Source organism: Tenacibaculum sp. 190524A02b (assembly GCF_964036645.1).
GTDB classification, from domain to species: Bacteria; Bacteroidota; Bacteroidia; order Flavobacteriales; family Flavobacteriaceae; genus Polaribacter; species Polaribacter vairaonense.
Genome location: NZ_OZ038525.1, coordinates 2,980,001 through 3,210,686, shown reverse-complemented (window position 1 = coordinate 3,210,686; position 230,686 = coordinate 2,980,001). Strand labels below are relative to the sequence as shown.

The following is a 230,686-nucleotide window of genomic DNA, read 5'->3' as shown; positions in this document are numbered from 1 at the left end:
CAGGGTTATTTAGAATCAACATAGTTACTTCAGGAAAAACCAATGCCATAATATTTAATATTCATCATATAATTGCTGATAGAGTAACCTTAGAAATATTAAAAAAAGAGTTACTAGAACCATTTTCAGAGGTAATAAAAGAAAATAAAATTGATTTTTTAGATTATGTGAGTTGGATGCATAATCAATTAGGTACAGAAAAAGGTAATAAGTTAAAAAATAAGGTAACTAAATTATTTGAGAATGTAGAAAAGGTAGAATTACCCATAGTAAAAAAACAACTAAAAAATACTGAATTTACACCTAGAATAGCAGAGGTAAAAATGTCTTTTTTAGAAAAAGAAAAAATAGTAAACACCTGTAAAGAATTAAATGTAACTCCTTTTTCATTTTGGGTTTTTGTTTGGGGAACAACATTGTCTTTGTTAGCAGAAAAACAAACAGTTATTGTTTCATCACCTGTAAATACTAGATTTCATCAAACACTAAAAAATCAACCAGGTTTATTCTTAAATACCTTACAAATACCTATAGAGATAAGTAAGGATAAGTTAATAAAACAAGCAATACAAGACAATTTTCAAGACATTATTGAGAGTATAGATAATAATTTACCTACTGAGTTTTTCTTGTCTTCAGAAGTAAAAAAAACTTTAGATCAATACTTTATAATCTATAATGAAGTAGAGGAATCATCCTCTGAAAACAAAATTCAAGAAAACGATTTAGGAAAATTTTCTTTAGCCTTAATAGTAACAAAAAAAGCACATAAATATTTAGGGGCAATACAATACGATGCAGCCAAATACCTTAAAACAGATATTGACCTTTTGGCTATTAGATTCACTAATATCTGTAACCAAATAATAACAAAAAAAACTAGTAATGTTCATGAATTAAGTGTGTTACTAGAAACAGAAAAACAATTAACGAATATAAAATCAGAATTTATTTTTTAAAATATGGAAATAGAAGTTTGTAAATCGAAAATTCACAGAGCAAGAGTAACTCAAGCAGATTTGAATTATGTAGGAAGTATTACCATTGATGAAGACTTAATGGATGCTTCAGGACTACATGAGTATGAAAAGGTTCAAATTGTTAATATTAACAATGGAGAACGAATAGAAACCTATGTAATAAAAGGAGAAAGGAAGTCTGGAGTTATATGCCTAAATGGAGCAGCGGCTAGAAGAGTAAGTGTTGGAGACTTGGTAATTATTATTGGATATGCAACCATTGACATTAAAGATGTTAAAACGCATCAACCAAAAGTTGTATTCCCAGATGAGAAAACAAATATGATTATTAGTGTTGATAACAAAATAGAGGCATTTCAAGAGGCTTTATAAATTATGCAAGAGATTAAAGAAATACAAGCAATAAACTTATTAGAAAATAAGATTTCAACGGTAAGTAGTTTACCTCAATTCAATAAAAGAAAACAACCAGTATCAATTGAATATACAATACTGGGCACTAATAATGAATTGGAAAAATTCTATAAGTTCAGCAATGATAGTGAAAAGCTAGAATATTTACTTTTAGTAAGTTTTATTGTCCTTTCATATAAACATATGTTTGGAAGTATTCCTTTTGTCAAAAGCATTCTTAAACAGGTTGATAGCTTAAATGAATTACCAATAGCTCTTACAGAAATAGCTATTGGTAACTCTGTAAAAGAAACAATTAAAACAATTGAAAAGAACTTTCAAGAGGACGCTTTAATTCTCCATGATAATGAATTTTTTAAAAACAAATACTTCAAAGAAACAGTTCAAAAACTTTTACATTCAGAAAAGGGAGTTGTATTTCATTATCACAATTATACCCAAGAAATAGCATCTAATAATGAAGTGTTTTCAATTCTAATAGATAAGCAAGAGAAAGGATTACATTGTAACGTGTCTTCATTTTCAAATCAAGTTGATGAAGCACAGTTATATGGATATGTATACTTACTGGAAGCTTATTTGAAAGATATAGAAAATCAGTTAGGTAAAACTCATGAGAAACCTCCTAAACTATACAAAAAGCATTTTTTAGAAATGCTTCATATTGGAAGAGGAAAGACTATTGAATTACCTTCTAAATCAATTATAGAGCAGTTTATAGATCAAGTTCAAAAAACACCATTAAAAACAGCATTGAATTTTAACGGGAAAAAGTGGTCATATAAAGAGCTTCATGAAAGAAGTAATAAAATAGCTAATGTTTTACATCAAAAATACAATGTCAACTATGGAGATAAGGTTGGGGTATTGTTACAAAGAAATGAATATCTGATACTATCATTATTAGCAATTCATAAGGCAGGAGCATCTTATATTCCATTAGATGTAAATTACCCTGAAGACAGAATTAAGTTCATATATAAAGATAGTGGAGTAGATATCTTATTAGTTAATGTAGGGCAGATTTATCAAGCAATTGAGCCAACTAATTTAATAGCGATAGAAACATTAGAAAGTAATGAGTTAGACAATTCTATTTTATTGAATATAAAAAAACAGTGTGAAGACTTTTATGTAGTTTATACCTCAGGAAGTACCGGATTACCTAAAGGTTGTCAAATTACCCAAAAGAATGTAACTAACCTTTGTGAGTGGGCAAAAGATCAGTACAATACTAATGAATTTTCAAATATATTAGCATCTACTTCCATTTGCTTTGATTTATCAATTTTTGAGATTTTTTTACCTTTAACAATAGGAGGTACGGTAGTGTTAGTGGAAAATATTATGGAATTAATGACCATGGAAAAACTTCCTGAAATATCATTAATTAATAGCATTCCTTCTCTAGTTCAAGAATTAGTTAATAACCATAAACTACCTAAAAATTTAGAGGTAATTAACCTTGCAGGAGAACCCATTCAAGAAAGTTTAATTCATCAACTACATGCTGAACAAAATAATGTAAAAAAGGTTTGGAATTTATACGGTCCGTCTGAAACTACTACGTATTCTACAGGGAAGCAGTTTGCAAAAGATAATTTTGAAGGAAATTGTATAGGTAAACCTATATATAATACTACTACTTTGGTATTAAATGAAGATTTTCAGCCTGTTCCTTATGGTTATCCAGGAGAGTTGTTTATTGGAGGAACAGGAGTTAGTAATGGATATTGGAATAGACCAGAGTTAAACAATGAAAAATTTATTACAATTCCAGAGGCAGAAGAACAAGGGATATTTTATAAAACAGGAGATATAGTTACTTGGAAGCATGACCAAACATTAAAGTTTTTAGGCAGATCAGATACTCAAGTTAAAATTAGAGGGTTTAGAATTGAACTTAATGAAATAGAACAAGCATTAAGCCAACATGATCAAATTCAACAAATAAAAGTTTTTGTACAAGGCGCAAATAATAACGCTAAAATTATAGCCTGTTATCAATCAGAACAAGAAATTTCGCACAAAGCCTTATATACACATTGTTTACAGGTGATTCCTAAATACATGATTCCTCAAGAATTCATTTATTTTAAAGATATTTTTAGAACACCAAATGGAAAAATAGATACTAAGAGATTAAAAGAGTTTTGTGGACGTAAAAATGTTTCAGAATTAAACAATAACTCAAGTAATGAAACATTAAATAAGCTATTAAATATAATTGGTACTATCGCTAATAAAAAAATAGTACCTACTATGAATCTTTACGAAGTAGGTTTCTCAAGTATTGATTTTATAAAGCTTTTAGTAAGGATTGAAAAAGATTTTGGAGTAAGTATAAAAATTAATGAATTATTTGAGGAAGCTACACCTATAGCTATTTCAGAATCAATAAAATTAAATTACGGAAAACAAAAAGAACCTTTACGCCGAGCTAGTAAAAAAGAATTATACCCAGCAACTTTTTCACAAGAACGTTTTTGGCTAAACACTAAGTTTAATAAAGAAAAACCAGAATTGTTTCATATTCCATCTATTATAAAATGGAATAAAGCTTTAGATCTAGTACGTTTAGAACAAGCATGGAATACCTTATTAGAAAAGAATGAGATTTTACGAACCAATTTTATTTATGAAAAAGAACAATTATTTCAAAAAATAAACATTTTTACTCCAGTTACTATTGAGGTAGATTATATAAAAGATGTAAACCTATCAGAAGTTTATAAAACCTCGTTTTTTACTTCTGGAAAAAATTTAGAACAAGATGCATTAGCAAATATTAAAGTAATACAAGAAGCAGAATCACTGTTCTATATTCTATTTAATTTTCACCATAGTATAATTGACGGATGGTCTTTAGAGCTGATATTTAAAAAGCTTTTAAAGTATTATCATGAAAGTGAAGAAAATAAAAGTGGGCAATATCAATTCAAAGACTATAGTGAATATTATCATCAAAAACTTCTCAACAAGTCTAAAGAAAAAGAGTATTGGAAACAAAAATTAAATTTAATAAAAGAACCTCTTCAATTATTTGATAGTAAAAAAGAAAAATCAACTATAGGAGGAACACATATAGCTACTTTAGGAACAATAAAATTTAAAGAGTTAACTAAGGTTTTTAGGGAGCATCATTCAAGTTTATTTCAAGGTATAGCAAGTATATTGGGTGTTTTATTTAGGAGGTATGGGAATGAAAAAAATATAATGGTTGGTATGCCTTCAGCAAACAGACCTTTTGAAGTATTAGAAGACATACCAGGTTTATTTTTAGATGTTTTATTTTTTCATCTATCATTAGATGAAAATATCCCTTTTAGTAATTTATTAAAAAAGACAAAAACAGAAATTACCGAATCAATAGCTAATCAAGAATTTCCTTTAGATGCTCTATTAAAAGAAAACTCACATAAAAATAAAGGAGATTTTGATGTTTTTATAGCCTATCAACAATACGGAAACTTTCAACAAAAAAAATTAGAAAACAATGTAGAGGTAATTTCATGTCCTATTAAATATGCAAAACATCCCTTATCAATATATTTTTATGAAAAAGCAGAAAATTTAGAATTTTTTATAGAATATCAAAAAGATAAAATATCAGACAATGAAGTAGTCAGGTTATGGAAGCATTTTGAAAAAATTATTGATGTAGTAATTAATGATGCTAATATTTTAATAGACAATATTTCAATTCTTGATAAAGAAGAAGAAAAAGATATTCAAAAATTTGAAGTAGGAATAAAAGAAGACATACTTCCGTTTACTTTATTTGAACTTTTTGAAAAGAATATACACAGGAATGTTTTCAAAAATGCAATTCACCATAAGGAAGCAGAATATAGCTATGCTTATTGTAATCAATATGCTAAAATAATTCACGAAGCATTAGTACAAAAGGATATAAGTATTTCTGAAGAAAAGCTAGTGATAGCTATTGATTTACCTAATGGAGTAGGTAGAGTTGCAGCTATTTTAGGAGTTTTAAGACATGGAGGAATAGTACTTCCTATACAACCAGATTTTCCTTTAGAAAGAAAGAAAGTAATTTTAGAAGAAGCTAAGGTTTCTATATGTATAACTGATGCCCTATCTGAAATATATACCGAAGATAAAAGCGTTTTATTACCTAAGTATAGTGATAAAAAAATTAGTATACCAAAAGTTAAAGTACATTCAGAAGAAGGAGCTTGGTTAATTTTTACATCTGGTTCTACAGGAAAACCCAAAGGAGTTTTACTATCTCATGAAAATATAGTAAACATGTTATTTTGGTTTGCCGATTATTTTCAACTGGGAAATAAATCAGTATTCCCTCAAAAGACAAATATTAGTTTTGTTGATAGCATAGCTGAATTTTTAATTCCTTTATGTATAACATCTGGAACAGTATACTTAAGACCGGAAGAAGGAATTGTAAAAAACACTGAAGCATTAAATATTTGGTTGAAAAACATTCAAGTAACACATATTCAGTTTGTCCCTGAAATATTTGATCATTTTTACTCACAAATACAAAGTATTCCTGAGTCGTTAAATCATTTATTATTATCAGGAAATAAAATTACTAGTTATCATGATCTTACATGTAAGTTATATAATGTTTATGGAGCATCAGAAACAACAGCTTACACATTAGTCAAACAAATTCAAGAAAAAGAAGAAATTAAAAGTATTGGAAACCCTGTATGTAATACCACAATTAAAATTATTAATGATTCAGGAAAACGAGTACCAATAGGAATTAAAGGAGAGTTATATATAAAAGGTAAGCTAATTTTTAATGGATATATAAACCAAGAAGAACAACCTTTTGTACTAGATGTTTCACATAAAAAATGGTATAGAACAAATGATGTTGTTTCATGGGACGAAAATGGGAATGTAATTTTTCATGGAAGAAAAGGAAATGTAGTAAAAGTTAAAGGTGTAAGGATAGATTTATCAGAAATTGAAGCTGTGACTTCAGCTATTTTTGGGGTTCAAACGGCAATAGCAAAAGTTTTAGAAGAGGAAGAGAACAATATTTTAGTTGTTTTTTTACATACAAGTCAAAATATTACATTAAAAGAAATTCAAGAAGTAGTAAAAAAAGAAATCCCATCATATGCCCAACCTACTGCGTATAGACTAATAAGAGAAATTCCGTTTAATACCAGTGGAAAAGTAAATAAAAAAGAACTTAACCTTTCTTATGGAGAAGTTCCAAAATCTGGATATGTTTATGTAGCACATCAAACTGAAACGGAGAAAGTTCTTACCAATATGATTAAAGAATTAATCAAATTAGAAGAAGTTTCTGTAGAAGACAACTACTTTGATTTAGGAATTGATTCTATGAACTTAATAAAACTAGAAAAATTAGTAAGTGAAACTTTTTTCAAAGTAGCAATTACAGATTTTTTTACTTACACAAGTATTAGAAGTTTAGCAGAGTTTATAGATAATAAAGGAATTACAAAAAGTATTGATTTTACCTTGTGGGAAAATGAATTTACAGCTGAAACAAAAAGATCATTAACAAATGATGTTTATGATGAATTAACAGTAAATATAAATGAAGAGAATTGTGAAATTTTAGAAAACTTGTGTCAGCAATATCAAGTAAAACAAGCGAAGTTAATTAATGCCTTTGCATGTTATGGACTTGCTAATATACTAGAAAAAGAAGCAATTAATTATGCATTTATAGAAAACGATATTGTTTCAAGTTTACAGTTGAGCTTCACAGAAATTCAAACAAAAGAAGAATTCATTCATACATTTCTTAATAGTTTTAAGGCAGATAATGCTAAGCTACAATATGCTATTGAAAATATTAGAGTAGAAAATTACCAAAGAAGTGATCATGGTCTAATCATGGTAAGTGTTCAAGAAAATGCTGACTCTGAAACAGTTCAAAGTGTCTTTGATATTTTAATAAAAACAAGCAAATCACAAATTAATATTTTATGGAGAGAAGCATATATTCCTGAAGAAATATGCTTAGACCTTGTTGATATGATTATGAGTATTATAGAGTCTTTCGCAGAGGTAGAAAATCCTCAATAAACAATTAAAAAATAAAATTATTCAAGGCATCTTAATTAAAGAAGCAGGGATGCTCATTGGGTAAAAATTTAAAAATGAAATATAAAGAAAAGACACTTTTGTTAGATAATCATGTAGAAATATCTCCAAATAAAATTATAGGGAAAGGACACTCTTTTTGCCATCATGGAGAACTATTACAAGGTGTGTTTTATTGTGAAAACCTCCAAGAATATGTGTACGGATTAACAACATTAAAATGTAATTTATTTTCTTCTAGAGCAATGTTTATTCCTAATAATACGGGGAAAATAAACATAACACCTACTGTAAATAAAAAGTCTAAGAAGGCAGCTGAGTTAATGATTAAGTATCTAAATAAGAATGTAGGAGGAGACATTTTTATACAAAGTAATATAATACCAAAATTAGGTTTTGGGTCTTCAACGGCAGATATTTTAAGTACCATGCTTGCTATAAGTGATTTGTATGAGGTAGAGTTAACCGAAGATGTTTTGGCCAAGCTAGCTGTGAAATCTGAAATAGCAAGTGATAGTATTATGTATCAAAATGATATTCTATTTGCTCAAAAAAAAGGCGTTGTAATTGAGGAGTTTAAAAAGAAATTACCAACAATGATAGTGCTAGGTTTTGACGAAGCCCCAGAAAACAATGGGTTTGATACTGTAAGCATGAAGCCATTACAGTATTCAACACAAGAAAAAGCAGAATTTCAGAAACTCAGATTATTACTTTCAGAGGCAGCAGAAAAGCAGGATGTAAACTTGTTGGGAGAAGTAGCTACCAGATCAGCACTGGTGAACCAAAAATATTACCCTAAAAAAAACCTCGAAAAAATTATACAAATAAAAGATGAAAAGAAAGCTTCGGGAGTACAAATTTCTCACTCAGGAGACTTAGTAGGATTGATATGGGATCCAACTACCCCTTTTTTGCATGAAAGAATTGAAGAAAGTAAACAAAAATTAAAAAATATAAATATTAAATCCTTTTGGATATTTGAAACTTAGATAACTATGATTTATAACCATTCTATTGATTTAACCTTAGTACCAAACATTATCAAGTTAGCATCAAGTTTATATGCAGTCAAATTTAATTTGATGAAATTAATTCCAGCTAAATATATCATTGAGCGAGCACTTGAAACAGGAGAGTTAACTCAAGATATGACAGTAATTGAAACAAGTTCTGGAACCTTTGCACTTGGATTAGCCTTAGTTTGTGCAAAATATAATCTTAACTTAATCATTATAGGAGATCCAGCAATTGATGAAAAATTAAAACGGAAATTAGAATTATTAGGGGCTAAAGTAGAAATAGTACCACCTTCACCAGGTATAGGAATTCAAACCAAAAGATTAGAAAGACTTTATCAAATAAGAAGAGAATTAAAAAATACTTTCTGGACCGAACAATATGATAACCCAGATAATCCAGTGTCGTATAGTATTGTAGGAGAGCAACTAGAAAAATGTTTTGGAACAGTAGATGCTCTTATTGGACCTGTTGGTTCTGGAGGATCAATGTGCGGAATTGGAACTCATTTAAGAAAGAAAAATGAAGATTTGGATATGATTGGAATTGATACACATGGTAGTGTGTTATTTGGACAAGAAGATTTTCCTAGAGCATTAAGAGGATTAGGGAACAGTGGGTTTCCTAAAAACTTAAAACAAGATTTGTTTGATGAAGTGCATTGGCTCAATGCTTCTGATGCTTTTTATTCTAGTAATGAGTTGTTTAAAGAGTCTGGTGTTTTTATGGGAGGTACTAGCGGAGCAACTTATTTAGTAGGTAAATGGTGGGCAGAAAATAATCCTGATAAGATAGGTGTATTACTTTTTCCTGATGAAGGATATCGATATGAAGAAACAATATTTAATGAGCAATGGTTAAAAGAAAATAAATTATATACAGATAAAGTACCACAAGAACCAACGCTGGTAACACACCCTTTAGAATGTAAAAAAGACGATTGGTCATATATGAACTGGAATCAAAGAAAATTAGAATCTGTACAAACAGCAAGTTTGAGTTTAGCAAAATAAATACCTTTATGAGAAAAGCAATCGTTTTCGTAGAAAGTAATACATCAGGTACTGGATACATATTGGCATCTATAGCTTATCAAAAAGGTTATCAACCATTAGTAATAACCAATAATCTTTCTCGATACAATTTTGGAGATTTTATAGAACCTCATATTATTAATACCAATAATTATGAGGAAGTAAAAGATAAGTTAGCATCACTTTTTAATAGTTATGATATAGATGGAATAACATCTACATCCGATTACTATATGGAAATGGTAGCTAAGTTAGCACAAGAATTTAATTATCCATCTCCTTCTTTAACAACTATAAAATTATGTCGTAATAAACATTATTTTAGAGAACATATGAGAAAGAATAACTTATTAACTCCTAGTTTTAAAGTTATTCAAAATGAAAAAGAACTTAATCATTTTTTAAATCAACCAACAATCAATTATCCTTTTGTTGTTAAGCCAGTTCAAGGATCAGGAAGTATTGGTGTGCAGTTGATATCAGAACGAAAAGAGTTAGCATCTCATGGATTAGCACTATTGAGTAAGAAAATAAACGAAAGAGGTCAAAAAATAAATAGTGCAATCCTGATAGAAGAATTTATAGCAGGAGAAGAATTTTCATTAGAACTCTTTAATGGAGAAGTTGTTGGAATTACTAGGAAATATAAAGGTGAATTACCACACTTTGTTGAAGTAGGTCATGATTTTCCGTACGAACCCAATGAAGAGTTTTTGAAAAAAGTAACGGAAACAATCAAAAACCTTAAGAAGAGCTTTGATCTTTCATGGGGAGCTTTTCATATTGAATTTATAAAAACATCAAAAGAACTATTCATTGTAGAAATGAACCCTAGGTTAGCAGGTGGTTGTATTCCAATTTTAATAAAAGAATCATTAGGGGTTGATTTATTAGAATTATCTCTTAAAAATATTACAGGAAGATTAGATGAAGTAAACTTTATACCTAAAAATTATGCAAGTATTCGATTTGTAATTCCTGAGAATTCAGGAGAAATTCAAGAAGACATTGAAAAAGTAACAACTGATAATTATAGCTCTAAAATTCAAATAAAATCGTATGGAAAAAATTTAAGTAACTATAAAAGAAATTTTGATTTTAGGGATCGTATAGGTCATGTCATAGCGTCAAATAATAACAAGCAGCAAGCTATTGATGAAGTAGAACAATTATGTAAAAAAATTCAGGCAAGCTTAACCTATATCGAAGCTAATAATACAGGAAGAATTTCAAAAGGAATACACAAAGGAATACGAAAAGTAATTTTTGGGGAAAAGGTTGAAAATGAAGATGTAGAAGAATTAAAGTATATATCTTTAATAAACAAGGCACATATAATAATGCTTCAAGAAGAAGGAATCTTAAATGAAGCATTTACTGAAAAGTTAATGGTTGAAATCAAAGAACTAGAAAATATTGGGTTTTCACCATTAATGAATAAAAATACACCCCGAGGATTATACATGCTTTATGAGCAATATCTAATAGATAAATTAGGAATGGAAATAGCAGGGAGCATGCATATAGGAAGATCAAGAAATGATATGAATGCTACTTTAGCAAGGATGCAAGTAAAAAACTATGCGATAGAAATTGTAAAAACATTACTTAGTTTTACTAATGACCTTTTAGGTCTATCTAATAAATATAAGAAGACAATTATGTCATCTTATACACATTATCAACCAGCTGTACCTATTACATATGGTTTTTATCTTCAAGGGGTAATAACATCGTTAATTGAGTCAATTCAAGGTTTTTTAACAGTGATAGATACAGTAGATGTATCACCATTAGGAAGTTGTTCAGTAGGAGGAACATCAATACCAATTAATCAAAAAACAACAGCTTCTTATTTAGGGTTTAAATATACAGTAAACAATGCGCTTTATGGAGTAGCGTCTAGAGATTTTATATTGAGTTTGTTGAGCCAAATTTCTATAGCAAATGTATTAATAAGTAGAATAGCCTCAGACTTTATGTTATGGAATACGCAAGAGTTTAATTTCTTTAAGCTTTCAGATACAGTAGTGGGGTCTAGTTCTATAATGCCAAATAAAAGAAATCCATTTGTTTTAGAAAATATACAAGGAAAATCTGGGGTTATCGCAGCGTCTTTCATAGGTGCAGTGACTGCTATGCAAAAAACACCATTTACTAATTCTATTAGTGTAGGTACAGAGTCAAAAATGTTATTGAAAAAAACTAAAAATGAATTTATTGACTCAATTAATCTTCTACAAATATTTATTAATCATGCCATACCTAATGAAGAAGTAATGAAAAGTAAAGCTATAGCTTCACATACCATGGCAACTGAATATGCTAACAAATTAGTATTAGAACACAATATTCCGTTTAGACAAGCACATTTTATTGTAGGGAAAGCTGTAGCGGAAGCTATTGAAAAAAATACAACATTAGAAGCAACAACAACATTAGCTTCATATGAACTAGCTTCTTCAATTCAGGAAGTTGTAGACTCAACAAAATTTGGAGGAGGCGCTTCAGAGATAAAAATACTAGAGAATGGACGTTACTTAACTGGAATATTACAAGACTGTCAATCAAAACTACATACTCATATCTCTCAAATGGAAGGTGCTTTTAAACGTATGGAAGACAAAACCAATAGTATAACAGAAAAAAAATACGTCTAGTGAAAAGGCTTACCTGTTTGTTTCCTGGTCAAGGAACTATAGATAAAGATGTGGTAAATAAAGAGTGGTATTCATCTAAAATATCACAATTAATATTTGAAGAAGCTGAAAAAATCCTTTCTTGGAATATTGATTGTTATTTAAGAGAACTGAGTTATCAAGAACTAGCACAAACAAATATAGCGCAACCATTAATTTACACATTAAATATGGCAATGTATTACACCTTATTTAATAGTAATAAATTAAAGCCTTCAATTTTTTTGGGACATAGTTTAGGAGAGTACTGTGCCTTAGTTGCTTCTGAAGCTATTACTTTTAATCAAGGTTTAGAAATTGTAGCTAAAAGAGGAGAATTAATGGCTGAATATACTTCTATAGAAGAAACAGCTATGGCGAGTATTATTGGTGCAGATATTGATAAAATAACACAGTTGTTAAACCAAAATAATACTACCACTAGCGTTGTAGATATAGCAGCATATAATTCAAAAGAGCAAATAGTACTTAGCGGACATAAAGCACAAATTCTTTCTATAGTTAATCAATTAAAAGATGAAAAAATAAGATTTACATTATTAAATGTAGGCGGTCCTTTTCATTCAAGATTATATAAAGACATTGAAGAAAAGTTTAGGTCTTATATAGAAAAAATAACTTTTTCACCGCCAAAGAACACCGTTGTCTCATCAATAATTGGAGAGGTGATTTTACAACCAGAGCAAATAAAAAAAGCTTTGTCAGAGCAGATTACATCTCCAGTGTTATGGGCAAAAGCAGTTGGTTTTTTAAATGAAAATTATAATTGGTTTGGGATTGAAGTAGGGGGTAAAACTGTTTTAAAAAGATTACTAAGTAATCATACTGTAATAGCTACTTCAGAATACAATGCAACCCATGGTATTTTACAAGAAATAAACAATTCAAAAGAGCAAATATTTGATTTTTCTGCAGCAGCAATTCGAACGGCTGTTACATTTCCTAATAAGTGTCAGAAACAAGTAGATGTTGTGATTTCAACTTTTGAAGAAATACAACAACAAAGAGAATCGTTTTTACAAACCAATGAAATTGATTGGCACAATATAGAAGATCTTTTAAAAAAATTGCTATTGGCTAAAGGCTATGAAAAAGCCGAAGTAGAAAAAGAACTAATGGCTATAAAAAAAGAGACAGGAGTATCATTAAGTTCAAATACATAACCCCAAGCTATTTAATAAACTACGTATGAAAAATAACTTATTTAATATGCCTAATTCGAAAACTAAGGTTGAGAGAAATTGGAATATAACCAAGGGAAACAAGAAAGATGTGGCAATTATTGGTATAGGGTTAAAATTTTCAGGTTGTAATAACCCTATGGAATATTGGGATTTAATTCAAAATGGAAAAGATAAAATCACAAAGTTTCCTGCCGAAAGAAAAGAAGAAATGAATCAATTAATAGCTTTTGGAGATAGTTCTATTTCTAAAGCAAATAAATTCAAAGAGGCATCGTATTTAGACCAAATTAGTTGTTTTGATCACGGGAAATATAAACTCACAAAATCTGAAGCAACGTTAATGAGCCCTAAACAGAGACTATTTCTAGAAGTGGCCCATCAAGCCATTGAAGATGCAGGGATACCAATCTCTCAAATGAAAGAAACAAATACTGGGGTGTATGTAGGGCATTCTTCTTATGGGTATAGATATGCCGATTTTCTTAAAGGATTAAAAAAAGAATATTTCCAAATGTCTGTTCCAGGAAATATTGAAGCAATTATTCCTAGTAGAATCTCTTATTTATTAGATTTAAAAGGACCGTCTTTACTAATTGACACTGCTTGTTCATCTTCTATGGTTGCAATATATAAAGCATATCAATCAATAATTGATGGAACTTGTGATATGGCTTTAGCAGGAGGTGTACGTTTAATGTATTATCCACAAGACGAGTCTGGAGATATGAAAATGGGGATAGAATCTGTAGATGGAAAAACAAGAACTTTTGATGAATCATCTTCAGGAACAGGCATGGGAGAAGGAGTTGCTTGTATTTTAATGAAGCCTTTAGAAAAAGCTATAAAAGATAAAAACCCAATTTATGGTGTTCTAAAAGGAGGAGCCATAAACCAAGATGGAAAATCAATTGGAATAACAGCTCCAAGCGGAAAATCGCAGAAAGAAGTACTAGAAAAAGCATGGAAGAATACAGGAGTATCTCCAGAACAAATAACATATATAGAAGCTCACGGAACAGGAACAAAGATTGGAGACCCTATTGAAATAAATAGTATAAAAGAAGCATTCAAAAAATACACAAGTAAAAAACAATTCTGTGCAATATCAAGTGTCAAAACTAATTTAGGACATTTAGATTCGGTAGCGGGAATTGCAGGATTTATAAAAACATGTTTGGCTCTTAAACATAAAAAAATTCCCAAACAAATTCATTTTACATATCCTAACAAGGAAATCAATTTTGTAGACTCTCCATTGTATGTAAATACAATTGAAAGAGATTGGATTTCAGAAGAAAAAAGATTCTGTGGTGTTAGCTCTTTTGGCATAAGTGGTACAAATTGCCATTTAATATTAGAAGAAGCACCAGCTTTATTATCAAATACTATTGAAGAGAAAGAATACTATATTTTGCCAATATCTTCTTATAACCAAGAAGGATTGAAAAAAGTAGTGAAGCTAGTACAACGAGCATTGTTGAAAAACTCAACTATTGATTTGTATAGTTTAGGGCACAATTTAACAAACAGAATTCATGGCATAGAACGAAGCATATTTGTTATTCAAAACAAAGAAGAACTTTTAAAAGTAACCCAACAATATTTGCTTGTAGATAAAGAAATCACAAAAAAAGAAATCTATTCAAGTAATAAGTTACAAGAAGTTATTGATGAACGAGAAAAAGAAATGATAGCCGATTATTTGGAAGGAAGAGAAAGTAGTTTAAAAGATTATTATAAAAAAGAAAATGCCTCTCCAATACACTTTCCTGTATTTCCTGATAAACCAACCGCTTGTTGGCCTGGAGAAAATGAATTAAATAAAGTTGAAAAACCAAACCAAACTAATACTATTAATTACGAGATGACTGAAAGAAAGGTGCCTAGCAATGATGTAGCAACTAAAAGTTCATCATTTAATATTGATGAACTCTATCAAGATATTTCAAATTACATAAAATCTATATTTGACTCAGAAAAAATCAACTTTCAACAATCCTTTTTTGAGCTTGGATTTGATTCTATATCAATTATTCAACTTCAACAACATATTAAAAATAAATATGATTTAGAGCTAAGTCTTGAACAATTATATCAGGATTTAAACACAGTAGAAACTCTTACTCAATTTGTAGCTCAAAATACTGAAAATGAAAGAACAGTATATCAACAAAATGAAACAGAAAGCTTAGAGTCTAAAAACAAGGCTGTAAAAACAGAAACTAAAGAGTTAACAGTGACTAATAATGTTAATGCTACACATACACACCCGTTTAAAGATATTTTTGATAAACAATTTGAAATTTTAAATAATCAACTTCAAGTAATCAATAATTATTTTAATAATGGTGAGGTATTAGAAAACTCTAAACAAGTAACAAAACCTAAGCAAAAAGAACTTTCTAAGTCAAATCATTTTAAATCATTTAAGAAAATTGTTAAAACCAAAAACACATACCCTCCAAAGCAAGAATCTTACTTAAATACTTTTGTTAAGGCTTATGAAGAAAAAACAATTTCCTCTAAAAAGTTTGCAGCTAAAAATCGTTACAGATGGGCAAATAATAGAAATATATCATTATATAATCATGATTGGAAAGAGTTAACGTATCCTATCATAGCTAAAGAAGCTAAAGGGGCTTATATGTGGGATTTAGATGGTAATAAATATGTAGATTTTTCTATGGGTTTTGGAGTATATCTCTTAGGGTATAATCATTCTTTTGGAAAAGAAGTTCTTTTAGAACAAGGTACAACACACAATTTTCTAGGACCTATTTCAACGGATGCGGAAGATGTAGCAAATTTAATTCATGAAATTACAGGAGTAGATAGAGTTGCTTTTTATAACTCAGGAACTGAAGCTGTAATGGTAGCACTTCGGTTAGCCAGAGGAGCAACTAATAAAAAGAAAGTAGTAGTTTTTGCAGGATCATACCATGGTACGTTTGATGGTGTTAATGTAGATCAAGCCGCTGATTATTCAGCAGTTCCTTTAACAATAGGTACACTTCCAGGCATGGTGGAAGATGTACTGGTGTTAAATTACGGGACAAGGGAAGCAATAGATATTATTAAAGAACAAAAAGATGAAATTGCAGCTGTTTTAGTAGAACCGGTTCAAAGCAGAAGAGTAGATTTTCAACCAAAAGATTATTTACAAGAATTGAGAGAAATTACTAAAGAAGAAAGTATTGCATTGATTTTTGATGAGGTTATAACAGGTTTCAGAATAGCTCCTGGAGGCGCACAAGAACATTTTGAAATAAAAGCAGATATAGTAACCTACGGAAAAATTATAGGAGGAGGAATGCCAATAGGTGTAGTAGCAGGTAAATCCGATTATTTAGATTTAATTGATGGCGGGGCATGGAATTATGGAGATGATTCCTATCCTAGTGTTCAAAGAGTAATTGTTGCAGGAACTTTTTGTCATCATCCATTAACCATGAAGGTAATGGCAAAAATGCTTACTTATCTTAAAGAAAAAGGAAATGTAGTACAGTATACTCTTAATAGAAAAACAAATAAATTAGTCAATGAATTGAATGCCTTTTTTACTACGTATGCATTACCTCTTAAAGCTAATAATTTTGGGTCAATGTTTAATATTAAACCCAAAAGCAATTTAGAAATACTAGCGTTATTAAAGTATCATTTGTTACACAACAATGTATTTGTTTGGGAAGGAGCAACATGTTTTATTTCTGAAGCCCATACGGATGATGATATACAATTCTTTATTAATGCAGTAAAAAAATCAATTTACCAAATAATGGAAGGAGGGTTTCTTAATGAAACCATTACAAATGATCTTAAAAAAGACAAGGATAAAAATTTTGATAAAACTTTTCATCTACCTTTAACAATTGAGCAAAAAAGGATGTATGCTAAGCTTGAAATGAATCCTAGAGAAACCGTTGCTTTTAATGAAACTGTAATTGTTGAAGTACATAAAGAACTAAATGAAAAAATGCTTCAAGAAACATTAGATTTAGTGACTTCAAGACATGAAACATTAAGAATTGTTTCTATAGATGAGCAAAAACAAATTATAAAATCTCGAATAAATTTTTCTGTAAAGTATACAGACAGTTTAAAAGATGAAATGTCAAAAGAAGCTATAGAAAATTGGGTTTCTAAAAATGTAATGCTCCCATTTGATTTAAAAAATGGCCCTTTTTTAAGATGTTATGTCTTAAAAACATCAGCAGAAACATTTATAGTCCAATTAGTAGCACATCACATAGTTGTTGATGGATGGTCATTAAATGTATTATTAAAAGAATTGAATGAAATTTACACTAATTATAGCCATAATATTAATACTTCTTTACCCAAAGCGCCCCAATTCAGTACTTATGTAAACTGGATTCATCAACAGTTAAATGGAAATGTAAAAGAGGAAAACTTGATGTTTTGGAAAAAAGAGTTCTCCATTGAAGTGCCAAGGTTTGAAATACCAATGCTTGGTGTAAAAAAAGCGAGCAATAATTCAGGATTAATTTACTTTAACTTAGAAGGTAATTTAGTAAAAGAGGTTAGAGAATGGAATTCATTACATAAAGTTTCCCTTTTTAGTACATTGTTAAGTGCTTACAAGTTAATGTTGTGTGCTTTGAGTGGAAATGAAGCTTTTAGAGTAGGAATACCTTATGCAGGTCAATTAAATAGTAGATTGTACGATGTTGTAGGGCAGTGTGTTCAAATGATACCGTTTATTAGTTCTTTAGATATAGAGTTAACACCACTTGAATACGTTAATAATATAATGCGTAAAAATTTAAACATTCTTAAATATCCCGTAATTCCTATAAATACACTAATAGAAGATAAAACAACTCGAAAAAATTGCCTATACGAAGAATTGGTTGTTTTTAATTTAGATAAATCTATTTCTACAAACCAAAGCGAAAATAAAGATGGTGACAATACTATGATAATTGAGAATAAAAATAAGTACGATTTATTTTTTGATGCATTAGAAAAGAAAGAAAGTATTGTGTTTAGAGTAGAGTACAACACAAATAAGTATGATGAAGCCAGTATTCAAGAATGGACTTCTTTGTACAAAGATATAGTAAAGAACTTTATTAAGAATGAAACATTGCCTTTAAAAAAGCTGCTGACTGAAAATATAGCCTTATAAATAACACTTCTTACCTAAGAAATCTTACTAAGTAAATTAGTAAACAATAACGTAAAATACTTATAAAATAGCATTGACTCATGATTGAAAAAATGAACTTTTCCAACGTGAAAGAAGAAAAACACATCCTTTCTTTAAATACATTTAGAGAATTTTTAAAGTCTGAAGAACTACCTTCTATTATACACATACAAGATAGTAAAATATTAAGTAATGTGGATGTTAATAGTTGGCAAATAAAAGCGAAGCCAACAGACTTGCTTTATTTCACATTAACTACAAATAATAATGAAGTTATTGGAATTACACGTTTTATTGCTTCTGAAAAGTATGCAGATGATTGGAGAAGTAATCTTAGTGAAGTTTCATCGGATGTAAGTATAAGAACCAAGTTAGGTTTAAAAGCACCTAAAGGGGTTTTAGGAAAAATTTTTATAGGAAAGCAAGCTACAGGTTTACCTTATTTAGGAACAATTATAGAGAAAACATTAGTTCTTCAACTTGAAGAAGATGAGTTAGAAAATTATGAAATAGCGCTATTGTATCTATTTTCTAAAAATCAATTTAAAATAACCCAAAAAGAAAACATAACCACGATTTATGTCCAAGAGGGCACAAATCAATGGGATGAAAAAACACTACGTAATGCTATTAACAATTTAATAGGTAGAGAGGATGAAAATATACGTTATATTATAGGTAATAAAAAGCTTTCAGAATTAGAAAAAGAAAGCTTATTAGTTCATCAAAATAACAATTTTAATGTACCAGTGTCTACTGAAATGACACAAGTAGAAAAACAGTTACTTAACGTATTTAAAGAATTATTGGATGATGATGCTATAAATATACTAGATAACTTTTTTGAAATAGGAGGAAACAGTTTGTTAGCTGTACAGTTAACATCAAGAATACACAAAGAGTTTGGTGTAAAACTAACGCTTAAAGAATTATTTAAAAATTCAGTAATAAAAGAGTTAGCAAAATTAATCTCATTAAAAGAGAGGGTTGATTATTTAAGTATAGACACTTTACAAGAAGAAGAGTATTATGAACTTTCATCAGCACAACTTCGTTTATGGATACTAAGTCAAAATGAAGAAACTTCAGTAGCATATAACGAATTTAATGCAATGAAAATTACTGGAGAAATTGATGTTGAGCTTCTAAATAAAGCGGTAAAAAGGCTAACTAATAGGCATGAAATTCTTAGAACCTCATTTATTACTGTTAAAGGGGATCCTAAGCAATTAATACATCCAATAAATAAGGTACAGGTTCAAGTAAAGCTAGATGATTTCTCTCAAAAAGAAGCAATTGAAATAGAGAAAACATTATTAAAAGAATCTAAATATAGGTTCAATTTAGCAGAAGATGTTCTAATTAGAGTAAATCTGCTAAAAACGGACAACAATGAGTATATTATAATGATTAATATGCATCACATTATTTCAGATGGATGGTCACAAGTAGTATTGTTTAATGAATTAATAATGACCTATTATGAGCTTGCAAATGATTTAGATATAGCCTTTCAAGAGTTACCAATACAATATAAAGATTATGCACATTGGCATAATGATATTTTACTTACTGATAAGGTAAATCAGTTTAAAGATTATTGGAATACAAAGTTTGCAGAACGATCTCCTAAAGTAGATTTAACTGCCTTTCAAAAAAGAAGACCACAGCAAAGTTTTCATGGTAAAGTAAATAGGTATGAGTTAGATAGTAAATACTATTACATATTTAAAGAAATCTCGCAGAGAACACAAACAACAATGTTTTCTGTTGTATTAACTTATTTTAAAACATTACTTTATAAATATTCAGGACAAAAAGATATTACTGTTGGAACATCAGTTGCAGGAAGAAATCATCCAGACTTGGAAGGGCAAATAGGGTTTTATGTAAATACTATACCGATTAAAAATACAATAAACCCTGAATATAACTTTGTACAACAATTACAGGAACTATCTAATAACCTATTAAATGATTTTGATCATGATATTTATCCTTTTGAGCTTTTAGTAGCAGATCTAGGATTAATGAATGAAGAGGTAGGTATGAATCCTCTTTTTGATGTGTTTGTAGAATATTTTAATTACAATGATAGATTTATTTCTGAAGAAAAAATCATTGGAGAGAAAAAATTAAAAATAGCACCTTTAACTCAAGATAATGAGACTACTATTTTCGGGATAAACGTAATGTTTATCGAGAGTAATGAAAAAATATCTATAGAAGTTAGGTATGATACAGAGCAGTTTGAAGACAAAAAAATCAATTCGCTAATAGAGCATTTTACATTGTTAATTGATAAAATAACTGCAACACCAGACGAAAAAATAAAAACATTTGAAATTCTATCTTCCGCAGAAATAGAAAAATTGGAAGAGTTTGCTAAAACAGAAAAACCATTACCTGTAGATGGAACGGTGTTAGAGTTAATAGAGAAACATGTACAACAAACACCTAATGATATTGCTATTACATATGAAAATGTTAAAATGACTTATAAAGAACTATGGACGTTTTCAAACAAAATAGCAAACTTCTTAACACAACATCACCAAGGAGAAAAGCAGTATCGAGTAGGTGTATTTATGGATAGAAGTTGTTATACACTAGCAGCACTATTAGGAGCTTGGAAGGCAGGAGCAGTTTATATACCATTAGACCCAGATTTTCCAACAGAGCGCTTAAAATATATCTTAGATAACAGTGAAGCCAGCTTATTATTTACAGATAAACAAAATATAAAAGTAGCAAATAAACTACAATGGTCATGTAACTCTTTACAAACCATTGCTGTTATGGATAGCTATAACATACATGAGTTGGCCGAGACAGAAAATAAAACCATGGATGTAGAGCTATGGGAATATATTGGAAGTAAAGCTCATGATGATATTACTGGAGGAGGATGGTTTAATAGTTATGATGGAGAAGCGTTTACCAGACAAGAAATGAATGAATATAGAGACAATACTATTCATAAGTTATTGCCCTATGTAGATAAAGATAAAAAAGTTTTAGAAATAGGTTGTGCTTCAGGGTTAACGATGTTCTCTTTAGTGAATAAAGTAGAATCTTATGTAGGTATTGATTTAAGTCAGGTAATTCTTGATAAAAACCAAGCTGTTTGCGAAAAAGAAGGTATAACCAACCTAAAAATGTATAAATTATTTGCGCATGAAATAGACCAGTTAAAAGAAAAAGATTTTGATATAATTATTATAAATAGTGTTATCCAAAATTTTAATGGGCATAATTATTTAAGAGAAGTTTTAGATAAGTCAATAGCAAAACTAAATACTGAAGGTATTCTGTTTTTAGGAGACCTTATTAATCAAGATAAAAAACAAGACTTAATTGAAGATCTTAAGGAGTTTAAAAAAGCCAACCCTAAAGCCAATACTAAACTGGAATGGGATGAAGAGTTGTTTGTTTCAAAATCATTTATAGATAATTATATTGAATCAAAGGATATTAAAACAAAAGTTACTTATTCAGATAAATTGGGGAGGATTCAAAATGAATTAAAAAAATTCAGATTTGATGCAGTACTTGAAATTGATAAAGAAAAACCTAAAACGAAAAAGATAAAAGGAACAATCAAATATCAATTTGATTTGTCTCATATTGAATCTCAACAAGGTAATAACTACCCCAATTTAGCATTACCACAAGATGTTTCGTATATAATTTATACCTCTGGTTCAACAGGTAAACCAAAGGGGGCTATAGTACAACACATAGGAATGTTGAACCATTTAGAAGCTAAGAAAAATGACTTAGAACTTAATAAGCAAAGTAAAATTGTTCAGAATGCCTCACAATGTTTTGATATTTCAATTTGGCAATATGTGAATGCTTTAATGGTAGGAGGGCAAACTTATGTTTATAGTAATGAAGTAGTATTAAACCCCGATTTACTGTTAACAAAACTCAAAGAAGACCAAATAACAATTTTTGAGGTAGTGCCTTCATATATGCAAGTGTTATTAGATTGTGAGGAACGTAGAACAGATAGTCCAATGAGTAGTTTAACTTATTACTTAGTTAATGGGGAAACACTAAAACCAAGACTTGCTAGAAAGTGGTTTGACCATTATACACAAATACCTCTTATAAACTGTTATGGACCCACTGAAGCTTCAGATGATGTAACACATTATTTTCTTTATGAAAAGCCAAGTCCAGATTTAAGGATACCTATTGGAAATAAACCAATACAAAACTTTAGATTTCATTTTCTTGATAATGATTATAATCGTGTGCCAATAGGAGCAAAAGGAGAAATTTGTCTTTCTGGTATAGGAGTTGGACTAGGGTATGTCAACGATGAAGAGAAAACTAAGAAAGCATTTATGCAAGATCCATTTTTCCCTAATAGAAGAATGTATAAAACAGGTGATATTGGTAGAGTACTTGAGGATGGAACTATTGATTTTTTTGGAAGAAAAGATACACAAGTAAAGATTAGAGGATACCGAATTGAATTAGAGGAAATTGAAATAGCAATAACTAAAAGTAAAGGAGTAGTTAACGCTGTAGTGTTGGTAGGAAAAGATAGTAATGAACTGAGTTATCTATGTGCCTTTGTAATGACTTCTGATGATAACTTGAATGGAGATTATATAAAAGAGCAAATTCAGTTAGAATTACCAGAATATATGGTTCCGGGAGTTATTAAGTTTTTAAAAGAATTTCCATTGAATCATAATGGAAAAACTGATAAAAATGTTTTGAAACAAATGATGAACAATCAGGAAAGTCAAAGCGTAGAAAACTTTGTAGCTCCAATAGGAGAATTGGAAAAAGCTATATCAGAAGTATGGGAGAAAGTAATAGGAGTAAAACCTATTGGTAGAAATGATAACTTCTTTACATTAGGAGGACATTCAGTTTCAGCTATCCAAGCAATTAGTAAAATAAAAAACGAGTATGATATTAACCTACCTCTAAAAGAATTATTTGAGCATCCAACAGTAGAAAAATTAGCAGAAGCAATAGAAAAATATAAAAAAGAAGATAATAATTCTTTAATCACATCAATTGTAAAGAAAACAAATAAAGCAAAATACAAAATATCTCCAGTTCAATATGCTGAATGGTATCTTCAAAAGTTAAATGCTAATAGTACTTTTTACAATATTGGATTTATACTTGAACTCACAGGAAACCTAAATCAAGAAGCATTTTTAGAAACTATCAGTCACCTAAGTGATAGGCATGATATATTTAAGTTTACAATTATAGAAGAAGATGGAGTACCATATCAAGTATTAAAAGAAAAGTCTTTTGTTGATATAAATGATATAGTTGTTGATTATTCTCATTTAGGTAAAGATGAAATAAACCTTCAAGAAATAGTACTACCTTATTTCAATACAATTTTTGATTTTACACAAGGAATGGTTAATGTTAAATTAATCAAGATTAATGAGAAAAGACATGTTTTTGTTTTTGAAACACATCATATTGTATGGGATCAAATATCAACGTTTAACTTCTATAGAGAGTTTATTCAAACATATAATACTTTAAATAAAAGGGAAGAAATTTTCTTGCCAGAGTTAAAAGTTAATTATTCTGATTATACAGAGTGGATTAATGAATTAATTGATTCTGGAAAACTAGAAAAACAACGTAAGTACTGGTTAAATAAGTATCAAAAACTACCAGAAACGCTTGAATTACCTACAGATTATCCTAGACCATTAATTCATTCATTCAATGGAAAATTTATTTTTGAAACCTTAGGATTAGAGTTTAAAAATGAAATCTCAGAATTCTGTCATGAAAATGGAGTTACCTATCAAATTTTCTTAATATCTGTATTAAACCTCTTACTTTATAGGTTAACGAACCAAGAAGATTTTGTAGTTGGAACACCAATATGGAATAGAGATCAAGAGCATCTTGATAAAGTATTAGGTTTATTTGCATCAGGAATTCCAATTCGATGCACATTAGGTAAAGATTGGACATTTAATGATTTACTGTCACATACCAAAACCAATTCATTAGAAGCTTATGAAAACCATTTATATCCATTTAATAAAATTATTGAGGAGTTAAATCCAATTACAGATTTTTCGAGACAAAAAGTTATCTCAGTATTTTTTGGTGTTCAAAATGATGAAACAGAATTAAAAGATGTGAATTTAAATGGATTGGATGTTAAAGATGTTAGTAATGAATTAGACACCGCAGTAAAAAATACTTCTGTATTTGACTTTACACTTCAGGTAGATCACAACAAAGATAATATGTGGTTTACTTTACGTTACAATACGGATTTGTTTAAAGAAGAAACAGCCAATAACTTTTTAACTAGATATAAAGAACTTGTTAAGCAAATAATTGAAAATTCATCTAAAAACCTTTTAGATTATAATTTCCTTATAAAGAAAGAAAAAAGTTTAATAGAAGAAGTTTCAGTTAGTCCTACCAAATTTACAATTCCAGATGTTGGTTTGCATACCATCATTAATGAAACAGCTACTAAATATTCTAATAAAGTAGCTGTTAAAGAAGAAGATAAAGAAATTACTTATGGAGAATTAAAAGAGTATTCCTATCAAATAGCAAATTTTTTACTAAAAAACAAAGTTCAAAAACAAGATAGAGTAGGAGTATTATTACCTAGGTCAATTGACTTTATAGCGAGTGTTTTAGGAATACTTAACTCTGGGGCAATATTTGTACCTCTTAGTAAAGATTATCCAGAACAAAGAGTACAAGAAATTATAAATCAAGCTGAAATTCAAAAAATTATAACAGTTAGTGGTTTTTTTAATCAAGAATTTTTAAAAGCCCCATTTGCAGATAGTTTAGTGTTGTTAGATGAAATTGATTTTAGTACAATATCAAAAGAAGAAACCTCTATTTCTGTTAGTAATGAAGATTTGATTTATACCATATTTACTTCTGGATCTACTGGAAAACCCAAAGGAATAGATATCAAACATGTTGGTGCAATAAATATTATCCAATCCACAATTAATGATTTTAATTTTACGCCAGATGAAAAAGTACTTTTCCATACAGCTACAGTTTTTGATGCGTCTATAATGGATTATCTGTGGCCATTGGTAGCAGGAGCAGGTATTGTAGTAATGCCTAATACAATGGAAAAAAGCATACTGAATTATGAAGAACTAATTAATAAAAATAAAATTACTCATATTCAAAGTGTTCCATTACTTCTAGAGTCTTTTGTAAACGCAATTGAGAGGAAGGAAATAAACCAACTACAATCCTTAAAAAGAGTCGTCGTTGGAGGAGCTATTTTAAATACTAAATTAAGTAACAGATTCCTTAATGAGTTTAAAATAGATTTATATAATTGTTATGGACCTACAGAAACAACTGTAGATTCAACAAGGTATAAATGTGAAATAAGTAATATTGAATCACAAATATTTGCGCCAATAGGTATACCAGTAGCTAATACAAAGTTATATGTTTTAGATAAAAACTTACAACAAGTACCGGTTGGTGTACCAGGAGAACTATATATAGCTTCTATTGGATCAGCAAAAGGGTATTTAAACGATGTAGAGAAAACCAATAAGGCATTTATTAAAAACCCATTTAATGACGGTATTAGTCAAGTGCTGTATAAAACAGGAGATAAAGTTGCACTGTTACATAAAGGAAACTATGTAGTATATGGAAGGTTAGATAATCAAATTAAGTTAAATGGAAATAGAATTGAAATAGAGGAAATTGAGTCGCTTTTATTAAACTGTGAAGGGCTATATAATGGAGCCGTAATTCTTGATAAAAAAGGAAGTTATGAGCAACTAATTGCCTTTGTAGAGCCAGAAAAACAAGTAAATCAATTCATAACTAAAAATTCAGAAAAAGTTAGGGTATTATCTTTAAATGATGATATAACAATAAAAGGTGAGTTTGAACAATTTGTAGAGAGATATGCCAAAGCTAATCCAGTAATAAAAAAGTTATATCAAGACCTAATTTATCAATTCCCAGAATATCAGTTATGTTTGTTTGTTAACGGAGAACTTGTTGCTGTAACTCTAGCTTGTCCTATTTCTTTTTTGAAAAAATTAGAAGAAAATCAGCAGGTTATTTTTAAAGAAATCTTAAACAGTGAACAAGATTTGAATGCCACACTCATAGTAGAATGTGTTAAAAAAGATACCATGCTATTAGAGTTATGTAAAGATGAAATAGGTAGTTTATACAAGCAATTAGTAACTACTGAAAATAAAAAGCTTTTTCTTGAAAGTAATACCAAAATATCTGAAATCACAGCAGGTAATACAAACTTCAAAAAAACAATATCAAAAGAAGAAATAAAACAATACTTATCAGAGTATTTACCTCAATATATGATTCCAAATAATATTGTGATAAAAGATAGAATTGCGTTAAATAATAGTGGAAAAGTTGATAAGAATATCTTGAAAAAACTAAATGTTAGTAAGCAATTTAAAAAAGAATTAGAACTAACAGAAACTCAAGAAAAAGTAAATGTAATTTTCCAAGAAATTTTGAAAAAGGATACTATTTCTGCTCATGATAGCTTTTTTGAATTAGGAGGACACTCTATTAACATGATTCAGCTTATAGCAAGAGTAGAAAAAGAATTCAGCATTAAAATGCCCATTCCAGAAGTGTTTAACAATCAAACCCCTTATCATATAGGGAACTACGTTGATGCTCATGAAAATAGAATAGTAAATACCAGTGCTTACTTACAACAACTATCTTCTGGTGGAGAAAAAAATATTTTTTGCTTTCCTTCAATTTCAGCTACAGTGGCAGACTTTATTGAGTTAGCAAAGGAGTTAAAAGGGTACAATTTATATGCATTTGATTTTTCGTTATTAGATGCCTATAGTGATGTATATCAGGATAAAAAGGAAATTATTCAAAAATGTAAGGATATGATTTTTGATGTAAATGCAAATCAAACCTTTGATGTATTAGGGTATTCGGCAGGTAGCCATATAGCATATGAACTTTTAAGCGAATTTAAAGAAGAATTACAAGTAGATAAATTTATCATTTTAGACATGGAAGCACCAAGAAAGGATGAGGTTACCAGTAAGTTGGTTAATTATAAAGATGCTGAAGTAGATGAATTCATGTCATTAAATATACTAGAAGATTTTAGTAATCAAGAAAAAGAGCAAATAAGTAACAGGGTTTGGAAATACGCTGAACTAGCTTCTTACGTAGCTGGTAGAGAAAAAATTAATGTTCCTTTTTATGTTTTTGCAAGTGAAGAAGCAGATAAGAGCAAACAACAGGGATGGGAAAAACTAACACAAAAAAGTATATCTTTTTCTGAGTTTAAAGGAAACCACTATGAGATACTTAAAAACAAATTTGTAAAGAAAAACAGCCAAATATTAAAATTAAAAATAAACAACAAATAAAATGAAAACGACAAAAGCAATACTAGGGATAAATTCTGTTTACCATGAATCATCAGCATGTTTAGTAGTAAACGGTAAATTGGTTGCAGCAATTGAAGAGGAAAGATTATCAAGAATCAAACATGCTAAAGAAGCCAAGATAGATAACCCTAATGAACTTCCAATGCAGGCAATAAATGAATGTCTTAGAATAGGAAACTTAACCCTTTCGGATATAGATGAAATTGGGTTTTCTTTTGAGCCTCAGAGAAGATTAGATGAAAACTTAAAAGTAGACGATTTTTACGAAGCAGAAAACTGGGGAAGTAAGGAAGGAGAAGAATTATTTTATTTAAAATTAAAGGAAGTTCCTTATCAATTAAAAGAGTTAGGATTTAAAGGAGAGTTTGTTTACATAGAACATGCAATAGCTCACGCAGCTTCAACTTTTTATCCTTCTGGTTTTGAAGATGCAGCCATAGTTTCTATAGATGGTATTGGTGAAATTGAGTCATCTACAATAGCACATGGAAAAGGAAGTACAATCACAAAAATTCAACAAGTAGAATACCCAAACTCAATAGGGTTTCTTTGGGAAAAAATGGCAAAATTTTTAGGCTATTCTGAATATGATGCCTGTAAAGTAATGAGTATAGCATCATTTGGAGAGCCAGAGAAGTTCATGAGCGCATATGAAAAATTTATTACGCTGAATAATGATACATTCTTCAAAATTGATAAAGATATAATTAAGTTTAGAATTGAAGACTATACTGATTTAGAAGAAATTTTTGGAATTCCTAAACGATCATTTAATGATCCACTTCTAAAAGTTCATCAAGATATTGCAGCATCATTACAAGAAATTACAACAACTATTGTAATGAATATGGTACAGAAAGCTTATGAAAAAACACAATCAAAAAAACTGTGTTTAGCAGGTGGAGTAGCGCTTAATTGTGTAACTAATAGAATCATTTTTGAAAATAGTAAATTTGAAGATATATATATTCAACCAGCAGCAAACGATGCAGGAACAGCACTAGGTGCAGCACTAAAATTGTATACTGAAGGACTAGAAGGTAATGAAAGAATAACGCTGAATCATACATATTTAGGGCCATCTTTTAATAATAATGATATACAGGCTGCTATAGAAGCTAAAGGGTTAGTATATAGAGAACATGAAAATATTGAAGAAATCGTAGCAGAATTATTAACAGAAGGAAAAGTAATAGGATGGTTTCAAGGGGCTATGGAGTTTGGACCAAGAGCATTAGGAAATAGAAGTTTATTAGCTGATCCTAGAGACCCAGGAATGGTAAAAAAATTAAACTCAGTAGTAAAGCACCGTGAAGACCATAGACCTTTCTGTCCTAGTGTTTTAGCAGAAGATGCAGCTGAATGGTTTAATATAGGAAAGGAAGCAACAGCAGCAGATTATATGTTAATGGCTTATCCAGTAAATAAAAACAAAAAAGAAAATATTCCTGCGGTAGTTCACGTTGATGGAACATCAAGAATTCAAAAAGTACAAAAAAGTACTAATCCTAAATACCATAAGTTAATCACAAAGTTTAAAGAATTAACAGGAGTTCCTTTGTTATTAAATACTTCATTCAATGATAGAGAGCCTATTGTATGTACTCCAGAAAACGCAATTAACACTTTTTTAAAGACAAAAATAGATGTTTTAGTTTTAGGAAATAACCTTATGTTAAAAGAAGAAAATGTACATTTAAAATCAGCTGAACAAAAACTATCTTTACAAGGCTTAGAAGCATAATGCTTTTAATGAATATTAAATTTTTTTTTAATGAATGATATAAATTATATAGAAGCAAATAAAATTGCTTGGTCAGAAGTCAACACCCTTCATCAAGAGTTTAAAGAAAAATACAAAGAAAAATTTATTCAAGATAAAGACTTTGTGGCTATTGATGAAAAGTTACTTCAAACAATGAATCGTTTGAACTTTGCCAATAAAAGTATTTTACACGTTTGTTGTAACGATGGAGAAGAGTTAATATCGTTAAAGAAGAAAGGAGCAGGGAAATGTGTAGGGGTAGACCTTTCTATAGACGCCATTACTTCAGCTATAGAATTAAATGAAAAATTACAATTAGACTGTAAATTTCATACTGAAAATGTTTATAATATTGAAAATCATATTTCTGAAACATTTGATTTTGTATTAATAACAGTTGGCGCTTTGGTATGGTTACCAGATTTAGATAAGCTTTTTAGCACACTGTCTAATTTCATGCATGCTGGATCACAATTAGTTATTCAAGAGCAACACCCTTTTAGCTGGATAATTGATGAAGAAATGAAACTTTCTAAAACAGATTTGTACTTTAAAAAAGGGCCATATAAAGAAAAAGGAGGATTAGATTATTTAGGTAATAAAGAGTATGAGGGTAGTGATAACTATACATTTAATTATACATTAGGAGAGCTGTTTAATTTACAAATTAAACATGGCTTAAATATTCAATCATTTGAAGAATTTCCTTTTGATATATCAAACCTAAAATCTGATATAGAAAAAGAAGATGCAGCCTTTCCATTATCTTACATCTGTATTTCTAAAAAGCAATAGTTTTACATTTAACCTTATTTAATAGATGAAGTTTATAAGCAGGAGTATACTAATTGTATATCTCTTTATCGCGTTGTTTTCCGGATTTTCTGGATTTATGTTTATTACGTTAGTCAATGAAGTAATAAGCACAATTATTAATTCTAAACTGCCCAGTGAACATAATTATTTGTTATTATTTGCAACTGTTATAACGGTGTTTTTTATCTCTAGAAGACTACTTTCAGAAGGAATTATTGAAATTTCTCAAAAAATATTTTGGGACATAAGAGCCTATGTAGTTAAAGCAATTATTAAAGCACCTTATCCTAAAGTGAAACAAACTAAAGATGAATTATATTCAGCATTGACAGTTGATGTTAATAATATTACAAATGCCTCTTTAGTAATTATTAGTTTTACTTCTGCTATAATATTAGTATTAGCCTCATTTATTTATTTAGTGTATTTATCTGTTCCTTTATTTATAGTTAGTTTGCTAATTATTTTAACAGGCACTTTAGCTTATTTATATAGTTCTCGCAAAGGAAATAAAAACTTTATGGAGGTAAGAGCTATTGAACAAAAATTCATGCACTATTTTAATGGAGTATTGAATGGTAATAAAGAAATAAAAGTAAATCAAGAAAAAGGGAAAGAAATATATAATAAGAAAGTTTCTTTGTTATTAATAGAAGGGAAAGAAAAAAACACACTTGCTTATATAGGGTATTTAAATAGTCAATTAATTAGTCAAATGTTATTTTATATTATTATAACATTTATTCTATTATATGCAGGTATGTATTTTAAGGTTTCTATAGAAACCTCAATTAGCTTTGTTTTTGCATTATTATTTTTATTAAACCCAATAGTAACTATAATGCTAGCTATTCCACCTTTAAATCAAGGAATTGTTTCTTATAATAAGTTAAAATATTTAAAAGAAGAATTAGCAGATAATGGAGATGACACCTTTTTTTATCAAGATTCATTACATGATAATTTTGTGAAAAAATTTGAAAAACTAACGTTCAAGGATTATAGTTTTGAATATGAAGAAAACTCGTTTCAAATTGGACCTGTTAACCTATCCGTGCATGCTAATGAAATTATATTTATTCATGGAGGAAATGGAGCAGGAAAAACCACTTTTATTAATTTATTACTAAATATATACGCTCCTAAACAAGGAGAAGTCTATTTTAATGATAAGCTATTTGAAACCCCTGAAAAAATTAACCAATTATTTGCCCCAGTATTTAATGATTTTTACCTCTTTGATGATTTTTATGGAATTAAAAATATAGATAATCAGAAATTGAATTCATTATTATTATTGTTTGAAATAGCGGATAAAGTAAAAATCGAAAACGGATATTTTTCTACTACAGATCTTTCAACAGGACAAAGAAAACGATTAGCATTAATCACAGCTATTCTTGAAGACCGTCCCATTTTAGTTTTAGATGAATGGGCTGCTGATCAAGATCCTTATTTTAGAAAAAAATTCTATTCAGAAATTATACACAAAATAGTAAAAGAAGAAAATAAAACAATAATTGCCATTACTCATGACGATAGCTATTACCATGAAGCTAATAGACTTTTTAAAATGAATTATGGAAAATTGGAAGAAATAAAAAATAATATTACACCAACCAAAGAGACCTTAACTATATAATGAAAATCAGTAAACTTTCAATAGTCTTATTAATATCCTTATTATGGATATTTATTACAAATTATAAATTTTTTCCAATAAATAATATTGGTAGTCTATTAACGTATAAAACAGGTCTTTTAGGAATAAAAAAAACAAATAAAATTTACCCAAAACTTAATAAAGGAAAAGAGTTAGTAATTAAAATAGACACATTAGGAATTCCATATATCTATGCTAGTAAAGATTCTAATTTGGCTTATGGTCTTGGGTATATGCATGCTAAAGACCGCTATTTTCAAATGGAGCTCATGTCTAAAATGGTGAAAGGAGAATTATCATCAATGTTGGGAGGGAGAGTAATTCAGTCAGATAAGTTTTGGAAACCCTATGAGTTTCATAGAAAAGCAAAGGAAATATTAGAAGAATATAAAGCAAATTCTCATGAACTTTACGCTTATTTAGTAAATTATAGTGATGGTATTAACGCATTTTTAGAAGAAAATAAAGTAAACGATCCGTTATACACTATATTTAATTTAAAACCTCAAAATTGGAAACCAGAATATTGCATTTTAACAGCGTGGTATATGAGTTGGAATTTAGCTTATTTTGATTACCATGCAGAGCGTCAGGAATTATTAGATAAACTACCCCAAAAGCTACTGAATAAACTATATCCTCAAAAATTTGAAGCATTAAAAACAATCTTACCTTCAGTAATAACTACTCAAACTCCTATTGATTCATCAGTAATAGAAAATATTACTTTAAATAACAGAAAAGTTATCTTATCTAAATTTAATACAGATATAGGAAGTAACAATTGGGCAATAAATAGTAAAAAAACAAACAAAGCAAGCTCACTAATTGTTAATGATCCACATTTGTTTTTAACCTTACCAGGAGCTTTTTATGAAACAAGTTTAATAGGAAACACCATTAAAGTTTATGGATATAGTATTCCAGGAGTTCCTTTAGTAGTTAGTGGTCATAATACCAACATTTCTTGGGGTATTACTAATGGAGAGTGGGATTTAATGGATAGTTATTTATTAAAAACAAAAAAGGATAGCCTATATTTATTTCAAGGAAATTGGATTCCATTTCAAGAAAAAGAATACAGTATCAATATAAGAGGTAAAGGAGAAAAAAAATTCAAGGTTAAACGTACTGTTCATGGAATAGTTAATAAAGAAGACAGTACTTATTATGCTCAAAAATGGCATCCTTCTGAAAAGAACTATTCTATGAAAGCATTGTTTAATATAATGAAAACAGATTCGTATAATGGGTTTAAAAACGCATTAAAAGAATATGATTACCCACCTCAAAACTTTATTTATGCAGATGTCAATGATACCATAGGAATTGTTTGTGCAGGAAAGCTGCCAAAAAGACCCCAAGGTTTTAATGGAGGACTGCTAGATGGTACAAAAAAGCCTTTGAAAAGTGAGTTTATAGCTACGCAATGGGAAACTAGTAATCCAGAACAGAACTATCTTTTTTCAGCAAATCAATTACCTGCTCAAAACAAGCATTATTTTGGAGCTCATTGGCATAAAGATGATTATAGAGTTAACCGTATTGATAAGTTGTTAAAAGAGAAAGATGATTGGAGTGTTCCAGCAATAAAGTCAATGCAATTAGATGAGGTAGATCTTTCATTTTTTCACTTAAAAAAAGTGTTTAAAAATAATAGTATAACTAAAAAATATAATAATCTCACAGAGTTGTTTTCCAACTGGGATGGAAACATGAAAAATAACTCTGAAAAAGCCTTTATATATGAAACATTAAGAAAAAATGTAGAAGAGGAAGCAAAACGTTTTGCAAATGAAGAGTTAAAAGTACAGCAAGTACCTTCTATGAAATCATTCTTGAATTATTTAAATAGCGAGGTTTCTTCCAGTAAACTATACAGTACAAAAGAAATCATTATTAATAATATTCTAAAAAAAACAGACTCTATTTTAAGTGTTGAAAATCAGTTAGTAAAAAGGGAGTATAGCCAAATTAGCACTATAAATATTTACAACATTTCTTTTTTACCAGGTTTTGGAAATAAAATAGTAAATGCAGGAGGAAATAAAAACACCATTAACTTAAATGCTTCTGTTCACCCAGTTTTTAGATCTATTTATGAAATGGAAAAAGGAAATATTAAAGGTTATACAATCATGGCTGGAGGTCAAAGTGGAAAAATTAACTCAAATAATTATTCAGATCAGATTGACTATTGGAAAAAAGGACGTTATAAGAAAACACAGTTTGCAGAAAATCCAGAAGACTTAAAAAATATTATCAATACTATAAATTTCAAGTAATGAAACGTATTAAAAACACATTACCATTTATACTAGCATTAGTGCCACAACTTCTATTTGAAAAATATATCTATGTATTAATCATTACAATTATAATAGGCTTTATTGGAGCTTGGATTCAAGAAGACAAGAAAATTTTTTCAAAGATGTTAATTATCCAACTTATATTTTTCTCAATAATATTTTATTTTACAAAGGATAATATTTCTTATCTAAATAATGTTGCTGAAAACTTAAAGCTTCCTGCTTTCCTAATAACAATTATATTTATTTTATTCAATACTTTAAATATTTCAATTCTATTTTTATTTGGTTACAGATTTCAAAAATTAGTTTTTAACAACACACCCTCTAAAAGCTACATAAATTAATTTTTAGATACAAATAATAAAATTCTCTAAAAAAGTAATCAAAACAGCCTAATTGAAAGAGATCATATAAGGCGTAAAAATTTAATTTTTTTAAAAGTGAAGAAACTAATAGTAGTATTGTTATTATTATCAATAACAGTTGTAGCGCAAAAAATTGAAGTAAAAGGACAAATAAAAGACCATCAAAACCTAGAAGTGCCTTTTGCCAGTATAGTATTTAAGAGTGTTACAAATAGCTCAAAAATATATGGAACTATAGGAGAAGAAAATGGAAGTTTTACTATTGAAGTACCTAGAGATGCTTATATACTCGAAATTTCCGTTGTTGGCATTGAACCAAAGTTTATCAAAGCAGATTTTACCAATGAAGAATCAGCTTTAGATATGGGAGTGATAAAAGTGATTACAGAAGTGTCTTTAGATGAAGTAGTAATTAAAGGAAACAAAACAGCATATAAAGTTGGTTTAGATAAAAAAACATACAATGTAGCACAAGATATTGTTGCCAAGGGAGGTACATTAACAGATGTAATGCAAAACCTTCCGTCTGTTCAGGTAGAATCTGATGGGAATGTGAGTATAAGAGGAGACCAAAATGTAAGAATCTTAATAGACGGGAAACCCAGTGGACTAGCTAGTTCAGCAGAACTATTTGCAACAATTCCATCTAGTTCAATTGAAAAAGTAGAGGTAATAACCAATCCATCTTCAAAATATGCCGCGCAAGGTACTGCTGGTATTATTAACGTAGTTTTGAAAAAAGGACAAAAAAAGAGACTTAACAGTAGTATAGAAGTGTTTACAGGATATAGACTTACAGCAGGAGTTAACGCTAACATTGCTCAAAGTGGAGAAACTGGTTCATGGTATGCTAATGCAGGAATAGGGTATTCAGAACCCAAAGCAGTTAATGATATATACTTACAAAATTTGAATGCAACTTCAGAGACAAGTAGCCAAAAATCAGACAGAATTAGAAATCAATATTATTATTTAATAAATATAGGAGGAACTAAAGATTTTAATCAAAATAGTTTGTCAGGTAGTCTTACATATAGAGGTGCACAATCAGATAATTTTAATACCATCTTTTATAAAGATTTAGATAAGGGAGTACTTGTAAATAGTTCAAATCGTGATGAAAAAGAAGAAGAAACCAATAACTTTATCAATGGAAATCTATCGTTTGAACATAAATTTAAAAAAGAAGGGCATCGATTAAATATTAATGTGAGTGGAGAATATACCAAGGGTAATGATGCAGCTGTAATAAGTACATTAAAATCATTTCCAGTAGTACAAAATCTAAATAAAGATGTAACAACTAATAAAGAAGAGCTAGATAGGTATGTGTTGTCAGCAGATTATGTACTGCCAATGAAAAATAATTATACACTTGAACTGGGGTATCGAAGTGATTTATCATCTATACAAAATAGTTTTTCTGTAAAGAGACAATTAAATGGAGTGTCTTTTATTATACCAAGATTTACAGACCATACTATTTATAAAGAAAAAGTGCATGCTTTTTATGGGCAACTTTCAAAAGAATTTAAAAAATTATCTGTAAAATTTGGATTAAGGACAGAAGTATCTGCTATTAATATAAGTTCTGAAACTAATAATTTTAATAATAGTAAAAATTATACCAACTGGTTTCCATCAACATTTGTTAATTATACGTTTAATGAAAGAAACAAACTTCAATTTTCAGCATCTAGAAGAATAAATCGCCCAGGAAGTTGGATGATTGTACCTTTCTCTACATTTACTGATGAACGAAATATCTTTGTAGGAAATTCAGATATTAACCCATCTTATATTGTAGCTACAGAATTAAGTTATACAACTAAAGTTTCCAACAAATTAAGTTTTTATCCAACTCTATATTATAGAAAAACAACTGATGAAATGGAGTTTTTTGTAGAAAAACAACAGATAACCATAGGGAATGAAATGAAAGATGTTTTTACCTCTACCATAGCAAATATTGGAAACTATACAGCATATGGTACAGAGTTAGGTGTTTCATACAAACCATTTAATTGGTATACGATGTATGGAGAAATTGTTTTAAATGGTTTTAAACAAAGAGGATCATATAAAGGAGCAAGTTTTAATGGAGATGGTTTAATGATTTCTGGAAGATATAACCTAACCTTTACCTTTTTTAAATCTATGAAATTTCAAATACAAAATTTTTACAGAGGTCCAATAGAAACAGGTCAATACAGACGAAAAGGGTTTTATGGAATGAATATAGGAATTAGCAATAACCTATTTAACGGCAACGGTTCCGTTACATTTAACGTTAGGGATGTTTTTAACTCTAATAAGCGCATAGTAACAACTTTTGGTAAAGATTTTACGCGTGATTTAGAATTGCAATACAGAGTACGCCAAATAAGTTTATCCTTGACATACAGATTTAATCAAAAGAAACATAAAGGGAAACAAGGAAACCAGTACGATGATTTTGATATTGTAAATTAAAGATAGCAATAATCCATTATTAAAACCTTAAATTACTTTGAATACAATATCAAAGCAACACCAATTAAAATACCAATAAGCGGGACTAACTTTTTTCGCTTGTTTTTTTCCTTAAAAATAATACCACCAATAAGAACAGCAATTAATATTTGACTCCTTTTAATGGCAGAAAGTAACATAATTAAAGCTTCAGGATCAGAAAGCGCTTTAAAATAAAAATAATCTGCAGTTTGTAGTAAAATCCCTACCGCAGGAATGCTCCATCGCCATTTAAAAGCAGCTCTTTTTTCAGCATTAGGAAACCAAGTAATCCCTAAAATAATTAAAAGAATAATTACCACATACCAGCAAAACCAAAACTGTAATGTTTGCGGAGCTAAAGCAATATGTTGAATTAAAAATTTATCATATAAACCACTTGAAGCACCTAAAAAAGTAGCTCCTATAATGGCAAAAATCCATTTATTACGTTTAAAGTTAATACCCTCTTTCTTACCAACACGAGAATATAGAAGTACCGAAAAAATGATTAAGAAAAAACCAATCCATTGTAAAAAATTAGGTTGCTCATTATAAATTAAAATAGCCCCTATAAAAGTAAAAAAAGGGCCAGCCGAACGTATAGGCGTAACTATGGTAATGGGTAAATGTTTTAAGGCTTGATAAGCTAATACCCAAGAACCTGCCATAATCATAGACTTAATAGCAATAAAAAAGTGTGTTTTCCAGGGAATAACTGTAATATACAATCCAATACTTTGCACACTTTCTGGATCAAGCCTAGATAATAAATACAAAGGTAAAAGCATAAGTAAACCAGCACTGGTAGTACCCAATAATACAGGAAAAACCTCATTACCTTGCAAAGCATGTTTTTTACATAAATTATGCAATCCTAAAAATAAAGCCGCTAAAAGTCCTAAATACATCCACATGGGCGCAAATATACTTTTATACCATCTTAGTTAATGTAAAAAAATGAAAAAGAAAACAAGAATTTATAGTTGACGTCATAGAGGGTAAGCTCAAGGTGGTTTACTGTTCACTATCAGTATTAGAACTATAATTATGAATAGCCATATGTAATTTACGTTGAATTTGTTTTCTAAGACGTGCTGGTTTTAATATTTCAATAGCATCGCCATACCCTAAAATCAAACGTTCCAGTTCAAAATTCATCTTTACAAAAATGTTAAAAATTACACCGTCATCAGTATGTTTTATCAATCGTTGTGACCTGTGAAAAGGTTTCGTAATTACATACGGAGCATGTTTTTTTTCAATCCAAAACTGAATTCTTTCTGGGCGAGTGTTCGGTACTGTAGCGCCAACTACATCCTTATAAAACACATCTCCATCAATATTATAATCCATGTATACTACATCCTCGGCTATTTCAATATGCAACATTCTATCCAAAGCCAGTGTGATGTCTTTTCCTTTAACAAAAGCCAGTAAAAACCATCGATTGTTGTATTCTTTTATCAACTGCGGATGAATCACCATGTCGGAAGCATTCTTTGCCTTAAACGATTGATAGGTTATTTTTAAAACTTTTTTCTTTTGAATGGCATTGTACAAGGCATCTATATGATGCAAACCTTTTAAGCGCTCATTTTTATCTAAATGAATAATGGCTCTATTGTCTTTTTTAGAAGAGTACACTGAATCTTCTAAACGCTGTAACACACCATCCATTTCTTTAAAAAGTGAAAAATCTTTAAACTGGCGTAATACCTCAATCGCTTCGTTCATAACCTTTACATCGGCATCCGTTACGGGAATGTTTTTAATACTATAATCTTCTTCTGAATATTTATAGTACTTCCTGTTATAAACTTCAATAGGCGCATTGTATCCTAATTTATCGCTACGCATGTGTTGAATGTCTAGCTGAACCGTACGTTTGCTTACATACACATCTTTACCTTCATATTCATACAAAGCATCAGAACAGGCCTCAATTAAATCATCCAAAGTCCATTTGCGCATGGTATTGCGTAAACATTGGTCAATTGTCTTATAACGAATGAGTGCGTTTTTGTTAGAAGCCATTTATAAAGTGTTTAATTCAGTTGTTAAATTTTCCCTAGCCTGTACTTCGTATAAATTTCTAAACCTGTCCGTAGCATAAATAGATGATTTGTTTAAAAAATGGGCAAGCACTTTTTTTCTACCACTTTTATAAAGTAAAGAAGGAACTAGTTTATACTCTTTCCTAATCAATTGTGTGTAGTGTTGATATGTTTTTTCTGATTGACCCAAAATAGCCAAATCAAAATCCACTAAATATTTAGTATCATTATCAGTAGCATGGTGTGTTTTGGTCGCTATAATTTGCTGCGCAACACTATTTACAAAAGGTAGATTTAGCTTGGTCAATTCAGTAGTAGCTAACTCGGCACTCTTTTCCTCATTATCCTTTTTCCAGATGTTATAAATTACATCATGATAAAATATAGAAAAAGCAACTATATCTGGATGTTCTAATGAGTTTTGATGCACATCAAAATATTTAAACAATTCTTCTAAATGCTTAAAATTATGGTAAGCTCTATGAGGTTCCGTATATTTTTTAAGGAGTACATTCCATAACTCTTCCGTTAAGCTTGCTGTATTGGAGTAGCTAGTAATAAGATTTTTAAAACGATTTTCTAAATTCATGCGAAAAATTTTGATAAAAATAGAAAATAAATTCTGCAACGCAAAAAGATTGCGCAGCACCGTGTAATATTTGCAACGTGATTAAGAAAAAAACGTCGTCCAAGTGGGAAAGATGTTATGAAAAAAGTATAATAATTTAAAAAGTAAGAGAAATGAAAATTAACGGAAAAATGCTAATCGAAATGGGGTTTAAATCAGGAAAATGGTTTCCAGAAGCAATGGAGTATATCAATTCTAGAGATTTAACCAAAGAAGAAATAGTGGAATACTTGGCGCAGTATAAACCAGCGCCAGAAGTTTCATTATTAGAAAAACCAGCAGACTTTAAGATTAACATTAAAGCAGAAAACGAATTAGAGAAAGATAATGTAACTAAGGTGGTAACTTCTATGGAAGTGTTAATGAAAACACCAACCTTAGTTAACGGAGCTATTATGCCAGATGCCTGTCCAACTGGACCAGCAGGAACCATTCCTGTAGGAGGTATAGCAGTGGCCAAAAATGCCATTCATCCAGGAATGCATAGTGCGGATATTTGTTGTTCTGTAATGTTAACAGACTTTGGAAAAGCAAATCCAAAGGAAGTATTAGATGCTGCACATAGTATAACCCATTTTGGTCCAGGAGGAAGAGATAGATATACGCAATTTAAATTTCCTATGGATTTGTTAGCAGAAATAGAAGCCAATCCATATTTAAACAATCAAAAAGCCGTTGGAGTAGCACGTTCTCACTTAGGAACACAAGGAGATGGAAATCACTTTTTGTTTGTAGGAACTTCTAAAAAAACAGGAAATACTATGTTAGTTACCCATCATGGAAGTAGAGGATTTGGTGCTAACTTATATGATAAAGGAATGCAAATGGCAGAACGTTTTAGAAAAGAATTATCTCCAGAAACCTTAAAGCAGAATGCTTGGATTCCTTTTGATACGGAAGAAGGACAAAACTATTGGGAAGCTTTACAGATTATAAGAAAGTGGACAAAGAAAAACCATGAGGTTTTACATGATGCTACTTTAGAAAAGTTAGGAATAGAGAAAGAAAATAGATTTTGGAATGAGCATAATTTTGTGTTTAAAGACGGAGATTTGTTTTACCATGCCAAAGGTGCAACACCATTAGATCCTAAGTTTATGCCAGATATTACTGGACCACGTTTAATTCCGTTAAATATGAGTGAACCTGTGTTAATAGTAGAAGGAAAAACAACTGAAAATAATTTAGGGTTTGCCCCACATGGAGCAGGAAGAAATATAAGTAGAACACAACATAGAAAAAGTAAAACAGGGACTTTTGAAGAAATCTTTGCAGCAGAAACGGAAGGATTAGATGTACGTTTCTTCTCTAATGAAATTGATATTACGGAGTTACCATCGGCATATAAAAATGCTGAAACAGTAAGAAGCCAAATGTCTGAATACGGTTTGGGAGAAGTAATTGACGAAGTAATGCCTTATGGTTGTATTATGGCAGGAGACTGGCAAAAGAATGCACCGTGGAGACGTAAGAGAAGACAAAAAAGAAAGAATAAAAATGAATAGACTATGGAATTGTATTGTAAAAAATGTAATGAGTTATTAGTAGAGGGATTAAATGAAGCTAAAAATAGGGAAGTTATTTATGCAGATGAGTGTGATTTAATTCCTGAAGGAAAATATATAGTGAATAAAGATGTCTGGAACTTTGAAGATTTAGAGATAGATTATTTAATAAATAGTAACAGTATGAAATTGAAAGATCATCATAAAAGTGTAAGGCTTCAAGGCTGTTGTGGATCTTCTGGTTTAGATGGTTTAAATCAACTTTGTCCTAAATGTAATTATGAAGTAGGAGTTTTAGTAGCTGATTGCTGGACACCGAGATTTATAGGAATAGATATGAGTAAGGTTTCTTTAAAACCATTATGGTAATTAAGATATGAAAAGGCTAGAACAAGAGTTAAAACAAAAAGCATTTGAGCTTCTAATAGATAAAATTGATGTAGATGCTTTTGAAAAGTACCTATATCAGTTAGTAGAAAAAAATGAGATAAATAGTGAATCGTTGTTGTTTGATTTGGTAGATATTAATTATAAAAAATCAAATTATAAGAAATACTTACTTAACTTAATTAAAGATAAAAGTGGAGAGGATGAACTTTTATGTTACGAAATATATGCTCTGTGTTTAAGTTTATCAACTTCTATTAATGATAAAGAAACTTTAAATTTAATAGATAATTTGTCTAAACTAAATATAAAAACAGATTATGTCTATGATATTTTAATGGAATTTTATATGTTGAATGATCGTATGGAATCAGAATGGTACTATTATAATCATTTAACGGATGAAGAAGCAATAACTAGAGCAAAAGACTTTTCAAAAAAAGTAATATTGAAGTTCAATTTATATAAGAGAACTGAAGATTGGAATGATTTTTTAAATTGTGTAATAAAAAAAGAAAAAAGGGAAATTAAAATTGAAAAACCTATTGTTGTTACAAAAAAACAAGATAAAAGTTTATTAAGTAAGGTATTAGGTTTTTTGAAAGGAATAATAGGAATTAGATAAAATATAAAGTAAATGCAAATCAAAAAAGGAACGCTGTATTAAGTTTTTAATAATAACTTAATACAAAATGAAATCGTACAGTAATAAGAAGTATTACAATTTCAAAAAGTCTCATAAGAGAAAGAAACGTACAAAATCAGCAAAAATTTATTGGAAAAGTAATACTTGGGAGTATAGAAGATTTTTAAGACAACAATACAGAACAAAATGTAAAATAGTTTTAAAAGAACAGCTAAAAGGAAAAGAAATAGAGTTTCCACTATATAGAAAAACATTATGGTGGGAATACTAAATTTAGTTATCATCTCATGGGTAAAGTAAATTTTACCTGTGAGATTTTAAAAATCAACAACATGCCTAAAAACAGAGGAAAAGAAGGAAAAGACGAGAAACTATTCGGACAAGACTTTATGCAGCGAAAAATAAAAGAAGCCGTGTATGATATGTCTTTCCTATTAGAAAGAGGCTACGGAGAATTCTCTTCCTGTGAATTAGTAGGAAACAGGTATAAGCTCAATAAACGCCAACAACAAGCCATTAAAGGGATGGCAGCAGGAGTAACGGCAGTAAAAAATAGAACCGAAAAAAAGTTGACCCAAGAACAATTAGCAAACAAAGAAGTAATCATTGACGGATTCAATCAAATAATTCTTTTAGAAAGCATGTTGTCAGAAGCCTATTTATTCCAAGGAAAAGACGGAGCCTATCGTGATTTATCCTCATTACACGGAACTTATAAAAGCGTCAATCAAACCGAAGAAGCCCTACAAATGATAGGAGCATTTTTGCAAGAACAAAAAGTAAGCAAAGTAACATGGATATTTGACAAGCCTGTTTCTAATAGTGGACGCATGAAAACCAAATTAGGAGCTTATGCCGCAGAACAAGGCTACCATTGGGAAATACAATTAGAAAATAATCCAGATAAAATAATAGCCAAGAGCCAATCAATAGCCATAACATCAGACGCATGGATTCTAGACCGAGTAAACCACTGGTTTAATTTAGTAGAAGCGTTGTTACCTAAAAACTACCCCTGTTTAATTACTAGGTAATGCTAGAGAAACCAAGGGGATTCATCTCCTTGAATTGAGTAACAAAAAATAGAATAAAATGCAAAAAGAAAAAATATACCATCAGTTATTACAAATACAAGAACACTGCCAACAACAAAAAAAGGAACATTTTATTCTAAAATGTACAACAGAACATTTACAAGAATTTGCCAATAACATAGCAACTTATTGGGTAAATCCAGAGTACCTTACTAAGTTCACTCAACCTACATTTGAAGAAGAAGTAATACTAGACAGAAAACAGATTTACGACTCCTATTCCTTTTTTAAAAAAGAGAATCCCTTTGTTGAGGTGGCAAACAATTTTCAAAAAACAAGTATTGAAAACTTTCTTATGGTATTAGGACAACGACTCACTCCAGCTACAATAAGAAACGAAAAAGGACTACCACCAGTAAATGAAACTGTTTGCAAAGCAAGTTTTACAGCCTATAATACGCATGTAACCAAAGCAGTAAGAGCCTTTGAAAAACATGCAGAGCGAAGCACCAATAGCTTTTGGGGACAAGTAAAAGGATCACCCCAACAAAAAGAAAACCATGTAAGGCAGTTAGTAACTCAAATACTAACTCATAAAACATGGTGGAATGTATTTTATCATTACAAGCACGAACTCATTTACGAAGTACGCATTGCTTCAGGACACGGGGCAAGATGGAAAAAGAATAATCTTGAATTTATAGGTTTTGTTGAGCCTTTTGTAGATTATGAAAATAATTCCTAAATATTGTAAGTATGCATATTACTCAAAAGGTTTACCCTAACTTTTCTTCTATTTCCTGTTCAGATCGTAACGGAGGGTACAATGAAGTAGATAAATAATTATTTAATTTTTTATCGTAAAATTTAAAAAGCTTTTTATTCTCAACCTCCGAAGCTAAGAGGTACATATAATTATATAATATGTATATATATGGGTTGTCTTTTTTAAGACTTTTTACTTCATTGTGGTTGCTAATGAGAAAGTTATTAATTTCATAATGGTCTTCATTCTCATGAACTAAAGCACTGTTTAATAAATAGTTCAATAACTTTTCCTTTTTAGAATGCTCTTTAGTAAAATTATGTACCGTTTCATCATCACCATACCATTTTGGTAAAATAACACTCTGATAAGATAGGTGAGGAGCAATATAGGTAGGGTTATTTAAAGTACATTCATTAAAATATTTTAAACAAGTATCTGGATCTCCAATGCCTTTATAGGTTTTAATCAATAAATTTAAAGCTAGAGGTTTCAAATGCCCTTGTACCTGTTGTAACTTACTAGGTATTTTGTTTATAGCCTCTTTAAAAGCAATAAAATTACTTTCATCAGTCTCGTTAGCAAATTTATACCCTCTTTTCTCCCAAGCCTCATGCAATAATCTACTGGCATTTGTAATTTTAAATAAATTAGAGTCTCTACCATTGTTACGCCACTTTTCAAATTTAGAGTCACTTACCATCAAACTTAAAGCTTCAATAGCTTGTGTTTTTTCATCCAAACTCAACGTTTGCAATAGAGTATCCGCTTTTTCATAATTTCCATTTTCTACAGCAGTAAGTACCTTCTTAATTTTCTTAAATCCAAAGGTGTAGTCAATGCCTGTATATCTATCAAATAGTTTGTTAAGAAGACTAAAAGGAATAAAAGACAGTAGAATAAGAATGAATACTATGAAAGATAGTACCACAAATACTATTTGAAAAGCACCAAATTTAGTAGGAGAAGAAGTTTGTATAACAGGAATATTTTTAGAAAGTGCATATCCATTTTGGGTAAAGTGATTTTTCTCAGCTTCAGAAAGGCTACTTTCTAATTTTTCAAACGAGTTTTTACCATTATTTAGTTCATTTCTTATAAGGTCAATACTGTAAGCATCAATCTTTCTTGTTTTATAATCTTTAACAAAAGCTATTACTTGTGTACTATTTTTCTCTTTTACCAATGGAAGGATAAAATGACTATGCTTATTTTTTTTACGAATCTTATGTACAGCCAAAGGAACTTTGGTATCAATATAATAGTTATTAAGTTTAAAATAGTCAGGTAAACTAGTGTCATCTGTAAGAGAGTTTAAAGAAACAGTTTGTATAACTTTATTCTGTTTATTAAACTGATAATCATTGTAAAACTTAACCAATAAGAAAGGAAGAACAACAAAAGCAAGGATTCTTTTAATTAAAGATATTTTCTTGATAAAAGAGATACTGCCGAAAAGAAAAGATTTCAAATTCATTTTAATTATTTTTTAGGCTAAAATAAGTTTAATCTTTGAGTATTCAGTAAAGTATATCCTGTTTTTATAAAAGGCAATAATTTTTTAAACTATTCTTAATAATAAATATTATAAAAATGTATTGATATGTAGGTGCTTATGAGTTTTTTTAATTGCTTCAAAAAACAAAAACAGAAGCTTCCCCGAAGTTCGCTGACACCTCTGTTGAGAGAACAGAACGTTCCCCGAAGTTCGGGGAAGCTTTTTTTACAGCGCAGAACCATCTCCGAAGCTCGGGGAAGCCTCTGCAAAGTTGCAGAACCATTTCCGAAGCTCGCTGACACCTCTGTTATACCAACAAAGGCAGTTCCGAGCGTCGGGGATAAAACTACAAAAAAATCGCCTTCAAAAAAGGATGGTAAACTACCTGGTAGTGAGTTTGTTAGGTGTTTAATAGGATGGTAGGTTTAATTTCGAGGCAAGCCTTCGGAGTATTATACCCTTTGGCGGTGCCAATAAATGTTAAAAATTTAATAAAGAGTAAAATAGGTATTGTTCGGTAGGTTTTAATTGATTACTTTAGAACCGTCTATGAATATATAAGTTGCTATATTCTTCAAAAAAAAAAAAATTAATAAACATTTTTAAAAATCAATGTTATGATAAATCTATATCTAAATCGTTACCGTCATGGTGAGTATATTCAGTACATGAGAGATGTAATAAGCCTGTTAAACAATGAAGACACAGAAGCCTTACAACTCAAAACCTACGTAAACACACTTACAGAAATTACCAACAGTGTTGATGCCGCTTATAAACAATCCAAAGCAAGCGAAATGACGCCAGAAGTAGAAGCGTTAGATACTAAAAGAGACCGTGCCATTGTAGGAATACGGAAGTTAGCCATTACCTACACATACCATTATAATGAAGTGTTAGAAGCAGCAGGTACTGCTATAACCAAAGCCATTGATATATATGGTAAAGATATTACCAAAAAAAGTTACCAAGAAGAAACCGCTATTATTAGTAGTATAGTTAAAGATATTGAAGCAAGTGCAGAACTTACGGCGGCTATAGCCACCTTAGATGCTAGTGATTGGCTGGTGGAGTTAAAGCAAAAAAATAGCGAGTTTGAAAAAAAGTATTTAGAAAGAGTAAAAGAAAGTGCTGCAAACCCATTGCAAAATGTACCCGGTTTAAGAGATGAAGGTAAGGCGACTTATAAAGAATTAATAAAAAGAATTCAAGCACATGCCATCTTATCAGATAATGCTTTATATGCAGAATTTGTAGCACAAATAGATGTATTAACCAGTAAATACAACCAAGTAGTAGACAATAGAAGCAAGAACAATACAGGTGGTGCAGAACCTGATGAAGATCCAACAGATGATGTATAAAATTTAATGATTAATTTCTAATTGAAACTGCACCTTTTTATGACTATTCGTGAATAAACAATATAAAGAAACACTTACTTTTTTTATTTCATAACAATTTTTATTAAAGTGTTTCACCATTTATAAAGTTTAACAGTAGCGAATAGTCATACTTTTTTAATACGAATAGAAATACTACATTTGCCACGGAAAATAAATTGCAACAATCAAAATATCAGTTATGTTAAGTAAGCAAGAAGCACTTATAAATGAAGGAGTATCTTACTTTAAAAGAGGAGACCATTCTTTAGGATATAGAACTTTGTTAGATGCTGCATTAAACACAGATGCCACAGAAGTTTTTAAAGAAACCATACAATTTGTAGAAACTTATGAAAGCACAGAAGAAAAAGCTACTTTACTTTCAAGAATAGAAAAATACGCAGCCTTTTTAAAAACCATACCCGTAGAAACCTCTGCACTTTTAGGAGAAGAAATATTAAACGGACAAAACCTTAGTAAAGCATATAGAAACAGCAAATTTGCATTAGGCCCTATTAATATTCAATTAAAAAAAGGAGGCATTTATGGTTTGGTAGGAGAAAACGGTAACGGAAAAACCACATTACTTACCATATTAGCCTCATTAATAAAAACCACATCAGGAAAATTAACCTATAACTTTTTAACAGAAAGCAAAGATGCATTTGATTTAAAATCAAAGCTAGTTTATATACCACAAAGAACAGACGTTTGGTATGGAAGCGTTATAGACAATTTAAAATTTGCACTGGCACACCATGGTGTAAAAGGAGAAAAAAATGAATTGCTAGTACTAATGATGATTGCTAGATTTGGTTTATGGAAATACAGAAAGTTAAAATGGAAAGAATTATCGTCAGGATATAAAATGCGTTTTGAACTGGCAAGAACCTTATTAAGACGTCCAGAAATTATTTTGTTAGATGAACCCCTAGCAAACCTTGATATTTTAGCACAGCAAGTGATTCTTGAAGACTTAAAAATGTTAGCAAAATCACATGCAAACCCCATAGCCATGGTATTTTCATCACAACAATTGTACGAAGTAGAAAAAATATCTGATGAGGTAATATATTTAAGAGACGGAAAACCATCCGAAGCTCTTGAAAAAGCAGAAGAAGATGGCAGCTTAATAGTGGAGCTAGATACTGAAAATACTAGAGAAAGTATTGAAGAACTATTCAAAGAAATAAACCTGCAAAAAGTGGAATTCAATGGAGGAGTGTACATTTTATACTTTAAGGAACCCACTACTTTTAATGACCTACTTTTAAAAATAGCTAAGGCTAACTTTAGTATAAAGTATATTAGAGACATCTCAGCATCTACCCGTCGTTATTTTGTATATTAAAAACCTATTGCTCATGAACCTTGTAAAAAAAATAAATAAATATTTACTAGAACATTATCCACTCATTTGGAATACCAGACTTCTTTGGATGGTATTGGTAGGCGCTGGCTTACACCTACTGTTTTTTATGGTAGGGTATTTTACCGTAAATACTCAAGAAGATATTTCTCAACATTATAGTTTAGAGTCTTTTTATACAGATACCTCTGTGGTATTTGTAAGCATCTTGTTTTCTATTATAATCCTACTTATTTGGATAGTGTACTACCTAAAAAACAATGCATTTAAAAGCTTTTACCAACTTAAAAAAGGAACATTGTTTATACAGTTTGGTATAATGGTGTTCATCTTTTTTTTAAATATAACTCAGTATTATTCTTTTAGAAAAGGGCTAACAGTAAGAATTAAACAAGATTATGATTGGAAGCTAGTAGATAAAGACATTAAAGCGTTTAATACAACTGCATTGTTTTTAATTCAAAAGAGTAGAAAGTATGCTATAGAAAATAAACAATACCCTAAACCTTTCCCTTTATATACGGTAGATGACTCACGTAGTAACTTAGGGTATGATGTAGATACTACCAAAGCATTCATAAAACATGAGAACAAGTATTATCAATTTTATGAATTGGATAAAAACTTGATCAAAGAAGAAAAACTAGATACAAATCTAAGTTTAGAAGAAGAACTTTTAGAAGAAGAAAATAATTTTAAGTATAGGATTGTTAAAGATGTATCTAAATACAAAAGCCATATAGAACCAACTTTATTTAACTATTCAGGAACATTGTATGGTTATGGTCAAGACTCGTTAGCGTTACAAAAGAGGTTGAAATACTATGAGAAAATATTATATGATAAAGATGAAAAAGCAATCAAAGAAAATTTAAACACGTTTCTTAAACTAGCAGAGAAATATAAAATAAAAAACAATTTAAATGTTGAAGATTGGTATCAGTTATTGGACAATGAAAACTATACCATAAGAGAATTTATTTTTGATTCAAAACCTGATATTGATGAGGTAAATAGATTAGCACCAAGGTATCAGAAAATTTTAAAAACAAGAAAAGGATATACTGAACCATTAGGGGTTACTAGTATCCCTTATTGTGATTTAGGAGAAGTCGATGCTTTGTTTAAAAATATTCATAGTGCCTATTTTAGAAGTACTCCAAAAGAACTTTTTTATGTTCACATTATTTTTGCTTTTATTCTTGGTTTATTACTGTTTCTTTTTAAAGTAACCAATATAAAAACGCTATTACTAAGTTTTGTAGCTGGAAGTATAGTGTTAATCTTTACAATTTTTATAAGTACATACGTTTCTAGATATAGTTTTTCAATGAGCAATTATTCTTCAGAGAGTATAATTTTACTTTCTATATGCATATTAATTGTAATACTATCCTTAATAAGTTTTGCGCTAAAATGGAGGAAACTAATTACGGCAATTTTATTTTCGCTAGCGCTTTTTGTAATTCCAATTATAATAGGTTTAGGAATAAGTTTGTATCGTAAGTACATAAGAGGGTTGGAACTTGAAGTAAAACCCCCATTTATGGAGTGGTTAGATATGTATAGTGGAGAGTTAGTTTTAGTTTTATGGATAATAAGCATTGCTTTTTATTCTGTAAGAATAAGACAATGGAAAGCTGAACCAGAATAGTAAGGTAAAACTTATATATGTTAGTAAAAGTGGTTTTAATAACTACTTTTGCTACTTAAGAATAAGAAAAGAAGTGTAGTATGATATATGAATATATTTTTTTGAACATGTCGGTTCGAGTGTTTTTTATGAGGTGCTAACGGAATAAAAAAATGCACAGAGAACAGTAAAATTTATACGAAAATAATACTCATAATATAACATTAAAAACAAACTAAAGCTTTCCCATTTTGATATACATACTCATTATACTAACAGTAGTAGGTTATATTGTTTATACAAATGATACCTCTAAAAGAAAAGTTGAAGTAGCACATATACCAATACCTAAACATTGGGAAGCTTTATTAGAAGAACACGTACTTTTTTACAAACGATTAAATAAAGAAGACCGCATACACTTTAAAAAAAGAATGCAAGCCTTTTTATCCTATGTAACCATTCATCCAGTTGACTTTGAGCTGGAAGATTTAGATATTTTGTTAGTCGCTTCCAGTGCGGTGATTCCTGTCTTTGGATTTGATAATTGGAACTATCCCAATATTAAAAAAGTGATTATTTATCCTGATTATTTTAATGAAGATTTAGACTATAAGGCCAAAGCAAAAAACAAAAACATAGGCGGTTTGGTAGGAAACGGTGCTTTTGACAATAAAATGATTCTATCAAGAAGGGCTTTACACCATGGATTTGCTAACAAAACCGATAAAGGAAACACAGGTATTCACGAGTTTGTACATTTATTGGATAAGTTAGACGGTAGTATAGATGGTGTACCAGAAGCACTATTACAAAACGAAAATATTTCAGCTTGGTTAGATTTGGTATATGAAAAAATGGAAGCCATTAATAAAGACCGTTCAGATATTAGAAGTTATGGAGGTACTTCTAAAGAAGAGTTCTTTGCCGTAGCAGCCGAATACTTTTTTGAAAGACCAATGCTCTTAAAAAGAAAACACCCCGAATTGTACAAGATGTTAGCACAATGTTTTATAAGAACTTAAACTTTTGTTGTTAAAACACTTTATACGATCGGTTAATTATTTTGCACTCTAAAACTTGATATTTGTGTTAGATGTCAGATTGAGCGGAGTCGAAATCTAATATAGAGAAGTAATTGAATTGTTTTCGATACATTTTTTATTCCGTTAGCACTTCATAAAAAACACTCAAACTGACAATCATAAGTTTGAATGTTCGTTTTCTTTGAGCATGCAAAGAAAATGAACAAGAAATCAATAAAAAGTAATACCCTATGACGTTTAGACTTGCAGTAGAATAAGAAAAATGATAAAGTAACTTAAGTTTAAGTTAGAAATGGTATTGCTGTTCATAATTTAAAATCAATCTAATAGGCAAAACCGAATAAAAGTACCATATTTGCGGTCAATAATTATTAATATAAAAACAAAATATAACCTATGCTAAAGCAATTTATACACATATCGGACGCCCAAAGGCGATTTTTATGCGGTTATAAATAGGTTATTGTAGTATAAAATCACAAAAAGCGTCCAAGTTTCTAAAATTTGGACGCTTTTTTTTATGAAAAAAAGCAAGTCTTTGCAAAATCAGTGGAAAGTACTACATAACTAAACCTCAAAAGGTTACTTCTCTGAAGAAATTCGGACTGGATTTCTATTTCTTGAAAACAAAGCAAAGAACTGATAATCAGTGAAATGAACCCATTTTTTTCTTGCGTAATTAAAAAATACCTTACATCTTTGCATCGCAATAAAGCAACAAAACACACGTATCGTTTTAATTACTTTATTATAATAGCTAGGGGAGTTTAGCTGATATAAAAGAAAAAAAGAAATTAAAACATACCATTAAAAACGAAGTACAATATGTTTGATAAAATAGTAAACATCTACACATCAGGAAAACAAGTAGTTTTTAGATGTCCGCTTCGTGACTTCATTTATAAATAGAACACACTATCTAATTATATGAAAAGTCCGAAGCCTAATTAAAGTTTCGGATTTTTTTATGCTATACATTACCGTTTAGTTTTCAATTTCCGAGACAATTATACAGCAAAGCTGTACGCTTTAAGCATTATGCTTTAGGCTATAAGCCTATAGCTAAAAGCATACAGCCTAAAACTAAAAAAATGGGAAAAAAACTAAAAGGAAAAGACCTAATTAATTTAGGATTTCCAAAAAACAATAGTATAAACATCGCTCTAGGGCAAATTAACCGATATAGAAAAAAAGAAAAGAAAGAACGCATTTTAGAAGAAACCAAAGACGTTTTGCTTCATCCAAAAAAATACGAAGGAAATGCGATATGGGGGAAAGTTGCAGAAGGTTTAATAAAACCAGTAGAAGTTAAAATGCATCAATTAAGAAATACAAGAGCACCGTTTTCAATTTATGGAGAAAATGAAATTGATGACCAAGCTAAGTATCAGCTTTACGACGCCTTAAAGTTACCAATAGCAGTGCAAGGCGCATTAATGCCAGACGCACACTCGGGATACGGTTTGCCCATTGGAGGTGTTTTAGCAACAGAAAATGCAGTAATTCCATACGGAGTTGGGTTAGATATTGGCTGTAGAATGGCACTCAGTATATTTCCAATGAAAGCTTCCTATATAAAAGGAAAGCAACACCAAATGGTAAATATACTTTCAGAACATACCAAGTTTGGAATGTATGAAACACACGCTAAAAAACAAGATCATGAAATATTTGAGCGTGCTGAATTTAAAGAGATTCCTTTGATAAAACGTTTAAAAACCAAAGCATACAATCAATTAGGAAGTTCAGGAGGCGGAAACCATTTTGTAGAATTTGGAATTGTAAACATAACAGATGAGAACAATGAATTTAATGTACCAGTAGGTGAGTATGTAGGCTTGTTATCACATAGTGGAAGTAGAGGTTTAGGCGCAAACATAGCCAAACATTATACTTATTTAGCAAGTAAACAATGTCCGCTACCAAAAAATGTACAACATTTAGCGTGGTTGGATATGAATACGCATGATGGACAAGAATATTGGATGGCTATGAATTTAGCAGGTGATTATGCCAAAGCTTGTCATGATAACATTCACCAACGAATTGCAAAATTGTTAGGCGTAAAACCTTTAACAATGATTGAAAACCATCACAATTTTGCATGGAAAGAGCAAGTAAACGGTGTAGAGCGTATTGTACATAGAAAAGGAGCAACACCAGCTAGTAAAGGCGAATTAGGAATTATTCCGGGATCTATGGTAGCACCAGGTTATATTGTTCGAGGCTTGGGAAATCAAGAAAGCTTACAATCGGCATCACACGGAGCAGGACGAAAACATTCAAGAAGAAAATGCAAAGAGAAGTTTACAAAAAGCGATATCAAGCATCAATTAAATAGGAATGAAGTAACCTTAATTGGAGGTGGTGTTGATGAAGCCCCAATGGCGTATAAAAACATCAAAAAAGTAATGGCAAACCAACAAGAATTAGTAGAGGTAGTTGGCACTTTTACGCCTAAGATTGTGAGAATGGATAGGTAGTTAATGTAACAATTTGAAAGTTGGATAATGTAGCAATGAGTTTAAAACTTAAATCCATTTTCTGTCTGTTCGAGTAATTTTTCGAAGTAAAACGTAGAAAAATTGTATCGAGAACTATATAAAAAGTATAACCGTCATTATGATGAGTGAAACGCAGAGAAGAAGTAATCTGCTAGTTGACTAACTGATTACTTCTTTTACCCATAAAGACAAAAGTAAAACCAAAAACTAAAAGCAAACAGCCAAAGGCTAATTAGCTAAAAACATAAAAAACTATGAGAACAAATCATAATACAAAAAGATACGGAGAATTGTGGCCTGATTACCGAATAGAATTAGGTTTAGAAATATTAAAAAAATTAAAACAATGGATTATCATTTCAGGAGGATGGGCATGGCATTTCATGTCAGAAATGAATCATAAAGAATATAAACACGCACACGATCATAAAGACATAGACATCTTTGTGAATCCTAAAAATGTAGGGATTGTAATGCAAATTCTTTTAGAAGAAGGATTTGAGAAAGTTTGGACACGTTACGACCGTTTGCAAAGTGATGAAAACTTTAGGAGATATGAAAAAATAGCATGGTTACCCACAGGAAAAGAAGTAAGAGTAACTATTGATTTTTTTGAATCTAAAAACCTAAAAAGTGTTCAAGTAAATGGATGGAACGTTGTAGAACCAAAAACATTACTCAGCTTTTATTCAAACATTCATTCTAGTGATAAATGTTGGGCGGTAAAAGGAGCCTTACAACTCTTAGGAAAAGGAGAAAATCCAGTAGGAAATCCATTGTTATCTAAAATGCCCTAGCAGAAATATATTGTCACTTCGAGTGAAATTTTTTAGAATGAAATGGAGAAAAATTTTGTATCGAGAAGATATAGAATTGTTTGATAAAGTTTCATTCTCATTCGATTAAAATCATTTGAATTGATATCTGCTAAACATAAAATGGAAATAAAAATAATACAATTAACCGCAGGCCGTGGTCCTGCGGAATGCACTTGGGTTGTAGCCAAGGTTTTAAAAACGTTCATTGAAAAACTAATAGAAAATAACATTGCCTACACTATTCTTCAAAAAGAAAATGGAGTAGAAAATGGTACGATACAGTCCGTAACATTACAACTAAAAGGAAAAGAATTAACTCCTTTTTTAAAAGAATGGTTAGGTACTATTCAGTGGATTGGTAAATCTGCATTCAGAAAATACCACAAACGTAGTAACTGGTTTATTGGTTGTTTTGAATTGCCACTTATAAAAGAACAAACCATACAAGAAAAAGATATCGAATTTCAAGCAATTAGAAGTTCAGGTTCCGGAGGACAACATGTAAATAAAGTAAGTTCAGCAATAAGAGCAAAACATGTTCCAACAGGGATTCAGGTATTGGTTTCAGAAAGTAGATCGCAGCATCAAAATAAAAAAATAGCGATACAACGATTGAAAGAACAAGTAGCAAATCATAACATAATACAGTTACAAAACAGTGTTAAACAAGAATGGGAAAACCATTTGAACTTACAAAGAGGGAATCCTATAAAAATATTTACAGGAACCGATTTTAAAGTTCAAAAGAAAAAGAAAAACTATAAATCAAAACGAAGTCAATTAAAAAACGACTTGCGAAAACAATTAGAATAAAATGGCAACATTAGTAAACAATTATATATTCAAGGCATTAGATGCATATCCGTATGATTTGGAAGAAGCAGTAGAAGCTTTAAACTATGCATTGTCTTATGATGAAAAAAACACAACAGCACTAACTTTATTAGGAAGAATACATGCTGAGGTATTAAAAGATTTTGAAAAAGCTAAAGGCTATTATGCAGAAGCTTTAGCAGAAAATATGCATGCTTTTGAAGTGTATCCACACTATATCAACGTACTGTTATGGAATGAGGATATAGAAGAAGCTAAAAAACTAATAGCATTTGCATTAACTGTAAAAGGAGTAGATAAAGCAGTTCTTTATGTAGGCAAAGCACATTTATATGAGCAGTTGAAAAAGTATAAAAAAGCCTTGGAAGCATTAAAACAAGCAAAGCTACATACATATAACAATGACTACTTGTATACTATAGATAGTGCAAAAGATCGTATAAAAAGGAAGGTTCCTAAGAAAAAGAAAAACAATTGTAAAAAGAAGAAGAAAAAATAACACGCTTAGAAGTAAAAGAGCTGTGTAATTAAGAAAAGAAACGTCGTAAAAAAGGGGAGAATTGCTAAGAAATAAGTAAGAAAAATATTTTAAAAGAAAAAGAATAAATTATTAAATAAAAATAGAAGAAGATGAGACAAGAAGTATTACAAAGATTTTTACAAGGAACAGACCACACGGGAAGATTTGTAGTAAAATCAAAAGTTACAGGCATAACGTATTATGTAGAACCCATAGATAATGGTAAACCCGATAAGTTATGGGGAGATTTAGACCCTGCTACTAAAAAGCTTACAGGCGATTACGGTAATGTAAGAAGAGGAGCTGTAAAAGAGGTCGATTCTATGATTACCAAAGAAAATGGATTTGTAAATATCGACACTTTTAAAGGAAGTCCTTTGGCTGAAATTGACCGAAGAGATAAAGTTTATGAGAGTAAAAGGTAATTACTTAATGCAGTATCCAAAATTCAAAAGCTCTCTTGATATGTTAAGAGAGCTTTTTCTTTTAATTCAAATAGGGCTTTATTCTATAATAAAACGTTTGGTTGTTTTAGTAAACTCATTTTCTAATTTCAGAATATAAATTCCTGTGTTCAATTTGCTTACATTGATAGCTTTACTGTTGTTTAAAGTACCGTTGTCTAATACTTGACCAAGAATATTAATTACTGAATATTTAGCTCCTGAAATATCCTTACTAGGACCAACTAATTTTAAGTAGTTCCCTTTTTGTATAGGGTTTGGAGCTAACTGAAGTGAAGAGAATAAACCTTCATCTTCATTACCAATTCTGTCAATTCTAGTACCAAAAGAAGCAACCTCGAAAGTAGATTGCGTACAAGAACCTTCGTAAATTTTTACATTAGAGAAGGTAGAATTATTTCCAGAACCAGCATCATTATCATTTATAAATACTAATCTATCCATAGTACCTGTATAAGAATCTCCAACTGGAATTACATATGTTTTGGTACCACCAGCATAATTGTCAAAGTTAGTAACACCATAGTTTTGAGTACCATGTACTTTGAAATATCTAGATGAAGTTAATGAATTATCATTTTCAAAACCTACTCCATGAATTTCTCCCTCTGAAGTACTACTAAACTGGAATTCAATAACAGTATTAGCAGTTACAGTGTAATTGTATGAAATATATTTCCAAGTATTGTTAGTTAAATTTAGAGAGGCACCACCACTACCTACTGAATAATCTCCAGCAGAATCTTGATTAGAGAAAGAAGTAATAGTATAATCATTAAAGTTTAAAGTGCTACACCCTGGATCAGGATCACCACCACCATCAGTACTTAAAGAAATAGCATCAATAGCAATATCACTAGACCAACTTGATCCAGTAGTACCAACAAAACGTAACTTTAATTTAGCTTGTCCTAAATACGAAGCTAAATTTACAGAAACAGCATTCCATTGATTCCCTTGATTTCCAGATAAAGACCATAAAGAAGTCCAAGAAGAACCCTCATTAGTAGAAGCTTCTAATTTTAAGGAACCAACACTTGTTCCATACATATGATTTTGGAACTTAAAAGTAGCTTGAGACTGACCTGATAAGTTGAAACATGGACTCTCTAAAATAGCGGTAGCATTAGCACCAATTTGTCCAGTACTTCCGTTTGTAGAAGCTTCTAAGAACATATAGTAAGAACCATTAGCCCCAGAGCTTGGTCCTGTGTTTGAAGATGGAGTTCCAGAAGCATCTCTAACCCAATTTCCATCATCACCAGTAGCTTGTGTCCAACCATCATTAGACTCAAAACTTTCATTGTAAGGAAAAGAACTTACGGTAGAACTACACCCAGTTGGATCAGGGTCACCACCACCAGTACCATCAACACCATTTGCAGGCATATCAGAGCCAATAGCATTAATTAAATTATCACATCTACCATACGATCCATTAGGGCATCCACCTGTGTTATGAATAGCAATTACCAAATTAGAATTGTAATCTAAAACAGGAGAACCTGAACTTCCTCCTTCAGTATCTGCATAATATCTAACTTGTTGTCCAGAGCCTGATGAACTTTGATATACTCTAGAGAAACCACCAGCAGTAGCATCTGTGTCCGTTTTTACAGAAATCTCTTTTCTTCTTCCTCCTGGATGTTGTGGAATATAAATTCTATCTCCAGCAGCTGGAATAGCAGAACTTAAACTTAAATATCCATAGGTATTTGTTGGGTTTACAGGTAATTTAACCAACGTGTAATCTAAACTTGAGTTAGTTTTAATAAAAGTAGCAGAAGAAGCAACTACGTCTGTAGTAGCATTACTAGTACCTGCACAATTTGAATGTTGATAGTTAAACATGTAATCAGTATTTTGTGCAGCAGAAGCAGAGCCAATGCAATGATTGTTAGTCATTAAGTTACCTTCGCTTCCTAATAACCATCCGGTACATAAAGAGCTACCACCAATTAGTAATCTACATACAGCTTTTGCTTTTTCAAACATCTCAGTTCCATTGTAACAAACAATTGCTTCCTTGTTATCAGCAGAACAAATTGAACGTTGTTGTTGATCAGCCATCAATTGTTTTTGGATTTTTTCTTCACTAAATCCGTAAGCTACTTTTTTAATCTCAAAACCTTTATGAGATCCTATTTTACCAGAAGAGTATAGTTTTACAACTACTTTATCATCTAGCATAACTCTAGACCAGAAATCACTAATCATATTAAGTTCTTGGTCAATAATTTTTCCTTTTCCACCATAAAGAATGGATTCTTTACTTTTAGCGCCTGAAATTTCTACGTAATCTCCTGGAGCAAGATCAAAATTTTCAAAATACAATTTGATGTATGAAGCATTTTTAGAGAAGAATTCTTTTTCATACACTAGAGCTTTTGTTCCATCTTTGGTAGATTTTCCTTGGAGCTTCTGTTGAACTAATGTCTGATACTTTTTTTGAGTTAAGTCAACATTTACGTCAAATTCTTCTCCAACCTTTAAGATAGATTGTGCATTTAAGTGAAATGCACAGGCGAATAGGGTGGCTAAAGCCACCACTTTTTGAAGGGTTTTTTTCATTTTTTGAATGTTTGGTTGTTAATTATTCAGCAACTAAATTAATGAAAAAGAATGTATTGTTGCGAATAATTTAATTAAAATTGTAAAAAATAATATATAATTTAATCTTTGTGTTAATTATTTTATTGCGTTTTAGTAGCGTTTACAAGGGGTGTAAGGAAATGAGTGAATTTAAATTTTTTAAAAGGAATTAAAAAATAGAAATGGTTTAAAACTAGTGTATTGTGTAATAAAAGCTGTATTATTGCAGTATTAATAAACAAATGAGTACACAAAATATACATAGAAGTAAGCAATTAGAACTTTGTTCGTATGATTTTCGACCAACAATTTGGCGAAAAGGAGGCTATGTATATCAATATTTGAATATGATTTAGATAAAAAACATTAAAAACAACTATAAATACAAGCGTCCAATTTTAATTGGACGCTTTTTTTATGAAAAATTTTCATGAAAAATGTTAGACTAAGAAATTAACAAAATAAAAAGATAAAAACAGAAAGCAATTGAGAGACAGACTTTTGTATAAGTGTTTAAAATCCGTTAAATAACGGATAGGGATTCTATTGTCTGTTTTCTATTTAATTAACTGAAAATCAATAAAATAAATTTATTTTTTTCTTGTGAGATTAAAAAATACCTTTCATATTTGCACCGTCAAAACAAATGAAATAAACGACATTAAATAATAAAAGTATTTTAAATAAATAATAAAATGAAACAGTATTTACAACATAATAGAGCACATCATATAGAATTTCGTTCGCCGAAATATGATCTACTGATATGTAGTAAAGATCCAATCATTTTTAAAAGGGAGATAAACTATGAAGCTATAAGTTAATTATTGATTCATAGTAAAAACTAGAAGCATCTCCTCAACAAGGAGATGCTTTTTTTATGTGACAAAGACAAGGTGGCAGAATGGTAAGGCAGCGGACTGCAACTCCGTTTTTTATGAGTTCGATTCTCATTCTTGTCTCTAGTATTAAAATATAACAAAGGAAGTGTTGAGCAAATGGTTGGCTCGGCAGACTGTAACTCTGTTCTCTTCGGAGCTTGTAGGTTCAAGTTCTACCACTTCCACTAAAGTACTGTAGCGTAACGGTTAGCGCGTCCGACTGTCTCTCGGAAAGTTGCGGGTTCGAATCCCGTCAGTACTGCAAAAGTATTGACGTGGAGAGAAGTTTATCCTGAGCGAAGACGAAGGGAATCCCGTCAGTACTGCAAACTGGGAAGATAACGATTGGTTGTTTACCTGCTTTGGATGCAGGAGGTTGTAGGTTCGAGTCCTGCTTCCCAGACAATACCTAGAAAGGAGTGTGTATTAATGGCAAGCAGTTCATCAGTTTTCAGTGAGCAGTACACTACTGTAAGCTGATTACTGGGAAACTGCAAACTTAAAAATACAGGAATGGCGGAACAGGTATACGCATCTGGTTTAGAATCAGAATTTTGAGAGTTCGAATCTCTCTTCCTGTACAAATGAAACCTGTGATGTAATGGTTAGCATATAAGATTTTGATTCTTATTGTATAGGTTCAAATCCTATCAGGTTTACAAATGGTGGCTTTAGTTTATTTGGTAAAACGCCTCACTGTGGATGAGAAGAATAGGGTTCGATTCCCGAAGTCACCCAAAAAGGAAGTTAAATTCCTGTTAGTTATGTGAATAAAAGTGTAATTTGAAAAGAAAAATAATGGAAGTAGTACAACAAAAATGGAGAAATTTTAAAGGGAAGTTATTTGAAAAGCCCATTACAGAAATCGTAGAGAATGCAATTGTAAAAGAGCAAGAAGCAGGATACCGTTTAAAAATTTGTGTAGGTTCAGATTCACAAGGATATAAATCTCATACAGCTTATGCTACAGCGGTTGTAGTATTAAGAGAAGGAAAAGGTGGTTTTATGTTTATAAGAAGTTATAAAGAAGCTAAAAAAATAGGCATAAAAGAAAGAATGCTCAAAGAGGTTGCTATGTCTGTAGAAGTAGCTTATGCAATCTGTGATTTGTTAAATAAATATAATGTTGAATTAGAAGTGCATGCTGATATTAATACAGATGCTAAGTTTCAATCAAATGTAGCTTTAAAAGAGGCAATGGGTTATATTTTAGGTATGGGCTTTGAATTTAAAGCCAAGCCTTTTGCCTTTGCAAGCTCCTCTTGTGCAGATAGAGTGGTGTAAAAAAGAAAAAGGAATATAGTTTAATTGGATAAAACATTGGAGTACGATTCCAAAAATATGAGTTCAAGTCTTATTATTCCTGCAAATTCTAAAAAAAATAAAAATATTTTAAAGTACGCAAAAAGACTGCGTAAAATGAAGTAATATTTGCATTGTAATTGAAAAAGAACGTCGTAAACGTGGGAGAATTGCAAAGAAAAAGATAATTCCTCATCATACTAAAAACTATGATGAGGCAAGTAAAAAATAATAAGTTATAAATAATATCAAGCAAGTCTTGTTGTGTGTTTCTGTATAGCACCATTGTATACATTCATGCAGTTTTGTATTTGATTTGTATGTGCAACTTGACTTGAAGGTTAGGATGTTTTCCAAAAATATCCACATCTATGTACGAAGGTTCGAATCCTTCCATAACGAAAGTTATGTAGCTAAGTCTGGTATAGTAATAGGTTTTTAATTCGTGTAGGTTCGAGTCCTACTGCCTTTTAAGGTATGGCGGAAATGGTAGACGCGCTAGATTTCGGTTCTAGTGAATTCAGGCACTTTAAATGTCTGTTTTTTAGCACAGGTTTGATTCCTGTCAAAGCCACCAAAAATAGGCTTTGTAGCTCAGTTGGTTAGAGCACCATGCGCATAACATGGGATAATCAAAACTTGAAGTATTCAGGTTCTACGTAAGCATCGTAGTTTTTTAAGCACATCATCTTGTAAAACTGATGAGAGAAAAGTATTGGGTGTTTAATGAGTTTTTTAATAAACACTTATAAAAGAGCTTTGAAATGCTAGCTTTTGAATTTGTAGAGGTATTGATGTTGGTTGAATTTGATGTAGTTTACAATTAAATAATCATCCATTTTTCCAATAAAATATCGATTATTTTTAAAACTAGTAGTTCCGTTGTTTTAGAAGCATTAACATGCAATACTTTCTATTAAAAAGAACAAATAATTCCGTAAGGAAAATGTGATAAAAGAAGTTTCATTAAAAACAAAAGAAAAATGAAAAGAGTTAGAATTAACCAAGGAAAAGTTGGATTGGTATTTAAAAATGGAGACTATTTAAAAGCCATAACTAAAGGTGTACACTGGTTAAAATGGAATGAAAGTGTATTACCTTTTGATATAACTAAAGATTTTTACGCACCAGTAGCTTTAGATATTTTACTAACAGATGAGACATTAATAAATATGTTAGATGTGGTTGAGGTAAAGGATAATGAGTTAGTTTTTGTATATGAAAATGATAACTTTAAGCGCGTGCTTGAGGCTGGAAGGTATGTGTTTTGGAAAGGATTAATTAATAGAACGTTTCAAAGAATAGATATTAGTAAAATTTACATAACAGAAACTATTGATAAATCACTATTTAAAAACTATGCTGTAGCCAAATATATTAAAGAGTTTGAAGTAACAGCCTATGAAAAAGCAGTATTATTAGTAGATGATGTACATACTAAAACCTTAACGGGAGGTACGTATAGATTCTGGAGAAATAATACTTCAATTAAAATAGCAAAAGTTGATACTAGACGATTACAATTAGAAATTTCTGGACAAGAGTTATTGACCAAAGACAAAGCAACGATTCGTATTAACTTCTATACACAGTATAAGGTAATTGATGTAGAGAAGGCTTTGTTAGAGAATAAAGAATATGAGAAGCAATTATACATTGCTATGCAGTTAATTTTAAGAGCTTATGTAGGAACCTATTCTTTGGATGAATTACTAGAAAAGAAAGAAGATATTGCAACAGAGGTTTTAAAAGAAATAAAAGATAAAGCAACTGTGTTAGGAGTAAAAGTAATTACTTGTGGAATTAGAGATGTTATTTTAACTGGTGAAATGAAAGAAATTATGAATCAAGTTTTAGTAGCTCAAAAAAGAGCACAGGCCAATATAATTACTAGAAGAGAAGAAACAGCCTCAACTAGAAGTTTATTAAATACTGCTAAGTTGATGGAAAATAATGAAATGTTGTTTAAATTAAAAGAAATGGAATATGTAGAGAAAATTGCCGATAAAATTGGAGAAATTACGGTGTCTGGTAATGGAAATATGGTAAAACAGTTAAAAGAAATTTTTGCTGTAAATAAATAAAAGTCCCCATTTTGGGACTTTTATCTTTAAGGAATCACTATTTTTTTAGTGTAGGTAGAATTTTCTTTAGTAACTACTTTACAAATATATATACCTGACTTTATTTTATGAGAGCTAATTGATAGCGCTATATTTTGTAGATTTTTTGCACTATATTTTTCGGTAAACGTATAACTTGTATTATCTAAAATATTAATAAGCTGGATTTTGGTTATAGCTTGTGATTTTGTTTTGATGTGTACTTCTTTTAGAAGTTTATTGAAATAAACAGTTATCGCTTTTTTATCCTCATATTGTTTAGCGAGAAGTGTTTTAGTTACATTTTTTTTATAAACTATAAGATCGTTTTTATGCCAATCTTCATAAAAATAATCTAGCTGATTTCCTTCGGTATCTTCAATGATAATACCATCTAATTCTTGGCCATTTTTTATAATAAAACTAATGTTTTTATCAGAAGCCAAATTAGCATTTGATATGGTGATATTTGCAATGTTATATTTTATATAGGAGTTAATTTTCACCTGCTCTCTAGCTTTCCAATAGGCTCCAAAATCACCCATTTCTTGAAAATGAATTTCTTTAGGTAAATAGGAGATTAATAATTTTTGAGCGTCAAGTTTGTATTTCCTATTTGGATGGATTAACACAACTGTAGGCGCACCATTGGCATTGGTTTTTTCAATAACTCTAAGCCATGTGTTTACTTTATCAGTATAATTATTTTCGTTTATAGGTACTTCTTTAAAAACATCAGAAACTGTTACAGGAAGCTCATAAACGTTAGAAGTTATTCCACTAAATTTTCTGTCTTTTTTATTTTGATAAGGAAAATGTGTAAGTACATCATTGGCACTGTTACTAGAGTTGTATTCATAATTTAAAGCTTCTAAAACATTGACTAATTTGTCTGGATAGGCTAAATGTCCAGAACGAAAAATATTGATAGATTGTTGAAAATCTGCTTCCAATATATTTTTAGAAATTTCACATTCAGCAAAAACATTTCCACCAGTAGTTTTTGTTCCATCATTATATGGATTGTAACTTTCCTTAGTATTACCAGATTCGCCCATTGGAAAAATAGTAGCATTTGCAAAATCGGGGAAATGTCCAACAGAGTGAGAACCTATCACATGACCTTGGTTTAAAATTCCATTTATTTCGGAATCTCTATCGTTGTAGAAATCGGAATTTAAAGCATCAGAAAAATAACGAACCGTAACATTATATGTAGCTGAGATTTTCATTTTCTTTTCATAATTAGTAAAAAAAGCTAAAGTATCCATAGCAGAAGAGCTATCAAGATCATGAGTAATCATAAGTGTTGAGCTAGAGTTTCCAGAGCTTGTATGTTTCCATAGTAAATTAGGAGTGTGTTGGCATGCAAAACTTCGTATTAAAAGCATAATTACATCTGAGGTAGGTTCAAATCCATTGCCACTAATTCTTTGTGCTTCATAATCTCTATTAAGTTGATTTCTAAGAATAACATCTTTCCAAGAAAAGCCAAAACTATACGTATAACCTTCTTCATAACTGTTTTTGAAAACTGCAACTTTTCCGTTAGAATAATAACCTAAAGGAATAGCTGTATTTAGCTTAAAACTAAGTGTTTTAAAAATAGGAGAGTCTTTTTTTCTAGAGAATGAAATTTGTTTTTCATAATCTTCGTCCAACCAATCATAGCAACTTGAAGAAGGATCTTTTAAAAAACTAATGCAAAAATTAGTTTTTGATTCCTGATAATTTGAAATGCCAAATAAAGAAAAAAGTTCTGGATCCATAATGTATGGTGCTATTAATATTCCGCCTTTAGAAACATAATTGCGAAGTAAATTTTTCTCTTCTGTTGTTAGTGATTTTTTATTTAGGTTACAGGAAAAGAAAATAATAGCGTATTCCATTGCTTTTTGTATGTCATCAGTTATTAAATAATTTACCCCTGTTATTTTGAGTATATGCTCTGCAGAAAAAAGTTTGCCATCATTATACTCATTATTTCTGATGCTTAAATCAAATAAAGCAATACTCCTTTTTTGAGTGGATTGACTTATAATAATCTGTGTTGTAATCAAGGAAAGAATTAGAAATAAAGTTTTCATAAAAAAATAGTTTTTCGATAGCTATGCATTTTAGCTAATGATTAAATTTTTTAGTTGAAAAAGTTATCTAACTAGTAAATAGATTTGAATAGGGTATTATTTTAATTGGTGTTAGTATTTTGTTGTATTAAAGATAGTTAAAATAAAAAGATTGGTAAGTAGTATGATTAGGTTTATTTAGGAAGTGTAAAATAAAAAGTAGTGCCTTTGTTTAATTTAGAGGTTACCCAAACATCACCACCATACATATCAACAATTTTTTTAACAATAGACAATCCAATACCTGTTGAATCTTCATTAGCCTCCAAAGACTGAAATATTTCGAAAATCTTTTTATAATATTTATCAGAAATTCCTATGCCATTATCTTCAATACTAAATTGCCAATGGTCTTTTTTTTCCATACAATCAATAATAATAATACCCTTTTCTTTATCATTATATTTTATAGCATTACTTACCAAGTTTTGAAATAGTTGGTGTATTTTAAATTTGTCTACTTTTAATTTAGGTAGTTTATTTTTAATAGTTAAAGAAATATGTTCTGGTATGTATATAGTTTCAATAAGATCACTTACTAAAAGTTGTATATCAGTTACTTTTTTAGCTTTCCCTACTTGTTCTATACTGGCATATTTTAAAATACCGTTGATCAAGTGATCCATTTTATCAATTTTTTTTAATACTAAATTTAAGTTTTCTTCAATTTCTTGATTAAGGTTTTTATCATTTTCTTCTTTAATCCAATTAATCAAAGCATCCATACTTCGTAAAGGTGATTTTAAATCGTGCGATACTACGTGTGCAAAGTCCTTAAGTTCTTTATTACTTTGAGTTAAATTTTTTAAGAGTTCTTTATTTTTTTTATCCGTTTCAACAAGTAGTTGTAAGTTAAGCGCATTTTTTAATTGTGTTGCTGCTAAATTGGCAATAGTTTCTAATGTTTTTAAATGGTACTCAGTAAAAAAATTCATACTAGAATGCTCAGAATCTAAGACACCAATTACTTCGTTATTTGCAATTATAGGTACAGAAATTTCGGATAATCGTTTACTATCGTCTGTAATATATCTAATATCTTCAGCAGTATTATTTACAATTTCAGAAATTCCAGTATGGGCTACATGTCCCACAATGCCATCACCAATAGAAATTTCCATAGGATTCTTTATAGTTCCATCTGTATTTACTTTATTACCATAAGCAGCAATTTGTTTTAGTCTACCAGTTTTATAATTCAACAAATAAATCACAAAGTCTTCAAAACCTAATAATTTGGTAATGTTAGAGGTAATTTCCCAAGCAATTTCATAGATACCAGTTTTGGTTAGTATAGAAGACATTAAACTGTTTAGTGCTTTTAGTAAAGCTTCATTTTGTAGTTCTTCTGTAATATTTTCAATAATAGTAACTTGATATTTTTTTGTTTTACTATTAGATTTAACGTTGGATACGTTGGTTTTTGCCCAAATGGTTTTTCCGTATTTTGTTTTGTAGCGCTTGTTAGCTGAATAATGGTTAATTTCACCATTATTTAGTTGTTGTTTTAACCTAAAGGTAGTTTCGTTATCCTCTTTTACAGCAAGCTCATTAATGTTTATATTCAATAATTCCTTTTCGGTATAATTTAAAAGGGCTAAAAAGGCTTTGTTGGCTTTTACAATTTTTTCTTTTTCAGATAGTACAATACCTAAAGAAGAGTTTTCAAAAATAGTATTCAGTTGGTTTTTCTGCTCTTCAAAAACTTGTTGATGAAGTTTTTGTTTGGTAATATCCCTTAATATTCCTTGTGCAAGTGTGGGTTCATTATTAGCATCATAGATAACATTACAATTAATATCTACCCATTTTAAATCACCATTTTTATTGTAAACCCTTGCTTGGAAGTTTCTAAAAGTACCATTCTCTAAAAACTCTTGAAAAGAAGTCATAGCATATTCTACATCATCGCTGTATAAAGTATTCATGACATTAAATGGTGCCTCTTCATTATTAAAACCATAAAATTCTACAGCAGCTTTATTCATTTTTAAAACATTACCATATAAATCCATTAATATATACGGATCAATAATTGTTTTAAATAAGTTGTTAAGCTCAATTTCCTTCTCGTTAATAACTTTAGACAGGGTTTTATTGGTTTCTTCAAGTTCAAGATTTTTATTGTAAAGGTCTATAGATTTTTGTCGCATTAATAGTTCAGCTTCTTTACGTGCTGTTCTTTCTTGCGCAAGAGACTCTTCTAAAGATTGTATCTTGTTTTCATTCATTTTAGTGAAAATATTACTCCCCTGTTGTTACTATTTTAAAGCCTTTTATAAGTATAGTTTAGCCTAGAAAATTGGCAGTGTTTAAATTACTAAAAAAAAAGCAAGTTTAATAATATTTTTTTCAGGAAAATAACTGTTAAAAAACCGCGTTATAATCGGGTAAGTACTATTTTTAATTTAATTATAGTATAAAAATCACCCCTTAAATTATTCATAAATGAAAAAAACATTACTTTTTTTAATGCTGCAATTGGCATTTATAACAATTGCAAAAGCACAGACGTACCCAATAGAAATTCATGCAAACAATAGAGTGGCCTCTTTACAAATGCCAGTTTCTGAATATAATAGTTGGAAAGTTGATGACGGTTTTGGTACAAGAGCGGTAAGAGAAGCTTTATTTAAAGATATTTATAGCAAATTTAATGACGATTTTGATTTTATCTTTTTAGTACTGAATGAAGAAAAGAAACCAGACAATCTACCGTTTGGAAGATTGATAAAGGTGTCTAATGATATTGAAGGTCTAGGGATGAATAAGTATAATAACGGAAGTCGTTACGGTTCTTCAGGAAAGTTAAAATCGGTAATGCAATTAACGCAAATCAACTTTTTAAGAAATGGTCCTTCTTTGCATGAGTTAATGCATAATTGGGGTAATTTTGGGATTGAAACACATGCAGTACAATCTGCTGGAACTAACCTTACATCTACTCGTTATATACCACATTGGGGATTTACTGGTGGAAACACAAAAGGACAGTTAGGAGGTTTTAAGCAAAGTACTTTAGTTGATAAAGGAAATGGAGCCTATTCAGTTGAATCATTTGGACAAAATGCTAATGGAGGAAATAGTGTTCCATTTAATGAATTAGAGTTATACTTAATGGGGATGATTCCTGCTTCAGAAGTAACAAATTTTGATGTATTTACTAACATAACTTCCGTTGCGGTAAATAATGGGGTTTTTGATTTTGAAGCGTCTAATAGAACCACTTTTACTCCTGCTTTACTAGAGAGTGAAATGGGTAAAAGGGTTCCTTCATCAACTACTTCACAAAAAGAATTTAAGTTGTTGGTAATAGCATTAACTGATGAGCCATTAACTACAGCACAATGGAATTTATTAGATGATCATGCAGAAAAATTTGGAAGAAAAGGATCAGACGGTACTTCTTCGTATAATTTTTGGGAAGCTACTAATGGAAAAGGGTCTATGGAAATAGCCAATTTACAGAATAGTGTAAAAGTATTAAGTGTAGAAGATACCGTATTAAATAATGCGATTACAATTTACCCAAATCCTGTAAAAGATAAGTTTTTAGTAGACGTTACTGATAAAACTATTGAAGTAGCGCAAATTTCCTTATATGATGCAATTGGTAAAGAAGTAGCAGATTTTAGTATGATGGCAACACAAGAGGCTATAGAAATTAATGTAGCTAAATATAATGCAGGATTATACTTTTTAAAAGTAAAGAGTAAAGAAGGAGGAACGTCAGTTAAAAAGCTATTTATAGAGTAAAATTTTAACCTTGAATTCATACTGCAGAGGTGCAGGGTATATTTATTTTTAGAAAACCGTTTTGTAGTGGTACAAAACGGTTTTTACTTTTTAGTTCTTTACTTACTGCTAGTGTTAGGACGTTCCAAAATTTTAATCAGTTTAAACGATTTTAATAAATGAAATAATCCTGGTAGAATAATAGCACCACCAATGAGTAAGGAAATACCGAGTACATTGATTACAGAACTAGGTGCCATACTTTCAAAAAGATTCAAACTTCCATTTTTAATTAACAAAGAATTTGGAAAATGCGGAATAATGGCCACAGCAATAATTAAAACTACTTGTAAACCAGCAAAAGTTCTGCTTATAATTCTACTTCCTTTTTTTACAAAATACCAAAGTGGAATTAAACAAATAGCCGATAGTATAATTAAACCAATACTTAATTTATCAGTTACAATTCCATTAACAAAGGGTAGTTTGTTTAAATACCCGTAGCTAATAGTTATAAATCCCATAATAACTACAACTATTGTAGCAGTTTTAGCCTTTCTAACATAAACAGGGTATCCTTCATCATTTGCTTCACCAATTAACAATACAGCTGATAAAAAAGCGCATAAACTAGCAAAAAATAAACCCACTAGTATAGAAAAGGTATTCAACCAAGGTGTAATATAAGCCTCAGAAAAACTACGTGTAGTTTCATCTACAATAATAATTTTACTACTTACCATTCCGCCAAAAACCATCCCAAGAAAAATTGGTGTAATTAAGCTTGAAATACGGAAAAGCCAATTGTAAATACGTTGTGATTCATCTACATAAGCATCGTAATGCCTAAATACAAAAGCAACTCCACGTAAGGTAATTCCTAGTAACATTAACGTAATGGGAATGTGTAAAGAAGTAACCATGATTTTATAATATTTAGGAAAGGCAATCCATAGAATTACGATTAAAATAATTACCCAAATATGATTGGCTTCCCAAACAGGTCCCATAACACGATAGACTGTCCTTTTGGTAATATCTTGATTTTTTTTTGACGAAAATAACTCGATAATACCCGCGCCAAAATCGGCACCTCCTAACAATACGTATAATAATAATGAAAAGGCCAAAAAGAAAAGAACTACTACAGTCATACGGTTGCTATTTTATCGTTATTAAAAGCTTTAATTTGTCTGGCCATTAACCAAGTAACAGTTATAGTAAGTATAGTATATAAAACTAAATACATATAAAAGCTATATTCAATACCAGGCATTGGTGTAACAGCATCTTTGGTTTTCATAATTTTATGAATAATCCAAGGCTGTCTTCCTACTTCAGTAACAATCCAACCAGCTTCTAAAGCAATAAAACCTGCGGGTGTTAGGAAAGCAAAAAGTTTCCAAAATAATTTTTTATCCATCCATTTTTTTCTTTTTCTGTTGATAAAAAAGAAAGCAATGCCAGCTAGCATTAAAATACCACCAAGCCCAACCATAATTTGAAAAGCATAGTGTACCATAGCTACATTAGGGATTTCATCTTCTGGGAAATCATTCAGTCCTTTTACTTCTGCATTAAAATCACCAAAGGCTAAAAAAGACAAGGCTTTAGGAATTTCTATTTTATAGTTGACTTCTTTTTTCTCTTGATCTACAATACCACCTATGTATAAAGGAACGCCTTTAGAAGTTTCGTAATGTGCTTCCATAGCGGCTAATTTTACTGGTTGACGTTTTGCAATGTCCTTAGCTGATATATCTCCACTAATAGGTTGTAAAATAGCTGCGATAGCTCCAAAGGTTAGTGCAATTTTAAAGGCTTTTGTATGCAGCTCTTTATTTTTGCCTCTAAGAATTTGAAAGGCATGTATACCAGCCACAGCAAACCCTGTAGCTGTAAAAGCAGCTAATACCATGTGTAAAGCTTGGGTAAACCAAGCAGGGTTTAAAAGTGCCTGAATAGGGTCTATATTTAAAAATTTTCCATCAACATAATCAAATCCAGAAGGAGCATTCATCCAACCATTGGCAGAAACTACTAAAATACCAGAGGCAACACCAGCAATACCTACAATGATTCCCGTAAACCAATGAAATTTTGATGGAAGATTTTTCCATCCGTATAAGTAAAATCCAAGCGCAATAGCTTCAACAAAAAAAGCTGCGCCTTCTAAGGAAAAAGGCATTCCAATAATTGGCCCTGCATGTTCCATGAATTCTGGCCAGAGAAGTCCTAATTCAAATGATAAAGCAGTACCAGAAACGGCTCCAGTAACAAAGAAAATAGCAACACCTTTTTGCCAAGCTTTAGTGAGTTTTAAATATGTAGGATTTCCGGTGTTTAACCATTTTTTATGAGAGACTACCATAAAAAAAGGCATGACCATGCCAATGCAGGCAAATACAATATGAAAAATAAGGGTAAATGCCATTTGGAGTCTAGCTGCATCTAGATTTTCCATAACCAAAAAGTTTTAAGATTGTGTGCTAACAAAGATACGAAATGTATGTCTGAAAGCCTTCTGAAAAGACTTGTTTTAATAGGATGGAAAGTAATTTTAACAATTGGTTTTTATCTGTTTATAATTTTAAATTAGTTGATGTTTGTACAAGTAAAAATTAAACACTGAATTGTTTTTTTGTACACGATTTTTTTCTCAGAAAAAAAAGGTGTACAGTAAGTGTACACGAAAAGTTTTCGCTAAGAAAAACGTGTACAAAATTTATTGATTGTTTGAAAGTGTGTTTTTAAGGCTTCGATTTATTTTAGTTGTATTTACCCAGCATATGTTATAGCTTTGAATTTAATACCAACTATAAAAGCAAAATTGACATTGTTTTGCTTTTGGTGTTCTTGCTAACTTTCCGCATTTAAGACAATTGTTAAGGAATATTTTATCTGAATAGTTGTTTAAAATTACTTTAGCAATTTTTTCTTTCTCTATTTCTAACTCCTGTTCTTGTAGATACGGATACTTTAGTTTACTTTTTATAGCAAGTGGTATCAAATAAAGGTAATGATTAATCAAATAGTTCACCGTTTCTTTTTTCATTATGATTGTTGAGAGTTTTTAATTTTCTTTCAAAAAATAGTTAAAATAATTCTTAAGAAGCTCTAAAAATACTTAATCCATTTAGAAGTACTTTTGCGTTTAAAATTAGAGAATTTTTTGGTTGGAAAATACAATAAAACTGCTAACACTATTGAAAGCAACCAAATTTGATATATACTGTTTAACTGAACAATTTTACCACCATTTACCGTAAACATTAAAATTGCATGGAGAATTAGAATAACGTATAGATGAATAACATAAAAGAATAATGGAGCAGAGCCATAGACTTTTAAAACCTTTGAAAGTAAATTGTTGCCTTTTTCAAAATAAGAAAGTAATAAAAAACCAATTCCTAAGGTTAATAGTAAAAAATGAAGCGAAGGCGGGTATTTAGTATAATTTAAAAATGACATTACCGATTTTAAAACAGAGCCTTGCGCTTCCCAAGGTAACGTTTCACCATAAATATTTAGTCCTCTTAATAGCAAAAGTAAACCAAGCGTAGAACCACCTATAAGTGTTAATGCTTTTTTTCTTTTTGAAGCTGTTATTTGATAATGATATAAAGAGCCTGTAAAGTATCCTAATAAAATAACGCCTATCCATGGTAAAACAGGATAAGAAACTCTGATTTTCATAAAATCGGTATTCAAATAACCTCTGTCATGAAGCATAGCCCAAAAATTATAGCCTAACTCAGTATTGTTAAATGTAATTGGTGTTAAAAAATTATGCCCAAAAACAATAATGAACCCAAGGATACCAATCCAAATTCTTGGTAGTTTACTTAAAAAAGCTAAGCAAATCATACTGATACCTATTGCCCATATAACTTGTAAATACAAAGTATGATAAGAGGCAGACCATGAAAAGTTTATAAGTGTGATTTCTAAAAGAAGTAAAAAAAGCCCTCGTTTGACTAAAAATCCCGTTGCTGATCTAGGTGGTTTGTTTTTTGGGTTGGCGTATAACCAAACAGATAAACCTGTTAGAAAGACAAAAATAGGGGCACATAAATGAGAAACTAACCTAGTAAAAAATAAACTACTATTGGTTTCTTGAATTGACATGGGATCGGAAAGGTAGTGGTTAGAAAAAAAATGCCCTCGTACATGATCAACTAACATTATTAACATGACAAAACCCCTTAATACATCTATAGACGTAATCCTTGTTTTTTTACTTTTCATTTTTAAATTATTTCTAATGTTTTGTCTAGTAGAAGGTTTGGTTTTGGTGGGTTTTATTTGTGATTTTTAAGTAGTAAATATAGTTAAAAATGAAAGCGAAGTTTTCATTTTTTAACGTTTTTAAGAAGTTTTTTAGCTTTTCAGAACTTAATAGGAATAATTATTTAATTCCCAAAACACGATTATAAAAAGCTTTAATATAGTCTTTATTTACAGGTTTTCTATAGCTTATTTGTTCAATGTTAAGGTGCTCTTTGCTTGATGGTTTTATAGAGTACTTAAATACATATTCACCTTTTTCTTTTCCTTGCCAACCGTTAAATTTTCCAAACCTTAAATCGTTCATCAATATACCTCCGTCAATAGGTTCAATTGTGTAAAAACCTTTGGTTACTTTTATTAGTGTTTGTATATCTTGATTTTTTAAAAAAGGTTTCAGTAATGATGTATTCGCAGGTTCAAAATCAAAACTCACATTTTTGTTTTCATCAAAAAAAGAATAAAATCCAGTATAATAACCATCTGTAGTTTTTACGGAACAACTCCAAAGAATAATATTAAAAGGAGTTGGTTTAGTAATCATTTTTTCAATCTTGATTCCTTGTTCAGATAAATTTTTCTTGAATACGTCTGTAGCTTTTTTCTGCAAAAATAATCCAGTAAGTAAATAAGAAGTGCTCAGAATGATTCCAAGCCAATTGAGTCTGTTACGCCAAGGGTTTGTTTTTTTAAAAAATAGTAACGCAATCAATAACAGTAGAAAGGGAACGGTATAAAAAGGATCTACCACAAAAACATTATATAAAGCATAGCCATAGCTAGTGAAAGGCCACAATAATTGAGTTCCCCAAGTTGTACAAAGATCTAAAAGAATATGGGTAAGAAAACACAATGAAAACAGAAGGTATAAATCTTTAAAAACAAGTTTTTTCCACCTAAAAGTTTTCCAAAATAGGTAAGCAAAAAGCCAACTTCCTAATATTACAAATAGCAATGAGTGGCTAAAACTACGGTGAAAAACCAATTCATCTACAGCATTCAAAAAAGGAGAAGCTAACACATCTAAATCAGGAATTGTTCCTGCTATGGCACCCAATAATAAAGCTTTGTTACCAATTTTTTTACCTACCACCGCTTCCGCAGTTGCTGCTCCTAATACAATTTGAGTTAGTGAATCCATAAAGGGTTAGTGTTTGATATATAGATTGGTGTAGGGTTGTATTTAAGTTTTTTTTACTTTGATATGCTAATAAAATTCCGAAATTTATTTTCATTAGTAATGGCTACTTTTTATTTCAATTCAAACTCTGTCTCATTTTTCCATTTAACTTTATATATTCCTGTACCATCATCTATTTTTTGAGCGCTAAACCCAAATGATTTAAGAAACATTGTTAGTCCAGTTATTCCACCATAAGGATAACTAAAAGCATAAAACTCTAGCCTACCTTTTTTTTCTTCAATTTTTTTACAACCTAAGAACTCAATTTCAATATTCTCTAAAAGATGTTCTATCATTGAATAGAAGTGCCAAGTTCCATCATTTGGTTTATGAGTTTTAAATTGGGGCTTTAAATCACGTTCTCCAAAATAATAATGTCTAAGAGCATAATTAGGAAATTTATCTAGCCAATACTTATCTGTTTTAAAATCCTCATTGTTTTTCGATTCAAAAATTAGGTTAAGAAGTTCAATTAAATCATTAAACTTATTTAAATTATTGACTTCAAATTCTATGTATTCGTTTTTTTCCAATCACTTCCCTTAAAAATTCATACTTAACTGAATACGCTTTCTCTGTATATCAATCTCTAACACTTTTACTCTAACCTGTTGTTGTAAGCTAACATGCTCATTAATATCCTTAACAAAACTATTGGAAAGATTAGAAACATGTACCAAACCACTTTCTTTAATACCAATATCAACAAAACAACCAAAATTGGTAATGTTGTTAACAATACCCGGTAATACCATACCTATTTTTAAATCGTTAATAGTTTTAATATTATCATCAAAAGAAAAAGCTTTGGCTTTTTCTCTAGGATCCAATCCCGGTTTTTCTAACTCCTTTACAATATCCTGTAGCGTAGGTAAACCAAAAGAATCTGTAACGTATTGTTGTAGTTTAATTTGTTTAAGAACAACCGTATTACCGATTAAATCCTCCACTTTTTTACCCAAGTCTTTTGCAATTTGTTTTACCAAGGCATAACGCTCAGGATGTACCGCAGAATCATCTAAAGGATTACTCCCTTTTTTAATTCTTAAAAAACCAGCCGATTGCTCAAAAGCTTTTCCGCCCAATCTAGGTACTTTTTTTATAGCTGTTCTGTTGGTAAAAGCACCATGTTCATTTCTATGTTGTACAATATTTTCTGCAAGTTTAGGACCAATACCAGAAACATAACTTAATAATGAAGCACTAGCTGTATTAATATTTACACCTACTTTGTTTACGCAATGTTCTACTACGGTGTGCAATGATTTTTTAAGATTATTTTGATCAACATCATGTTGGTATTGTCCTACACCAATAGATTTAGCTTCTATTTTTACCAATTCAGCCAAAGGATCCGCCAATCTTCTTCCAATAGAAACAGCACCACGTACTGTTACATCGTGGTTAGGAAATTCATCTCTGGCTATTTTAGAGGCAGAATAGATAGAAGCACCAGCCTCATTCACCACAAAAATTTCGATAGTATTTTTAAAAGAAATACTTTTTACTAATTGTTCCGTTTCTCTAGAAGCTGTTCCGTTACCAATAGAAATGGCTTCTATATTATATTTGTTTACCAAATGCTCTAAAGTATATGTAGCTTCCATGGCTTTGTTTTGAGGTGCATGCGGAAAAATAGTTTCATATTTAAGAATGTCACCTTGTTCATTTAAGCAAACCACTTTACAACCTGTTCTAAACCCTGGGTCAATAGCTAAAATTCTTTTTTCACCCAAAGGAGCACCCAACAGCAATTGTTGCAAGTTTTTAGCAAAAACATTGATAGCTGCTTCGTCAGCTTTTTCTTTAGCAACATTTAAAGCTTCGGTAGTTAAAGAAGGAAGTAATAAACGTTTGTAAGCATCGTCAATAGCAAGTTGAATCTCTGCACCAGATTCGTTATTTGCTTTGATAATTTTTCGGTCTACTTTCTCTAAAACACGATCGTCATCAATCGTTATTTTTACACGGATAAACCCTTCCTTTTCGGCGCGTAAAATAGCAAGCATTCTATGCGAAGGAATACGCTTTAAACTTTCCGACCAGTCAAAGTAATCTTTAAATTTTTGAGCTTCTTGCTCGTTCTGTTTAGTTTTTACCACTTTAGTATTTATGGTAGCAAACAAAGCCAATTCACGTCTAATTAAATTTCGAACATCCGTATGCTCATTAATCCATTCGGAAATAATATGACGAGCACCTTCTAAGGCAGCGTCAATAGAAGTAATGTTTTGATTTAGATATTTGTTAGCAACAAATTCAATATCGTTATTACCTTGGCTCATAATAATTTTAGCCAAAGGCTCTAAACCGTTATTACGAGCCGTTTCTGCTTTAGTTTTTCGTTTCTTTTTATAAGGTAAGTATAAATCTTCTAATACAGTGATGTCATCAACATGTTCAATCTTCGTTTTTAAAGCTTCGGTTAAACTACCTTGTTCATCAATGGCTTTTAAAATGGTTGTTTTTCTTTTTTCAAGTGCTTCAAAAGTTTCTTTTAAATTAACTATTTGCCCAATAGCAACTTCATCGAGATTACCAGTTTTTTCTTTTCGATATCTTGCTATAAAAGGAAGTGTACAATCTTCATTTAAAAGTTCAACAGTATTTTTAATAGCTGTAGTTGAAAACGAAGCTCTAGAAGCTATATAGTTTATTAATTGCATAGAATTTAAGTGAAATGTAAGGCAAAAATACGGAGTTTATGTCAAAGTAATTGTTGATGTAAATGGGTTGTTTCGGAAGAAAAATAATAACATTCGGCAGTTTTTTTAATGGTTTGTTGTTGTAGGTCAGTACTTTTAATCGGAGAAACAAGGGTTTTATACAGATATGTATTATCTTATAGGTAATTTATTCCTTGGTAATTTGTAAATAATATTGAGGTAAAGTTTAAAAGTAGCACAATCATGAAAAAAATAAGTAAAAATATAGCAATAGGATTCTTTTTTCTGACTTTGTTTAAAGTACATGCGCAAGAAGTTTATCATTTACTAGTACCTTCTAGAGATGGTAAAAAAGAAAACATTATACAAATAGGAAATAATAATGGAACAGAATTATTTGTCATGGCATCTTGTAAAAAATGTATGCCAGCCGTATACCAGCATAACAAAGAGGCAAGTGATATTTTAGGTAAAAAAGTGTATGGGACTTCTGGGATTTACGTGCTTCCGTATGATGAGAATAGTTATGTAGCAGTAGCACCCAAAGCACCACTAGTAGCTTTAGGGCAAGGAATATGGAAAACATTTTACTATACCAACTTTTTTAGTACTGATAAAAATAAGGTAAGTACCATGACTACTGAAAAAGTAACTGAATGGGCAATTGCTTTGTCTACTAAAATAATGACAGGAGATAAAGCAAAAGTAGATGCGAATAGTTCGGTTTACTTTCCAGCAGTACGTATAGCTTTTGCAGGAGGTAAAAAGCAACGAAAAGTATTGATATTAAAAGACGAAAAGGAATTAGCAATAGGAACAATTACCAAAGAAGCAAGTAATGGGTATAAGTTTTTACCTGAATACAGTAAAGTTTTAGGGATGAAAGTTTATGGAGATAGTGGTAATTTAAGAGAATATGTATTTGTAGAAAGCGAGGATGCTATTATTTGGGCAAAATTTAGTCATGGTAATGACTTAGGAAGATCAGCATGGGGAAAACACGAAGTGTATAATTATTTTCATAGAGATGAAACAGTGATACGTAAGTTATTGGTAGATAAAAGGCAACAAGATGCATTAGATGCTAAATTGAGTGATTGGAGTTTGAAGATAAAAAAACATGTTGAAGAAGCTCATGCTATTGAAGAAGCTGCCAATATTAAAAATAGGAGATTGCCTAAAAGAGGAATGCAAAACACAGCGTTAGAAGCACAAGCTCTAGTATCTGCAAAAAACTGGGCAAAACAATACCAATGGAAAGAAACAGTTACTAAGACTTATTTTACAGGAAATGATTGGGGAATTTATAGAAATAAGTTAACAGGTATTCAATTAGGAAGAAGAATTAGCGGAGTTGTTGTAATGAAACGACCAGATGGCAGGTGTAGTTTTCATTATGCTACGTTTACACAGCAGTATAATGGAAAGAGTTATCAAAAAGTTTTTCTAGAAGGAATTACTCCTGGGCAACAAATTTTGGAGTGTATACACGTTAATAAATAACATTTTTGTTTTCTTATAAAAAGTAGGTAAGCAAATATAATGTTTGACCTATGATAAAAAGTTTGAAAATCAAGATAGCAGTGTTGGCTATGAGATAAAAAGCTGTTTGAGCGTAAGCGAGTTCTTTTTATCTGTGGCTGGAGGTATCATCCGTAGTATTTTCTCAAGTTTTTATCATAAGTCTTGATTTTTGCTTCTTTTCATCAAGGAAAAGAAAGAGGTAATAAACTAAAAAAATCAGTGTTTTTGTTAGTTGTATAATCAAAAAAGTTACTGGTTGTATTAATTTAGAAAAAAATATCCTGTGCTAAACGAAATGTATTGGCATGCGCTTCTACAATAATTTTAATGTCTTCAGAATACCCACCACCCATACTACACATTACAGGTATTTTGTGGTCGTAACAAGTTTGTAGCACGTATCTATCACGTTCTTTACAACCCTCAATAGAAACATTGAGTTTTCCTAGTTTATCGCTTTCTAAAATATCAACACCAGATAAGTAGTAAATAAAATCGGGCTGTTGTTCTTGAATAATTTTAGGTAATGTCTCTTTTAAAATATTTAGATATGTATCATCAGTTATTCCATTTTCAAGAGGAATATCTAAATCCGATTGTTCTTTATGAAACGGATAATTACTTTTACCATGCATTGAAAAGGTAAATACAGAAGCATCGTTTTGAAAGATTTCAGCTGTTCCGTTACCTTGATGAACATCTAAATCAATAATGACTATTTTTTGAGCCAGTTTTTGTTCCTGTAAATAACGCGCGCCAATAGCTTGGTCATTTAATAAACAAAAACCCTCTCCGCTATTAGAAAAAGCATGATGCGTACCGCCTGCTATATTCATAGCAATTCCATTTTCTAGGGCAAATTTAGAGGCTTTCATAGTGCCATCAGCAATAACCATTTCTCTAGCTACTAATTGTTCGGTTAAAGGAAAACCTAATTTACGTTCGTCTTTTTTGGAAAGTGTAATGTTGAGTAAATCAAAAAAATACTCAGGATCATGTACTGCAAAAAAATGTTTGTTATTCGGGATTTCAGGCATGAAAAAATTAGTTTCATTGCAAGTTCCTTCAAATAATAACTGTTGTGGAAGTAAATCATACTTAATCATCGGAAATCGATGCTTAGGGGGCAACGGATGATTGTAAATTTCATGGTAGGCTATTTTTAGCATGTAACTTTGATCTTGAAATTATGGCTAAAGTATTGAATAAGCTATAAAATAAAAAGGTAGAGTTATAACTAAGCTTATATATATTTATCTGTGTTATGTATGTGTTTGAAAAATAAATATTTGGGTGTAAGTGAAACGAAAATAACTAACTGTTGTAATTCTATAGGATGCTTGTAAAATATTAAAGTGTTTTTTTAGTTATAAGAAACATTATAAACCTTTTACCCCTTCAAATATGAAAGTAATATTTTTACCCTTATTTTTTTATTGTTTCACCTTAATGTCCTTTGCTCAAGAAATACCTAAAGTATGGTGTAGTACGGAGTTGAATTCAAATGTGAAAAACAATAGAGTATCTTTAAATGACCAACTTACTTGGAATGATTTAAAAGCTTATCAAAAAAGAACCAATTATCATATTGCCGTAATTCCAATTACGTATGCAGATGTTCCTCTGAATTTCAAGGAGCAGTTTCCTACTAAAAATGATTGGGAGCGCATTATTTTTCACAGTAAAATACAAGATACCTTTAGAAGATTATCAAATGATAATTTTACACTTACAGGAGATGTTTTTGATTATATAACTAGTAATTCTGTATATTGGAATAGTGCTACTAATACTACTATTCCTTTTCAAGAAGTGTTGGACAACATGTCTTTTACCCTTCCTAATTTTGATGTTGAAAAATATGATGAGATTGTTTTTCTCAGTTGTCATGATGCTGCGCTCTCAGCATCTAATGTAGGTAGTTATTCTTACACTATTAATGGAAAAACATATTCGCAAGGAGCCATGATTATGTATTATGAGAACGGAAGAAGTAGAAGAAATACTAGTGGAAATTTAGTGAATACACTTAAGTCTAAGAAAAATTATTTAATACCTACTACTGGAGGAGGATCAGAAGAAGGTAAAGTATTTTATGATTTAAGTCAAACGGAAGCTACTTTTTGCCATGAACTTGGACATTCTATGGGAATAGGAGCGCATGCTAATTCCAGAACCAATGGTAATAAATATGATTATGAGCCAGAAGTTTCAAACAATAGGAACTTTTATGATAGAGAGTATGGAAATGCTTATGATATAATGGGAACACATGCGTTTTCTAGCTCTATGAATGGCTACTTTAGAGAAGTAATTGGGTTGTTACCTTATGAAAATATTGAAACAGTAAATGAAATTGGAACAAAAACGGTGACAATTTATCCTATTAATAGTAAGGCTTCTAAGCGATATGTGGAAGTTTTATTACCATTTCAGCGTACATTTTCACAATACAAAGAAGCTGGTTATGGAATTGAGGTACGAAAGGTAGATGCGTTTGATGAGATGTTAAAACACCCAGAATTAAAAGATAATGTAGAAGGAGTTTTTGTACATAAAATAAACGGGTTAGCCAATCATTTGTTAGATATGAGCCCTTCGGCTAATATTAATTTTAGTTGGGGGACATATTATGATATAAGAGATGTGGTTTTGAAACCAGGAGAAATATATGAGAATAATGATGTGAAGTTGAGTAATGTTAAAAAAAATAACGACGGTTCTTTTACTTTAGATATTGAAATTAAAAACAGTAAAAATAAAACCCCAGCTCCAACTGCATTAAATGTAACTCGTTTAGCAACTTCTCAACTAAAGGTAACTTGGGAGAACAATCATTTAAGTTCAGGGAATAATGGTAACGTGTTGGTACAATATAGAACTTTAGGGAGTAATTCCTGGAGAGCAGTAGGAAGTGTAGCAAACAATGCAACTAGTTATACAACTGGTTTTGGTACAAATGTAAATCAGGTTTATGAATTTAGAATTCGAGTTGAAGGTACTACTACAAACTTGCCTTCAAGAGCCTCTAATATTGTTGCAACAGGCTGTAATTTAAAAGTTACCAATATGTATGTGAGAGATGTAAAATGTACTAATGATAGCTCAGGTGAAGTAGAAGTTGATGCAGAAGGAGGTGTGCCTCCTTATCAGTATAAAGTAGAAGGAGGTACGTATACTAGCTCTGATATTATTAAAGGATTGTCTGTAGGTACCTATACAATCTATGTTAAAGATGCTAATGGATGTGAAGTTTCAAAAGAAATGACAAAGCCTATTAAAAGCCCAAAACCTATAGTGATATCTTATGATTTGGATGGAACTGACCTGACTATAAAACCAAATTTTGGAACGGGAATATACCAGTATAAATTAAATGCTGGTAGTTGGACTAATAATCCTGTTTTTGAAAATGTATCGGGAGATTTTACAATAAGCGTTAAAGATCAAAATGGTTGTGAAGTAGATAATAAAACACTTAACGTTGCTGTTTTTGATGAGGTTGGTTTTAAAATGTATCCCAATCCAGTATCAGATAATTTATATATTTCAGCTAATAATATTATTAAGAAAATTAAGATATTTAATTTATTAGGTGAAAAGGTTGCTGTTTATAAAATGAATAAAAAAGCAGTAAAAATTAATACTTCTGATTTAGGTATTGGGATGTATATTGTAAAAATAAAAACAGAAAACAATAGAAGTTTAACAAGAAAGGTAATAGTAGAGTAACCTATCTATTTGTGACGTCCTGAATACTCGTTACAATAATTAATATATTAAAGGTAGTAATTTTTAAATTGCTACCTTTAGTTTTTTGTAGCTTTTTCTTTTGACTTTTTTTTGTTGGTGCATTTGATTAGGAGTTAACATTGAATTTGATAAATGAGGTCTTATTTGATTGTAAATATTGATTGCATTTTTAATTAACTTCTTTTTAATTTGTATAGAAACGTCGTATTTATCAATTGCAAATTCTTGTTTAAGAATCCCATTGATTCTTTCAGCTATAGCATTTTCATAAGGATCATATTTTTCAGTCATGCTAGGTTTGATATTATTGATACTTAACATTTTTTGATATTCATTAGAGCAATATTGTAACCCTCTATCTGAATGATGAATAATAGGTTCTTTATTATAATTTCTATTAGAGATTGCCATATCTAGGGCTCTTAAAGAACCTGCTACATTTAAACTATTAGAGACATCATACCCCATTATTTTTTTAGAGTAAGCATCAGTAATTAGCGCTAAATAACATGGGTTTTCTCTCTTTCCAATGTAAGTAATATCACTCACCCATACTTGTTCAGGTCTTACAAATTCTATATTTTTAAGTTGATTTACATGTTTTCTAAATCTATGATGAGAATTTGTAGTTATATGATATTTTTTTCTTGGTAGAATTAATAAATTATTAGCTTTTAATATTTTAAACAACTTATCACGACCAACACCAATTGCTTTTAATTCAGATTTTAAAAGATAAAATAATTTCCTTGTACCTATTCTCGGCATTGATATACGGATAGTATTTACTAAATCAATAACCTTTTTACTAAGCTTTTGTTTCTCTTTATATGAATGAATAGCTCTATAATATACCTGCCTATTCACCCCGAGTAAATCACAGGTAGCTGTTATGCTTTCTTTGGCTTCTTGACTATATTTTTTGATAACTCGGGTACGTGCTTTTTTCTGATTGGAATATTAAATTCTTCTTCAGCAATATCAATCATCATATCAAAAATGATGACTTTTTTATCAGCAAGCTCTGCTAAATATTCAGCACGTGCTTTTTGCTTTTCTAAAAGCTTGACTTGTTGCTCTAATTCTAAAATACGCTGTTCAGGTGTTTTTGACATGGTTTGATTTATACTAAAATCGTAATCAAATTTACCATATTTTTTTAACCAAGTACGAATCGTAGATCTTGCTTGAATACCATATTTATCAATCGCTTGAGTTCTGGTTAATAATCCTTGCTCAATCTCTTGAACAACTTGTAGTTTAAAGGACAAACTATAATCCTTTTGGGTTCGCTTTACATAATCTGATTTCCTAGAATCCATAAAATAACTTTTAGTTGTAACGCTATTTTAGGACGGGACAATTAATAAAAATAAAAGCCCAATTTGTTAAAAAATTGGGCTTTTATTTTTAGTTTATTTTATTGATAAAATAATTTATATAAAACTGTTGTACAGCATTCCAGCCATGAACCCAATCATTTGGGGTATTGATAAACATGTAAAATCGCATAATACTATTGTCAGAAGCTCTATAACCACCGTAGCCACCAGGACCACCCTTTACCAATTGCCCGTTATAATTAGGAATAGGGCCAGAGGTAAATTCATAAACACCTTGTCCATTATTTTCTCTAATTAAAACAGGAACTTTTGATGCTATCCAAGGGTTACTAGTAGTGTTATTGGCGTCAAATTGTTTATTGTTGAAATCAAACCCTTGGTTAACAACATTATTTTGGAACTTAAGACTTACAAAAGAAAAATTAGGTTCGTAGTCGTAATATTCATCACCAAATAAAGCAAAAGCATGTCCAAACTCATGAGTAAAAGTAATGGCAAGCATATTTTGGTGTATTAAATCAGAAGAAACTAATTTAGCTAAAGAATAGTCCTCGTAACTCATGTATACCTTTTTAATTTTATCAGAAGTATTTGCATAAGCTTGCCCTACACCTGGAGAAATATAAACTTGGGTATTGAATTGTTTTTGATTAAATAAATTGTCAAAACGATTTAAGTTCCTTTGAATAATATTTTTTTGATTAGGGGTTGTGCTTGTATTGTCTAATGAAAACCCATCAGCATATGAGAATATTTGATCTGTTTTACTAAAATCAAAACCTACCGTACTAGCCATGTTTTGCATAAAATTATTGGCGTCTTTAGGTTCTTTTGCTCCAAAGAAAAGCTGTTTGTTTTTTGAGAAGTATTTACCAGCTTTGTCTCTCATATTAGTAAGTTCTTCTTTAGAAAAAGGGTAGGAGTTTTGGTCTCTACTTTTTGAAAGTATTGCGTAGTATACATTAAATTTCTCTTTATTTTTATCAAAAGGTTGGGTTTTAAATAAAGAGAAGTCACCATTACCAACCATTTCGTCTATTAGTTTTTCAAAAGAGGCATCTGTTTGGTTTTTATCTTTAACTTCAAAAATAATACCTATAGAATACGCGTTACTATTGCCACTTCCATGTGCAAGTTTCCACGTATTTAGAGTTACTAGTTCACTAGTTTCATTATCAGTATCAATGTTGTTGTTTGTGTCTAAGTCCTCAATAGTATCATCATTACAGCTTAGAAAGAGTAAAATAGTAAGTACACTTATAATTCTTAGAAAACTAAATTTATTCATCATTTTGTTAATTGTTTAATATAACTACAAAACGAAGTAGGTGAAAAATACCCTATTTAAAAATTGAGGTTTTAACATTCTTTAAGATTTATATTTAGGTTAAAATTCTATAACTAAAAATAACTTTAAAGTCCTTTAAACTCTCGTTTTAGAAGGTTTGTTTATTTTTTAAAAAAGTTGAATTCTTATTTTTTTTGGTTTTTGATTGTGAAATTTTTGTTTAAAGTGTTTTTTCTTTGAATATTTTCCTTTTTTTTAACTTTGCTACTGGTAGGTACTGTACTTGTTTACCGTTTGCTGGTATTATATTATCGTAATGTTAATAAAATGCTAATTTACATTGTATAATTTACTTTTTTTGGAGCTCTTTGTTTTGGTTGAGATACTTTAAACTGATTTTTATTGTGATTTAAGTAAAGTTAAAAGTAAGTGAGATCAATACAAATATTAAAAAACTAAACCTAAACAACACCAAGAAGTATTATGATAAAAAAAATAAGAATTTTAATAGCCTTATTGGCTATGAGTATGAGCATTACCTACGCTCAGGAAAAAAATGGCTGTGGGGTAAGCCTAACTCTAGAGGAAATTGAAGCTCACAAAAAACAAGTGGGTAAAATTATGCAAAAAATAAAAAACAGAAAGTTAACCAAGAAAAAAAGCAATGGCACTTACAAAATACCTGTTATTTTTCACATTTTGCATAATGGAGAGGGAGATGGACCTAATAATAAAAATGAAATCAGTAAGGAAACCATGGCTTGTAAAATAGCCAATGCTATTGAGGTGGCTAATAAAGATTTTCGAGGAGAGTATCCAGAATTTAACACAACAGATCCTAGGTTTGATGCAGTTAAAGATAAAATGGATAATATAGAATTTATTTTAGCTACTGAAGATCCTGATGGAAATTTGTTAGATACTCCAGGAATGAATTGGAAAGCAGATGGAGAATTAATTAGTTGGGGTTATGATAAAAGAATAACAGATGATCCTTGGTGGTGGGGTAAAAATGGGAAATATTATTTGCAGGTTTTTATTGTTCATTACCCAAATGAAAATGGTAAATGGAACCAATCTGGGCACGCTTTTTTACCAAATGGAGGTAATGAAAAAGCATTCCCTAGAATAGTATACAACTGGCGATATATAGGAGCTTATGACTCTTGTGGAGGGGGAAGTGGAGTTAATGGAGCTGGTATCTATGCTGGTCCAAATTTTGAAAAAGTTTTTACACATGAAATCGGACACTTTTTTGGATTGAGTCATGTTTTTCCTCGTATTGAAAATGGAAATAGAACTTGTGGAGATGGAGATGGTTTAGCAGATACCCCCAATACACCAGGTCAAGAAGGTTGTACTAGGGATAAGCTAAATGATTGTGGGGTATACGCGAATCTTGAAAATCACATGGATTATAACACTGCTTGTCAAAATATGTTTACCAAGGATCAAGTAGCATTAATGAATTATTGGTTGGAAGATACTAGTGAAGTAATGCACCCAAGAGGATTGCTTTGGCAAGAAAGTAATTTAATGGCAACAGGAATAATACCTGCTACACCTGTAGCAAAAATTAAAAGTAATGTTGATGCAATTTGTAGTGGACAAAGTATTCAATTTGAAGACGTGTCAACAGGTATACCTACTACTAGAGAATGGACTTTTGAAGGAGGAAGCCCAGCAACGTCTTCTTCGTTAACACCGGTTGTAGCTTATAATACATCAGGTAAATATAAAGTAACATTAAAAGTAACAAATAGTTTAGGACAAGATATAAAGGAGTATGTTGATTATGTGTATGTAGATCAATCAAAAACAACTGATTTTTCTGAGAGTTTTGCAGGAGTATTTCCTCCTAAAGGTTGGAGTATCTCTAATCCAGATAATGAATTAGCTTGGGAAAAAAGAGCAGATATTGGAAATGGAGATAATTCATGTATGATTATGAATAATGCAGAGAATGATAAGGTTGGAGCAGAAGACTTTATTCGTATGCCATATTTTGATTTCACTAGTGCGGCTAAAGCTGAGTTGTATTTTGATGTTGCGTATACAAAGTTTGATAATAATAGTCCAGACGTACTTAAAGTTGAAGTTTCTACGGATTGTGGAGCAACCTGGGTAGAAGCTTATAGTAAAACACATACTGAGTTAGAAACGTTAGAAGTACCAACTAGTGCATCAAATGATTGGGTTCCTTCTAAAGAGGAGCACTGGAGAAAAGAAATTGTAGATTTAAGTGCCTATGATAGTGAATCAAAAATCACTATAAGATTTAAAAATGTATCAGGTTTTGGAACCCGTATATGGATAGATAATATAAAATTATCAATGAAAAATAATGTAGCACCAGTTGTAGATTTTTATGCAAATAAAAGAAGTACAATATGTGATGCATTAACAACTACATTTCAAGATGTTTCTTCTGGGCAACCTACTTCATGGCAATGGGAATTTCCTGGAGGAACACCAGCTACTTCAACTGCAGAAAAGCCAGAAGTTACCTATGCTGGAGCAGGAGAGTATGATGTGAAGTTAACTGTTACAAATGTGTTTGGTACCTCTACAATTACTAAAGCTGGTTTTGTTGTACTGGAGACTCCAAACAATGGTTCGTTTGATCAAGATTTTTCGGGAAGTTTCCCACCAGAAGGATGGCAAATAATTAATTCAGATAATGGGTTACAATTTGAAAAACGTAATGATGTAGGTAATGGAGATAACTCTTGTATGATAATGAATAATGCAGATAACGAAACAGTAGGTGAGGTGGATGAGATTATTATGTATCCTATAGATTTAACAAAAGGAAATACAATGTTTGCATTTGACGTAGCATATACTAAATACAATCATTTTAAGCCGGAGTTTAATGTAGATAGTCCAGATAAACTAAAAGTTATGATGTCTAAAGATTGTGGTGTAACTTGGTTAACAGTGTATGACAAAACACATCATGACCTGCAAACTGTTGAGGTATTAGATAACCCGGATACTTCTAGCAACGAGCCAAATGATTGGATTCCTACAAATGCTTCAGATTGGAGAAAGGAGTACGTATTATTGGATGAGTATAAAGGAGAGAAAAACGTATTAGTTAAATTTGTTAATGAATCAGGATATGGAACCCGTATTTGGATTGACAATGTAAAAGTGGAATTTGATAGTAAGCAAGTACCAAATTCAGATTTTAAATTAGAGAAGGAGAACATTTGTTTAGATATACCTGTTAGTTTTAAAGATATATCAACAGGTTCACCAACTACTTGGGCTTGGATATTTGAAGGAGGGTCTCCAGCTACATCAAATGAAAAGAATCCTCAAGTAATTTATAGTACTCCTGGTAAGTATCGTGTACAGTTAATTGCGACTAATCAATATGGAGAAGGTTCAACGCAAATAAAGGAAGAATTTGTAACAATTAACGAAAAAACAGAATTGCCATATAGTGAGAATTTTGAAGGAGACTTTCCTATTGAAGGATGGCATATTATTAATACTGATAATGATGATATTCTATGGGAAAAAAGAACAGATGTAGGTAATGGAGATACTTCTTGTTTAGTAATTAATAATGCAGATAATGAAAAAGACAAAGTTGATGAATTGATATTGAAACCTTTTGACTTTTCTGGAGGCGAGAATCAGACTTTAGCTTTTGATTTGGCATATACAAAGTATAATAGTTCAATCCCAGCTAATAATGTAGATAGCCCTGATAATTTAATTATTCTAGTCTCAAAAGATTGTGGAGAGAATTGGACAGAGGTATACAATAAAACACATCATGATTTACAAACAATAGAAGTACTTGATGATCCAGATACAGATAGTAACGAACCAAATGATTGGATTCCTACAGAAGCAAATCATTGGAGAAGAGAGGTAGTGGATTTAAAAAGCTATACAGGGAATCCTAGTGTTTTAGTAAAATTTAAAAATATATCAGGATTTGGAACGCGTATATGGATTGATAATTTAGAGATAAATGAAGATAGTACTTTAGGAATAGAAGAAGAAAGCACTAAGAATAACTTAGCTTATGTATATCCTAATCCAGTAAGTAAAGATTTAATTATACATTTAATTAAGGAGCAAAATAAATCAACAAGCTTAACTGTAAAGGTTTATGATGTAACAGGAAAGTTGATAAAGAATATTAAAGATGCTAATATTAATACGGTAATGAAGTTGAATGTAGAAAACTTTAAAAACGGAGTTTATATTTTACAAATCAACAACGGTAGTGAAATAAGTAAAAGTATGTTTATAAAAGAATAAATTCATTGTTAATTTATGACCTATTAAAAAAATGAAAAACCTTTTAAAATAAAAAGTAGAATAGGTCTTTTAATAGTTTTAAAAATAAGTGGTTATTGAATAGTATTTGCTCTATTCAATAACCACTTATTTATTTCTAGTATTCCTTTTTAATGGTGTTAATTAGTTGAGGGAGAATAATTGATAAAGTATTGCATTGTTTTTTGAAGAATGGTATGAAATGATTTCTAATCGTTTTAACCCATACATGGATTTAGAGTTCTTTTTAAGTATTTAAAATAGAGGAGTGTTTATGATAACCCTTTCTGCTTAAATAAATACCTAAAACTATTGAAAGATATTTTTTTCAAATGAAGATGCATTAATGTAAAAATAACAAGCATATTACTATGAATATTCTATTTTTATATACAAACGTCAAATTGTTTATAGTTGATAATATCTATATCGTTATTAATTAAATAGCTGGGGTTAATTTTAATAATACCATCATATGATTATAGTTTCTAAATATAAAACTATAGATACACTTAAAGATTTTAAGAGATTAAATTAAGATCTCGTTTGTCAATCATTTAATTCGAGAACCAAACAAAATGATAGAAATTTTCTACATGGAAAAAGAAACTTTTCTGTTTTTCAGATTTATGTATATGTTAATATTCTACAATTAAAAATAACTTTAAAGCTCCTTTTAATACTAAGTTTGGTAGTTTTTGTTGTTTTTGTTAAGGGTGAATTCTTATTTTTTTTAATTTTAATTGTGGATATTTTTATAAAAATGCTGTTTTGTTAAGAATAGTTCTTTTTTTGTGCTTTTTAACTGGTAGGTACTGTATTGGTTTACCGGTTAATGATACTATATTACCTTAATGTTAAAAAAATATCAGTTTGTGTTGTATAATTTGTTTCTTTTGACGTGAATTATTTTGATAAAAATATTTAAAACTTGTTTTTATTGAGATTTTTGTAAAATGAGCGCTCGTTAAAATTAAACATATATATGTAGAAGTTAATATATAATAAATCCGAAAATTACACTAACAAACAAACATCATGACAAACAAACTAAAGTTATTTGTAGCTATATTGGTTACATTTATTGGAGGATCCTACGCTCAAAAAGTAGATAGATGCGGGGCGCATTTAACTCCAAAAGAATTGCTGATTTATAAAAAGAGTATTGAGAATTTTAAACAAAAAAGAAAAGAAGGAATATTTAGAAAAAGAAATACTACTTACAAAATACCAGTTGTTTTTCACATTTTACATAATGGAGAAGGAGATGGACCTAATAATAAAAATGAAATCAGTAAGGAAACTATGGCTTGTAAAATAGCCAATGCTATTGAGGTGGCTAATAAAGATTTTCGAGGAGAGTATCCAGAATTTAACACAACAGATCCTAGGTTTGATGCAGTTAAAGATAAAATGGATAATATAGAATTTATTTTAGCTACTGAAGATCCTGATGGAAATTTGTTAGATACTCCAGGAATGAATTGGAAAGCAGATGGAGAATTAATTAGTTGGGGTTATGATAAAAGAATAACAGATGACCCTTGGTGGTGGGGTAAAAATGGAAAATATTATTTACAGGTTTTTATTGTTCATTATCCAAATGAAAATGGTAAATGGAATCAATCCGGACATGCTTTTTTACCAAATGGGCCACATGAAAAAACTTACCCTAGAATAGTATTCAACTGGCGTTACATAGGTGCTTATGACTCTTGTGGAGGAGGAAGTGGAGTTAATGGAGCTGGTATCTATGCCGGGCCAAATTTTGAAAAGGTTTTTACACATGAAATCGGACACTTTTTTGGGTTAAATCATGTTTTTCCAGCTAGAGATGCAGATGGAAATGCAGTTTGTGGAGATGGAGATGGTTTAGCAGATACCCCCAATACACCAGGTCAAGAAGGTTGTACTAGGGATAAACTAAATGATTGTGGGGTATACGCGAATCTTGAAAATCACATGGATTATAATACCTCTTGTCAAAATATGTTTACCAAGGATCAAGTAGCATTAATGAATTATTGGTTGGAAGATACTAGTGAAGTAATGCATCCAAGAGGATTGCTTTGGCAAGAAAGTAATTTAATGGCAACAGGAATAATACCTGCTACACCTGTAGCAAAAATTAAAAGTAATGTTGATGCAATTTGTAGTGGACAAAGTATTCAATTTGAAGACGTGTCAACAGGTATACCTACTACTAGAGAATGGACTTTTGAAGGAGGAAGCCCAGCTACGTCTTCTTCGTTAGCACCGGTTGTAGCTTATAATACATCAGGTAAATATAAAGTAACATTAAAAGTAACAAATAGTTTAGGAAAAGATATAAAGGAGTATGTTGATTATGTGTATGTAGATCAATCAAAAACAACTGATTTTTCTGAGAGTTTTGCAGGAGTATTTCCTCCTAAAGGTTGGAGTATTTCTAATCCAGATAATGAATTGGCTTGGGAAAAAAGAGCAGATATTGGAAATGGAGATAATTCATGTATGATTATGAACAATGCAGAGAATGATAAAGTTGGAGCAGAAGACTTTATTCGTATGCCATATTTTGATTTCACTAGTGCGGCTAAAGCTGAGTTGTATTTTGATGTTGCGTATACAAAATTTGATAATGATAGTCCAGATGCACTAAAAGTTGAAGTTTCTACGGATTGTGGAGCGACCTGGGTAGAGGTTTATAGTAAAACACATACTGAGTTAGAAACGTTAGAAGTACCAACTAGTGCATCAAATGATTGGGTTCCCTCTAAAGAGGAGCATTGGAGAAAAGAAATTGTAGATTTAAGTGCCTATGATGGTGAATCAAAAATCACTATAAGATTTAAAAATGTATCAGGTTTTGGAACCCGTATATGGATAGATAATGTAAAATTATCAATGAAAAATAATGTAGCACCAGTTGTAGATTTTTATGCAAATAAAAGAAGTACAATATGTGATGCATTAACAACTACATTTCAAGATGTTTCTTCTGGGCAACCTACTTCATGGCAATGGGAATTTCCTGGAGGAACACCAGCTACTTCAACTGCAGAAAAGCCAGAAGTTACCTATAGTCAGCAAGGAGCTTATAATGTGAAGTTAACGGTAACAAACGCCTATGGAACAAGTACAGCTACTAAGTCTAACTTTATAGTAATTCAGATTCCTGAGAAGAATTCATTTAATCAAGGTTTTTCGGGAAGTTTCCCGCCAGAAGGATGGCAGATAATTAATCCTGATAGTGGATTACAATTTGAAAAACGTAATGATGTAGGTAACGGAGATAATTCTTGTATGATAATGAATAATGCAGATAACGAAACAGTAGGTGAGTTGGATGAAATTATTATGTATCCTATAGATTTAACAAAAGGAAATACAATGTTTACATTTGACGTAGCATATACTAAATACAATCATTTTAAGCCGGAGTTTAATGTAGATAGTCCAGATAAACTAAAAGTTATGATGTCTAAAGATTGTGGTGTAACTTGGTTAACAGTGTATGACAAAACACATCATGACCTGCAAACTGTTGAGGTATTAGATAACCCGGATACTTCTAGCAACGAGCCAAACGACTGGGTTCCTACAAATGCTTCAGATTGGAGAAAAGAACACGTACTATTAGATGAATATAAAGGAGAGAAAAACGTATTAATTAAATTTGTTAATGAATCAGGATATGGAACCCGTATTTGGATTGACAATGTAAAAGTAGAATTTGATAGTAAGCAAGTACCAAATTCAGATTTTAAATTAGAGAAGGAGAACATTTGTTTAGATATACCTGTTAGTTTTAAAGATATATCAACAGGCTCACCAACTACTTGGGCTTGGATATTTGAAGGAGGGTCTCCAGCTACATCAAATGAAAAGAACCCTAAAGTAACTTATAGTACTACTGGTAAGTACCGTGTACAGTTAATTGCAACTAATCAATATGGAGAAGGTTCAACGCAAATAAAGGAAGAATTTGTAACAATTAACGAAAAAACAGAATTGCCATATAGTGAGAATTTTGAAGGAGACTTTCCTATTGAAGGATGGCATATTATTAATACTGATAATGATGATATTCTATGGGAAAAAAGAACAGATGTAGGTAATGGAGATACTTCTTGTTTAGTAATTAATAATGCAGATAATGAAAAAGACAAAGTTGATGAATTGATATTGAAACCTTTTGACTTTTCTGGAGGCGAGAATCAGGCTTTAGCTTTTGATTTGGCGTATACAAAATATAACAGTTCAATTCCAGATAATAATGTAGATAGTCCTGATAATTTAATTATTCTAGTCTCAAAAGACTGTGGAGAGAATTGGACAGAGGTATACAATAAAACACATCATGATTTACAAACAATAGAAGTACTTGATAATCCAGATACAGATAGTAACGAACCAAATGATTGGGTTCCTACAAAAGCAAATCATTGGAGAAGAGAGGTAGTGGATTTAAAAAGCTATACAGGGAATCCTAGTGTTTTAGTAAAATTTAAAAATATATCAGGATTTGGAACGCGTATATGGATTGATAATCTAGCAATAAATGAGGACAAAATTAATGATGTAGAGTATTGTGAGTCTGCAGGAAATAGAATTAAATATGAATGGATAGCAGGTGTTACCGTAGGGAATTTTACGCATACAACAGATGCGGCAAAATATTTAGATTTGACAAAGACAGTAGCGGCTATTCCATTGGTAGCGGGAGAAAGTACATCAATGACGTTGACACCGGGTTATTTGAATTCAAAATATAAAGAATTTTTTAAGGTTTGGGTAGATTATAATAAAAATGGAACTTTTGAGAATTCTGAAGTATTATTTGATTCAGGAAGTGCTATACCTAATGCGCAAACAAAAACAGTAACAGTGCCAGCTAATATTCAAAATGGAAAGACTAGAATGCGTGTGTCTATGGCGTATAATAGAGCTCCAAAGCCATGTGGTAGTGTAGGAGATGGTGCTGTTCAGGATTATACTGTAAGTATATCAACTAATGCATCAAGACTAAGAGAATTAAAAGAAGGAAGTAGCTTAGGTACATCATTTAAAATGTATCCAAATCCAGTAAGTAATGAGTTGACACTTGATTTAGGTGAAAAAACTGATGGTTTAAGTATTAAAGTTTTTGATGTGACAGGGAAGTTGATAAAAACTTCAAAATCTAGTAGTTTAAATGGAGTAATGAAGTTGAATGTTGGGGGTTTTAAAAACGGAGTTTATATTTTGCAAATTAACAACGGAAAAAAAATAGATAAAAAAGTATTTATCAAAGAATAAAGCCATTGTTAATTGTTTTTTTTTGAGGGAGCCTAAAAAGGCTCCCTTTTTATGTTTAGGCAATAAATTCACCATTTTTAACTTTTTCAGAAGGTTGAACAAATGCCAATTTACCATCAGGAGTATCAGTCATTAAAATCATTCCTTGGCTTTCGACACCTCTTAGTTTTCTTGGAGCTAAATTACAAAGTACACTTACTTGTTGTCCAATAATATCTTCAGGCTTAAAGCTTTCAGCAATACCAGATACAATAGTGCGTTTGTCAATGCCTACATCAACAGTAAGTTTTAATAACTTTTTAGTTTTAGCTACTTTTTCAGCTTCTAAAATAGTTCCAACCCTAATATCTAATTTGGTGAAATCATCAAATTGAATAGTGTCTTTTTGAGGCTCTACAACTTTGTTTGCTGCTTCGTTGGCTTTTTTGGTAGCTTCTAATTTTTCCAATTGAGCAACAATAGTTTTATCTTCGATTTTTGAGAATAACAATTCTCCTTTATTTATTTGATGATTAGCTGAAAGTAATACTTTTTGTTTAGATATGTAATCCCAGTTTAATGCATCATTAATTACTAAAATTGATTTTAATTTAGATGAAGTAAACGGTAAGAACGGTTCAGATAAAACCGCTAAACCAGCTGCTATTTGTAGTGCTACATACATAATGGTTTTTACACGTTCTTCATCTTCTTTAATAACCTTCCAAGGCTCTTCATCTGCTAAGTATTTGTTCCCTAATCTGGCTAAATTCATCATTTCTTGTGACGCTTCTCTAAAACGATAACGTTCTATAGATTTAGCTATAATGTTTGGGAATTCTTTTAGTTGTGCCAAAGTATCTTCATCTACTTCAGAAAACTCTCCTGGTTCAGGAATTATTCCATTATAGTATTTGTTAGTTAAAACAACTACTCTATTGATGAAGTTTCCAAAAACAGCAACTAATTCATTATTGTTTTTAGCTTGGAAATCTTTCCATGTAAAATCATTGTCTTTACTTTCTGGTGCATTTGCAGTTAAAGTATAGCGTAATACGTCTTGTTGGTTAGGAAACTCTTCTAAATATTCATGTAACCATACCGCCCAGTTTTTAGAAGTAGATAATTTATTACCTTCTAAATTTAAAAACTCGTTTGCAGGAACATTTTCAGGTAAAATATAATCGCCATGTGCCTTTAGCATAGCGGGGAAAATAATACAATGGAATACAATATTATCTTTACCAATAAAATGTACCAGTTTTGTATCATCTTTTTTCCAGTAATCTTCCCAGTTTTTCCCAGCTTGTTCTGCCCATTCTTTAGTAGATGAAATATATCCAATAGGCGCATCAAACCAAACATATAATACTTTTCCATCAGCACCTTCAACTGGCACAGGAATTCCCCAGTCCAGGTCACGAGTAACGGCTCTTGGGCGCAGACCATCATCGATCCAAGATTTTACTTGACCAAGAACATTTGGCTTCCAATCATTTTTATGACCGTCTAAAATCCATTCTTTTAAAAATTCTTCGTGTTTATCTAAAGGTAAAAACCAATGTTTTGTTTCTTTTAAAGTCGGAACATTTCCAGTAATTGCTGATTTAGGATTGATTAAATCCGTTGCATTATGGCTAGTTCCACATTTTTCACATTGATCTCCATAACTTTCTTCGTTACCACATTTAGGACAAGTTCCTATAACAAAACGATCTGCTAAATATTGGTTAGCTTCTTCGTCATATAACTGTTCGGTAACTTCTTCAATAAAATCACCATTTTTATATAGTTTTTGAAAGAACTCAGAAGCAGTTTCATGATGAATAGGAGCGGAAGTTCTTGAGTAATTGTCAAAAGAAATACCAAAATCTTTAAAAGATTTTTTGATAATTCCATGATACTTGTCAATAATATCTTGAGGAGTGACACCTTCTTTTTTAGCACGCATTGGAATAGCAACGCCATGTTCATCAGAACCACAAATGTAGGCTACATCTTTACCTGTAGCACGTAAGAATCGAGCATAAATATCAGCTGGAACATAAACTCCTGCTAAATGACCTATATGAATAGGGCCGTTGGTATAAGGTAATGCTGCTGTAATGGTATATCTTTTAGGTGTACTCATTGTTTTATACTAAAATTAAAGCGCAAAAGTACGAAAAAGCTATTTTTTAAACTGTTATAAAATGGGTACATTTACTTTTTACAGTTTTTACCAATTTTAACATTAAAAACAGAAATCTATGATGAAAAAAAGAAACATACTTTTGGTTTTTATAATGATGATTTCATCAATGTTTTCAAAAGCTCAAACTATGAAGTTAGTAACGCCGCCTTATTTACAAAAAGGAGATACCGTAGCATTAGTGGCTCCGGCTGGAATTTTAAAGAATAGGAAAAATGTAATAGATAAGGCTAAACAATTATTAGAAGATTGGGGATTAAAGGTTGTGTATGGAAAACATATGTTTAATCAAGGAAATCATTTTGCAGGAACAGATGATGAGCGTTGTCAAGATTTTCAGGAGGCAATGGATAATCCAAATGTTAAAGCTATTTGGTGCGCACGGGGAGGTTATGGTTCTGTAAGAATATTAGATAAATTAGATTTTTCAAAGTTTAAAGATAGTCCTAAATGGGTAATAGGGTATTCTGATATAACGGCATTTCATAACCATATTCATAACTTAGGAATAGAAACTTTACATGCTATGATGGGAACAAGTATGCAGGATAAAAAGGAGGATATTCCTCATACAATCTCAACGTTTAAAAAAGCATTATTTGGAGAGAGGTTAAGTTATGAGATTACTCCGTCTAAATACAATAGAAAAGGAAATGTTTCTGGTGAGCTAATAGGAGGAAATATAGCAATATTGACATCTATGTTAGGCTCAGAGAGTCAAATGTCAACAGAAGGTAAGATTTTATTTATTGAAGAAATAGGTGAGTATAAGTATAGCATAGATAGAATGTTGCAAAGTTTGAAAAGAGCAGGGTATTTTACAAAAATTAAGGCGGTAGTTGTTGGTGATATGACAAAAATTAAAAAAAATACGACCCCTTGGGGAAGCTCTATAAAACAGTTAATACTAGAAGTATTGCCTAAGAATATACCAGTACTATTTGATTTCCCTGCAGGACATGAACCAGATAATAGAGCGTTGATTATGGGAAGAAATGTTGAGTTAGAAATAAAAGATCAAGAGTCAAAATTGATTTTTAAATAATCATCTATGGCTGAGCACAATGAATTAGGAAAGAAAGGAGAAGAGTTGGCAGAGGAGTTTTTAAAGAAAAACGGATTTAAAATTCTTGAAAAAAATTACCGTTTTCAAAAAGCTGAAATTGATATAATTGCTTTGAAAAATGATATACTTTCAGTGGTAGAGGTAAAAACACGTTCTTCTAGTTACTTTGGAAATCCTCAGGATTTTATTAGCACTAAAAAAATAAAACTATTAGTCAGTGCAATTAATGAATATATAGAAAGTAAAGATATAGATGTAGAGGTACAATTTGACATTATAGCTATTGTGTGTATGAATAAAAAACATACAATAGAGTATATTGAAGACGCTTTCTTGTATTTCTAAAGCGGTTTTAATACAAAATAGCTCAATTAAACTGACTCTTTTTAATTAATATAAAATAAAACAGAAACTGTAGTTCGGTTATACTTTAGTTTCTTGCTTCATCTAATCCTCAATTAAACTACTTTTATTTTGAGTGTGATTTATATCAGAAATGGTGTTAAAAGCAAAAAGAGCTAAGCTAAGCTTAACTCTTTTTTGTAAAATGGTGATTATTTTTTATTTTAAGTTCTTGAAAAATTGTTGAACATCCTTAACAGTATTAGGTACTGCAATTATTTTTTTATTGGCATCTAATACAAAATAAGTAGGTGTTGCATCAATCTTGTACTTTTTTACTATTTCGTTATCAAACTTATAGGTAGGATGCGTACCAATTACATTGTGCCATCCTGGAAGTTTTTGTTTAAATTTATTAAACTCAACATCATTATCTTCAATTGCAAATGAAATTACAGAAGTATTTGAGAAACTTTGCATGAAGCTATGAACTTCAGGAATCTCTTTTACACAGTGAGGACAAGCAGTACTCCAGAAAATCATCAAATAATATTGCTTCTCATTTAAGGTAGATAATCTATAATCTTTACCATTTTCTTTCCATGAAAAGTCAGGAGCAGGTCTACCAACAGATACACTTAATTGATCTAATTTTTTAGCTTTAAAAGAGCTATCCTTATTTGATAGTTTGTCATAATATTCACTAAACAACCAGTCTACAATTTCAGAATTTCTTCTTTCAGCATAGGTATTTACTAAAAACTCAAGAATTTCTTTTTTTACTCTTTTGTTACCAATAATGTCCATTACTCTGTTAATAGATTTCTTGTACAACTCTTGCTGAGTTATTTGATCTTCAGAAGAGTTTAAGTAGAAAACATAGTCATTAACACGGTCAACTAAAAAAGATGATTGGTATAAAGTTTTATTGTCAAAATTTACAAACTTAAAGAAGTTATCCATGGTTGAAGACATGTAGTCTGGCATATTATCAATAATACTACTTGGATTGTAACGCTGCGAAGCCTTAATGAATTCATGAGTTAACATTCCTTCGGACTTGTTTTCGTATAACTCTTGTAAATCCTCTAAGTTATTAAGTTCTTTTTTATAAGCTCTTTTAGTGTCTTTTGCCAAAGTTTTTAAATACTCCATTTGAAGAGAGTCTATCTTTTTTTGGATAAGAGCATAAGCTTCAAGATACTCATTGTATAACTTATTTTCTCTAGAACTTGTAAAAACTACAGATTGATCTGGGAATTTAGGGTTGAAGATAAATTCAACATTTTCTTTGTTAAAAAGGAAGTCAACAAATCCAGCACCTTTATTTCTGTAAGTTGCGCGATAAACACCAGATTCTGCATTTTTAGGGAGTTCTAAAGAGAATTTACCTAAAACTTGTTTATCTCCGCCAACATTAACAGTATCAAATTTAATAGTAGTGTTGGCAATGTATTTTGGGGTAACACCTTGAAGTTTATGAAGCATAACCCAATCTCCTTTATCAGGAGGAGTCATGGTACCTCTAACAGAGTATTGAGCATTTGCTATTGAGGTTACTAAAACTATCAGGCTCATTAATTTTTTCATCATAATGTTTTGATAAAGTTATTATTAAGGGTTAAAACGTTTTGTTTGTTGTTTCTATTTCAAGAAGTGTACCAAAAATGTAAATTCTTTTAGAACTAAACAAAAAAGAACGTTATTTGCCAGTAAATATATAACAGTTTATTAAAATAACAAGACGTTTTATAGTTACTTATAAAGGAAGGTACAAAAAAGGCTTTATAAAAAGTCTAAAGACTCAAAATAATTGATAATAGCTTCTTTTATTAAAACAGATTGTTCTCCAGGTTTTAAACTAGGTAATTCATTAACTGTTTTATAATGTGGCCAGCCGTCATCATCAAAATAGTCAAATTCATAATAACCATATGGTTCTAAAAGCTTACATATTGCTATATGCATTAAATTGATTTTCTCATCTTTCTTAAAGCTCTGATGTCCTTTGCCTAATTCTTGTACACCTATTAAATATAGTATACCATCCACATCTATAGTGTCACCATCAGCAAACTGAGAAGAAAGTTTTTCTAAAATAAGTTCCCACTTTTCTTTTAACTCCATCTTTTTATCCGTTATTTTATAAAAGCAACAAAGATACAAACGAGTTAGTTATATTTGTGTAAGAATAAAAATTCTGCTACTGCTTTATAACTTAATAATTAAAGAAAATTAAAAAAAATGGGGACATTTGATATCATTATTGCAGCTTTATTGCTGTTTGGTTTTGTACGAGGGTTGATGAAAGGGTTGTTTGTTGAAGTTGCTTCTTTAGTAGCATTAGTAGCGGGTGTTTACGGAGCTATACATTTTTCGTATTTTATAGGTGACTGGCTTAAAAATAGTGTAAGCTGGGATGAAAAATATATTTCTTTAGCTGCCTTTGCAGGTACATTTGTGGTAATAATAATTGTAATTGCCTTATTAGGAAAAGTGTTGACTAAAATTGCTGATTTTGCTTCTTTAGGAATTTTAAATAAAATACTTGGAGGTGTATTTGGGGCTTTGAAAATAGGCTTGATATTAAGTGTGTTGTTTATATTCTTTGGAAAAATGAATAATACAATCCCTTTTGTAAGTCAGGAAAGTTTAGATGAATCTATTTTGTATAAGCCCGTAAAAAAAATTGCTCCCACTATATTTCCATCTATAATTAAAGATGAAGAAAAGAAGAAGCAAAATTCTGATATGGATAACCAATCAGTATAGTTTTGTTGTTAATTACATAGGTATCACGATGGCACCAGAAAATTTTTCACGTATCTTATTTAAAGCTCTATCAGCATCTAAACGTGTTTTAAAATAACCAACTTGAATTTTCCATTCAGGACTCTTGTAAGCTAGGTGTGTGCTGATATCAGGAAACTCTAATTGGAATCGGTGTTTAATGCTTTTGGCTCTTTTTTCTAAACCATTGTACAACTGAATTCTAAATCCAGTTTTATTAGTTTTATTATATTCTCTCTTTTTCTCTATCAATTTATGAATAGCTTTTGTATCTTTATAATTAGATTGAGCTATACTATTAATAGTGAAGCTTATAAAAATGAATAAGAAAAAGAATATTTGATGTTTACTTTTCATAAGTGACTTTGCTTTTTACAAAAGTAACGACTTGTTAAATAATACATTGTTCACAAGTGTTATTTAGAATAGATATAAATTACAAATTAGGAAACTCTTAACATTTCACAATTTAGACAGAAGTAGTACTTTTGTGCAACTTTCTGTAACCTGTTTTTAAAGTAAAGTTACAGAAAAAATTGTACCAAAATAGATACAAAATTTATATTTTATAGTATGAAAAGTGTGAAACATCACAGTAAATCAACTCAAACACTCTTACAGAGTTTAGCTTTCTTTTTAATCTTTTTACTAAGTTTTTCTGCCTATTCACAAGATGTAGATGAGGCACGTCAAAAAGAAGGGAAAAAATTATTTAAGTCTCTTTGTGCTTCATGTCATAAGTTAGATAAGAAGCTAGTTGGGCCTGCTTTAGGTAAGGTTGAAGATAGAAGAGGAAATGATTGGTTAAAAGCATGGATTAAAGATAATGCTGCTTTGAGAGCATCTGGAGATAAGGATGCAATCGCTATTTATGATGAGTACAAAGGGTCAAACATGACTGCTTTTCCTCAGTTAACTGATAAGAATATTGATGATATTCTATATTATACGACTGTTGGGGAAATTGTAAAGACTCCTCCTCCTGGTTCAGGTTCAGATGGTAGTAATGGAGGTGGTAATGGCGGTCCAAAATGGTTAATTTACATTTTAGCAGCAGCTATAATTGTAGCGTTTTTAATTATTGCTAGTTTATTAAAAACAATTAGTGAGTTAAAAGGAGCGCCAAAAACCCCAGGTTTATTAGGGCAGTCTGCTGAGTTGTGGCAAGGAATTAAAAAGAATACATTTTTACATGTGTTGTTTGTGATTTTTGGAGCATTAATGACGGCGTATGTATTGTTCGGTACGTTATTTAAAGTTGGTGTTGATGAAGGGTATCAGCCAGTACAGCCAATTGCGTTTTCACATAAAGTACATGCTGGAGACAATAAGATTGAGTGTCAATACTGTCACTCAGCGGCTAAACATAGTAAGCACTCAGGAATTCCTTCTGTAAATGTTTGTATGAACTGTCATAAGAATATTTCTGAAGTAGCCGATGGTTTACAGGTAGAGCACGATGGAGTGAAGTTAGGTAAAAAGCAATTAGATAAAGAGATTGCTAAAATATATGAAGCTGCTGGTTGGGATGCTGAAAAATTAGAATATACAGGGAAAACTAAACCAGTAAAATGGATTAGAGTACATAATTTACCAGATTTTGCGTATTTCAATCACTCACAACACGTAACAGTAGCTGGAGTGAAGTGTCAAAAGTGTCATGGTCCTGTAGAGGAGATGGATGAAGTATACCAACATTCACCATTAACAATGGGTTGGTGTATTGATTGTCACAAGGAAACTAAGGTTGACTTGAAGGGGAATGAGTACTACGCTAAGATTCATAAAGAATTAGCGAAGAAGTACGGTGTAGAGCAAGTGACAATTGCGCAGTTAGGAGGAAAAGAGTGTGGTAAGTGCCACTATTAATCAATTAGAAAGTAGAAAAACACGTATATAAATGGCTTCAAACAAAAAATACTGGCAAAGTGTTGAAGAACTTAAAGAAAGTTCCGTTGTTGAAACGCTACGTAGTCAAGAGTTTGTACAAGAAATTCCTACTGGTGAGTTTTTAGGAGATAAAGAAACTTTAGAAAACACATCAACTTCACGTAGAGATTTTTTAAAGTATGTTGGATTTACCACAGCAGCCGCTTCGTTAGCAGCATGTGAAGGTCCAGTAAGAAAATCAATTCCTTATGTAGTACAACCTAATGATATTGTTGTAGGTGTTGCGGATTGGTATGCAACTACTATTGCTGATGGTTTTGATTTTGCAAATGTGTTAGTTAAAACACGTGAGGGGCGTCCAATTCAAATTATGCCAAACAAAGAGGCAGGAGGAGAGACCAATGCACGTACACAAGCATCTGTTTTATCATTATATGATGAAAGGTTGCGTTTAAAAGAACCAAGAAAAGGAGAAACTCAAATAACTTGGGCGAATGCTGATAAAGAAATTATCGCAAAACTAAATCAGCTAAAAACTGCAAATGCTCCTGTAGTGTTATTAACAGGTACATTGGCAAGTCCATCTACTGAAAAGGTAATTGCTGATTTTGTAGCAGCATACCCTAATATTAAGCATGTTGTTTATGATGCAATTTCTGAAAGTGCTTCTTTAGATGCTTTTGAAACAATGTATGGAAAACGTGCTTTACCAAATTATGACTTTAGTAAGGCAGAAGTTATAGCTTCAATTGGTGCTGATTTTATTGGAGATTGGCAAGGAGGTTATGAAAAGTCTTATACAGATGGACGTAGAGTTGAGACAGGTAAAATGTCTTATCATGTTCAAATAGAAGGTAACATGTCCTTGACAGGGTCTAATGCAGATAAGAGAATTGTTGCGAAGCCATCTGATCAAGTATATGCACTTTTAAATTTATATAATGCCATTGTTGGAGGTAATTTACCTTCTAAAGCTACAGCATTTGATGCTGAGATTAAAAAGTTAGCTATTGATCTTAAAAAAGCAGGTTCAAAAGCAGTAGTAGTAACTGGAATTAATGATAAAAATGCACAGTTATTAGCTTTAGCAATCAACAAAGCATTAAATAGTGAAATTTTAGATACTAAAGCAGTTAACTTAACACGCCAAGGTAACGATGCAGAAGTAGCTAAGTTAGTAGCTGATATGAAATCAGGAAACGTTAAAGGTTTAATTACTTATAATGTAAACCCTGTTTATACATTAGCAAATGCCGCTGATTTTAAAGCTGGTTTAGCTAAATTGTCACTTTCTGTAGCAATTGGAACTCAAAACGATGCTACAGCAAATGCATCACAATATACATTACCAGCTCCTCATAACTTAGAAAGCTGGGGAGATGTAATGACTACTAATGGTGTATATAGTTTAATGCAGCCTACTATTCAACCTTTATTTAATACACGTCAATTACAAGATACGTTATTAAAATGGTCTGGAGGAGCAAAGAACTATTACGATACGTTAAAGGAGTTTTGGGCAACCAATGTTTTAGGCGGAAAGTCTTGGAATCAAGCTTTACATGATGGATTCTTTAAGCCTGAAGTAGTTGTTGAGGAAGTAGAAGTGCCTAAACAAGAAGAAACTGAAGAAACAGTATTTGATATTGTAGCAGTAGCAAACGGATTAGTAGCTTCTGTTAAGTCTTCTGGATTTGAATTAAAATTATATTCATCAACAGCATTAGGAGACGGTAAGCAAGCCAATAACCCTTGGTTACAAGAGTTGCCAGATCCTTTAACCAGAGCTTCTTGGGATAATTACTTAACTATGTCTATGGCAGATGCTAAGAAGTTAGGTTTTGCAAATCCAGTAAAAGATAACGGAGCTATTGATGGTAATTATGCTAAGGTAACTGTAAACGGAGTAGCTTTAGAGAATGTACCAGTAATGATTCAACCAGGTCAAGCACCAGGGTCGTTAGGATTAGCTTTAGGGTATGGTAGAAAGCAAGGATTAAAAGAAGAAATGCAAGTAGGTGTAAACGCCTATTCATTATATAAAAACGGAAACAATGTTCAATACAATGTTTCTATAGAAAAAACTTCAGGATGGCACAAGTTTGCTTGTATGCAAGTACAAAGTACACTTGCTGGGCGTCATGATATTTTAAGAGAAGCTTCTTTAAAAGAAGTAAATAATAAATCATTAGATCCTAAACATACTTGGAATAAGCCTTTCATGGTTTCATATGATCACCAAGAAACAGAAGGAAGTAAAATTGATTTATGGGATGATCATGATAGAAGTATTGGACACCATTTTAATTTATCTATTGATTTAACATCTTGTACAGGTTGTGGGGCGTGTGTAGTAGCATGTCATGCAGAAAACAATGTTCCAGTTGTTGGTAAAGATGAAGTAAGAGTTGGTAGAGATATGGCTTGGTTACGTATTGATCGTTACTATTCTTCAACTGTTGAAGACAGACAACACGATAAGAAGCAAGCTAAAATAACATTAGAAGAGTTTAAGAAGCAAAACCCTAATGTACCAAATCAAGAAGTTGAGAGACTTTATACTGAGAAGGTATTAGGTTTAAGTAGAGGTGATTTATTTGATGCGTTAGAAAACCCAGCAGAGAACCCTCAAGTTGCTTTTCAACCAATGATGTGTCAGCACTGTAACCATGCACCATGTGAAACAGTATGTCCTGTAGCGGCAACATCTCACGGTCGTCAAGGTCAAAACCACATGGCATATAACCGTTGTGTAGGTACACGTTATTGTGCAAACAACTGTCCATATAGAGTACGTCGTTTCAACTGGTTTAACTATGCAGAAAACGAAGAATTTGACTTCAATATGAATAATGAGTACGGAAAAATGGTGTTAAACCCAGACGTAGTTGTTCGTTCAAGAGGAGTTATGGAAAAATGTTCTATGTGTATTCAAATGACACAAGCTACTATCTTAAAGGCTAAGAAAGAAGGTAGAGCAGTTAAGAAAGATGAATTCCAAACGGCTTGTTCTCAAGCTTGTTCTACAGGAGCAATGGTGTTTGGTGATGTGAACAATTCAGAAGATGCAGTAGCGCATTTAAAAGAAGATAGAAGAGCTTTCCACGTGTTAGATTACATCGGTACAAAACCAAACGTAGTGTATCAAGTGAAAGTAAGAAATACAAACGAAGCTTAATTAAAATTATAAGAAAATAGATTATGTCGTCTCATTACGAATCATCTTATAGAGAACCTTTAATACTTGGTGAGAAATCTTATCATGATATTACTGAGGATATAGCTAGACCTATTGAAGGAAAAGCAAACAAAAATTGGTATATAGCATTCTATATCGCTTTAGCAGCAATGTTATGGGGATTTGGATGTATCTTCTACACCGTAGGAACTGGTATTGGTGTATGGGGATTAAGTAAAAACATTGGTTGGGCATGGGATATTACCAACTTCGTATGGTGGGTAGGTATCGGTCACGCTGGTACATTAATTTCTGCAGTACTTTTATTATTCCGTCAAAAATGGAGAATGGCAATTAACCGTTCTGCGGAAGCGATGACTATTTTTGCGGTATTCCAAGCAGGTTTATTCCCAATTATTCACATGGGACGTCCTTGGAATGGATACTGGGTATTACCAATTCCAAACCAATTCGGATCATTATGGGTTAACTTTAACTCGCCATTACTATGGGATGTATTCGCAATTTCTACGTATTTATCGGTATCATTAGTGTTCTGGTGGACTGGTTTATTACCTGACTTTGCAACGATACGTGATAGGGCAGTAAAGCCTTTCCAAAAGAAAATTTACGCTTTATTATCTTTTGGATGGTCTGGTAGAGCTAAAGATTGGCAACGTTTTGAAGAAGTATCTTTAGTATTAGCAGGTTTAGCTACACCGTTAGTACTTTCTGTACATACTATTGTATCGTTTGACTTTGCTACTTCTGTAAACCCAGGATGGCACTCAACAATTTTCCCTCCATACTTCGTTGCAGGGGCAATTTTCTCAGGATTTGCAATGGTACAAACGCTTTTAGGGGTGATGCGTAAGGTAACAAACTTAGAAGCATATATTACACGTTTACACGTAGAGTATATGAATATTGTAATCATCTTAACAGGTGGTATTGTAGCCGTAGCTTATGCAACAGAATTCTTTATAGCATGGTACACCGGTTCTCCTTATGAGAATTATACATATTTATCATTTGGAGCAGAAGCAGGAGCATATGGATGGGCATTCTGGTCGTTAATGATATTCAATATCATCATTCCACAAATCTTATGGGTTAAGAAATTAAGAAGAAGCTTTATTGTATCTTTCTTAGTATCTATTGCAATTAACATTGGTATGTGGTTTGAGCGTTTTGATATTATTGCAATTGTATTAAGTAAAGGACAATTACCTTCTACATGGTGGCGTTTTGAGCCTACATTTGTAGATGTAGGTATATTCATTGGAACTATTGGATTCTTCTTTGTATTATTCTTATTATATGCAAGAACTTTCCCAGTAATTCCTACTGCAGAGGTAAAAACAATCTTGAAATCATCAGGAGAGAACTTTAAAAAATTAAGAGACGAGAACAATGAGCACTAATAAAGTAATTCACGCATTATATAATGATGATGATATCTTAATGGATGCCGTTAAGAAGGTTAAAGCCGAGCATCATCATATTGAAGAGGTTTTTACTCCTTTTCCAGTTCACGGATTAGATAAAGCAATGGGGTTAGCACCAACCCGTTTAGCTATTACAGCATTCTTATACGGAATTACAGGTACAGCGGTAGCTACTTGGTTAACTTGGTATACTATGATTGCTGATTGGCCGCAAGATATTGGTGGAAAACCAAGTTTTTCTTGGGCTACTAATATGCCAGCATTTGTGCCAATTTTATTTGAATTAACAGTATTCTTTGCAGCACACTTAATGGTAATTACATTTTACATGCGTAGTAAAATTTGGCCATTTAAAAAAGCTGAAAATCCAGATCCAAGAACAACAGATGATCATTTCTTGATGGAAATAGCTGTTCATGGAAATGAAGATGAATTAAAGTCTTTATTAGAAACAACAGGAGCTGTAGAAATTAACGTAGTAGAAAAGCATTAATTAAGGATAGTATGAAAAGTTTAAAAATAGTTTTAACTTTAGTAGTAATTGCAAGTATAATTTCTTGTAATAACAAAAGAACTCCACAAGTTCAATACATGCCAGATATGTACGTATCTGTTCCTTATGATGCAAATGGAGTAAAATCTGCTGGTGGTGTTGTAGTAAACAGAGAACCAGTTGCTGGTACAGTTAGTAGAAATGGTATAGTTGCTTATGATATTCCTGATACAAATGAGGGATATGAAAAAGCAAAATTAGAATTAAAAAATCCTATAGACTCTACAGAAGCGAACTTAGCAAAAGGAAAAGAGTTATACGGAATTTACTGTGCTGCATGTCATGGAAAGAAAGGGGATGGTAATGGAATTTTATCTCAAAGAGATAAATTTAATGGAATCCCTAATTATAAGGACAGAGATTTAACACCAGGTAGTATTTATCATGTGATTATGTATGGTAAAAACTTAATGGGATCTCACGCATCACAACTTAGATATAACGAGCGTTGGCAAGTTGTACAATACGTTGAAAAATTAAGAAGCGAATTAAAATAAATCTATATAGATATTTAAGATATGTATCAGTTTACAGGAAAATTAAAAATATTTGCGCTGGCTTTAATGGTAATAGGTTTGTTAGGTACTGTATATAATTTTGTAACTGCACCTAGTACTTTAGAGGAAGCAAAAGAGATTTTAGCAAAACAACATGATGCACATGGTTCACATGGTGATTCTCATGGTACATCACATGATAAAGCTTCTGATCACGGAAAATCTCATGATACAGCTCATGCCAATGACAATCATGACGCACATGCAGAGCATGCATTTCATCAAATGCAAAACAGACCTTGGTCTGCTTTTTACGTAGCAATGCTTTTCTTCTTAGGAATTAGTTTGTTAGTAATGGCTTTTTATGCAGCACAAAGAGTAGCACAGGCTGGTTGGTCTGTAGTACTATTTAGAGTAATGGAAGCAATTTCAAGTAATATACACTATGTAAGTGTTTTTATGTTACTATTTATTGTATTAACCGTAATGCATAAAAACCACTTATTCCCATGGATGGCTGAAGGCGTATTTGACCCTCAAAGTCCAAATTACGATGCAATTGTTGATCGTAAGAGCTGGTGGATGAATGTACCAGGATGGGCAATGAGAGGTGTATTCTATTTATTAGGATGGAATGTTTTTAGATTTATTATAAGAAAGAAATCATTACAACAAGATAACGGAGATTTAAAATTACACAAAAACCTTTATAATATTAGTGTTGGTTTTGTAGTATTCTTCATGATTACTGAATCTATGATGTCTTGGGACTGGATTATGGGGATTGACCCTCACTGGTTCTCTACATTATTTGGATGGTATGTATTAGCTACTTTATTAGTATCTGCATTAACAGTAATAGCTATTGTTACTATTTACTTAAGGGCTAAAGGAGCTTTACCATTTGTAAATGACAGTCATATTCACGATTTAGCAAAGTTTATGTTTGGTTTTTCTGTATTCTGGACTTACTTATGGTTTGCTCAGTTTATGTTAATATGGTATGCAGATATGCCAGAAGAAACCACTTATTTTGTTCAACGTTTTCACGAGTATAAAGTACCATTTTTAGGAATGGTTGTATTAAACTTCATTTTCCCTGTATTGTTATTAATTAACAGTGACTTTAAGAGTATTCCTTGGTTAGTAGTATTAGGAGGTGTAGTTATATTAGTAGGTCATTATGTAGATTTATTTGTAATGATTATGCCAGGAACAGTTGGAGGTCAATGGGGATTCGGAATTGGTGAAATAAGCGGAATATTATTCTTTATAGGATTGTTTATCTTCGCAACTTTTAATGCATTTGCAAAAGCAAGTCCATTAGCAAAAGGAAATCCATTCCTTCATGAGAGTGAAACACACCATTACTATATCATCGAACATAGAGGAGAAGATAGTAATCATCATTAATAAATAAAATAATAATAAATAATAGTTTAGATATTATGCTCGCTTTATTTTACATTTTTATAGCAGTTGCAATAGGAGTTAGCTTTTGGCAAATAACTCGTATAATGAATTTTCGTTCTGTAATTGCTACAGATAAAGACAATGATATACAAGGTAAAATATCATTAGGTTTCCTTGCATTTTTATATGCAATGATGATTTACTGCTTAATAGCAATGAATGTTATAATGTTACCTGAGTCTGCCTCTATAGAAGGAGAACATGACGATAATTTATTCGATATAACGTTTTGGCTAATTGGAATTGTTCAATTCGCTATGCAGTTTTTAATCTTTTACTTCTCTTACAAGTATAGAGGTAATAAGAATAACAAAGCGTTGTTTTATGCAGATAGTCATAAATTAGAATTGTTATGGACTACTATTCCTGCAGTAACAATTGTTTTGTTAATTGGATATGGGTTATGGCAATGGAATAACGTAATGTATGTTGGAGATGATGAAAATCCTATTGTAATTGAGGTATATTCTCAACAGTTTAGATGGGATGCTAGATATGCAGGTGCAGATAATGAATTAGGTTTAGGAAATGTTAATTTTATTAAAGGAATTAACACTATGGGGGTTGATATGTCAGACCCAAATGCTAAAGATGATAAGCAGGTAACTGAATTATATTTACCAAAAGGTAAAAAAGTATTATTTAAGTTCCGTTCGCAAGATGTATTGCACTCAGCTTATATGCCTCACTTTAGAGCGCAAATGAACTGTGTGCCTGGTATGGTAACCCAGTTTGCATTTACACCTAAATTTACTACTGAAGAAATGCGTAAAAACCCTGAGGTAATTGCAAAAACTAAAGGGATAAACAAAATCAGAGCTGCTAAAGGTGAAGAGGAACCATATGAATTTAATTACTTATTATTATGTAATAAAATTTGTGGAGCTTCTCACTATAATATGCAAATGAAAATTACTGTTGTAGAAGAGGCTGAATACAAAAAGTGGTTATCAGAACAAAAAACATTAGCTCAAGTTATTAAATAAGATATTTATAAATTAGATATAAAGTATAGATTATGTCAGATCATCATCACCACAAAGAAACATTTGTAACGAAATACATTTTCAGTACAGACCATAAAATGATTTCAAAGCAATTCTTGATAACAGGAATGTTTATGGGAATTATTGGAGTGTTTATGTCAATGTTATTCCGTTTACAAATAGCATGGCCAGAAAAATCATTTTCTATTATAGAAGCATTTTTAGGACATCATCAAACAGATGGAGTAATGAATCCAGATATGTACTTAGCATTGGTAACAATACATGGTACAATTATGGTATTCTTTGTATTAACAGCTGGTTTAAGTGGTACATTCTCAAACTTATTAATTCCGTTACAAATTGGAGCACGTGATATGGCTTCAGGATTTTTGAACATGGTATCTTACTGGTTGTTCTTCTTATCTTCAGTAGTAATGGTTATTTCATTATTTGTTGAAGCAGGGCCAGCATCTGCAGGGTGGACAATTTATCCTCCTTTATCTGCTTTACCGCAGGCTATTCCAGGTTCAGGTACAGGTATGACGTTATGGTTAGTTTCTATGGCAATCTTTATTGCATCGTCATTAATAGGTTCATTAAACTACATCGTTACAGTTTTAAACTTACGTACAAAAGGAATGAAAATGACAAGATTGCCTTTAACAATGTGGGCTTTCTTTATTACAGCAATTATTGGTGTGATTTCGTTCCCTGTATTATTATCAGCAGCATTATTATTAATATTTGATAGAAGTTTTGGTACTTCTTTCTACTTATCTGATATATTCATTTCAGGAGAAGTATTACATTATCAAGGTGGTTCACCAGTATTATTTGAACACTTATTCTGGTTCTTAGGTCACCCAGAGGTATATATCATTTTATTACCAGCATTAGGTTTAACATCGGAAATTATATCAACAAATGCACGTAAGCCAATTTTTGGATACCGTGCGATGATTGGATCTATAATGGCAATCGCATTCCTTTCTACAATTGTATGGGGACACCATATGTTCATCTCTGGAATGAATCCATTTTTAGGTTCTGTATTTACATTTACTACGGTATTAATTGCAATTCCTTCGGCTGTAAAAGCATTTAACTATGTAACTACACTATGGAAAGGAAACCTGCAAATGAATCCAGCTATGTTATTCTCTATCGGATTAGTATCTACATTCGTAACTGGAGGTTTAACAGGATTAGTTTTAGGAGATTCAGCATTAGATATTAACGTTCATGATACTTATTTCGTAGTGGCGCACTTCCACTTAGTAATGGGAGTGTCTGCATTATTTGGAATGTTTGCAGGAATCTACCATTGGTTCCCAAAAATGTACGGTAGGATGATGAACAAAACATTAGGATATTGGCATTTCTGGATTACTATAATTTCTGCGTATGGAGTATTCTTCCCAATGCACTTTATTGGATTAGCAGGTTTACCACGTCGTTATTATACAAACTCAAACTTTCCAATGTTTGATGATTTAGCAGACATTAATGTGTTTATGACTGTTATGGCTATTATTGGTGGATTAGCGCAGTTAATATTCTTAGCAAACTATTTCATCTCAATCTATAGAGGCCAAAAAGCCACTCAAAACCCATGGAATGCTAACACATTAGAATGGACAACACCAGTAGAACATATTCACGGAAACTGGCCAGGAGCTATTCCAGAAGTTCACAGATGGGCTTATGATTACAGTAAGACTGATGAGAACGGTGAATATTTACACGGTAAAGATTTTGTTTTACAGACAACACCATTATTAGAAGGCGAAGAGCCATCATAATAATTAGAACATAAAATAACTACTAAGAGTCTTCCAAATATTGGAAGACTTTTTTTATGGAATTATTTCCCAATAGGATTGATTATCTTAGCCTAACAAAAAATCAAAATCAATGTCATTTTCAGAAAAACTGAAAGGGATAAAGAATGTAGTTTATAAAGTACTCGATATAAAACTTCAATCAGAAGCAGCTATTATAGAGGAAGCTGAAGAAAGAAATGAACTTCCAGAAGAGTATTTAGAAAGATTTACATTATATCCATTACAAAATAAAGATACCTTAAAAGGGAGAGAAAGTGGTTTGTTAAGTTTAGAAAGAGCTTATGAAAACTGGAAAATAATAAAAGCGCCCGTATTGGTAGTTACACATCCAGGGGAAGGGGCAACTTCTTTATTGCACGCAAGTACTTATATTTATCCATCGGCTAAAATTTTGGAGACTTATGAACCTATTGATAGTTACCAAAGCTTAGTTACTATACTCCAAAAATATTTACAACTTGAAGGTGATTATAAAACCTTAAATGATTTGAGAGAATATATTATTAATAATGTTGAAGAAGAAGTAATCATTGTTGAAAATATAGAACGGCTTTTTATGAGAAAAATTAATGGATTTAATCTATTAGAGGACTTTCTATTATTCTTACACGCTACCAAAAAAAATATTTTTTGGATAATTTCAGCTAATAAATATTCTTTTTATTACTTAAATAGAGTTAAATTTTTTGCCTCTAATTTTCCATATATCATTAGACTTAATCCAATAGAAGATGAGTTGTTAAAAGAAGAAATAATGTCTAGAAATGCAGGTTATGATATTATTTATCTAAAACCTAATGACATGACTAGAAAAGTTGAAAATCAATTAAAGAAAGTCACTAAAGAAGAAAGGCAACAATTATTAGAGGAACTATTCTTAAAAAAATTATACAGCTTTTCTAAAGGAAATATATCTAAAGCAATATTATATGCAAGAGATTCTGCCTATAAAGTCAAAGATAAAACAGTATATATAAAACCATATGTCTCAAAGGAAATTGAAGATTTAAATTTGAGTGATTTATTTACGTTAGAAGCTATCTTTCAGCATAGGGCTTTAACAATTCAGGAGTTAAATGTGGTTTTAAGAAATACCAATAGAACAAGTAGATTAACAATAGAAAAATTATTAGAAAAAAACCTAATTAGACCCGTACAAAATAGCAAAAAACAAACAATACAATATCGAATTAATTTAATGTATTTAGATGCATTAAAAGATAGATTAAGAGAACGTTTAAATAGAAATATTAAATAAAATGAAGAAATTAATAAATTACTTAGTTCTATTTATAACTAGTATTGGATATGCACAGCAAGAAACAGTAGAAGACGTACAAAAAAATGTAGGTGAAACTATCAATAATGCTAAAGACATTATATCATTTACTAAAATACTTACCATTTTAGTAGTATTATTATTAACATGGGGATTAATAAAATTACTAAACTGGTTCTTCAAGAATATGGTGAAGAATTTTAATCGTCATAGATTAAAGATTTTAAGAATACAACCAGTAGTAAATATTTTGGTATGGACATTAGCAATTTATACCTTAATCATGACCCTTTTTAATCCGTCAGCAGAAGCAATATATGCATTAATGGGGTCATCTGCATTAGCATTAGGGTTCGCAATGCAGGATATTTTAAAAAATGTATTTGGAGGCTTGTTAATTATACTGGATAGACCTTTTCAGATAGGAGATAGAATCAATATAAAAGGGAATTACGGAGAAGTGGTAAATATTGGTCTACGTAATACACAAATTAATACGTTAGATGATAATTTAGTGACTATACCAAATTCAGCTATTATTTCAGATAATATCTCCAATGCTAATTCTGGGGCTTTAGATTGTATGGTAGTGGTTAATTTATGGTTGCCTTTAAATGTAAACGTAAGTAAAGTAAGGAAAATAGCGAATGAAGCAGCTATTACATCTAGATACCTAAATATAGACAAACCTGTAACCATTCTATTTTTTGACCATTTCAGCAATCATCCAGCAACAAAAGTAGTAGTAAAGGCTTATGTTTTAGATGCGCGTTATGAAAAGTTATTTGAAGCAGATGTAACAGAAGCTGCTAAAAAAGCATTTATGGAAGCAGGGATTTATCAGAAATAGACAACTTTAAAACGAAGTAAATTGTTGGATAACTCTTTGTACTTCGTAACTTTTATCACAAACTAAACGTTTTATTTGAAGTATATTTGTAAACGTATGAATGAGCATTTAAATCCAGAAAATACAAATTATTCAAACGAAGAAATGGATGTAGAAAAAAAACTACGTCCGCTTAGTTTTGATGATTTTACCGGTCAAGAACAAGCTATTGAAAATCTTAAAATATTTGTTGAAGCTGCAAATCAAAGAGATGAAGCTTTAGATCATACATTATTCCATGGACCTCCAGGGTTAGGAAAAACCACATTAGCACATATATTAGCTAATGAATTAAATGCAGGTATTAAAGTAACTTCTGGGCCAGTGTTAGATAAGCCGGGAGATTTAGCAGGTTTATTGACTAATCTTGATGAAAGAGATGTACTATTTATAGATGAAATTCATCGATTAAGTCCTATTGTAGAGGAATATTTATATTCTGCAATGGAAGACTTTAAAATTGATATAATGATTGAGTCTGGACCTAATGCACGTACTGTACAAATTAACTTAGAGCCATTTACTTTAGTTGGAGCAACCACCCGTTCGGGATTATTAACGGCTCCAATGAGAGCCAGATTTGGAATTAGTAGCAGACTACATTATTACTCAACAGAATTACTTAGTACTATTTTACAACGTAGTGCTTATATATTAAAAGTTCCAATATCAATGGAAGCAGCCATTGAAATAGCTGGAAGAAGTAGAGGTACACCACGTATAGCAAATGCTTTATTAAGAAGAGTAAGAGATTTTGCACAAATAAAAGGAGATGGTAAAATTACCATTGAGATAGCAAAATACGCTTTAAAAGCATTGAATGTTGATGCTCATGGTTTGGATGAAATGGATAATAAAATTCTAACGACTATTATAGATAAATTTAAAGGAGGACCAGTAGGAATTACAACGCTAGCTACAGCCGTAGCTGAAAACGCTGAAACTATTGAAGAAGTATATGAGCCTTTTTTAATTCAACAAGGTTTTATTATGCGAACCCCAAGAGGAAGAGAAGTGACTGATTTAGCCTATAAACATTTAGGAAGAATAAAAGGAACAAGGCAAGGTGAGTTATTTTAAGAGTAGAAGATAATAATGAGAAAATTTTCTAAGTTTTACCCCAGAACTTAAAAAAGAAACGTGAAGCTAGTTAAAAAGTTAATACCAATTTTAGAGTGGCTACCAAGCTATCAAAAATCACAATTACAAGGTGATGTTATAGCAGGGATAACTGTAGCTATTGTTTTAATACCTCAAGGTATAGCTTACGCTTTAATTGCAGGGTTGCCACCTATTTACGGATTGTATGCTGCATTAATGCCACAGTTGATGTATGCAATTTTCGGATCCTCACGCCAAGTAGCTATTGGACCAGTAGCGATGGATTCGTTAATAGTAGCTACTGGAGTATCAACATTGGCTTTAACAGGTTCTGAAAGTTATATTGCCATAGCTATTTTATTAGCTTTGATAGTAGGAATTATTCAATTATTGATGGGAGTTTTTCAGTTAGGTTTTGTAGTAAATTTTTTATCTAGACCTGTAATATCTGGGTTTACTTCAGCTGTAGCTTTAATTATTGGATTAAATCAGTTTAAAAATTTATTAGGAGTTGATTTTTTACAAAGCGATCAAATTCATATTCTCTTAGAAGATATTTTTGGCAGAATACAATTTTACCATAAAAAAACAACCATTATAGGTCTAATAGCTTGCGCTATAATAATAGTACTTAGAAAAATAAATAGAAAAATTCCAAACGCATTAGTTGTAGTTGTTTTTGGAATTACCGTAGTTAAATATTTTGGAGACTTTTGGTCAGGAGTAGCTATAGTTAAAGATATTCCTTCAGGTTTACCTGGATTTTCAGTCCCAACTATTGATATAGCTTTGGTAAAAGAATTAATGCCAATAGCCTTAACTTTAGTAATGGTTGGGTATTTAGAAACAATTTCTATAGGAAAAACACTAGAATCACAACAAGATGAATATAGAATTAGGCCTAACCAAGAATTAATAGCTCTTGGGTTAAGTAATATGGTTGGAGCATTATTTAAATCGTATCCTTCAACATCAAGCTTTTCAAGATCTGCAATAAATGCTGAAGCAGGAGCAAAAACAGGAATGTCAGCGCTTATATCAGTGGTGTTAGTAATACTTACGTTGTTGTTTTTAACACCAGTATTTTATCATTTACCTAAAACTATATTAGCGGCTATTATTGTAGTTGCAGTATTTAATTTAGTAAATATAAAAGAGGCCAAAAGGTTATGGAAAGCAAATAACTTAGATTTTTGGCTACTGATAGTTACCTTTTTAGCAACCTTGTTTTTAGGTATTGAATATGGAATTATAACAGGAGTAGGATTGTCTTTAGTATTATTAATATTTAGAACATCAAGGCCGTATGTAATAGAATTAGGAAAGGTACCTGATTCTGATTTTTATAGAAACAAGAACAGGTTTAAAGAAGTTATTATAGACAAAGAAGTATTGGTGTTTAGATTTGATGCACAGCTTTTTTATGCTAATGCTAGTTATTTTAGAGATAAACTAGAAGAAATGGCAGAAGAAAAAGGAGAAGATTTAAAACTTATTGTATTAGATGCAGAGAGTATAAATAGAGTGGATAGTACTGGGGTAGAAATGTTGAAAGAAAGAATAAAGTATTTTAAAAAGAAAGGAGTCACATTTTTCTTCGCAGGAGTAAAAGGGCCAGTAAGAGATGCGCTTTTTAGAGGAGGAATGTTAGAAGTGGTAGGGTTAGATCAGTTTTTTATGAGAGCTAATGGCGCCGTTCACTTTTTTAAAACAGGGGATAATTTAAATCAAAAAAAATACGCACAATACATACATCAGGCGTACCAATAAAACAATAATAACATTATGAAGATAGAGCAAATTTATACAGGGTGCTTAGCGCAAGGAGCTTATTATGTTGAAAGTAAAGGAGAAGTAGCAATTATAGATCCACTTAGGGAAGTAAAGTCGTATATAAATACAGCAAAAGAAAATAATGCTACTATTAAATATATTTTTGAAACACATTTTCATGCTGATTTTGTAAGTGGACATGTAACACTAGCAGAAAAAACAGGAGCTACTATTGTATATGGACCAACAGCCACAACAAAGTACAAAGCACATATAGCAAAAGATAAAGAAGTATTTAAAATAGGGGATATAACGATAACAGCATTGCACACTCCTGGGCATACAATGGAAAGTACAACCTATTTACTAAAAGATAAAAATGGAAATAACCATGCTATTTTTAGTGGAGATACTTTGTTTTTGGGAGATGTGGGAAGACCAGATTTAGCCCAAAAAGCAGCCGATTTAACTCAGGAAGAACTTGCAGGTTTACTATTTGATAGTTTACGTACTAAAATTATGACTTTAGAAGATCATGTAATCGTATATCCAGCGCATGGAGCTGGATCAGCTTGCGGTAAAAACTTGAGTAAAGAAACGGTAGGAACTATAGGTGAGCAAAAGAAAACTAATTATGCGTTAAGAGAAAATATGTCAAAAGAGGAGTTTGTAAAAGAGGTAACGGATGGCTTATTACCTCCACCAGAATATTTTCCACTCAATGTAAAAATGAATAAAGAAGGGTATCAATCTATAGATGATGTATTAAAAAATGGAGCACAAGCATTATCAGTTGCAGAATTTGAGAAAAAAGCAAATGAACATGAGGTTGTTATTCTAGATGTAAGACATCAATCTGAATTTATTAAAGGATTCATTCCTCAGTCAATTTTTATAGGCCTAGGAGGTACATTTGCGCCTTGGGTTGGTGCTTTAATAAAAAATGTAGAACAACCTATTTTATTAATCACGCCTAAAGGAGAAGAAGAAACAACCATTACAAGATTATCTAGAGTAGGTTTTGATAATGTTCTAGGATATTTAGAAGGTAGTTTTGAGGCTTGGAGAGAAACAGATAAAGAAGTAGATACCTTAGTCTCTGTACAAGCTAATCAATTACAAGAAGCGATTAAAAATAACGCGATTGTTTTTGATGTACGTAAGCCTGGAGAATATGAAAATGAACATATTGTAGATGTACCAAATACACCTCTAGATTTTATTAACAAACACATTAATGAGTTTCCTTTAGATAAAGATTTTTATTTGCATTGTGCTGGAGGTTATAGGTCTGTTATTGCAGCTTCAATATTAAAAGCAAGAGGATATCACCATGTTATAGATGTAGCAGGAGGCTATAAGGCAATTAAAGAAACTACAATTGAAAGAACAACAACAGTTTGTCCATCAACATTAAAATAAGTAGATTATGAAGTATTTAAAAATAATAGCAGCAGTTTTTTTTACGGTGTTTTCAATAGCATGTCAAACCCAATCTAAAGAAATAGAAAATATTACGGTTACTGATTTAAAAACCTTATTAAGTAATGGAGATAACATTCAATTAGTAGATGTAAGAACACCTAAGGAATGGGAAGGAGGAATTATACAAAATGCAGAAAAAATAGATGTTACTGCTACTGATTTTGAAGCAAGAGTATTACATACTTTAAATAAAGAAAAACCAGTATATTTATACTGTAGATCAGGAGGAAGGAGTTTAATAGCGGCTGAAACTTTAGTTAAAAACGGGTTTAAGGTATATAATGTAGAAGGAGGCTATACAGAATGGAAACAAAAGAAATAGAGATGATACAAGAAATATATATAGAAAATTTAAAATGTGGAGGATGTGCTACAACCATAAAAAAAGGGTTAGATAGTATTGAAGGAATTAATGAAGTGGTAATAAATGTAGAACAATCATTAGTAACCTTTGTGTCAGAAGCGAATCACTTAATATTAGCTAAAGAAAAATTATCAAAATTAGGCTATCCTGAAGCTGGTGATAAAAATACAATACTTCATAAAGCTAAATCTTTTGTTAGCTGTGCCACAGGTAAAATGAATAGTTAACTTATAATCTTTATTACCTGTGCTTTTTTTGTTTATACTGTTTAAAAAGAGTATATTATAACTATAAAAAAGGCTTGTGTTTTTAATATAGTATTTAATTTTACCCTAAAGTTTCTTGTAATATGCAGGAAGGTTTCGGGTATTACCAAATTTGTAGTTGCAATATGCAGAAAGACTTTAAGTATTTTAACTTATAGAGTTAGTAAGAAGAGCCTTTTGAGAAAAATTAGGATAGTTTTAGTAAATAAAACAGTATAAAAATAACCATTTTAGTAATGACCAATGTAAGTATCCAAGGAATTCCATTTGATGAGAATTCATCCTATCAAAAAGGACATAAGTTAGCCCCAAAACTAATAAGAGAAGCGTTAAATAGTGGCTCAATGAATTTATATGCTGAAAATGGAAGTTCTATTGAAGGTTATTTAAATGGAGATAAAGGTGATTTTGATATTGAATCATATTTTGATATTGAAAAAATAACTGAACAGAATTTGAAGCAAGGAGATAAGCTTTTTACATTAGGAGGAGATCATTCTATAACGTATCCTATTTTAAAAGCATTGCATAAAAAATACCCAAAGTTAGATATTCTTCATATTGATGCCCATGCTGATTTATACGATAATTTTGAAGGAAATTTATATTCACACGCTTGTCCTTTTGCTAGAATTATGGAAGACAAACTAGCAGAAAGATTAGTGCAAGTAGGAATAAGAACATTAAATCCACATCAAGCAGACCAAGCTGCTTTGTTTAATGTTGAAATTCATACTATGAAAGATTGGGATATTAGTAAGTTGCCTAAGTTTGAAAACCCTTTATATATATCTTTAGATATGGATGGATTTGATCCTGCTTTTGCACCAGGTGTTTCCCATCATGAACCAGGAGGTTTTACTTCAAGGCAAGTCATTGAAATTATACAAAGTATAGACGCTGAAATAGTAGGAGCAGATATTGTAGAGTATAACCCTACTAAAGACTTTCAAAACATGACGGCTTTTTTAGCTGCAAAAATGATGAAAGAGATTTTGGTGAAGATGTAAAAAATATTTTATTAAAGTTCCGTATAACATGAAAAACAAAAAACTGCCTAATACATAGATTAAACAGTTTTTCAATATTTTTTATAAGTTAATTTCTAACTTAAAACTTCTTTAATTCTTTTTACAGCCTCACGTAATTGTAATTCAGAAGCTGCATATGATAAACGGATACAATTTGGAGCTCCAAAAGCTTCACCAGTAACAGATGCTACGTTAGCTTCCTCTAATAATAACATAGAAAAATCGTTAGCATTGTTAATAGCTTTTCCTCTAATTGTTCTTCCAAAGAAAGCAGAAATATCAGGGAAAATATAAAAAGCACCTTCAGGTACATTTAATTTAAAACCTTCAATTTGACCTAATAAGTCCAAAACAATATCTCTACGTTTTTTAAACTCATCTACCATGTATTGTACTTTATCTGGACTTGCAGATACCGCAGTAATAGCTGCACGTTGTGCAATACAATTGGTTCCAGAAGTAATTTGCCCTTGCATTTTAGTACAAGCTTTAGCAATCCATTCAGGAGCACCAATAAAACCAATTCTCCAACCTGTCATAGCAAAAGCTTTGGCTAGTCCATTAACAGTAATAGTTCTATCATACATATTTTCAATAGCAGCAAAACTAAATAGTTTACTTCCATAATTAATATGCTCATAAATCTCATCAGATAAAATATAAATCTGAGGATGTTTTTCTAAAACCTTGGCTAAAGCTCTGTATTCTTCTTCACTATAAATAGATCCGCTAGGATTGTTAGGCGAATTAAAGAAAATCATTTTAGTCTTAGGAGTAATTGCAGCTTCTAATTGTTCAGGAGTAATTTTAAAATCCGTATCAATAGAAGAAGGAATTTCTACAAATTTAGCCTCACATAAAGTTGCAATTGCAGAGTAGCTTACCCAGTAAGGAGCAGGTAATAAAACTTCATCACCAGGATTTAATAATACCTGAGCTACATTAGCAATAGATTGTTTTGCTCCAGTAGAAACCACAATTTGACTAGGTTTATAATCTAAATTGTTATCTCTTTTGAATTTAGAACAAATAGCTTCTTTTAATTCAGCATACCCATCTACAGGTGTGTATGAATTATAATCTTGATTAATGGCTTCAACTGCTGCTTCTTTAATAAAATCAGGTGTGTTAAAGTCAGGTTCTCCTAAACTTAAACTAATGATGTCCTTCCCTTCAGCTTTCAATTCTCTGGCTTTAGCGGCCATTGCTAAGGTTTGAGAAACAGGTAAACTGTTAATTCTGTTTGATAATGCGTTTGACATTGTTATATATTGCGTTGTTGTTCTTTTACTATGCTAGTTGTGGTTTCTTTCCTAATTCTGCTAAATGTTTAAAATGTTCTACAATAGCTTTTCTTGTAGTGTTATATTCATTATAAGGTAGATTAAACTCCAAAGCAGTTTCTTTAACTATTTTAGCTAGTTTTTTATAATGAATATGAGAAATATTTGGAAAAATATGATGTTCTACTTGATGATTTAGCCCACCAGTATAAAAATTAACAATCCAATTTTTAGGTGCAAAATTAGCCGTTGTATATAATTGATGAATAGCCCATGTATTTTTAATATTTCCATTTTCATCTGGTAAAGGCATTTCAGTTTTAGGTACAATATGTGCTAACTGAAATACAACACTCAAAATAATACCAGCGGTGTAGTGCATGGCAAAAAAACCAATTAAAACTTTCCACCAAGCAATATTTAAAACAGCAATAGGTAAAACAACCCACAAAGAATAATAAGCAAGTTTTGAAACCACAAGCTTCGTCCATTCTGTAGCTGGATTAGGAAATTTACCGTAAGAAAGTTTTCTTTTTAAATAACTACGCATTTGCTTAAAATCAGTAGTAATAGCCCAGTTAATAGTTAATAGTCCATACAAGAAGATAGAATAGTATTTTTGGAACTTGTGAATCCATAACCATTTTGCATGCTTAGAAAAACGAATAACTCTTCCTGCATCAATATCTTCATCATGATCTTTTATATTCGTATAAGTGTGGTGTAAAACATTATGTTGCACTTTCCAGTTATAAACATTTCCTGCTAAAATATAAATACTACTACCCATTAATTTGTTAACCCATTTGTTACTAGAAAATGACTCATGATTGGCATCGTGCATAACATTCATACCCACACCAGCCATTCCAATTCCCATAACTATAGATAAAGCTAGTTTTACCCATTGTGACATGTCAATGGTTAAAATTAGTACAAAAGGAACAATAAAAATGGCAAACATAATAGCAGCTTTAGTATATAACTTCCAGTTACCAGTACGTTTTATATTATTTTCTTTAAAGTAAGTGTTTACTCGTTTGTTTAAAGTCCTGAAGAACTTTTTATTGTCAATTCTTGAGAAGTTTACTGTCTTCATTTAACGCTTATTAAGAAAGACAAAAATAACGGTTTTTATGTGACAATAATGAGTTTGAATAACTTTTTAACGATAAGAATATCTTTTATTTAAAAATCAACATACCAAATTTGTTTTTTACTTTTGCAGCGAAAATAGTATCAATGGAAATAATTAATAAATACTTTGGTGAGCTTACTGAGCAACAATTAGAACAGTTTTCTAAATTACAAGAACTGTATAAAGATTGGAATTTGAAAATAAACGTAGTATCTCGTAAAGATATTGATGAGTTATATTTACGTCATGTATTGCACTCTTTAGGAATAGCGAAAGTTATGGAGTTTAAAGCTGGTGCTCAAGTTATGGATGTAGGTACCGGAGGAGGGTTTCCTGGGATTCCGTTAGCTATTTTATTTCCAGAAACCAATTTTCATTTGGTAGATTCTATAGGAAAGAAAATAAAAGTGGTAAATGAAGTAGTTGCAGGCTTAGGCATAGAAAATGTTAAAACCACGCATGGTAGAGTAGAAGAAGTAAAAGAAACTTATGATTTTATTGTAAGTAGAGCAGTAGCTCAGATGGAAACATTTCATAGATGGGTGAAAAACAAAGTTCATAAAAAACAAAATCACGAATTAAAAAATGGAATTTTGTATTTAAAAGGAGGTGATTTAACTGAAGAGTTGGCTAGCTTTCCTAAGGCAACTATATATGATTTACCAAATTATTTTGAAGAAGATTTTTTTGAAACTAAAAAAGTAGTGCACTTGCCTATGAAGTACAAAGGTTAATAGCGTTAACCTAATTGTACTTTGGATACTTTTAAAGTATTAATCAAATATTGTCTGTAAAATAGTATTAAAGCCTAAAAACTTTATGAATTTCAGCTTTCTCGCTACTAATAACTTTTAAGAAATAAATACCTGAAGCTAAAGAAGGAACATTGATTTTAAAAGTATTATTATAGGGTTGTTTACTTCCTTGCATAATTACTTGTCCACGATTATCATATAGTTGGTAATTAATTTTTGAATGTTCGTCTAATGAATTTAAATACAAAATATCAGTAAAAGGATTTGGGTAAACAAACCATTTATTAGGATCATTGGTATTTAAGTTCTCACTTGTAGATAAAGTGTCAAGTAAACAATTTTCAGCAACGGAATATGAACCTTTCAATAACTCAGTAATTTTAGAGTCAGTAAAACTTTGACTATTTGAATTATTGAAAAAAGTTCCGTCAATAACCAAATTACTAGCGCCTAAGAAATCTTGAAGTAACGTACCTAAGGTTTGCCTATAGTCATATTGTACAGTTTTTATTTGGTAATTATTATCACTTGTAGCTTCAGTTAAGTCTACATTTATACCAGAAACTCCACCATTAACAGGATTTCCAAAAACAAACATAGGTGCTATTTCACCATGATCCGTTCCTAGATTTCCATTTTCTTTAGCCTTTCTACCAAATTCTGAAAAAGTTAATCCAACTACATCATTGGCTAATGTTTGCGAAGTTAAATCATTCATAAAAGCAGAAACCGCTTCTGAAACAGTCTGCAATAAGGTATAATGCTCACCTGTAATATCACTATCATTTTGATTTTGATTATCATGTGTATCAAAACCACCAATACGAACCATGTATACTTTAGATTTTAATCCGCCACTAATAAGCCTAGCCACAGTTTTTAGCTGATTAGATAAATCAGTATCAGGATAGGTAGACGAATTTTGCCCGTTATTAAAAGCGTTAGAAATAGCTTGAGAATATTTGTTTGATAAAGTATTTACATTAATAATGTATTGTAATTCTGTACCAAAATCAGATGAAGGAATTGTAGTAGGAGGTAAACCACCTAAACCATTTAATTCTGTATAAAAACCAGAAGGGTCTTGCCCAGAAATATTAATAGCTAAACCATGTTCTTCCTCTCCGTGAAAACCAAGTTCGGTTTTATTAGAACCTATTTGCACTCCTAAAGGATAGCTTTCTTCAAGTTCACCACTATAATATTTTTCAAGGAAACGACCAATCCATCCAGAATCACTTCCATTGTCCCAACTATTCCCATCATTTCCTGTTGAATATAAATCTCTAGAAGCAAAATGACTTTTATTTTGTGAAGGATAACCAACCGATTGAATTATACGTAATTGATCATTATCATACAAAGATTTGAATCCACTTAAAGCAGGATGTAATCCTAATTGTTGATTCTCGGGTAAAGTACTGTCTAAATTTAGAAATTTGTTAGTTCCAGAATTAGGAATTTTTAGAGTAGGACGAAGATTAGCGTACATATCGTACCCATTGATAGGAATTAAGGTGTTCAATCCATCATTTCCTCCAGCTAAATTGATGAGAACTAATTTTCTATTAGATAAATCTCCACAATCTGCAATAGCTGCTGTTTTAAGCATAGCTTTTAATTCAAAAGGCATTAAACCTATAGCAGAAGCTGTAGAGGCTAGTTTTATAAATTGTCTTCTTTTCATTTGATAATATTTAAGGGGATTATTTTTTTATTACATTAACTGAAATTCAGGAGCATTAATCATATTTCCTATCAGTGCATTCAATCGAGATCTTACAATGGTATCGTCTCCAGTATTAAGGTATTCAACCCAAGCAGTTGTCCAGTAATAATCAGGGAAACCTTCTAAAAGATTTTCAGCAAAGTAATTTTTTCTCTCATCATTAATACTTTCAGGGTATAAATGATTGGCGAGTTCAGTGATTAATTCAATAGCATTGGAAGCATTGGTAATATTGTTTTTTATAAACTTAGGGATCTCTAAAATAGCTCTAATACGGCCATTATTACCAAGTTTATTACGTCCAGATAGCAAACTTTCTATCATTTTATACCGAGCTAATACTGTATTAGAAGAAAACCAATGTCTATCAAAATCAGGTTCTTGATAATGAGCAGGGTATCCCGCTACAGAATCAGGAGACCATAAAATCATACCAGCAGAAGCTAAATAAGTATTATGAATAAAGTTGAAAAAGATAAAAAAGTCTTCAGCATCAGCAATTGGATCTGGAATTAGTAAATTAAAATAAGTAATAGTTTCACTAATTAATTGTAGTGGACTTTTTATAATACTACCTACAATTTCATCAGTATTATTTCCATCACTTGCATCGAAAAAATGCTGAGAAGTGAGCAAGGTTTTTACAGTAGGTAAAATTTCATAATTATTATTTTTTAGCTCAGTAGCTAACGGAATAATAATAGTTTGCTCAATTTCATCATTCCATTCACTTTTTACAAAAAAGCGATATAGCTTTCTACAAAATGAAATAGCTGTAGCATCTTTAGCAAACACCATTTCAACAAAATCACTCAACTCTTCTACTATTCCTTCTTCTGTGTTTTTACCAGTAATGGTTTGTTGATTAAAAGCATCACTAAAAGTTTTGTTTTCTGTATCGTGTTTAGCAACGTAGGCCTTTCCTTTAGGAAGGTTTGTGTCTGAATCTATTTCACTTCTGTCTACCTGTATTTTAATACCAGAAAAAACTTTAGCAGTTTGTTGTACATCAAATTCTGTGTAATTAGTATAATCCCCATTACCTATCTGTGGCCCTTTTAATATGGTAAATAACTCTAAAAATTCCCTAGCATAATTTTCATTAGGGTTATTAGCATTATTTTGAGTATTGTCCAGATAGTTCAGCATGGAATTATCAAAGGTTATTTTTTTTGCTAAAGTTTTAATATTGCCATACGCGTAATGTTCTAGTAAACGTAAATGATCAAAAAAATGAGTGGAAGTTCCTGTACCTCCATCCTTAGATGTTGTAAATGATGTATGTAAAAAGAAGGTAAGCTTTTGTTTTAAAGAATTTTGTTTGATAGCATTATACCACCACCAAGCAGTAACAATTCTTCTTTTTCTTGTTTGGCCATCAAAAGAAGTTGGATTTTCAGTAGATGAAGTCCAATAACCATGAGGAGCATCTGTAGGTCTAGGATCATAAGGCTCGTTCCAAGTATTATTTTGGTTAGTAATAAGTTGATTAAAAGCTTCTTCAGGTGTTAGTAAAGCAAATGCTTTAATTTTTTCAGAAGAATAGTTAAAAGATGTTCTACGTAAAAAATGTTTGGCATAGCGTAAGCCAAGTACTTGGTTGAATTTCTGTAAACTTTCCATTTATAAGGGGATAATGAAGATATCCCCAAATATAATGAAAATTATTGTAAGTATTTGTATTGTTGTGTTTTAGGTTAGTACCACCTTTTTTTGTTTTTTTTGGAATTGGTAGATTTTCTCCCTTTTTTATGTTTGCTAATAGTGTTAGGTTGTTTTTTAGGTTTGGGTTTATGTAAAGGAAATGGATGGTCTTCAATAATAGTTATTTGCTTTTGTAATAACTCTTGGATGTTTTTTATATAAGAAGTTTCATCTGCACTACAAAATGATAAGGCAATTCCTGATTTTCCAGCTCTACCTGTTCTGCCTATTCTATGCACATATGTTTCGGGGATATTAGGTAAGTCAAAGTTAATAACCGCATCAATTTTACTAATATCTATGCCTCTAGCAGCAACATCTGTAGCAATTAAAATAGTAGCTTTTTTCTCTTTAAAATCTTCAATAGCTTTATTACGGAGTGCTTGTGTTTTGTCTCCATGCAAGCTAGTTACTTTATAACCGTTTTTTATAAGTGTTTGTTCTAATTTGTCAACACCAAATTTGGTACGTCTAAAAATAATTATTTTACCTTGTATCGTATTCCGAAGTAGATGTAGGCATAAGTCAGTTTTATTTTTCTTAGGTACATAGTATAATAACTGGCCTATGTTTTTAGCAGTAGTACCTGAAGGAGCAATAGTTATCTTTTCAGGTTTATATAGCATATTTTTAGCTAATTCTGCAATCTTTTTGGGCATAGTTGCAGAGAAAAGTAATGTTTGTTTTTTACGAGGACATAATTTTTCAATTCGTTTCACATCTTCAACAAACCCCATATCTAACATTAAATCAGCTTCATCTAATACAAGAGTTTTTAATGAATTTAAGTCAATTGAATTTTGTTTGTGTAAATCAATTAACCTACCAGGCGTAGCAATTAAAACATCAATTCCTTTTTTTAGTACATCTTTTTGTGGAGCCGTAGACATGCCGCCAAATACAGCAGTACTTCTTAAATTGGTGTATTTTCCATATTTGGTAAAACTTTCGTGAATTTGAATAGCCAACTCACGAGTAGGGCTAACAATTAAAGCTTTAATCTTTTTACCACCTTGTACAGTATCTTGTTCTTTTAATAAACCTTGAATAATAGGTAGCGCAAAAGCAGCCGTTTTTCCAGTACCAGTTTGAGCAGTTACCACTACATCTTTTTGTTCTAAAATAAGAGGAATTGCTTTTTGTTGAACAGGAGTAGCGGTATGATGCTTGTTTTCAGCTAACGCTTTTAAAATTGTTTTATGAATAGGTAAGTCAGAAAAATACATCAAATTGTTTTTTGCAAAGGTAAGTGAAAAGAAGGTACTTGTCTTAAAAACAGAAAAGCAATCTCAAATAAGAGATTGCTTTTACAGTATTTATATTAATAAAATGATTCTTAACCTAAGAATGGGTAACGATAATCTGTTGGAGAAACAAAAGTTTCTTTGATTAATCTTGGAGATACCCAACGTAATAAGTTTTGAGCTGACCCAGCTTTATCGTTAGTTCCAGAAGCTCTGGCACCACCAAAAGGTTGTTGTCCTACAACAGCACCAGTTGGTTTGTCATTAATATAGAAGTTTCCAGCACAGTTTTCTAATGCTTTAGTAGCCTCAGCAACAGCATATCTGTCAGTAGAGAATACAGCACCAGTTAAAGCGTACTCAGAAGTACCATCAATTAATTGTAATGTTTCAGCCCAATCCGCATCTTCATATACATATATAGTAACAACAGGACCAAATAATTCAGTTTCCATAGTTGTATACTTAGGGTTGGTAGTTAAAATAACAGTAGGTTCTATAAAATAACCTTTAGATTTATCGTAAGTACCTCCAGCAATAATTTCAGCATCAGAATCTGCTTTAGCTTGGTCAATATACTTAGCTAACTTATCAAAAGAACCTTCATGAATAACCGCAGTAATAAAGTTACTCATATCTTCAGGAGAACCCATTTTGAAAGAAGCGATATCTTCTTTTACAAAATTTAAAGTTTCTTCAGCTAGAGATTTTGGCAAATAAACTCTTGAAGCTGCAGAACATTTTTGCCCTTGGAATTCAAAAGCACCACGTGAAATACCCGTAGCTACTTGCTTAGGATTTGCAGATGGATGTGCTATGATAAAATCTTTACCACCAGTTTCACCTACAATTCTAGGGTATGTTTTATAAGTGTGAATATTCTCACCTATTTTTTTCCATAATTCTTTAAATACAAAAGTAGAACCTGTAAAGTGTAAACCAGAAAAATCCGGAGAAGATAATACTACGTTTGTAATTTCAACAGGATCACCATAAATTACATTAATAACACCGTTAGGTACACCAGCTTCTTTAAAGATATCTACAATAACTTTAGCTGAGAAAATTTGACTGTCAGATGGTTTCCAAACTACTACATTCCCCATCATTGCAGCTGATGCTGGTAAGTTTGCAGCAATTGCAGTAAAGTTAAAAGGAGTAATAGCATATACAAAACCTTCTAACGGTCTGTATTCAACTCTATTCCAAATTCCATCATCAGAATTTGGTTGCTCATTGTAAATTTCAGACATATACTCTACGTTAAAACGTAAAAAGTCAATTAATTCACAAGCAGCATCAATCTCTGCTTGGTGCACAGTTTTTGATTGTGCTATCATTGTAGCAGCATTAATCTTAGCGCGGTATGGACCTGCAATTAATTCAGCAGCACGTAAAAATATAGCAGCTCTTTGTTCCCAAGGCATTTGTGCCCATTCTGTACGAGCTTCTAAAGCATTAGCAATAGCTTTTTCTGCGTGACTTTTATCACCATAATGATAAGTTCCAACAACATGTTGATGGTCATGTGGAGGAGTCATATTACGTGTGTTTCCTGTTCTTACTTCTTCTCCGCCAATGTACATTGGTACATCTACAGATCCGTTAAAGTATGCTTTGTATTGTGCAGCTACCGCTTCTCTTTCAGGAGAACCAGGAGCATATCCTTTTACTGGCTCATTAATGGCTGTTGGCACATGAAAAAATCCTTTTCCCATTATTATATGTTGTTTGTTAAGATTAAATTTATTTTTTGTTTCTTAAAAACTAAAGCACTATGTTTAGGTTTTAAGAGGTACAAATTTACATTTATTTTTAGTAATAATTAAATAGCTTTTGCGTCTTAAATAATAACAATTTAAAATAACATGTGTACAGTTACTTATTTACCATTAGGAGAGAATGATTTTATATTAACATCTAATAGAGATGAAGATCCAAAACGTAAAACAATTTCTCCAGAAACGTATAGTGAGTATGGTGTAAATTTAACGTATCCAAAAGATGCATTAGCAGGTGGTACTTGGATTGGTTTAAGTGAAAAGAATAGATTGATTTGTTTATTAAACGGAGGTTTTGTAAAGCATGAAAGGGAAGATGTGTATAAAATGAGTAGAGGGGTTATTGTAAAGAAATTACTAATAGTAGATGATGTGGTAAAAGAAATTGAAAGATTTAATTTTAAAGGAGTAGAGCCTTTTACAATTGTGTTAGTAGACTGGAATGAGGCATTAGTAGCTTATGAATTGGTGTGGGATGGTCAGGAAAAATATTTTACAAAGTTATCTCAAGAGCCTAAAATATGGTCATCATCAACATTATATACTCAAGAGGTAAAAGAGTTGCGTAAAACATGGTTTGCTAATTGGTTAAAGAAAAATCAAAAGTTCACGCAGCCTAATATTATTCACTTTCATAAAGATGAAAGTAAGGGGACTAAAGAAACTTCACTGAAAATGAAAAGAGCCAAAGTACAAACAGTAAGTATAACTTCTGTTCAGAAAATAGCAACTAAGGTTACTATGAATTATCTAGATTTGCAGGCTAAGGAAGCACTAACTGAAAGCAAAAGCTACTAAAGCTACACATATAGCTCCAATGGAAGCTAAAAATATAAATACGTGATTAATAATGGTGAATTTAATAAATGTTTTAAAAAAACCTTGTTGATAAAACTTTTTCATGGCCATAAATAGATATAAGACAAATAAACAGGCAAATATCCAAATGTGAGAGTTTTCTGAGAAAAAATCAAGTATAGTATATCCAGACAGTAATAAGAAAAATACCGTTTGTGTGTGAAATACAAAAATTAAATGCTCAACATACGTGTAGTTTCTTCGTAAGTACAGTATTTTTAAAAAGAAAGTAAATATGGGAAGAAAAATAAATAAAGCTACAGATCCATAAGATAGAAGTTGATCTAAGAACTTTGTTAAAGTGTTTTCATCTTTAACTATTTTACGAGCAAAAACAGCTCGGTTGTAAATAAAACGATTGAAAAACGTTTTTTTCATTTGCAAGCTGTCTAACGCTTGATCTATATCTAAGTCTGGATTATCCCTATTAAACCGTATAAACCTATCTAACTTAAACGTACTTTTTTCTCCAAAAAAAGAAATTTCATTAGGTCTCTCCTTTTTTTGAATACCATTAATAACATTAGAAATTTCTTTTTGTGTGGTTGAGTCAATTGGGATGTTTTGGTTTTTAATTTCTTTATTAACAATGTTTTTTATAGAGTCTATGGCTATTCCTGGAGAGTTTTTATTGGAAGCAATAGTTTCAGTATCTTCCTTTTTACCATGGGTTAGTTCTTGAAATCTATCATACGTTTTAGAAGCTCCTAATAGTAAAAAGAAAATAATAGAGGTTGTTAAGTAAAAACGAAATGGATTAGAGTATCTGCTTCTCCTTCCTTCAATATAATTTCTTGAAACTTTACCTGGGTTAATTAAAAGAGGAATTAAAGTACGCCAAAATTTAGCATCCCAAGAAAAGAAACCAGCAAACATTTCACGAATAAAACTTAGTAAAGTAATTCTTTTTCCTTTGTTTTTTTGCCCACATTCAGGACAAAATTTTTCACCTTTTGTGAAAGGATAGTTGCAGTTTAAGCAATTAGGATCTTTAATAATTGCTACCTTATTATTTTTAGCCATTAATTTTTAGTAGATATAGTAGTTAGTTGAAAAGTAGGTATAGTTGCAAAGAATTTTTTTGATGAAGTTAAGTTTATCATTTTATATTTACCACCCATTGCACCAATAGGGGACAATAGTAAGCAGTTTGACTGGTAATTATAAATATCATTAGGTTTTATGATGGGGGTTTGGCCAACTACACCTTCACCCGAAACACGTTCTATATTGTTTAAAGCATCAAAAATTTCCCAATATCGCTCCAACAATTGTACTGTATTTTCAGATTTGTTTTCTATTGTAATAAAATAACTAAATGCATAATACCTAACATAACCACGGTGAGTAATGCCATTATACCTTGTTCTTACCGAAACTTTAATGCCTTTTGTTATCTGTTGGAACATACATTAAATTTAATATAATTTACCAATTTTTACAAATGTATAGTTTTGTTACCTATTTTGGTTAAAAAAACCATTGCCAATCCCTATAACTCTGTCATAAAATCCACCAAAAGGGCGATAGTATATGATAGCTGTATATTCATTTTCTGTCTCAAAAAAGGAGCCATCTATGGTGTTCAGGTTAATAGTGTTCTTGTTAACTACAGCATAACTATAATTATAAAAACCTTGCTTGAGAATAATTGAGGTTTCATAAATGTTGTTAGTTTTGTTGTAGGTCATTTTGTTCTCTTCTTCTAATTTAAAACCATTAAAAGCACCATAAACGTATATTTCTTTGTTATTTATAGGTTCTTCTAAAAATAAAGAAAAATGAACCTTAGTATAGTCTGCTTCTGTAATTGGGTCTTGAGCATCTAAAGTATTAATAATAAATTGACCATTAATGTCTGGATTATAAGTGTAAGGTCTATTGGCTCTAGATTCGTCAGTAAATAAATAAGAATTGTATAAGTCGTCACGTTCAACTTTTGCAATATTTAAACTAGTATTTCTAGCGTATTTTGTGTCAAAGTTTAAAAACTCATTATTTCCAAGGAAGTTTGTTTTTTGAGTATGATTATATATTAATTGTTGAGGCTTAATGAATATTGGTTGGATATTGTTAATTGAAGTTTGCCAGTTATTATTCTGTATAAGAACAGCTTTTACTTCTTGATTAGGATTATTGATAACTAAACCAGGATGGTTAACAGAAAATTGAACCGTTTGTTCACTATTACTTTGTAAAGTATTTCTACTTCTGTAAACAGCAACACCAACAATAGAAATATCTTCATAAAAAATACATCGCCTAGTGAAAACTACCTCATAATTTTCATCTAAGATTGAAATTAAATAATTACCGCTTTTTGTAATAATTGTATTAGCATTTGGTATTTTAATAGAATAATGTGTGTAAGGTTGTAGGGTATTAAATGAATTGGTGAAGTTGATAATTTCATTTTGATCAAAGCCATCAATGTATTGGTTGCTACTCAGGTTGCTAGGTTTCCAGTCATGTGTCATATGTTCAACTTTATACATGTATTCTTTATTGTCAGCATCTAAGTCGTCAAATGATAATTCTAAAACCTCACCTAACCTCACAATTGGGCTAAATAGTTTAGGGTTATGCGCAGGTCTTAATTGTATCGATTTAATAGTTTGAGAATATATACAGTTCAAGTAAAAACTCAGTAGAATAAAAAAGAATATGTTTCTAGCCATAGAAAACAAAAATATCAAAATATACGCCAAAAAGTAATTAAATTATTTAGAATAGATATAAATAAAGCGGTTTTATAAAGATAAAAAAGTTTTTGGTCTTATGTGGATTTCAAAATTTTTAAATTTGCGTGTTTTTTAAGAAAATCAAATTAATCAGTTACTATGTCAAAAGACATCCGTATTAAAAAGGGCTTGGATATCAAGCTCGTTGGCGAGGCAGAACAGGTAACTACCGAACTTTCCTTAGGTAGTGTTTTTGCGATTAAGCCAGATGATTTTCACGGCGTTATTCCTAAAATTTTAGCAAAAGAGGGTACAGAAGTAAAAGCAGGAGAAGCACTTTTTTATGATAAAAGTGACGAACGTATTTTATTTCCTAGTCCTGTAAGCGGAAAAGTTTCAGAGATCGTTCGTGGAGCGAGAAGAAAAGTTTTAGCAATTAAAATCACTGCTGATGGAAAGCAGGAATACAAAGATTTTGGTAAAAAAGATGTAGGATCTATGTCTGGCGAAGAGGTAAAGCAACATTTGTTTGCTTCTGGATGCTGGCCATTTGTAAAACAACGTCCGTATGATGTGGTTGCAAACCCTAATCAAGAACCAAAGGCAATTTTTGTTTCAGCCTACGCAAGTGCTCCTTTAGCAGCAGATTATGATTACACGCTAAAAGGAAAAGAGGCAGAATTACAAGCCGCTTTAACAGCATTAACAAAATTAACTTCAGGTAAAGTACATGTGTCTGTGGCTAAAGATGCTTCAGCATCTCCGCTTAGAAACATTAATGGAGTAGAATTACATAATGTTTCTGGACCACACCCAGTAGGTAACGTAAGTACACAAATAGCACAAATTGATCCAATTAATAAAGGAGAAGTTGTTTGGGTAGTTACCCCACAAGATTTGGTGGTTATTGGAGAGTTATTGTTAACTGGTAAATTCAATGCAACTAGAACTGTAGCTTTAGCAGGATCAAGATTTAATAAACCACAATACGTTACTGCATTAGCAGGAGCTCAAATAGCGGATGTTGTAAAAGGAAATTTAAACGCAGAAAATACGCGTGTGGTAAGTGGTAATATTCTTAGTGGATTACAGGTTGATGAAAATGGGTTCTTAGGATATTATGATAACGAAGTTACAGCAATACCTGAAGGAGACGATTATGAGTTTTTCGGATGGAACAAACCAGTTTTTAATAAAATATCTACTTCTAGAGCGTTAACTTTTTCATGGTTAAACCCAAAGAAAAAATACGATTTAAATACGAACACTAACGGTGAGCATAGAGCATTTGTGGTTACTGGTTCATATGAAGAAGTATTTCCATTAGATATTTATCCAATGCAATTATTAAAAGCATGTATGTATAAAGACCTAGATGAAATGGAAGGCTTAGGTGCATATGAAATAGCGCCGGAAGATTTTGCATTAACAGAATTTATTTGTGTATCAAAACAACCTCACCAAAAGATAGTTCGTGAAGGATTAGATTTAATGAGAGCTGAATTAGGATAGAGTTATGGGCTTAAAACAAAACTTACATAATTTAAAAAAGAAGTATGAAGGAACTAAAATGGCACCGCTATTTAACGGTTTTCATACCTTCTTATACTTGCCAAATGAAACTACCCATGGAGGTACGCACATAAAGGCAGCAGATGATCTTAAACGTACAATGAATACAGTAATCATGGCATTAGTACCATGTTTAATATTCGGTATGTTTAACGCAGGATATCAACACCATGCAGCAACAAATGGTTTTACTGAAGGAATGTCTTTCTTTAGTACTAACTTTTGGAATTTAGACAACCTACTAGTCGGAGCTTTTAAGATTTTACCATTAGTAATTGTATCGTATGTAGTTGGTTTAGCTATAGAATTTATATTTTGTATTATTAAAGGGCACGAGATTGAAGAAGGTTACTTAGTAACTGGAATGTTAGTACCGTTAATTGTACCAGTAGATTTACCACTTTGGATGTTAGCCGTAGCGGTAGCGTTTGGAGTAGTTATAGGTAAAGAAGTATTCGGAGGTACTGGAATGAATATCTTAAATCCAGCTTTAACTATTCGTGCATTTTTATTCTTTGCATATCCAACTTGGATGTCAGGAGACAAAGTATGGGTTCATCAAGCTAGAGAATTAGCAGGAACTGCAGATGCTATTTCTGGAGAAACGATGTTAGGAAGTTTAGCACAAAATGCAACACCTAGCTTTTCAGTTTCTGATATGTTCTTTGGATTTATTCCAGGTTCAGTAGGAGAAACATCTACGCTGTTAATTTTATTAGGAGGTTTATTCTTAATCTTTACAAAAATTGGTAGCTGGAGAATTATGTTATCATCAGTATTAGGAGCTTTAGCAATGGGCTTCATTTTCAATGTAATTGCAGATAATGGAATTATTGCTGAAACTAGCAAGTTTTACGGATTAATGAGTTTAGATTTTTGGAAGCACTTATTAATTGGTGGATTTGCATTTGGAGCAGTTTATATGGCTACTGACCCAGTAACAGCATCTCAAACTAATAAAGGAAAGTGGATTTACGGATTCTTAATCGGATTTATTTCTATTATGATTCGTGTATTCAACCCAGCATATCCAGAGGGAGTAATGTTAGCTATTTTGTTAATGAATGTATTTGCTCCAACGATTGACCATTACGTGGTACAAGGAAATGTAAAAAAGAGATTAAAACGTTTAAAAGCTAAAACTGCTTAATTATGAGTAAGAAGACAGATACTAATATGTATACAGTACTTTTCGCAATAGGAATGGTACTAGTAGTAGGTGCGTTGTTAGCTTTTACAGCATCATCTTTAAGACCTACAATTGATGCTAACAAACGTATAGAAAAACAGCAAAACATTTTATACGCAATGGGCGTAAATGAAAATGACGAAACAAGTGCTGTTTTTGTATCTAAAAATAAAGTAGCAGACGAATTTTCAAAATACATCAAAAAACAATTAGTAATTGAAGGAGCTAATGTTAAAGAAGATAACAAAGCATACTTGATTGATGTTAAAAAACAACAAACTTTAGCAAAAGAAGGAAAAACACGTAAGTTACCTTTATTTGTAGGAGAGAAAGAAGGAAAAACATTTTACATAGCACCAATTAGAGGAAAAGGATTATGGGATGCGATTTGGGGATATGTAGCAATGGATAAAAACATGGTTGTGCAAGGTGTTTATTTTGATCATGCAGGAGAAACTGCTGGTTTAGGATCAAACATTAAGCAACGTTATTTTATGGATGATTTTGAAGGAGAGGATTTAATGAAGAATGGAGTTTTTGCTGGAATAAAAGTAGCAAAAGGGAACAATGATCCAAAAAATGAAGATAAAAAAGATAACGAGGTAGATGCAATTGCTGGAGCAACTATTACAGGTGATGGGGTTTCTGCAATGATTAGAACTGAGTTAAAACAGTACGTACCTTACTTTAAAACATTAAAATAATTATGGGACTTTTATCAAAGAAAGACGCAGGATTAATTAAAGATCCGTTAGCAGATAATAACCCAATTACCATTCAGGTATTAGGTATCTGTTCAGCATTAGCAATTACAGCAGAGCTTAAAGCTGCAGTTGTAATGGCAATATCTGTACTATTTGTTTTAGGAGCAGGTAACGTGGTAATTTCTTTAATGAGAAATATTATTCCATCAAAAATTAGAATTATTGTACAGTTAATTGTAGTTGCTACCTTAGTAATTATTGTAGATCAAGTACTAAAAGCATTTGCTTATGAATTAAGTAAAACATTAGGAGCTTTTATTGGGCTTATCATTACAAACTGTATTATTATGGGACGTTTTGAAGCATTTGCTTTAGGTAACGGACCATGGAAATCATTTTTAGATGGTGTAGGAAATGCTTTAGGTTATGGAGTAATCTTAATCATTGTGGCATTTTTTAGAGAATTATTAGGATCAGGGTCATTATTTGGATTTCCAGTATTAGGAGATGCTGTTGAAAAAACAGGATTATACGCTATTGGATATGAGAATAACGGATTCATGATTATGCCTCCAATGGCTTTAATAGTGGTAGGTATTATCATTTGGGTACAACGTAGTAGAAATAAAGCATTAATTGAAGATTAAAATAGTAATGAGATGTTAGATATATGAGTTGAAAATTAACTCAATACTAACTACTCAATACTCAATACTATAAGAAATATGGAATTATTAGAATTATTTTTCAAATCGATATTTATTGATAACATGGTATTTGCTACCTTCTTAGGAATGTGTTCATACCTAGCTATCTCTAAAAAAGTATCTACTTCAGTAGGTATGGGAGCTGCGGTAATTTTTGTATTAGCTGTTACTGTACCTGTAAACTGGTTATTAGATCAATATATATTACAACCAGGAGCTTTATCTTGGTTAGGAGCTGAGTATGCAGATTATGATTTAAGTTTCTTATCATTTATCATGTTTATTGCAACCATTGCAACAATGGTACAATTAGTAGAAATTATTGTAGAGAAGTTTGCACCAGCATTATATAACTCTTTAGGTATATTCTTACCGCTTATTGCAGTTAACTGTGCTATTTTAGGAGGTTCATTATTTATGCAATCTCGTGAAATTCCAACATTAAGTCAATCATTTGTTTACGGAATTGGTTCAGGAATTGGATGGTTCTTAGCTATATTGTCAATTGCTGCTATTCGTGAAAAAATCCGTTACTCAGCGGTACCACCAGCATTAAGAGGGTTAGGAATAACATTCATCATTACTGGTTTAATGGCTATTGGTTTTATGAGTTTTGGAGGAATGTTAACAGGTGGTGATGATGCAGGTGAGAAAAAAGAAGCTCCAAAAGCTGAAATCAAAGTAGAAGAGCAAAAAGAAGAAGCTAAGAAAGAAACTAAAGAATTAGCTGATAACACTAAAGAAATTACAGAATAATGATAGTATTACAAGCAAGTACAGGAGGAACAGTCCTAATTACAGTTTTAGCGTTCTTAGCAGTAATTTTATTATTGGTAGCTTTATTATTATTTGTAAAGCAAAAATTAGCGCCATCTGGACCTGTGAAAATTACCATTAATGGTGATAAAACAATAGAGGTAGCATCTGGTGGAACGTTATTATCTACTTTAGGAAACGAAAAAATATTTTTACCATCTGCATGTGGAGGTGGTGGATCTTGTGTGCAGTGTGAGTGTCATGTAAATTCTGGAGGAGGAGAAGCGTTACCAACGGAAACGCCTCACTTTACTCGTAAAGAGTTACAACATGGTATTCGTTTAGCATGTCAAGTAAAAGTAAAGCAAGATATGGATATTTCAATTCCAGAAGAAATTTTTGGAATTAAGAAATGGGAAGCAGTAGTAGTAAGAAATTACAATGTAGCGTCTTTTATTAAAGAATTTGTAGTTGAGATTCCAGAAGACATGGATTACAAAGCAGGAGGGTATATTCAAATTGAAATACCTAAATGTGAAGTAAAGTTTTCTGATATGGATATTACAGCACATCCTGAAGAGCATGAAACACCTAATAAATTTCAAATAGAATGGGATAAGTTTGGTTTATGGCCTTTAGTAATGAAGAATGATGAGGTAGTAGAAAGAGCATATTCTATGGCTTCTTACCCTGCAGAAGGACGTGAAATTATGTTAAACGTTCGTATCGCTACTCCACCATGGGATAGAGCTAAGAACGGATGGATGGATGTAAACCCAGGTATTGCATCATCTTATGTGTTTTCTAGAAAAGTTGGAGATAAAGTAACTATATCAGGGCCTTATGGAGAATTCTTTATTAATGAGTCTGAAGCAGAAATGTTATATGTAGGTGGTGGAGCAGGTATGGCACCAATGCGTTCGCACTTATATCACCTATTCAAAACTTTAAAAACTGGACGTAAAGTATCATATTGGTATGGAGGACGTTCTAAGCGAGAGTTGTTCTATTTAGAACATTTTTGGGCTTTAGAAAAAGAGTTCCCTAATTTTAAATTCCACATTGCTTTATCTGAACCGTTAGAAGAAGATAACTGGAAAGTTAAAACTGATATTGATGCTGAAGGAGATGGATTTGTAGGTTTTGTGCATAACTGTGTAATTGATAATTACCTAAGTAAACATGATGCACCGGAAGATATAGAATTATATTTCTGTGGACCACCATTAATGAACAAAGCGGTACAAAAAATGGGAGAAGATTTTGGAATCCCAGATGAGAACATCCGTTTTGATGACTTTGGAGGATAAGATTTATTTAAATACCATAAAAAAACCGATGCAATTTTGCATCGGTTTTTTACTAGAAAAAATGCATGGAAAAGAAGAAGTATAAACGATATATAGAAAAAATAGTATTTTTATAACAAAGCAGTTTATACATGGGGGCTTTATTTTTTGGATTTGCATTAAGTGTTTTTAGTTTGTTTTTATTACTTATTAATTCACTATTATTTTTAAGTAAGGTTAAAAAGTTTAATAATATTACCTACAAATACGTTGCTATATACTTAGCGGTATTATTTGTAATTGAATTATTCTGTAATACAATAGGTTTTTTATATCCAAATCAAAACTTTTACCTCTCACATTTTTATTTTAATGGCCAATTTATTCTATTAAGCATTGTCTTCTATCGCTTATTTACCAGCCAAAAGCTAAAAAAACTAGTCGTTATTAATTATATAATTGTAATGCTTATAATTATAGGTATGTATGTGTATAATACTGACTTGTTTTGGCAGTTTAACTTGTTTGAAATAGCAGTTACTTCTGCATTATTAATTATCTATGCATTAATTCATTTAAACAATACTTTAGGAACCAATAAAAAATATTTTTACCTCTGTATTGGTATGATTTTATACCTTCTTTGCAGTTCATTAATATTTTTATTTGGAAATTATGAGTTGGTTTTTATAGAAGATCCATATATTGATATTTGGATTTTTAACACGCTATTTTATATTGTGTACCAAGTATTGATATTTGTTGAGTGGAGCTATATAAATAAACATGGTTTAGATGATTAATAATCAACGAGATTTATTTTTTGTAGTAGCATACGCAATTATATTTCTATTTGTATTTCTAATAGCTATTGTTATTTTCATTCTAAAATCTAGAAAAGACCGAATTAAAATTGAGGAAAAAAAGAAAGAAATAGAAATAATAGCGAAGCAGAAAACCATTTTATTAAAAGAAATACATCATAGAGTAAAAAATAATTTACAGTTAATTTCTGGACTTTTATACTTGCAGTCTGTAAAGCATAAAAATGAAAAAGTAACAGCAATGATAGATGAATCACAAAGGCATATAAATTCTATAGCTTTGGTTCATGAAATGTTGTATAAAGATGATACCTTGTCTTTAGTTTCAATGGAAAAATACCTACATGAACTTGGTACTAGATTATTACAGGTTTCTTCACACGAAAAAATAATTTATGAACTTAAAACAGCAAATGTTTCTTTGCCTGTAAATTATGCTACTACCTTAGGTTTAATTGTAAATGAATTGATAACAAATACTTTAAAATATGCTTTTGACAAACAAAAAGGAAAGGTATGTATTACTTTAAAAGAAACAACTAAAGACGAGTTTCAGTTTTCGTATGCAGATAACGGAAAAGGGTACAATGCAGATGAAGGAGAAAATATAAAAACATTAGGGAGGAGATTAATAAAAATGTTAGCGGAAGAAATAGAAGCTGACCTAACAATAAAAAATGAACAAGGGCTAGTTTATATTTTTAATTTTAAAGTAAAATAAAAGGATAGAATGATAAAGGTTTATGTAGTTGAAGATATTGCCATATCAAGAATGTCATTAGAAACCATGTTGTTAGAAAATAACTATGAAGTTTCTGGATCATCAGCAAAAGCAGAAATAGCTTGGGAGGAAATACTAAAATCACCACCAAACTTAATTCTATTAGACATTAATTTAGCAGGAGACAAAAACGGTGTCTGGTTGGCACAACAAATACGAAAGCATTTAAAAATAGCTATAGTATATTTAACTGCTTACGGAGACCAACAAACATTAAAAGAAGTGTTGGAAACCAAACCCAATGGTTTTTTAATGAAACCCTATCAAGAACCTATATTATTAACTACTATTAACATTGCATTAGATAATTTTTTTGAAAGTCAGAAAATAAATATAAAAATTAACGAATTTGTTTTTATAAAAGACGGACATGCTAAAATAAAAATTGCTACTAAGGAAATTTACTATGTGAAATCTGATGGTAATTATCTAGAAGTAAAACTAAAGGAAAAAATATATGTTATTAGAAGAAAGCTATTGGAGTTTAAAGAAGAATTGCCTCAAAACTTATTTTATCAAAGTCATCAACGTTATGTAGTAAACATCAATAAAATTGATATGATAAAGAAAGGCTTTATTACTATTTTAGATAAAGAGATACCGGTTTCGTTAAAATATAAAAAGAGCATAGAAGAAGCAATTACATTGTTGTAGTTTTATTTTTTTACCACTTCAAGGCATATATTAAGCACAGTTTAGAATCTTTGAACCAAAAACTATATATTAAGGTTTAGATTATGTTTGTTTTCTAAAAAAACTACATCTTTAGCTAGAGAATAAAGTTAGCAAATTTTATTGTATATAACTTCCCAAAAAAACAGTGATTCTTCACAAATAATTTTTTAAAGTATCTAACATAGAGATATTTGCCCATATAAACCAAAATATATGAGGCTTAAAAACAAATTAAAAATAAGTATCGTATTTCTACTATTATCAATAGGAGCATTACAAGCACAGGAGGTCGTAACATCTTCAGGAGGTAATGCAACTGGAGAAGGAAGTTCAAGTTATAGTATTGGAGGCGTTGTATATAGTACACATTCAAGTGCAGAAGGTTCAGTAACTGAAGGTGTACAGCAACCTTATGAAATTTCTACAACACTAGGTGTAGAAATTGAGGACATCCAGCTAAACTTAAAAGCATATCCTAATCCAACCATTAATAACCTCACATTAAGTATAGGAAACTATACAGAAAAAAATGTTAGTTATAAATTATATACGATACAAGGACGTTTATTGGAGGCTGAAAAATTAAAAGATGTTAAGACTACAATTAACATGGAAAGTCTACCAGAAAGTGCATACATGCTAAGTGTATATAGCAACCAAAACTTAATAAAAACATTCAAAATAATTAAAAATTAATTACATGAAGAAATTCTACCCCTTGTTAATAGCAGCAATGATTTCAAGTAACTTATTGGCACAAACACCAGAAAAAATAAGTTACCAAGCAGTTGTAAGAGATGCAACTAATAAATTAATAACTCAAAAGTCAGTAGGTGTACAAATAAGTATTTTAAAAGGCGCTGTAAACGGAACAGTTGTTTATGCAGAAACACATACACCATTAACAAACACGAATGGTTTAATTAGTTTAAAAATAGGAGAAGGAACTAATGTTTCTGGAGCATTTAATACAATAGATTGGTCTAATGATACGTATTTTATAAAAACAGAAACAGATCCAAAAGGTGGAACAAATTATACAATTACTGGTACCAGTCAATTAATGAGTGTACCTTATGCCTTACATGCTAAAACAGCTAAAAACTTTACAGGAACTATTACACAAAGTCAAATTTCAGATTTTACACAAACAGTTGATACCAAATTAACAGAATCTGAAGTTGATGCTTATGCAAACAATAATGGTTATTTAACTACCGAAGTTGATGGAAGTGTAAGCAATGAGATTCAAGATTTATCATTAACAGCTAATAAGTTAAAGATAACGAATAATGAATCTGCAACAGAAATTGATTTAAGTGGATATTTAGATAATACAGATACACAGTTAACCGAAGCACAGGTAGATGCTTATGCAAACAATAATGGCTATTTAACTACAGAAGTTGATGGAAGTGTAAGCAATGAGATTCAAGATTTATCATTAACAGCTAATAAGTTAAAGATAACGAATAATGAATCTGCAACAGAAATTGATTTAAGTGGATATTTAGATAATACAGATACACAGTTAACCGAAGCACAGGTAGATGCTTATGCAAACAATAATGGCTATTTAACTACAGAAGTTGATGGAAGTGTAAGCAATGAGATTCAAGATTTATCATTAACAGCTAATAAGTTAAGGATAACGAATAATGAATCTGCAACAGAAATTGATTTAAGTGGATATTTAGATAATACAGATACACAGTTGACTGAAGCACAGGTAGATGATTATGCAAACAATAATGGTTATTTAACTACAGAGGTTGATGGAAGTGTAAGCAATGAGATTCAAGATTTATCATTAACAGCTAATAAGTTAAAGATAACCAACAATGAATCTGCAACAGAAATTGATTTAAGTGGATATTTAGATAATACAGATACACAGTTAACCGAAGCACAGGTTGATACTTATGTAAACAATAATGGGTATTTAACCACGGAAGTTGATGGAAGTGTAAGTAATGAGATTCAAGATTTATCATTAGATGGTAATAATTTAAAAATAACGAACAATGAATCTGCAACCACAGTAGATTTAAGTAAGTATGCTGAGTTACCAGACCAAACAGGAAACACAGGAAAAGTATTAAGTACAAATGGAACTGCAACTTCATGGACAACTCCAACTACACCTTCATTAAGTACTGTATTAACAGAAAGTAATGACGCAGGAGGAAAGTCAATAACAAATGTAAATAAGCTAGGAGTAGGAACACCAACGGTAAACTCAGGAGCAGCAGTAGAAATAAACTCAACAACAGGAGGATTACTTTTACCTCGTTTAAGTACAGCACAAAGAGATGCATTACCAAAAACACCAGGTATGGTTATTTTTAATTCAGAAACAGGTAAATTTCAAGGATACCAAGGATTTCCAGAATCGGAATTATTAATAAGTCATAACACTTTTAAAGGGAATTTAACAAACGCAGGACAATCATTTACCGTTACAGAAACTGCTTCTTGGACAAAAGTGGCTCTAAACTTTCAAGCGGCAGTAACAGGAGGTACCTTACAAATATTTAGTGGAAATACAACTACCGGAACTCCAATTCATACACAGTCATTCACTGTAGGAGCAGGAGAGCAAGAAATTACACTATCAACATCAATAAATGTGGTGTCAGGCCAACAATATACTGTTTTTGTAGATCAATCCTGTGCTTATTATCCATTTGCTGATTATGGAGGAGGAAGTGCATTTACAGTGAGTCTTGCATTCCCAGGAGATTTATGGATGAAAGTTAAATTCGGAAAATCATCATGGGTAGATTTACATTAAAAGATAATTTACGTTAAGTTAAGAATAGAAAAATAAGAACCGATGGAGTTTTACATCGGTTTTTTACTTTTTAAATGTTGTTTGTAAGGAATAATTAACCATTCGGAAACTTTTCTTTAATAAATAAACATTTCTTTTAAACTTCGTAACAGAATGAAATATTATGAGCTGTCCAAACTGCGAATCAACTACAGTTAAGAGAAAAAAACGGAATTTTTTAGAAAAACTTTTTTTAGGTAAAAAGTATAAATGCTATAACTGTAAAACAGTTTTTTACTCAAGAAAAAAATTGAAAAGTTAGGTGAAAATCACCCGAAAAGGGTGAGGTGTTGGATAGTTGTTTTAAATAGTTTTGCAAAGGGGTTAAAAAACAAAATAAAATGAATTGTCCGTGTTGTCAGTCTGTATTAATCAGACGAAAGAAAAGATCAGTATTTCAAAAACTTTTTTTTATCAGTAGTAAAAAATATAGTTGTTATGAATGTAAAACTACATTTTTACATGTATCATTGATAGATAGAAATTTCAAACTGACTTGATTACATTTATTGAGAAGTTCTAAGAATAGAAACCGTACCTTTGTGAAAATTTTCTAAAGATGGTTTCTTTTCTAGAGCTGGATTTATCAAATCCATTACGAAATTCAATTGAAGATTTGGGTTTTCAAAACCCAACACCAATACAAGAACAGGCTTTTCCTATAATTAGATCAGGAAAGGATGTGGTAGGTATTGCACAAACGGGTACTGGTAAAACTTTTGCCTATGTCTTACCAATATTAAGAGATTTAAAATTCTCAAAACAATTACACCCAAGAGTGTTGATATTGGTACCAACAAGAGAGTTAGTGGTTCAGGTAGTTGAAGAGATTGAAAAATTAGCAAAATACATCACGCTAAGAGTTATTGGTGTATATGGAGGTGTAAATTTAAATAGGCATAAAGAAGCAGTAGCACTAGGTTCAGATATTATTGTAGCAACACCAGGACGTTTATACGATTTAGCGATTAGTAATGTTTTAAAGCTAAGGTCTATTCAAAAGTTGGTGATTGATGAAGTAGATGTAATGTTAGATTTAGGTTTTAGGTTTCAATTATTAAACATTTTTGATTTATTACCGCAAAGACGTCAAAATGTAATGTTTTCAGCAACGATGACTGAAGATGTGGAGGCCTTGATTGATGATTATTTTATTGGGCCTCAAAAAATAGCCATAGCGGTAAGTGGTACACCTTTAGATAATATAGATCAAACTGCATACAATGTTCCTAATTTTTACACCAAAATAAACTTACTGAATGAATTGTTGTTTGATAAACAGGAGTTTAAAAAAGTGTTAGTTTTTGCACCTAATAAAAGGAATGCAGACAGGATTTTTAATTTATTAGAAGAAGAATTTCCAGGGCAATTATGTGTAATACACTCTAATAAAACGCAAAACTACCGTTTACGTTCTATAGAGGAGTTTAATAAAGGAAATCATAGAATTTTAATAGCTACAGACGTTATTGCACGTGGTTTGGATTTAGAAGAAATATCACATGTTATTAACTTCAACCCAACTCAGTACCCTGAAAACTATATGCATAGAATAGGAAGAACAGGTAGGGCAGAGAATAAAGGAAAATCAATACTTTTTGCTACTGAAAAAGAACAGGAAGCAAAATTGCAGATAGAAGAGTTAATGAATTATACCATTCCTTTAGTAGAAATTCCTGAACATGTAGAAATATCAAAGCAGTTAACAGAAGAAGAAAGGCCTAGGGAAGATAAACAACAATCTAAAAATAGAACTTCTCAAGAGTATGTACCAGGAGAAGCTTTTCATGAAAAGAAAGAAAAAAATAAAAAAGTAAACCTTGGAGGCTCTTATAGAAGAGAAATTGCTAAAAAATATAAAAAGCCTAAAACAAGAGGTGATAAAAACTATAATAAGCGTAATAAGAAAAGAAAATAAAATGCACATACTTACAGAACAGGAACTACACAATTTAGGAATGAACATTGTGGGTAAAAAGTTGCAAGAAATGGGGTATGAGTTTGTTGCCGTTAATAGTACCTTAAAAAAGCACCCACAATTTGTATTGTTTAAAAAAGGAGAACCTACCATTTTTGTATTGGTAAAGGTTACTAATAATATTCAGTCTCCGCAGGAATATGATGTACTTTGGATGGAAACATTTAAAGAACATGCTAAAAAACAGAATGCTAAGGTTTGGTATGCAGGAATTGGTATAGCAAATGCAGAAAGTATTGAGCTTCCAGTTGTGAAAGATAAGCCGTATTATGTTGCTTTTGAGGACTTTGTAAAGGTTTTGTGAAAAACCTGAGTGCAGTTTGTGAATGATTTTTGTTAAATTATCATGAATTTCTTACCATTTATACAATATTTATGCATGATTAACGTTTGGGAGTCTGATTTTGTTGTAAATCAACAAGTTAAGTTGTATCTTTGTAATAAGGGAAATTAATAAAAAACTTATCATGAGAACAAAATTACTTAAGGGGATTCAAAACTTTTTTAAAAACATGCAATTAATTTTAAAAGAATTCGGAAAAGGGGCCGGATATGCATTAAATCACTAGAAAATAAAAATTTTTTGAATAAAATTAAAACTCGTTTCGGGAGGAAACGAGTTTTTTTATGTCTTTTTGTTAGTTTTATAGAATGGAAGATTTACTAGTAAAAATTAGAACTTGTGATTTGTGCAAACATGCTATTGAGCCAAGACCAGTGGTTTTTGCCAGCGATACTTCTAAGATTTTGATAATAGGGCAGGCTCCAGGTACTAAAGTACACGCTTCTGGTATTCCTTGGGATGATGCCAGTGGAAAACAACTTAGGAAATGGTTAAATGTAACCTCAGAGCAGTTTTACAATACTACTAATTTTGGTATTGTGCCTATGGGATTTTGTTATCCTGGAAAAGGAAAATCTGGAGATTTACCACCTAGAAAAGAATGTGCTCCACAATGGCATGAGTTATTGTTAAACAAAATGCCTGACATTAAATTAGTACTTTTAATAGGTATGTACGCACAAAACTATTATTTGAAAAATAAAGCAAAGCGAACACTTACAGAAACGGTAAACAATTATGAAGAGTACTTACCGCAGTATTTTGTATTACCGCATCCATCACCTAGAAATCGTTTTTGGCTCACTAAGAACCCTTGGTTTGAAAAATTTGTAATACCAGAATTACAAACTAGAGTGCATAAACTTATTTAACAATAACATTTTCTAGTTCTAAAAAGTGCTACTTACAGTTATAAGCATTTATAATTCAAAATTAATAGATAAATCCTGAGTGAAGTTTGTGGAATGCAGGAATCTTAAGCTACTTTATAGTATTACTTGGTGAATAGTCTTTAAGATTAATAATGTTTTTACAGCTTACTTATTAAATGCTACAAATAAATGTTAGTATACACTTCAATATCTCGCTCTAAAATAGCGTTACAACCAAAAGTTATTTTAACTCTTCTTTCTTTTTCGATTCCTTGTTTTATTTGAAAAGTTTCTTCAGTTGGTGATTATATTTCTTCTTTTAAAAATTTAGCTAATAGAAGCTCACTTTCATAAGCTAAATTTTCCCTATTATTTGTGAATTCTTCAAAAATAATTTTATCTAATTTCCCTGCATTGGTTGCTCCTTTTATTCCTCTTTTAGTTAAGGAAGGGTCAAGGCTAGCAAAATTTACTAGTTTCCAAGCAACAGCAGAAGGAGTTCTTTCAATAGCTCCAGCTAATTTGATTATTAAATGGTTTCGATAGTTTATCTTACCAAAAGGTATTTTACAATAAAGATTAAAAGCTAAAATTCATTCATTTCTTGTCCAATTTCTTCTCATTATTAAGCTGTGTTAAGAATTGAAGTAAGTACAGAGTTTTTGTGATTTAATGCGCTTCTAACCAATTTTGCCCAATACCCATTTCAACATCTAACGGAACACTAAGTTTAAAAGCATTTTCCATTTCCTCTTTAATAATAGGTTTAATAGTTTCTAGTTCGTCTTTGTGTGCGTCAAAAACCAATTCATCATGTACCTGTAAAAGCATTTTAGATTTAAAGTTTTCTTTAGCAAAACGTTCATGAATATTAATCATGGCCAATTTAATAATATCTGCAGCGCTACCTTGTATTGGGGCATTTACAGCGTTTCGTTCCGCTGCGCCTCTAACAATAGCATTACGAGAGTTGATATCCTTTAAATAACGTCTTCTATGTAATACAGTTTCTACATAACCATGTTCACGAGCAAAATCTACTTGTTTGGCTATATAACCGCGTAATTTAGGATAGGTTTCATAGTAAGCATCAATCAATGCTTTGGCTTCTTTTCTATCTAAAGAAGTCTGATTACTTAATCCAAAGGCAGAAACACCATAGATGATTCCAAAATTCACCGTTTTGGCATTGCTACGTTGCTCACGCGTTACCTCTTCAATAGGTACTTTAAAAACTTTAGAGGCTGTTGAAGCATGAATGTCTTCTCCTTTAGTAAACGCATCAATCATGGTTTCTTCTTCACTCAAAGCTGCAATAATTCGTAGTTCTATTTGGCTGTAATCTGCCGCTAACAATACATAATTTTCATCTTTAGGAATAAAAGCTTTGCGTACTTCTTGTCCGCGTTTAGTTCTAATAGGAATGTTTTGCAAGTTTGGATTGTTAGAACTTAAACGTCCTGTAGCTGCAACAGCTTGCGCATATACCGTATGTACTCTTCCTGTTTTAGGGTTTATTTCATTAGGTAGCGCATCTACATACGTACTTTGAAGCTTTTTATATTGACGGTACAATAAAATATCGGCTACTATTTGATGCTCTTTTAAAGAAGAAAGTACATCTTCAGCGGTAGAATATTGTCCTGTTTTTGTTTTCTTAGGTTTGTCAACCAATTTTAGTTTTTCAAATAAAATAGGCCCCAATTGTTTTGGAGAAGCAATGTTAAACTCTTCTCCAGCTTGCTCATAAATACGTTTTTCAAGTTCTTGAATATCTGTAGATAAATCATTAGATAACGATTTTAAAAAATCGGTATTTAAGTTAACACCTTCAATTTCCATAGCGGTTAGTACAGAAACTAACGGAGTTTCTACTTCATTAAACAATTTAGTAACATTACCGCTATCTAGTTCCTTAGTAAAATGCTCTTTTAATTGTAAAGTAACATCAGCGTCTTCAACAGCATATTCTGTTTGTTTAGGAAGTTCAACTTGCCTCATGGAAAGTTGATTTTTCCCTTTTTTACCAATTAATTCAGTAATAGAAACGGGTTGGTAGTTTAAGTAAGTTTCTGAAAGGACATCCATGTTATGGCGCATGTCTGGATTTATCAAGTAATGCGCAATCATGGTGTCAAATAACTTTCCTTTTACAACAATGTTGTAGTTAGAAAGTACTTTAATATCATACTTTAAATTATGACCAATCTTTTCAATAGTTTCATTTTCAAAAAACGGAATGAACTCATTGATAATCTGCTGTGTTTCTTCTTGATCTTCAGGAAAAGCTACATAATAGCCTTTACCAGTTTCCCAAGAAAAAGCAATACCAATTAATTCAACCTCTAAGGCTTTTAAACCAGTAGTTTCTGTGTCAAAACAAACACTGTTTTGTTGCTGTAACTTTTCTAGTAATAATTTTCTACTTAAGGCAGTATTTACTAGTTGATATACATGGTTGGTATTGTTGATGGTTCTATATCCATTTACCGTTTCTGTTTGGCTTGTAGTACCACTACCTGGGGTAGCAAATAAATCAAACTGCTGTGTGTTTGATGGTTGGGTTGTATTTGTTGCTGGCGTTTCACTATTGGTGGCAATCGCAAAGGTTTTTTTCAAGTTTTCTGCAAGTCTTCTAAACTCAAGCTCATTAAAAAGTCCAATAGTTTCCTCCATGTTTGGTTGCTCAAAAACAAGTTTGTCTTCTTCCAGCTCAACAGGAACGTCTAGCATAATGGTAGCTAGTTTTTTAGAAAGCAGTCCTAGCTCTTGGTTGGCTTCTACTTTCTCTTTCATTTTTCCTTTTAACTCATGAATGTTTTCAAAAAGACCTTCCATACTACCATAAGCAGCTAAGAATTTTTTAGCTGTTTTTTCTCCTACACCAGGTAACCCAGGGATGTTATCAACAGAATCTCCCATCATTCCTAAAAAGTCAATCACTTGCTCAGGTCGTTCTACATCAAACTTAGCCTTTACTTCTTCAATGCCCCATTTTTCATAACCATTACCCATTCTTGGAGGTTTGTACATAAAAATATGTTCGGAAACCAATTGTGCATAATCTTTATCAGGTGTAACCATATAGGTTTCCAGTCCTGCTTTTTCTGCTTTTTTTGCCAAGGTTCCAATAATGTCATCTGCTTCATAACCTTCTTTTACAATAGCGGGAATATTCATAGCTGCTAATATTTTTTCAATATAGGGTACGGCTATTTTAATGGCTTCAGGAGTTTCTTGCCTATTGGCTTTATATTCAGGAAAAACTTCCACTCGGTCTACACTTCCACCTTTATCAAAGCAAACGGCTAAATAATCAGGTTTTTCACGCTTAATAACATCTAGTAAAGAATTGGTAAACCCTAAAATTGCCGAGGTATCTAAACCTTTGGAGTTAATTCTTGGGTTTTTTATAAAAGCGTAATATCCTCTAAATATTAAAGCGTAGGCATCAAGTAAAAAAAGTCGTTTCCTGTTTTCCATATCGTTGTATAAAGCTAAATGAGCTAATTTTATGTGATTAGATAAGGTGAAAATCACCTAAAAATGTATCTGCGGATTCTGCATGTAAAGCTACAAAACTTTAACAAGATGTTAAAGATTGATTTTTAGATTAACCAGTATCTTTACAAGATTCTAAAAAATACACTTATGCCACGTTGGGTACTATCGTTACTAATTATATCAACCGCAATTATTTTATTTGAAACCTATGCTTTTCAAGCTGTAAGAGTAGTCACTAAAAGTAAATTGTTACGTTACCTATGGTTAGGAGTAGGATGTATTGCATATATTAATTTTTTCTACGTTATTTTTTCGTCAGATAGGAGTTCTGGACAAACAAGACAGTTTCAATGGGCATTTGGACTGCTTTTATTGGTTTTATTACCAAAGTTGTTAATGGTTTTGGTGATGTTAGGAGAAGATGTGTATCGATTTATTAAAAAAGGAATCACGTATTTTTCTCAAGAAGAAACAAAAAGTTTAGCAGGAAGAAGAAAGTTTATTTCCCAAATAGCATTAGGGTTAGCGGCTTTGCCTTTTGCAAGCTTACTGTACGGGATTTTTAAAGGGAAATTCAATTATAAGGTTTTAAAATACCAATTAAGTTTTAAGGATTTACCTGAGGCTTTTGACGGTTTTACCATTACACAAATTACCGATATTCATTCTGGAAGTTTTGATAATAAAGAAAAAATAGGCTATGGTGTTGATTTAATTAACGAACAACAATCTGATGTAATTTTATTTACAGGGGATATTGTAAATAATTTTGCACATGAAATGGATGATTGGATTTCTGTTTTTTCGCAATTAAAAGCGCCTATGGGAAAGTATTCTATTTTAGGGAATCATGACTATGGCGATTATTCTAAATGGAAAACAAAAGAGGATAAAGAAGCGAATTTTGAAGCAATTAAAAATATTCATCCTAAAATAGGTTTTGATTTATTGTTAAACGAGCACAGATATATTGAAAAAAATGGGCAAAAAATAGCCTTAGTAGGAGTAGAGAACTGGGGAAAAGGGTTTAATCAAGCAGGAGATTTAGAGAAAGCTTCATCTGGAATCAATCAGGAAGATTTTAAGGTTTTAATGAGTCATGATCCGAGTCATTGGGAATACAAAGTAAAAAAAGATGATTTTAATTACCAATTAACTTTAAGTGGTCATACGCACGGATTGCAATTTGGTATAGAAATACCCGGTTTTTTTAAATGGAGTCCATCACAGTATGTATACAAACAATGGGCAGGATTGTATGAAGAGTTTGGAAGGTATATTAATGTAAATAGAGGCTTTGGTTATCATGCTTTTCCTGGAAGAGTAGGAATATGGCCAGAAATAACTGTGATTGAATTAAAAAAGGGCTAAATACCTTTGATTTTAAAGTTAATATAATATATAATATATAAAAATTTAGTATTTTTAGGCGATTTACAGATAAAATTAATGTTAAATGACAAAGTTTGGTGAAATCATAAGTATTGATAAACCGGTTTTAATTGATTTTTACGCCGATTGGAGCGAGCTTGAACCTAGTTTAGATACCTTAAGAGATGTAGCTGCCGCTTTAGGTGATAAAGCTAAAGTGATTAAAATTGATATTAGAAAAAATGAGATTTTAGCAGAGGCGTTACGTGTTAAAGGAAATCCTACGTTTATGATTTATAAAAATGGTGAAATGAAATGGCGTCAAACTGGTGATCAAGATGCGAATACGCTTATAGGTTTAGTACAGCAATACGTTTAAGTTATTGCTTTAAAAGCATATCCTTGCTTTGTAAATTCTTCCAATACTTTTGGTAATACAAAACGTAATTTTTCATGTGCCTTTATGCTATCATGAAATACAACAATACTTCCGTTTTTAGTGTTTTTCAATACATTTTCTAAACAAGTTTCTTTCGTGATTTTTGAATCAAAATCACCAGAAAGTACACTCCATACTATTATTTTATAACCTTTGCTAATAAGAAACTTGGCTTGTTTTCTTTTTATTTTACTATAAGGAGGTCTAAAAAGCTTGAGTGAAGCTGTGTGTTTTAAAATAAACTCTTCTGCTTTTTGGGTGTTTATATAGTAATCATTTACAGATGTTTTCCAGCCGTTTAAATGGTTAAAGGTGTGATTGCCGATACTATGACCCTCATTGTGTATTTGATGAAATACTTTTGGGTGTTTTCTTATATTGTCACCAATACAAAAAAAAGTAGCCTTTGCATTGTATTTATTTAATTCTTTAAGTACAAATTCAGTAACCTCAGGTATGGGGCCATCGTCAAAAGTTAAGTAGATCTCTTTTTTATCTAAAGGAAAACTCCACGTATAATAAGGAAATAATAGTCTTACTATACGTGGAGCTTTTATAGGGTATAACCTCATTTAATTAAGGTTTTATAGTATCCATTTGTATTTGCTCTACAGCAGGCTCTTCTTCATCAGGCATTAAATGTCTAAAAAGCTTAGCATGCTTTATGTAGTCATTTACAACTTTATCAGTGTAATCTTTATCCTTATCGTATTGTGTTATCTGTTGTACTAAGCTTTGATACATATAAAGATTAGTTTCTAGGTTATCAAGAATAAGATCTAAATCATGATCACTAAACGTACTATAGTGAAGTAAGTTTTGTTGGAAAATGGTAGTTAAAGAAGCAGCCGTTTCTCTTGCTTTATCAATGTCACCAATTCTATAATATAGCTCAGGATAGCCTAAAGAAATACTAAAATGGCCAAAGTCTTTAATTGGCATTTTGTATAAAGATAAATCTAAAACATCTTTAGCTTTAACAGAGTCGTTTAAGTTTAAGTATTCTTCAGATAAACGCATTAAGTTGTTACGTAAAGAAATAGCATTACGCTTGCTTTGTTCGTCTAAATAAACTTTTCCATTATTAATAGTTTTCCAATCCCATTTTTTAACATTTTCATACATTTTATCAGGATCAATACGTCCCATTTCAAACATAGACTTCCCTCTGTTAGGTGTTTTAATAGGGACTAATTTATACGCCATACCATCAAGCTGTAGATAATCTTTCAGCCAAATATACTCCTCATCAGCGCTTGCACCTCCAGTAAAATAAATAGGTCGTTTCCAATCAAAATTATTAAGTATATCTAACATTAAAATACGATTCTTAGCAATACCTTGTCTGTCAATAGTAATGTCAATATAATCTACTATTTTATCCGCATCTTTAGCAGAAACTAAGCCCGTTTTTAAAACATTTGCTTTGTTAACTGGAATTCTGATTTTATTACTAGGATAAAACTTTTCTTTTGCACCATCACCAGCATCTAAATAGGTAGCATCATTATCACTGGCAATCCATCGCATAAAATCACCTATTGATAAAATAGAATCTTTTAATTGAGGAATAGGGTAGTGGTAGGCTAAATCTAAGGTGCCATATTTATATTGTGAATGTTTTAAAGTTGAAGGAATAGGATCTGCTTCATAGGTTTTCTTTTTCATTTGGTCAATGTACCAATCTGTTTGAAAAAGACTGGTGTTTACAATTTTAATATCTCTACGAACACCTTCTACTTGTTGCATATACCAAAGTGGAAAGGTATCATTATCTCCAATAGTAAATATAATAGCATTCGGATCACAACTTTCTAAATAGGTTTGTGCATTTAGTTGCGCAATGTATCTGTCTCCTCTATCATGATCGTCCCAATTTTGGAATCCCATTAAAACAGGTACAGCAATAAGTGAAATTGCAGAAACACCTATAGCCACGGCTCTTTTACTAGCATATTGTTTAAAATAATCATACAAAGCCAGTACGCCAAATCCTATCCAAATAGCAAAAACATAAAAAGAACCTACAACAGCATAGTCACGCTCACGAGGTTCAAAAGGTTTTGGATTGGTGTAAAATATGATTGCAAAGCCTGTAAACGCAAAAAATAAAGCTAAGGTGTATAGGTTTTTTTTATCTCTATTGGTTTGATAAAACAATCCAATAATTCCTAAAATTAAAGGAAGAAAGTAGTATTTATTACGCCCTTTATTATTTTTAACATGATCTGGTAAATTCTGTTGAGAGCCTAAGCGCATTTCATCTATAAAGTCTATACCACTTAACCAGTTTCCATTTTCAAAGTCTAAATGCCCTTGCGTATCATTTTGACGTCCTACAAAATTCCACATAAAATAACGACCGTACATGTATCCAAATTGATAATCAATCATAAACCTCATGTTTTCAATAAATGTAGGGCGTCTTTTACTACGAGCAGGAATTCCAGCTATTCTTTTGTAATGTTCCTGAGCACCTGGGTCAACCATTCTAGGGATAAAACCTTTATGCTTATCAGAGTAATTGGGAAGTACATTTTTGTATCTGTTTACAATTTCGTACTTACCATTTATTTTTTCATATTTAGGTTTATCATCTTTGTAAGGTTGGGCAGCGTCTTGCTCTCTGTTATAAGCAAATGAATAATATTTATCATAAAATACGTTAGCGTCACCATATTGCTCACGGTTGTAGTAAGCTAAAAGTTCACGAGCACTTGAAGGGTTGTTTTCATTAATAACTGTATCCGCATTGGCTCTAATAGGTAGCATTAACCATGAAGAAAACCCAATCATGATAAATAATACGGATAATACTAAAGTATTTACAGTAACCAATCCTTTTTTACGAGTATAGTTAAGTCCAAAATAGAATAAAGCAATTAAAACAATTCCGGCTATAATAGTTCCAGAGTTATAAGGTAATCCTATTTGGTTGATAAAAAACAATTCAGCAACACTAAAGAACTTTAAAGTAAAAGGGAATAGGAATTTAAAAACAAAAGCTAGAACAAAAATTGAAACCAACGTAGCAATGGCAGTAGTTTTCACAGTAATGCTCTTATAGGTTTTAAAGAAGTACAACATTACAATAGAAGGAATCACTAAAAGTGATAAGATATGAACACCAAATGATAATCCAACTACAAAACTGATAATAACCAACCATTTATTTCCTCTAGGCATATTAAGTTCAGCCTCCCATTTTAAGCCTAACCAAAAAAGTAAAGCCATTAAAAAAGAAGACATAGCATATACTTCACCTTCTACAGCACTAAACCAAAAACTATCTGAAAAAGTATAAGCCAAGGCACCAACAAGTCCGCTACCTAAAACGGCAATAGCTTCATTTTTACTAAATGTTCCATTTTTGATAGCCATTTTTTTAGCTAAATTGGTAATGGTCCAAAACATAAAAAGAATGGTAAAAGCACTAGCCAATCCAGACATAAAGTTAACCATTAAAGCTAAATTACTAGGGTCACTACTAAACATAGCAAAGAAAGCACCAAGCATTTGAAATAATGGAGCACCAGGCGGATGTCCTACTTCTAAGTTTACGGCTGTAGATATGTATTCTCCACAATCCCAAGAACTAACAGTTGGTTCTAACGTTAGTGTATATGTTACCAAAGCCACTGCAAATGAAACCCATCCTAAAATAGTATTCCATTTATTGTAGTTAAAATCGTTCATATAGTGTTTAATAAGTTGTTGCGAATGTACTAATAACTAGTACGTTTTAAGTAAAGCAAAAGTATAATTTTTGAATTGTTTTATTTAGATAAAGTTCTGTTAAATCAAAAAAATAAAAAAAAGTTTGCTAAAATAAAAAAGACTTGTATATTTGCACCCGCAATAAGCAATTGGCCTATGGTGTAATGGTAACACACCGGTTTTTGGTACCGATATTCAAGGTTCGAGTCCTTGTAGGCCAACAAAAGCTCTTACGTAATCGTAAGAGCTTTTTTGCTTTTTCAATCTAACTAATCATACATTTATTTTATCTGTCGTTAAATACCAGTAATCGAAAAAAGGGTAGTAAGGAGTCTTCATAATGGTAGATTTGGAGTATTAAATGTAAACCTTATGAAAAAAATACTACTCCTTATCGTACTATACAGCCAAATGCTTTTGGCTCAAAATTATAATTATTTAGGAACCTTTTCATCTAATGGAAAACCAGATTACTTAGAAGTTCCAGGTGATAATGTTTCTTATGAGACATTAGAAATGATTAGTAACTCTTTACCTGAGTCCTATCCTGTTCCAGATTACAATCCGCAATATATTACTGCTGGTTATGATACAAATATTGAACTAATAAATGCAGCTGAGGTTTATGTAACTTTTGTGTCAGAGGGAGCGGGGTATAGAAATGTTTTAGGTTTTTACACGTATGATTTAGATAACCCACCAACGTCAGCACCAAGTGAGGAAGATATTACTATTATATTTCCTAATGCATCTGCTTTAGGTAGTGGTGGAGGTTTACTAACTGGTGATAAAGTGAAAATTGGAAGTTTTCCCGCCAATACTGGTATCGGTTGGGTGTTGTTAGCAAATGCTTGGAGTTCTACGTATCAAACTGTAGGGTTTGGACTTTGGACTTTATTTTCAGACCCTGATTTTAATCCTGAAAGTGATGCTAGTTTACAACATCACAATGTGCTACTTTCTGATCCAGATAATGAGCGAGTAATAATGGGTTTTGAAGATATAAGAAGAGATTATGGTAGTTGTGACAATGATTTTAACGATGCTGTTTTTTACATAACTGCTTCTCCTTATTCAGCATTAAGAATAAATAATGTTGCAGATATAAGTACTTCTAATGATGTGACTTCTTCATATGATGGAGGCTTGGAAAGTAATGGAAAGCTTTCTCAATTAATAGCGAAAAGGAACTTAGAAAGAAGTAAACAAAGAACACACAAAAATCTAAAAACACATCAAGAGAAATTTAATAAATCTAAGTTACTAAATAAAGGAGAGACTACTATTATAAATTACTTACCTACAACAGGAATGTATGGCACAGAAACTTCCAAAGTTTCAAGTCCAGAAGATTTAGTTGGGATTACCAATGCAAAAGAAGTTTTTGCAGTAGATTATTACAGTGGTGAAAAAAGAGTTTCAGCTGTTTTAGCAACGAAAACTGAAGGTAATGTCTATGACCATTCAAAAGCAATATGTGATCGTTTAAATAATTCTAGTATTGAAGATGTAAGAACTGTAATTACTAGAGGTCATAAAATTGTGAGTTCAAAAATCAAAAGAGCAAATGGTTTAATAGAGTATACGTTAGGTTTTTCTGTAAAAGAAGCTCAAGAGGCTAATGAGTTACATAGTTATTGGAATATAGAACAATATCCGACGGGTGATTATTATAATTTTCAAGTATGGGGTAGTACGTATTCACAAGTTTTCTCTGTAGCTAACCATATTTTAGATACGTTTATTTCTGAAAAAGATTTAATAAGTGATCCCGAAAATACAATTGTTCCATCAGTGTTTGTGAGTACAGGAAAGTATTTAAATGGAAAGTTATATTTAGATTTAATCAATAAAAGTGAAGCATCTGAAGTTGTTTTTGATGGTAATATACAATCAACCGAAACTTCTGAAATATCTAATATGAATACAGTGCTAGATTTGACAGGTAATTGGAATGAATCTTTAGTAGTTGAAACAGGTGTGTTGTTTGATATTGGTTTTTCTATTAGTGTTTCTGGTTCGAATGGTATAGATGCTTTATATCTTGCTGATGGACCATGGGGACTGGACTATTTAGATGCCTATGCTTCTGTATCAAATTTTAATGTAACAAATGAAGAGGTAAATGAAGAAGATATGGTATATGAAGTAAATAGAAATATTTCAGTAGAAGGAGAGGTTTTAGGAAACATGAATATCTTTAGGCACCTACTCGCAGGAGATCAAACTTTAGATATAACGTCTTATAATTATCTATCGTTTACAATTACAAATAGTAATGCTGTTGAAATTGTACTAATGCAAGAAGGTTTGGAAGATTGGAATTCAAGATATAGATATACAATCCCAGCTAACACTGAAGAAACTGTATATGAAATCTCATTAAATGAATTTACCAACCATAATGGTATTACAGCGAATTTGACAGACGTAAAAACAATTGTATTTTCAGTATTAGGCGATGGTGTAAATAGTGTACCATACTCAATAGCTATTAACGAGGTAGCTTTCAGTGGAGCAGGAACTTTAAATATAAAAGAAGTAGCAGAAATAAATGAAGACTTAAGGATTGTAAATTATCCAAATCCATTTAAAAATATAACTACTATAAGACTACCAAAGGAAACCGATAAAGGAAGTATTATAGTATACGATGTATTGGGAAGGGTTGTTTTTACAAAAGTTTTTGAGACAAATCAACAGAATAGAAAAGAGTTTATTTGTGATTTAAGAAATGTTAATTCTGGGGTGTACAAGTACTTAGTTAAAGATGATAAAAAAAATAATTTTAAGGGGACTTTTATAATTGCTAGATAAAAGAAATAGGATTTATTACAAAAATAAAGTTTGTGTTTTTTAATACAAACTTTATTTGTATATTTGCAATCACAAATTATTGGCCTATGGTGTAATGGTAACACACCGGTTTTTGGTACCGATATTCAAGGTTCGAGTCCTTGTAGGCCAACAAAAAAAGTCTTAGTATTTATTGCTAAGACTTTTTTGTTGTAACAATTTTTTCAATAGTTCGTCTTCAGTACATAACCAATAAAACAACTATTATGAGGTCGATACTATTTATTTTATGCAGTTTTTTTTTCTTTCAAGTAAATGCCCAAGAGCAAAATTTTAAAAACTTTTATAAATCAAATAAGGATAGGGCTGCTATATCTTTAAATCTACCAGGGTTTACTTCAAATTTTTTTGCCTCTAATGATGAATTGGAAGAATTAGAAGTATTTTTAAAAAAGGCTAAAAACTATAAAGTAATGATATTTGATAGTGAAGCACAATCTACTGCAAAAGACTTTAATAAGTTTATAAGAAAAAATGACTATAAAACTTTGGTTAGAATCAAAGATAGAGGAGATAGAGTTAGGGTATATTTTAGGGAAACTGCTGATTTAATTAGAGAAATTGTAATAAGTACCAGTACTGATAATGATGGTTTAGTTCTTCTAGGCGTAAAAACTAAATTAACTAAAGATGAGTTAGCTGCTTTAGTTAAATCTGCTCAAACAAGCATAGCTTCAAATTAATGAAGCTTAGCTTTTAAACTTTCAATTACCTTTTTACTGTTTCCTATAAAAATTTCATTATCAACAATAAAAACAGGACGCTTTAAAAAGGTATATTCATCTAAAATATATTGCTTGTAATCTGTTTCAGTAAGGTTTTGATTTTTCAAATCCATTTCTCTATACAATTTTGCTCTTTTGTTAAACAAAGCTTCGTAACTTTTGGATAAGTTATACATTTCTTCAAGCTGATTAACTGTAATAGCATTTGTTTTGATTTCTTGTTTGTCAAAACCCTCTATGTTTACTTCTTTTAAAATTCTTCGGCATGTATCGCAAGTTTGCAAAAAATAAACTTTTTTCATTTTGTATAAATGTTTAATAATATATTTGAGCTAAAATAAACAGAAAAATGAATCCACAATTTGAAATTTTAAAAACATCAAGAAAACTAGTAACAAAACTTATTGATGGTTTAACTATAGAGCAACTACATATTGTCCCTGAAGGATATAATAATAGTATTGCCTGGAATGTTGCTCATTTAGTGGTAACACAACAATTACTACATTATAAATTATCTGGATTATCATGCTTAGTTCCTGATGAGTTAATTGAAAACTATAGAAAAGGAACCATACCTACTGGGGTTTTTACAGAGGATGAATTTGAAGAGGTTAAAGAACTATTATTAGGTTTACCAGAAACTTTAGAAGAAGATTTTAAAGCAGGGATTTTTAAGGAGTATACTGAATATGAAACAAGTACAGGATTCGTTTTAGATTCTTTTGAAACTGCTGTAGCTTTTAATAATTTACACGAAGGGATTCATTTAGGAGCTATTATGGCGCTTAGAAAATTAGTGTAAATAATTTATTGAGATGAAGTTCAATACAAAAGCAATTCATGGAGGACAGAAACATGAAGAAGCAACTGGTGCTGTAATGACACCAATATTTCAAACATCAACTTATGCACAAGCTAGTCCGGGAGTTAATAAAGGATATGAATATTCACGTGCAGCAAACCCTACTAGAACTGCTTTAGAAAATGCGTTTGCTTCTATAGAAAACGGAACACATGGTTTTGCTTTTTCATCTGGACTTGCTGCAATTGATTGTATTTTACGTATACTAAACCCAGGTGATGAGGTTATTGCTGGGGATGATTTGTATGGAGGTACTTATAGAATGTTTACCAAATTATTCCAAAAATATGGATTAACATTCAAGTATGTAAACATGGATACTAGCAGAAATGTAGCAAGTGCTATTTCCAAGGCAACAAAATTAATATGGATTGAAACACCAACAAATCCATTAATGAAAATTGCAGATATTGAAGCGATAACCAAAGAGGTAAAAGAGGTTAATTCAAACATTTTAATAGCCGTTGATAATACATTTGCCACGCCCTATTTACAAAGACCACTAGACTTGGGTGTTGATATTGTAATGCATTCAGCAACTAAATATTTAGGAGGGCACTCTGATTTGGTTATGGGCGCTTTAATGGTAAATAGTGAAGTGTTAGCTAAAGAATTGAATTTTATTCAGTTTGCTGCGGGTGCAATAGCTGGACCAATGGATTCTTTTTTGGCATTACGAGGAATGAAAACATTACATTTACGCATGCAACGCCATTGTGAAAATGGAAAAGCGGTAGCTGAATACTTGATGAATCATCCTAAAGTAGGTGAGGTGTATTATCCAGGTTTGAAAAGTCATCCGAGTTATGAAGTAGCCAAAAAACAAATGGATGCTTTTGGAGGTATGGTTTCGTTCAAATTAAAAGATGAAACAAAAAAAGCAGCTTTTACCTTTTTAGAGAATACAAGAATATTTGCATTAGCAGAATCTCTTGGTGGCGTGGAAAGTTTGGTGAATCATCCAAGTACTATGACGCATGCTTCTATTCCAGAAGAAGAACGATTAAAGATTGGAATTACCGATGCTTTAATTCGTTTAAGTGTTGGAGTAGAAGATATAGAAGATTTATTAGTTGATCTAGAGCAAGCGTTGAATATATAAAAATTTAAAAGTATGTTTTGGAAGACATACTTTTTTATAAAATAAAAATATACCGTTTGGTATATTTTATTATCTTTGCAATGATAAAATCCAATTAATTTGTCAAAGTCAGAAAAAACGAAAGCTTATATTATTGAAACCGTTGCACCTATTTTTAATAAAAATGGATTTTCAGCAATGAGTTTATCCAAGATAACGGAAGCTACAGGTTTGACGAAAGGAGCAATTTATGGACATTTTACGAATAAAGAAGAACTGGCAGTGGAAGCGTATAAGTTTTCTGTAAGAAGGGTGCTGAAGGATATGAATAAAAAAGTGAATGAAGGAAAAACTCCTTTGGAAATGCTTTTAAAATTAGCTGCTTTTTATGAAACTTATTATGAGTATAATATACAATATGGAGGATGTCCTATTTTAAACATAGGCGTAGATTCTGGTCATCAGAATACCATTATAGCTGAGGTGGTACGATCTTATAATACTAGAATTTTAGATAAGTTTTCACAATTAGTAGAGAAAGGAAAAGAATCTGGAGAACTTAGAGAAGAAGTGAATAGTATGCAATATGCCAAACGTTTTTTTTATATGGTGGAAGGCGCTGTATATATGGCATTTATTATGCAAGATAAAAGTTATTTATTAGATTTATCAGCTACGATGGAGCAAATGATACTTAATGAAATGAAACAATAATATTTTTTTAACCTAAAATATACCGATTGGTATATTTTAAAAATTTATAACTATGGAACTACCAAAAATTTTAGAAAGCAAAACCAAAGTAAGGTTTCAAGATTGTGATCCTTTTAACCATTTAAATAATGGAGCTTATTTTAATTATTTGATTAATGCAAGAGAAGATCAAATATTAGAACATTATAATTTAGATATTTACAAACATGGAAGAGAAAAAGGAAGAAATTGGGTAGTAGGTTCTAACCAAATAGCGTATTTGAAGCCTGCTAATTTAATGGAAACAGTAACTATAGAATCACAATTAATACGTTACAGTACTAAAAATTTAGTAGTTGAAATTAGAATGTTAAATGAGGATAAAACAGAGCTAAAAGCAGTTCTATGGAGTTCTTTTGTATATTTTAATTTAAGGAATTTAACTTCAGATAAGCACCCAGAACATTTGTTAGAGCTATTTGAAAATGTTGTTTTACCTATTGAGCAAAATAGCTTTGAAGAAAGAGTTCAAAGTTTTAGATTACAAAAGGTTTAATAGCATTGGAGATTTTCGGAATGTTTATGCTGAAGGTGTAGAAAATACATACCTTATGCTTGCATTAATCAAAATAAAAAAGGAAGGCGGTTAGCCTTCCTTTATGTTAGATTATTTTTTTTCTAATGCTATTAATCGTTTTTCTTGTTCTTTGATCTTTTTCTCTTGCTCTAATGTGTATAAAGTTAATTCTTCTATTTTTTCAAGTAATTTTAAGGTCATTATTTTAAGATTTACACCTTCTTTTTCCATTTCTTTAGCAGAAGGAACATTAGGTAAATGTCCTTTTTGTTTGATATGTTCAGAAACTTCATCTAACGTTTTTAAATTATAATCTTTTAAGAATACATAATCAGGAGCTAAAACACCATTTAAATCTACTTTTACTTCCTTGGTATGTATTTTTCCTTTTACAGTTAATTCAGCATCAGGATTATTAGTTCCTATTCCAACAAAACCATTGCTTTTCTTTATACGAAACCTTTCAGTACCTGAGGTCTTTAGTATCAAATCATTGTTGTAAGAAGAAAATGCATTAGTTGTTGTATAAACATCTTTATTAAAGATGATTTTAGGTCTGTCTGTATAAATATGTGCCCAAGAAGTGTTTTGTGCTCCAATGTCTAAGTAACCTGCACCAGATTTAACTCGTAAGGCTCCAGGTCCAATGTTTCCTCTAATGCTACCATTAATATGAAGAGCATCTAAAGGTTTGTCAACACCAATACCAACTCTACCATTGTCAAAAATACTTAGGGTTTTTTGATTAACAGCATCTCCAAAAACAAATGAATTGGTTCCATTATTAGCACTACTGTTTAAAGAAAAAATAACTCTATCTGTAGTGTGTTTTCTTAAAATGACATTTCCTTTTTTCGCACTAGGGAAAAAAGCACCGTCTGATCCAGCTGTTGATAGACTAAATTTTCCAAACTGATTTCCTACTCGTAAAGATACATTAGAGCTAGGTTTATACAGTTCCAGTAATCTACCAGCAGCTCCACGCCAAGGGTCATTAATGTCATTGTATAAAGTTCCCAAGGTTAAGCTACCAATATGAGAAATATCCTTTGACTTATTAATATTACTGGTTGTTAAATTTATGTATTCTTGTGAGAATAAGCTTTTAGAAAATAAGCATACAGCGAAAGTAAAAAGGCAATACTTTTTCATAATTTTTGTTTCTTTTCAATTAATGGCACAAATTTATAAAAAAAATATAACTATGCAAGGGGATTACAAATACATAGATTCTTCTTTTTAATAAGTAATTTATATAATAAGGGAAATACTTGTATTTTAAGAAAAAGTATACTGTTTAGAAAGACGAAAACGACTGTGTTTCCGTCTTTAATAAATTAATTATTTTCCAAACAAACGTTGGAAAAAGCTTTTTGTTTTCTTAGTTACTTCTTTGATTTCCTCTTCGGCATCTTCTGCAAAATCAGCTAAGTGTTCACTAGCTTCACTGGCTATTTCAGAAGCTTTCTCGCTAACGTCATCAAAAGTTTCTTTAGCATCTTCTGCAAATTCGTTGGCTTTAGCTTTGATATTTTGAACATCTTCGCTTTCTAGAAATTCCGAAACTTTTTCTTTGGCATCTTCTGCAAAATCAGCAATATGTTCGCTTGCTTCACTGGCTATTTCCGAGGCCTTTCCAGATACATTGCCTAAAGTCTCTTTTGCGTCTTCAGCAAATTCGTTGGCTTTAGCTTTGATATTTTGAACATCTTCACTTTCTAAAAATTCATTTACTTTTTCTCCCGCTTTTTTTGCTGCGTCATTTATGGAGTTTTTTGCTTTGTCAATGTTTTCGTTTACATTGTCTTCTAAGTTGTTGTTTTCTTCTGCCATTTGTTTTTGATTTATTTGTTAGATACTAGTTTAAAACCAAGGTTTTTTATTGATTTGATATATATTAATAAACTCTTCGTCAGTTTTAGTAAGATAAATGATTCCTTCAACAAAAGTGATTAGCCACATGATTCCAGAAAGAATCCCACAACTTAAAATACTTAAAACAACGGTTAAAGCCAAAGTTGTTATTCCTTCTTTAGTATAGTTAAGTACAAATTTATGGACTCCAAACCCACCAAGAATTATAGCTAAAACCCCAGCTAATATTCGTTTACTTTCTTGTGAATGATGCGGAATTGGTTTTCCGTTTTCGTCAACAATATGCATTTCTTTACTTATTTATTGGTATCATCAAAGAGAATGATGCCTGAGCTTTGCCTTAATATTATAGCTTTCTTTAGATATTTTTGAACTTACTTTTGGTAGTTCACTTTTTATAAAAAAGCCTCATCTTTAGGTTCCCACAATTCAATTTTATTTCCGTCTAAATCAATAATCCAACCAAATTTCCCATATTCATATTCTTCAATTTTATCTATAACTGTAATTCCTTTCTGTTTTAGTTCTTCTAATAGTTCAACCAAGTTTTCAACTCGGTAGTTAACCATAAAATCTTTTTTAGAAGGAGAAAAGTATTTTGTATCCTTATCAAAAGGACTCCATTGTGTTGAAGCCTTATTTCCGTCGTTATCTTTCCACCAAAAGGTACAGCCCCAATCATCTGTATTAAACCCTAAATGTTGTTTGTACCAATCTTTAGTTTTTTGCGTGTCTTCCGTCTTAAAAAATACACCTCCTATACCAGTTACTTTTCCTTTTTTCATTTTTTTCTGTTTTTTACATTTTTTTCATAAATAGCGATCCATTGCTCAACTGAAACTTTACCACATAATTCAGCGATTAGTGCATAAGGAATTTCTTCTATTTTTTTAAAACGAATACAGCTTTTACCCATGTCTAGTTTTCGTTTACAGTATTTAGGATATTCACTAACAAACCATTGATGAAGTTCTGGAATAGCATATATACCGCTATGATATAAATTGATAGAATTTTTTTGTGAGGCAAAACTCATAAAAGGTAATGGTTCATTAGGCGTACAATGATAACCTTCAGGGTAAATAGATAAGGGTACAAAGTAGCCAATCATACCATATTGGATTCCTTCTTGAAATCCTTTTGGAAGATGGTTTTTAATAGTAGCTTGTAACTTCTTTAAAGCTTCTTGTCTATCCTCAGGTACTTTAGTAATATAATCCTCTGGAGATGCAGCCTCGTACTTCATTATTAATGATGAATTTAGAAGCTACAAGTTACTAAAAAATTTCTTTGATTTTATTAACAATAGTTTGGGCTAGTTTTTCTTTACTTTCTATAGTCCAGCCAGCCACATGTGGAGATAAAATTACATTGTTTACTGTTATTAAGTATTGAAATGCACTAGGAAGGTTATCACTATTAAATAAGTTCTCAAATGATTTTTTTTCATATTCTAATACATCTAATCCAGCTCCTAATATTTTTCCAGACTTTAAAGCGTCAACTAAATCCTTGGTAACAACAGATTTTCCTCTAGCAGTATTTAGTAACCAAAATGGTTTTTTAAAACTATTTATAAATTCATCATTAACCATATCTATCGTTAATGGAGTTTGTGGAGTATGCAAACTTAATACATCAGCTTTTTCCTGTAGTTCTGCTAAACTAACTTGTGTGCAATTTTCATCTTCTACAGCTTCTTTAATATCATAACATAATACGTCTACATCAAATCCTTTTAATTTTTTGGCAAAAGCTTTTCCCATGTTACCATAACCAATAATACCAACAGTTTTTCCATCTAATTCAATACCTCTATTCTCTTCTCTAAGCCATTTACCACTTCTTACTTCTTCATCTGCTTTGTTTAGCTTATTGAATAAAGATAAAAGCATTCCTAATGTATGCTCTCCTACAGCGTTTCTATTTCCTTCAGGGGCAGAAATTAAATGAATGCCTTTAGAAGTGGCATAGTCACAATCAATATTCTCTAATCCAGCACCAACACGACCAATAAACTTTAAATGAATAGCTTTGTCCAAGAAGTTTTTATCAATGGTAAATCGACTTCGAATAATAATACCATCGTAATTTTGTATTTTATTTTCTATCTCTTCTTTGGTAGATACATAATCTTCGTCGTTTTGAAAACCTAAAGCTTTTAATTGAGTAATTAGTAACGAATGGTTACTGTCTATATGAAGAACTTTCATGATATTGTAATTATGTAGACTTAATACTGCTCTTTTTCATTAGGGAAATCCTGAGATTTTACATCAGAGATATAGCTTTGAAAAGCTTTAGTCATTTCTGAATATAAATCTAAGTATCTTCTTAAAAAGCGAGGGCTAAATTCATGCGTCATACCAATCATATCATGAGTCACTAAAACTTGTCCGTCAACACCACTACCAGCACCAATACCTATAACAGGAATGCTCAATTCTTCAGCAACTTCTTGTGCCAATTTAGCAGGAACTTTTTCTAAGACTAGTGCAAAACAACCTAATTGCTCTAAGAGTTTAGCATCTTCTTTTAATTTTTTAGCTTCTTCTTCTTCTTTGGCTCTAACAGTATAGGTTCCAAATTTATAAATTGACTGAGGTGTTAATCCTAGATGTCCCATAACAGGAATTCCAGCGGTTAAAATTCTAGAAATAGATTCGGCTATTTCACTTCCTCCCTCAAGCTTTACCGCATGACCTCCTGATTCTTTCATAATTCTAATCGCAGACTCTAAAGCATTTTTTGAGTTTCCTTGATAAGTTCCAAAAGGTAAATCAACAACAACTAAACATCTATCAATAGCACGTATAACTGAGCTAGCATGATAAATCATCTGATCTAAAGTAATAGGTAAGGTAGTTTCATGTCCAGCCATAACATTTGAAGCAGAATCACCAACCAAAATAACATCTATTCCCGCACCATCAACAATTTTTGCCATAGTATAATCATAGGCAGTTAACATAGAGATTTTTTCACCATTGGCTTTCATTTCTACTAGTGATTTAACGGTAACTCTTTTGTATTGTTTTTTTGCTGTTGACATTGTGTAGTTTTTAATTGTGGTAAAAATAGGAATTTTCAAAAGATATTTATCGAGTTAATCTTATGTTAATTATATTTTATTGCCATTATTTTTTAATAGTTTTAGACCTTCAAAGATAATTTAGTATGCAAAAAGTAATTACCACTTTGTTAGTTTTTATAATTTCTTTAGTGATGCACGCTCAATCATCTTCAGAAGAAAAGGCTATTAAAAATACGATTTCAACTTTTTTTGAAGGGTTGCATAAAGGAGATAGTACATTAGTAAGTAGTACCTTACATAATACTATTAAAATACAAACTACTTTTACTAATAAAAAAGGGAAGAAGATTCTTAAAACTGAAACGAGGAGTAAGTTGTTAAATACTATTGCTAGTAAAAAAGTAACTGATACTTACTTTGAAAAACTACTGTCATATACAATAAAAATTGATGGGAATTTAGCTTCTGTTTGGACACCATATGAGTTTTATTATAATGGTAATTTTAGTCACTGTGGAGCAAACTCATTTCAACTATATAATAATAATGGACAATGGGAAATTATATATTTAGTTGATATGAGAAGACGCAATAATTGTCAAGTATCTAAAAGAGGAAAAATAGAATAACTAAAAGCTATGATTTATAGAGAAATAATATTTGAAAAGCTTACAGGTTGCATTCCTTTAATTAAAAATTAATGTATATTTGGCGTGATGAACCCGAATACGAACACAAATACTTTATCCCCCGATAAATGGGTTGATGATTATGCTGATTATTTGTATAACTATGCAGTAGCTCGTGTAAATAATGAAGCTATAGCTAAAGATTTAGTACAAGAAACTTTCTTTGCTGGATTGAAATCTGCCAAAAATTTTGAAGGGAAATCTACTGAAAGAACTTGGCTTGTTTCAATTTTAAAAAGAAAAGTAATTGATTATTATAGAAAAATCAATTCAAAAAAAGGTCAAGCTGAGGTTAGAATGAGCTTTTATGATAGTGGAGATAATGAAGGGAATTGGATTGAAGAAAGAGTTCCGCAATCATGGAAAAATGAAGCGGAGCACTCTATAGAAAATAATGAGTTAAAGAGCCAAATAGATCAGTGTATTGATAAACTACCTGAAAAATATGCCATGGTTTTTAGAATGAAAACGATTCAGGAGTTTGAAACAGAGGAAATTTGTAAGGAGTTAGATATTACACCGTCAAACTTATGGGTAATTATTCATAGAGCGAGAACTCAATTGAGAAACTGTATGGAAAAGAACTGGTTTAATAAGTAAATTATGTTTAAAAAGTTTAAAATAACTTGTGATGAGGCAACAACCATTTGTGATAAAGCACAGTATGGAGAAGCTTCTTTATTAGAAAAAATAAAACTGAATTTACATATTTTAACATGTAAAATATGTAGACTTTATTCTAAGCAAAATAACCTTTTAACTAATGTTTATAAAGGGAAAGCTAATGAATGTAGAGCTAAAAAATTTACTTTATCTGATGCTGATAAAATAGCATTAAAACAAAAGATAAAGGAAATAAGTTAATTTTTTTAGGTTTTTTTTATAAAAAACCGATTTTTGATTTTTTGTTAGATTGAAACGGGGTTTATCGTAAAGATAGATTCCGTTTTTTTATTTTTGTATAAAACATTTAAAAATGAACTTTTTACCAGAATTAATAGATAAATATGCAATTGATCATTCTGAAGATGAACCAAAATTATTACAAGAGTTAAGTAAAGAAACTTGGCAAAAAGTACTGAATCCAAGAATGTTAAGTGGAGGGTATCAAGGGAGAGTTTTAGCAATGATTTCTACTTTGATTAGACCCTTTAAAATTCTTGAAATAGGTACTTATACAGGGTATTCTGCTTTATGCTTAGCTGAAGGAATGAAAGAAGATGGAGTGCTTTATACTATTGATAAAAATGAAGAGCTAGAAGAGCTACAACATAAGTACTTTCAAAAGTCTCCATATAAAAATCAAATAAAGCAGTTTGTAGGAAATGCTTTAGATATTATACCCACAATTGATGAAAAGTTTGATTTAGTTTTTATTGATGCTGATAAGTCTAATTATATTAATTATTTTGAATTGATTATTAATAAAATGAATTCAGGCGGGGTTATTTTGTCTGATAATGTCTTGTGGAGCGGTAAAGTTACTGAGGTTCTAAATCATAAAGATATAGATACAAAAACATTATTAGCTTATAATAAATTATTAAAAGAAGATAAGCGTTTAGAAACTGTATTGTTGCCTATTAGAGATGGATTAACTATAAGTAGGGTTAAATAAAATAAGTGTTTAATAGTTCTTTAATTTACATATTACGCTTAATAGGGCCTGTTAAATCATCTATATTATCTTTAACTTGATTCACTTCATTGTTTATATCTTTAACAATATCTGTGTCTATACCATGATTTTGGGCGCTATCATTTATTTCTTTTTTAATATCATTGGTTGCGTCCTTTATTTGTCGCATACCTTTTCCTAAACCTCTTGCTATTTCAGGTAGTTTATCTGCACCAAAAAACATAACAACAATTAATAGTATAACTATAATTTCAGGACCTCCAATAAATAAAAAAAATAAAGTACTCATATAATACAAAGGTAATTAATTTGAATAGTATTTATATATAAAAAAAGCCAAACTGTGTTAAGGTTTGGCTTTTTATTTATTTGAAAGTGATTAATCAGCTAGAATAATAACTTTATTGTCTTTCATTTCTATAGTACCTGATTTGATATCTAAGGTAATTACCTTGTCATCTGTAGGTAGCTTAACCAAGTTAGCATGTAAGTCATCAAAAGCTAAGTTTTCTTGACTATGAACATGAATTTTAACACTTCCTTTGTTTAAAATAGATACAATAGGAGCGTGATTATTTAACATTTGAAACTCACCGTCAATACCTGGTACAGTTACTGAATCTACTTCTGATGAAAATAAAATAGCTTCAGGTGTTACAATTTCTAAAAACATAATTTTAATAGTTTTTAGTTTTTAGTTTTAGTTTTTGAAACTTAAAACTTAAAAACAGTTTTACGCTTCAGCTAACATTTTTTCACCAGCATCTATAGCTTCTTGAATAGATCCTTTTAAGTTAAATGCAGCTTCAGGGTATTTATCTAATTCACCATCCATAATCATATTAAATCCTTTGATAGTGTCTTTAATATCAACTAATACTCCTGGAATACCAGTAAATTGTTCAGCTACGTGGAATGGTTGAGATAAGAAACGTTGAACACGACGAGCTCTATGTACAACCAACTTATCTTCTTCAGATAATTCCTCCATACCTAAGATGGCAATAATATCTTGTAATTCTTTATATCGTTGTAATAACTCTTTAACTTTTTGTGCACAACCATAGTGTTCATCTCCTAAGATTTCAGGAGTTAAAATTCTTGATGTAGAATCTAAAGGATCAACTGCAGGATAAATACCTAATTCAGCAATTTTACGAGATAATACTGTTGTTGCATCTAAGTGAGCAAATGTAGTTGCTGGAGCAGGGTCAGTTAAATCATCAGCAGGTACATAAACGGCTTGTACAGAAGTAATAGATCCTTTTTTAGTTGATGTAATACGCTCTTGCATAGCTCCCATTTCAGTAGCTAATGTAGGTTGGTAACCTACTGCCGATGGCATACGACCTAATAAAGCAGATACCTCAGAACCAGCTTGAGTAAAACGGAAAATATTATCAACGAAAAATAATACATCTTTACCTTGAGCTTCACCAGCACCATCACGGAAGTACTCAGCTATTGTTAATCCAGATAAAGCAACACGAGCACGTGCTCCAGGTGGCTCATTCATCTGTCCGAATACGAAGGTAGCTTTAGAACCTCTCATGTCAGCTTTATCAACCTTAGATAAATCCCATCCACCTTCTTCCATAGAGTGCATGAAGTCATCACCATATTTAATAATGCCAGATTCTAACATCTCTCTTAATAAATCATTTCCTTCACGAGTTCTTTCACCTACACCTGCAAATACAGATAAACCACCGTGACCTTTAGCGATATTGTTAATTAATTCTTGAATTAATACGGTTTTACCAACACCAGCACCACCAAATAACCCAATTTTACCACCTTTTGCATAAGGCTCAATTAAGTCGATTACTTTAATTCCAGTAAATAATACCTCGGTAGAGGTAGATAATTCTTCAAATTTTGGAGCTTTACGGTGAATAGGTAAACCATCTTTACCTGTTTTAGGTAAATCACCTAAACCATCAATAGCCTCACCAGTTACATTAAATAGACGTCCATAAATATCATTACCAATTGGCATTTGAATAGGATTACCAGTAGCAAGTACTTCTTGCCCTCTTTGTAAACCATCAGTTGCATCCATAGAAATAGTACGAACTGTATCTTCTCCAATGTGTTGTTGAACTTCTAAAACTAAAGTAGAGCCATCAGTTTTTTTAATTTCTAATGAATCGTAAATCTTTGGTAATTCAGTATTTTCTGTATTAAACTCAACATCGATAACTGGACCAATAATTTGAGAAACTTTACCTGTTATTGTAGACATTACTATATGTAATTAAAGTTATTTATTTTGTTAAGTGAGTATTAACTCAATTTTTCAAGGTGCAAAGGTAAATTTTTAATAGCAAACTTGAAAGTCTTTGAGGATGTTTTTTATATATAAAAAAAGCCTCACTTTAAGTGAGGCTTTAATGTTATTTATGTTGATTTAATTATTTTACTAATTTGATCTCAACACGTCTGTTTTGAGCTCTACCAGCTCTAGTTTTGTTATCAGCAATTGGGTAATCTTCACCGAATCCAGCAGAAGTTAATCTACTTCCTGGAACTCCAGCTTTACCTACTAAGTAATCTAAAACAGCTTTCGCTCTTCTTTCAGATAATCTTAAGTTAGAAGAAGCTTTACCTTGACTATCAGTGTGACCTTGAATACTAAAGTTAGCTTTAGGGTATTCCTTCATGATCGCAGCGATTAAGTCTAATTTACCAGTTACACCAGGTCTGAAAGAAGTTCTACCAGAGTTAAAGTAGATAGCTCTAGCGAAATCGTTTAATTTCTTTTCAGCTTCCTTAGTGATAACTTCAACTTTTGGACATCCATTGTTAGAAGCTAAACCTTTTACTTTAGGACACTTGTCATCTTTGTCTAATACACCGTCACCGTCAGTATCAGGCCAAGGGCATCCGTTGTTTGCAGCAGGACCTGCTTTTTGTGGACAGTTATCCTTGTTGTCAGCAACACCGTCACCATCAGCATCAGGACATCCGTTCATTGCTTTAGTTCCAGCTTTATTTGGACAAGCATCATCTTTATCAGCGATACCGTCACCATCAGCATCAGGACAACCGTTTAATGCGGCTAAACCAGCAACTTCTGGACAAGCGTCATCAGAATCTTTAATACCGTCACCATCAGCATCAGGACATCCGTTGAATTCCTTTAAACCAGGAACTTCTGGACAAGCATCATCTTTGTCATAAACACCATCTCCGTCAGTATCTTTTCCTCCGAATTTAAATACTAAACCAATAGAGTGTTGGAAGTGATCTTGAACTTTATCAGCAAATTCTTTCTTTCCACCAGTTTGGAAGTTTAAACCTAAGTTATCGTTGAACCAAGTGTTGAAACCTACACCTGCGTTTAAAGTTCCTTCTCCATTTTCACCTAAGTTAGCGTAACCACCCCCTAAGTATACATAAGGATCGAACCAACCAGTGTTACCGAATAAACTGTTTAGGTCATACTTTACGTTTGCATCGATAGCCCAGTAAAGCTCATCCATATCGTCTTCAGTTCTGAATGTCTCGATTTTGTTTAAAGAACCTGCTAATTGTAAAGAAAATCCATCGTTTAAGTATCTGTCAACAGTAATTCTAGATACTGAAGGTAGGATGTTCCAGTCACTAGTACCGATGTAATCCTTAGCGTAGTCTCCAAATTTTTCTGGTATTCTAAAGTCAACCGCGTTAACTCCGAATCCAACTACCCATGGATTGTCTGAATCCTGTGCGCTTACCGTTGCTACTGAAGCGAACGTAAATAAAGCCATCACAGCTAATTTTAATTGTTTCATTATTAAAAATTTAAATTAAAAGTTCGTTTATATATAACGCAAATGTAAGTTGTTAAAACTTATTTACAAAAACAAATCTACAAAAACTTACAAGAAAAGCAAGTTTTTGAATGAATATCTTTAGATTACGTTTAGTTCTTTTCCAACCTTTTTAAATGCGTTTATAGCCTTGTCTAAGTGCTCTTTTTCATGTGCTGCTGAAAGCTGTACTCTTATCCTAGCTTGTTCTTTTGGAACTACCGGATAAAAGAAGCCAATAACATAAATACCTTCATCTAACAGTTTTTCTGCCATTAGCTGAGATAGTTTTGCATCATACAGCATAACTGGTACAATAGCAGCATCGGCGCCAACCAAATCAAAACCTGCTTTCTCCATTTCGGTTCTAAAGTATAAAGTGTTTTGTTCTAGTTTGTCACGCAAACTGGTATCATTTGAAAGGATGTCAAATACTTTTAATGAGGCGCCAACTATTGCTGGTGCAAGTGAGTTTGAAAATAAATATGGACGTGAACGTTGGCGTAAAATTTCAATAATTTCTTTTTTACCAGTTGTATAGCCTCCCATAGCACCTCCTAAAGCTTTTCCTAAAGTACCAGTAACTATGTCTACTCTGTTTAATACATTTTTCAATTCTAAAGTTCCTCTACCAGTGGTTCCAATAAAGCCAGCGGCATGACATTCATCTACCATTACTAATGCATCATATTTATCGGCTAAATCGCAAATTTCATCAAGTTTAGCCACAATACCATCCATAGAGAAAACTCCATCAGTAACAATTATTTTAAATCTATGGTTTTGTTTACTAGCTTCTATAAGTTGCTCTTCAAGAGAAACCATATCATTATTGTTGTATCTATATCTAGCAGCTTTACATAAACGTACTCCGTCTATAATTGAAGCATGATTTAAGCTGTCTGAAATAATAGCATCTTCTTTAGTTAGTAAAGGTTCAAAAACTCCACCATTAGCATCAAATGCTGCTGCGTATAATATGGTGTCTTCTGATTGGTAAAATTCAGCAATTTTTTGTTCTAATTGCTTATGTATATCTTGTGTTCCACAGATAAAACGTACAGAAGACATACCAAAACCATGGGTATCCATTACGTCTTTTGCTGCTTGAATAACTTCAGGATTGTTTGATAAACCTAAGTAGTTATTTGCGCAAAAATTAATAACTTCTTCTCCTGTAGATATTTTAATTACTGCATCTTGAGAGGAAGTAATAATACGTTCGGATTTGTATAAACCAGCATCCTTAATATTTTGGATTTCTTTTTGTAAGTGTTCTTTGATATTTCCGTACATCTGAAAATTGTTTAAAAAATCGTAAAGTTACAATTTTAGCCCTAGTACGTTATACTTCTTCTATTAAAATTTCTGAGTCTATATAAACTAATAGCTTTTTGTGTACAGATAATTGCATACTTTCTAAAACAAGTGCGTATTTTAATAATTGTTGTTGATGTTTTTTTTGCGGAGTACCTGTTTTATAGTCAATAATAGTAAGTGTATCATTTATAAAGATAAGTCTGTCTGGTATAATAATCTGGTTATCTTTTGTAACAATTTCTCTTTCATTATATATAATGGCTTTTTCAGAAAATAATTTAGATAATTGAGAATGTGTAACAATATTAGTGATGTTTTTTTGTATTTCATTAGCCATTTCTTTAGGAATAACTCCTTGATTGATGTATTCGTTAATAATAGGAGTGATATCTTTTTTTGTGTAAATTTTAGAAAGCATTTCATGGATTAAATTACCATAATTAATAGCTTCTTTTTGTTTAGTGTCCCAAAGTTTTGATGCGCTAGCCAACATATGGATATTATGATCTTTCCATGGAGAAGAAATGAATTTGTTTTGAGTAGTAGTGTTGTTTTCTTTTATTTCACGTTTGCTAATTCTAATTGGACTACCAAAATCATATGTTAACTTTTCGTTTTCCCAAAGACTTATTTTCTTAAGGTAATTGATGAAAATTCCAGAGTAATAATTTGTGTTTTCACCTGATTTAGTGATTTTGTTTTCAGTAATTATATATAGCTGCTCTACTGGTCTTGTTAAAGCTACATATAAAAGGTTAAAGTTGTCAAGTTCTAACTCTTCTCTTTGGGTCTCATAAATTTTTCGTCCTTCATCACTTATGTAGCTTAAGTCTTTATTAAAAGGTATAAGAAGATGGTTGAACCTTTGAAAATCTGAGGGTAAATTGTCTATCCATATTTTAGGGTTTATTTGTTGGTATATGTCTAATTCACAAGGAAAGATAACAACGGGAAATTCCAAACCTTTAGATTTGTGAATAGTCATTATTTGGACAGCATTATTGCTTTCGGGAGCTATAATACTTAAATTCTCTTTTTTACGTTCCCAAAAATCTAAAAATGAAGGAATGTCAATACCTTTTCTTTGTTGTTCTAAAATAGTATCTAAGAAAAATTGTATATAAGCATTAGATGTATTTGTAATGTGAAAACTACGAATAATTTCTTCTGTTTTTTCATAAAAAGGAAGTTGCTGAAAATTTGAAAAATCAAAGTTTATGTTGTAGCTAGATAATAATTCAAATAACCTATCATTAGGTTCTTTAATATGTTTTTCTATGAATGAATGTAAATCTTCTTTAATGTTTAAATGGTCATGTAAGAAGTATAAAATATTCAATAATGTTTCTTTATCTGAAGGATTTTGTATGATTTGAAGAATGTTAACAATTAAATTGACCTTACTGTTGTTTTTTAAAAGTAAAGTTTCAGAAGAAACAATTGGGATTTCATGTTTAGAAAGGTAATCAGCAATTGCAATACCATCTGCTTTTTTACGAACTAAAACACATATTTCATCTAAGGAGTAATCAGATTGTAATTTTTGAATTGTTTCAAAAACTTTTTTAGGGTATTTAATTTGATTTTCTTCTTTCTCTTGAAGTTTGTCTAAAAAGGAAATTGAAACATAGCCTCCAGTTTTAGAGTTTGTAAGTTGTTTATTACCTTCAATAAATAATTGTTGATATTTTGAGTTTTGTAGAAAGTTGGCGGTGTGTTGGAAAAAAGAATTATTAAAATTAATAATTTCACTGTAACTTCTGTAATTAGTTTCTAGTGTATTGGTTTCTTTAACAATTTGAAATGGATTTTCTGAACTTTCATCAGAGGCTCCTAATTTGATAAATTGTTCGGCTTTTCCTCCTCGCCATCTATAAATAGCTTGCTTTCCATCGCCTACTAAAAGTAAATTACTATTTTCTTGTGCTAAAGCATTGTCGATTAAGGGAATTAGATTTTTCCATTGTAATACAGAGGTGTCTTGCATTTCATCAATGAAATAATGCATAAAACGCTGGCCAATTCGTTCATAAATAAATGGTGTAGGTTGGTCTTTAATATTGTTGGCAATTAATTGATTGAATTCGGCATTTAACCTAATGTTATTTTCCTCTTTAATAGTGTTTAGTTCGGTGTTAACATTATTTAATACGGCTAAAGGAATAATATTTTTTAATGTTAAGTTAAAAAGTATGAGCTTACCATAAACTATTTTACATTCATTGAATAGCTCAATTAATAATGGAAGTATGCTTTCTATTGAATTTACAATTTCTGGTTTAGCAGATTTTGTGTAGAAATTATTGTTTTCAATTGCTTTTTCAATGGTTTCACTTCGTTTTTTAAAATCAAATTTTTGAGAAAATTCACTAAGGTCTTTCCAGAAATTAGGAAAGGTTGACCTGGTGAAATTTTTATGCTCTAAGCCTTCATTATTAATTATTTCTAATGCTTTGTTTCCGATACTTTTGATTTTTTCAAGGGAATTATTCTTGTGCTCAGTTAATTTGTTTTTTAAGGAATTGAAATCTTGTATGGATTTATCAGATAATTGATTGAAGTATTTAGTGTCTTCTTCATTTAATAAAATTCTTGAGATTTCATTTAATTCCCTTGAGATATCCCAGGATTTATCTTCATCAGTTTTATCTAAAGAAAATTGAATAAGTAGTTTAGTGATGTCTTTATCAGTACCAATTTTTGAAATTAATATATCTACAGCTTCATTTAATAAGGAAATAGCATCCATTTCTACTTCAAAATTTAATGATAACCCTAAGTCAAAAGCAAAGTTTTTAATAATTTTATGGGTAAAACTATCAATAGTTGTAATAGAAAAGGCAGCATAATTCTGAAGGATGGCGTCTAATATTTTTTTACTTCGCTCTTGAAATGTGTTAGTGTCTATAGAGGTTTCAGAAGTAATAATTTTAAATAAATCATTTTTTTTGTTTTCAGAAAAATCTTGAAGATTTTCTATAACACGCTCTTTCATTTCTCCAGCAGCTTTATTGGTGAATGTTATAGCTAGTATTTTTTGAAAACGAAAAGCATTCCAATTGCCAAGTGTATCATTAATTAATAATGTTTTTATGTATTCTTTAACAAGAGTAAATGTTTTTCCGCTTCCTGCAGAAGCATTGTATACCTTGAAGCTTGAAGGAGTGTGCACGAGTTGTAGGTTATTTTAATGCAAGGTAATACAACTATTATTAATAGGCAAAGGGTTACAGTATGCTATAAACTGAAATTATCCTCTAAATAAAAAGAAGTCATTCTTCATTGACTCTATTTCGCTGTCGTCATTTGTAATAATGTAATCAATTGCTTTTTCAGTAAATAACTTGCCTTTTTGAGTGAGAGAAATTATTTGATTTTCTACTAAAATCATATTGTTTTTCAAGGCGAGTTCTACAATAGATTTTGATTTGACTTTATGCCAGTTAATATGTTCATTTAAATGATTAATGTGTCGTTCACGTTTTTCTGAATGGTTATTTAGATGTAATAAAAAGGTGAGTAGTTGTACTTCTTTTTGCTGTTGTCTGTTTTTATATATGTTAGAGAGTAAGCCTTTTTTGGGAGCAAATAAATAGATTAACAAAAATAGTAATCCTAGCATTGTAGTCATTGAGCCAGAAATAGAGGCGTCTAAAATATGCGCTAGCCAATAGCCAGAAATAGCAGCGAATACCCCAAAAAGACAAGCTAAAAGCAGCATTTTTTTTAAGTTATCTGTTAAAAGATATGCAGTAGCGGCAGGAGCTATCATTAATGCAACGACAAGTACGGCACCAACAGCGTCAAAAGCACCAACAGTAGTTATAGAGGCAACACTCATTAATCCGTAATGAATAACTATAGGAGAGAACCCTAAAGCGGTAGCTAATCCGGTGTCAAAAGTACTTATTTTTAATTCTTTAAAAAAAGTAAACAATAAGCCTAAAGTAATTAATAATATGGTGCCTATAATCCAAATAGATTTAGGTCCGAAATCTATATCGTTAATTATAAATCTATCAAATGGAGCAAAAGCTAATTCTCCTAATAATACAGCATCTACATCTAAGTGAACATCATTTGCGTTTTGGGCAATTAAAATAACGCCAATACTAAATAAAGCAGGGAAAACAAGTCCTATTGCGGTATCTTCTTTTACTAGTTTGGTTTTTTGAATGTACTCAACAAGAACTACTGTTATAATCCCGGATAAAGCTCCTAAAAAAATAAGTAAAGGTGAATTAAGGTCATGGGTGATAAAGAAACCAATAACTAAACCTGGTAAAATAGAATGACTGATAGCATCACTAATCAAAGCCATTTTTCGTAAGACTAAAAATGTGCCTGGTATAGCACAAGCAATGGCAACAAGGCAAGCTATTAATTGTATTTCTATTTGTGCACTACTCATTGTTTAAGTTTTGGTTGTATAAATTACCTGCAAAATCATATCCTTCTTCAGTCATAGACCACATTTTTCCATTGATTTTAATGTAATTGCGTTCTTCTAATTTTTTTAAGGTATTTCTAGTATACCCTTGAAAATTGTTTAATATTTTAATAGTGTGCGGATGCGATTTGTCTTTGTGATCCTTAGCTATATCAAACATAAAAGCTAGAGTTTTATGGAGTTTTAAATCACGTCTGTTTTTTAAAAATCGTATTTGCCTAAATAGTAAACCTCTTGAAGGTGAAAATATAAAAGAAACGACTACTATAAGAGCAGCAATTAATACAATAATAGGACCTGTAGAAAGGTTGGTTTGACTAGCGCTAATCCCAGTACCAATAACGCCAGCAAAAGCACCAAAAATACCTGCTAAAATTACCATGATACTTAGTTTATTAGTCCATTGTCGAGCAGCAGCAGCAGGAGCAAGTAGCATAGCGCTCATTAAAACTACACCTACGGTTTGTAAACCTAATACAATGGCTAATACAATAAAACTAGTGATTAGAGCTTCTAAAAATTGTGTATTTATACCAAGAGTTTTTGCGTAGTCAGCGTCAAAAAGTAATAGTTTGAGTTCTTTCCAGAAAAGAAATAAAATTAATAAAGCTATACCGGTAGCGATAGCCATTAGCCAAATGTCACTTATTAATAAAGTTGCTGCTTGACCAAATAAGAATTTATCTAATCCAGATTGATTAGCATTGGGCATTTTTTGTATAAAAGTTAGTAGTAGCATTCCAAACCCAAAAAAAACTGAAAGAATAAGTCCAAGAGCTGTATCGGTTTTTAAATGCGTATTTTTAATAATACCTCGAATCCAAAAAGCGCCAATCAATCCACTAATTAATGCACCTAATAAAAGGATGTTTGTGTTTTTGGTACCAGTAATTAAAAAAGCAATAGCAATACCTGGGAGAGAAGCATGAGAAATAGCATCTCCAAGCAAACTTTGTTTTCTTAGTACAGCGAAGCTGCCTAGCATACCGCAAATAGCACCTAAAATGGCTGTGCCTATGGTTATGGTACGAAGCGTGTAATCTGAAAAAACAAGCGAAAAATATTCTTGAAAGCTCATTACTGTTGGATACTTACTTTATAGTTTATTCCGTAGGTTTTTGTTAAATTATCATCATTAAAGATTTCTTTTACAGGACCAGTAGCTATCTTTTTTACATTTAAAAAGGTAACCCAGTCAAAATATTCAGGTACTGTTTGTAGGTCGTGATGAACTACAATAACTGTTTTTCCAGCTTTTCTTAATTCTTTTAAAATATTAATAATGGCAATTTCAGTAGTGGCATCAACTCCTTGAAAAGGTTCGTCCATAAAATAAATGGATGCATTTTGCACCAAGGCTCTAGCTAAAAAAACACGTTGCTGTTGCCCACCTGATAATTGTGATATTTGTCTGCTTTTGAAAGGAAGCATACCTACTTTTTCCAAAGCTTCTAAAGCTGCTTTTTTTTGAAGTTTTCCAGGTCGTTTAATCCACCCTAAGGTACCATAAGTTCCCATCATTACCACGTCTAAAGCTGTGGTTGGGAAATCCCAATCTACACTTCCTTTTTGTGGAACATACGCTACTAACTTTCGTTGTTTATCATAGGGCTTTCCGTATATAGAAACACTTCCAGCTATTGGGTTTATAATGCCTAAAATAGACTTGATTAGTGTTGATTTTCCTGCGCCGTTAGGGCCTACAATTGCCATTAGGATACCTTCAGGAATAGCAAGGTCAATATCCCATAGTACAGGTTTATAGTTATAAGCTACAGTTAAGTCGTCAACTGTTATAGCGTATTTAGTATCCATAATTATTTTAAAGCTTCAACTATTGTGTTTACATTGTGTTTGTACATGCCTATGTAAGTGCCTTCAATAGTATTTTTATCTCCTAATGCATCTGAATATAACGTACCACCAATAGTAACTATTTTATCTTTTGCTTTTACGGCTGCTTGCAAAGCTTCAATTGTACGTTTAGGTACGGAACTTTCTATAAAAATAGCTTTAACATCATTAGTAATTATAAAATCTGCTAATTTTTGGACGTCTTTAACACCAGCTTCTGTGGCAGTAGAAAGACCTTGTAATCCAACAACATTAAATTGGTGTTGTTTACCAAAGTAATTAAAAGCATCATGAGCAGTTACTAAAATTCTTTTTTCTTCAGGAAGTATAGCTACTTTAGAAGTTATAGTAGTATTTAGTTGTTTTAATTCAGATAAATATTTTTCTGTATTACTTTTATAGGTTTCTTTATTTTTAGGGTCAATACTGATTAACTTGTCTGAAACGTATTGCGTGATTTGTATCCAGTTTTTAATGTCAAACCATATATGAGGGTCGTAATTCGATGCGAAATTTTCTGAAGAAATTAAAGTGTTTTTATCTATAATATCTGAAACAACAATTGTTTGTTTGTTCAGATGTTTCATTTTTTCAAAAACTTCTTCTAATTTGCCTTCCAGATGTAGCCCATTATAGATAACAACATCTGCATTAAAAAGTTTAGAAACATCGCCTTCACTTGCTTTGTATAAATGAGGGTCAACGCCAGCTCCCATTAATCCCTGAATGTTAATTTTATCACCACCAATATTTTTAACTAGATCGGTAATCATTGTAGTGGTAGTTACTACATTTAATTTAGTGTTCTCTTTCTTGGTGTTGTTTTTACAGCTAATAATACTGATAGTAATAAGTAGTACGATTATTTTTTTCATAAATTTTTATTATTGAGGTAATCTAAAGCTTAGCCCAGCGCTAAGGTATAAGTCTTGAGTGTTGTTGGTTATGCCTGTTCCGCCAGAAATATCAAATTGAAGATTGTCTGAAAATAAATAAAGAAACCCAGTGTCCCATTTATGGCTAGCCATACTGCTTTCAGGGAGGTCTCCATATACTTCTAAAAACCATCCAATTTTACTTGAAATACTATGACCGTATGAAAGTGTGTAGATGTAAGAAGGTTCTGGGGTATTACCATTCCATGCCATTCCTAAATTATAGGATAAAGATGATTTTTCGTTTAATGTATGTGAAAAAGCAAACCTAAAATTAATAGCGCTATTTATAGTTTTGTAATCTTTGGAAGCTAAAAAGGGTAAATTCAAATGTCCTACCAAAGTGATTTCAGGTAAAGATTTATTTTCTTTAGCTATGTTTACTTTACCTCCAATAGTCAGTGGAGAAAACCCTTTAGATAAAGTTTGGTTTTGATAAAAAGATTCAGTGTTGCTAAAAGCAACTCTTAGTTCAAAATTATCTAATAACCCGTATCTAAGAAGTGTGGTATTGTAGGTGTAATTATTAACATCGTTTACAGATTCGTAAAAACCACCAGTTTCTACTTGAAAAAACTTTTTAGGAAGCATTGATGTGGATTCTGATTGATCAGGCCTATCGGTAGCTATGCTTCCAATCTTTTTTTTATCCTCTTGCCCTAATGTATTTAGAGAAAGAAGTAATAGTGTGATTATAAAATTAAGTGTTTTCAATTTAATTAGTTTTAGTTGCTTATTAATAAGTTACTAGCTACTTCATCTATTAAAGTGATTTCTTTACCGTTAATGTCAATTATAACAGTTTTGTCAAAAGGTTCTTTGGTGATCACTTTTATGTTTTGACCTATGGCTATGTTTTTTTTATTAAGATACCTCAAAAAGTTATCAGAAGAGTTTCTTACGGAAAGTATTTTACCTTCATAACCAATATCTAGTAAGTTTAATGGTGTTTTTTGTTGGATTATAATATTGCCGTCTTTATCAGGAATAGGAGTTCCGTGAGGATCACTTTTAGGGAAGCCTAAAAATTTGTCTAGTTCATCAATTAATTTAGGAGATTTAATATGTTCTAACTGTTCGGCAACTTCATGAACTTCATCCCAAGAAAAGTTTAATTTCTCTACTAGGAAAACTTCCCAAAGTCGATGTTTTCTAATAATGTTAATAGCCGTTTTTTTTCCAAATTCTGTAAGATTAACACCTTGGTATTTTTTATAGACAACAACTTTCTTTTCAGAAAGTTTTTTAATCATATCTGTAACTGAGGAAGCTTTTGTGTTTAGCTTCTTAGCAATAGCATTAGTGCTTATTCCTTTATTGGAAGTAGTACTAATATGATAAATTGTTTTAATGTAATTTTCTTCAGATTGACTAAACATAGATGGTAACCCCTTAAATTCTTTGGCAAACATACAAATTTTTACTTTATTAAATATATTTTTAGGTTTGTCTAAAAAATATTTTACATTTGCCCGGGATTTAAAAAATAACTTAAAATGAAAAAATACATACTATTGGTGATAGTATTTTATTGTGAAGTCTCATCTTTTTCACAATCAACAATTAAAGGAAGAGTTACTTTTAAGGGCGAGCCAATGGAGATGATTAACATTTTTATTAAAGGAGCTAATCAAGGTAGTGTTACGAATAAAAATGGATATTACGCTATCAAAGACGTGAAGGCTGGTAAACAAAAGTTAATGGTGTCTTCTATTGGTTTTGAAAATCAAATAAAGAAGATTCAGGTGTCTAAAGGTGGAGAGTTAGAAATAAACTTCCAGTTAAAAGAAGACACTTCAGAGTTAGATGAAATAGTAGTTTCAGGAACACTAAAACCAGTTAAGAAGTTAGATAGTCCAGTTCCAGTAGAAGTGTATTCACCAACTTTTTTTAAAAAGAATCCAGCACCATCAGTATTTGAATCAATGCAAAATGTAAATGGAGTAAGACCGCAAGTTAATTGTAGTGTTTGTAATACTGGAGATATCCATATTAATGGGTTAGAAGGCCCTTATACTTTTGTTTTAATAGATGGTATGCCAATTGTAAGTGGTTTGTCAACAGTATATGGACTAACAGGTATTCCTCAAGCTTTAATTGAAAGAATAGAAATAGTTAAAGGACCAGCCTCTACTTTATATGGGTCAGAAGCAGTTGGAGGTATTATAAATATTATTACAAAAACGCCAAAATCGGCTCCTTTATTAACAGCAGAATCTTTCGCAAGTTCTTGGGGAGAAGTAAATACAGATGTAGGTTTTAAATATAGTTTAGGAAAAACAAAAGGTTTATTAGGAGTAAATTATTTTAATTATTCGAATCCTATAGATAATAATAAGGATGGTTTTACAGATTTAACATTGCAAGACAGGATTTCTATTTTTAATAAGCTTACTTTTAATAGAAAGAATAATAGGGTATTTACCGTTGCAGGACGTTATGTGTATGAAGATAGATGGGGAGGTCAAATGAATTGGGAACCAAAATATAGAGGAGGAAGAGATGTTTATGGGGAAAGTATATATACCAGTAGATGGGAAACATTTGGAACTTATCAATTACCAACAGATGAAAAATTGAGTATTCAGTTTAGTGCTAATGGTCATAATCAAGATTCTTTTTATGGAGACACTTCTTATAAAGCAGATCAATACATAGGTTTTGGTCAATTAATTTGGGATACTAACTTTGGAGAAGCTCATGACGTGCTAATGGGATTAGCCTACAGGTATACTTATTATGACGATAATACATTTGCTACACTTGATGCGCAAGGAATAAATAATAATCCATCTATAACACATTTACCAGGTGTATTTGTACAGGACGAAATACGATTGTCTCCAAATAATAAGCTCCTTATAGGGGCAAGGTATGATTATAATAGTTTGCATGGAGGGATTTTTTCACCTCGTTTAAATTATAAATGGAATTCAGAAAATAATGAAGATGTTTTCAGAGTAAGTATAGGAAATGGATTTAGAGTAGCGAATGTATTTACAGAAGATCATGCAGCACTTACAGGAAACAGAGAAGTGTTTTTTGAAAATCAGTTAAAGCCAGAAACCTCTTGGAATACAAATATTAATTATGTAAAAAAGTTAGTAACCAATAATAATACTATTATAAATATAGATGCTAGTGCTTTTTATACCTATTTTGATAATAAGATAATACCAGATTATGAATCGGATACAAGTAAAATTATTTACGGAAATTTAGAAGGGAATGCAGTTTCAAAAGGAATTTCTTTAAATACAGATATTACTTGGCAAAATGGCCTGTCAATTATTGCTGGAGCAACTTTAATGGATGTGTCAACAACAGAGAATGGAGTAACGCAAAGACAATTGTTAACAGAAAGTTTTAGTGGAACATGGAGTGTTTCATATAAAATACCTTCTTGGGGTATGAAAATTGATTATACAGGAAATGTATATGCGCCTATGGATTTACCTTTATTGGGAGATAATGATCCAAGAGCGCCAAAATCTCCATGGTATAGTATTCAAAACATACAATTAACAAAAAGCTTCAGTTCTGGGTTAGAAATTTTTGGAGGTGTAAAAAACTTATTAAATTTTACACCAGCTGCTAATAGTATTTTAAGAACATTTGATCCTTTTGATAAAAACTTAGATCCTAATAACCCTAACCTTACATTTGACCCTGCCTATGTGTATGCTTCAAATCAAGGAGTAAGATTGTTTTTAGGATTACGATATAAACTTTTCTAATGATAAAGTTATTAAGAATATGGTTAATTTTTGGAACGCTGTCAATGTTTTCACAAACAGAGGCAGTGTTCCCTGTTACCTATTCTTTTGAACAAGCATATAATTTACAACAAAAAAATGACAAACCAATATTCGTATTTGTATATACAGATTGGTGTAAGTTTTGTCATGCTATGAAAAAAAAGGTGTTTACTTCTAAAAGAATTGCGAAAATATTAAATGAATCCTTCTATTTTGTACTGTTAAATGCAGAAGATAAAAAAGAGGTTGTAATACAGGGTAAAGCCTTTAAGTACAGGACTAACGGATACAAAACGGGTGTTCATGAATTAGCAGAAGCTTTAGCTACTAAAAATGGGAAATTAACCTATCCGACAACGGTTTTTCTAAGTAAAACTAATGTTATAGATGAGCAGATAGTGGGTTTTATACCTGTTGAAGAGTTAAATATCTTGTTGGAGAGTTACTTAAAGAGATTTTAAAAGTATTACTTAACACTTACATAACATTTGAAAACTTTCTTAACAATAGATAAACATTCTAATAATACAACAATAATTTTTAGCTAACATTAGCTTTACGAGTTAATTTGAATTTTGCCGGATACAAAAACAGAATTCAAAGTTAGAATGAAAAAATTATTAATTGTAGCTTTTTTAAGCTTATGCAATTTGGCTTTCGGTCAGAGCAAAGGTACTGTATCAGGTACGGTTACCGATAAAGAAATGAACGGAGAACCATTACCTTTTGCAAATGTGTTTATAAAAGGTACGTCTATTGGGGGGACAACAGATATTGATGGTAAGTATACGATCAATGTACCAGAAGGTAATCAAACTATTGTTTTTAGTTTTGTTGGGTATCAAACGAAAGAGAAAGTAGTAGTTGTAAAAGCAGGAGAAACAGTTATTGTAAATCAACTTTTAGGGGCTAATCAAGGAGTAGCATTAGAAGAAGTAAAGATTAATGCTACTGTAAATAAAGAGAAAGAAAGTGCTTTACTATTAGAACAGAAAAAAGCAGTTTCAATTGAGACAAAAATAGGTAAACAAGAATTATCTAGAAAAGGGGTAAGTGATGTAGCTACAGCTGTAACTAAAACTACTGGAGTTTCTAAAGAAGAAGGTTCAGGGAGTGTTTTTGTTAGAGGTTTAGGTGATAGGTATAATGTTACTACTTTAAATGGGTTGCCTTTACCTTCTGATGATCCATCAAAGAAAAATATAGATTTAAGTATTTTCTCTACTGATATTGTTGAATATATTGGAATAGATAAAACGTATGCAGCTGGTAATTATGGAGATTTTGGAGGGGCTAATATTAATATTTCTTCTAAAGTTTATAAAGGAAAAGGTTTTGCTAATTTTAATGTTGGGGTAGGATTAAATTCTGAAGCTAACAAGAAAAGTAAGTTTTATGGTGCAGATGGACCTGGAGAATTTGGTTTCTATAAAACAAATTATCCAGCATTTCCGTTAAACAATTATAACTTTACTACAAGTATGGATAGACAGGTAGGTGGAACTCCTGTTAATTCTTCGTTAGCTGTAAAAGGAGGAGATTCTTTTAGTTTAACTGACAATACAAGGTTAAGTTTCTTTGCAGTAGGTTCTTTTGATAATGATTATACATACAAAGAAGGGGTTGCGAGAGGTAATGTTGATGTTGCAGGTATTGCTAGGAAAGATTTAAGGAGAGAATCTTATTCATACAATACGAATACAACTTTAATGGGGAACTTAAGATTAAAATACAAAGCCCATGAGTTTAAGTATAACGGTTTAATGGTAAATAGTTCTAGTAATTCTCATGATGATTATCAAGGTATTTATGATGCTTTTGATAATGCTCAAGAAGGTGGAGCTGTAATCCAAAGACAAACTTTTATTAGAAATACATTATTTGTACACCAATTATTAGGTACTCATAAATTAGGAGATGCTTTTAAAGTAGAATGGGGAGGAGCTTATAACTTTAATAAAAACAGAGTTCCAGATCGTAGACAAAGTACAGTATTACCTCATGAGAATGATAAACCTAATGGTCCTAAATCAATGTTCTTGATCAGTAATGATTCAGATAACCACAGATTTTATTCAGACCTTCAAGAAGAAGAAATAGCAGCTAATGCTAGTGTTACATATAAGTTTGCCAAGGATGCAGAAGATTTACCTAAAGCAAAATTGAAATTAGGATATAGCGGAAGGTTTAAAAATATAGATTTTGATGCAACTCAGTTTAATTTTGCTATCACTCAAGGAATACCGCAACCGTTTATCAATGATGTATATAATTTAGATAGCTATTTCAATCAAACTAATTTAAATGCAGGGCTATATACTATAAAAACATTTAGAGGAGGTTTAGGTTTACCAGGGGTAAATGTATTATTTCCTCAAGTGTATGGAGGGGATCAAACAATCAATTCAGGGTATTTAACTTTCGAATATAAATTTTCAGATGCATTTACTGCAGTAGTAGGTGTAAGAGGTGAGCAAATAAAACAATCTATTCAATATAATACGTCAATATTAGTAGGTAATAGTGAATTAGATAAGTTTGCAGTACTTCCTTCATTATCGTTAAAATATGCTCTTAACGATAAGCATAATTTAAAGTTCGCAGCTAGTAAGACCTATACATTACCACAGTTTAAAGAGAGAGCACCATTTTTATTTGAAGATGTAGTTAATACTTCATTAGGTAATAAAGATTTGTACTCATCAGATAATTACAACGCTGATATAAAATGGGAGTTTTTCCCTAAAAACGATGAGTTAATATCTTTAGGAGTATTTGGAAAATATATTCAAAATCCAATTAATGAAGTTGGTATAAACTCTGCATCAAATGATATTAGTTTTGTAAACTCAGGTGATTGGGGGTATGCAGTAGGTGCTGAAGCTGAAATAAAAAAGACACTTTTTAATTTAGAGGAAGAAACCGAAGATAAAACATTAAATAATAAATTATCAGCTGGTTTGAATGTTGCTTATATGCATCATAAACAGGAATTAGATAGTGAAAAGGTATCTATGGAGAATGATTTTGGGGTAAACTTTAGCAAGAAAGAAGATGGTTTTGCTGGAGCATCTGATTTATTAATCAATACGGATTTAACGTATTTAAGAGATTTTAAAAATGGGATGAATATTCAATCAACAGTAGTATTTAATTATTTTTCTGATAGAATATTTGCTCTAGGTACTGTTGGAGCTGTAGGACCTGAGGTAAAAGGTAATATGGTAGATAAAGGATTTGGAACATTAGATCTAATTTTAAAATCTCAAATCAACAAAAATATCAGTTTAGGATTTTCTGCTAAAAACTTACTAAACCCAACTATTGAAAGATTTCAGGATATTCAAAACATAACTGTATTATCATATAAAAGAGGGGTAGATGTAAAACTATCTGTATCGTATAACTTTTAATTAACAATCCTTTAAAGCAAGGTTAAACTTAAACCAATGGTAAATTAACATTCATGTATTTGTTTTGCCGTAACTTAAAAGATTAACATTATATACTAAGATGAGAAAACAAATTATTACAATGGTTATGATGGCTATGACAATGGCTTTCGTAGTATCGTGTGGGGACGATAATCCTATTCCAACAGGTTCTTGTTCGGATGGTATCCAAAACGGAGATGAAACAGGGGTTGACTGTGGAGGGTCATGTAAACCTTGTTCTAATGCTGATTTATCAGGAGAAATTTCTTCTGAAGTAACATTAGATGCTAGTGTAACATACAAGCTTAATGGAAAATATGAAGTAAAAAGTGGAGGTGTTTTAAATATCCCTGCTGGTACTAGAATAGAAGCTGTAGGAGGAACTTCTGCATACATAGCAGTAGCGCAAGGAGGTAAAATTTTTGTAAATGGTACTAAAAGTAATCCAGTAATAATGACCTCTGGAGCTACTAACCCAGATAAAAAAGATTGGGGAGGATTAGTTGTTTGTGGTAAGGCACCAACTAATAAGGGAGATAACTCTATATCTGAAGTAGCAGGTTTAACTTATGGTGGAACTGTTTCAAATGACGATTCTGGTTCAATTCGTTACTTAAGACTTGAATATACAGGAGCGGCTTTTAGTAATACTAAAGAGTTTAACGGTCTTTCTTTATTTGGAGTTGGTTCAGGAACTACAATAGAGTATGTTCAATCTTATGAAGGAGGAGATGATGGTATTGAGTTTTTTGGAGGTACAGTTAATGGTAAGTACTTAGTTTCTACTAATTCAGGTGATGATTCAATTGATTTTGCAGATGGATGGGCTGGAACAGGAGAATACTGGTATATTTCAGGAAGTGCTAAAGCTGGTATAGAAGGGTCTAATAACGGAAGTAATGGTAATGCTACTCCTGTAACAAATGCTACATTAAAAAACATATCTGTCGTTGGTCCAGTAACAGAAGGAGCTTTGTTTTATAAAGAAGGTGGAGGAAACTTTACAATTGATAACTTTTATATTTCTGGTGTTAACTTAGGTGTAAAGGTAAAATCTACTGATGCTCCAGCTAATACAAGAATCCAAAATGGAGACTTAAAAATGACAAATGTTCAGTTTGCAGAAAATGCAGATGGATTTAAATTAACAGATTATACAGGTGCTAATGATGATTTTATTAAGCAAGGTGTAACAACTGGAGCTGGTAATGGAGCTGCTGCACCTGATTGGGCTGCAGGATGGACTAGAGGTTTAAGTAATAGTGGAGTAAGTAAAGAAAACTTAGCTGGTGAAGTTACTGGTGATGTTACATTAAAATCAGATGTTGAATATCAATTAACAAGTTCATTTGTTGTTAAAGATGGAGGTAAGTTAACTATTCCTGCAGGAACAACTATTAAGGCTGTTGGAGGTACTTCTGCTTATATCGCAGTAGCGCAAGGAGGACAAATTTTTGTTAATGGAGAAGCTAACAATCCTGTTATTATGACTTCTGGAGCAGTTTCACCTAAAGCTGATGATTGGGGTGGATTAGTTATTTGTGGTAAAGCTCCAACAAACAAAGGAACTGATGCAGTTTCAGAAGTTGCAGGTTTAACTTATGGCGGTTCGAATGTTAATGATAACTCAGGGTCAATTAAGTATTTAAGAGTTGAATATACGGGAGCTTCATTTAGTAATTCAAAAGAGTTTAATGGAGTATCATTATTCGGTGTAGGAGCAGGAACTACCTTAGAGTATGTTCAGTCTTTTGAAGGCGGAGATGATGGTATTGAATTTTTTGGAGGTACAGTTAATGGTAAGTATTTAGTATCTACAAATTCAGGAGATGATTCAATTGATTTTGCTGATGGATGGGCTGGTACAGGTGAGTACTGGTATATTTCAGGAAGTGCAAGAGCAGGTATTGAGGGGTCAAATAATGGAAGTAATGGTAATGCAACACCTGTAACTACGGCAACATTAAAGAATATTACTGTAGTTGGTCCTGTAGCAGAAGGAGCTTTATACTATAAAGAAGGTGGTGGAAATTTCACAATTGATAATTTCTATATTTCTGGAGTTAATTTAGGTGTAAAGGTGAAGTCTACAGATGCTCCTGCAGGTACTAGAATTGAGAATGGAGATTTGAAAATGACTAACATTGAGTTTGCTAATAAAGCAACTGGTTTTGAAATAACTGATTATACTGGAGCTGCTGGTTCTAGCTTTGTAAATGAAGCTACAGCTACAGGAGCTGGTAAAGGTGCTGATGTACCAGATTGGACTAATGGATGGACAAGATGGTAGAAAGAAGTCTTTCTTACTGAAAACATAAAAAAACCGAGCATTTGCTCGGTTTTTTTATGTTTTATGATTACCTAAAACTCCAATTCTTATAATCCGTAGAAGCTTCAAGTTTATTTTCAAGTTTATCAGGCAACTCTGGAAAAAAATCAATACCAGTAAGTTTTTCCAAATAATCTATCGAAACAACAAAGCTATACAAAGGCTTATTACTTTCTTGGTGAGGTAATAAAAAAGCGATAGCTTTAATTTCAGGTTTTGTATAATCAAGTAATATTTTATAAAACTGATTAGGGACACTAACTCTATCTTTACCAATCGTTTTTAAATTGGGTTTTAAAACTCCGCCAGTAACTACATACAAATGATTGTATTTCTTAGCCCAATAACGCGTTTTCTGTTCTAGTTTGTTCCAAATACCAGCATTAAAATCATGCTTTTGAGGAGAAATGTTAGAAGTATAAAAAGTCTCGTCATGCGCCTTTTTTGAGTAACGCTTATCACCAGCAGGACAAAGATGTCCTTTGTCATATCCAGATCTTTTATAATTTTTCCAACTAGCAGATTTTGTTCGTACTTTAGGGTCACTTATAAAAAAAGGTCGCTTATGCTTTGTGTAAATAATATCTTTTTTACTTAAAGAATAAGCAACCCATTCCGCTTGTTCATGTGCTTCACTATAAGAAAGCTGATAGCCATTATGTTTAACAATAGCTCCAGTAGTTGAGGTAGGTAGAAAATTAAAAGTCGATTTTTTTTCAGAACGTACTTCTGAGTTTGAGGGAGAATTTGTTTCTTTTTTATCCGATTGCTTTAACCAATAGCTAATCCCAATAGACAGAAGCACTAGTATAACTTTTATTTTCCTTGATGTACTCATGATTGTTTTAATAAAATTTCTTGAAAATCTTCCGTTTTTTCTACTTCATTAAAAATTTCTTGAAATTTTATAGGAGGAACAGACAGTTTGCGTTTTACCAAATCTAACCAAGCACCATACACAGTAATAATAGCAGCACGTTTTCCTTTGCTATTAAAAACCTCATGTTGAATTTTCCATCGTTCACCCTTACTTGAAAGTCCAACTACTTTTAAATTTACAGAAATGTCTTCACCCATATGAATTTCTTTTAAAAACTTGGTGTTTTCCTCAAATAAAATAGGACCAATTTGTTCTTTGGTAAAGTCTTGAATAGTAATGTTGTGTTTATTAAAAAAACGAAGTCTAACTTCAGCAGCATAATCGTTATATGCAGTATGACGCATATGAATATTTGCATCAAAGTCAGCCCATCTAGTGGTAAAATTTACAGAAAAACTCATGTTGTATTTTTTAAAGAGCGAAAATAATTAAATTATATAAGTCTAAGAATCGTTAAAGTTTAATTAGCAATTTCTATTTTAATAGGGAGCTTATAAGTTGTGTTCACAGGAATCCCTCTTTTAGTAGCAGGAGTAATAGTAGGAAGCTTTTGTATAGATGCTTTTAATAAACTGTCTAAAGCAGGAATTTGTTCTAAAGTGTAAGAGGAAGCTTCAATCTCTTTTAGAAGAATAACGCCTTTATTGCTAATTTGTAAGTGTAAAAAAATAGTTTCATCTATAGTTTCTTCAACAGTGAAATTAACGCTGGTCAAGTAATTGGCAATTTTTCTATGCAGCTCTTTTCTAAAACAATTCGTTTTTTCTGTGTCTATTAAGTTTCTACAAGCTATAAAAGCAGGAGAGTTATCCACTTTTGTAAAGTCAACGATAGTATCTATAAGTATTGGTTGGGGTTTGGATGAAAAAGAGAAATAATCACAAGATGAAAAAGTAAGTGTACAAAAAAAGAAGGTCCAATAAAAGAATCTCATCATCTAATTGATTTTGAGATTAAAATACAAAAAATATGATATAGATAATTATTAGATATAAATTATCAGGTATCTAAATATTAGGTTGACTTTTGAAAAATAAAAGCCGAAAAATAATTTCCTCGGCTTTTAAATATGAATCTATTTTGATTGTAACCAATGCATAATATTGAGTAACAATTTATAATTATCAACCGCTTCTTTGGCATTCATTCCTACTTTTATTCTATTAGGGCCAGCTAATTGAGCGGTAAACATAGCAGCTTCACCAAAAAAAGCAATCTTTCCTTTTTTGTAATTCATAATGGCACCTTGTGATAAGTCTTTGGCAGAAAAACGTTTAGTCTTTTCTGAAAAACGCCACATAGTATCAGGTAAATGAACAATTAGATCTTCATTGGCTTTCAAAATTGAGGTAGCTTTACTAGGAGCCTTAAAAGCTTGACCAGTAAACGTCCGTACTAGATTTATATGCTTATGTGGAGCATTATCAGATGCTAATTTAGCGGTAGATAACATTTTATTTTCTTTAGAAAAATCGATAATACCTCTTCTGTCTTTGGTGAATAAAAAACTATCATAAAACTTAAACCCAAAAGTAGCTGCCAATTGCTCACTTGCACCAGCAAAAGGCATATGATCAGCAATTAAAAATAAAGAACCTCCGTTGGCTACCCAATTGTGTATGCTTTCAATTTCTTTTTTAGTAAAAGCACTTTGAGTAGGCGCAACAAATGGTGGTCTACTAGTTTGAGGCAAAGCATTTGAGATAACTAAAACCTTCAATTCTTTTAAAGAACTTTCAGAAAATGTATTTTGAAATCTTTTCACAGTATACCCCGCTTTTCTTAAAATTGTAGCAAAAGGTAAAAAACGATTGTTAATGGTATGAAAGTTTCCATGAGCCTCGTCTACATATATTTTAGTAGCGTAGCTTCTTTTTTCAATTGTGGGTATAAATGTTGTGTCTGGAATCTGTTGTGAATAAGCTAAAGTCTGTGTTAAAAGCCAATAACTTAAAAAGAATAACCTTTTCATACTTATTCAACAACAAAAGTAATAGGCAGTGTATAATGAACATTTACCCTTTTACCGTTTTTTTCACCAGCTTTCATTCTGGGTAGTTTACTAATAATTGATTCTGCATGTTCTTTTAAGGTAGCATGTGGAGCCCTAGCCTTAATGTCTTTTACTTCTCCAGTATTAGAAATTATAAATGAAGCATAAATTCGTTTTTTACCTACAGGTAAATTCAAAGTATTAGCATGTTTTACATCAAAATGTTTTTGAACAAAAGAAATCATTGTTTTGTTAAAACAACCTTTATCCCCATCAGGACAATCTGGAAAAGTAGGAATTTTCTCTAATGAAGCAAAAGAAACTTTTTCGTTACTCAAAATTGGTAAATTTTCCTTTGGTTCTACCATTTTCTCTGAGGAGCTAGGAGATGATACTTTTGTGTCGGTGTTATTACAAGAAACATAAAATAGCATGCCTAATACAGCTGGGACTAATACTAAATACTTTAGTTGTTTACGGTTTTCGGATTGTTTTTTTGTCATCATAATAATTCGTTTTTTGATTAATGAATGTTTATAAAATTGATTAATGAATGAAATAGAAGCTACCTGAAAAATATCAGATAGTAAATTGTTGATATATGCCTTTTTAGAGCTGAGTTTACTTACTTCAGCATCGGATATATATTCATGAACTAAAGAAATTCTATGTTGTAGTATGTAAATCATTGGATTAAACCACATGAAAATTTTAAGAAACTCAAAAAATAATAAGTCTAAAGAATGCTTTTGTTTACTATGAATTAATTCGTGATGTATAATTTGTTGTTGTTGATCTTTTGCGATACCAGTACCAATAAAAATATAATTGAAAAAAGAAAAAGCCTTAGTTTTACCATTAATTAAAACTAAAGTATACGAGTCTTTTTTAATTTTTTTGTTGTTGGTAATCAATCGAAAGATGGTAGATAGTTTATGTATAAATAGACCTAGAAAAAGAATAGAAACCATCCAGAATATAAGACTTACGTAATTGATTTCTTGATACCAAGTAGAGGCCTCAATAACCTTTTGTGGTGATATAATTACTTCAGGTACTAATACTAAATACTCATTTGAAGTTTTCTTAAATAAAGAAACGTTTATAAAAGGTAAACAAAAGGAAAATATCGTTGCTCCTAATAAATACCATCTATTGCTAGAGAAAAAAGTTTCTTTACTTAAAAATAAATCGTAACAAAGGGTAAACAATATTTGAAATAGTAATACCTGAATAATGTAATCAATCATAGCTAGTCGTTTTTATTTACTTCTTTTAAAATACTTTCTAACTCATTTATATCTACTTGATTTTCTTTCATAAAAAAAGAAACCATACTTTTAAAAGAACCTCCAAAATAACCGTTCATAAGTTTATGAATACTTTGATTACTATACATGCTTTTTTCAATTAAAGGAAAGTAAACATAGCCTCTACCTTTTTGTTTGTGGCTCACAAATTCTTTTGTTTCTAAAATTCGAATAATAGTAGAAACCGTATTATAAGCAGGTTTTGGTGCTGGTATTTCATGAATAATATCTTTTACAGAAGCCTCTTTTAACTCCCATAAAACTTGCATAATTTGCTCTTCTGCTTTTGTTAATTGTTTACTCATTTATTTCAATTGTTTGATATTCAATGAAACAAATATAACTAAAAAATTAGTTTAAACTAATTTTTTAGTTGAAATGTAACAAAAAAGAGTTGATAACGTCTTAATTATAGTAATACGAATAAAAAATACTATGGATACATTTTTATTGATATTAGGGTTTTTACTTACAGGATTAGGAATATTGGGTTCTTTCCTTCCTGTATTACCAGGCCCTATAACAGGTTGGGCAGGGTTATTAGTACTACATTTTACAGATGCAGTACCAATGAATACCACTTTCTTAACAATCACAGGCGTTATTGCACTTTTAATATTTATTCTAGATTATTTTATACCAGCAATGGGAACTAAAAAGTTTGGAGGCACTAAATATGGAGCTTATGGAACAACCATAGGTTTAATAGTTGGTTTATTATCACCCATACCATTTGGAATTATTATAGGAGCTTTTGTAGGAGCATTGGTTGGTGAATTGTTGTATGATGGATCAGATGTAAACAGAGCATTAAAAGCTTCTTTTGGAGCTTTCTTAGGTTTTTTAGCTTCAGTAACTATAAAATTTTCAGTAGCGGTATTATACTTCGTTCTTTTTGTAATAAAGTTTTGGGAGTATAAAGGAGGCTTTTGGGCGTAATTTGATAGTAGTATTTCAAAAGCAAAAAAAAAGCAACCCATCTCAGGGAAGCTTTCCATTGGTAACAAAACCATAGTGCTTTTCAGCACTTTAACAACACAACTAAACGCTGCTTTTAAAAAAGAGCAGCCTGCAAATATACATATAATTTTGTGTCTGCCAAATAAAAAAGTAATTTTTCACGGAAAAAGTCTTAATAGCTATTTCGGTTTTAAATTTATAGATAAGCTTAAAACACCCAATTTTATTGAACATATTTAGGTTAGAAATGGTATTACATACGTTGGTTTATGTTGTAATTGATTGTATCTTTGCGCTTTTAATTTAAGAAATCTTATAAAGTTTAAACAATGCAATTATCAGAACAAGAAGTTGTACGTAGAGAAAAACTTACCAAGTTACGTGAGTTAGGAATCAATCCATATCCAGCAGATTTATATCCATTAGATACCAATTCCAAACAGATTAAACAGGATTTCACTGAAGGGAAAAAGGTGATAATTGCTGGAAGATTAATGTCTCGTCGTATTCAAGGAAAAGCTTCTTTTGCTGAATTGCAGGATAGTGAAGGAAGAGTACAAGTTTATTTTAATAGAGATGAAATTTGTACAGGAGAAGACAAGACTTTATACAATGAAGTATACAAGAAATTACTTGATATAGGTGATTTTATTGGTGTAGAAGGAGAGTTGTTTACTACACAAGTGGGCGAAAAAACAGTATTGGTAAAGAACTTTACACTATTAAGTAAAGCATTAAAACCATTACCATTACCTAAAGTAGATGCAGAAGGAAATACTTTTGATGGATTTACAGATCCTGAAATGCGTTATCGTCAGCGTTATGCAGATTTAGCTGTAAACCCACATGTAAAAGATGTATTTGTTAAACGTACCAAGTTATTCAATGCCATGCGTCAGTTTTTTAATGATGCTGGTTATTTTGAAGTAGAAACACCAATATTACAACCAATTCCAGGTGGAGCAGCTGCAAGACCTTTCGTTACGCATCACAATGCATTAGATATTCCATTATACATGCGTATTGCCAATGAGTTATACTTAAAACGTTTAATTGTTGGTGGGTTTGATGGAGTGTATGAGTTTTCTAAAAACTTCCGTAATGAGGGAATGGATAGAACACACAATCCAGAGTTTACAGCTATGGAGATTTATGTAGCTTATAAAGACTATAATTGGATGATGGACTTTACTGAAAAGCTATTAGAACATTGTGCCTTAGCAGTAAATGGAACAACCCAAGCTACTTTTGGAGAGTATGAGGTAGATTTCAAAGCACCGTATGCACGTGTTACCATGGCAGATTCTATTAAGCATTTTACTGGTTTTGATATTACTGGAAAGTCAGAAGATGAAATTAGAGAAGCAGCTAAAGGAATGGGTATTGAAGTGGATGATACCATGGGGAAAGGAAAATTAATTGATGAGATTTTTGGTGAAAAATGTGAAGGAAACTACATTCAACCAACATTCATTACAGACTATCCAAAAGAAATGTCGCCTTTATGTAAAGAACATAGAGACAACCCTGAGTTAACTGAACGTTTTGAATTAATGGTGTGTGGTAAAGAAATAGCCAATGCGTATTCTGAGTTAAATGACCCAATAGATCAACGTGAGCGTTTTGAAGCACAATTAAAATTAGCAGCAAGAGGAGATGATGAAGCAGGTGAATTTATAGATCAAGACTTTTTACGTGCACTTGAGTACGGAATGCCACCAACTTCTGGGTTAGGAATTGGTATGGATCGTTTAATTATGTTCTTAACCAACAATCAATCTATCCAAGAAGTACTGTTCTTCCCACAGATGAAACCGGAAAGAAAAGCGCCAACTGTGGAATTAAATGAGGATGAAAAATCGGTGTTAGCTTTATTAGAAAAGACCGAGAAGATAGATTTAAACGAGCTAAAAGTACAAAGTGGGTTAAGTAATAAAAAATGGGATAAAACCATTAAAGGGTTAACCAAAAATAAACTAGCTAAAGTAGAAAAAACAGAAGAAGGTTTGTTTGTAGAAATAGTGTAAGTAATTATAAACGAATAAAATAAAGAAGGAGTTTACGAAAGTAAGCTCCTTTTTTTGTGAGAGTTATTTGTGTTTGAATAAGAAAGTTCTCAAAACAAATTGATACATTTGACAATAACCGAACTTTAAAAACTATTAATGAAAAATATTGTCTTCGTAATAGCTTGCCTATTAATAGCCTCTTGTTCTAATAAGTATCAAGAAATATCAAATTCAGAAAGTGATTATCAAATCATACCCAGACCTCAAAAACTAACCATAGCCAAAGGTCGTTTCCTGTTAACCCCAAAAACAAAAATAATTTGTGAGCCTAGTTTAGCACAAGAAGCAACTTATTTATCAGAATTATTAAAAGTCTCATTAGGAAACAATTTAGCTATAGAATCAACAACTAATAGTCAAGGAAATATTACACTACAACTAGATAATAGTATAGAAAACTCAGAAGGATATACGTTATCAGTAAATTATAATGCTATTATCATTTCAGGAAAAACAGCAAAAGGTGTTTTTTACGGGATACAATCTTTGCGACAACTGTTGCCCATAGAAATTGAGAATGCTGAGGGTATAACTAAAGAATTGACTGTTCCTGCGGTTGAGATTGTAGACAATCCGCGTTATACCTATAGAGGCATGCATTTAGATGTTGGACGTCATTTTTTTTCAGTGCCATATATAAAAAAGTATATCGATTTAATAGCAATGCACAAAATGAATACCTTTCATTGGCATTTAACCGAAGATCAAGGTTGGCGAATAGAAATTAAAAAGTATCCTAAACTAACCAAAATAGGAGGTTTTAGAAAAGGAACAGCTATTGGATTAGCGGGGACAAGAAATGCACCGTATACCTATGATACCATTAGATATGGGGGCTTTTACACGCAGAAAGAAATTAAAGAAGTAGTAAAATATGCTAAGACCAAACATATTACTATAATTCCAGAAATAGAATTACCAGGGCATTCATTAGCAGCATTGGCGGCGTATCCTGAGTTTGGAAACACCAAAGGCCCTTTTGAAGTAGCTAAAAGATGGGGAATCTTCCCACAAGTGTATGCGCCAACCGAAGAAACATTTCAGTTTCTAGAAGATGTGTTAACAGAAGTAATGGCACTTTTCCCCAGTAAATATATCCATATTGGAGGAGATGAGGTCTTGAAAAAAGAATGGAAAGAAAGTGCCTATGCACAAGAATTAATGAAAAAAGAAAAACTTAAAAATGAAGAAGAATTACAAAGCTATTTTATACAACGAATAGAAAAGTTTTTGAATTCAAAAGGACGAAATATTATTGGATGGGATGAAATTTTGGAAGGTGGTTTAGCACCCAATGCAGCCGTAATGTCTTGGCGTGGAGTTGAAGGCGGTATTGCAGCAGCCAAACAACACCATGAAGTAATCATGACTCCAGGTACACATTGTTATTTTGATTATTACCAAGTACCTGAAGAAGCACAAGAGAAAGAACCCATAACAGGAAGTAAAAGGCATACAAGTGTAGCAAAAGTATATGCTTATGAACCAACTCCAGCTGAATTAAATGCTGAGGAAAAAAAATATATCCTTGGAGCGCAAGGAAATGTTTGGACAGAATACATGCCTACTTGGGATTTGGTAGAATATAGAGTATTGCCTAGAATGACAGCTTTATCTGAAGTAGTATGGTCAACAAAAGAAAATAAAAATTGGAAGGATTTTCATAAACGTTTGCAACACATTGTAAAACGATATGACCTATTAGGATATAATTACGCAAAACATAGCATTACAAAAAAATAAAAACATATATCATTTACGCCTCTTTTAAGTTGGGGGATAAAAACCATTCTTTCGGATGGTTTTTTTATTTGAAAAAAGTTTAACTTTATGAACATCAGTTTGATGTGAGGTGATTATGACAGTTGCAATAACATCAATACTACTTTATACTAACCATAAAACAACTTAACCATGGCTACAATTTATTATTTAAATGATGTTCCTGTATTTGAGGACGAGGCAAAAGAAAAATTATATTCAGGAGAACTTTCTTCGCTAGATAAAGCGGTAAGATCTGGAGGTGAAATGAGTTTGCAATTTGAAAACGGTTCTATAAATGCAAATGAATTATCTCCCATTGATTTTACACCTATTGGAATTGGAAAACCCTTAAGCATTGAAATTTTAACGGTGTACTCAGGAGATGCACCCGGTAGATTTTTAGGTAAGAAAGATATGTTAGTAACTACAGGAGTTAAATCAGTAGGGACATACGAGTCTGCTCCCAAAGCCATTAATCAAATTGTAAAAAAAGTAGAAGATAATAACTATTATGAACCATCAGCTTTTAATGAAGGATCACCAATAGTATATTATACACCAGCTTTAGATATGAATACAATTTTATGCTCTTTTCATCTGGTAGCAGATACTTTTAATGAAAGTATCTTTGAAAGTGTATCTAATTTATTAGCCAAAGCAGGAGGTATTCCTGTATTTGCACCAGCAGCAAGTATTTTGCTAGCAGGAAGTACGCTAACATCGATCGTGTCTAAACTAGGAAAAGCAATATTTGAAACCAAACCTTTCTTTAGAGGAGATTTTACAATTAGATTAGATACACCTGGGCAGTTGCCTACTAAAGCAAGATATGTTTTGATAACAGATAAAAAGTTTGAAAAAGAATTTATCAATTACAGACCTAAAAGCGTACAGGTAGGTGATAGTACTCAAGTAAGAGTAGTGCATAAAACAACACAAAAAGCTTATGAAGGAGACGCACCATATGTATTAATATCCTTAGATGGAAGAGAACGAGAAGATTTAAAAAACTTCAAACCAACGCATGCATCAGCAGCTATAATAGAACAATTTTACGGAACGGATGCTAATTCGCAATCAGTAGAAGTAGTACAAGACGCATTAATGTTGTATAACGATTATCATTATTTTGAGAAAGCGCAAAAACAAAAAGAAAAATTGGAAAACTTAGAAGAAGGTAGTGATGCTTATAAAAGTGTAAAACTATTATATGATGCTTATGTAAAAAATATAAATTCGGATATTTTTACAGAGAACGTATAACAAAATATTATAAATAATATAAAGAGTGTAGAAAAATGTTTGCACTCTTTTTTATTACCATAAAAGTTGTTGATACAATTTCTATTCAATAGTTTTGGGTTTAGTTAAGTTCACTTTTTTTATTGACTATGGGTAAGTTTTTTGCATATTTCGGTACTTTTTACGAAGTGATAAAGCAATAAAAATTATCGAGAACGATTCATTTGTACAAAATGGATATTCATAAAAGATATTGCAATTAAAGTTTTTGGAAAAGTTTTAAAGAATAGTGATAAGCGATTAAAAGCAGTGCTTTTCAAATCTTTTTCGCAGTATAGAATTTAATACCGTTAAAAAATCTTGAAGCCTTGGAAAGATTTTAGGGATTAAATTCGGTTTTTAGCTAAAGCTAAAAAATACATTGAAAAAGTGCCTTTTCTTTTGGTTCGTTTTCTTTGGGCATGCAAAGAAAATGAACAAAGAGTTGATAAAAAAATACTAGCCATTGAGGTTTAGTTGTATAATGTATAAAAAGAAATGAGTTTTATTGGTAGCTCTCAATGCAGTTTTGTAGTGCCTTTTGAGTAAGTAATGAACAATAAAAAAGTATAATTTATGATAGAGTCCAATTCGCTTTGGCAAGTAGCATTACGTAAATTCAAACGTAATAAAACAGGTGTTGCAAGCTTTTTATATAGTATACTCTGTGGTTTTGTAGCAATATTTTGTTACTGGCTAGCACCAGACAATAGCAATTCGGCAAACCAAATGCATTTAGAAATCCATTCAAAATCACCAGGTTTTACTGTTACTATGCTGCTAATTCCGAATGTTAAAAAAGAAACTACCTCATGGTGGACTACCTTTATAAGCGGAAAACAACATGTGACTACTGAATTACCCATACAATCCTATAAGGTTTTAGATAAAGAATTAGAAGTAATTAAGTATGCAGATGGCTTACCTAAAAAATATGCCTTATCATTATTTAAAAACGCGCCAGAAAAATACATTCAAGAAAAAACATTTGTATTAGGTACGGATAAATACGGACGTGATTTATTAAGTAGATTATTAATAGGAACAAGAATTTCTTTCTTTATAGGTTTTATTGCAGTATTTATTTCTCTTATAGTAGGAATTCCCATAGGAGCTATAGCAGGATATTTTGGAGGAAAAGTAGATGATTTTATTATGTGGATTATAAATATCACATGGTCAATTCCTACATTATTATTGGTAATTGCTATTACACTAGCATTGGGAAAAGGATTTTGGCAAGTTTTTATAGCGGTAGGTTTAACCATGTGGGTTGAGGTAGCGCGTGTAGTAAGAGGACAAGTAATTACAGCTAAACAACAACAATACATTGAGGCAGCTAAAGCACTTGGATTTTCAGATTTGAGAATTATTTTTAAACATATCTTACCAAATATTTTAGCACCTATCATTGTAATATCAGCTGCTAATTTTGCCGCAGCTATTTTAATAGAAAGCGGATTGAGTTTTTTAGGTATCGGAGCACAACCACCAACACCATCTTGGGGAGCTATGATAAAGAATCACTATAACTATATTATTTTAGGAAAACCGTATTTAGCTATTATCCCAGGAATGGCAATTATGAGTTTAGTAATGGCATTTATGTTGTTAGGAAATACCTTAAGAGACGTGTTGGATGTGAAATCATAGACATTTATGTGTGCAGTTTTAATTTTTTAAAGGGATACTTATTTTTCCAGGAATTTCAATGGTAATAGAGTCTAAAGAAAATAAAGTTTCAATTTCAAATGAATTGTCGGATTTACTTTCGGGGATAAAACTATATTCAAATTGAGCATCTGTATAGTTTTCATAAATTAAAGTTCGTATTTTTTTATCACCTTTTTTCGTTATTGCATAGATATTATATTCTGGTAACTTTTGAATTGATGAAAAAACAAATTTAAACTTATTAGGTTTATTTGTTATTAGCTCATTGTTTTCTGATATTCCCCATAGATTAGAATTAATAAGTCTTTCATATGTTTTTTTGTTCAAGGAATCTAATAATTTTTTATTCAATTTTTCTAATTTAGATATTTTAATATTTAATTCCTCTAATTTTTTATTCTCACAAGAGATTGTCAGAACTAAAGCTAATAAAAGTATAATGTTTTTTTTCATTTTTCCAAAATTGAGTATGCTAAGAAAGGTAAGAATATTAAATTTCATGTTTCAAATTATCAGCTCAAACCAGAGACTCAATATCAAACTTACAACTAGTGACCAATTGCTAAAAAGTTTTTACACCTCAACCCCAAACCCTCAGACATCTGCCCAAGAACTAATAGCTAAAAGCTTTTACACTTCCACCTCATACCTTAAACCTTCCGCCAGCCTATAGCCAAAAGCCAACGGCTAAAAGCTAAAAGAAGCCAATACTATGCTTTCACTGTAATCTGAACTACCAACCCTTCATTAGCACGAATATTAAATACCGTTTGATCTTCAAAAATTAAATACTGACCTTTAATACCTACTAACTTGCCTTCGTAAGCCTCTTGCTTCACTATGTTTAAGCTTTTAGGTTTTTCAGGATACTGTTCCACAGGAAAATTAATAGCAGTCTCTTTGTTGTTTTCAATAAAGTAAGATTGTACTTCTTCAGGAATAAAAGGACGTAATTTTTCTTGCCAATCGTTTAAACTTTCATCTTCAATATCATTTTTTAGCATCTTACGCCAGTTGGTTTTGTCGGCAACGTGTTCCTTTAAAGCAACTTCCGTAATTCCTGCTAAATACCTATTAGGCACTTCTACAATTTCAATAGCCTCATGTGCACCTTGGTCTATCCATCGGGTAGGAACCTGACTCTTTCTAGTAACACCAACTTTAACATTACTTGAGTTGGCTAAATACACAATATGTGGTTGTAATTGTGCCTTTTTTTCATACTCTAAATCTCTGTCTTCAATCCCCAAATGTGCCTTACTTAACTCAGGACGCATAATCCAATCACCAGCATGAGCGGTTTCAAAAAAACACTTTTTACAAAAACCTTGACGATAAATAGGTTTTTCCAACGTACAACTTAAACATTCATAAGTAACAAAACGCAATTCAAGAGTTTTATGAAGTAGCTGATTCATGTTTAAAAAATCAGATTTCATATCTAAATAATACTGTACGGTATCTAAATGCTCCGTAGCCATTTTTTTTAATACTCCTTGATATTGCATTTCTTAAATTTTATTACTTTTAGCTAAATTTTTTGCGGTTATCGGTATAATTACATAATAACAACTACAAAACACAAACTTAAAAAATATATGGCGTTTACGTTTATAAATTCAATCATTTCTTGGTTTTTAAAAAAACGAAAACATCAAGTAGAACTTTTTTTAAAATACCCTATTGATGTACAAAATGAAGTTCTACATAAGTTATTAAATACTGCTAGAAGTACGGAAGTAGGTAAACAATATGGATTTCCGTCTATTGGTTCGTATGAGGAATTTGCTACAAAAGTACCTATTCAAAAGTACGAAAGTATTGAACCTTTGATAGAGCGCTGTAGAAAAGGAGAGCAAAATATATTTTGGCCTTCACAAATTCGTTGGTTTGCTAAATCAAGCGGAACTACCAATGCAAAAAGTAAATTTATACCTGTAAGTGATGAAGCAATAGAAGGTTGCCATATGAAAGCAGGAAAAGATATGTTGTGTTTGTATATTAATAACAATGAAAACGCACAGCTATTTACAGGAAAAAGCTTGCGTTTAGGAGGAAGTTCAGCTGTTTATGAAGATAATAATTCCTATTTCGGAGATTTATCAGCCATTATCATAGAAAATATGCCTTTTTGGGCAGATTTTAGTTCGGCGCCCAAACAAGAAGTGGCTTTAATGAGTGAATGGGAAACAAAGATGGAAGCCATTATTGATGAAACGATTCATGAAAATATTACAAGTTTAGTAGGAGTGCCGTCTTGGATGTTGGTTTTACTAAACAGAGTATTAGAGAAAACAGGAAAAGACAATATTTTAGAAGTATGGCCTAATCTAGAAGTGTATTTTCATGGAGGTGTAAATTTCAACCCATACCGAGAGCAATATAAAAAACTAATTCCTAAAAAAGATTTTAAATATTACGAAACCTATAATGCTTCTGAAGGTTTTTTTGCAATTCAAGATAAAAACAATTCCGAAGAACTTTTGCTAATGTTAGATTATGGTATTTTCTATGAGTTTATTCCTATGAGTGAATATTGTGGAGAAAGTTCAAAAGCCATTCCGCTTTCTGAGGTAAAATTAGGAGTCAATTATGCAGTAGTTATTACTACCAATGGAGGGTTATGGAGGTATTTAATAGGAGATACGGTAAAATTTACATCAATAAGACCGTATAGGCTGAAAATAACTGGAAGAACTAAGCATCATATCAATGTATTTGGAGAAGAGCTGATTATTGAAAATACAGAGGAAGCGTTAAAAGCTGCCTGTGAAAAAACACAAGCTACGGTTAAAGACTATACGGTAGGACCAGTTTTTATGAATGGAAATAAACAAGGAGCGCATGAGTGGGTTATTGAGTTTGAAAAAGCACCAGAAAGCATTTCGTTTTTTACGGAATTACTAGATAATTCGCTAAAAAGTTGCAATTCAGATTATGAAGCGAAACGCTACAATAACATGACGCTTACTATGCCCAAAGTACACCAAGCTCGTGAAGGACTATTTTATGATTGGTTAAAAGAAAAAGGAAAACTAGGAGGACAGCATAAAGTGCCTAGGTTATCTAATAAAAGAGAATTTGTGGAAGAATTGTTAAAATTATAGTTTTTGTTTTATTGTTATGAATTCAAAATACAGCTTGTTGCGTGTTGAGGTGTCATGTCGAGTGATTTTTATGATGACAAGGAAGAAAAATTGTGCTTCGGTTGTACTCAGTAGAACTATCGAGACATTATTGTGTAATTTTATTAATTGAAATCAAATTATATATGCTTTCAGAAAATCCCTCTTTAATACTTGAAAACCCAGAATTTGCGGAAGCCTTGCAAGAGGTAATGGTGTTTAAAAAATTTCCTAAGCATCATATAATTCATGAAGCTGGACAAATATGCAATCACTTTTACATTATTACTTCTGGAATTGGACGTGTTTTTTATTATAAAGAAGACAAAGATATAACGGTTCATTTTGCAGCCGAACAGGAAAGTATTACTGCTATTGATAGTTTAATTCAACGAAAAAAAAGCAAATACCATATTGAGGCTTTGGAAGATATGGAGGCTTTTGCAGTTCATATTGATGAATTAGAAAATATATTTGAAAAACACCCAAAATATGAACGTTTTGGACGTTTGTTTTTACAGCAAATTTATATTGAATTAGTAGAGCGTATAGATGATTTACAATTGCATACAGCTCAAGAACGTTATACTATTTTGCTTCAAAAAAAGCCTTATTTATTTCAAAGAGTTTCGTCTAAACACATCGCTTCTTTTTTAGGAATGACCGCAGAAACACTAAGTAGAATACGAGCAAAGTAGTTTCTTGATAATTGTCAAGTATTTTAGAATTCTAAGGGAATACCTTTGTAGTAATAACAAAGTTTACAAGCATTAACAAGTTAGTGGTTTGTAAAATAATAATTTATTTACTACATGACTATAGCACAAAAACTTCAAGACTTTTACACAAAAAATAATTTATCTACTAATGGAGGAGGAGAAGATGATTGGTTTTACTTGCACTTTAAACTTTTTAGTCTCAAATTACCCAATCCTTCTTTTAGAAAAAAGATTATTCATATTCATGATGTACAACATGTATTGTATGATTGTGATGTAACTTGGAAAGGAGAAGCTTTTATCGCAGGATGGGAAATTGCTACAGGAATGTGGAAACAGTTTCCAATAGGTATTATGAGTTTATGGGCAATGGGCTTTTCATTGTTTGTTTATCCTAAAGAAGTTTTTAAAGGCTATGTTGAGGGCTCCAAAGTAAATGGACTTATTGATTTGAATATTTCAAAAGAAGCGTTGTTGCAATTAACACCTCCAGAATTAAAGGAAAAGTTAACAAAAACAAGACCTCAAAGGTTTGTATATATAAAGTATACTTTTTGGGTACTGGTTAGCTCTCTTATTTTGTTAGCACCAGTTTTGTTGTTGGCTACTGTAGGTTGGTTATTGGTATTCTAACGGTTTAACTTTTATATTTATGTTTTATAATTGTACTGAAAATTAATAAGTGTAATGACAGCTCAAATATCTGATAGTTTTGTTTTTAAAGAAGAATCTTATTCATTAACAGGTTTTACAGAGGAAATAGATTTTCATCCTGAGAACTATAATATTTCAATTAAATCTGTTAGTTCTGCGTGTTGGAGAGGTTTTGTTAGAGAATTTAGTATTGAGAATGATGAACTGCTTATTAAGAATTTTAATGTAAATAATGCTGAGGTGGCTGTTAATTTTTTTCAGCCAATTATCAATGGTATAGTACCTAAGCGTAACAAAGGAAAGTTTAACTTTTTTAATAAGAGTTATGAAAATATTGACTTGAAAATCAATTATACTGGAGCTATTTTAATTGGAAAAGGATTTATTAGTGAGTTGTATGTCCATATGGGATTTCATCCTGCTTGGAAATATGAAACGGTTTATGAATTGACTTTTGAAAAAGGAAACCTGATAGCGTATATAGATTTATCAGAAAAGCTAAAAGAGGTTAGAAAGGAATACAAAACTCAAAAAAAGAAAACAGAGGAGAGTGATATTTCTGAATGGATTAAAGAAACATTTAATCAAAAATATACAAAGGGATGATGTTGTTTTATTGGTTTAAAAACAACAGAACATGGTAAGCCTAAAAACTAAAATAGCACCCGATAGAGGTGCTATTTTTAATATATGATGTATGTTGTTTAAGAATTAAGACAATCCAGAAATTACGCCTTCATTATCAATAGACATTCCTTCAGAAGCAGGAATAGCAGGTAAACCAGGCATACGCATCATTTTTCCTAAAATAGGAATGATGAATTGTGCTCCTGCTGCAATTTCTATTTCTCTTACAGTTACTGTAAATCCTTCTGGACGACCGATTAACTTGTCGTTGTCTGAAAAAGATTTTTGAGTCTTCGCCATACAAACTGCAAAATCATTAAAACCTAAACGATCAATTCTTCGTAAGTTTAATTGCGCTTTTTTACTATACTCTACTTTATCAGCGCCATAAATTTCTTTAGCTATGGTTTCTATCTTTTCGGTTACAGGACTTTTCCAGTCATATAAAGGTTTGTATTGTGTTGCTTTATTTTCAACAACATCGACTACCGCATTCGCAAGGTTTTTAGTTCCTTCACCGCCTTTAGCCCAACCTTCAGAAACAACAGCTTGAACACCTAAAGCAGCACAAGCCTCAATAACAAAGTTTACCTCTTCTTTAGAGTCAGAAATAAATGAGTTGATAGCCACTACTGGTTCAATATTATATTTACGAATATTTTCAATATGCTTCTCTAAGTTTTTAAAGCCTTCTTGAACACGTGCTAAACTAGGAGTGTTGTACTCTTCTTTTGGTGAACCTCCATGGTGACGTAAAGCACGAACGGTAGCAACTAAAACCACACATTTAGGATTTAAACCAGCATATGCCGATTTAATATTTAAAAACTTTTCAGCACCTAAGTCAGCTCCAAAACCAGCTTCGGTAACTACATAGTCAGATAAAGATAATCCCATTTTAGTAGCAATAATCGTGTTGGTACCTTGTGCAATATTAGCAAAAGGTCCACCGTGAATAATTGCAGGATTTTCTTCTAAGGTCTGTACTAAATTAGGTTTAATAGCATCTTTTAGTAAGATAGCCATCGCATCCTCAGCTTTTAAATCTCTAGCAAAAACAGGTTTTTTATCAAAAGTAAAACCAATAAAAATATTTCCTAAACGCTCTTTTAAATCGTCAAAACTAGTCGCCATACATAAAATAGCCATTACTTCAGAGGCTGGCGTAATATTAAAACCATCTTCTCTAGGTATTCCATTAGCAGTACCTCCTAAACCAATGGTGATTTGACGCAAAGCACGATCGTTCATGTCAATCACACGCTTCCATAAAATGGTTCTAGGGTCAATATTTAAATTGTTAGTTTTACTTTGTAAGTTGTTGTCTATTAAAGCAGATAATAAGTTGTTAGCTTTTTCAACTGCGTTAAAATCACCTGTAAAGTGTAAGTTAATATCCTCCATAGGTACTACCTGAGAGTAACCACCACCAGCAGCACCACCTTTAATTCCAAAAACAGGGCCTAAAGAAGGTTCACGTAAAACTACGGTAGCTTGTTTTCCTACTTTGTTTAACCCTTCAGTTAACCCAATAGATACGGTAGTTTTTCCTTCTCCAGCAGGAGTAGGTGTTAAAGCAGTAACCAAAACTAAATTATTTTGAGCTACTTTACTATCATCAATCAAATTTAAAGGAAGTTTAGCTTTGTACTTTCCGTACATTTCTAAATCATCTTCTTCAACGTTAAGCTTATTAGCAATGTGTTTAATATGCTTTAGTTCTTTAGCTTGCGCTATTTCAATATCAGTTAAATGCTTTGCAGCAACATCTGAAGTATTTGCCATTATTATATGTATAAGTTGTTAGAGTTGTTTGCTGTGCTTAAAAAAGCATGTAAATATACATAATATAAAAAGTTTGGCTGTGTAAAAATGCTGTCAAATCTTCGTTAAATCCCTGCTAATGGTATAAATATACCAAAAGAATTGCCAAATCTTTTTTGAAATACTATATTTGCGCGTTTAAAAATAAAGTCGATTTTAAATTATTAAAAAATGCAAAACAAAGGTCTTATTAAATTATTTGCGGTCCTTTTTGGATTGGTGAGTATTTACCAGCTGTCGTTTACATTTTTTGCAAACAAAGTAGAAAGTAATGCTGAAAAGTTTGCCAAAGAAAATGTATCAGACAATAACGGTAGAGCGTTAGCTACATTCGAAAGAAGGTACTTAGATAGTGTCGCAAATAAAGAAGTAGTAAATTTAGGAGTTGCCAAATACACCTATAATGATATCCGAGACAAGGAAATGAACCTTGGATTAGATTTAAAAGGTGGTATTAATGCAATTTTACAAGTATCTGTAAAAGATATCTTGATTGGATTATCTAACGATTCTAAAAATACAGTTTTTACTAAAGCGTTAGCAAAAGCTGATGAGGATCAGAAAGATAGTCAAGACAATTATTTAGATTTATTTTATAGCAATTTCGTTGAATTATCGGAAGGTAAAGTTAAGTTGAGTGATCCAAGTATATTTGGAACTAAATCGTTACGTGATAAAATCGACTTTAACAAAACTAACGAGCAAGTAAAATCGACTTTACAAGAAGAAATCAACACCTCTATAAACACTGCATTTGAAGTATTACGTAGCCGTATTGATAAATTCGGTGTGGTACAACCAAGTATCCAACGTATTGGAACCTCAGGAAGAATTCAAGTTGAATTACCAGGAGCTAGAGACATTGAACGTGTTCAAAAATTATTACAAAGTACAGCAGAATTACAGTTTTGGGAAGTATTTACTAATGCTGATGTAATTCCTTTCTTAGCACAAGCTAATGGAAAGTCTATTGAGTTATTGAAAGACAAAACTGCTGAGAGCACTGAAAAAGCTGTAGATTCAACTAAAAAAGGAGATAGCATTGATGATTTATTAGGAGAGTCTAAAGATTCAACTAAAGTACAAGATCAAAAAATGTTATTTAGCTATTTAAGTCCTAACCAACAACAAGTAAGTTCTGTAGTAGGATTTGCTAAGGTTCAGGATACGGCAAAAGTAAATAGCTTATTAAGAAATAAAGAAGTAAGAGCATTATTACCTAACAATTTACGTTATGTAAAATTCTTATGGGATTACAAGCCATTCACTCCAGAAAAAGCAGAAGGTGCTGAAGCTGATGATGACAATGCAGCTATTATTAGTTTATACGCAATCAAATCTAACAGAAAAGGTGAAGCACCTATTGAAGGAGATGTAATAGCAGATGCTAAACAAGATTATGATCAATTAAGCAAGCCTGTAGTATCTATGATGATGAATGGAAATGGTACTAAAAAATGGGCTAAAATGACTAGCGAAAACGTAGGTAAGTTTGTTGCAGTTGTTTTAGATGATTATGTATATACTGCACCTGTTGTTAATGGAGCGATTACTGGAGGAAGTACACAGATTTCTGGTGGACAAATGACCGTAAATGAAGCACAAGATATTGCAACAGTATTAAAAGCAGGGAAGTTACCAGCGCCAGCTCGTATTATTCAATCAGAAATAGTTGGTCCATCTTTAGGTAAAGAATCTATTAATGCAAGTATGTGGTCATTTGCTTTAGCAATTATCTTGGTATTAGCATGGATGGTATTATATTATGGTAAAGCAGGTTTATATGCAAACGTAGCTTTATTAGTAAACATCTTATTTATTTTTGGAGTATTAGCATCGTTTAATTCGGTATTAACTTTACCAGGTATTGCAGGTATTATCTTAACCATTGGTATGTCCGTGGATGCGAACGTAATTATCTTCGAAAGAATTAAAGAAGGATTATTTGGAGGAAAGAGTTTAGATGAATCAGTAGATGAAGGATTTAGTATTAAAGGAGCTTTATCTGCCATTATTGATGCAAATATTACTACCTTATTAACAGGGGTTATTTTATACTCTTTTGGAACTGGACCTATAAAAGGTTTCGCTTTAACATTAATGATTGGTATTATAACATCATTGTTTACAGCAGTATTCATTACTCGTTTATTTATTGATGGAGCGGTAACTAAGGGAACTGATTTAACATTCAATACAAATATTTCTAAAAACTGGTTTAAGAATATTAGCTTCGATTTCTTAAAGAAGCGTAAGTTAGCATACATTGTTTCAGGATTCTTTATTGCTGTTGGTTTAGTATCTATGTTAACCTTAGGTTTAAAGCAAGGAGTAGATTTTAAAGGAGGTCGTTCGTATGTAGTACGTTTTGACAAGGCAATGAAAGCTAATGAAGTGGCTGCTACTTTAAAAGATGCTTTTGGAACTGCACCAGAAGTAAAAACATATGGAGCAGATAACCAATTAAAGATTACTACCGTTTATAAAATAGACGAAGAAGGTAGGCAAGTAGACGAAGAAGTACAAAGTGCTTTATACAAAGGTTTAAAAACGTATTTAGGAGATACTTCTTATGAGAATTTCAAACCAGGATTTGAAAAAGCTGGAAATGGGATTATGAGTTATATGAAAGTAGAGCCTACCATTGCAGATGATATTAAAAATGCGGCATTATTAGCGGTAATCGGATCGTTAATCGTTGTATTCTTATACATCTTATTACGTTTTAGAAAAGTAGCGTTCTCTATTGGAGCCGTAGCTGCGGTATTCCATGATGTATTAGTAGTATTAGGAGTATTCTCTTTATTATACAAATTCATGCCATTTGATATGGAAATTGGGCAGTCATTTATAGCAGCAATTCTAACGGTAGTTGGATACTCGTTGAATGATACCGTGGTAATTTTTGATAGAATTAGAGAGTATGCTAATAATAGTAATTCATTTACAGCTAATTTAGTAGATAAAGCATTAAGTAGTACCTTAGGAAGAACGATAAATACATCGTTAACTACGTTATTAGTAATGTTAGCTATTTTCTTCTTTGGAGGAGATAGTATTAAAGGATTCATGTTTGCCTTAATTGTTGGGGTAGTCGTGGGAACATATTCTTCTTTATTCGTAGCAACACCAATTATGTTTGATGTAGCTAAAAAGAAAAAAGAAATTAAAGAATAGATTATAACAAGAGAAAATAAGAACCGTTTTGAATAAGTTCAAAACGGTTTTTTCATTTAATACCAAGCACCTATCTTTGCAGTCTTATGAACACAATTAAACTTCACGATTTATATTTTAAAGAATTCGTTTCAAAAAACGAAATAGCAACTATTGTTAAAGAATTAGTAAAAGAAGTAAAAAATGATTTACCTGAAGGAGAAGTACCTTTATTTGTAGGTATTCTTAATGGTTGTTTTGTTTTTGCTGCTGATTTTTTAAGAGAATTTGAAGGAGATTGTGAAATTTCATTTGTAAAATTGGCTTCATATGAAGGAACCAATTCTTCTGAGTCTGTAAAAAAGCTAATAGGAATTAATGAAGATTTAACTGGGCGTACTGTAATTATTTTAGAAGATGTAATTGATACAGGTACTACGTTACAAGAAATCTACGAAATATTTCAAAATAAAAATTTAAAAGAATTAAAAATAGCAACACTTTTCTTTAAGCCAGATGTTTATAAGAAAGAACTACCCATTGATTATGTTGGTAAAAATATTACTGACGCTTTTATCGTTGGCTATGGTTTAGATTATAATGGTTATGGAAGAAATTTGCCTGCTGTTTATCAATTAACAACACAACCCAAAATGAAAAACATTGTATTATTTGGCCCTCCAGGTGCCGGAAAAGGAACACAAGCTACTATTTTAAAAGATAAATATGATTTAGTACATATTTCTACAGGAGATGTATTCCGTTACAATATTAAAAATGAAACAGATTTAGGAGTATTAGCTAAAAAGTATATCGATGCTGGAGATTTAGTGCCAGATGAGGTAACTATTAATATGCTAAAAGCTGAGGTAGAGAAAAACCAAGAAGCAAAAGGATTTATTTTTGATGGTTTCCCACGTACAGAATCTCAGGCGGAAGCTTTAGAGGTTTTCTTAGAAGAAAAAGGAGCACAAATTAATGGAATGGTTGCTTTAGAAGTGCCAGAAGATTTATTAGTGCAACGTATTTTAAAGAGAGGAGAAACTAGTGGAAGAACAGATGATACGGACGAAGAAAAAATTAGAAATCGTTTTAATGAGTACAATACTAAAACGGCTATCCTTAGACATTTCTACGAAGAAAAAGGACATTATTATGGGGTAGATGGTGTAGGAACTATTGAAGAAATTACAGAGCGTTTATCAAACGTATTTGATACATTATAAATAAGAATTCAACTCTCTGCTATTGTCAGGTTGAGTGGAGTCGAAACCTAACTAAATACGGAAATTAAGTCCGTGTTAGTTGAAAAAACGAAAAAATGACTGAAGGAAATTTTGTCGATTACATAAAAATATACGCTTCTTCTGGAAAAGGAGGAAGAGGTTCTGCGCACTTACACAGAGAAAAGTTTGTGGCTAAAGGAGGACCAGATGGCGGTGATGGAGGAAGAGGTGGACACGTAATTGTGCGTGGAGATAAGACTATGTGGACACTTTTTCATTTAAAGTTTAAACGTCATTTTAAAGCAGAACATGGTGGAGATGGTGGAAGTAGTAGAAGTACAGGAAGTGATGGAAGTGATGTTGTAATCCCTGTGCCTTTAGGAACTATTTTTAGAGATGCTGATACTGATGAGGTATTGTTTGAGGTTACAGAAGATGGGGAGGATGTTGTTTTATTAGAAGGAGGAAAAGGAGGAAGAGGTAATTGGCACTTTAAGTCTTCTACCAATCAAACACCTAGATACGCCCAACAAGGAATAGAAGGACAAGAAGGTTGGTACAGAATTGAGCTTAAGATTCTTGCAGATGTAGGTTTAGTAGGTTTTCCAAATGCTGGAAAGTCAACTTTATTATCTGTTATTACGGCGGCAAAACCCAAAATAGCAGACTATGCTTTTACAACTTTAAAACCTAACTTAGGAATTGTAGAATATAGAAATCACCAAAGTTTTGTGATGGCAGATATTCCTGGGATTATTGAAGGCGCTTCAGAAGGAAAAGGTTTAGGGCATTATTTTTTACGGCATATAGAGCGTAATTCAGTGTTGCTGTTTTTAGTAGCAGCAGATAGTGATGACATAAAAAAGGAATATGAAATCTTGTTAAATGAACTTCGTAAGCATAACCCAGAGCTGCTAGATAAACAGCGCTTGTTAGCGGTTTCTAAATCTGATATGTTAGATGAGGAGTTGCAAGAAGAAATAATGCAGGAACTACCAGAAGATGTCGATTCGGTTTTTATCTCTTCAGTTGCTCAAACAGGACTTATGAAATTAAAAGATAAAATTTGGCAAATGCTAAATTAGAAAGTAAAAAGCTCGTTGTCTTATGATAACGAGCTTTTATTTTTATTCTAGAATTTTGTGTTTTTATTATTGGTTAAATCCATAGGTGTTTAAAGCGCTACTAATTTGTTCTTCTTCTGTGGTATCAGGATATAAAATGTATTTCGGAGCAATAATGGGTTTTACTTTTTCTATAGTAATATGTGTAATACTTTTAAAAGGAAATTTACCTTCCGTTATTTTAAGTAATACTTTTTCCATAACTTCAAAATCTGAATTAGAGCTGTCAACAAGAGTTGCTTTTCCCTTAATTTGAAATCCTTTTTGAACTAAAATATCGATAAAGCTAATACAAATAGAAGTATTGTACTTAATGTTTTTAATTGTTTGTGGAGAAGCTATATTAGCTACAATAATACTATTATTTTCAAAGTAGTTAAAAACTTCTTTTGGTGAAACATTAGGGATTCCTTCTTTTGAAACAGTAGCCAACCAACACAAAACGCTTTGGTCTATAGCTTTTTTAATCTCAGTAGTTAATTGCATCGGAGCTTGTATTTAAAATATTAGGTATTGAAGTGGTTTAAACTTTTTTGCTGCAATTGAAAAAAGTTTAAACCACTTCATTAAGTCAAATATAATTATACTAAGGTTTTTAGCTTTTTAAAAAACGTTAAATCTCTAGTACTATTTTAATAAGTTAATCTTGAATTCTAGATAAAAAAAAGAGCTACTATTTAAGTAACTCTTTCATGTTTTTTACATTTTAATAACTTTTTGCGAAGAAAAACTAGTCTTTGTTCGCAGAACTAAGGTATAAACCCCTTTTGATAAAACTGAAGTATCAATAGTGTTCGTGTTGTTTTTTGACATGACTACTTTTCCTGAAGTATCTATTAAAGATAACTTTTGAAGTTGGTCTTTGTTAATGTCAATTTTTAATTCATTTTTAAATGGAATTGGATATGTTTTTATACGTGATAAGTTATATTCATTAATGTTAGCAGTACAACTTTCACTAAAGTTTGAAACACTGTCAAATTTAAATAAGGCTCCAGTCCAATTACTAGTACTGTATGATGAGTTATCAACATTAATACAGCTTAACGAGTTATTAGCATTGGCTTCAATTTCTTGAAAGTTAGTGTTATTCCCATTAGCAATGTTTAGTGATGTAAGATTATTAACAGCGCAATAAAGTTTTGTTAATTTAGGACAATTACTCAAATCTAAGCTAGTAAGTTTATTACCACCACAACCAAAATTAGTCAATTCAGGATTTTGACTAACGTCCAATGAAGAAATTTGAAAGTTATTGTAACAGAAAAACAAGCTAAGTTTACTGTTGTTGGTAACATCAATTTCTGATAATTTATTAGTATGACAATATATTTTAGATAAACTAGTGTTCTTGCTTACGTCTAACGTAGTAATATTATTAGAGCTACAATCAAAATATTTTAATGATAGGTTGTTACTAATATCTATTGAAGTTAAATCATTGTTGTAACAATAGAAAGTAACTAGTCCTGTATTCTTAGTAACATCTATTGAGGTGAGTTGGTTACTATAACAATAGAGATATTGAAGTTTAGTGTTTTTGCTTAAGTCAAGACTGGTAAGTTGATTGCTGTAACAAGCTAAACTAATAGCGTTAGTGAAAAATTCAATTCCAGTTAAATCAGAAATGTTTTTGTTTGAAACATCAATACTTCCACTAAAAGCATTTGCTTCTGATACTTGTATTTCACTATCATTATTAGTGTTAATTTGAGAGTTAGCTACTAGTGACGATTTAAAGTTTGAATCGTTAAAAGTAACAGTTTGAGAACTTAAAGTTAAAGGAATAGCGCAAAGGAAGAAAAGTAAAAGTTTTCTCATAATTTGGGGAATTAATTATTAATTAGACAGGGTAAAAGGTAAGTATTATTTTAAAACTCTCCGAGCTTTTACAAAGGCTTTTTTCCAATAATTGTCATCCAAAGAATTAGTGATTACACCTTTTGAAGTAGTAGAGTGAATAAAGATGATAGAATTGTTTTTTACTGAAGTAACCAAGCCAACATGGTTAATTTTTCCTTTTAATCTATTAATATTAAAAAAGAGTAAATCACCCTTTTTAATATTTTCTAATAGTACATTTTGACCTTCATTACTCATTGATTGAGAGGAACGAGGTAGGGGTACATCAATTTTTTTAAAAGAAGTTTGAACCAAACCAGAACAATCCATTCCTTGAGAGGTTGTGCCTCCAGCACGATAAGGAACTCCTTGATAACTTTTAGCTATTGATATTACTTTGGTGACCAAGGAATTTTGTGGTACGGGTTTTATAATCCTTTCCTGTCCTGTATTAAGAAAACGATTGATAATAAATATAATAATACACAATAAAAGAAGTAATTGTCGTTTCACAATTCTAAATGTAAAACAAAAAAAAGACTTTTAAAAATGGTGTAAACGGTATGGTTTTATAAAACTCGTTTAGCTTTAATAAAAGCACGTTTCCAGTATTTTTCATGCAAAGAACTTACTAAAACGCCTTTAGAGCTAGTAGCGTGTATAAAACGTACATCACCTTTTTTTACTGAAGTAACTAATCCTACATGATTTACACTTCCGCTTTTTCTTGAAGTTTTAAAAAAAAGTAAGTCCCCTCTTTTTACCTGTCTTAAAGAAATAGGGTAGCCTTTTGTGTACATTAATCGTGAAGACCTTGGTAAGTCAATATTACGTTGTTTAAAAGAAGTGTAAATTAACCCAGAGCAATCCATGCCTTTCCTAGTCAACCCTCCATATTTATAAGGAGTGTCTTTATAAGTTACGGCAGTCCAAACAATTTTATCAGCAATAGTTACCTCTTGGTTTTGAGAAGAAGAGTGTGAACGTGTTTTTTTAGTTTTAGTGGAAGCCACTTTCGTAGAAGACCCACATGATATAATAAAGAGGCAAAGTGTAGTTAGTAAAAGTAGTTTTTTTATCATTGGTTAGTTTTTTAATCCATTCACAATCAATTTTGCTGTTTTTTCAGAAGCACCTTTGCCGCCTAGCTTTTGTTCTAAATCAAAGTAATCAAGGAATAATTGTTCTCTAGATGTAGGTTCTAAAATATGACTTAATTCCTGTTTTAGTTGTTCTTTATTAAAATCCTTTTGAATTAGCTCCGTGACCACTTTTTTATCCATGATTAAATTTACTAAAGAAATATATTCTAAAGTGATAATTCGTTTAGCAATTTGATAGGAAATACTACTTCCTTTATAACAAACCACTTGAGGTACTTTAAAAAGAGCGGTTTCTAAAGTAGCAGTACCAGAAGCAACTATTGCTGCATGAGAAATACTCAATAAATCATATGTTTTATTAGTGATAAGTGGAATGTTTTTATTCTTAAAAAATTGCTTGTAAAAAGCATTGGTCTGGCTTGGAGCACCAGCAATTACAAATTGATAGTCAGTAAAATCATTAGTTAAAGAAAGCATTGTAGGAAGCATTTTAGAAATTTCCTGTTTTCTACTTCCTGGTAATAAAGCAATAATTTTTTTAGTACCTAATTTATAAGTGTTTCTAAAATCACGATCATCAACCTGTGTTCTTCCATCAATACCATCAATTAAAGGGTGTCCAACAAAATGAACATCATAATTATATTTTTTGTAAAAGTCTTTTTCAAAAGGAAGAATTACAAACATGGCATCAATATCACGTTTAATACTCTCTACTCTTCCAGCTCTACTAGCCCAAACTTGAGGTGAAATATAATAATTGGTGGTAAAGTTTTGCTGTTTAGCCCATTTAGCAATTCGTAAATTGAATCCCGAGTTATCAATAAATATAATAACGTCAGGATTAAATTTTGCAATGTCTTTTTTACAGAAAGAAATAAAGCCTAGAATTTTTCTAAGATTTATAATCACCTCCAGAAATCCCATAAAAGCTCTTTCTTTATAATGAGTAACCAAAGTTCCTCCAATAGCCTGCATTAAATCTCCTCCCCAAAAACGGATATCAGCTTTAGGATCTTCTTCTAAAAGAGCCTTCATTAAATTGGCTCCGTGTAAATCTCCAGAAGCCTCACCAGCTAGTATATAGTATTTCATTTAACTGTGAGTAATTATAAAAACTTTAAAATAAAAGTAAACAAAGCTGTAAAAATAGTAGCAACTAAAACCCCTCTAGCTCTATAGTCTTGTCTCTTTTTTAAGAAAACAAAAAACACAAATAAATTAGGGATTGCAGAAAGTGCAATAACAGTTCCTAAAACACCACCTTGTTTAACTTGATTAAGCGTTGTTGAAAAATCTGACTGAGATATATATTGTATATAAATGAAAAATCCGCAAGCAGTAGCAAATAGTGAAACTAGAAAACCAATCAGTATTTCTTTTTTTATATGTCCCATGAGTTTAATTTTTGAATAGCATGATGAGCGGTCATATCAAACTGAACAGGTACCACAGAGATGTATCCATTTTCTAAAGCCCAAATATCGGTGTCTTGTCCTTTGTCTTTGTTAATAAATTCACCAGAAAGCCAATAGTATTCTTTACCATATGGACTTTTTCTTTTGTCAAAAGTCTCTTTCCAATATCCATTTGCTTGACGACAAACTCTGATTCCTTTTAAATCTTGTTCTTTTAATTTTGGGATGTTAACATTTAAAACAACACCTTCAGGTAACCCATTTAAAATAACATTTAACGTGATTTTTTCAATGAATTTTTTAGCAGCTCTAAAGTCAGCATGCCAATCAAAATCTAATAAAGAAAAACCTATTGCAGGAATACCTTCAATGCCGGCTTCTACAGCAGCACTCATAGTACCTGAATAAATTACATTTATAGAGGAGTTAGAACCATGGTTAATACCTGAAACGCATAAATCTGGAGTTCTGTTCAATATTTCATTTTTTGCCATTTTAACACAGTCGGCTGGGGTACCAGAGCAACTATATTCTATTTGTGGTCCATCATCAATAGTAATAGGGTTACAATGGAGTACATTGTTAACAGTGATGGCATGTCCCATTCCACTTTGAGGGCTATCTGGGGCAACTACCACAACGTCACCTATTTTATTCATGATTTCAATTAACATTCTAATACCAGGAGCGGTGATTCCATCGTCATTGGTAACTAAAATTAAGGGTCTTTCTTGCATGTAAACTGAGTTTTACAACAAATGTAAGATAAAAATCGAACATTATTTTTAACATTTTGTAAAGATAGAAACCATTATATAATCCGTAAAATTGTAACAATCAAATGAAAAGGTATGGTAAGGGTTATAGTTTATGTTACGGTTTTTATAATCGCAACTTTTTTTTCGAAAATAAAAGCGCAAAATCAATCTCAAATTCCATGCTCTTCTATAGAGTATTCTCAATTTAACTTTTGGATTGGTAAATGGAATGTGTACAATACAAAAGGTGAACTTATAGGAATTAACAATATTGTTAAAACGCCTAATGCCTGTGCAATTCAAGAAAACTGGGAATCTAAGTCATCAAAAAGTAAAGGAACAAGTTATAATTACTATAATAAAAAAGATAATTCTTGGAACCAAGTATGGATAGATAATTCAGGATTTTCATTAGTTTTAAAAGGAAATTTTGAAAATGAGAAGATGATTTTAAAAAGCGATTTAATTACTGGAGAAAAAGGAACATATAAGAATGTGATAGAGTGGAAAAAGAATGAAGATAACTCTGTAACTCAAACTTGGAATTATACTGATGAACAAGGAAAAATAATAAAAGAAGTTTTTAAAGGAATATACAAAAAACAGTAAAACTAGTAAAACTGGCATTATTTTAGTAGCTTAGCAACTATTGTAAACTATAGCGGGTTAAAACGACAGAAGATTTATGAAGACGAAATTCATTACACACTTTTTATTAGTAGCCATTATTTTATTTACCAATTCATATAACGCATTTGCCGTTAAAAAGGAAAGTGATCCTGAAAAAGATAGGGTTATTATTTATGTGTTAAAAAATATTTTGAGTAGGTATCATTACGTGCAAAAAAAATTAGACGACAACTTTTCTGAACACGTTTATGATTCTTTTATAGATGGTTTAGATCCAAGTAAAAGATATTTTACACAAGAAGATTTAAAGGAGTTTTCTCAATATAAGTACTTAATTGATGATCAATTAAGAAATACAAACATTGATTTCTATAAATTAGTTTATGGTAGGTTTTTAGAAAAAATTAAAGCCGCAAAAGTAAATTATAGAGCTTTATTAAAACAATCTTTTAACTACAATAAAAAAGAAGAAATTAATGTTGATTATGAAAAGATTCCGTTTGCAAAAAATGAAACTGAGCTATTGGATTATTGGAGGAAACAATTGAAATTATCCGTTATTAGTAGAGTAGAGGATAAAGAATCTGCTCAAGCTGAGAAAATAGAAAAAGGAGAAAAGGTTGATGTTAAGAGTTTTGAAGAGATTGAGGAAAAAGCTAGAGAAGAGGTGTTAAAGAATATGGATGATCTATATATAAGGATAGATGAACTAGAGAACTCTGATTGGTATTCAACTTTTTTAAATAGCATTGTAAGTGGATTTGACCCTCATACAACATACATGTCTCCAAGAATTAAATCTAGATTTGACCAAGATATGTCTGGGAAACTAGAAGGAATTGGTGCTCGTTTACAGAAAAAAGGAATGTATACGCATGTGATAGAACTTATTTCCGGTGGTCCAGCATGGAAGCAAGGAGAATTAGAAGCGGAAGACATTATTTTAAAAGTAGCACAAGGAGATGCTGAACCTATTGATATAGTTGGAATGCGTTTAGATGATGCTATTAAATTTATAAAAGGTAAAAAAGGGACTGAAGTTAAGCTTACCGTTAAGAAAAAAATTGACGGATCTACTAAGATAATATCTATTGTAAGAGATGTAGTAGAGTTAGAAGAGACATTTGTTAAGTCAAGTGTAGTAGAAAAGGATGGGAAAAAATATGGAATTATAAATCTTCCAAAGTTTTATATTGATTTTAGTGATTTAAATAGAAGAGATGCAGCTAAGGATATGGAGAAGGAAATTGAAAGATTAAAAGCTGAAAATGTAGAAGGTTTAATTGTTGACTTAAGAGATAACGGAGGAGGTTCTTTAAAAACAGCTATTGAGATAGGTGGTTTATTTATAGATAAAGGACCTATTGTACAGGTTAAATATAGAGGTGAAGATCCTTTGGTGAAAAAAGATACTGATGAAAAAATACAATGGGATGGGCCTTTAGTAGTTATGGTGAATGAATTTTCTGCATCTGCATCTGAGATTTTTGCAGCGGCTATGCAAGATTATAAGCGTGGTGTCATTATAGGAGGAAAACAAACTTATGGTAAAGGAACGGTGCAAAACATTTTACCTATCAACAAGTTTTATCAACAATACCCTAAAGATTTAGGTGCATTAAAAATGACTATTCAAAAATTTTACAGAATAAATGGAGGTTCTACTCAAATAGAAGGAGTGTATTCAGACGTATCATTACCTAGTAGGTATAGTTACATGGAGTTTGGAGAAAGAGATTTAGATGGAGCCTTGCCTTGGGATAAAGTAAAGCAGGCAAATTATAAATTAAGAGATTCTTATAGTAACTTCACTGATGTTGTTTATAATAGTAAGCAAAGAGTTAACAGTAATAAAAAATTTCAAAAAATTAATGAATATGCTAAGTGGTTAAAGAAAAACCAAGACGAAACCACTTATACTTTAAATTATAATCAATACAAAAAAGCAAGTAAGGAGAAGTCTGAACAAGGTAAAGAGTTTAAAGAAGTGTTTAAGTTTAAATCAGATTTAACTTTTAATTCGCCTAAATATGAGTTTAAACTTTTTAAGCAAGATACAGTGTTGAAAGAAAAGCGTTTAACATGGCATAAAAACTTAAAGAAGGACATTTATATGGATGAAGCCTTAAATGTATTGAGCGAATTAAAAATGAATAAAAATTACATAGCAGTTAAGCACTAATGTTAATAGTCTTGCAGAAATTAAAAATGCCTTTTGATTATTTTCAAAAGGCATTTTTAATATCATAATAAAATTATTATTGATTTAAATTTGAAATATCTTTACTTGATGGATTTTCGAAGGTTTCTAAGTTAAAGTAAGTTACACTAGCTAAAATGTGATCAAAAATATCAGCCATAATACGTTCGTAATTAGCCCAGACTTTATCTTCACTAAAAGCATAAATTTCTAAAGGAATGCCGTTAGGAGTCGGTTCTAATTGGCGAGACATAAAAAGTAAATTTTGATTGATATCTGGATGAAACTTTAGGTATTCATCCAAGTACTTTCTAAATAGACCAAAGTTTGTCAAGTTTCTACCATTTATAAGTAAAGACTTATCAATATTATTTTTTTGGTTGTAGATATCAATTTCAGTAGTTATTTCTTTTATATACTCAGTAAGTAAATCTATTTTCTTGTAAGTCTCTAATTCATGTTCTTCTAAAAATCTAACAGAATTTACTTTTATCAGAATAGACCTTTTTATTCTTCTACCACCAGAATTACGCATAGAACGCCAGTTTTTAAACGAATCTGAAATTAAAGAGTATGTTGGGATACTAGTAGTGGTATTATCAAAGTTTTTAACAATAACTGAAGCTAGATTTATTTCTATTACATAACCATCGGCAGAATATTTTTCCATGGTTATCCAATCGTTTAATCTCACGGTATCATTAATAGAAATTTGAATACTAGCAACAAAACCTAAAATAGTGTCTTTAAAAATAAGTAAGAGAACAGCGGAAAAAGCACCTAGTGCAGTTAAAAACTTTAAAAGAGATTGTCCAGTAAGTAAAGAGAATGAAGCTATACCTCCAACTGTCCAAACTGTAACCATGAAAATTTGGATGTAACTCTCAAGAGGTTTGTCTTTAAAAGAAGGGAATTCTCTCAGGAAATCTTTGAGGGTTAATAAAATGCTACGGACAAACCAAATAATAAAAAATATAATTATTATTAAAGTTACTCGTTCTATATATAATAAGAGAACAGGGAAACCATTTAAAATAGTCTTTAGAGAAGTGTAAAATATACCAAGAATTACAACCCGAGTAATATTTAAAAAAACACGGTTCTTAATTAGCAGGTCATCAAAAGAAGTTTTTGTTTTATGGGCAATATTTTTTAAAAATCGTCTACCTAAAAAACGTAAAGTTTTAAAAAAAACAAAGCCAAACAAAAGAATAATAAGTAAATTAATTATTAGATTTAAGTATATAGATGTTTGATGAGAAAATGAAAAATAGTTCTTAAATAGCTTGTAAAAATAATTACTAATCATATACTTTTTTAATTCTCAAAGTTAGATATTTCCTCTCCAACTTCTAAATTAAATTTTTTTCTAAAAAAATAAACCGCAGCGTATAACAAAGGAGTGTCTATGGCGGCTATAAGAACTTTAAATAGAACACCGCTAATTAAAAGTCCCCAGAATTTATCCCAATCAATAATTTCAAAAGAGCAAAGTAAAACAAGTACAGTCAAGGTGTCAATAAACTGAGAAGTAAAAGTGGAAAAGTTGTTTCGCAACCAAAGATGTTTTCCTTTAGTAAAGTTTTTCCAAAAATGGTATACTCTAATGTCTATAAATTGAGCAAATAAATAGGCAAGCATTGAGGCTAGAACAGCTAATGGTGCAGCTCCAAAAACATGGGTAAATGTTTTGTTGTCAACTTTTGACCATGTGGTAGCTGGTGCTATTTGAGAAACATATATAATAATTAAAGAGAAAAAAGAAGCGAATATACCAGCAACTACTACCTGATTGGCTTTCTTTCGTCCATAAACCTCAGATAAAATATCAGTAATTAAAAAGGTTATAGGGTAAGGTAGAAGCCCCACTGAAATTTCAAATAATTTTACATCAAATATAGAAACATCTACAGGGTACCAATAAAAGAATTTTTGAAAAATCAAATTAGAAGTAACTAGTGATGCTATAAATAACGAAGCTAAAATTAGATAAATTAATAAAGCTTGTGATTTTTGGTTTGATGTCATCCAGCGAATATAGTAATTTTAAAAATTGTATGTTTGTAGCCATTAAAATAGTTAGAAAACTAATTTTAGATTCTGTCTTAATAAAAAAGAATCTAAAATTTAAAAAAAATATAAAATAGATGAAGGCATATATTTTCCCAGGTCAAGGAGCACAGTTTACAGGAATGGGGTTGGATTTATATGAAAAATCACCACTAGCACAAGAATTATTTGAAAAAGCTAATGATATATTAGGGTTCAGTATAACTGATGTAATGTTTGAAGGAACAAAAGAAGAACTTAAACAGACTAAGGTTACCCAACCAGCTATATTTTTACATTCAGTAATTTTAGCAAAAGTTTTAGGTGATGATTTTAAGCCAGAAATGGTAGCAGGGCATTCTTTAGGTGAACTATCCGCGTTAGTAGCAAATGGAGTATTATCTTTTGAAGATGGATTACAATTAGTTTCAAAAAGAGCATTAGCCATGCAGGAAGCATGTGAAATAAAACCATCAACTATGGCTGCCGTATTGGGGTTAGAAAACGAAGTAGTTGAAGATGTATGTAAAGAAGTAGAAGGAGTAGTTGTGGCAGCTAATTACAATTGTCCAGGACAATTGGTAATATCTGGAGAGATAGAAGCTGTTGAAAAAGCTTGTGAAGTTTTAAAAGAGAAGGGAGCAAGAAAAGCTGTTTTGCTTCCAGTTGGAGGGGCTTTCCATTCACCAATGATGGAGCCTGCAAGAGAAAAGTTAGCAAAAGCAATTGAGGAAACTGAGTTTAAAGAGCCTATTTGTCCTGTGTATCAGAATGTAGTAGCTAAAGCAGTTACAGATCCACAAGAAATTAAAAAGAATTTAATATCTCAATTAACGGCTCCAGTTAAATGGACACAATGTGTTCAAGCAATGATTACAGATGGGGGGAATGAATTTATAGAAGTAGGGCCAGGAAAAGTATTACAAGGTTTAATGAGAAAAATAGATAGAAGTGTAGCGGCTAGCGGTGTTACATTTGAATAAAACTTCAGATAGTATATAATGATATTGTAAAGCAAGCTCTTTTGGGCTTGTTTTTTTATTTAGTTTACATTATAAAATAATTTCCTAGAAAAAAATAGTGTTTAACCTATTGTTAAATAGGTTTTTGAGTTTTGGTGTTTGGGTTTTAAATAAAAAAGATTGATAAAAGGCTTGTGGGGATTAAAAAGGGTTGTATATTTGCAGCCGCTAACGGAGAAACGTAGTTTGCAAAGTTAGTAAGTTCATTGAGGATTAGGAGTAGTAAAGAGTTAAGAAAAGATTAAAAAATAGTTTAAATTTTATTTGTTTAATTGAAGTTAATCTCAGTATCTTTGCAGTCCGAATTTAAAGGAAGGTTCATTAAATATTGTGTTTTATAGCGAATAAAAAAAACTTCAAAAAAGTTTTGTTGGAGTTAAAAAAAGTTATTAGTTTTGCATCCGCTTTTGGAGGCAACACGATCTAAGAAATTTTGGAAAGATTTTGAAGAAAAATCAACTAGTTCGATTCTAGTGTTTCTACAAGAAGTTAATTGAGATTTTGATTGAGATATGTCAAATATTAAGATTAACAAAGTTCATTGAAAATATTGAAATTGACAGCGTAATTTAAGAGTAGAATTACCACAGATTATTTAAGTGATTAAATAATTTTAAAAAATTCTTTTGAAACTTTTACATTGGATAATATTAAAGATTATACAATGAAGAGTTTGATCCTGGCTCAGGATGAACGCTAGCGGCAGGCTTAACACATGCAAGTCGAGGGGTAACAGAGGTAGCTTGCTACTTGCTGACGACCGGCGAACGGGTGCGTAACGCGTATAGAATCTGCCTTGTACAGGAGGATAGCCTTTAGAAATGAAGATTAATACTCCATAATGTTGATTAGTTGCATGATTGATTAATTAAAGATTTATCGGTACAAGATGACTATGCGTCCTATTAGCTAGATGGTAAGGTAACGGCTTACCATGGCAACGATAGGTAGGGGGTCTGAGAGGATTATCCCCCACACTGGTACTGAGACACGGACCAGACTCCTACGGGAGGCAGCAGTGAGGAATATTGGTCAATGGAGGCAACTCTGAACCAGCCATGCCGCGTGCAGGAAGACTGCCCTATGGGTTGTAAACTGCTTTTATATGGGAAGAAACCGTTCTACGTGTAGAACCTTGACGGTACCATAAGAATAAGCACCGGCTAACTCCGTGCCAGCAGCCGCGGTAATACGGAGGGTGCAAGCGTTATCCGGAATCATTGGGTTTAAAGGGTCCGCAGGCGGTCAATTAAGTCAGAGGTGAAATCCTACAGCTTAACTGTAGAACTGCCTTTGATACTGGTTGACTTGAGTTATACGGAAGTAGATAGAATGTGTAGTG

At 31.2% G+C, this 230,686-nt stretch carries 175 protein-coding genes, 10 tRNA genes and 1 rRNA gene (2 of these 186 cut by a window edge); 115 read left to right on the top strand and 71 right to left on the bottom strand.

What is annotated here, in order from left to right; all coding sequences use genetic code 11:
• From ABNT65_RS13115 to ABNT65_RS13045, 15 genes are all read left to right on the top strand, one after another.
• On the top strand, positions 1-959 hold the 3' portion of the coding sequence (locus tag ABNT65_RS13115) for an amino acid adenylation domain-containing protein (RefSeq protein WP_348746033.1). Its footprint begins 3,622 nt before the window's first position; 959 of the gene's 4,581 nt are visible here — the last part of the coding sequence; the start codon falls outside the window, past its left edge; its stop codon occupies positions 957-959.
• 3 nt (positions 960-962) lie between these two features.
• Positions 963-1,352 carry an aspartate 1-decarboxylase gene (gene panD / locus ABNT65_RS13110; protein WP_348703538.1) on the top strand — a complete coding sequence of 130 codons (390 nt, stop codon included), beginning with the start codon at positions 963-965 and terminating at the stop codon, positions 1,350-1,352.
• A gap of 3 nt (positions 1,353-1,355) precedes the next feature.
• Entirely contained in the window at positions 1,356-7,454 is a 6,099-nt protein-coding gene (locus ABNT65_RS13105) for an amino acid adenylation domain-containing protein (protein ID WP_348746032.1), read from the top strand.
• A gap of 74 nt (positions 7,455-7,528) precedes the next feature.
• Positions 7,529-8,464 carry a hypothetical protein gene (locus ABNT65_RS13100; protein ID WP_348739632.1) on the top strand — a complete coding sequence of 312 codons (936 nt, stop codon included), beginning with the start codon at positions 7,529-7,531 and terminating at the stop codon, positions 8,462-8,464.
• Positions 8,465-8,470: 6 nt separating this feature from the next.
• Complete coding sequence (locus ABNT65_RS13095; protein ID WP_348703541.1) at positions 8,471-9,505, top strand: cysteine synthase family protein; 1,035 nt, start codon at positions 8,471-8,473, stop codon at positions 9,503-9,505.
• An 8-nt stretch (positions 9,506-9,513) separates the two neighbouring features.
• Complete coding sequence (gene argH / locus ABNT65_RS13090; RefSeq protein ID WP_348703542.1) at positions 9,514-12,186, top strand: argininosuccinate lyase; 2,673 nt, start codon at positions 9,514-9,516, stop codon at positions 12,184-12,186.
• Entirely contained in the window at positions 12,186-13,388 is a 1,203-nt protein-coding gene (locus ABNT65_RS13085; RefSeq protein WP_348703543.1) for an ACP S-malonyltransferase, read from the top strand. The genes argH and ABNT65_RS13085 overlap by 1 nt, the downstream gene beginning before the upstream one ends.
• A 25-nt stretch (positions 13,389-13,413) precedes the next feature.
• The gene (locus ABNT65_RS13080; RefSeq protein ID WP_348746031.1) at positions 13,414-18,558 is read left to right on the top strand and encodes an aminotransferase class III-fold pyridoxal phosphate-dependent enzyme; all 5,145 of its coding nucleotides are present in this window, start codon (positions 13,414-13,416) and stop codon (positions 18,556-18,558) included.
• Between the two features lie 92 nt (positions 18,559-18,650).
• Complete coding sequence (locus tag ABNT65_RS13075) at positions 18,651-27,983, top strand: amino acid adenylation domain-containing protein (protein ID WP_348746030.1); 9,333 nt, start codon at positions 18,651-18,653, stop codon at positions 27,981-27,983.
• A 1-nt stretch (position 27,984) separates the two neighbouring features.
• Positions 27,985-29,748, top strand: a complete 1,764-nt coding sequence (locus ABNT65_RS13070) for a carbamoyltransferase (protein ID WP_348746029.1) — start codon at positions 27,985-27,987, stop codon at positions 29,746-29,748.
• Positions 29,749-29,778: 30 nt separating this feature from the next.
• Positions 29,779-30,564, top strand: a complete 786-nt coding sequence (locus ABNT65_RS13065; RefSeq protein WP_348703549.1) for a class I SAM-dependent methyltransferase — start codon at positions 29,779-29,781, stop codon at positions 30,562-30,564.
• Between the two features lie 25 nt (positions 30,565-30,589).
• Positions 30,590-32,227, top strand: a complete 1,638-nt coding sequence (locus ABNT65_RS13060) for a cyclic peptide export ABC transporter (protein WP_348703551.1) — start codon at positions 30,590-30,592, stop codon at positions 32,225-32,227.
• Positions 32,227-34,533, top strand: a complete 2,307-nt coding sequence (locus tag ABNT65_RS13055; protein WP_348746028.1) for a penicillin acylase family protein — start codon at positions 32,227-32,229, stop codon at positions 34,531-34,533. Before ABNT65_RS13060 ends, ABNT65_RS13055 begins: the two co-directional genes overlap by 1 nt.
• Positions 34,533-34,904 carry a hypothetical protein gene (locus ABNT65_RS13050; RefSeq protein ID WP_348703553.1) on the top strand — a complete coding sequence of 124 codons (372 nt, stop codon included), beginning with the start codon at positions 34,533-34,535 and terminating at the stop codon, positions 34,902-34,904. Before ABNT65_RS13055 ends, ABNT65_RS13050 begins: the two co-directional genes overlap by 1 nt.
• A 96-nt stretch (positions 34,905-35,000) precedes the next feature.
• The gene (locus ABNT65_RS13045) at positions 35,001-37,397 is read left to right on the top strand and encodes an outer membrane beta-barrel protein (protein WP_348746027.1); all 2,397 of its coding nucleotides are present in this window, start codon (positions 35,001-35,003) and stop codon (positions 37,395-37,397) included.
• A 32-nt stretch (positions 37,398-37,429) separates the two neighbouring features.
• Here the strand turns inward: ABNT65_RS13045 and ABNT65_RS13040 are convergent, their stop codons facing one another.
• From ABNT65_RS13040 to ABNT65_RS13030, 3 genes are all read right to left on the bottom strand, one after another.
• Positions 37,430-38,332, bottom strand: coding sequence for an EamA family transporter (locus ABNT65_RS13040; protein ID WP_348746026.1), 903 nt, complete (start codon positions 38,330-38,332; stop codon positions 37,430-37,432).
• 100 nt (positions 38,333-38,432) lie between these two features.
• Positions 38,433-39,452 (bottom strand): WYL domain-containing protein, encoded by a 1,020-nt coding sequence (locus ABNT65_RS13035; RefSeq protein WP_348746025.1) that lies wholly within the window; start codon positions 39,450-39,452, stop codon positions 38,433-38,435.
• A complete protein-coding gene (locus ABNT65_RS13030) occupies positions 39,453-40,061 on the bottom strand; it encodes a hypothetical protein (protein ID WP_348746024.1) in 609 nt (202 codons plus the stop codon).
• A gap of 152 nt (positions 40,062-40,213) precedes the next feature.
• On the opposite strand from ABNT65_RS13030, the gene ABNT65_RS13025 reads away from it, so the two are divergent.
• From ABNT65_RS13025 to ABNT65_RS13000, 6 genes are all read left to right on the top strand, one after another.
• Complete coding sequence (locus ABNT65_RS13025; protein WP_348746023.1) at positions 40,214-41,605, top strand: RtcB family protein; 1,392 nt, start codon at positions 40,214-40,216, stop codon at positions 41,603-41,605.
• A 3-nt stretch (positions 41,606-41,608) separates the two neighbouring features.
• A complete protein-coding gene (locus ABNT65_RS13020; RefSeq protein WP_348746022.1) occupies positions 41,609-41,974 on the top strand; it encodes a hypothetical protein in 366 nt (121 codons plus the stop codon).
• A gap of 7 nt (positions 41,975-41,981) precedes the next feature.
• The gene (locus tag ABNT65_RS13015; RefSeq protein WP_348746021.1) at positions 41,982-42,617 is read left to right on the top strand and encodes a hypothetical protein; all 636 of its coding nucleotides are present in this window, start codon (positions 41,982-41,984) and stop codon (positions 42,615-42,617) included.
• A gap of 67 nt (positions 42,618-42,684) precedes the next feature.
• On the top strand, positions 42,685-42,909 hold the full coding sequence (locus ABNT65_RS13010) for a hypothetical protein (RefSeq protein ID WP_348703567.1): 225 nt from the start codon (positions 42,685-42,687) through the stop codon (positions 42,907-42,909).
• A gap of 61 nt (positions 42,910-42,970) precedes the next feature.
• A complete protein-coding gene (locus ABNT65_RS13005) occupies positions 42,971-43,672 on the top strand; it encodes a DUF434 domain-containing protein (protein ID WP_348746020.1) in 702 nt (233 codons plus the stop codon).
• A 58-nt stretch (positions 43,673-43,730) separates the two neighbouring features.
• On the top strand, positions 43,731-44,417 hold the full coding sequence (locus tag ABNT65_RS13000) for a hypothetical protein (RefSeq protein WP_348746019.1): 687 nt from the start codon (positions 43,731-43,733) through the stop codon (positions 44,415-44,417).
• Between the two features lie 31 nt (positions 44,418-44,448).
• Here the strand turns inward: ABNT65_RS13000 and ABNT65_RS12995 are convergent, their stop codons facing one another.
• Positions 44,449-45,915: a hypothetical protein gene (locus ABNT65_RS12995; RefSeq protein WP_348746018.1), complete on the bottom strand. Its 1,467-nt coding sequence runs from the start codon at positions 45,913-45,915 to the stop codon at positions 44,449-44,451.
• A gap of 638 nt (positions 45,916-46,553) precedes the next feature.
• On the opposite strand from ABNT65_RS12995, the gene ABNT65_RS12990 reads away from it, so the two are divergent.
• The 9 genes from ABNT65_RS12990 (at position 46,554) to ABNT65_RS12950 (ending at position 56,470) form a co-directional block, all read left to right on the top strand.
• On the top strand, positions 46,554-47,300 hold the full coding sequence (locus tag ABNT65_RS12990; protein WP_348746017.1) for a DUF6261 family protein: 747 nt from the start codon (positions 46,554-46,556) through the stop codon (positions 47,298-47,300).
• A 220-nt stretch (positions 47,301-47,520) separates the two neighbouring features.
• A complete protein-coding gene (locus tag ABNT65_RS12985; RefSeq protein ID WP_348746016.1) occupies positions 47,521-48,672 on the top strand; it encodes an ABC transporter ATP-binding protein in 1,152 nt (383 codons plus the stop codon).
• A 13-nt stretch (positions 48,673-48,685) separates the two neighbouring features.
• Complete coding sequence (locus ABNT65_RS12980) at positions 48,686-50,344, top strand: hypothetical protein (RefSeq protein ID WP_348746015.1); 1,659 nt, start codon at positions 48,686-48,688, stop codon at positions 50,342-50,344.
• A gap of 230 nt (positions 50,345-50,574) precedes the next feature.
• Positions 50,575-51,348: a M90 family metallopeptidase gene (locus ABNT65_RS12975; protein WP_348746014.1), complete on the top strand. Its 774-nt coding sequence runs from the start codon at positions 50,575-50,577 to the stop codon at positions 51,346-51,348.
• A 1,112-nt stretch (positions 51,349-52,460) separates the two neighbouring features.
• Positions 52,461-53,852 (top strand): RtcB family protein, encoded by a 1,392-nt coding sequence (locus tag ABNT65_RS12970; protein WP_348746013.1) that lies wholly within the window; start codon positions 52,461-52,463, stop codon positions 53,850-53,852.
• Between the two features lie 275 nt (positions 53,853-54,127).
• A complete protein-coding gene (locus tag ABNT65_RS12965; RefSeq protein WP_348746012.1) occupies positions 54,128-54,670 on the top strand; it encodes a hypothetical protein in 543 nt (180 codons plus the stop codon).
• Positions 54,671-54,811: 141 nt separating this feature from the next.
• On the top strand, positions 54,812-55,504 hold the full coding sequence (prfH, locus tag ABNT65_RS12960) for a peptide chain release factor H (RefSeq protein WP_348746011.1): 693 nt from the start codon (positions 54,812-54,814) through the stop codon (positions 55,502-55,504).
• Position 55,505: 1 nt separating this feature from the next.
• Positions 55,506-56,024, top strand: a complete 519-nt coding sequence (locus tag ABNT65_RS12955; protein WP_348739606.1) for a hypothetical protein — start codon at positions 55,506-55,508, stop codon at positions 56,022-56,024.
• Positions 56,025-56,155: 131 nt separating this feature from the next.
• A complete protein-coding gene (locus ABNT65_RS12950) occupies positions 56,156-56,470 on the top strand; it encodes a hypothetical protein (RefSeq protein WP_348739605.1) in 315 nt (104 codons plus the stop codon).
• Between the two features lie 78 nt (positions 56,471-56,548).
• Here the strand turns inward: ABNT65_RS12950 and ABNT65_RS12945 are convergent, their stop codons facing one another.
• Positions 56,549-59,080, bottom strand: coding sequence for a trypsin-like peptidase domain-containing protein (locus ABNT65_RS12945; RefSeq protein WP_348746010.1), 2,532 nt, complete (start codon positions 59,078-59,080; stop codon positions 56,549-56,551).
• Positions 59,081-59,991: 911 nt separating this feature from the next.
• Between ABNT65_RS12945 and ABNT65_RS12940 the strand changes: the two genes are divergently transcribed.
• The 10 genes from ABNT65_RS12940 (at position 59,992) to ABNT65_RS12895 (ending at position 63,368) form a co-directional block, all read left to right on the top strand.
• Positions 59,992-60,063, top strand: a tRNA-Cys gene (locus ABNT65_RS12940).
• Positions 60,064-60,084: 21 nt separating this feature from the next.
• Positions 60,085-60,167, top strand: a tRNA-Tyr gene (locus ABNT65_RS12935).
• Between the two features lie 4 nt (positions 60,168-60,171).
• Positions 60,172-60,244 (top strand) — tRNA-Asp (locus tag ABNT65_RS12930).
• A gap of 68 nt (positions 60,245-60,312) precedes the next feature.
• Positions 60,313-60,385 (top strand) — tRNA-Pro (locus ABNT65_RS12925).
• Positions 60,386-60,489: 104 nt separating this feature from the next.
• Positions 60,490-60,563, top strand: a tRNA-Leu gene (locus ABNT65_RS12920).
• A 6-nt stretch (positions 60,564-60,569) separates the two neighbouring features.
• Positions 60,570-60,641, top strand: a tRNA-Gln gene (locus ABNT65_RS12915).
• 5 nt (positions 60,642-60,646) lie between these two features.
• A tRNA-His gene (locus ABNT65_RS12910) sits at positions 60,647-60,719 on the top strand.
• A gap of 61 nt (positions 60,720-60,780) precedes the next feature.
• On the top strand, positions 60,781-61,266 hold the full coding sequence (locus ABNT65_RS12905; RefSeq protein ID WP_348703590.1) for a ribonuclease H-like YkuK family protein: 486 nt from the start codon (positions 60,781-60,783) through the stop codon (positions 61,264-61,266).
• Positions 61,267-61,275: 9 nt separating this feature from the next.
• Positions 61,276-61,348, top strand: a tRNA-Arg gene (locus tag ABNT65_RS12900).
• A 919-nt stretch (positions 61,349-62,267) separates the two neighbouring features.
• Complete coding sequence (locus ABNT65_RS12895; protein WP_348739601.1) at positions 62,268-63,368, top strand: slipin family protein; 1,101 nt, start codon at positions 62,268-62,270, stop codon at positions 63,366-63,368.
• 26 nt (positions 63,369-63,394) lie between these two features.
• Here ABNT65_RS12895 and ABNT65_RS12890 read toward each other — a convergent pair whose 3' ends face one another.
• Both ABNT65_RS12890 and ABNT65_RS12885 read right to left on the bottom strand, forming a co-directional pair.
• Positions 63,395-65,473, bottom strand: coding sequence for a hypothetical protein (locus ABNT65_RS12890; RefSeq protein WP_348746009.1), 2,079 nt, complete (start codon positions 65,471-65,473; stop codon positions 63,395-63,397).
• A 173-nt stretch (positions 65,474-65,646) separates the two neighbouring features.
• Positions 65,647-67,743 (bottom strand): PAS domain S-box protein, encoded by a 2,097-nt coding sequence (locus ABNT65_RS12885; RefSeq protein WP_348746008.1) that lies wholly within the window; start codon positions 67,741-67,743, stop codon positions 65,647-65,649.
• Between the two features lie 217 nt (positions 67,744-67,960).
• Here ABNT65_RS12885 and ABNT65_RS12880 point away from each other — a divergent pair, with 217 nt between their 5' ends.
• A complete protein-coding gene (locus ABNT65_RS12880) occupies positions 67,961-69,268 on the top strand; it encodes a T9SS type A sorting domain-containing protein (RefSeq protein ID WP_348739597.1) in 1,308 nt (435 codons plus the stop codon).
• Positions 69,269-69,366: 98 nt separating this feature from the next.
• Here the strand turns inward: ABNT65_RS12880 and ABNT65_RS12875 are convergent, their stop codons facing one another.
• The 6 genes from ABNT65_RS12875 to ABNT65_RS12850 form a co-directional block, all read right to left on the bottom strand.
• The gene (locus ABNT65_RS12875) at positions 69,367-70,401 is read right to left on the bottom strand and encodes a cytochrome d ubiquinol oxidase subunit II (protein WP_348739596.1); all 1,035 of its coding nucleotides are present in this window, start codon (positions 70,399-70,401) and stop codon (positions 69,367-69,369) included.
• Positions 70,398-71,711 (bottom strand): cytochrome ubiquinol oxidase subunit I, encoded by a 1,314-nt coding sequence (locus ABNT65_RS12870; RefSeq protein WP_348746007.1) that lies wholly within the window; start codon positions 71,709-71,711, stop codon positions 70,398-70,400. The genes ABNT65_RS12875 and ABNT65_RS12870 overlap by 4 nt, the downstream gene beginning before the upstream one ends.
• A 653-nt stretch (positions 71,712-72,364) precedes the next feature.
• Complete coding sequence (locus ABNT65_RS12865) at positions 72,365-73,495, bottom strand: DUF1624 domain-containing protein (protein WP_348746006.1); 1,131 nt, start codon at positions 73,493-73,495, stop codon at positions 72,365-72,367.
• A gap of 160 nt (positions 73,496-73,655) precedes the next feature.
• Positions 73,656-74,675 (bottom strand): metal-dependent hydrolase, encoded by a 1,020-nt coding sequence (locus tag ABNT65_RS12860; RefSeq protein ID WP_348746005.1) that lies wholly within the window; start codon positions 74,673-74,675, stop codon positions 73,656-73,658.
• A 110-nt stretch (positions 74,676-74,785) separates the two neighbouring features.
• On the bottom strand, positions 74,786-75,250 hold the full coding sequence (locus ABNT65_RS12855) for a hypothetical protein (protein ID WP_348746004.1): 465 nt from the start codon (positions 75,248-75,250) through the stop codon (positions 74,786-74,788).
• A 9-nt stretch (positions 75,251-75,259) separates the two neighbouring features.
• Positions 75,260-77,383 (bottom strand): Tex family protein, encoded by a 2,124-nt coding sequence (locus ABNT65_RS12850; protein WP_348746003.1) that lies wholly within the window; start codon positions 77,381-77,383, stop codon positions 75,260-75,262.
• 243 nt (positions 77,384-77,626) lie between these two features.
• On the opposite strand from ABNT65_RS12850, the gene ABNT65_RS12845 reads away from it, so the two are divergent.
• Positions 77,627-78,886, top strand: a complete 1,260-nt coding sequence (locus tag ABNT65_RS12845; protein WP_348746002.1) for a hypothetical protein — start codon at positions 77,627-77,629, stop codon at positions 78,884-78,886.
• A gap of 287 nt (positions 78,887-79,173) precedes the next feature.
• Here the strand turns inward: ABNT65_RS12845 and ABNT65_RS12840 are convergent, their stop codons facing one another.
• Positions 79,174-80,076: a histone deacetylase gene (locus ABNT65_RS12840; protein WP_348746001.1), complete on the bottom strand. Its 903-nt coding sequence runs from the start codon at positions 80,074-80,076 to the stop codon at positions 79,174-79,176.
• 235 nt (positions 80,077-80,311) lie between these two features.
• Between ABNT65_RS12840 and ABNT65_RS12835 the strand changes: the two genes are divergently transcribed.
• The gene (locus tag ABNT65_RS12835) at positions 80,312-82,639 is read left to right on the top strand and encodes a T9SS type A sorting domain-containing protein (RefSeq protein WP_348746000.1); all 2,328 of its coding nucleotides are present in this window, start codon (positions 80,312-80,314) and stop codon (positions 82,637-82,639) included.
• Between the two features lie 63 nt (positions 82,640-82,702).
• Here ABNT65_RS12835 and ABNT65_RS12830 read toward each other — a convergent pair whose 3' ends face one another.
• The 3 genes from ABNT65_RS12830 to ABNT65_RS12820 form a co-directional block, all read right to left on the bottom strand.
• Positions 82,703-83,554 carry an IS3 family transposase gene (locus tag ABNT65_RS12830; protein ID WP_348747831.1) on the bottom strand — a complete coding sequence of 284 codons (852 nt, stop codon included), beginning with the start codon at positions 83,552-83,554 and terminating at the stop codon, positions 82,703-82,705.
• On the bottom strand, positions 83,551-83,982 hold the full coding sequence (locus tag ABNT65_RS12825; RefSeq protein WP_348745999.1) for a helix-turn-helix domain-containing protein: 432 nt from the start codon (positions 83,980-83,982) through the stop codon (positions 83,551-83,553). The genes ABNT65_RS12830 and ABNT65_RS12825 overlap by 4 nt, the downstream gene beginning before the upstream one ends.
• An 88-nt stretch (positions 83,983-84,070) precedes the next feature.
• Positions 84,071-85,294 (bottom strand): hypothetical protein, encoded by a 1,224-nt coding sequence (locus ABNT65_RS12820; RefSeq protein WP_348745998.1) that lies wholly within the window; start codon positions 85,292-85,294, stop codon positions 84,071-84,073.
• Positions 85,295-85,774: 480 nt separating this feature from the next.
• On the opposite strand from ABNT65_RS12820, the gene ABNT65_RS12815 reads away from it, so the two are divergent.
• Positions 85,775-89,575, top strand: a complete 3,801-nt coding sequence (locus ABNT65_RS12815) for a PKD domain-containing protein (RefSeq protein ID WP_348745997.1) — start codon at positions 85,775-85,777, stop codon at positions 89,573-89,575.
• Positions 89,576-90,631: 1,056 nt separating this feature from the next.
• On the top strand, positions 90,632-94,873 hold the full coding sequence (locus tag ABNT65_RS12810) for a PKD domain-containing protein (protein ID WP_348745996.1): 4,242 nt from the start codon (positions 90,632-90,634) through the stop codon (positions 94,871-94,873).
• A gap of 55 nt (positions 94,874-94,928) precedes the next feature.
• On the opposite strand, the gene metG is transcribed toward ABNT65_RS12810, so the two are convergent.
• Positions 94,929-96,983 (bottom strand): methionine--tRNA ligase, encoded by a 2,055-nt coding sequence (gene metG / locus ABNT65_RS12805; RefSeq protein WP_348745995.1) that lies wholly within the window; start codon positions 96,981-96,983, stop codon positions 94,929-94,931.
• A 121-nt stretch (positions 96,984-97,104) separates the two neighbouring features.
• Between metG and ABNT65_RS12800 the strand changes: the two genes are divergently transcribed.
• A complete protein-coding gene (locus tag ABNT65_RS12800) occupies positions 97,105-98,088 on the top strand; it encodes a S66 peptidase family protein (protein ID WP_412766869.1) in 984 nt (327 codons plus the stop codon).
• Positions 98,089-98,094: 6 nt separating this feature from the next.
• Positions 98,095-98,454, top strand: a complete 360-nt coding sequence (locus ABNT65_RS12795) for a YraN family protein (protein WP_348738317.1) — start codon at positions 98,095-98,097, stop codon at positions 98,452-98,454.
• Positions 98,455-98,670: 216 nt separating this feature from the next.
• Here the strand turns inward: ABNT65_RS12795 and ABNT65_RS12790 are convergent, their stop codons facing one another.
• Together ABNT65_RS12790 and ABNT65_RS12785 are read right to left on the bottom strand one after the other, a co-directional pair.
• Positions 98,671-100,044, bottom strand: coding sequence for a TlpA disulfide reductase family protein (locus ABNT65_RS12790; RefSeq protein ID WP_348745993.1), 1,374 nt, complete (start codon positions 100,042-100,044; stop codon positions 98,671-98,673).
• A gap of 192 nt (positions 100,045-100,236) precedes the next feature.
• On the bottom strand, positions 100,237-100,578 hold the full coding sequence (locus tag ABNT65_RS12785) for a hypothetical protein (RefSeq protein WP_348703636.1): 342 nt from the start codon (positions 100,576-100,578) through the stop codon (positions 100,237-100,239).
• A 117-nt stretch (positions 100,579-100,695) separates the two neighbouring features.
• On the opposite strand from ABNT65_RS12785, the gene ABNT65_RS12780 reads away from it, so the two are divergent.
• The gene (locus ABNT65_RS12780) at positions 100,696-101,223 is read left to right on the top strand and encodes a CvpA family protein (protein WP_348745992.1); all 528 of its coding nucleotides are present in this window, start codon (positions 100,696-100,698) and stop codon (positions 101,221-101,223) included.
• Positions 101,224-101,235: 12 nt separating this feature from the next.
• On the opposite strand, the gene ABNT65_RS12775 is transcribed toward ABNT65_RS12780, so the two are convergent.
• A complete protein-coding gene (locus ABNT65_RS12775) occupies positions 101,236-101,598 on the bottom strand; it encodes an SPOR domain-containing protein (RefSeq protein WP_348703639.1) in 363 nt (120 codons plus the stop codon).
• A 216-nt stretch (positions 101,599-101,814) separates the two neighbouring features.
• Here ABNT65_RS12775 and ABNT65_RS12770 point away from each other — a divergent pair, with 216 nt between their 5' ends.
• From ABNT65_RS12770 to speB, 16 genes are all read left to right on the top strand, one after another.
• Positions 101,815-103,110: a c-type cytochrome gene (locus ABNT65_RS12770; protein WP_348745991.1), complete on the top strand. Its 1,296-nt coding sequence runs from the start codon at positions 101,815-101,817 to the stop codon at positions 103,108-103,110.
• Between the two features lie 31 nt (positions 103,111-103,141).
• Positions 103,142-106,309 carry a TAT-variant-translocated molybdopterin oxidoreductase gene (locus ABNT65_RS12765; protein WP_348745990.1) on the top strand — a complete coding sequence of 1,056 codons (3,168 nt, stop codon included), beginning with the start codon at positions 103,142-103,144 and terminating at the stop codon, positions 106,307-106,309.
• 23 nt (positions 106,310-106,332) lie between these two features.
• Positions 106,333-107,733 (top strand): NrfD/PsrC family molybdoenzyme membrane anchor subunit, encoded by a 1,401-nt coding sequence (nrfD, locus tag ABNT65_RS12760; protein WP_348703646.1) that lies wholly within the window; start codon positions 106,333-106,335, stop codon positions 107,731-107,733.
• Positions 107,723-108,250 (top strand): DUF3341 domain-containing protein, encoded by a 528-nt coding sequence (locus ABNT65_RS12755; RefSeq protein ID WP_348703648.1) that lies wholly within the window; start codon positions 107,723-107,725, stop codon positions 108,248-108,250. Before nrfD ends, ABNT65_RS12755 begins: the two co-directional genes overlap by 11 nt.
• 11 nt (positions 108,251-108,261) lie before the next feature.
• Positions 108,262-108,807, top strand: a complete 546-nt coding sequence (locus tag ABNT65_RS12750) for a cytochrome c (protein WP_348745989.1) — start codon at positions 108,262-108,264, stop codon at positions 108,805-108,807.
• 21 nt (positions 108,808-108,828) lie between these two features.
• Complete coding sequence (locus ABNT65_RS12745) at positions 108,829-110,220, top strand: quinol:cytochrome C oxidoreductase (protein WP_348745988.1); 1,392 nt, start codon at positions 108,829-108,831, stop codon at positions 110,218-110,220.
• A 35-nt stretch (positions 110,221-110,255) separates the two neighbouring features.
• Positions 110,256-111,266 (top strand): cytochrome c oxidase subunit II, encoded by a 1,011-nt coding sequence (locus ABNT65_RS12740; RefSeq protein ID WP_348703652.1) that lies wholly within the window; start codon positions 110,256-110,258, stop codon positions 111,264-111,266.
• 32 nt (positions 111,267-111,298) lie between these two features.
• Positions 111,299-113,071 (top strand): cbb3-type cytochrome c oxidase subunit I, encoded by a 1,773-nt coding sequence (locus ABNT65_RS12735; RefSeq protein ID WP_348738303.1) that lies wholly within the window; start codon positions 111,299-111,301, stop codon positions 113,069-113,071.
• Positions 113,072-113,183: 112 nt separating this feature from the next.
• Positions 113,184-114,371: a hypothetical protein gene (locus ABNT65_RS12730; RefSeq protein WP_348745987.1), complete on the top strand. Its 1,188-nt coding sequence runs from the start codon at positions 113,184-113,186 to the stop codon at positions 114,369-114,371.
• Position 114,372: 1 nt separating this feature from the next.
• Positions 114,373-115,242 (top strand): mechanosensitive ion channel family protein, encoded by an 870-nt coding sequence (locus ABNT65_RS12725; protein ID WP_348703655.1) that lies wholly within the window; start codon positions 114,373-114,375, stop codon positions 115,240-115,242.
• 96 nt (positions 115,243-115,338) lie between these two features.
• The gene (gene ruvB / locus ABNT65_RS12720) at positions 115,339-116,361 is read left to right on the top strand and encodes a Holliday junction branch migration DNA helicase RuvB (protein WP_348703657.1); all 1,023 of its coding nucleotides are present in this window, start codon (positions 115,339-115,341) and stop codon (positions 116,359-116,361) included.
• Positions 116,362-116,421: 60 nt separating this feature from the next.
• Positions 116,422-118,152, top strand: a complete 1,731-nt coding sequence (locus tag ABNT65_RS12715; RefSeq protein ID WP_348738301.1) for a solute carrier family 26 protein — start codon at positions 116,422-116,424, stop codon at positions 118,150-118,152.
• A 15-nt stretch (positions 118,153-118,167) separates the two neighbouring features.
• Positions 118,168-119,577, top strand: coding sequence for an MBL fold metallo-hydrolase (locus ABNT65_RS12710; RefSeq protein WP_348745986.1), 1,410 nt, complete (start codon positions 118,168-118,170; stop codon positions 119,575-119,577).
• A gap of 7 nt (positions 119,578-119,584) precedes the next feature.
• Positions 119,585-119,962, top strand: a complete 378-nt coding sequence (locus ABNT65_RS12705) for a rhodanese-like domain-containing protein (protein WP_348703664.1) — start codon at positions 119,585-119,587, stop codon at positions 119,960-119,962.
• Positions 119,963-119,964: 2 nt separating this feature from the next.
• Positions 119,965-120,231 (top strand): heavy-metal-associated domain-containing protein, encoded by a 267-nt coding sequence (locus ABNT65_RS12700; protein ID WP_348745985.1) that lies wholly within the window; start codon positions 119,965-119,967, stop codon positions 120,229-120,231.
• Positions 120,232-120,506: 275 nt separating this feature from the next.
• On the top strand, positions 120,507-121,280 hold the full coding sequence (speB, locus tag ABNT65_RS12695; protein WP_348745984.1) for an agmatinase: 774 nt from the start codon (positions 120,507-120,509) through the stop codon (positions 121,278-121,280).
• A 95-nt stretch (positions 121,281-121,375) separates the two neighbouring features.
• Here speB and ABNT65_RS12690 read toward each other — a convergent pair whose 3' ends face one another.
• Both ABNT65_RS12690 and ABNT65_RS12685 read right to left on the bottom strand, forming a co-directional pair.
• Complete coding sequence (locus ABNT65_RS12690) at positions 121,376-122,563, bottom strand: pyridoxal phosphate-dependent aminotransferase (protein WP_348703669.1); 1,188 nt, start codon at positions 122,561-122,563, stop codon at positions 121,376-121,378.
• A 28-nt stretch (positions 122,564-122,591) separates the two neighbouring features.
• Positions 122,592-123,683: an acyl-CoA desaturase gene (locus ABNT65_RS12685; protein ID WP_348745983.1), complete on the bottom strand. Its 1,092-nt coding sequence runs from the start codon at positions 123,681-123,683 to the stop codon at positions 122,592-122,594.
• A 143-nt stretch (positions 123,684-123,826) separates the two neighbouring features.
• On the opposite strand from ABNT65_RS12685, the gene rsmG reads away from it, so the two are divergent.
• The gene (gene rsmG, locus ABNT65_RS12680) at positions 123,827-124,456 is read left to right on the top strand and encodes a 16S rRNA (guanine(527)-N(7))-methyltransferase RsmG (RefSeq protein WP_348738293.1); all 630 of its coding nucleotides are present in this window, start codon (positions 123,827-123,829) and stop codon (positions 124,454-124,456) included.
• A 67-nt stretch (positions 124,457-124,523) separates the two neighbouring features.
• Here the strand turns inward: rsmG and ABNT65_RS12675 are convergent, their stop codons facing one another.
• The 4 genes from ABNT65_RS12675 to pruA form a co-directional block, all read right to left on the bottom strand.
• Positions 124,524-126,164 (bottom strand): DUF1501 domain-containing protein, encoded by a 1,641-nt coding sequence (locus tag ABNT65_RS12675; protein WP_348738291.1) that lies wholly within the window; start codon positions 126,162-126,164, stop codon positions 124,524-124,526.
• Positions 126,165-126,194: 30 nt separating this feature from the next.
• Positions 126,195-127,829: a DUF1800 family protein gene (locus ABNT65_RS12670; RefSeq protein WP_348745982.1), complete on the bottom strand. Its 1,635-nt coding sequence runs from the start codon at positions 127,827-127,829 to the stop codon at positions 126,195-126,197.
• Between the two features lie 74 nt (positions 127,830-127,903).
• On the bottom strand, positions 127,904-129,136 hold the full coding sequence (locus ABNT65_RS12665) for a DEAD/DEAH box helicase (protein ID WP_348703677.1): 1,233 nt from the start codon (positions 129,134-129,136) through the stop codon (positions 127,904-127,906).
• A 110-nt stretch (positions 129,137-129,246) separates the two neighbouring features.
• Positions 129,247-130,872, bottom strand: coding sequence for an L-glutamate gamma-semialdehyde dehydrogenase (gene pruA, locus ABNT65_RS12660; RefSeq protein ID WP_348745981.1), 1,626 nt, complete (start codon positions 130,870-130,872; stop codon positions 129,247-129,249).
• 150 nt (positions 130,873-131,022) lie between these two features.
• Here pruA and ABNT65_RS12655 point away from each other — a divergent pair, with 150 nt between their 5' ends.
• On the top strand, positions 131,023-131,733 hold the full coding sequence (locus ABNT65_RS12655) for an NRDE family protein (RefSeq protein WP_348703679.1): 711 nt from the start codon (positions 131,023-131,025) through the stop codon (positions 131,731-131,733).
• Here ABNT65_RS12655 and ABNT65_RS12650 read toward each other — a convergent pair.
• From ABNT65_RS12650 to ABNT65_RS12640, 3 genes are read right to left on the bottom strand one after another with little or no spacing between them, the layout of a single operon-like run.
• Positions 131,710-132,816, bottom strand: a complete 1,107-nt coding sequence (locus tag ABNT65_RS12650) for a DUF3667 domain-containing protein (protein WP_348703680.1) — start codon at positions 132,814-132,816, stop codon at positions 131,710-131,712. The genes ABNT65_RS12655 and ABNT65_RS12650 overlap by 24 nt on opposite strands.
• On the bottom strand, positions 132,816-133,202 hold the full coding sequence (gene apaG / locus ABNT65_RS12645; RefSeq protein WP_348703682.1) for a Co2+/Mg2+ efflux protein ApaG: 387 nt from the start codon (positions 133,200-133,202) through the stop codon (positions 132,816-132,818). The genes ABNT65_RS12650 and apaG overlap by 1 nt, the downstream gene beginning before the upstream one ends.
• Positions 133,203-133,250: 48 nt before the next feature.
• A complete protein-coding gene (locus tag ABNT65_RS12640) occupies positions 133,251-134,429 on the bottom strand; it encodes a type IX secretion system plug protein domain-containing protein (protein WP_348745980.1) in 1,179 nt (392 codons plus the stop codon).
• 204 nt (positions 134,430-134,633) lie between these two features.
• On the opposite strand from ABNT65_RS12640, the gene ABNT65_RS12635 reads away from it, so the two are divergent.
• The 15 genes from ABNT65_RS12635 (at position 134,634) to ABNT65_RS12565 (ending at position 149,543) form a co-directional block, all read left to right on the top strand.
• Positions 134,634-135,986 (top strand): Na(+)-translocating NADH-quinone reductase subunit A, encoded by a 1,353-nt coding sequence (locus ABNT65_RS12635; RefSeq protein WP_348703685.1) that lies wholly within the window; start codon positions 134,634-134,636, stop codon positions 135,984-135,986.
• 4 nt (positions 135,987-135,990) lie between these two features.
• Positions 135,991-137,196 carry an NADH:ubiquinone reductase (Na(+)-transporting) subunit B gene (locus ABNT65_RS12630; protein WP_348703687.1) on the top strand — a complete coding sequence of 402 codons (1,206 nt, stop codon included), beginning with the start codon at positions 135,991-135,993 and terminating at the stop codon, positions 137,194-137,196.
• 2 nt (positions 137,197-137,198) lie between these two features.
• Positions 137,199-137,939, top strand: coding sequence for a Na(+)-translocating NADH-quinone reductase subunit C (locus tag ABNT65_RS12625; protein ID WP_348745979.1), 741 nt, complete (start codon positions 137,199-137,201; stop codon positions 137,937-137,939).
• Between the two features lie 2 nt (positions 137,940-137,941).
• On the top strand, positions 137,942-138,586 hold the full coding sequence (locus ABNT65_RS12620; RefSeq protein WP_348703690.1) for an NADH:ubiquinone reductase (Na(+)-transporting) subunit D: 645 nt from the start codon (positions 137,942-137,944) through the stop codon (positions 138,584-138,586).
• A gap of 78 nt (positions 138,587-138,664) precedes the next feature.
• Positions 138,665-139,402: an NADH:ubiquinone reductase (Na(+)-transporting) subunit E gene (gene nqrE / locus ABNT65_RS12615; RefSeq protein WP_348703691.1), complete on the top strand. Its 738-nt coding sequence runs from the start codon at positions 138,665-138,667 to the stop codon at positions 139,400-139,402.
• A gap of 2 nt (positions 139,403-139,404) precedes the next feature.
• Positions 139,405-140,712: an NADH:ubiquinone reductase (Na(+)-transporting) subunit F gene (gene nqrF / locus ABNT65_RS12610; RefSeq protein WP_348703828.1), complete on the top strand. Its 1,308-nt coding sequence runs from the start codon at positions 139,405-139,407 to the stop codon at positions 140,710-140,712.
• Between the two features lie 443 nt (positions 140,713-141,155).
• Complete coding sequence (locus ABNT65_RS12605; RefSeq protein ID WP_348745978.1) at positions 141,156-141,494, top strand: hypothetical protein; 339 nt, start codon at positions 141,156-141,158, stop codon at positions 141,492-141,494.
• Positions 141,487-142,236: a sensor histidine kinase gene (locus tag ABNT65_RS12600; RefSeq protein WP_348703693.1), complete on the top strand. Its 750-nt coding sequence runs from the start codon at positions 141,487-141,489 to the stop codon at positions 142,234-142,236. The genes ABNT65_RS12605 and ABNT65_RS12600 overlap by 8 nt, the downstream gene beginning before the upstream one ends.
• Before the next feature lie 9 nt (positions 142,237-142,245).
• Positions 142,246-142,950 carry a response regulator transcription factor gene (locus ABNT65_RS12595; protein WP_348745977.1) on the top strand — a complete coding sequence of 235 codons (705 nt, stop codon included), beginning with the start codon at positions 142,246-142,248 and terminating at the stop codon, positions 142,948-142,950.
• A 234-nt stretch (positions 142,951-143,184) separates the two neighbouring features.
• Complete coding sequence (locus tag ABNT65_RS12590) at positions 143,185-143,667, top strand: T9SS type A sorting domain-containing protein (RefSeq protein ID WP_348703696.1); 483 nt, start codon at positions 143,185-143,187, stop codon at positions 143,665-143,667.
• 4 nt (positions 143,668-143,671) lie between these two features.
• Entirely contained in the window at positions 143,672-145,765 is a 2,094-nt protein-coding gene (locus ABNT65_RS12585; protein ID WP_348745976.1) for a hypothetical protein, read from the top strand.
• Positions 145,766-146,363: 598 nt separating this feature from the next.
• The gene (locus tag ABNT65_RS12580) at positions 146,364-147,722 is read left to right on the top strand and encodes a DEAD/DEAH box helicase (protein ID WP_348745975.1); all 1,359 of its coding nucleotides are present in this window, start codon (positions 146,364-146,366) and stop codon (positions 147,720-147,722) included.
• 1 nt (position 147,723) lies between these two features.
• On the top strand, positions 147,724-148,086 hold the full coding sequence (locus tag ABNT65_RS12575; protein WP_348703701.1) for a Na(+)-translocating NADH-quinone reductase subunit F: 363 nt from the start codon (positions 147,724-147,726) through the stop codon (positions 148,084-148,086).
• A 347-nt stretch (positions 148,087-148,433) separates the two neighbouring features.
• Positions 148,434-148,997 carry a uracil-DNA glycosylase family protein gene (locus ABNT65_RS12570; protein WP_348737578.1) on the top strand — a complete coding sequence of 188 codons (564 nt, stop codon included), beginning with the start codon at positions 148,434-148,436 and terminating at the stop codon, positions 148,995-148,997.
• A 375-nt stretch (positions 148,998-149,372) separates the two neighbouring features.
• On the top strand, positions 149,373-149,543 hold the full coding sequence (locus tag ABNT65_RS12565; protein WP_348745974.1) for a hypothetical protein: 171 nt from the start codon (positions 149,373-149,375) through the stop codon (positions 149,541-149,543).
• Between the two features lie 123 nt (positions 149,544-149,666).
• On the opposite strand, the gene polA is transcribed toward ABNT65_RS12565, so the two are convergent.
• Positions 149,667-152,480, bottom strand: a complete 2,814-nt coding sequence (gene polA / locus ABNT65_RS12560; RefSeq protein ID WP_348745973.1) for a DNA polymerase I — start codon at positions 152,478-152,480, stop codon at positions 149,667-149,669.
• A gap of 168 nt (positions 152,481-152,648) precedes the next feature.
• Between polA and ABNT65_RS12555 the strand changes: the two genes are divergently transcribed.
• Positions 152,649-153,872 carry a metallophosphoesterase gene (locus tag ABNT65_RS12555; protein WP_348745972.1) on the top strand — a complete coding sequence of 408 codons (1,224 nt, stop codon included), beginning with the start codon at positions 152,649-152,651 and terminating at the stop codon, positions 153,870-153,872.
• A gap of 85 nt (positions 153,873-153,957) precedes the next feature.
• The gene (locus ABNT65_RS12550; protein ID WP_348703709.1) at positions 153,958-154,251 is read left to right on the top strand and encodes a thioredoxin family protein; all 294 of its coding nucleotides are present in this window, start codon (positions 153,958-153,960) and stop codon (positions 154,249-154,251) included.
• Here the strand turns inward: ABNT65_RS12550 and ABNT65_RS12545 are convergent.
• Both ABNT65_RS12545 and ABNT65_RS12540 read right to left on the bottom strand, forming a co-directional pair.
• Positions 154,248-154,883: a polysaccharide deacetylase family protein gene (locus ABNT65_RS12545; RefSeq protein WP_348703711.1), complete on the bottom strand. Its 636-nt coding sequence runs from the start codon at positions 154,881-154,883 to the stop codon at positions 154,248-154,250. The genes ABNT65_RS12550 and ABNT65_RS12545 overlap by 4 nt on opposite strands.
• 4 nt (positions 154,884-154,887) lie before the next feature.
• On the bottom strand, positions 154,888-158,007 hold the full coding sequence (locus tag ABNT65_RS12540; protein WP_348703713.1) for a DUF2723 domain-containing protein: 3,120 nt from the start codon (positions 158,005-158,007) through the stop codon (positions 154,888-154,890).
• Between the two features lie 171 nt (positions 158,008-158,178).
• Between ABNT65_RS12540 and ABNT65_RS12535 the strand changes: the two genes are divergently transcribed.
• The 4 genes from ABNT65_RS12535 to ABNT65_RS12520 all read left to right on the top strand — a co-directional run bounded on the left by ABNT65_RS12535 (position 158,179) and on the right by ABNT65_RS12520 (position 161,567).
• Positions 158,179-158,249: transfer RNA gene (locus tag ABNT65_RS12535), tRNA-Gln, on the top strand.
• Positions 158,250-158,400: 151 nt separating this feature from the next.
• Positions 158,401-160,845 carry a DUF4114 domain-containing protein gene (locus tag ABNT65_RS12530; protein WP_348745971.1) on the top strand — a complete coding sequence of 815 codons (2,445 nt, stop codon included), beginning with the start codon at positions 158,401-158,403 and terminating at the stop codon, positions 160,843-160,845.
• 80 nt (positions 160,846-160,925) lie between these two features.
• A tRNA-Gln gene (locus ABNT65_RS12525) sits at positions 160,926-160,996 on the top strand.
• A 94-nt stretch (positions 160,997-161,090) separates the two neighbouring features.
• Positions 161,091-161,567 (top strand): DUF4252 domain-containing protein, encoded by a 477-nt coding sequence (locus ABNT65_RS12520; protein WP_348745970.1) that lies wholly within the window; start codon positions 161,091-161,093, stop codon positions 161,565-161,567.
• Here the strand turns inward: ABNT65_RS12520 and ABNT65_RS12515 are convergent.
• Positions 161,564-161,911 carry an arsenate reductase family protein gene (locus ABNT65_RS12515; protein ID WP_348737604.1) on the bottom strand — a complete coding sequence of 116 codons (348 nt, stop codon included), beginning with the start codon at positions 161,909-161,911 and terminating at the stop codon, positions 161,564-161,566. The two genes, ABNT65_RS12520 and ABNT65_RS12515, sit on opposite strands and share 4 nt — an antisense overlap.
• 47 nt (positions 161,912-161,958) lie before the next feature.
• Between ABNT65_RS12515 and ABNT65_RS12510 the strand changes: the two genes are divergently transcribed.
• The 4 genes from ABNT65_RS12510 to ABNT65_RS12495 all read left to right on the top strand — a co-directional run bounded on the left by ABNT65_RS12510 (position 161,959) and on the right by ABNT65_RS12495 (position 164,804).
• Positions 161,959-162,414, top strand: a complete 456-nt coding sequence (locus ABNT65_RS12510; protein ID WP_348703718.1) for a DinB family protein — start codon at positions 161,959-161,961, stop codon at positions 162,412-162,414.
• Between the two features lie 13 nt (positions 162,415-162,427).
• The gene (locus tag ABNT65_RS12505; protein ID WP_348745969.1) at positions 162,428-163,576 is read left to right on the top strand and encodes a cystathionine gamma-synthase; all 1,149 of its coding nucleotides are present in this window, start codon (positions 162,428-162,430) and stop codon (positions 163,574-163,576) included.
• A gap of 99 nt (positions 163,577-163,675) precedes the next feature.
• Positions 163,676-164,269, top strand: coding sequence for a TetR/AcrR family transcriptional regulator (locus ABNT65_RS12500; protein ID WP_348703723.1), 594 nt, complete (start codon positions 163,676-163,678; stop codon positions 164,267-164,269).
• A gap of 52 nt (positions 164,270-164,321) precedes the next feature.
• Positions 164,322-164,804 (top strand): acyl-CoA thioesterase, encoded by a 483-nt coding sequence (locus tag ABNT65_RS12495; protein WP_348745968.1) that lies wholly within the window; start codon positions 164,322-164,324, stop codon positions 164,802-164,804.
• A gap of 111 nt (positions 164,805-164,915) precedes the next feature.
• Here ABNT65_RS12495 and ABNT65_RS12490 read toward each other — a convergent pair whose 3' ends face one another.
• From ABNT65_RS12490 to panB, 7 genes are all read right to left on the bottom strand, one after another.
• On the bottom strand, positions 164,916-165,977 hold the full coding sequence (locus tag ABNT65_RS12490) for a hypothetical protein (RefSeq protein ID WP_348745967.1): 1,062 nt from the start codon (positions 165,975-165,977) through the stop codon (positions 164,916-164,918).
• A gap of 189 nt (positions 165,978-166,166) precedes the next feature.
• Positions 166,167-166,658, bottom strand: coding sequence for a hypothetical protein (locus tag ABNT65_RS12485; RefSeq protein ID WP_348703731.1), 492 nt, complete (start codon positions 166,656-166,658; stop codon positions 166,167-166,169).
• Positions 166,659-166,688: 30 nt separating this feature from the next.
• Entirely contained in the window at positions 166,689-166,988 is a 300-nt protein-coding gene (locus ABNT65_RS12480; RefSeq protein WP_348737612.1) for a TM2 domain-containing protein, read from the bottom strand.
• A gap of 107 nt (positions 166,989-167,095) precedes the next feature.
• On the bottom strand, positions 167,096-167,485 hold the full coding sequence (locus ABNT65_RS12475) for a VOC family protein (RefSeq protein WP_348745966.1): 390 nt from the start codon (positions 167,483-167,485) through the stop codon (positions 167,096-167,098).
• Positions 167,482-167,946 (bottom strand): DUF1801 domain-containing protein, encoded by a 465-nt coding sequence (locus tag ABNT65_RS12470; RefSeq protein ID WP_348745965.1) that lies wholly within the window; start codon positions 167,944-167,946, stop codon positions 167,482-167,484. Before ABNT65_RS12470 ends, ABNT65_RS12475 begins: the two co-directional genes overlap by 4 nt.
• Positions 167,947-167,977: 31 nt before the next feature.
• Positions 167,978-168,913, bottom strand: coding sequence for a 2-hydroxyacid dehydrogenase (locus tag ABNT65_RS12465; protein WP_348703738.1), 936 nt, complete (start codon positions 168,911-168,913; stop codon positions 167,978-167,980).
• Positions 168,914-168,933: 20 nt separating this feature from the next.
• Positions 168,934-169,752, bottom strand: a complete 819-nt coding sequence (panB, locus tag ABNT65_RS12460; protein ID WP_348737615.1) for a 3-methyl-2-oxobutanoate hydroxymethyltransferase — start codon at positions 169,750-169,752, stop codon at positions 168,934-168,936.
• Positions 169,753-169,877: 125 nt separating this feature from the next.
• Between panB and ABNT65_RS12455 the strand changes: the two genes are divergently transcribed.
• The 4 genes from ABNT65_RS12455 (at position 169,878) to ABNT65_RS12440 (ending at position 172,041) form a co-directional block, all read left to right on the top strand.
• On the top strand, positions 169,878-170,363 hold the full coding sequence (locus ABNT65_RS12455; protein ID WP_348737617.1) for a nuclear transport factor 2 family protein: 486 nt from the start codon (positions 169,878-169,880) through the stop codon (positions 170,361-170,363).
• An 87-nt stretch (positions 170,364-170,450) separates the two neighbouring features.
• Positions 170,451-171,023, top strand: a complete 573-nt coding sequence (locus ABNT65_RS12450; RefSeq protein WP_348703744.1) for a sigma-70 family RNA polymerase sigma factor — start codon at positions 170,451-170,453, stop codon at positions 171,021-171,023.
• Between the two features lie 3 nt (positions 171,024-171,026).
• Positions 171,027-171,287 carry a hypothetical protein gene (locus tag ABNT65_RS12445; RefSeq protein WP_348703746.1) on the top strand — a complete coding sequence of 87 codons (261 nt, stop codon included), beginning with the start codon at positions 171,027-171,029 and terminating at the stop codon, positions 171,285-171,287.
• Positions 171,288-171,399: 112 nt separating this feature from the next.
• Complete coding sequence (locus tag ABNT65_RS12440) at positions 171,400-172,041, top strand: O-methyltransferase (RefSeq protein ID WP_348703748.1); 642 nt, start codon at positions 171,400-171,402, stop codon at positions 172,039-172,041.
• Between the two features lie 25 nt (positions 172,042-172,066).
• Here ABNT65_RS12440 and ABNT65_RS12435 read toward each other — a convergent pair whose 3' ends face one another.
• The 12 genes from ABNT65_RS12435 to ABNT65_RS12380 all read right to left on the bottom strand — a co-directional run bounded on the left by ABNT65_RS12435 (position 172,067) and on the right by ABNT65_RS12380 (position 185,794).
• Complete coding sequence (locus ABNT65_RS12435; RefSeq protein ID WP_348703749.1) at positions 172,067-172,351, bottom strand: twin-arginine translocase TatA/TatE family subunit; 285 nt, start codon at positions 172,349-172,351, stop codon at positions 172,067-172,069.
• A 90-nt stretch (positions 172,352-172,441) separates the two neighbouring features.
• Entirely contained in the window at positions 172,442-172,735 is a 294-nt protein-coding gene (locus tag ABNT65_RS12430) for a F0F1 ATP synthase subunit epsilon (RefSeq protein WP_348737621.1), read from the bottom strand.
• 60 nt (positions 172,736-172,795) lie between these two features.
• Complete coding sequence (gene atpD, locus ABNT65_RS12425; protein WP_348703754.1) at positions 172,796-174,307, bottom strand: F0F1 ATP synthase subunit beta; 1,512 nt, start codon at positions 174,305-174,307, stop codon at positions 172,796-172,798.
• Between the two features lie 169 nt (positions 174,308-174,476).
• Positions 174,477-175,838 carry an OmpA family protein gene (locus ABNT65_RS12420; protein ID WP_348703756.1) on the bottom strand — a complete coding sequence of 454 codons (1,362 nt, stop codon included), beginning with the start codon at positions 175,836-175,838 and terminating at the stop codon, positions 174,477-174,479.
• Between the two features lie 120 nt (positions 175,839-175,958).
• Positions 175,959-177,152: a glycine C-acetyltransferase gene (gene kbl, locus ABNT65_RS12415; RefSeq protein ID WP_348745964.1), complete on the bottom strand. Its 1,194-nt coding sequence runs from the start codon at positions 177,150-177,152 to the stop codon at positions 175,959-175,961.
• Positions 177,153-177,201: 49 nt separating this feature from the next.
• Complete coding sequence (locus tag ABNT65_RS12410) at positions 177,202-180,348, bottom strand: UvrD-helicase domain-containing protein (RefSeq protein WP_348745963.1); 3,147 nt, start codon at positions 180,346-180,348, stop codon at positions 177,202-177,204.
• A gap of 78 nt (positions 180,349-180,426) precedes the next feature.
• A complete protein-coding gene (locus tag ABNT65_RS12405) occupies positions 180,427-181,587 on the bottom strand; it encodes a metal ABC transporter permease (protein WP_348703760.1) in 1,161 nt (386 codons plus the stop codon).
• On the bottom strand, positions 181,580-182,704 hold the full coding sequence (locus ABNT65_RS12400; RefSeq protein WP_348703762.1) for a metal ABC transporter permease: 1,125 nt from the start codon (positions 182,702-182,704) through the stop codon (positions 181,580-181,582). Before ABNT65_RS12400 ends, ABNT65_RS12405 begins: the two co-directional genes overlap by 8 nt.
• A complete protein-coding gene (locus tag ABNT65_RS12395; protein WP_348703764.1) occupies positions 182,704-183,441 on the bottom strand; it encodes a metal ABC transporter ATP-binding protein in 738 nt (245 codons plus the stop codon). Before ABNT65_RS12395 ends, ABNT65_RS12400 begins: the two co-directional genes overlap by 1 nt.
• A gap of 2 nt (positions 183,442-183,443) precedes the next feature.
• On the bottom strand, positions 183,444-184,355 hold the full coding sequence (locus tag ABNT65_RS12390; RefSeq protein ID WP_348703766.1) for a metal ABC transporter solute-binding protein, Zn/Mn family: 912 nt from the start codon (positions 184,353-184,355) through the stop codon (positions 183,444-183,446).
• 9 nt (positions 184,356-184,364) lie between these two features.
• Positions 184,365-185,129, bottom strand: a complete 765-nt coding sequence (locus ABNT65_RS12385; RefSeq protein ID WP_348737625.1) for a transporter — start codon at positions 185,127-185,129, stop codon at positions 184,365-184,367.
• Positions 185,130-185,140: 11 nt separating this feature from the next.
• The gene (locus tag ABNT65_RS12380; protein ID WP_348703829.1) at positions 185,141-185,794 is read right to left on the bottom strand and encodes a metal-dependent transcriptional regulator; all 654 of its coding nucleotides are present in this window, start codon (positions 185,792-185,794) and stop codon (positions 185,141-185,143) included.
• A gap of 117 nt (positions 185,795-185,911) precedes the next feature.
• Here ABNT65_RS12380 and ABNT65_RS12375 point away from each other — a divergent pair, with 117 nt between their 5' ends.
• From ABNT65_RS12375 to ABNT65_RS12360, 4 genes are all read left to right on the top strand, one after another.
• Positions 185,912-188,152 (top strand): TonB-dependent receptor, encoded by a 2,241-nt coding sequence (locus ABNT65_RS12375; RefSeq protein ID WP_348745962.1) that lies wholly within the window; start codon positions 185,912-185,914, stop codon positions 188,150-188,152.
• Entirely contained in the window at positions 188,152-188,634 is a 483-nt protein-coding gene (locus ABNT65_RS12370) for a thioredoxin family protein (RefSeq protein ID WP_348745961.1), read from the top strand. Before ABNT65_RS12375 ends, ABNT65_RS12370 begins: the two co-directional genes overlap by 1 nt.
• Positions 188,635-188,781: 147 nt before the next feature.
• A complete protein-coding gene (locus ABNT65_RS12365; RefSeq protein ID WP_348745960.1) occupies positions 188,782-191,586 on the top strand; it encodes a TonB-dependent receptor in 2,805 nt (934 codons plus the stop codon).
• Between the two features lie 100 nt (positions 191,587-191,686).
• Entirely contained in the window at positions 191,687-193,897 is a 2,211-nt protein-coding gene (locus ABNT65_RS12360) for a hypothetical protein (RefSeq protein ID WP_348745959.1), read from the top strand.
• 67 nt (positions 193,898-193,964) lie between these two features.
• On the opposite strand, the gene ABNT65_RS12355 is transcribed toward ABNT65_RS12360, so the two are convergent.
• The 6 genes from ABNT65_RS12355 to ABNT65_RS12330 all read right to left on the bottom strand — a co-directional run bounded on the left by ABNT65_RS12355 (position 193,965) and on the right by ABNT65_RS12330 (position 198,424).
• A complete protein-coding gene (locus ABNT65_RS12355) occupies positions 193,965-194,774 on the bottom strand; it encodes a DNA/RNA non-specific endonuclease (RefSeq protein ID WP_348745958.1) in 810 nt (269 codons plus the stop codon).
• Positions 194,771-195,217, bottom strand: coding sequence for an acyl-CoA thioesterase (locus tag ABNT65_RS12350; protein ID WP_348703776.1), 447 nt, complete (start codon positions 195,215-195,217; stop codon positions 194,771-194,773). The genes ABNT65_RS12355 and ABNT65_RS12350 overlap by 4 nt, the downstream gene beginning before the upstream one ends.
• A gap of 59 nt (positions 195,218-195,276) precedes the next feature.
• A complete protein-coding gene (locus tag ABNT65_RS12345; RefSeq protein WP_348703778.1) occupies positions 195,277-195,753 on the bottom strand; it encodes a hypothetical protein in 477 nt (158 codons plus the stop codon).
• Positions 195,754-195,891: 138 nt separating this feature from the next.
• A complete protein-coding gene (locus tag ABNT65_RS12340; RefSeq protein WP_348745957.1) occupies positions 195,892-196,788 on the bottom strand; it encodes a DUF4350 domain-containing protein in 897 nt (298 codons plus the stop codon).
• Positions 196,789-196,790: 2 nt separating this feature from the next.
• Positions 196,791-198,059 (bottom strand): M56 family metallopeptidase, encoded by a 1,269-nt coding sequence (locus tag ABNT65_RS12335; protein WP_348745956.1) that lies wholly within the window; start codon positions 198,057-198,059, stop codon positions 196,791-196,793.
• Between the two features lie 2 nt (positions 198,060-198,061).
• Complete coding sequence (locus ABNT65_RS12330; protein ID WP_348703784.1) at positions 198,062-198,424, bottom strand: BlaI/MecI/CopY family transcriptional regulator; 363 nt, start codon at positions 198,422-198,424, stop codon at positions 198,062-198,064.
• A 130-nt stretch (positions 198,425-198,554) separates the two neighbouring features.
• Here ABNT65_RS12330 and ABNT65_RS12325 point away from each other — a divergent pair, with 130 nt between their 5' ends.
• From ABNT65_RS12325 to ABNT65_RS12305, 5 genes are all read left to right on the top strand, one after another.
• Positions 198,555-199,058: a DUF456 domain-containing protein gene (locus tag ABNT65_RS12325; protein ID WP_348703786.1), complete on the top strand. Its 504-nt coding sequence runs from the start codon at positions 198,555-198,557 to the stop codon at positions 199,056-199,058.
• Positions 199,059-199,408: 350 nt separating this feature from the next.
• Positions 199,409-201,106, top strand: coding sequence for a lysine--tRNA ligase (lysS, locus tag ABNT65_RS12320; RefSeq protein WP_348737632.1), 1,698 nt, complete (start codon positions 199,409-199,411; stop codon positions 201,104-201,106).
• 138 nt (positions 201,107-201,244) lie between these two features.
• The gene (locus ABNT65_RS12315; RefSeq protein ID WP_348745955.1) at positions 201,245-202,891 is read left to right on the top strand and encodes a beta-N-acetylhexosaminidase; all 1,647 of its coding nucleotides are present in this window, start codon (positions 201,245-201,247) and stop codon (positions 202,889-202,891) included.
• Between the two features lie 171 nt (positions 202,892-203,062).
• A complete protein-coding gene (locus tag ABNT65_RS12310; protein WP_348737635.1) occupies positions 203,063-204,175 on the top strand; it encodes a hypothetical protein in 1,113 nt (370 codons plus the stop codon).
• 594 nt (positions 204,176-204,769) lie between these two features.
• Complete coding sequence (locus ABNT65_RS12305; protein ID WP_348745954.1) at positions 204,770-205,846, top strand: ABC transporter permease; 1,077 nt, start codon at positions 204,770-204,772, stop codon at positions 205,844-205,846.
• Positions 205,847-205,864: 18 nt separating this feature from the next.
• Here ABNT65_RS12305 and ABNT65_RS12300 read toward each other — a convergent pair whose 3' ends face one another.
• Together ABNT65_RS12300 and ABNT65_RS12295 are read right to left on the bottom strand one after the other, a co-directional pair.
• Positions 205,865-206,320, bottom strand: a complete 456-nt coding sequence (locus ABNT65_RS12300; protein ID WP_348745953.1) for a hypothetical protein — start codon at positions 206,318-206,320, stop codon at positions 205,865-205,867.
• A 257-nt stretch (positions 206,321-206,577) separates the two neighbouring features.
• Positions 206,578-207,375, bottom strand: a complete 798-nt coding sequence (locus ABNT65_RS12295) for a DUF2797 domain-containing protein (protein WP_348703795.1) — start codon at positions 207,373-207,375, stop codon at positions 206,578-206,580.
• Between the two features lie 90 nt (positions 207,376-207,465).
• Here ABNT65_RS12295 and ABNT65_RS12290 point away from each other — a divergent pair, with 90 nt between their 5' ends.
• From ABNT65_RS12290 to ABNT65_RS12275, 4 genes are all read left to right on the top strand, one after another.
• A complete protein-coding gene (locus ABNT65_RS12290; RefSeq protein ID WP_348737639.1) occupies positions 207,466-208,974 on the top strand; it encodes a GH3 auxin-responsive promoter family protein in 1,509 nt (502 codons plus the stop codon).
• A 164-nt stretch (positions 208,975-209,138) separates the two neighbouring features.
• On the top strand, positions 209,139-209,690 hold the full coding sequence (locus tag ABNT65_RS12285) for a Crp/Fnr family transcriptional regulator (RefSeq protein ID WP_348737640.1): 552 nt from the start codon (positions 209,139-209,141) through the stop codon (positions 209,688-209,690).
• 114 nt (positions 209,691-209,804) lie between these two features.
• A complete protein-coding gene (locus ABNT65_RS12280) occupies positions 209,805-210,344 on the top strand; it encodes a hypothetical protein (RefSeq protein ID WP_348703799.1) in 540 nt (179 codons plus the stop codon).
• Positions 210,345-210,398: 54 nt separating this feature from the next.
• Positions 210,399-210,971 carry a hypothetical protein gene (locus tag ABNT65_RS12275; protein ID WP_348745952.1) on the top strand — a complete coding sequence of 191 codons (573 nt, stop codon included), beginning with the start codon at positions 210,399-210,401 and terminating at the stop codon, positions 210,969-210,971.
• Positions 210,972-211,076: 105 nt separating this feature from the next.
• Here the strand turns inward: ABNT65_RS12275 and ABNT65_RS12270 are convergent, their stop codons facing one another.
• Positions 211,077-212,777, bottom strand: coding sequence for a formate--tetrahydrofolate ligase (locus ABNT65_RS12270; RefSeq protein WP_348737644.1), 1,701 nt, complete (start codon positions 212,775-212,777; stop codon positions 211,077-211,079).
• Between the two features lie 210 nt (positions 212,778-212,987).
• Between ABNT65_RS12270 and secDF the strand changes: the two genes are divergently transcribed.
• The 3 genes from secDF (at position 212,988) to obgE (ending at position 218,283) form a co-directional block, all read left to right on the top strand.
• Positions 212,988-215,993 (top strand): protein translocase subunit SecDF, encoded by a 3,006-nt coding sequence (gene secDF / locus ABNT65_RS12265; protein ID WP_348703802.1) that lies wholly within the window; start codon positions 212,988-212,990, stop codon positions 215,991-215,993.
• 86 nt (positions 215,994-216,079) lie between these two features.
• Positions 216,080-217,198: an adenylate kinase gene (locus ABNT65_RS12260; protein ID WP_348745951.1), complete on the top strand. Its 1,119-nt coding sequence runs from the start codon at positions 216,080-216,082 to the stop codon at positions 217,196-217,198.
• Positions 217,199-217,293: 95 nt separating this feature from the next.
• Entirely contained in the window at positions 217,294-218,283 is a 990-nt protein-coding gene (obgE, locus tag ABNT65_RS12255; protein WP_348703805.1) for a GTPase ObgE, read from the top strand.
• Between the two features lie 66 nt (positions 218,284-218,349).
• Here the strand turns inward: obgE and ABNT65_RS12250 are convergent, their stop codons facing one another.
• The 7 genes from ABNT65_RS12250 to surE form a co-directional block, all read right to left on the bottom strand.
• Positions 218,350-218,808 (bottom strand): pyridoxamine 5'-phosphate oxidase family protein, encoded by a 459-nt coding sequence (locus tag ABNT65_RS12250; RefSeq protein ID WP_348745950.1) that lies wholly within the window; start codon positions 218,806-218,808, stop codon positions 218,350-218,352.
• Positions 218,809-219,021: 213 nt separating this feature from the next.
• On the bottom strand, positions 219,022-220,143 hold the full coding sequence (locus ABNT65_RS12245) for a leucine-rich repeat domain-containing protein (protein ID WP_348737650.1): 1,122 nt from the start codon (positions 220,141-220,143) through the stop codon (positions 219,022-219,024).
• A 45-nt stretch (positions 220,144-220,188) separates the two neighbouring features.
• On the bottom strand, positions 220,189-220,677 hold the full coding sequence (locus ABNT65_RS12240) for a C40 family peptidase (RefSeq protein ID WP_348745949.1): 489 nt from the start codon (positions 220,675-220,677) through the stop codon (positions 220,189-220,191).
• A gap of 56 nt (positions 220,678-220,733) precedes the next feature.
• Complete coding sequence (locus tag ABNT65_RS12235; protein ID WP_348703811.1) at positions 220,734-221,246, bottom strand: C40 family peptidase; 513 nt, start codon at positions 221,244-221,246, stop codon at positions 220,734-220,736.
• A 3-nt stretch (positions 221,247-221,249) separates the two neighbouring features.
• On the bottom strand, positions 221,250-222,362 hold the full coding sequence (gene lpxB / locus ABNT65_RS12230; RefSeq protein WP_348745948.1) for a lipid-A-disaccharide synthase: 1,113 nt from the start codon (positions 222,360-222,362) through the stop codon (positions 221,250-221,252).
• Positions 222,363-222,376: 14 nt separating this feature from the next.
• Entirely contained in the window at positions 222,377-222,664 is a 288-nt protein-coding gene (locus ABNT65_RS12225) for a hypothetical protein (protein WP_348737654.1), read from the bottom strand.
• Positions 222,652-223,422: a 5'/3'-nucleotidase SurE gene (gene surE / locus ABNT65_RS12220; protein ID WP_348703814.1), complete on the bottom strand. Its 771-nt coding sequence runs from the start codon at positions 223,420-223,422 to the stop codon at positions 222,652-222,654. Before surE ends, ABNT65_RS12225 begins: the two co-directional genes overlap by 13 nt.
• 114 nt (positions 223,423-223,536) lie before the next feature.
• On the opposite strand from surE, the gene ABNT65_RS12215 reads away from it, so the two are divergent.
• Both ABNT65_RS12215 and ABNT65_RS12210 read left to right on the top strand, forming a co-directional pair.
• A complete protein-coding gene (locus tag ABNT65_RS12215; protein WP_348703815.1) occupies positions 223,537-224,052 on the top strand; it encodes a hypothetical protein in 516 nt (171 codons plus the stop codon).
• A 76-nt stretch (positions 224,053-224,128) separates the two neighbouring features.
• Complete coding sequence (locus ABNT65_RS12210; protein ID WP_348703816.1) at positions 224,129-226,255, top strand: carboxy terminal-processing peptidase; 2,127 nt, start codon at positions 224,129-224,131, stop codon at positions 226,253-226,255.
• 76 nt (positions 226,256-226,331) lie between these two features.
• Here the strand turns inward: ABNT65_RS12210 and ABNT65_RS12205 are convergent, their stop codons facing one another.
• Positions 226,332-227,138 carry a mechanosensitive ion channel family protein gene (locus ABNT65_RS12205; protein ID WP_348745947.1) on the bottom strand — a complete coding sequence of 269 codons (807 nt, stop codon included), beginning with the start codon at positions 227,136-227,138 and terminating at the stop codon, positions 226,332-226,334.
• 452 nt (positions 227,139-227,590) lie between these two features.
• Entirely contained in the window at positions 227,591-228,301 is a 711-nt protein-coding gene (locus tag ABNT65_RS12200; protein ID WP_348703820.1) for a queuosine precursor transporter, read from the bottom strand.
• A 119-nt stretch (positions 228,302-228,420) separates the two neighbouring features.
• On the opposite strand from ABNT65_RS12200, the gene fabD reads away from it, so the two are divergent.
• Together fabD and ABNT65_RS12190 are read left to right on the top strand one after the other, a co-directional pair.
• Positions 228,421-229,305: an ACP S-malonyltransferase gene (fabD, locus tag ABNT65_RS12195; protein WP_348745946.1), complete on the top strand. Its 885-nt coding sequence runs from the start codon at positions 228,421-228,423 to the stop codon at positions 229,303-229,305.
• A 700-nt stretch (positions 229,306-230,005) separates the two neighbouring features.
• Positions 230,006-230,686, top strand: a 16S ribosomal RNA gene (locus tag ABNT65_RS12190); it runs 839 nt beyond the window's last position.

What these genes read in the sequence shown, in the direction of transcription:
- panD (WP_348703538.1), top strand. Translation starts at nt 963, where the DNA reads ATGGAAATAGAAGTTTGTAAATCGAAAATTCACAGAGCAAGAGTAACT.
- ABNT65_RS13105 (WP_348746032.1), top strand. Translation starts at nt 1,356, where the DNA reads ATGCAAGAGATTAAAGAAATACAAGCAATAAACTTATTAGAAAATAAG.
- ABNT65_RS13100 (WP_348739632.1), top strand. Translation starts at nt 7,529, where the DNA reads ATGAAATATAAAGAAAAGACACTTTTGTTAGATAATCATGTAGAAATA.
- ABNT65_RS13095 (WP_348703541.1), top strand. Translation starts at nt 8,471, where the DNA reads ATGATTTATAACCATTCTATTGATTTAACCTTAGTACCAAACATTATC.
- argH (WP_348703542.1), top strand. Translation starts at nt 9,514, where the DNA reads ATGAGAAAAGCAATCGTTTTCGTAGAAAGTAATACATCAGGTACTGGA.
- ABNT65_RS13080 (WP_348746031.1), top strand. Translation starts at nt 13,414, where the DNA reads ATGAAAAATAACTTATTTAATATGCCTAATTCGAAAACTAAGGTTGAG.
- ABNT65_RS13075 (WP_348746030.1), top strand. Translation starts at nt 18,651, where the DNA reads ATGAACTTTTCCAACGTGAAAGAAGAAAAACACATCCTTTCTTTAAAT.
- ABNT65_RS13070 (WP_348746029.1), top strand. Translation starts at nt 27,985, where the DNA reads ATGAAAACGACAAAAGCAATACTAGGGATAAATTCTGTTTACCATGAA.
- ABNT65_RS13065 (WP_348703549.1), top strand. Translation starts at nt 29,779, where the DNA reads ATGAATGATATAAATTATATAGAAGCAAATAAAATTGCTTGGTCAGAA.
- ABNT65_RS13060 (WP_348703551.1), top strand. Translation starts at nt 30,590, where the DNA reads ATGAAGTTTATAAGCAGGAGTATACTAATTGTATATCTCTTTATCGCG.
- ABNT65_RS13055 (WP_348746028.1), top strand. Translation starts at nt 32,227, where the DNA reads ATGAAAATCAGTAAACTTTCAATAGTCTTATTAATATCCTTATTATGG.
- ABNT65_RS13050 (WP_348703553.1), top strand. Translation starts at nt 34,533, where the DNA reads ATGAAACGTATTAAAAACACATTACCATTTATACTAGCATTAGTGCCA.
- ABNT65_RS13040 (WP_348746026.1), bottom strand. Translation starts at nt 38,332, where the DNA reads ATGTGGATGTATTTAGGACTTTTAGCGGCTTTATTTTTAGGATTGCAT.
- ABNT65_RS13035 (WP_348746025.1), bottom strand. Translation starts at nt 39,452, where the DNA reads ATGGCTTCTAACAAAAACGCACTCATTCGTTATAAGACAATTGACCAA.
- ABNT65_RS13030 (WP_348746024.1), bottom strand. Translation starts at nt 40,061, where the DNA reads ATGAATTTAGAAAATCGTTTTAAAAATCTTATTACTAGCTACTCCAAT.
- ABNT65_RS13025 (WP_348746023.1), top strand. Translation starts at nt 40,214, where the DNA reads ATGAAAATTAACGGAAAAATGCTAATCGAAATGGGGTTTAAATCAGGA.
- ABNT65_RS13020 (WP_348746022.1), top strand. Translation starts at nt 41,609, where the DNA reads ATGGAATTGTATTGTAAAAAATGTAATGAGTTATTAGTAGAGGGATTA.
- ABNT65_RS13015 (WP_348746021.1), top strand. Translation starts at nt 41,982, where the DNA reads ATGAAAAGGCTAGAACAAGAGTTAAAACAAAAAGCATTTGAGCTTCTA.
- ABNT65_RS13010 (WP_348703567.1), top strand. Translation starts at nt 42,685, where the DNA reads ATGAAATCGTACAGTAATAAGAAGTATTACAATTTCAAAAAGTCTCAT.
- ABNT65_RS13005 (WP_348746020.1), top strand. Translation starts at nt 42,971, where the DNA reads ATGCCTAAAAACAGAGGAAAAGAAGGAAAAGACGAGAAACTATTCGGA.
- ABNT65_RS13000 (WP_348746019.1), top strand. Translation starts at nt 43,731, where the DNA reads ATGCAAAAAGAAAAAATATACCATCAGTTATTACAAATACAAGAACAC.
- ABNT65_RS12995 (WP_348746018.1), bottom strand. Translation starts at nt 45,915, where the DNA reads ATGAATTTGAAATCTTTTCTTTTCGGCAGTATCTCTTTTATCAAGAAA.
- ABNT65_RS12990 (WP_348746017.1), top strand. Translation starts at nt 46,554, where the DNA reads ATGATAAATCTATATCTAAATCGTTACCGTCATGGTGAGTATATTCAG.
- ABNT65_RS12985 (WP_348746016.1), top strand. Translation starts at nt 47,521, where the DNA reads ATGTTAAGTAAGCAAGAAGCACTTATAAATGAAGGAGTATCTTACTTT.
- ABNT65_RS12980 (WP_348746015.1), top strand. Translation starts at nt 48,686, where the DNA reads ATGAACCTTGTAAAAAAAATAAATAAATATTTACTAGAACATTATCCA.
- ABNT65_RS12970 (WP_348746013.1), top strand. Translation starts at nt 52,461, where the DNA reads ATGGGAAAAAAACTAAAAGGAAAAGACCTAATTAATTTAGGATTTCCA.
- ABNT65_RS12965 (WP_348746012.1), top strand. Translation starts at nt 54,128, where the DNA reads ATGAGAACAAATCATAATACAAAAAGATACGGAGAATTGTGGCCTGAT.
- prfH (WP_348746011.1), top strand. Translation starts at nt 54,812, where the DNA reads ATGGAAATAAAAATAATACAATTAACCGCAGGCCGTGGTCCTGCGGAA.
- ABNT65_RS12955 (WP_348739606.1), top strand. Translation starts at nt 55,506, where the DNA reads ATGGCAACATTAGTAAACAATTATATATTCAAGGCATTAGATGCATAT.
- ABNT65_RS12950 (WP_348739605.1), top strand. Translation starts at nt 56,156, where the DNA reads ATGAGACAAGAAGTATTACAAAGATTTTTACAAGGAACAGACCACACG.
- ABNT65_RS12945 (WP_348746010.1), bottom strand. Translation starts at nt 59,080, where the DNA reads ATGAAAAAAACCCTTCAAAAAGTGGTGGCTTTAGCCACCCTATTCGCC.
- ABNT65_RS12905 (WP_348703590.1), top strand. Translation starts at nt 60,781, where the DNA reads ATGGAAGTAGTACAACAAAAATGGAGAAATTTTAAAGGGAAGTTATTT.
- ABNT65_RS12895 (WP_348739601.1), top strand. Translation starts at nt 62,268, where the DNA reads ATGAAAAGAGTTAGAATTAACCAAGGAAAAGTTGGATTGGTATTTAAA.
- ABNT65_RS12890 (WP_348746009.1), bottom strand. Translation starts at nt 65,473, where the DNA reads ATGAAAACTTTATTTCTAATTCTTTCCTTGATTACAACACAGATTATT.
- ABNT65_RS12885 (WP_348746008.1), bottom strand. Translation starts at nt 67,743, where the DNA reads ATGAATGAAAACAAGATACAATCTTTAGAAGAGTCTCTTGCGCAAGAA.
- ABNT65_RS12880 (WP_348739597.1), top strand. Translation starts at nt 67,961, where the DNA reads ATGAAAAAAACATTACTTTTTTTAATGCTGCAATTGGCATTTATAACA.
- ABNT65_RS12875 (WP_348739596.1), bottom strand. Translation starts at nt 70,401, where the DNA reads ATGACTGTAGTAGTTCTTTTCTTTTTGGCCTTTTCATTATTATTATAC.
- ABNT65_RS12870 (WP_348746007.1), bottom strand. Translation starts at nt 71,711, where the DNA reads ATGGAAAATCTAGATGCAGCTAGACTCCAAATGGCATTTACCCTTATT.
- ABNT65_RS12865 (WP_348746006.1), bottom strand. Translation starts at nt 73,495, where the DNA reads ATGAAAAGTAAAAAAACAAGGATTACGTCTATAGATGTATTAAGGGGT.
- ABNT65_RS12860 (WP_348746005.1), bottom strand. Translation starts at nt 74,675, where the DNA reads ATGGATTCACTAACTCAAATTGTATTAGGAGCAGCAACTGCGGAAGCG.
- ABNT65_RS12850 (WP_348746003.1), bottom strand. Translation starts at nt 77,383, where the DNA reads ATGCAATTAATAAACTATATAGCTTCTAGAGCTTCGTTTTCAACTACA.
- ABNT65_RS12845 (WP_348746002.1), top strand. Translation starts at nt 77,627, where the DNA reads ATGAAAAAAATAAGTAAAAATATAGCAATAGGATTCTTTTTTCTGACT.
- ABNT65_RS12840 (WP_348746001.1), bottom strand. Translation starts at nt 80,076, where the DNA reads ATGCTAAAAATAGCCTACCATGAAATTTACAATCATCCGTTGCCCCCT.
- ABNT65_RS12835 (WP_348746000.1), top strand. Translation starts at nt 80,312, where the DNA reads ATGAAAGTAATATTTTTACCCTTATTTTTTTATTGTTTCACCTTAATG.
- ABNT65_RS12825 (WP_348745999.1), bottom strand. Translation starts at nt 83,982, where the DNA reads ATGGATTCTAGGAAATCAGATTATGTAAAGCGAACCCAAAAGGATTAT.
- ABNT65_RS12820 (WP_348745998.1), bottom strand. Translation starts at nt 85,294, where the DNA reads ATGATGAATAAATTTAGTTTTCTAAGAATTATAAGTGTACTTACTATT.
- ABNT65_RS12815 (WP_348745997.1), top strand. Translation starts at nt 85,775, where the DNA reads ATGATAAAAAAAATAAGAATTTTAATAGCCTTATTGGCTATGAGTATG.
- ABNT65_RS12810 (WP_348745996.1), top strand. Translation starts at nt 90,632, where the DNA reads ATGACAAACAAACTAAAGTTATTTGTAGCTATATTGGTTACATTTATT.
- metG (WP_348745995.1), bottom strand. Translation starts at nt 96,983, where the DNA reads ATGAGTACACCTAAAAGATATACCATTACAGCAGCATTACCTTATACC.
- ABNT65_RS12800 (WP_412766869.1), top strand. Translation starts at nt 97,105, where the DNA reads ATGAAAAAAAGAAACATACTTTTGGTTTTTATAATGATGATTTCATCA.
- ABNT65_RS12795 (WP_348738317.1), top strand. Translation starts at nt 98,095, where the DNA reads ATGGCTGAGCACAATGAATTAGGAAAGAAAGGAGAAGAGTTGGCAGAG.
- ABNT65_RS12790 (WP_348745993.1), bottom strand. Translation starts at nt 100,044, where the DNA reads ATGATGAAAAAATTAATGAGCCTGATAGTTTTAGTAACCTCAATAGCA.
- ABNT65_RS12785 (WP_348703636.1), bottom strand. Translation starts at nt 100,578, where the DNA reads ATGGAGTTAAAAGAAAAGTGGGAACTTATTTTAGAAAAACTTTCTTCT.
- ABNT65_RS12780 (WP_348745992.1), top strand. Translation starts at nt 100,696, where the DNA reads ATGGGGACATTTGATATCATTATTGCAGCTTTATTGCTGTTTGGTTTT.
- ABNT65_RS12775 (WP_348703639.1), bottom strand. Translation starts at nt 101,598, where the DNA reads ATGAAAAGTAAACATCAAATATTCTTTTTCTTATTCATTTTTATAAGC.
- ABNT65_RS12770 (WP_348745991.1), top strand. Translation starts at nt 101,815, where the DNA reads ATGAAAAGTGTGAAACATCACAGTAAATCAACTCAAACACTCTTACAG.
- ABNT65_RS12765 (WP_348745990.1), top strand. Translation starts at nt 103,142, where the DNA reads ATGGCTTCAAACAAAAAATACTGGCAAAGTGTTGAAGAACTTAAAGAA.
- nrfD (WP_348703646.1), top strand. Translation starts at nt 106,333, where the DNA reads ATGTCGTCTCATTACGAATCATCTTATAGAGAACCTTTAATACTTGGT.
- ABNT65_RS12755 (WP_348703648.1), top strand. Translation starts at nt 107,723, where the DNA reads ATGAGCACTAATAAAGTAATTCACGCATTATATAATGATGATGATATC.
- ABNT65_RS12750 (WP_348745989.1), top strand. Translation starts at nt 108,262, where the DNA reads ATGAAAAGTTTAAAAATAGTTTTAACTTTAGTAGTAATTGCAAGTATA.
- ABNT65_RS12745 (WP_348745988.1), top strand. Translation starts at nt 108,829, where the DNA reads ATGTATCAGTTTACAGGAAAATTAAAAATATTTGCGCTGGCTTTAATG.
- ABNT65_RS12740 (WP_348703652.1), top strand. Translation starts at nt 110,256, where the DNA reads ATGCTCGCTTTATTTTACATTTTTATAGCAGTTGCAATAGGAGTTAGC.
- ABNT65_RS12735 (WP_348738303.1), top strand. Translation starts at nt 111,299, where the DNA reads ATGTCAGATCATCATCACCACAAAGAAACATTTGTAACGAAATACATT.
- ABNT65_RS12730 (WP_348745987.1), top strand. Translation starts at nt 113,184, where the DNA reads ATGTCATTTTCAGAAAAACTGAAAGGGATAAAGAATGTAGTTTATAAA.
- ABNT65_RS12725 (WP_348703655.1), top strand. Translation starts at nt 114,373, where the DNA reads ATGAAGAAATTAATAAATTACTTAGTTCTATTTATAACTAGTATTGGA.
- ruvB (WP_348703657.1), top strand. Translation starts at nt 115,339, where the DNA reads ATGAATGAGCATTTAAATCCAGAAAATACAAATTATTCAAACGAAGAA.
- ABNT65_RS12710 (WP_348745986.1), top strand. Translation starts at nt 118,168, where the DNA reads ATGAAGATAGAGCAAATTTATACAGGGTGCTTAGCGCAAGGAGCTTAT.
- ABNT65_RS12705 (WP_348703664.1), top strand. Translation starts at nt 119,585, where the DNA reads ATGAAGTATTTAAAAATAATAGCAGCAGTTTTTTTTACGGTGTTTTCA.
- ABNT65_RS12700 (WP_348745985.1), top strand. Translation starts at nt 119,965, where the DNA reads ATGATACAAGAAATATATATAGAAAATTTAAAATGTGGAGGATGTGCT.
- speB (WP_348745984.1), top strand. Translation starts at nt 120,507, where the DNA reads ATGACCAATGTAAGTATCCAAGGAATTCCATTTGATGAGAATTCATCC.
- ABNT65_RS12690 (WP_348703669.1), bottom strand. Translation starts at nt 122,563, where the DNA reads ATGTCAAACGCATTATCAAACAGAATTAACAGTTTACCTGTTTCTCAA.
- ABNT65_RS12685 (WP_348745983.1), bottom strand. Translation starts at nt 123,683, where the DNA reads ATGAAGACAGTAAACTTCTCAAGAATTGACAATAAAAAGTTCTTCAGG.
- rsmG (WP_348738293.1), top strand. Translation starts at nt 123,827, where the DNA reads ATGGAAATAATTAATAAATACTTTGGTGAGCTTACTGAGCAACAATTA.
- ABNT65_RS12675 (WP_348738291.1), bottom strand. Translation starts at nt 126,164, where the DNA reads ATGAAAAGAAGACAATTTATAAAACTAGCCTCTACAGCTTCTGCTATA.
- ABNT65_RS12670 (WP_348745982.1), bottom strand. Translation starts at nt 127,829, where the DNA reads ATGGAAAGTTTACAGAAATTCAACCAAGTACTTGGCTTACGCTATGCC.
- ABNT65_RS12665 (WP_348703677.1), bottom strand. Translation starts at nt 129,136, where the DNA reads ATGTATTTTTCTGACTTACCTATTCATAAAACAATTTTAAAAGCGTTA.
- pruA (WP_348745981.1), bottom strand. Translation starts at nt 130,872, where the DNA reads ATGGGAAAAGGATTTTTTCATGTGCCAACAGCCATTAATGAGCCAGTA.
- ABNT65_RS12655 (WP_348703679.1), top strand. Translation starts at nt 131,023, where the DNA reads ATGTGTACAGTTACTTATTTACCATTAGGAGAGAATGATTTTATATTA.
- ABNT65_RS12650 (WP_348703680.1), bottom strand. Translation starts at nt 132,816, where the DNA reads ATGGCTAAAAATAATAAGGTAGCAATTATTAAAGATCCTAATTGCTTA.
- apaG (WP_348703682.1), bottom strand. Translation starts at nt 133,202, where the DNA reads ATGTTCCAACAGATAACAAAAGGCATTAAAGTTTCGGTAAGAACAAGG.
- ABNT65_RS12635 (WP_348703685.1), top strand. Translation starts at nt 134,634, where the DNA reads ATGTCAAAAGACATCCGTATTAAAAAGGGCTTGGATATCAAGCTCGTT.
- ABNT65_RS12630 (WP_348703687.1), top strand. Translation starts at nt 135,991, where the DNA reads ATGGGCTTAAAACAAAACTTACATAATTTAAAAAAGAAGTATGAAGGA.
- ABNT65_RS12625 (WP_348745979.1), top strand. Translation starts at nt 137,199, where the DNA reads ATGAGTAAGAAGACAGATACTAATATGTATACAGTACTTTTCGCAATA.
- ABNT65_RS12620 (WP_348703690.1), top strand. Translation starts at nt 137,942, where the DNA reads ATGGGACTTTTATCAAAGAAAGACGCAGGATTAATTAAAGATCCGTTA.
- nqrE (WP_348703691.1), top strand. Translation starts at nt 138,665, where the DNA reads ATGGAATTATTAGAATTATTTTTCAAATCGATATTTATTGATAACATG.
- ABNT65_RS12605 (WP_348745978.1), top strand. Translation starts at nt 141,156, where the DNA reads ATGCTTATAATTATAGGTATGTATGTGTATAATACTGACTTGTTTTGG.
- ABNT65_RS12600 (WP_348703693.1), top strand. Translation starts at nt 141,487, where the DNA reads ATGATTAATAATCAACGAGATTTATTTTTTGTAGTAGCATACGCAATT.
- ABNT65_RS12595 (WP_348745977.1), top strand. Translation starts at nt 142,246, where the DNA reads ATGATAAAGGTTTATGTAGTTGAAGATATTGCCATATCAAGAATGTCA.
- ABNT65_RS12590 (WP_348703696.1), top strand. Translation starts at nt 143,185, where the DNA reads ATGAGGCTTAAAAACAAATTAAAAATAAGTATCGTATTTCTACTATTA.
- ABNT65_RS12585 (WP_348745976.1), top strand. Translation starts at nt 143,672, where the DNA reads ATGAAGAAATTCTACCCCTTGTTAATAGCAGCAATGATTTCAAGTAAC.
- ABNT65_RS12580 (WP_348745975.1), top strand. Translation starts at nt 146,364, where the DNA reads ATGGTTTCTTTTCTAGAGCTGGATTTATCAAATCCATTACGAAATTCA.
- ABNT65_RS12575 (WP_348703701.1), top strand. Translation starts at nt 147,724, where the DNA reads ATGCACATACTTACAGAACAGGAACTACACAATTTAGGAATGAACATT.
- ABNT65_RS12570 (WP_348737578.1), top strand. Translation starts at nt 148,434, where the DNA reads ATGGAAGATTTACTAGTAAAAATTAGAACTTGTGATTTGTGCAAACAT.
- polA (WP_348745973.1), bottom strand. Translation starts at nt 152,480, where the DNA reads ATGGAAAACAGGAAACGACTTTTTTTACTTGATGCCTACGCTTTAATA.
- ABNT65_RS12555 (WP_348745972.1), top strand. Translation starts at nt 152,649, where the DNA reads ATGCCACGTTGGGTACTATCGTTACTAATTATATCAACCGCAATTATT.
- ABNT65_RS12550 (WP_348703709.1), top strand. Translation starts at nt 153,958, where the DNA reads ATGACAAAGTTTGGTGAAATCATAAGTATTGATAAACCGGTTTTAATT.
- ABNT65_RS12545 (WP_348703711.1), bottom strand. Translation starts at nt 154,883, where the DNA reads ATGAGGTTATACCCTATAAAAGCTCCACGTATAGTAAGACTATTATTT.
- ABNT65_RS12540 (WP_348703713.1), bottom strand. Translation starts at nt 158,007, where the DNA reads ATGAACGATTTTAACTACAATAAATGGAATACTATTTTAGGATGGGTT.
- ABNT65_RS12530 (WP_348745971.1), top strand. Translation starts at nt 158,401, where the DNA reads ATGAAAAAAATACTACTCCTTATCGTACTATACAGCCAAATGCTTTTG.
- ABNT65_RS12520 (WP_348745970.1), top strand. Translation starts at nt 161,091, where the DNA reads ATGAGGTCGATACTATTTATTTTATGCAGTTTTTTTTTCTTTCAAGTA.
- ABNT65_RS12515 (WP_348737604.1), bottom strand. Translation starts at nt 161,911, where the DNA reads ATGAAAAAAGTTTATTTTTTGCAAACTTGCGATACATGCCGAAGAATT.
- ABNT65_RS12510 (WP_348703718.1), top strand. Translation starts at nt 161,959, where the DNA reads ATGAATCCACAATTTGAAATTTTAAAAACATCAAGAAAACTAGTAACA.
- ABNT65_RS12505 (WP_348745969.1), top strand. Translation starts at nt 162,428, where the DNA reads ATGAAGTTCAATACAAAAGCAATTCATGGAGGACAGAAACATGAAGAA.
- ABNT65_RS12495 (WP_348745968.1), top strand. Translation starts at nt 164,322, where the DNA reads ATGGAACTACCAAAAATTTTAGAAAGCAAAACCAAAGTAAGGTTTCAA.
- ABNT65_RS12490 (WP_348745967.1), bottom strand. Translation starts at nt 165,977, where the DNA reads ATGAAAAAGTATTGCCTTTTTACTTTCGCTGTATGCTTATTTTCTAAA.
- ABNT65_RS12485 (WP_348703731.1), bottom strand. Translation starts at nt 166,658, where the DNA reads ATGGCAGAAGAAAACAACAACTTAGAAGACAATGTAAACGAAAACATT.
- ABNT65_RS12480 (WP_348737612.1), bottom strand. Translation starts at nt 166,988, where the DNA reads ATGCATATTGTTGACGAAAACGGAAAACCAATTCCGCATCATTCACAA.
- ABNT65_RS12475 (WP_348745966.1), bottom strand. Translation starts at nt 167,485, where the DNA reads ATGAAAAAAGGAAAAGTAACTGGTATAGGAGGTGTATTTTTTAAGACG.
- ABNT65_RS12470 (WP_348745965.1), bottom strand. Translation starts at nt 167,946, where the DNA reads ATGAAGTACGAGGCTGCATCTCCAGAGGATTATATTACTAAAGTACCT.
- ABNT65_RS12465 (WP_348703738.1), bottom strand. Translation starts at nt 168,913, where the DNA reads ATGAAAGTTCTTCATATAGACAGTAACCATTCGTTACTAATTACTCAA.
- panB (WP_348737615.1), bottom strand. Translation starts at nt 169,752, where the DNA reads ATGTCAACAGCAAAAAAACAATACAAAAGAGTTACCGTTAAATCACTA.
- ABNT65_RS12455 (WP_348737617.1), top strand. Translation starts at nt 169,878, where the DNA reads ATGCAAAAAGTAATTACCACTTTGTTAGTTTTTATAATTTCTTTAGTG.
- ABNT65_RS12450 (WP_348703744.1), top strand. Translation starts at nt 170,451, where the DNA reads ATGAACCCGAATACGAACACAAATACTTTATCCCCCGATAAATGGGTT.
- ABNT65_RS12445 (WP_348703746.1), top strand. Translation starts at nt 171,027, where the DNA reads ATGTTTAAAAAGTTTAAAATAACTTGTGATGAGGCAACAACCATTTGT.
- ABNT65_RS12440 (WP_348703748.1), top strand. Translation starts at nt 171,400, where the DNA reads ATGAACTTTTTACCAGAATTAATAGATAAATATGCAATTGATCATTCT.
- ABNT65_RS12435 (WP_348703749.1), bottom strand. Translation starts at nt 172,351, where the DNA reads ATGAGTACTTTATTTTTTTTATTTATTGGAGGTCCTGAAATTATAGTT.
- ABNT65_RS12430 (WP_348737621.1), bottom strand. Translation starts at nt 172,735, where the DNA reads ATGTTTTTAGAAATTGTAACACCTGAAGCTATTTTATTTTCATCAGAA.
- atpD (WP_348703754.1), bottom strand. Translation starts at nt 174,307, where the DNA reads ATGTCTACAATAACAGGTAAAGTTTCTCAAATTATTGGTCCAGTTATC.
- ABNT65_RS12420 (WP_348703756.1), bottom strand. Translation starts at nt 175,838, where the DNA reads ATGAAACAATTAAAATTAGCTGTGATGGCTTTATTTACGTTCGCTTCA.
- kbl (WP_348745964.1), bottom strand. Translation starts at nt 177,152, where the DNA reads ATGTACGGAAATATCAAAGAACACTTACAAAAAGAAATCCAAAATATT.
- ABNT65_RS12405 (WP_348703760.1), bottom strand. Translation starts at nt 181,587, where the DNA reads ATGAGTAGTGCACAAATAGAAATACAATTAATAGCTTGCCTTGTTGCC.
- ABNT65_RS12400 (WP_348703762.1), bottom strand. Translation starts at nt 182,704, where the DNA reads ATGAGCTTTCAAGAATATTTTTCGCTTGTTTTTTCAGATTACACGCTT.
- ABNT65_RS12395 (WP_348703764.1), bottom strand. Translation starts at nt 183,441, where the DNA reads ATGGATACTAAATACGCTATAACAGTTGACGACTTAACTGTAGCTTAT.
- ABNT65_RS12390 (WP_348703766.1), bottom strand. Translation starts at nt 184,355, where the DNA reads ATGAAAAAAATAATCGTACTACTTATTACTATCAGTATTATTAGCTGT.
- ABNT65_RS12380 (WP_348703829.1), bottom strand. Translation starts at nt 185,794, where the DNA reads ATGTTTAGTCAATCTGAAGAAAATTACATTAAAACAATTTATCATATT.
- ABNT65_RS12375 (WP_348745962.1), top strand. Translation starts at nt 185,912, where the DNA reads ATGAAAAAATACATACTATTGGTGATAGTATTTTATTGTGAAGTCTCA.
- ABNT65_RS12370 (WP_348745961.1), top strand. Translation starts at nt 188,152, where the DNA reads ATGATAAAGTTATTAAGAATATGGTTAATTTTTGGAACGCTGTCAATG.
- ABNT65_RS12365 (WP_348745960.1), top strand. Translation starts at nt 188,782, where the DNA reads ATGAAAAAATTATTAATTGTAGCTTTTTTAAGCTTATGCAATTTGGCT.
- ABNT65_RS12360 (WP_348745959.1), top strand. Translation starts at nt 191,687, where the DNA reads ATGAGAAAACAAATTATTACAATGGTTATGATGGCTATGACAATGGCT.
- ABNT65_RS12355 (WP_348745958.1), bottom strand. Translation starts at nt 194,774, where the DNA reads ATGAGTACATCAAGGAAAATAAAAGTTATACTAGTGCTTCTGTCTATT.
- ABNT65_RS12350 (WP_348703776.1), bottom strand. Translation starts at nt 195,217, where the DNA reads ATGAGTTTTTCTGTAAATTTTACCACTAGATGGGCTGACTTTGATGCA.
- ABNT65_RS12345 (WP_348703778.1), bottom strand. Translation starts at nt 195,753, where the DNA reads ATGATGAGATTCTTTTATTGGACCTTCTTTTTTTGTACACTTACTTTT.
- ABNT65_RS12340 (WP_348745957.1), bottom strand. Translation starts at nt 196,788, where the DNA reads ATGAAAAGGTTATTCTTTTTAAGTTATTGGCTTTTAACACAGACTTTA.
- ABNT65_RS12335 (WP_348745956.1), bottom strand. Translation starts at nt 198,059, where the DNA reads ATGATTGATTACATTATTCAGGTATTACTATTTCAAATATTGTTTACC.
- ABNT65_RS12330 (WP_348703784.1), bottom strand. Translation starts at nt 198,424, where the DNA reads ATGAGTAAACAATTAACAAAAGCAGAAGAGCAAATTATGCAAGTTTTA.
- ABNT65_RS12325 (WP_348703786.1), top strand. Translation starts at nt 198,555, where the DNA reads ATGGATACATTTTTATTGATATTAGGGTTTTTACTTACAGGATTAGGA.
- lysS (WP_348737632.1), top strand. Translation starts at nt 199,409, where the DNA reads ATGCAATTATCAGAACAAGAAGTTGTACGTAGAGAAAAACTTACCAAG.
- ABNT65_RS12315 (WP_348745955.1), top strand. Translation starts at nt 201,245, where the DNA reads ATGAAAAATATTGTCTTCGTAATAGCTTGCCTATTAATAGCCTCTTGT.
- ABNT65_RS12310 (WP_348737635.1), top strand. Translation starts at nt 203,063, where the DNA reads ATGGCTACAATTTATTATTTAAATGATGTTCCTGTATTTGAGGACGAG.
- ABNT65_RS12305 (WP_348745954.1), top strand. Translation starts at nt 204,770, where the DNA reads ATGATAGAGTCCAATTCGCTTTGGCAAGTAGCATTACGTAAATTCAAA.
- ABNT65_RS12300 (WP_348745953.1), bottom strand. Translation starts at nt 206,320, where the DNA reads ATGAAAAAAAACATTATACTTTTATTAGCTTTAGTTCTGACAATCTCT.
- ABNT65_RS12295 (WP_348703795.1), bottom strand. Translation starts at nt 207,375, where the DNA reads ATGCAATATCAAGGAGTATTAAAAAAAATGGCTACGGAGCATTTAGAT.
- ABNT65_RS12290 (WP_348737639.1), top strand. Translation starts at nt 207,466, where the DNA reads ATGGCGTTTACGTTTATAAATTCAATCATTTCTTGGTTTTTAAAAAAA.
- ABNT65_RS12285 (WP_348737640.1), top strand. Translation starts at nt 209,139, where the DNA reads ATGCTTTCAGAAAATCCCTCTTTAATACTTGAAAACCCAGAATTTGCG.
- ABNT65_RS12280 (WP_348703799.1), top strand. Translation starts at nt 209,805, where the DNA reads ATGACTATAGCACAAAAACTTCAAGACTTTTACACAAAAAATAATTTA.
- ABNT65_RS12275 (WP_348745952.1), top strand. Translation starts at nt 210,399, where the DNA reads ATGACAGCTCAAATATCTGATAGTTTTGTTTTTAAAGAAGAATCTTAT.
- ABNT65_RS12270 (WP_348737644.1), bottom strand. Translation starts at nt 212,777, where the DNA reads ATGGCAAATACTTCAGATGTTGCTGCAAAGCATTTAACTGATATTGAA.
- secDF (WP_348703802.1), top strand. Translation starts at nt 212,988, where the DNA reads ATGCAAAACAAAGGTCTTATTAAATTATTTGCGGTCCTTTTTGGATTG.
- ABNT65_RS12260 (WP_348745951.1), top strand. Translation starts at nt 216,080, where the DNA reads ATGAACACAATTAAACTTCACGATTTATATTTTAAAGAATTCGTTTCA.
- obgE (WP_348703805.1), top strand. Translation starts at nt 217,294, where the DNA reads ATGACTGAAGGAAATTTTGTCGATTACATAAAAATATACGCTTCTTCT.
- ABNT65_RS12250 (WP_348745950.1), bottom strand. Translation starts at nt 218,808, where the DNA reads ATGCAATTAACTACTGAGATTAAAAAAGCTATAGACCAAAGCGTTTTG.
- ABNT65_RS12245 (WP_348737650.1), bottom strand. Translation starts at nt 220,143, where the DNA reads ATGAGAAAACTTTTACTTTTCTTCCTTTGCGCTATTCCTTTAACTTTA.
- ABNT65_RS12235 (WP_348703811.1), bottom strand. Translation starts at nt 221,246, where the DNA reads ATGATAAAAAAACTACTTTTACTAACTACACTTTGCCTCTTTATTATA.
- lpxB (WP_348745948.1), bottom strand. Translation starts at nt 222,362, where the DNA reads ATGAAATACTATATACTAGCTGGTGAGGCTTCTGGAGATTTACACGGA.
- ABNT65_RS12225 (WP_348737654.1), bottom strand. Translation starts at nt 222,664, where the DNA reads ATGGGACATATAAAAAAAGAAATACTGATTGGTTTTCTAGTTTCACTA.
- surE (WP_348703814.1), bottom strand. Translation starts at nt 223,422, where the DNA reads ATGCAAGAAAGACCCTTAATTTTAGTTACCAATGACGATGGAATCACC.
- ABNT65_RS12215 (WP_348703815.1), top strand. Translation starts at nt 223,537, where the DNA reads ATGGTAAGGGTTATAGTTTATGTTACGGTTTTTATAATCGCAACTTTT.
- ABNT65_RS12210 (WP_348703816.1), top strand. Translation starts at nt 224,129, where the DNA reads ATGAAGACGAAATTCATTACACACTTTTTATTAGTAGCCATTATTTTA.
- ABNT65_RS12205 (WP_348745947.1), bottom strand. Translation starts at nt 227,138, where the DNA reads ATGGTTACAGTTTGGACAGTTGGAGGTATAGCTTCATTCTCTTTACTT.
- ABNT65_RS12200 (WP_348703820.1), bottom strand. Translation starts at nt 228,301, where the DNA reads ATGACATCAAACCAAAAATCACAAGCTTTATTAATTTATCTAATTTTA.
- fabD (WP_348745946.1), top strand. Translation starts at nt 228,421, where the DNA reads ATGAAGGCATATATTTTCCCAGGTCAAGGAGCACAGTTTACAGGAATG.